This is a genomic window from Flavobacterium croceum DSM 17960, from assembly GCF_002917885.1.
GTDB lineage: Bacteria > Bacteroidota > Bacteroidia > Flavobacteriales > Flavobacteriaceae > Flavobacterium > Flavobacterium croceum.
Genome location: NZ_PQNY01000002.1, coordinates 1 through 230686 on the forward strand (window position 1 = coordinate 1; position 230686 = coordinate 230686).

A 230686-nucleotide genomic window follows, 5' to 3' on the forward strand; every position below is an offset into this window, starting at 1 on the left:
AAATTGAAGTACGTTTTTCACGAAAATGTTTATCTTCTTTAGCAGAAATTAATTAGTTCGCTGACCTCGCTTCTGCGTCAAGCCGCAAAACGTTATATGCAAGCCATCGACCAGCGTGCTAAAGACCGACCTTAACCAATAAACAGCTGATTTGAGAAAAGTGAATGCGGTGCAGACACTAAATTAATATCGAACTTTAAAGATGGTTCAATTCGAGAACTTGCGTTATGAATACGAAACGAAATTTGCCAACCTTCACTTAATGTGACTAAAATTGTCGTCTTCGAATTATCTTGGTAAACGACTTCGATAAGACGGTTTGGCAATTTTAAACGCTGAATTTTCGCTTTTGGCTTTATGTTTTCAAACGGTAAATTTAAAGTTCCGTGTAAATTGTAAGCTTGAATTTCGACTTTGTTTTTTCCTTTTATAACTTTGTAGAAATCCTTATTCCCAATTAAGTATTTAATCAAATTTCGGCTACAATCCCAGGATTTTCTTTATCTAAACGTAATAATTCTTTCTTAAAAGCATCCAAAACAGGAACATAGACAGAAGTGTGGTAATCTCCCAAAGTATCCCATTTTTGAGTTGCTTTACTTGCCGTTCTCAACTTTGCTAAATTATCGAAAACGGGTTTTATTTCTTGGAAATATTTAATAGAACAAGGAAAACCTAACCATTTTTGACCAAAATCAATATCATTTGACAAACGAGAATGTTTAACTGCTCTATGATTATTTTTTGCTGAAATTCCTATCTCCCATTTTTGTAATGACCTAATTGCCAAAACATCCCGAACATCGCCAGTTTGACCAGCTTTGTCAGCTACAATTTCGAGTTGCAAAATATCTTTATCACTAATTCCGTTTGCTAATCGTGGTTCAATATCGAGTAAAAAATTCACTGCAAAACTTGCTACCAATTTATAATGACTTTGCTCCTTTTCGTCAAAACTAACGAAACATTTCAAGGCAGTTTTGTAAGGTTCATTTTCAACGACTGAAACAGAAGTAAGAACTTTTAAACGCTCTAAAAATTCATTCAATAAAGCATATTCAAACGCTTTTCCATTTATGGTTTGGGTTGCAATTTTCGCCATTATACTACTGTTACTCTATTTACAATCTCATTTAATTTTTCAATTACAATATTTCCATTGTATTCGGTGGAAATAGATTTTGGAGTTACTCTATTAATGACTTTCAAATTCTCCAAATCGTCATAAATTTTTTCAGCCAAAACTTTACCAATTCTAACAGGAACAGCATTACCAATCATTTTATAACCAGCAACAACACTACTATATTCAAACGAAAAAGTGTCAGGAAACGTTTGAATTCTTGCACACTCTCGAACACTCAATCTACGATACAAATGTTCTTGACCTTTCACAAATTCACGCAAATTTTGCTCAATAAATTTCATTTTTGGAGCTTGTGGGTGTATAGGTGCGTGACGACCACCAGCTTGAATAGTAAATGAAACTTCATCCCAAGAACGAACTCTGTTTCTCGACATATACATTGACGAAAATCCGCCAATCATATATTCGTGATTTAAAACTTTACAATCTCTTCCATTAGTATAGTTTCCTTCTTTTGCAGGTAAGACAGTATCTTTTAAATCTCCAATTGCTTCTTCAAGAGTGATTTTATTTTCTAACGTTGTAGGTCTTGGAAAAGTGAATTTAATTCCCAAATCTTTACGGTAACCAATAAAGAAAACACGCTTTCTATCTTGCGGAACACCATAATCTGACACATTCAACAATTGAAATGACAAGTCGTAACCTATATCAGTGAACATCTGTTTTATGTTCGCTAACGCTTCTTTGTGAGCAGGCAACAACATTCCAGACACATTTTCTGCCAAGAAAAATTTAGGTTTTTTATCAGCAAGTATTCTCATAAACTCATAAAACAGCTGACCTCTTTTATCAGCTATACCACGCTTAGAACCAGCTTCTGACCAACTTTGACAAGGCGGACCACCAATAATCCCATCACAATCAGGAACTTCACTTGACGGAATATCGACAATGCTTCGTCTGTCTAAAATTGTATTTTTATGGTTCTTCTCATACGTTGCCCAAATTTCTTTATCGTATTCATTTGCCCAAACGACATCAAATCCAGCCTTCTCAAAGCCCAAATCAAGACCACCAGCACCTGCAAAAAACGACACAACTTTCATACTTTGCAAATTAAATTATTCAACAACAAAATTACTAAATTTAAACATACCGGCCAAATTATGAACAGGAAAATTGGCCTGCCTATAACAGGGGTTTCGCGTAATGGCGGGCGAAGTGCTTCGTATGAAACATTTCACTAAATTTGAACTTTGGTGCTTCGTATAAAAAGTTGTGCATAAAATCCGCCACTACGCAAAGCCCCGAAACGTTGTGCGTCATTTTGGACGAACGAAATAGAAAAACATTTACTGAAATGAAAAAAAAAACTAATCATACTTTTAATTTGCGGAATATCTTTATTGGCTTTTTCTTGTGGAAACTTGAAAAAAAATGAGGAAGAAAAAAAAGCAGACTTAAATAATCAAAATGTAGAAATAAAATCTAAAATAAAATTAGCTTTTTTAGCTCAAAAAGACGTTGAAGTAATATTTTGGAATTCTAAAGGAAAAATAAGTGATAAACAAGCTGAAAATTTATCAGAATTTGCAAAAGAGGAAAAAGAATTAAAAGAAAAAATTAAGCTTGCAATATTTGAATATTATAAATCAGTTTATGATGATTACAAAAGTGGAATTGATTTGGCTAATACAGAAATAACTAAATAGGATTTAGAAAAAATATTACCAACTCCAACAACACCAGAAATGCTTTTCAAAAGTTATGAAATTGGCAATATTCATATTCAAGATGACAAAAACTGCAAATTAGGAACAATCGGATTAGAATTCGATTGCGATTGGGATATTGAAAATGGATTGGGAGTAAAAATTGAAAATTAGAAAATTAAAGAAGTTGGAGTTGCTGAAAGCGCTTACTATTAAAAAAACGAACGCACAACAGGCGTTTGGCAAGATTGCGAATTTTGTAGCAAATTCACATTTTTCTTTCGCAAGAAATATTATCTTAGTGGAAAATTAAGCGGTCACGAAGTTCGCCACTCCTTGAAGCCGCGAAACGTTATAAGCCATTTTCTGAAAAACGAAACAAAATAGACGTATGAGATCACTCTTTTTATTATTATTTTCCTTAACAATTTTTTCTTGCAAAAATGTTAAATCAACATCAGATGAAGAAGAAAGTCATATGCAATTGCATAAAGAAATGGATAAAGTTGATGAAGAATATTCTAAATTTGAAAAGCAATTATTAAACTTATATACAGAATCTGAAAAAAATCCTGATATAATCACATCAAAAGCTGATAGCTTATTAAATGTAAATAAAAACGAAAAAGACAAATACAAATCTCAAATAAAGGGAACTATTGAAGACCAATTACATTATTTAAAAGCGAACTATATTATAAAGAAAAAGAATATGAAAAGTCTATAAAAGAATTATTCGATGATGATTATGATTTTGTTATGGGTGACAGAGCTTGTGCTTATGCTGCAAACTACTTAAAGTTAAAGCAACTAGACAAGGCTAGATCGTTTGTCGATAGCATTAGAAAAGGTTATTACATATACGATTATGCGTTAGCAAATTATAATGAAAGTGTTGGGAATAAAAATGAAGCGTATAAAATTTACAGAGAAATAAAAAACAATAAATCAATCAAACATTACGCCTATTATAAACTTGCAGTATCTCGATTTCAAGAACTTGGAAAAACTAATCCAAAACTTCTAAATGAAATATATTTTCCAACTAGAAATCCAAGTTTTGAGATTGCTGATTCTGATAATGAAAACAGAACGAAAATATTTAACTTGATGGAAAAATTACCTGAAAATCAGAAATGGGCAGGAACAAGAATTGTAGAATCTCCACAAGAAAATGATAAAAATTATTATTGGGTAAGAGTTGAAACTGAACAAAAGAAAAAATTTAATTATTACATTTATAAAGAAACCTTTGAAATAAAGTTTTTAGACACAATAAAAAATAAACTAATGACTTTGGAAGAGTGGAGAAAAAAAATAAAAACGGCTTATAACAGCGGTTTCAAGAAATGGCGAAAAATGTAGTAAATTCACATTTTTCTTTCGCAAGTTTTTTTATCTTAGTGGAAAATTAGCGGTTACGAAGTTCGCCACTTCTTGAAGCCGCGAAACGTTAGCAGCAACAATATGACGAAACTTATAAAAAAAACATTTATCTTATTAATTTTCATATTGTTATCTTGTAATAACAAAAATGAAAGCATAAAAAAATCAACCCAACAGAAAATAAAAATGTTGATGAAAATGTCGAATTTAAAGCTACATATAAAGGTTCGGGTAAACTTGTACCAATTGACCTAAACGATAAAAATTATATTGACATTAATTTCTATTGTAAAGATACTTTAACCAAAAATGGGTGGAAAATCGAATATTTGGTAAAAGACGATAAAACAAAATATGAGGATTTATATTTAAGATGGTCTAAAGGAAATAAAACAGGACTTTTTTGTTGTGCTTCTACTCTACTTATGAGAAGTTATTTCATACCAAAATATAAAGGAGAAAATGAAAACCATATATTTTTAACTCACGGTTGCTCAACACAAGGAGAAGCTATTTTAACATTACCAAAAAACACAAAACATAAAGGAATTGATTATTCTTTTGTTGTCGATTATGATATAAAAACTGGCAAAATTGGATATATTCCAGAAAGAAGTTTTAGTCTTAATGAATTAGAAGTGGAAGTTGTAAATTTAAAAAACGGCATAAAGAAGCCTATACTTTTCCAAAATATTTGCCTTATAGCACCTGAAGAAAGCTGTATTGACAAAATGATATTTGAGAAGAATCGGGTTGAAATAATCGCTACTTTAATTGACAAAAATGACAAAATGAGAGAAAAAACAATTGTTGAAAAACATACGTTAGAATTCTAATAAAAATTGCTGCTGCTAACAGTGGTTTCAAGAAATGGCGAAAAATGTGGTAAATTCACGTTTCTCTTTCGCAAGTTTTTTTATCTTAGTGGAAAATTAAGCGGTCACGAAGTTCGCCACTCCTTGAAGCCGCAAAACGTTGTGTGATATTTTCGTGCGACAGAAAACTCAAAAAACTAAAGTAGAAAATAATGAAACAAATCATTTTAATTTTAACAATTATTTCAATTGTTTGCTGTAACAAAAATGTAGAAAAAGAAAACTCAGAGATTGATTTATTAAACGACAAAATTAAAAATCCTAAAACAGAAATTAATAGCCAACTATCAAAAGAAAAGAGAGAAGACAAGATAACAGATAATTCGCCAGTAGAAACTGCATTGAAATTTATAAATTTATACATTACCGATTGTAATAAAGTGAAAGAATCAGTTGGTTACATAAATTTTGTAAAATCAAGTCAATTGACATCAAACAGCTTTAAAATTGAATTACAGAAAATTGTAGAAGAAGCTGAAAAAGAAGATCCTGAAATGGGACTTGATTTTAACCCAATAGTTAACGGACAAGATTATCCAGAAGAAGGTTTTGAATTAAAATATTTTAACCCTAAAACGAATTATATAATTATGAAAGGTAAAAAATGGACTGATTTTGAAGTTACTATGAAATTAGTTTTGGTTAATGAAAAATGGCTTGTTGATGGTTGCGGAATAGTAAATATTCCCGAAAATTATCAAAGTAAAAGATAAAAACAGGACACAACAGCGGTTTGGCGCAATAGCTCGTTTTTTCTTAAATTGAAATCTATTTTCACGAAAATGTTTATCTTTAGCAGAAATTAAATCGTTCGCTGGCTTCGCTTCTGCGTCAAGCCGCGAAACGTTAGCAAAAATTCTTATAAGAAATCGTAATGACAAAGAAAATTTTGATTTTAATTATCCTTTTTTGTATCTCAAATTATGGATTTACCCAGCAAAATAAACAATTAGAAAATGCAAAAGTAGACCCAAGAATTGAACTGCTCTCTATAGTATTTAGATTAGCAGATGCGGACGAGTTTAAAGCAGATTATTTCAAAAGTTATGTAAGTGATATAAATTCATATTTTGCTGAATACAAAAATCACGAGTTTATAAACTTCATCAAAGAAATCCGAAAAGAACAAGGAATTGGATATGATGCTGTGGCTAAAATGGCTATTCATCTATCCTATCCTGAATTAAAACCAATAATTCCTTTCTCTAAAAATATCCCTGAAAAACGTTGGGGAAAAAACATCAAAAGCACAGAACATTTTATAACACTGCTACAAAAATTTCACAAAGAAAGTAACTTTCAAAAATTTTATAGCGAACATCAGAATTTGTACAAAATTGCTGAAGAACGATTTAATAAAAATGTTTTAAATGAAATTGATTTAGATTGGTATCCTCAATTTTATGGTAAAGTTCCGAACGAAAAGTTTACTATTATTTTAGGAATGGGATTTACTGGGAATTTTGGAGTGAAAATACAAGTTCCAAATCAAAAGGAAATAGTTTACAGTATTTTAGGAGCTTGGGGTTTTGATGATGATGGAAATCCTGTTTACACAACTAAAAATGGTTATACAGAAACCATTGTTCACGAATTTAACCACTCTTTTGTAAATTATCTTCAAGACAATATTGAAAAGGATTTAGAGCCTTATGGAGATAAAATTTACAAAATCGTAAAAAAAGATTTAAACGAACAAGCATACAGTGATTGGCTCACTGCTTTAAATGAAGGTTTAGTTAGAGCTGCTGTTATTGAATATTTTGCTTCGTCAAAAAAAGCCGATGCTAAGCTAAAAAATGAACAATTTTTTCACGAAACATACTTGAGAAAATTTTATTGGGTTCCTGATTTAGTTTCTTCCATAGAAATCTATCAAAAAAATAGAGATAAGTTTCCAACCTTGGAGAGTTACATGCCAAACCTTATAAAGGCTTATGAAGCTGTTTCTAAAAACCCAATAAATACATATAAAAAAAATATGGAACTTGTATTTACATTGCCAATCAACAAAAATTTTAATTCACCAAAAATCATAGACTTTTCACCAAAGAATAACGCACAAAATATTTCTACAGATATTAAAGAAATTGTTTTGTTCTTCGACAAAGAAATGCTTTACAATTACAATATAAAACAACCACCTTTTCCTTATTCAACCATTCCAATTGATTCAATTAAATTATCAGAAAGTAAAAAAGAAATACACATTTCATTAAAGAGAAATCTTAATGAAAATACAGAATACGGATTAGCTTTCGGAGCAAATTTTAGAAGTGTAGATTCTCTGAATTTGGACAAATCATATTTATACACATTCTCTACCATACCAAAACCAAAAATCAATTCAACTATTTCTAAAAACAAAAGGGATTTCAAATTCACTTTTTCAACTACAGAAAATAGGATATTAACGGATTTGGATGGAACACCCAAAATATATCTACAAACTTATTTGAAAAACAATAAAATAAAATCTATAAAATTGATTGGAGATTTCAACGATTGGAATAAAGAAAACAACAAATATAGACTCACTAATGTTTCTGAAAACAAATATCGAATTTCACTTTCAAAAAAGCTTTTAAAAAACAAATCGAATTTTAGTTTTCTAATAAATGACGAATATTTAATTCTTCCAAATCATATAGACGAAAATGTAGATTATCAACCAAATTACAAATACTTTAAAACCGAATAATAAAAACTTCTGCTAACAAGGGTTTTTTAAAATGGCGGGGGCCGTCTAAGTTGAAATTTTCGGCTTCATAATCCGCAAAAGCCAATTTTATTGGCTTTTTTTCATAATTTAGCAAATAGAAATTGGCTTTTGTTACGTGTCGTCTAAATCGAAACTTTCGTCTTCGATTTCCCGCCACTTCGCAAAGCCCTGTTCGTTAGCCAACAGTTTGTTGGAACTCAGGAAAAAACAGAACAAAATGACAAATAACAATTATTATTTATATTATTTTTTCTTCATAATAACATTTGGTTGTTCTGAAAAAATGGAAACAAAAGTGGAAAAAACAATTGAAAATATAATTGAAAAATTTCCTCAATTAGAAACTGAAGAAAAATCATTTGGAAAAAATTACAAACTTATTAAAAGTGTAAAGAATGCAGAATTTGATTTTGAAATTCAATTATTTTCTCAACCAGACAGTTTAAAAGACTATCAGCAAATAATTATTTTGATTAATTCAAAAAAAAAATGTTCAGCAATTCCATTCTTTAATAACAAATACAAAGATTATTGGGAATTTCCATTTGACAAACCAATTAAAAACGTTGATAAAATAAAATCAACTTTCAAAATTGAGTTAAATAATGCTTTGAACATATTTCCTAATCCAAAGAATCCGTTGAAAGATAGAAACATAAAATACGAGGTTGTAAATGAAATGCTACAATCATTATTAATCACCAAAAAATTAGAAGAAAAAGATAGTTTACTTATTTACAAAACTATACAATCAAATTCAAATATTCCAAATGAAACTTCTGATTCTGCATTTGTTAGACTACGTAAAAATTATGAAAAAATGAAAAAAGAATGGCACCCAAAAGATTTCATAATTAATTACAATTGCTATTATGACGAAGAGAATGGAAGAATATACCAACTAAATTATAACGAAAAAATAAAAGGTTTTGATGTGAAAAATTACAGACAAGATTGGGGATTTACACCAATGACATTATAAAACCGTTGGCTAACAGCGGTTTCAAGAAATGGCGAGACATGGAATTTATTTGAAATCGGAAAGGTTATTAATTTAAAGTTTTGTTTATATTTGTGAAGGCTTGGTCTTGGTTCATCGCCACTTCATGAAGCCGCGAAACGTCGCCTACTATACGCGGAAAAATTCCGGAAGAAATTTTTTCCTGGTTTCTTAAAGGAAGAATAATGAATATTCCAACTTCGTGGTTTTTCTTTTCTTTTTTTGTCGGAACTTTATCAGAAAATTACGGCTGAACGAAATCGGACAAAAACTGAAATCTAAAAGAAAGTTTACGGAAATTTGTACTTAAAAAGTGAAATCTGAAACAGATTAAAAGAATAAATCGACAAGAAAATTTGAAACGTCGAAAGCGGAAAAATTTTTTACAAGCGAAAGAAATTCGGCAAACTCGAAAACTGAAAGAAAAAAACTACTCAACTTGAAAGCAGAAAAACGAAGATTCGCACAGCAGGCAACAGCGGTTCGGCGCAATAGCTCAATTATTATTAAATTGAAGTCCGTTTTTTACGAAAATGTTTATCTTTAGCAGAATTTAATTCGTTCGCTGGCTTCGCTTCTGCGTCAAGCCGCAAAACGTTGCCTGCTATACGCGGAAAAATTCCGGAAGAAATTTTTCCTGGTTTATTAAAGAAAGAATTATGAATATTTCAAATTCGTGGTTTTTTCTTTTTTTTGTCGGAATTTTATCAGAAAATTACTGCTGAACGAAATCGGACAGAAAACTTTCGTGAAATTATGCTTGAAAAGTAAATTAGTGTGAGACAAAAAAGTAGAAACACCGAAAGTGGAATTTTTTTTTTTTAGAAGCGAAAGCGGAAAAAAACTTGAAATCTGAAAGAAAAAAACTACTCGACAGACAACAGAAAAACGCAGATTTGCCCAGCAGTCAACAGCGGTTTGGCGCAATAGCTCATTTTCTCTTAAATTGAAGTCACTTTTTCACTAAAATGTTTATCTTTAGCAGAAATTAATTCGTTCGCTGGCTTCGTTTCTGTGTCAAGCAAGGAAACGTTAGGCGTCATTTTAGCCGAACTAGCTCAAAAAATAGCAAGTTACACAGGGAAATTTAAATTTCATTAATGGAAAATTGGATAGAGTATATTGATTTAAAATTTTCAGAGTATGAAAAAATTAATTCACACGAAAACAAAAATGGCTTTTATCCAAGCAGAATTTATAAAATAAATGGAACATATATTGAGTTTGAGTTTGACGGAATAACTAAACTGAAAAAAATAGAGTGTGGAAAATATTGGACTATCAACAATGCAGAATATATTAGTAAGGTAAAAGCAGTTTTTGAACAATCAAAAAATAATTTTATACTGTTTTTGCAAACTTCATTTGACGGCGAAAATGAAACTAAATATGAACTTAAATTTACTCCTGAAAACATAAAAAAGCTAGACCGATTTTTAAAACTGCCAATCGAAACTGGATGGATTGAAAAACTTTATAAATATAAAAATGGTGCTTACAAAATAGAAATTGAAAATTTATCTAATGAATTTGAAATTAATAATTGTGAAATTATTTTATTAGACATTGCGGAACAAGATTTGCCTTTTGTTGGTGATAAATTATCTAGAAAAATCAATACTTTTTTTATCGACAAATTTGCAAAAAAGGAAAATATAGAAGTAGAAATAACAGAAGTGAAACCAATTGAGGATAAAAAAACGAACGCCTAACAGCGGTTTCAAGAAATGGTGAAAAATGTACTAAATTCCCGCTTTTCTTTCGCAAAAAATATTATCTTAGTGGAAAATTAAGTGGTTACAAAGTTCGTGAGTTTAAAAGAACGCAGAAACTCAAAATCAAATAAAAAATTAACTAAGTAATGTTGATCAATATAAATAAAAAATATCTTTATTTATCAATCGTAATTTCAATTGTGTTATTCATATTATTGAACTTCTTTGTTGGCCCAACTTCTGTATTTGGTCTATCAGAATTTATACAGAATAAGACAGGTTACTTTTTCGGAGTTGAAATAAACACATTCGATTATCTTATAATTTCGTCAATTCCAATGTGTAGTTTAATATTAACCGAAAAAAGAAATTGGAAAAATTTATCCGAAATTCTGATAAACAACTTAATCGTTTGTTTGAGTTGTGTTGTAAGCTTTAGCACTGGATTACTCGTATTGATTTCAAAGATTGGAAGTCCATCAAATAATCCACTATTTCCACAATATTTACGTGTAGAACCATTTAAGATTTACTCAACTCTTTTCATTGTTATTGGAATAATATTGCCTTTTTTAATTGGCAAGAAAGACATCACAAAAACAGAATATAAAATTGAGGAAAGTGGAAAATGATAACTTTAAAATATTAATGGATGTGTCTAAATTGAATATTTGTGATGAATGCAATAGTGAATTCAATAAAGAATCTTCTGAAATGGAAAATCATTGTCCAGAATGTTCTTTAGTTTTATATGGCTATCCGAATTGTGAACATAATTTTATAGAAAATCGTTGTGAAAAATGCTATTGGAATGGAAAATCTAGTGAATATATTGAAAAACTGAAAATCAGATAAATAAAAAACCGAATGCACAACAGGCGTTTGGCTAGATTGAAAATTTTATAGTAAACTCACTGTTACATCTTGTAACATCTTTTTTCAATTACAGAAACCAAATAGTACATACGAATATTACTTTTACAAACAATAAACAACAATGCAAAGACGAAAATTTATAAAAGACACTTTAACGGGTTTACCTCTTTTACTTATGACACCTTCTATCTTGGCAAGTTCTTGCAATGATAAAGATGATAATGAGTCTAATGACAAAAAAGTTATTGTTGTTGGTGGAGGTATTTCGGGGTTGGCAGCCGCAAAAAAATTAAAAGACAATGGGTTTGATGTTGTAGTATTGGAAGCTCAAGATAAAGTAGGTGGCCGATTACGCACCAATAGAACTCTTGGTTTTGACTTTGATGAAGGAGCTAGCTGGATACATGGTGTAGATGGAAATCCTATTACAGCTTTGGCACAACAAGCTGGTATGAATACTTTTGAAACTATTGATAATAGCCGAAAATCATACGATATAGGTGGAGTTTTAAGAACTGCTAGTGCATACAATAATGCAGAAGATGAGCTTTATACTATTTTAAATTCAATGATGAATAGTGGCAATGCAACACAAAGTTTTGAAACCATTTTTGCTAATTTATATCCTGATAAAGTAAATAATCGTCTTTGGAAATTTTTACTATCAACCTATGTAACATTCGATTGTGGGGATTTAAACAACTTGTCTTCTTTACTTTACAATGAAGGCGAAGAATTTGGTGGTGCAGAAAAAATAGCAACCAATGGGTATGATACTCTTGCAAACTTTTTGGCAAATGGTTTAGCTATTCAATGCAATGAAAGAGTCTCAAAAATAGATTATTCCAACTCAAAAATAAAAGTAACCCACAACGGAGTGATTACAGAAGCCGACTATGTTTTGGTAACCGTTCCTTTGGGTGTATTAAAAGCAAACACCATAGAATTTACACCAAGTTTGCCAAATACCAAAACAAATGCGATACAAAAATTGGGAATGAATTGCGTTAATAAATTTTTATTAACTTGGGATAATGCCTTTTGGGATGATGTTCAATACATTTCATACACACCAGAAATTAAGGATAAATTTAACTATTTTGTAAATGTTAAAAAAATCAATCCAAATGTAAATGCGCTCATGACATTTGCCTACGCAGATTATGCAAGACAAACAGAATCTATGAGCGATGCACAAATTATAGATGAAATTATGTTGCATTTAAAAGACATTTATGGAAATACTATTCCAAATCCTACACACTTATTAAGAACAAAATGGCAAACCAACGAAAATTCATTGGGTTCGTATTCTTATACCGCAGTAAGTACAGAAATGCACCATTTTGATGACTTGGCTGAAGAAATAAACGATAAAGTATTTTTTGCCGGAGAACACACAGAAGTAGACTATTTTTCTACAGTGCATGGAGCCTATTTAAGTGGCATTCGTGAAGCTAATAAGATTATAGATTTGATATAATACATATAAAAATAATACAAACAATATGGCACAAATAAATCCATATATTCACTTTAACGGGAATACAGAAGAAGCTTTTACATTTTATAAATCAGTATTTGGTGGTACATTTGGTACTATTACTAGATTTAAAGATATAGACTTCCCTCCTAACCTCATCTCTGAAAATGAAATGAACAAAATTATGCGCATTACATTGCCTATAGGACAACACACTTTGCTAATTGGAAGTGATGTTCCTGAATTTCTGGGGCAAGTAAATGAAAATGAAAATCGAAGCAAAATAGTAGTAAACACACAAACGAAAGAAGAAGCTGATACTATTTTTGAAAAATTATCTGCTGGTGGTCAAATTGAAGTCCCTATGGCAGATGCATCTTGGGGGGTATATTTTGGCATGCTTAGAGATAAATTTGGTATCGAATGGCTTATTGAATTTCAATCTTAAACAACTTTAATTTATTTTTATATATGAAATACATACTATCCCTAATACTATTTTTTTTATTTTTAAATGGTTATGCACAAAGTAAAACTATAGACACTATACCTTTTCATTTGGATAAATTATTGTTGGTTTTTAAAGGAAAAATTAATGGTGTAGAAACCGATTTTGCGTTTGATACTGGAGCTAGTCATAGCGTATCAAATACTAATGTAAATAGTATGGCAAAAATTTCCAAAAGCAAAGGAAAAAAAAGAGTTAAAGATTCAAATCAAAATCAAACCAAAATTGAAAATGTACTTATAGATGAACTTAATATAGGTAATTTTCATGTAACAAATTTAAAAGCTCTTACATATGATATGCCCTTTTTAAATTGTGCAAATCTTTTTTTATTGGGAGCCGATGTAATTAATAAATTTAATTGGAAATTTGATTTTGAAAAAAAACTAATCTATGTTTCCGAAACACCTTTTGAAACCGATGCTACCATGCAAACTTGGGATATTTTCTACAAATCGAATACACCGCGAGTAAGATACAGTTATAACAATAAAAACTTTAAAAGTTGTTTGATTGATTTTGGTTTTAATGGTATTCTTGAAGTAGATGCTGCTACTGATGATATAACCGAAATTTATCGTAAACAATCTACAAAAAATAAAGTAAACGAATATATTACTTCAAATATGAGTTTAACAGGTTTAGGAACACCTATTGAGGCTAACGATTTTATAATTGATACTATGTATATTCATAATACTCTTATAAAAGATATAAAAGTTTCTAGAAAAGCAAATACTGATGACAAAATTGGCGTTTATTTTTTTAATAAATATTGCAAGGAAGTTATATTAAATTACAGTCAAAATAAATTTTACTTAAATTTATTAAATGCTAATAATACAGTTGCAAATAAAAATCCATTAGACACAAGAGTAAGTATTAAAGAAGGTAAATTTATAATAACTTCTAAGAATATTAGTCAAAATAGTACAGCCTTACAACTAGATATAGATGAAGAAATTAAATCTGTAAATGGCAAATTAGTATCTGATTTTAAAGACGAATGTGAATTTTTACTTTGGTATTATTTATATAAAAATGAAACCTTGCTCATTGAAAAACTCAACGGTGAGAAAATAACAATCAGTAGGTCTACTAACATAAATAATACAAACTAAAATTACTTTTTTTCAATATCATTAATAATCCAATTGAGCTCTACATCAATATTTTTTAATTTATCTTGTACGGTTGGTATTAGGGGAATATCTGGATAAATTCCATGCCCTTTGGTATTGGTTTGATTTACAGGTCTAATATCCATCAAACCCAACCGCCAAGGTAATTTTGAATTTGGTAATTTTTTAATAGGCATAAATCCTGCTACAGTGCCATTAAAATCGCCACCTGTTTCTTCACCTACAAATACTACATTTTCTCTAGATTTTAATGCTGATGAGAGTAAACATGATGCCGAGAAACTTCCTCCATTTATCAAAACATACATTTTGCCTTTAAACGCATTGGCTTTACTTTGCTCTTCGTAAGCACTTTCCAATTTGTATGTATAAACTCCTGTAGCTTGTTTTTGTGTTGCCAAGTAGGTATAAGTTATATATACAGGATAAAATACTCCAGCAACAGGATATGCTATTTTTGGAATTCTAGAAAATAAATCAATATGCCATAAACTTGTTTTAGATGTAACAATTGCAGGCTGTGTAAGTGTATAATTTGAACTAGTAAAATAACCATATAGATTTACAATTTCACTTATTCGACCACCTGGATTGTCTCTCAAATCAAGTATCAGTGTTTTGCAACCTCGCTTTTGTATAGAATCAAATATTTTTCCGTAGGCTTTTTTATATCTTCCTGTGCTAAAATTTAAAATTTTAAGATATGCTGTTGTGCTATCTTTTGTAATAAACTTTAAGCTTTTTACATACTCATTTTTCGAAGCATCAAAACCATAGATTTTTTTATTCTTTTTGATTTTATTGGTAGATTCTTTTTTGGAATTATTTTTGTTTTCTTTAGGGTTTAAATTATCATTTTTTGCTACTGATTTTGTAGCTACTTTATTTTCTTTTTGTAAACGTTTAATACATTTGATATAAACCGAATCTTTGTATTGAAAAACAACTTCTACACTATCATTTATACCTATATTCTCTATTAAATAAGATGAAAAACGTTTTCCAAATGCTTTTCTAATATAAGTGGTATTGTAACCGTCTGAAGTAAGTGTTTTATAATATTTTTGATACAAGTCTATAGGTTTTACAGATTTTATTGAGATAATTTCAGAGCCCAATTTTATACTTTTATCGGTAGTTTTATTTTTTAGTAAAACTAATTTATTGTCTATCCACTCATAACCCAATTGTGTAATTGGCCCGTCACCCATTTTTTTGAACTGTTTTTGTTCTTTTTTGGTATATTTTTTATACAAAGGATTTATATACATATGCCCTTGATGTACTGATGCTATAACTGGGGCAATTAGTAACTGAAATTCATTGGGAGTTAAGGGCTGAGTAATTACTCTACGAATGCTATCAAATTTAGAATCTAAAGCTTCTTTACTGATGTACAAATTGGTAGAAGGATGCAACTTGTAGAGAGTTTTTTGAACATAATTAACATCTTCTTGTAATTTTTGTACAGAAATAGAAGTTTCTCTATGCTTATTGTACTGTTCTACCGATTGGCAACTTACTACAAATACCAATAAAGCGAAGTAAATGATTACTTTTGTTTTCATAAATGACTTGGGGTCTCTTTTAGTTTTATCAAAGAAAAAGCTTATGTATTTAAATAACAAATATTTTATTTTATTTCTAACAATTTTTATTGTAGAAGTACTCATAGCTCTGTATGTTCGAGATACATTTGTACGACCTTATTTAGGCGATATCCTCGTTGTAATACTGCTTTTTTGTGGCGCAAAAAGTTTTGTAAAAACACGCTCGATTTCTATTGCATTCATGGTTTTAGTGTTTGCTTTTTTCATTGAATTTTTACAATATATAAATTTTGTAGAACGTGTAGGTCTAAGCCAATATGCAATAGCTAGAGTTGTAATTGGTACTTCTTTTTCTTGGGAAGATATACTTTGTTATACTGTAGGATTTTTTCTAAGTTTACTACTAAGCCTTTTTTTAGAATAAAAAAACAGCCTTCAAGTTATGAAGACTGTATCTTAATGTATTTTAAAAAATTATATACCTGCTATGGTTTTTAATTCATCAACAAACCTAATGGCTAGATTATCTGCATCTGGCTGTGTAGGCGCTTCGGTATAAATACGAATTATGGGTTCTGTATTGGATTTGCGCAAATGAACCCATTCATTTTCAAAATCAATTTTTACACCATCTATAGTTGAGATATTTTCGTGAGTATATTTCTCGGCAATTGTTTTCATTACTGCATCTACATCTATTTGAGGTGTTAGTTCTATTTTATTTTTACTCATATAATACTGAGGATAACTTGCTCTAAGTTGAGCTACCGTTTTATCTTGTTGTGCTAAATATGTTAAAAATAATGCTACACCTACAAGCGCATCTCTACCATAGTGAATTTCTGGATATATAATACCTCCATTACCCTCTCCTCCTAGTACAGCTTTATTTTTCTTCATAAGTTCCACTACATTTACTTCGCCCACAGCACTTGCTTGATAGGTTTCGTTATGCTTAATTGTAATATCTCTTAAAGCTCGGGAAGAACTCATATTGGAAACTGTATTGCCTGGTGTTTTGCTCAAAACATAATCGGCTACTGCAACCAAAGTATATTCTTCTCCAAACATTTCGCCATCATTACTTATAAAAGCGAGTCTATCAACATCTGGATCGACTACTATACCAAAATCGGCATTTTCTTTTACAACCAATTCGCAAATGTCTGCTAAATGTTCTTTTAACGGTTCTGGATTATGCGGAAAATGACCATTAGGTTCGCAATAGAGTTTAATACACTCTACTCCCATTTGTTCTAATAATTTAGGAATAATAATACCTCCAGAAGAATTTACTCCATCTACCACTACTTTAAACTGCTTGGTTTTTACCAAATCTGCATCTACCAATGGTAAATTTAGCACCTCATCGATATGAATATCCATATAAGCATCGTTTTGAGTAATTTCGCCCAAACTATCTACATCGGCAAATTCAAAAGATTCGGCTTCTGCCAATGCTAAAATAACTTCGCCGTCTTTACCACTTAAAAATTCTCCTTTTTCATTAAGTAATTTTAAAGCATTCCATTGTTTTGGGTTGTGCGATGCGGTAAGTATTATACCGCCATCTGCTTGTTCCATAGGTACTGCAACCTCAACTGTTGGTGTGGTAGAAAGACCTAAATCTATTACATCTATACCCAAACCTAGTAAAGTATTTACTACCAAATTATGTATCATGGGGCCAGAAATTCGAGCATCTCGACCTATAACTACCTTAAGTTTCGATAGTTTACTTTTATTATTTTGTTTTAAAAATGTACCATAAGCCGATGCAAATTTAACGGCATCTACAGGGGTTAAATTAGTTCCTACTTCTCCTCCAATTGTTCCTCGTATTCCAGATATTGATTTTATTAATGTCATATTCTATTTTAAATTTTGAATAATAAATTTTAAATTCATACAAATATAATTTAAAATTCAAATTTCATCATTTATAATTATTAAATTAGTCGAATGAATTTCTTAGCGCATATATACCTTTCTGAAAATAACGACGAAATTAAAATTGGCAATTTTATAGCCGATAGTGTGCGAGGAAATAATTATCTTCATTATAATAATCACATACAAAAGGGTATTTTACTGCATCGCCATATTGACACTTTTACAGATAGTCATGCTATATACCGAAAAAGTAAACACAAACTCCATAACAAATACGGGCACTATTCGGGAGTAATTATGGATATTGTTTACGATCATTTTTTGGCAAAAAATTGGAATTCTTACAGCAATATTCCTTTAGAAGTTTTTGCAGATGAATTTTATAATCTTTTGCGCAATAATTTTGAATTATTACCCGAAAGGGTTCAAAAAATGCTTCCTTCTATGATTAGTAGAAACTGGCTTGTAAGTTATGCCTCGCTTTCTGGTCTAGAAATGATTTTGTTTCAAATGGATTACCGCACCAAAAATAGAGTTCATATGCAAGAAGCTATTGTAGAAGTTGAACTATTTTATACAGAATTGGAGCAAGAGTTTACTTCATTTTTTGAAGAGCTAGAAATTTCGTGCAAAGAAAAATTAAACCAATTAAATCAAATTTTATGAATTTTGTTCAAGACCTAAAACATAATCTTACCCAAAAAGCTTGCAGAGAAACTGCAATTCCTATGGAAAATTACATGAAAAATAATTTCAATTTTTTAGGGATAAAAACAGAAGCACGCAGAACTATTTTTAAAGAAACTTACGAAAAACATAAACAAGAAGTTAAAGCAAATTTTAGAGATATTGCTTGGCAATTATTTACAAAAAATGAGCGCGAATATCATCAATGTGCTATAGATTTATTAGTGAAAGAATTTAAAAAAAATTATGTTTTAGATGATATTACTTTTATAGAAAAATTAATTACAACCAACTCTTGGTGGGATAGTGTTGATGTTTTGGCAAAATATATATTGGGTGGATATTTAAAACAATTTCCAAATGAAACCTATAAAGTTGTTGAGCGTTTTTCAAACTCAGAAAACATGTGGCTCAATAGAAGTGCGCTACTTTTTCAGTTAAGCTATAAAGAAAAAACAGATTTTGAACTTTTAAAATCAGAATGTTTAAAACATAGCAAATCGAATGAGTTTTTTATTCAAAAAGCAATAGGTTGGGTACTTCGTGATTATAGTCGTTTTGATGCAGAAAATGTAAAAAAGTTTGTTGCCGAAGCGAATTTAAAACCTTTAAGTATAAGAGAAGCCTTACGAAATATAAAATAATTATCTTTGCACTCTATTTATACCATTGTATATGCCTGCAAGATATTTAGCAAAACTCCAAATTAAACTCAGACGCCTCTTTAATTACTTTGAGGTGTTTTTTGTATTGGCTCAAGAAATATTATCCAATCGCAATTTTATTTACTTAGCGAGTGTTGCAGTAGGCATATCGTGTGCTCTTGCTGTTATTTTATTAAAAACATTTGCACACAAAGTATTTTTATTTGCAAATTATGCCAATGGTTATTTAAAACTGCCATATGCTAATAGTATTTTTCCTATCATAGGTATTTTGCTGACCGTTTTTGTGATTAGAAATTTTCTAGACGGAAGTATTGAAAAAGGTAGCTCAAGAATTTTGCATGCTGTAGCAAAAAAAAATGGTATTATGCCTAGAAAGCAAATGTATGCTCAAATTATTACAAGCTCTCTTACGGTTGGTATGGGCGGTTCTGCTGGATTAGAAAGTCCTATTACAATAACTGGAGCTGCATTTGGGTCTAACTTTGCTCAAAAATATAAACTCTCTCAAAAAGACAGAATATTATTACTTGCATGTGGTGTAGCTGCTGGTATTGGTGCTGCTTTTAATGCCCCTATAGCAGGAGTTTTATTTGCCATAGAAATTGTACTTGTAGATGTTTCTATATCGGCTTTTATACCTATTATTATTTCGGCTGCTACAGGAGCTTTAATTTCTACTATAGTACTTAGCGATAATGTGCTATTGCATTTTACAAACGTTAAAAAATTTGATTTTCACAATACTATTTACTACATCATTCTCGGTGTTTTAGCAGGATTGGTAGCCACATATCATGCAAAAAATTTTAGGCGAGTAGAACATTTTTTTTCAAAACTTAAAAATAATAGCTACCGTAAAGCTTTAATGGGTGCATTGGTTTTGGCGGTACTAATATTTTTATTCCCCACATTGTTTGGAGAAGGTTATGAAAGTATTAAAGCATTGTCTACAAATAATCCTTCTGTAATTTTAGAAAATACATTGCTCGAAAAATATAAAGATAATGATTGGGTTCTTCTCAGTTTTATTGGCGCAATTGTTATGTTAAAATCGTTTGCAACCGGGCTAACTCTAGGCTCTGGAGGTAATGGAGGTAACTTTGCTCCTTCGCTATTTGTAGGCTCATATTTAGGTTTTTTTGTGGCAAAAAGTATTGGTTTATTGGGTATTAATTCCCATTTACCTATTGCTAATTTTGCCATGGTAGGCATGGCAGGAATATTAAGTGGTTTGTTTCATGCTCCATTAACAGCAATATTTCTTATTGGAGAAATTACAGGAGGCTACGAACTTATGGTACCCCTTATGATTGTTTCATCTATAAGTTTTGCAGTAACTAGACAGTTTGAAAAATACTCTATGGATGTTAAACCTTTGGCCGATTCGGGAGAAGTTTTTACAAGTGATAAAGACAAAAATATTTTGCAAAGTATTTCATTAAAAAAACTCATAGATACCTATAATAGTATCGTTTATGCTGATGAAAATTTAGAAAAAATAGTACAATTATATAGTACAAATAAGCAAACTTTATTCCCTGTAGTAGATCAACAAAATCAGTTAATTAGTTATTTTTATTTTAATGATATTAATCCGTATTTGTTAAATCAGTTTAGACTCAAACATACATTAATAAAAGATATTGCTGTAAATACTCAACCCATTGTATCTATAAATGACGATTTAGATGCCATTATGGAAATTTTTGATTCTTGTAATTATATCGAGCTACCTATTGTACACCAAGCATCGTATATAGGTAGTATTTCAAAATTAAAAATATTAGAAGCCTATAGAACAACTTGTATTGACATGCAAATTGAATAACTCAAAGATAAGTGTAGCTGCACTAACACAAAATAAGTACAGCTACTACATCTACACTATTTTGATTTTTCTCCTACAAAGTAGTCGTTTGTACTTTTAAACAATACATTAAAGGTGGTTAAACTACCATATATTCTGGTAATATATTGTTGTAGTTCTATTTTTTCGGTTTCTTCTAGGTTACTTGCATTAATTTTCTGTTCCATTACTCTTAGTCTATCGCGTACCATTACAATTTTATGAAAAAAAGTTTCAATAGGAACTTCTTTACTTTGGGTTTGTGTACTCGGTTCCATAATTAACTTTCCGCCTTTCCATTTGTCTGCAATAGCAACATTAGGAGTAATATCGCTCCAACGCATCAATAAACTTTTTAACGTTTTTTCAACTTCGTAAAAACTTACAGTATCTACCTCGCCGTCTATGGCTTCAATAACTTTAAAATCAGAATCTAAATCAATGGTTTCTATACCATTTTCAATAAAAGTAACCCAATAATGTTTGTTTGTTACGTTGGTTATTACACCCAATCCTAACTCTACGTGCTTAATGCGTGAGCCTATTCCTAATATTTTCATTCTTAATTTTATTTTTTCCAAAGATATTAAATCTGTAAAATTTAAAAACACACAATTAATATTAGCCAATAAAAAAGTAAATTTGCCTTTTTAGAAAAACTTATGCCATCATTTGAAGAACATATAGAAATTATTGGTGCTCGTGCTCATAATCTTAAAAATATAGATGTTACCATACCTAGAGATAAACTTGTAGTAATTACAGGATTATCAGGTTCTGGTAAATCATCTTTAGCTTTTGATACCATATACGCCGAAGGGCAGCGAAGATATATAGAAACTTTTTCTGCCTATGCACGTCAGTTTCTTGGAGGTTTAGAGCGCCCCGATGTAGATAAAATAGACGGTTTATCGCCAGTAATTGCTATCGAACAAAAAACAACAAGTAAATCTCCTCGCTCTACTGTAGGTACTATTACCGAAATTTATGATTTTCTAAGGCTTTTATTTGCTCGTGCCGCAGATGCTTACAGTTACAATACGGGCGAGAAAATGGTATCTTATTCTGATGAGCAAATTAAAGACTTAATTATAGAATCTTTTCAAGGGAAAAGAATTAATATTTTAGCACCCGTTATTAGAGCTCGAAAAGGGCATTATGCCGAACTATTTCAGCACATTGCAAAACAAGGATTTGTAAAAGTTCGAGTAAACGGAGAGATAGTCGATATTACTCCAGGTATGAAACTCGACCGTTACAAAACACACGATATCGAAATTGTAATAGACCGCATAGAGATAGACAATGCTACAGATACTCAAAAGCGTCTTTCCGAAAGTATCAATACAGCAATGTATCATGGCGATGATGTTATGATGGTATTGGAACAAAACCAAAAAGAAGTGCGCTTTTTTAGCCGTACGCTTATGTGCCCTACTACAGGCATATCGTATCAAAATCCAGAACCTAATTTATTTTCTTTCAATTCTCCAAAAGGCGCTTGCGATCATTGCAATGGTTTGGGTACTGTAAATGAAATAAATACTCAAAAAATTATTCCAAACACTAAAATTTCGATAAAACAAGGCGCTATTGTTCCATTAGGAGAATACAAAAGCAGTTGGATGTTTAAGCAATTGGAAATTATTGGAGAAAAATTCGGATTTTCATTAACCGATTCGTTCGAAAAAATACCACAAGAAGCCGTTGATATGATTTTGAACGGAGGGCACGAAAAATTTTCAGTAAAATCGAAAACAGCTGGTGTTACTAAAGAATATAAAATTGAATTTGAAGGAATTTCAAACTTCATCAAATCGCAATTTAATGATAGTGAATCTACAAGTTTAAAACGTTGGGCAAATGACTTTATGGACGAAGTAAAATGCCCAGTTTGTAATGGTTCTAGACTAAAAAAAGAATCGCTTTATTTTAAAATAAATGAAAAAAATATAGCTGAACTCTCGGCTATGGACTTATCGGAACTAACAGCTTGGTTTGAAAATCTTAATGAACTACTCTCCGAAAAACAAAAAGCTATTGCTAGTGAAATTGTAAAAGAAATTAACGACCGTTTGCGTTTTTTGATGAATGTTGGGCTTAATTATCTTTCGTTACAGCGAAGTTCAAAATCGTTATCGGGTGGTGAGGCACAGCGCATTAGGCTAGCAACACAAATTGGTTCGCAACTTGTAGGGGTTTTGTATATACTAGACGAACCTAGTATAGGCCTACACCAACGTGATAACGAAAGACTTATAAAATCGCTCGAAAATCTTCGAGATATAGGAAATTCAGTACTTGTAGTTGAACACGACAAAGATATGATTGAGCGTGCCGATTGGGTTATTGATATCGGGCCAAAAGCAGGTAGACATGGAGGAAAAATAATAAGTGAAGGAACTCCAAAAAGTTTACTTGCAGAACATACACTTACTGCTCAATACTTAAACGGCGAAAAAAGTATTGAAATTCCTAAAGAACGTAGAAAAGGCAACGGTAAAAAACTAAAATTAAAGGGAGCCACAGGAAATAATTTAAAAAACGTTTCGGTAGAGTTTCCATTAGGCACATTAATTTGTGTAACAGGCGTTTCGGGTAGCGGAAAATCTACCTTAATAAACGAAACCTTGTACCCTATTTTAAACGAGCATTTTTTTAATGCTGTAAAAAAACCTATGCCTTATCAAAAAATTGAAGGTTTAGAGCATATAGATAAAGTTATCGATATAGATCAAAGCCCAATAGGTAGAACCCCAAGAAGCAACCCTGCCACTTATACCGATGTGTTTAGCGATATTCGCAATTTGTTTACACAAACACCAGAAGCCATGATTCGAGGATATAAAGCAGGTAGATTTAGCTTTAATGTAAAAGGCGGACGTTGCGAAACCTGCGAAGGTAGTGGTGTACGTACTATAGAAATGGCATTTTTACCCGATGTTTATGTAGAATGTGAAACCTGCCAAGGAAAACGTTTTAATAGAGAAACACTTGAAATAAGATATAAAGGCAAATCTATATCAGATGTATTAAACATGACTGTAGATGAAGCCGTAGATTTTTTTGAAAATATACCAAAAATATACCGCAAAGTAAAAACCATACAAGATGTAGGGCTTGGATATATTACCCTAGGCCAACAAAGTACAACTCTTTCGGGCGGAGAAGCACAGCGTGTAAAACTTGCTACAGAATTATCTAAAAAAGATACTGGCAATACGTTTTACATTATGGATGAGCCTACCACAGGGCTTCATTTTGAAGATATTAGGGTACTTATGGAAGTAATACAAAAATTGGTAAACAAAGGCAATACTGTACTTATTATAGAACACAACCTTGATGTTATTAAACTAGCCGATTACATTATAGATGTAGGACCCGAAGGTGGCAAAGGTGGCGGACAAATAATTGCTACAGGCACACCCGAACAAGTAAGCAAAAACAAAGAAAGTCATACCGCACGGTTTTTAAAAATGGAGTTACAATAATATGGAACAAATACTACTACATACCGAAAGATTACTTCTTAAAAGCCTTACACCAAGCATCATACATCATGTATTCCACACAAAAAGCAAAGACGAAATTATAGCCTATTTAGGTACAAACGAACAAGGTTATTTACATTACAAAGAAATGCACGAAATGGGTATGGAAACACACCGTATTTCTATGTTTTTATTTTTATTGATAGATAAACAATCGAATACACCAATAGGAGAATGTGGTTTTCATACTTGGAATAAAACACACCGCAGAGCCGAAGTTTTCTATAACATATACTCTGAAAACATGAAACAAAAAGGCTATATGAAAGAAGCTTTACATACTGTATTGGAGTTTGGTTTTTCACAACTCAACTTGCATAGAATTCAAGCTCTAATAGATGATAATAATACACCATCTAAAAAACTGTTATTACATTTTGGCTTTGTAAAAGAAGGCACACTAAGAGAAGATTATGTAGTAAACAATACGAGTGAAGACTCCGATTGCTACTCGCTGTTACAACACGAGTGGAAATAAATATCAATAAACAACTGTTTTTTTATAATCATAGTATATCTCTAATTAAAAGTAAAAAAAACTCTACCTTTGTAAGCTTTTAAAATTTATAAAAAATAACCATGGCATTTGAAGATTACAACAACGAAGACGATAGAATAAAAGATAAATTAACTCAAAAAACATGGAATGAAATACGCACCAACGATTCTTGGGCTATTTTCAAAATCATGTCTGAGTTTGTAAATGGTTACGAGTCTATGGCTCGCATTGGCCCTTGTGTTTCTATATTTGGTTCTGCGCGCACAAAACCAGAAGATCCTTACTACTTATTAGCCGAACGTATTGCTTACAAAATAAGTAAAGCGGGTTATGGAGTGATAACAGGTGGCGGGCCAGGTATTATGGAAGCAGGTAATAAAGGGGCGCATCATGGAGGCGGAACTTCGGTAGGATTGAATATCGAATTACCTTTTGAACAACATTTTAATCCATACATAGATAAAGATAAAAATCTAAATTTTGATTATTTCTTTGTACGCAAAGTAATGTTTGTAAAATATTCGCAAGGCTTTGTGGTTATGCCAGGTGGTTTTGGTACACTCGATGAGTTGTTTGAAGCTGTTACCCTTATTCAAACAAAAAAAATAGGTAAATTCCCTATCATTCTTGTAGGTACTAGCTTTTGGAGTGGTTTGCTCGATTGGATTAAAGCCACTATTATAGAAAAACATCATAATGCCAACCCAGAAGATTTAAATCTTATTAAACTTGTAGATACAGAAGATGAAGTTGTAGAAGTACTCGACAACTTTTATAAAAAATACAATTTAAGTCCGAATTTTTAAACACACCACAAGCGTTCTTCTATAGAGCGCTTTTTTTATTATATTAGCAAAAAAAATGCTCGTGTCTAAATTTTTTGTTCGTATATACTGCTTACTGTTTTCTGTTTGTATAGGTTATGCCCAACACATACACAAAATTTCTGCTGTATTAAATACCGAAGAAAAAACACTTTGTGTATTTCAAGAAACAACTTACAAAAATACAAGTTCAGATACGCTTCACGAAATAATTCTTCAAGATTGGATTAATGCCTACGCAGATAGAGATTCGCAACTCGGAAAACGATTTTCTGATGAATATGTACGTAGTTTTCATTTGGCAAGTACCAAAGAACGAGGCAAAACCTCTGAACTTCATTTTATAGACGAAAACAAATATATTCTTCGCTATAAAAGATTGCCCAATCAAGAAGATGTAATTTCTCTAAAACTTAATACACCGCTTGCTCCATCGCAATCTATTACTTATTCTTACAATTATGTAATTAAATTACCCAGTAGTAAATTTACAGGAATTGGATATGATGAAGAAAATGGTTATGTACTAAAAAATTGTTTTATTACACCTACCATGTATACAAATGAAGGTTTTATAAAAGACAGTAATTTAAACCTCGATGATATGTCTAATGCCTTGGCAGATTATCAAATAACCCTTGAATTACCCAATAATTTAAGTATAATAAGCGATATTTCTGATGCTCAAAAAAAAGAAAATAGATACTTTTTTGAAGGTAAAAACAAACTAAATTATTCATTTTATATTTCAGAAAAAAATAATTTTTCTGTATATAAAAACCAACACGTTGAAGTAGTAAGCAATTTGCAAGGTACACGTGTAGACGAAATTAGCAAAGCTATTGTTATTGATAAAGTTATCAGTTTTGTAAACGAAAAACTAAACACTACTACCCCATCTCGTATTGTAGTTTCGCAGTACGATTACACTATTAATCCTTTTTATGGGTTAAACCAACTACCTGCACTGCTAAATCCTTTTCCAAACGACTTTATTTTTGAAATGAAGTTTTTAAAAATCTATTTAAACAATTATTTAAAAAATTCACTTCAAATTCCGCAACGCAAAAACAATTGGATATACGATGCCATACAATATTATTACATGATGGATTATATCGATTTATACTATCCAAATGCTAAAATGATGGGCAGTATTGCCAAACGAAAATTAGTTAAGGGATACCATCTTGTTTCGCTAGATTTTAATGAACAATACAGTTATTTTTATATGCTTATGGCTCGAAAAAATCTAGATCAGCCTCTTAATTCAAGTAAAGACGAGCTTATTCGATTTAACGAAAAAATAGCTTCAAAATACCGTGCAGGTTTAAGTTTTAGGTATCTTAATGATTATTTAGGTAGCAATACATTGGATACTTCTATACAAGAGTTTGTAAAAAATTCGAGTCGTACTATTTGCTCTGCAGAAAACTTTAAAACTATTTTAAAAAAGAATACAACCCAAAATGTAGATTGGTTTTTTGATATTATCATTAATTCAAGAAAAGCAATAGACTACAAATTTCATAAAGTAAATAAAACACCGCATGAAGTTTCTTTTGAGTTAAAAAACAAAACCAATGTTTTTACGCCTATTCCTGTTTACGGACTTAAAAACGACTCTATCGTATTTAAACATTGGATTTCAGAATTTAAAAAAGATTCCATTTATACGTTTCCTAGAAACAATGCCGAAAAAATTGTTATCAATTATAAAAATATCGTTCCCGAATACAACCAACGAAACAACTGGAAATCATTAAAAGGTTTTTTCTTAACCAATAGACCTATAAAATTTAATTTCATGAAAGATTTGGAAGATCCAAATTACAATCAAATTTTATACGTTCCAGAATTTGGCTACAATCTATACGATGGCATAATAGCAAGTTTGCGCTTTCATAATAAAACAATTTTGGATAAACCATTTACTATAGATGTGTCTCCTTCCTATTCTACCAATACCCAATCATTAACAGGAAGTTTTTCATTTTCGATTAATCAAAATAACAGAGATAGTAAATTATTCAATATTCGTTACGGTGTAAGTGGCACATATTTACACTATGCCCAAGATGCGGCATACACACGTATTAATCCGTATGTAGCCATGCGATTTAGAACCGATGATTTTCGGTTAAATCATTTTAAATCTTTGGTAATGCGTCAAGTATATGTAAATAGAGAGCCGAGCCAATTGGTAAAAAACACGCTTGAAGGCAGTTATACTGTTTTTGATGCTAGATTTTCCAATTCGTTTTCAGAAATGGCAAAAGCACTAGGCTACAGCACCGATTTGCAATTGGGTGGTAACTTTGGAAAATTAATTGTAGAATCATGGTATAGAAAATGGATAGGATCATACAGACAACTCAATTTAAGATTGTATGCTGGAACCTATTTGTACAACAATACCAATACTAATTTTTTTGATTTTGCTTTAGACAGACCTTCAGACTACTTGTTTGATTACAGTTATTTTGGGCGTTCTGAAAACAGTGGTTTTTGGAGCCAACAATACCTTACAGCCGAAGGTGGATTCAAGTCAAAAATAACCGATAAATTTGCCAACCAATGGATTACAGCAGGTAATGCTAGTATAAGTATTTGGAATTGGATAGAAGCCTATGGCGATGTAGGATTGCTCAAAAACAATGGATTTTCTCCAAAATTTGTGTACGATAGTGGTATTAGACTTAACTTGGTTCCCGATTATTTTGAATTATATCTACCAATATCTTCAACAAATGGTTGGGAAATAGCACAACCGCACTACGCTGAAAAAATTAGATTTGTAATTGCTTTTAGTCCAAAATCTTTATTAGGACTTTTTACCAGAAAATGGTTTTAATATTTCGGTATTATTATTTTTTAAAGCGATTTTATGTTTTATTTTTATTAATAAATCAAAAAAAGCCTTTCTATTGCGAATAATTTAATTACAAGTACACGTATTATATCTATAAAATTTATAAATTTGTTTTTTAAAGAAATATTATGACCGAGGTAGAAAATAAAGATTCAATTACGTTTGACGATTTTAAAGCAGAAGTTTTAAACGATTATAAGTTAGCTCGTATCAGTAGAGAATGTAGCCTATTGGGAAGAAAAGAAGTACTTACCGGTAAAGCTAAATTTGGAATTTTTGGCGACGGAAAAGAAGTTCCTCAATTGGCAATGGCTAAAGCTTTTAAAAACGGAGATTTTCGTTCGGGTTACTACCGCGATCAAACCTTTATGATGGCAATAGGAGCCTTAACTCCACAACAATTTTTTGCAGGTTTGTACGGCCATATCGATTTAGAATTAGAACCCATGAGTGCTGGTAGACAAATGGGCGGGCATTTTGCAACTCATTCATTAGATGAACATGGAAACTGGAAAAATCTTACAAAACAAAAAAATTCTTCTTCCGATATTTCTCCTACAGCAGGGCAAATGCCTAGATTACTTGGCTTAGCTCAAGCATCAAAAATATATCGAAATATAAAAAATATCACCAATGCTGATTTATTTTCTATAAATGGAAATGAAATTGCTTGGGGTACTATTGGAAATGCCTCTACTTCTGAAGGTTTATTTTTTGAAACGATAAATGCCGCAGGAGTTTTACAAGTACCTATGGTAATGAGTGTTTGGGATGACGAATACGGAATTTCTGTACATGCAAAATACCAAACTACAAAAGAGAGTATTTCAGAAATATTAAAAGGATTTCAAAGAGATTCCGAAAATAACGGTTATGAAATATTTACTGTAAAAGGTTGGGATTATCCTGCACTAGTAGATACCTATCAAAAAGCGTCTCAAATAGCTCGCGAAGAGCACGTACCTGTTTTGATTCATGTAGATGAATTAACGCAACCTCAAGGTCATTCTACTTCGGGTAGCCATGAGCGATATAAAAATGAAGAGCGATTAGCTTGGGAAACTCAATTTGATTGTGTTGCTCAAATGCGTAGCTGGATGATTGAAAATAATTTAGCCACTTCTGAAGAGTTAGAAGAAATTGAGAATGAGGCAAAAAAAGAAGTAAACGAAGCAAAAAAACAAGCTTGGTTAAACTTTATTACTCCTATCAAAAACGAACAAAAAGAACTAGAAACTATCTTATTACAAGTAGCTTCTACCAGCGAGAATAAAGTTTTTATTGAAAAAATGGCTCGCGATATTGGTTCTATAAAAGAGCCTATCAGAAAAGAGTTATTGGTTACTGCTAGAAAAGTGCTACGCATGGTAATTCATGAAAATGGTAGATCTATTATTACCCATTGGATTTCAAATTATTTCAATGCAATACAGCCTAAATATAGTTCTCATTTAGAATCAGAATCTCAAAATAAAGCAACTTCAATACAAGAAATAGCTCCAAGTTATAGCAATGAATGTGAAGAAGTAGATGCACGACTTATCATTAGAGATAATTTTGACGCTATTTTTACTCAATACCCCGAAGCATTAATTTTTGGAGAAGATAGCGGAAACATTGGCGACGTAAATCAAGGTTTGGAAGGCTTACAAGAAAAATATGGAGAACTCCGAGTATCAGATGTTGGTATACGTGAAGCTAGCATATTAGGTCAAGGTATTGGTATGGCTATGAGAGGTTTGCGTCCTATTGCAGAAATTCAGTATTTAGATTATTTGCTCTACGCTTTGCAAATTATGAGCGATGATTTGGCAACTTTACAATACCGAACTCATGGCAGACAAAAAGCTCCAGTAATTATTCGCACAAGAGGGCATAGATTGGAAGGTGTATGGCATTCTGGTTCTCCTATGGGTATGATTTTAAATGCTGTTCGTGGTATTCATGTTTTGGTACCTCGAAATATGACGAAAGCGGCAGGATTTTACAATACTTTATTAATGTCAGACGAGCCTGCTCTAGTGGTAGAATGTTTAAATGGTTACCGTTTAAAAGAAAAAATGCCAAATAATATAGGTGCTTTTACAACTGCTATTGGTGTAGTAGAAACTATAAAACAAGGTGTAGATATTACATTGGTTTCTTATGGTTCAACATTACGATTGGTAGAACAAGCAGCAAACGAACTTGAAAGCATAGGTATTAGTGCCGAAATTATTGATGTTCAGTCATTACTTCCTTTTGATATTCATCATGATATTGTAAAAAGTGTTTCAAAAACCAATAGATTATTAATAATTGATGAAGATGTACCTGGAGGAGCTAGTGCATATATTTTACAAAAAATTTTAGAAGAACAAAATGCTTATCAATACTTAGATAGCAAACCTCATACGCTAACAGCCAAAGCCCATAGACCCGCTTATGGCACTGATGGTGATTATTTTTCTAAACCAAGTTCCGAAGATATTTTTGAAAAGGTATATGAGATTATGCACGAGGCAATGCCATATAAATTTTCAAAACTATATTAAATTATATACTATGAGTCCGATAAAATATCGGACTCATTTTTTTACAAATATATTATGCTTTTTTTCTTCGAACAACAATCGTAAAACATTTTTCTAAATTCTATTGAGAAATTTATAAAAATTAATATTAATCCATTTAACAGCTTATTTTCTATCAATTAATACACTTTCTTGTTTATGGTTGGGTAGCCTGTAAAATAATTAGGTATGCCTAATTGTATGCCTTTTTTCCTAATATTTTGAAGTTTAATAGAAAAGTAGAAATTATAGAGGTATTGATTTTACTGACTTTAACTCAATAAAAAAAGCCACTCATTACTGAATGGCTTTTCTTTGTAGCGGGGACTGGACTCGAACCAGTGACCTTCGGGTTATGAGCCCGACGAGCTGCCTACTGCTCTACCCCGCGATTTGTGAGTGCAAATATACTACTATTTTTTAATTCACCAAATAAAAAACATGGTTTTTTATAGCATATAATAATTTGTAACAGTATTAGAATTGCTAGTCTAGATGTTAAAATTCGATAACTTATTATATTTCAACAAAATAATTATTCTCTTTTTAAAAAAATATTTAACTGTAGTGATGTTTCTCAATGATACTTTTTTAAGATCTAAATTAGATTACATCCTAAAAATAGAGAAAATTCACTTGTAAAGTTCTAATAAAAATCAACTTATAAATAATAATTCTTTAACCCAGCCAACCTTCTCGATCCAAACTTCTGTATTGGATAGCTTCTGCAATATGGTGAGATTTAATATCGATAGATAATTCTAAATCTGCGATGGTTCTAGAAACCTTCAATATTCTATCGTAAGCTCGAGCAGATAAATTTAACCGTTCCATTGCATTTTTTAATAAACCTAAAGAATCGGTATCGAGTTTACAAAATTCTCTGATTTGTTTACTGCTCATTTGAGCGTTATAATGTATATGTTCGAGTACTGCAAAACGTATAGATTGTATTTCTCTAGCCTTGGTAACTCGCTCTCTAATTTGTACACTTGACTCTGATTTTCGGGTTTCCGACAATTTTTCGAAAGGCACAGGAGTAACCTCTATATGAATATCGATTCTGTCTAAAAGTGGTCCAGAGATTTTGTTTAAATACCTCTGCATTTCTGTAGCAGATGTTTGTATTGGCGCACTAGGATCGTTAAAATAACCACCCGGACTCGGATTCATACTCGCAACAAGCATAAACGAAGAAGGATATGTTATTGTAAACTTGGCTCTAGATATGGTAACTTCTCTATCTTCAAGAGGTTGTCGCATAACTTCTAAAACCTCTCTTTTAAATTCTGGAAGTTCATCTAAAAACAAAACACCATTGTGTGCTAACGAAATTTCTCCAGGTTGTGGATAACTCCCTCCTCCTACTAATGAAACTGAAGAAGCAGTGTGATGTGGTGATCTAAAAGGTCTTTGACTTAATAAACCTGCATTTTTAATTTTACCTGCCACCGAATGTATTTTGGTTGTTTCAAGCGCCTCACGCAAAGTCATGGGTGGTAAAATACTTGGTAAACGCTTTGCGAGCATGGTTTTTCCAGAACCTGGTGGGCCTATCAAAATAATATTATGTCCGCCGGCTGCTGCAATTTCCATGCATCGTTTTATAGATTCTTGCCCTTTGACATCTGAAAAATCAAATTCAGGAAAATCTAAGGTTTTGTAAAACTCTTCACGAGTATTAATTACAGTAGGTTGAAGTTTCTTTTTTTCATCAAAATGATCGATTACTTCGGTTAAATTTTCTACGCCTAAAACTTCCAAATTATCAACAATGGCGGCTTCTTTTGCATTTTGTTTAGGCAAAATAAATCCTTTAAAACCTTCATCTCTTGCTTTTATTGCAATAGAAAGTGCTCCTTTGATAGGTTGCAGACTGCCATCGAGCGAAAGTTCTCCCATAATAAGGTATTTGTCCACATTATCAGATTTTATTTGTCCTGATGCGGCTAAAATACCAACAGCAAGTGGCAAATCGTAGGCAGAACCTTCTTTTCGCAAATCGGCAGGTGCCATGTTTATGGTTATTTTTTTACCTGGAAGTTGGTAACCTGTATTTTTTAAAGCCGCTGCAATTCGATAACTGCTTTCTTTTATAGCGATATCTGGTAAACCAACTAAATGATACCCGATTCCCTTATCAATATTTACCTCTACAGTAATTGTGGTTGCATCAACTCCAAACACAGCACTTCCATAAACTTTTACTAACATGGCTTATACAATAAATTATGATTATGATACAAATATAATAGAAGATATTAAAAACAAAAGCCGATTTTTGAAATCGGCTTTTATAAATATTAGTTTTTGTAATTTTCAATTCCTTCGTGCAACCACATTAAGTATTCTTCAATATCAGGAGTATAACTTATAGGTTTGTTTAAATTATTTTCGTTTGAATCTACCAAAACATAATAAGGCTGGGTATTGGTTTTGTATTTTGATATAATAAAATCTGTCCATTTATTTCCATAAGTAATAATTTCTTTACCCGAAAATTTAGATACATATTGCTCAGATTTTGGCAACTCAATTTTACTATCAACATAAAGTGAAACCAAAACCACATCTTCTTTTAATATTTTACTTACACGAGAATCCGACCAAACATTAACTTCCATTTTTCTACAATTTACACACGCATATCCTGTAAAATCAATCATAAGTGGCTTTTTTACTTTTTTAGCATACGCTAATGCTTTATCATAGTCTTCAAAAGTTGGAATGCCATGTTCTCCATTTTTTGCTCCTTCTGGCAATGAAATTAAAGAACCAGAATCATGATTTGATGAAACAAAAATAGCGTGATTTTCGCTGTAAGATTGTGGTGGAGGAAATGCTGAAATAAGTTTTAATGGAGCGCCAAACAAACCAGGTATCATGTATATAGCAAAAGCCGATACAAATAGTGCGAGCATTAACCTTCCTACAGATATATGAGATAAAGGACTATCGTGTGGCAATGTTATTTTCCCAAACAAATAAAGTGCCCAAGCGGCAAAAACTGCAATCCATATAGCGAGAAATACTTCACGCTCAAACCAATGCAATTGCAAAACTAAATCGGCATTGGATAAAAATTTAAAAGCAAATGCCAATTCCAAAAATCCAAGTGAAACTTTTACGGTGTTTAACCAACCTCCAGATTTTGGCAATGATTGTAACCAACTTGGAAATAAAGCAAACAACATAAATGGCAAGGCTATTGCAGAAGAAAAACCAAGCATACCAATAATAGGAGCAATACCACCTTTTGAAGCAGATTCTACCAAAAGAGTACCTACTATAGGACCCGTGCAAGAAAACGATACTATAGCAAGTGCCAATGCCATAAAAAATATTCCAATTACACCTCCTTTATCTGCTTGTTTGTCTACTTTATTTGCCCAAGAATTTGGCAACATGATTTCGAAAGCACCCAAAAATGAAATGGCAAAAATGATGAGTAAAACAAAGAAAAACAAATTAAACCAAACATTGGTAGATAATGCGTTTAAAGCCTCTGCTCCAAAAATAGCATTAATAGCCAAACCAAGAACTACATAAATAACAATAATTGACAAACCATACAAAACTGCATTTCTTTTTCCTTGTGCAGGAGTTTTACTCTGCTTGGTAAAAAAGCTCACGGTCATAGGAATCATTGGGAAAACGCAAGGTGTTAGTAAAGCAGCAAGACCTCCTAAAAATGCTAAAAAGAAAATAGTCCACAAGCCTTTTTGTTCTTCATTTTCTGTAGATATATTTGTTGATACTGGTTTAGAAATCGCGACTTTTTTATTTGAATTTTCTATTGACCTTGTTTCTGTTTTTGGAGTATCAATTGCTATAGTTTTTGTAGCATCTGTAACAGGTAGTAACTCTTGATTAATTTTTGGAATATCAAATACAAAAGTCTTATTGTCGTTAATACATTGTTCTTTACAAGCTTGATAATCTAGATTTAAAGTAATTTTTGAAAGCTTTGCGTTTAGTATTTTAACTCTTTGTGTAAGCGTTACCTGACCATCAAAATAGTATTCGTCTACGCCAAAAATGTCGTTAAATTGTTTTTTATACGCACTTTCTTTGGCTTTGCCAATAAGTTGATAGTTGTTTTTTGCATCTTTAAAATTAAGCACCATGGGTAGTGAACCTCCATCGGGTGTAAACTGAGAATACACATGCCACTCGGGCTCTATACTGCCTTTTATTACCAAATCAAATTCTGTATCGGATACTTTAACGGTTTTTGTAGTCCATTTTACAGGATTTTTCATTTGTGCAAATCCCAATGAATTGAGTAGAAATAATACGCTTAAAATGATAATTTTCTTCATTATTTGTATTGAATTTTGAGTATGGTTTTTGTTGTGTTTGTTATTTTATATCTATTATCTTGACGTTTACCCAGCAACCAAACAACTTGGTTTTCAGAGCACAATATCCATTGGTTTTGTTTTTCTAATAGCGAATATTTTTCGTCTTTAAAATATTTACTTATCTTTTTTTTGCCTTGCATTCCCAAAGGATAAAATATATCGCCTTCATTCCATTTTCTTAAAACTAAAGGCATTTTTATTTTATCATAATCTACAAATATACAATTTGCAGAAGAAATAGTAGGGTAACTTGTGTTACAAAATTCAATACGAATAGGTATTGATTCATTAGAATAAGGAATGGTATCAATTTCTAAAGCTATATATTCTAAAATAGCACTATCATTAGGATATAATAACAACTCTTCTCTATTTTTTAACAAAGTATGAGTTGGAGAACCTATTTTTTTGCCAGTTTGTGCCTCTGCTAGATTGTAAATGTCTTCCCATGCGGTAAATCCAAAATCTTTAAGCCAATAATGCAAATAAAGAGTATAGGGTTTTAATTGCATTAAAAGTTGTAAATCAAACCTCAAAACACAATCATTTACATTGCTCACAACGTCTTGATAGGCTTTTTGCAAAGCGTCTTGAACCAATACTTGGGTATGTTGTAAATACAAACTTGTTTGATGAAAAGATTCAAGAAAATTTGTATGCAAACCCTCTAAAAGAGGGACTATATTATGACGAATGTTATTTCGTAAATACTTATCCGATTGATTGCTACTGTCTTCTTTCCATTCTAGATAATTTTGTTGAGCATATAGCGCAATTTGTTCTCTTGAAAAAATAAGTAATGGCCTTACAATACTTTCGTTTATTTGAGGAATTCCTATCAATCCGTCGAGCCCTGTGCCTCTAGAAAGATTTATAATAAAAGTTTCCAAACTATCATTAAGATGATGTGCTGTAAGCAAATATTGTATGTTATTTTGCTTCATTTGCTCTTTAAACCAATCATAACGCAAGGCTCTCGCTGCCAATTGAATAGATAGCTTATTATTTATAGCATAGCTCTGAGTATCAAAATATTGTATATGAATGGGTATGTTTTTTTGTAAAGCAAATGCTTTTAAAAAACTCGTTTCAGCTTCACTCTCTGTATTACGTAAAGTAAAATTACAATGCAAAATTTCAAAAGACAGATTCAGTTTTTCGCACAAATCTATCAATACCATACTATCTATACCACCACTTACTGCAATATAAAAAGGGTTTTGTAACAGGTACGGAAACTGATTTTGGAGATGTTGCTGAAACTCTTTTATCATACAATTATGGGTTTTGAAGTACATGGAGCATTGCTTGTGCTTTTACCAAACATTCTTCATATTCTTGTTCTGGATTTGACATTTGAGTAATGGCGCTACCCACAGAAAACGATATATATTTTTCTCTTTCGTTATATAAAATAGTACGTATTTGCACATTAAAATCAAAATCACCATAGGGCGTAAAATATCCTACCGCGCCACTATATAAGCCTCTTTTGGTTTCTTCCAATTGCTCTATAATATTCATTGCTGAAATTTTTGGCACTCCTGTCATACTACCCATAGGAAAAGTGGTTTTTAAAACCTCGATAGGCGACACCACATCTTTTACTGTTGAAACTACAGTAGAAATCATTTGATGCACTTGTTTAAACGTATATACACCACACAATTCTTCTACTTCTACACTATTTTTGGCTGCTGTTTTAGATAAATCATTACGAACCAAATCAACAATCATAATGTTTTCATTTTTCTCTTTTTCAGAATTTTGTAAAAACTCTTTGCTTTTTAAGTCATCTAGTGTGTCTTCGTATCGTTTTGAAGTTCCTTTTATTGGTTGAGAAATGATTTTATTTTGTATTTTTTTTAAATAACGTTCGGGAGATGCTGAAAGGGCATACTTATTTCTATTTTTTAGATAAACAGCAAAAGGTGCTTGAGAAATACGGTTTAGTTTTTCAAAAACAAACAACGGTTGTATCGTTGCATTTTCGGCATAAAATTCCATACAAAAATTAGCTTCATAAATATCTCCTATTTGAATATAGTGCTGCATTTTTGTAACTTTTTCTACATAATCTTGTTTTTCAATACGCTGTTGCATTGTTACTGGCGTACTATCTTCTGTATGTATTTGATATGTTTCTATTTCATGAAAATCGTTATACAATTCGTCATCACAAAAGTGTAGATAGTGTAACTCAAGCGTATTTTCCTTTAGCAAAAAAAGTTTTTTGGGCTGAAAAAAATATAAATCAGGAAATAACAATCCATCAAAATTTTCAGATTTCAAATCTTCGATATCATTTTTTAAATCGTATGATAAATAGCCAAATAACCAATCTTTTGTAGCATTATAATACTGCTCCAAATCATCAAAAGCATGTACATAGTCGGTTTGTATAGAGGTAAATGATTCTACCGCAACAACCAAATCATAACTTGTATACGGTTGTTTGTGTTGGTTGGAATCCAAATATATTACTTCATCAAATTGGTTTGCCCAATGTAATAGTTTGGTTTTAAACGCTTTTGGGTTTGCTATGTTTTGTGTTACAATTGTTCTCAAAGCTTTTTTATCATGATTCAAAAATAATCTAATTTTTTATGAAAACGTAATCTTATAAAAATTTGGCATGATTTTTATGCGTTAATAAAATCATAAATATTCATAAAAAAAACTAAAAATTTGATAAAAAACTACACTTACAAATTTATTATTAATTCAAATTTATTTTTTTATGAAAAAACAAATCATTTATGTAGCTGTAGTTGCTACAGCATTATCATTTTACTCGTGTAAAAATTCTGAATCTATTGAAAATGCTTCTACAGAAACTGTTTCAGAAAGCAAATCAAGTTCGGTGATTGATTCTACAACCGTGCCTTCTTCTTCGGCAGCGATTGTAAAAAAAGGTGAAAAGAACATTATACGAAAAGCCGATATCAATTTTGAAGTAAAAAATGCAATACAATCAACACAAAAAATAGAAGACGCTGTAACTCATTTGGGAGGCATTGTTAGTTTTACCAATTTGCAAAGTAATATAGTCGATAACGATGAGCAAAAAATAAGTTCGGATAGTGTTTTGAAAACTGTAAAATACAATGTTGAGAACACCATGACATTAAGAGTGCCAAACACAAAACTCGACACTGTTGTAAAACAAATTTTGAAAGAAGTTTCTTTTTTAAACAATAGAAAAATTGAAGCCGAAGATGTTACACTCCAAATTATAGCAAATACAATGGCTCAAAAACGAAAACAAGAAGTGAGTAATAAAATGCGCCATGCTATAGATAAAAAAGACAGTAAACTTAATCAAACGTTACAGGCAGAAGATAAGGTTGATGCAACAAAAGAGGCTCTAGATACTTATACGCTCAATAATTTAGATTTAAAAAATCAAACAGAAATGAGTACAATAACACTCCATTTTTACCAACCTGAAACTTTTACACAAACTATTATTCCGCAAGCAAAAAGCCTAAACTATTATAGACCACATATTGGCACACAAATTTTTGAAAGTATTAAAACAGGTTGGTATACTCTTGAAGATAGTATAGCATTTATTGTAAAACTATGGTCGGTAATTTTGTTGGCATTTCTAGGCTGGTTGGCTTACAAAAAAGGTTCTGTTTGGCTAAAAAAACAAACCTTATAATTATTTTTAGTATTTTTGATATACTAACCAAATAATTATACTTATGAAAATTGCAACAATCGTAGTGCGTTTACTGCTCGGTGGCATGATGCTTTTTGCCTCTATTTCTTACTTTTTTGGACTTATCGATCAACCCAAACCAACTGGAGATTTAGCTACTCTAATGGCTGGTTTTGTAGCATCAAAATACATTTTTCCTGTTGCCAAAACAGTAGAATTAATTTCGGGGATTACCCTAGTTACTGGAAAATTTATGAAAATAGGAACTATCATTTTGCTTCCTATTACCATTAACATCTTTCTTATACATCTTATGGTAACAAAAACCGATATAGCTATGGCTACTGCTATTTTGTTTGCCAATTTATTTTTAATTTATGCTAATTGGAATAGCTACAAACATTTGTTTAAAGCCGATTAAATTCTAGACTATAAAAATTAAAAAATCCCAAATTCTATAGTATTAGAATTTGGGATTTTTATTAATTATATGTTATCACTATACGTGCAATGCTCTATTATCTGTAGCTGCAAGTGCCGCTTCTTTTATTGCTTCGGCAAACGTAGGGTGCGCATGACTCATTCTAGAAATATCTTCGGCAGAAGCTCTAAACTCCATAGCAGTTACAGCCTCGGCTATCAAATCTGCTGCACGAGCACCTATCATGTGTACACCTAAAACCTCATCAGTATTAGCATCGGCAAGAATTTTTATAAATCCGTCTATATCGTTGCTCGCTCTCGCTCTACCCAATGCTCTAAATGGAAAACTTCCAACTTTGTAAGCTACACCTGCTTCTTTAAGTTGCTCTTCGGTTTTACCTACTGCTGCAACTTCTGGCCAAGTATATACCACACCTGGAATAAGGTTGTAGTCTATGTGTGGTTTTTGTCCTGCTAAATATTCTGCAACCATAACGCCTTCTTCTTCTGCTTTGTGTGCCAACATAGCACCACGTACTACATCGCCTATAGCATAAATATTTGGAGTTGTTGTTTGTAAATGATTGTTTACTTCAACTTGTCCTCTATCTGTAAGTTTTACACCTGCTTTTTCTGCATCTAAGCCATCTGTATAAGGCTTTCTACCTACAGCAACCAATGTATAATCTCCTTCTAGAACTACTTCATTTCCTTTGGCATCATCTGCTTTTACTGTAACTGAATTTCCATTTCTAGTTACTTCTTTTACTTTGTGTGAAGTATAAAACTTCATGCCTTGTTTTTTTAATACTTTGGTTAATTCTTTAGACAAAGCTGCATCCATACCAGGAATAATTCTATCTAAATATTCAACTACCGATACTTGTGCCCCTAATCTAAGATATACTTGCCCAAGTTCTATACCAATTACGCCACCTCCTATAATTACTAAATGTTTAGGTACTTCGGGTAATTTTAATGCTTCTGTAGAAGTGATAATACGCTCTTTATCTATAGAAATAAAAGGTAATGAAGAAGGTTTTGAACCTGTAGCTATAATCGTATATTTTGATTCTAAAATTTCTGATGAGCGATCGTTTTTGGTAACTTTTATGTGTGTTGCATCTTCAAAAGAGCCTACACCTTCAAAAACTGTAACTTTATTTTTATCCATTAAAAATTTTACCCCACCACTAGTTTGGTCTACTACAGATTGTTTGCGCTCTATCATTTTGGCTAGGTTTACCTTTACCTCACCTGCTACCTCAATACCGTGTTCTGCCATGTGGCTTATTTCTTCAAAATGATGTGAAGATGCCAATAATGCCTTTGAAGGAATACAACCAACATTTAAGCAAGTTCCGCCCAATGTAGGATATTTTTCTATAATGGCAGTTTTAAAACCTAATTGAGCACAGCGAATAGCTGCTACATAGCCTCCAGGACCAGAACCGATAATGGTTACATCAAATTGACTCATAATATTGTATATTTTTTGTGTATTTTGAAAATTATATGCAAAATTACAAATGTTTTTTGTTTTTTGTAATCAATAATGCATCAAATATTACTCAAATAGTTCAATTTATAAGTTGTTTAGTAGATCTAGTTTTAGGGAAATTAACAAAATGATAATCAGTATTTTACAATGAAAACGTTTTCGTAGATTTCCTGTTTTACTGATAAATATCAGTTTTTTTGGTTAAATATTGTCGGAAATTTGAATAGAATTTTAAAACAAATCATAAAACGTAAACTCTTTAGTATGAAAAACATTAAAGTCATTCAGGAACTACATAATTTAGGCATAACAGGTTATCACGAAGTAGTATACAATCCATCTTACGAAGAACTTTTTCAGGCAGAAACTTCTCATTTAAGAAAAGGTTATGAAAAAGGAGCTGTTACAGAAAGCGGAGCTGTAGCGGTTAAAACGGGTATATTTACAGGGCGTTCTCCAAAAGATCGATATATTGTAAAAGACGACATTACAAAAGATACTATCTATTGGGACGACAAAGTGAATTTTCCAACAACTCAAGAAGTTTGGAGCGAGTTAAAACACTTGGTTTTAAAACAACTTTCTACTTCAAAAAAACTGTATGTGGTTGATGCTTTTTGTGGCACCAATCCAGATACACGTTTAAAAGTGCGTTTTGTTATGGAAGTAGCTTGGCAAGCTCATTTTGTTACCAATATGTTTATTCGTCCGTCTATATATGAATTAGAAAATTTTGGTGAACCCGATTTTATTGTTATGAATGGTTCTAAAACAACCAACCCCAATTGGAAAGAAATGGGACTAAACTCTGAAAATTTTATTGTTTTTAATCTTACAGAAAAAATTCAAATAATAGGTGGTACTTGGTATGGTGGCGAAATGAAAAAAGGTATGTTTGCCATGATGAATTACTACTTACCGCTTAAAGGTATGGCTTCTATGCATTGTTCTGCCAATGTAGGAGAAAAAGGCGATGTTGCAGTGTTTTTTGGACTTTCTGGAACTGGAAAAACAACACTTTCTGCCGATCCAAAACGATATTTAATTGGTGATGATGAACACGGATGGGATAATAATGGTGTGTTTAATTACGAAGGCGGTTGTTATGCCAAAGTAATTGATTTATCTGAAGAGAATGAACCCGATATTTGGAGAGCTATAAAAAGAGATGCTTTACTTGAGAATGTTGTTGTAAACGAATATGGAGAAGTAGACTATTACGACCATTCTATTACCGAAAACTCTAGAGTTTCATACCCAATATATCATATAAATAAAATTGTACTACCTTCAAAAGCAGGACACGCAAGTAAAATTATTTACCTTTCTGCAGATGCCTTTGGGGTATTGCCTCCAGTTTCAATATTAGACGAAAATCAAGCTCAATATCATTTCTTGTGTGGCTTTACTTCAAAACTTGCAGGTACTGAAAGAGGTATTACAGAACCTCAACCTTCTTTTTCTCCAGCCTTTGGTGAAGCATTCTTAACCTTACACCCTACTATGTACTCTAAAACTTTAGTAGGAAAAATGAAAGAACATGGCGCAAAAGCATATTTGGTAAATACAGGTTGGAATGGAACAGGGAAACGCATTTCTTTAAAAAACACTAGAGCGATTATCGATGCTATTATTGATGGTAGTATAGAAGAAGTTTCTACTATTAAAGTTCCTTATTTGAATTTGGTTGCTCCTACAAATTTGAAAAATGTTGAACAACATATTTTAGACCCAAGAAATACATACAACGATGTATCAGAATGGGAAGAAAAAGCCAAAAAACTAGCCACTTTATATATTAAAAACTTTGAACAGTATACAAATACCGAAGAAGGAAAAAGATTAGTCGCTGCTGGCCCGCAATTATAATATTCATACACTATCGGGAAACTGTAATAGCTATTCCCGATAGTTTATTCCATACATTATGAAACCGCCATTAATAAGGTTGCGCAAGCAAAACCCCATAATAATAAACTATAACCATATTACCTTAAAAAACAAATAATTATCTACACATGAATTGGATATTAGATTTATTTACCAAAGAGTCGATCGCTCAAACCCTAATTATCTTTGGTTTGGTTATTGCTCTTGGAATATGGCTCGGAAAAATCAAAGTTTTTGGTATTTCGCTCGGTGTTACATGGGTTTTATTTGTAGGAATATTTATTTCGTACATAGGAATTAATGTAAACCATGAACTGCAAGATTTTCTAAAAGAATTTGGATTGGTACTTTTTGTATATACGCTTGGCTTACAAGTTGGTCCTGGTTTTTTTGCATCATTAAACAAAAATGCTTTAGTAACCAATTTATTAGCGGCTCTTATTGTGTTATTTGGAGTAATTTTTACTATTATTCTACACTATTCAACAGGAAATAGTATCGAAATTATGAGTGGAATAATGAGTGGAGCTGTAACCAATACACCAGGTTTGGGTGCTGCACAAACTACAATTACCAATTTGCATCTTGGCGATACATCTATGGTTACTTTGGCTTATGCTGTAACCTATCCGTTTGGCGTTTTTGGTATTATTATTAGTATTTTATTGCTAAAAAAAATATTTCATGTTGATATTGAAAAAGAAACAGAATTTCAAAACAAACTCAATAATTTACGAGAAGATAAAGTAATATCAAAACATCTAAAATTAGAAAATAAACAATTGATAGGAAAACCCATAAGTACTATTTTCGAACTTATTAAAAAACCAATTGTAATATCTAGAATGTACCATAAAGGGCATATTATTACTCCTACTCCCAAAGAAATATTAGCAGAAAATGACGTGTTATTGATTGTAGCTCCAAAAAACACTTTTGAACAATTACACATTTTAATAGGTTCTGAAAGCGATTTAAACTTAAAAACGGCTTTAGATAGTAATTTAGTCTCCAACACTATAGTAGTAACCAATAAAGACATTACCCACAAACGTATAGGCGATATTCCAGAATTTCATCAGCATGATTTTACTTTTACCAGACTTCATAGAGCTGGTACACAAATTATTCCAAATGGAAACATATCGTTACAATTGGGCGATAATATTAAAGTGGTTGGTACAAAAGAAGGGCTCGAACGTATTACTAAAGTGTTAGGAAATTCGATTAAAAAACTTGAAGTTCCAGATATTGCTCCTATATTTATTGGTATTGTACTCGGAATTATTGTAGGAAGCATTCCGTTTAAAATTCCAAATATACCTTTACCTGTAAAAATAGGATTGGCTGGTGGGCCGCTTATTGTGGCATTACTTTTAAGCCGATTTGGAAATAAATTTTACCTAAACAATTATACTACACAAAGTGCCAATCTCATGATTAGAGAATTGGGAATAACTCTTTTTTTAGCGAGTGTAGGTTTAAGTAGTGGTGCTAAATTATCGGGCGCTTTTGCAGGTGGCATTGGTTTTTATTGGATAATACTCGGAATTATTATTACTACAGTTCCACTAATTACCGTTGGAATTATCGCCAAAAAATACTTCAAGAAAAACTTTTTTGAAATTTGCGGACTACTCGCTGGTGCATCTACCGATCCGCCTGCCTTGGCCTTTGCTCTAAAAATAGCTGGAAACGATACGCCTTCTGCTTCTTATGCAACCGTCTATCCGCTTACTATGATACTTAGAATCGTTGCAGCGCAGTTATTAATACTGCTATTTACATAAATAAATTGTTTTGATATAACCTCAAAAAGTAAATTTTTGAGGTTATTTTTTTTTACAAAACAAATACAGTACTGTTTTTTACTTCACCAATCATAAAAGTACTGTGGGTGCTACCAATATGTTGCAAAGTAGTTAGTTTTGTAATCATAAAATCGCGGTATTCTTCCATGTCTTTTACATGAATTTTTAGTATATAGTCATAATCGCCACTTACATGATAGCATTCTAAAACTTCGATAAGTTTTATCACTTCTTTTTCAAAACTAGAAATAGTATCTTTTATATGTTGAGTAAGTTTTACATGACAAAAAACAACAAAATTTTTATCAATTTTTTTCTTATCAACAATAGCTACATAATTAGAAATTACCTGCTCACGTTCTAGTTTTTTTATTCGTTCATAAACCGCAGTAACCGATAAATTTAGCTTATTTGAAAGATCTTTGGTTGTTCTTTTAGAATTTTGTTGCAAAAGCGTTATGAGTTTTTTGTCTATTATATCCATACTATTTTCTGATAGAGTTTAAAAACCCAAATATAAAAAGAAATAAAATCTATTTATAATTATATTTATAGATTTTTATTCTAAATAATTCGACAAATATTGAATTATTATTTAGTAAAAAGTATTTTTGATAGAATTAAAATTTAGATTATATCATGAAAAACTTTAATCCAGCAGATAAAATTCAAGACTTACAATATTTTGGAGAATTTGGAGGTGTAAACCCTTCTATATCCGATTCTTCTACTTACACTTTTTTGTCAGCAAAAACAATGTTTGACACCTTTGAAGGTAATGCAGAAGGCTGTTATTTGTATTCCAGACATTCATCGCCAATGAATTTGTATTTATCTAAAGCGCTAGCCGCTATGGAAGGTACCGAAAGCGCCAATGTAGCCGCATCGGGAATGGGTGCTATTACACCTGTACTTTTACAACTTTGCAATGCTGGCGACGAAATAGTATCGAGTAGAACCATATACGGAGGAACGTATGCTTTCATGAAAAATATGTTACCAAAATGGAATATTACTACACATTTTGTAGATATTACAAAACTCGATGTGGTTGAAGCCGCTATAAATAAAAACACCAGAGTATTGTATTGCGAAACTGTGAGCAACCCACTGCTTGAGGTAGCAAACATAAAAGCATTAGCTCAACTTGCTCAAAAATACCAACTAAAACTGGTTGTTGATAACACTTTTTCTCCTCTATCTGTTGCGCCTGCTTTGCTTGGTGCCGATGTAGTTATTCATAGTTTAACTAAATTTATAAACGGAAGTAGTGATACTGTAGGTGGTGTTATTTGTGGTACTCAGGCTTTTATAGACGATTTAAAAAATGTAAATAATGGAGCAAGTATGTTACTTGGCCCTACTATGGATAGTTTGCGAAGTGCCAGCATATTAAAAAATCTGCGTACTTTACATATTCGTATGAAACAACACAGCTACAACGCCAAATATTTAGCAGAAAAATTTGAAAACGACGGATTAAAAGTTGTCTATCCTGGGTTAGAAAGTCATCCAAGTCATCAATTATATAAAGATATGATAAATCCAGAATACGGTTTTGGTGGTATGATGACTCTCGATGTTGGCACATTGGATAAAGCCAACGAACTCATGGAAATGATGCAGAATGAAAACTTGGGATATTTAGCAGTAAGTTTAGGATTTTACAAAACACTGTTTAGTGCTCCAGGAACCTCAACATCTTCAGAAATTCCGTTGGAAGAACAAGCTCAAATGGGTCTTACAGATGGTTTGATTCGCTTTTCTATAGGTTTGGACAACGATATTGAACGTACCTACCAAATGATGAAAAACTGCATGAAAAAAGTGGGCGTATTATAAATGTATATCATTCTTGCAAAAAAGCGAAGTGTTTTTAGAAATACTTCGCTTTTTTTTACAATATTTGAATAGAATTGTTTTTCTATTATGCCTCAAAAAAAATTATTACATACACCAGCTCTTACTCAAGAGAAGTCTTTAAAAACTTTGGTAGAAAATAGAACAATATTTTCTTTACAAAATTGTGAACTAAATATATTTGAAACCTACGAGAAAACCGATTTAGTACCGCTAAAATTTAATGATCTTGTGGTTACAAGTATGTTACGAGGAAAAAAAATAATGCATCTTTTTGACGATCCATCATTTGAGTATTTACCGGGAGAAACGGTTATTGTTCCTTCAAAAGTAGAAATGAAAATAGATTTTCCAGAGGCTACAAAAGACAATCCAACACAGTGTATTGCCCTTGCTATAGATAATGATATTATTAGTAAAACCCTTGATTACTTAAACGACAGGTATCCAAAAGAAGGTAAAAATAATTTGTGGAAGTTAGATAACGAAAATTACTTTTTTTACAACAATGTAGAACTAGCAGCTACCATAAACAAACTTATTAAAGAGTGCATGAGCGATACGCTTACCAAAGACATTCTTACCGATTTAACCTTGCAAGAATTAATAGTTCGAATTATTCAAACACAAACAGTAAAAAGATTTGATACAGTAAAATCAATTTCGCAGAATAGTCCAATAGCAACGGCTATTTCGTTTATAAAATCACATATTTCCGAAAATATAAATTTAAAACAACTCAGCGATGTGGCTTGTATGAGTACAACTTCCTTTTACAGGTGTTTTAAAAGAGAATTAGGCATGAGTCCTATAGAATATATCTTAAACGAAAAAATAAAATTTGCCAAAAAACTTTTAAGTAACCCAACTATTCATGTTTCAGAAGTATCATATGCTACTGGATTTGAAGACAGTAACTACTTTATTAGACTATTTAAAAAATACGAAGGTGTTACTCCAAAACAATACCAACTCATGAATTTTAACGGATAATATTATTCATTTATTTTAATATCCTCTAAATTCTGTAGCTCTTTATCATCAAACAATCTGTAGTTTATTTTAAACGTTTTTCCAAATGGTGTTTCTAAAGAGAAACCTCCTGCTCCTATTCCGTTTGTAACATCCAAAGTAAAATGGGCGTGCTTCCAATATTCAAATAAATCTTTATCTACCCAAAACTCAAAACCTTTAATTGTTCCTATACAAACATCTCCATATCTTAAATAAAATCCGCCTTTCTCAAAACATTGTGGTTGAGTACCCTCACAACAACCTCCTGCTTGATAAAACATTAAATCGCCAAACTTATTTGATAAAAAATCTATTAGATTTAGTGCTTCTTGTGTTGCTTGTAATCGTTTTATTTTTTCCATTTTATACAAAATTAAAAACCGCAAATTCATCAAATATACTCATTTTTGAATTTGCGGTTTAGCTAACAAACCTTACTTTTAAAAGAAACCTAATTTGTTTTTATTATAAGAAATTAACATATTTTTGGTTTGACGATAATGATCTAACATCATTTTATGGTTTTCTCTACCAATACCCGATTGTTTATAACCTCCAAACGGAGCTCCTGCTGGATAAGCATGGTATTGATTTACCCAAACTCTTCCTGCTTTAATGGCACGTGGTACACGGTACAATTCATGTGCATCGCGAGTCCAAACACCAGCGCCTAAACCATACATAGTATCGTTGGCTATTTCTATAGCCTCTTCGGTGGTTTTAAATGTTGTTACTGCCAATACTGGTCCGAAAATTTCTTCTTGAAAAATTCTCATTTTGTTGTGACCTTTAAATAAAGTAGGTTGGATATAATAACCTCCCTCTAAGTCGCCTCCAAGATGATTAACATCTCCTCCACACAACAATTCTGCACCTTCTTCTTTACCCAAATTAATATAAGAAAGTATTTTATCTTTTTGTATTTGAGAAGCTTGAGCACCCATCATTACTGTTGGATCAAAAGGATTTCCAGTTTTTATTGCAGCTACTCTAGCCAACACTTTTTCTATAAATTTATCATAAATAGACTCATGAATCAATAATCGAGACGGACAAGTACAAACTTCTCCTTGATTTAAAGCAAAAAGAGCAACTCCTTCTAGAGCTTTATCCAAGAACTCATCATCTGCGTCCATTACCGATGGGAAGAAAATATTAGGTGATTTTCCACCCAACTCTAGCGTTACAGGAATAATATTTTCGGTGGCATACTGCATAACCATTCTACCTGTAGCCGTTGAGCCTGTAAATGCTGCCTTGGCAACTTTTGGGTTGGTAACCAAAGTTCTACCCAATTCTGCGCCAAATCCGTTTACAACATTTATAACTCCTGCAGGAAGCAAATCGCCTATAAGTTCCATAAGAACCATTATAGAAACAGGCGTACTTTCGGCAGGCTTAAGTACTACACAATTTCCTGCAGCTAGAGCAGGAGCTAGTTTCCAAACTGCCATGAGTATAGGGAAATTCCAAGGAATAATTTGTGCAATTACGCCAAGTGGTTCATGCATTATTATAGAAACGGTATCTTTGTCCAACTCTGCAATTGAGCCTTCTTCTGCACGTATTACACCTGCAAAATATCTAAAATGATCTATTGCCAAGGGCAAATCGGCAGCCATAGTTTCTCTAATAGCTTTACCATTATCTAGCGTTTCAACTGCTGCCAAATGAGCCAAATTGGCTTCCATTCTATCTGCAATTTTGTTTAAAAGGATGCTTCGCTCTGTAGCCGATGTCTCACTCCATGTTTTAAATGCTTCTTCAGCTGCATTTACTGCATTTTCAATATCAATTTTACCAGAATGAGCCGCTTTTGCCATTAATTTTCCATCAATAGGTGAAAGCACTTCAAAATATTGCCCTGTTGAAGGCGCTTGCCATTTACCATTAATGTAGTTATCATACTTTTCTTTAAGTTGTGGTCGTTGAATTAATTCACTCATAATTTTATTATTTTTGGTTACTCCAAATGTAGTAGCTAGCTTTTTTTGAAAATAGCACATTTCTTTCAATTTATAGCACAAAATTGATATAGTGTTATTTTAATGCTGCAAAAATTACATATACTAAAATTTTTTAAAGTTTTAATTACGATATTAACAACCTTATTCTTTATGTATATTTTATGAAACATAATTTTAAACTAACTTTTACAATGCTTATCTTTGCACCCTTAATATTTTAGAATATATGCGCATTTCATACAATTGGTTAAAGCAGTTTATTAAAATCGATTTACCATCTGAAGAAACTTCGGCTTTATTAACCGACCTCGGGTTGGAAGTTGAAGTTGTAGAAAAATACGAGTCTTTAAAAGGTGGCTTAAAAGGAGTTATAGTTGGCGAAGTAAAAAGTTGCGAAAAGCATCCTGATGCCGATAGACTAAAAGTTACAACCGTAGATTTAGGCGAAGGCAACATAGTTCAAATTGTTTGTGGTGCTCCCAACGTTGCCGCAGGACAAAAAGTACCCGTAGCTACAATTGGAACAAAATTGTATGATAAAGAGGGTAACGAATTTGAAATAAAAAAAGGAAAAATAAGAGGTCAAGAAAGTCACGGTATGATTTGTGCCGAAGATGAGCTAGGTATAGGCAACAATCATGATGGTATTATGATTCTTGATAATTCCTTAAAAACAGGTACTCCTTTGGCTGAAGTATTCAATATTGAAAACGACGAAATATTTGAAATAGGACTTACTCCAAATCGTGCAGACGCTATGTCTCATTATGGAGTAGCACGTGATTTGCGAGCAGGGCTTATTCAAAAAGGGAAAAATATCGAATTAATAACTCCATCTGTATCTTCATTTAAAGTAGATAAACGTATACTAAAAATTGATATTGATGTAAAAGATAGCAAACTCGCACCAAGATATTGCGGTGTTACTATCTCTGGAGTAGATGTAAAAGAATCTCCAGAATGGTTACAAAACCGTTTAAAAGCTATAGGTCTTACCCAAAAAAACAATATTGTAGATGTAACCAATTATATTTTACATGATTTAGGACAACCTTTACATGCTTTTGACGCTTCAAAAATTCATGGCAAAATAATTGTAAAAACAGTAGAAACTGGTACAAAATTTACCACACTAGACGATGTAGAACGTATTCTTGACAAAGACGATGTAATGATTTGCGACGAGAAAGGGCCACTATGTATGGCTGGTGTTTTTGGAGGCAAAAACTCTGGAGTTACAGATACTACGACAAATATCTTTTTAGAAAGCGCTTACTTTAACCCTGTTTCGATTAGAAAAACAGCAAAAAGACATGGCTTAAGCACTGATGCTTCTTTCCGATTTGAGCGAGGTATCGATCCAACACTTACAGAATACGCTTTAAAAAGAGCAGCACTACTAATTCAAGAAGTTGCTGGAGGAGAAATTACATCAGATATTATTGATGTATATCCTAAAAAATTAGAAGATTTTACTGTTTTTTTAAATTATGAAAAAGCATTCCGTTTAATTGGGCAAGAACTTCCAAAAGAAACTATAAAAAGAATTTTGGCATCACTCGATATCAAAGTAAATAGTAGCTCTGATGCAGGTTTAGGGCTTACCATACCTGCTTATAGAGTAGATGTTCAACGCGAAGTAGATGTTATTGAAGAAATTTTACGTGTGTATGGATACAACAACATCAATTTTACCAAAAAACTAAATGCAACAGTTGCCAAAGCAGGTAGAACCGAAGATTATAAAATACAAAATGTTGTGGCATCGCAATTGAATGCTTTAGGTTTTCATGAAATGATGGCAAATTCACTCACTACTGCCGAGTATGTAAAATTATCAGATTCTTTAAAAGAAGAGAATAATGTGGCAATGCTAAATCCGTTAAGTAGTGATTTATCTGTAATGCGTCAATCGTTGCTCTTTTCTGGATTAGAAGCAGTTTCTTACAATATTAACCGTAAAAATAGTGATATTAAGTTATTTGAATTTGGTAAAAGTTATAAAAAAATATTATCAGGTTACAGCGAGAAAAAACATTTAGCATTGTTTGCTACTGGAAATAGTTACCAAGAATCTTGGGCTTTACCACAAACAAACGGAAGTTTCTTCTTTTTTAAAGCCTATGTTGTAAGTATATTGGAACGCTTAGGTTTTAACAAACTTGTTCATACTATTGTAAATCAAGACGTTTTTGCTGAAGGTGTAGCACTAGCTTATGGAAAAGATACTCTAGTAGAATTGGGTACTGTTAAAAAATCAATTCTAAAACATTTTGATATTAAGCAAGAGGTTTTGTATGCCGAATTTAATTGGGACTTAGTTATTAAACTTATTTCAAATAAAATTAAATTTCAAGATATTCCAAAATACCCAGAAGTGCGTAGAGATTTAGCCTTATTACTTGATGAATCTGTTAGCTACGAACAACTATTAAAAATTGCACAACAAACCGAAAAATCTTTGCTAAAAGATGTAAATTTATTTGATGTTTATGAAGGTACAAATTTGCCAGAAGGCAAAAAGTCGTATGCGTTAAGTTTTATACTTCAAGACACTACCAAAACCCTTACAGATACTCAAATTGACAAAATAATGAGTAAATTAAAGCAAAACTACGAAACCGAGTTGAGTGCTAGTTTACGCTAAAAATAAAAAGGTTGTCTAAAAAGCATAATCTTGTCAAGCTAAAGTTGTTTTCAGCTTCTATAAAATTTGATTATCAATTATTATTAGATTCCGAAATAAATTCGGAAAGACAATAATTAGACTTTTTGGACAGCCTTTTCTTTTCTTATTCTTCAAATCGTTCTATTTCTCTATCGTAAAACTCTAGAGCTTTTACAACTAGTTTTTCCATTTCTTCGGTAAGCTCTATTTCTTCTGTTTCATCTACTTCTTCCAAAAATTCAACCTCATCATTTTGAACATTCAATATAAATCTTGGATAATCTAGATGAATAACATACACATCATCTGGAAAATCGGTATTATCTGCTAGCACAAATTTTGGTAATTCCATATCGTTTATTTTTAATTTTTAAATTATATTATTTTCGATTAATTTTTTTGATAAGTAACTAAAGCGAATGTACAAAAATAATGCTGCAAAAGTTAGGCCTGCCAATAATCCGATCCAAACACCTACTGCTTTTAAGTGTGTAAATAATCCTAAATAAATAGAAATAGGAAAACCAACCAACCAATATGCCGTAAAGGTAATATACATAGGTATTTTTACATCTTGTAAACCTCTTAAGGCACCCAAAACAACAACTTGCAAACCATCTGAGAGTTGAAAAACAGCAGCAATAAGTATTAAATTACTAGCTATAGATACAACCTCAGAAACATTGGCAGTAACAGAAATTTCATTAAAATTGACAAACAAATCTGGTAGATAATTGTGAAAAACAACAAATAACAGTGCAAATATAGTTTGCACAATTATAGCAAGTAAAAACAACGAACGAGCAGCAACTTGTAAACCTACAAAATCGCGTTGCCCTTTTAAATTCCCTACTCGTACCATACCTGCTACACCCAAACCAGACACAAACATAAAGGTAAATGTAGCAATACTTAATGCTATTTGGTTTGCAGCTTGGCTCTCGGTATTTATTCTTCCACAAAGCCATACTGCTCCTGTAAATAGTGCTACTTCAAAAAACATTTGAAACCCCGAAGGCAAACCTAAATTTACAATACGGTTTACTATTTTTTTATTAAAATTTGAAAATGAAAAATGATGAAAATAAACAGCAAACCTCGATTTATTTTTGAGTGAAAAATGAATAAATCCCAACATAAAAAAACGCGATATTACGGTTCCATAAGCAGCGCCAAGCATACCCATTTTTGGAAATATCCACCAACCATATATCAATACAATATTTAAAAGTATATGCACTACATTGGTGTATAAATTGGCCCACATACCTATTTTGGTTTGTTGTTTACCATCGGCAAACTGTTTATAACCTTGAAAAAGAATTAAAGGAATAAGCGAAAAAGCCAAAACGTTTAAAAATGGTTTTGCCAAAGCTACAACAGCCTTAGGTTGCCCCATACTATCGAGCAAAGGATTTGAAAAATAAATTAGAGTAAATAAAAAAACTCCCAAAAGGGCGCATAGTTTCAAACCATGATGAAAAATAGTACGTTCTTTCTCTAGGTTTTTTTCAGCATCTGCCTCGGCAATAAGCGGTGTAATAGCTGTAGAAAAACCAATACCTAACGACATCGCTATAAATACAAAACTATTGGCTAGAGATGCCGCCGCTAGTTCGGTAGCACCAATATGCCCCACCATTACATTATCTACAATACCTACTAGAGTATGACCTAACATACCTAGTATTACAGGTATAGCTAGTTGTAAATTGGATTTGAACTCTTTAGAATATTTTGATAACTGCACAACTCATATTTTTCGAGCGGCAAATATACTCCAAAAAAGGCAACCGAATTAGTCTTGAAGCATTTTCTTGTACACCTCAATATTTGCTTTTACATCAGGCTCAAGCTCGGGTTCTATTATATCGGTAAGCAATTGCAAATGTTCCCAAATAATTTTGGCAACTAGATATCTTGCTGCTTTTTTATCATCTGCAGGCACAATATACCAAGGTGCATACTCTGTATTTGTGCTACTAATAGCCTCTTCATAACAAGCCATATAGCGATCCCAATGCTCTCGCTCTTTAAGATCACCTACAGAAAATTTCCATTGATCTTCTTCATTTTCAAGACGTTTTAACAATCGTTTACGTTGTTCTTCTTTACTCATGTGAAAATAAAATTTTAAAACTTTAGTTCCGTTTTGAGCAATATGCTTTTCAAAATTGTTTATTTGTTGCAATCTATCTTGCCAAAATTCATCTGTAATATCTTCTACTGTATTTATATTTGGTAGATTTTCATTCAAAATATATTCAGGATGCACTCTAGTAACCAAAACATTTTCATAATGCGTTCTATTAAAAACGGCAAACTTTCCTTTTTCTGGCAAAGCTAAATAATGGCGCCATAAATAATCGTGTTCCAATTCGGTAGAAGTAGGTGTTTTAAAACTATGTACCACTACCCCACGCATATTAAACTCTTTAAAAACCTCACGTATCAAACTGTCCTTACCACAAGTATCCATACCTTGTAAGCAAATCAAAAACGCATATTTGTTGTGTGCATACATTGCGTCTTGTTTTTTACTCAATTTTTTCTGAACTTCTTGTAATTTTTCTTCTTTTTCATCATCAGACAGTCCCAAATCATTCAAAGTAGAAATATCTGCAAGTTTTACAGTTCCTTTTGGTCTAAAATTATCAATCGAAATCATTGCCCTAATTTAATTTTTATATATTTGAAGCTATTCCCGCTATCCGCTTAATCTTTTTTAAACCTGCCGGTGTTAAAAAAGGATACCGCTTCTATCGGGGCTAAAACTATAGCTAATATATGGAAAAATTTATAATAAACTCTCTTTGTACCATTTACGGATTAGGATCTGCATCGGGAATTATTTATCAAAACGAAAACCTATACCTTATTTCTGACAATAGCACGTATCTTTTTGAATATCATACACCTAGCCTTACATTAGAAAAAATTTCAATAACCAAAAATGCTTCGCAGAATATTGTAAAAAAACAAAAACCAGATTATGAAGCTCTAACACTATACAACAACAAATTGTATTTATATGGTTCTGGCTCGACTAAAAACAGAACTATACGAACGCAATACAATCTAGCAAACAAAAAAATAAAAGAAAAAAAGCTAGATAAACTCTATCAAAAATTAAAACATAAAGCTAAAATAAGCGATGATGCCTTTAATATAGAGGGTGTAATTATGCTTGAAAACAAAATTTTGTTTTTCCAAAGAGGCAATAAAGGCTCTCATTTAAACGGTATTTTTGTATACAATAAAACATCAAAACAAGTGGACTATTTTCCTGTTTTTATTACAAAAGAGCAAAATATTGAAGCCACTTTTACAGATGCTATTTTAGTGGAAAATACGATTTATTTTTTGGCGGCCGCCGAAAATTCATCATCAACCTATTTAGACGGAGAAATACTAGGAACTTGGTTTGGCAGTATGGATTTGGATACATTTCAAATAAATCAAATTTTAAAAATATCCAATAATCAAAAATTTGAAGGAATTACGCTCTATAAAAATTTGCCCAACCAAAAAGAATTCCTACTTTGCGAAGATAATGACACAGAAAAACTTGAATCAACGATATATAAATTAACACTATTATGAATCCTGTACTTAACAAAAATTTATTTTTAATAAAAGAAAAAATCGGAATGTTTAAAGCGAGTAATAACTATGATATTTATGATGCTACAAACAACGAACTAGTAATGGTATGTAGAGAACCTAATCTTGGTTTTTTCACAAAAATGTTTCGCTTTACCGATTATAAGCGTATGACTCCTTTTGAAGTGGTTATTTCTACTCCCGAAGGTAAAAAATTAATTACTGTAAAAAGAGGCGTTACTTTTTTTAGAAGCGATGTAGAGGTTCTAGACGAAAACGACAGATTATTGGGTACATTTAAACAAAAGTTTTTCTCTATAGGTGGAAAATTTGAAATATACGACAACAATGATTTTCCAGTGTGTAAACTACAAGGTAAATGGACCGGTTGGGATTTTAAATTTACAAAAGACACTAAGGAATATGCTCATGTGAGTAAAAAATGGGCTGGTGTAGGAAAAGAATTTTTCACCTCTGCCGACAACTATGTATTAGAAATAAACGATGCCGTAGCGCCAGATGATAAAATAAGACAACTTATACTTGCTGCAGTAACCTGTATAGATATGGTACTTAAAGAATAATACCAAAATATTTTTTAGTAAAACCGTTAGCTCTTCTAACGGTTTTTTTTATTTTTTTAAAATAGCTTTCCAACCTTTTTTAGTAAATTGTACTCTTTAGTATAAAACACACTATTGTGATAGACGAAAAAATAATACTAGCCTGCAAAAAGCAACAACGAGAAGCACAAAAGCAAGTGTACAACATACTTGCTCCAAAGCTCTATGCGCTTTGCAAAAGATACTTAAAAAAAGAAGAAGAAATAGAAGAAGTTATGGCCGATTCGTTCTACATAATCTTTACAAAAATCGAGCAACTTAAAGAAAATAATGCTTTTGTAGGCTGGTGTAAAAAAATAACAGTAAACGAATGTTTAAGACAATTAAAACAAAACATAAACTTTAATTTGTATTTAGAAGACACCAAGATTATTAATTTGGCTCACGATGAAACGGATAGTTCACTCCTTGAAAATGATTTATTACAACTTTTAAAATTATTACCCGATGGTTGTAAAACTATTTTCAACTTATTTGTGATAGAAGGTTACTCGCACAAAGAAATTGCGCAACAACTTCAAATCTCTGAAGGAACATCAAAATCGCAACTTAATGTTGCCAAAACCAAACTTAAAGAACTTGTACAACTACACTTCTACCATCAAGCAAAATAATTATGAAAGATAACGAAAACATATTTAATCAATTCAAAAATTTAGCTGAAAGTTCTAGCGAAGATTTTCCAAACAGCGAAAAAATTTGGAATAAAATAGAACACAAGCTCGATAAAAAAGTGCTAAAAACAAAACATAAACTTTGGCAACAAATTGCTGTTGCTGCATCTATATTGCTTGTTGTTTCTATTGTATATCAATTTTCGCAATCTACACCAAAAAACAATAATACCACTAATGAAACAGTAGTTGTAAAAGATTCTATCGTTCTGCCTCAAAGTGATAAAGCAGTTGCATCAAAAGAAAATACAGTAGCCACACCAACCCTAAAAAGTAAACCTCAAATAGATAAAATATTAAAAAAACAAACAGCTTTATCTACATCTATAGGATATATCGATACAAAAGAAGTTCAAAATGAAGTAACTACGAGCCATGAAACCAGCAAAGAAATTGTAAATAAAAAACTTAATCTTGAGGTAAATACCAATGCTTCATTTAGAAATGTTGCCTCAGCTACTCCAGAGAGCAACAATAAATGGTATGGTTCAAAAAAATATGATGCTGTTGTAGTAGAAAAAGACCAATATAAACCTTACGCTACTTTTACTCAAGAAAATCAAAAGATAAAAAAAGAAGAACCAATCGTTGTAATTGATGGAGAAGTAGCAAGCAAAGATGATTTGAATGACGATGATATAGATATTGAATCGGTTTTACATTTAAATAATCCGCTCTATATCATAAACGGAATAACCTATACAGAACAAGAGCTATTTGGTCCAAATCCTACAAGTCCATATTATCCATTAAAAAAACAAATTATTGAATCGTTTACTGTTTTAGAAAAAGAAAAAGCCATCGCTCTCTATGGCAAAAAAGCAGAAAACGGTATTGTTATTATAACCACAAAAGACGGAAAACCTAGAGAGAAAAAATAATCAATACATACAAAACCGCTAAAATTTTAGATTATGAAAAGTAGTAAACTTATTTCATTAGCCATTGCTATGCTCTTTTTTAAAGTAGTAATTGCGCAAGAAAGAATCATTACAGGAATTGTTACAGACGGAAAATACCCACTTTCTGGAGTATTCATAAAGAATGGAAACAATGGCACACAAACCGATTTTGATGGTAAATATGCTATAAAAGCAAAAGAAAATGACATACTCATATTCTCTTACATAGGTTATGAAACTGCCAAAATTGAGGTTAAAAAACAAAATGTAATCAATGTTACTTTGAGCCTTAAACAGAATGCTCTTGAAGAAGTAGTTATTGTTAGATATGGATCACAAAATAAAAATATTGATAAACTTTCGTACTCCAAAAGTGTTGCTACTTCAAATTCTTGGAGTTCAAATTCCTTAAAATACGAAACTGATAAAAGAGCTATAGACAAAAATAGAGATAAATCTATTGGTTATATTGTAAATACAAACGATGAAGATTATGCTGCTTTAATTGAAAATAGTTTTGAGAGTCCAAAAGTAGCACCTCTTTCTACTTTTTCTATCGATGTAGATAATGCGTCTTATACCAACATTCGTAGATTTATCAACTATGGGCAAAAGGTTCCAAAAGATGCCGTTCGGGTAGAAGAAATGGTTAATTTTTTTACATACAATTATCCAAAACCTACAGGCAAACACCCTTTTGCCATTTATACAGAATATAGTGATTGCCCATGGAATTCTGAAAACAAACTATTAAAAATAGGTTTACAAGGAAAAGAAATATTATCAAACAACCTTCCTGCTTCAAATTTGGTTTTTCTTATTGATGTTTCTGGCTCTATGAACGAAAAAAACAAATTACCTTTGGTAAAACAGTCTATCAAAGCATTGGTATCGCAACTTAGAGAAGACGATAAAGTAGCTATAGTAGTTTATGCAGGTGCTGCCGGACTTGTATTGCCAACCACTTCTGGCAAAAACAAATCAACTATTATAGATGCTCTAGAAAAATTAAGTGCTGGCGGTAGTACTGCCGGAGGAGCTGGTATAGAACTAGCCTACAAAACAGCAGAAGAAAATTTTATAAAAGGAGGAAATAATCGCGTTATTCTAGCTACAGACGGCGATTTTAATGTAGGCTCAAGTTCCGATAATGATATGCAAAAATTAATTGAAGAAAAAAGAAAATCAGGCGTTTTTCTTACTTGCTTAGGCTACGGAATGGGAAATTATAAAGACAGTAAACTAGAAACATTGGCCAATAAAGGTAACGGAAACTATGCTTATATAGATACCATGCAAGAAGCCAATAGATTTTTAGTAAAAGAGTTTAAAGGTTCGATGTTTGCTATTGCAAAAGATGTTAAAATACAAATTGAGTTTAATCCAAACTTGGTAAAAGCTTATCGCCTTATTGGGTATGAAAACAGAAAATTAAGAGCCGAAGATTTTAAAGATGATACTATAGATGCTGGAGAGTTGGGTAGCGGTCATACAGTTACTGCTCTCTACGAAATAACACCTATTGAAGTAAAAAATAAATTTTTTATAGAACCAAACGATTTAAAGTATACCCAAGAAAACACAAAAAATAATTTTTCTGATGAACTAGCTTCTATAAAATTTAGATACAAACAACCCGATGGTAATCATAGCCTCGAATTATCAGAAATAATTAACAATAAAGTCATAGCATTAGAAAAAACCTCAGCAGATTTTAAACTTGCTACAGCAGTAGCTTGGTTTGGATTAAAATTGAGAGAATCAAAACTTATATCCAACACAAATATTACCGACATACTAACTCTAGCAAAACAAGCCCAAACAAACGATACAGAAGGATATAAAGGCGAACTTGTAAGACTCATCGAAGCCGTAAAATAATTTTAGTTGGTACTTTTTGTTAATTGAAAAACCCTTGAACTTACTTAGTTCAAGGGTTTTATTTTTATTTTAAAATTAATGAGTCTAGAAATGAAAATTAAGATTTACATACCCTAACTTACCTAAACCAGACTCTGTCCACGAATTTCTGTTATCATTTGAAAATGTTGCATGATCAACAACAATATTGTGCCTTACATAAAAACCTGGTTCTACTGTAAAAGAAAAATTTTGCGATAAATTAAACTGTATTCCTAAAAACGGCATTATACCAAGCATATATTGGTTTTTATTTATGTTTTTATAATTATTATAATTAGTCATTACATCAATACCATAATAAAAATGCCATTTAGTATAGTTTTTAATTATTTTATCTGCACCCAATTTTATTCCAAAATCTGTAAAACCTCCCTCACTATCATCATTTTCATATAAAGCACCTCCTCTTACATGAATTTTTTCTGTGAGAGCATAACGATAATTAATACTGTAAGCATTTTTATCTGATGTAAAAGCAGAATTCACAAATTTTGATATTCCAATACCTATTTGATGTTTAGGTATAGTATTATCAAGTGATGTTTGTGCAAATGAAATAGAACATATTAATACTATGTATATATAAAGTATTCGCATTAATTCAAATAATTGGCAAAAATATTTTCAATTTGATTTTTAAAATCACCTACATAAACATCAACATTTTCGCTAGTACCGTCAGAATAGATAATATAAATTTCAGTTTGTCCATTTATTGTACGATAGTCTAAATCTCCAATTTTTGAGTTATTATAGAAAACTTCTGCGTCAGAATTTGCATTAACCTGAGCGTCTGTAGGATCTGAATATGCAGACAACGCTTGAACATTTATTGCATAATTTATGCGTAAATTTCCTTCTGATAAAAATCCATTTACAGATTTTACATCTTCATCTACAGATGTAATATTTGCATAATCATTATCATACAACTTTACATTTAATTCAAAATTTGTTCCACATCCTTGTGTAGTAGAAGAGTCATAAGCCAATTTAAAATCTGTAGGAGAAACTCTCGTCCAGTGAAAATTATGTGTAAAAGGAGCTGTATAAATAGCAATATCTGCACTAATAGGCATTGAAAAATTGGTTCCTGTTTGAAATGTTACATTAGATAAGTTTAAAGAAAAAACAGTATTGCCATTTCTTTTTAAAGTTAAATTAGCTGCATTAGGAAGCCAAAATGAATTTGCCTCAAATGAAGTTTGAACATCACTGTAAGAATTTAATGTAAGTTCGCTATCTATTGTTGTTTGATTCTGTCTAGAAGGAAATTTTAATGTTATTAAAGATGAATTGGCAACTTTAGACCAAGTTTGAGTACTAGAATTCCAAGTGTATATACCTGTTCTTGTTGCAAATTGAAATTTATCATTTAAAATTAAATCTCCATATTGCAATTCAAATTTATCTGCTATATTTTTCAAGTAAGTGTCATTGTAAGTTTGATCTGCAGTATTAAATAAAGAATATAAAAGAAAGCTTGATAAATCTCCGTCATCTAATGTATTTAAACAGTTATAAAAACTATTTATAGTATTGGTTATGTTTTGTTTATCTTCTGCAACTGTTGTGCTAGAAGAATCATCAGTAGAAGATGATGAACAAGAATAAATAATGGTAGTGAAAACCACTACGGCTGATAATAAAATTTTTTTCATTTGTAAAATATTTAAGTCGGCAAATATATTAATATTCTTGTAAAAAAAGTATTACTTATTTTTTCTTTTTGGCATCAATATATTCCATTTTTGTAGCATCATAAACCCATTTGTTTTCTTGATTTTTACTTCTTTGAACTATACTCCCATCTGGATATAAAGTAAATTCAAATCCTTCTCTTCTCACTCTTTGTTGGGTTTCGCTGGCTGTTTTATTTCTATCTAAAAATACTTTTTCTGTTGTATTTGTAGTAGTCTGTGTATTTGAAAAAACTTGTTTTTTATTGTTTATTTCATAAACTACATTATAAACCAAAGTAATTTCTTCTGTTTTTAAATCGGTTTTGTTTATTCTCTTTTCTGTCCAAGTAAGTAAATACAAGGTAGTTCCTGCTGCTTTAAATGAAGCTAATTTTGTACCTATCGGACTAAAATTTTTATCTACTTGTTGTACAATAAGTGCTCCTAATTCTTTTCCTTTATCTACTATTGTTACTTGAAAATTTCCGTTTTTAACTTCAGCAATTAGGTTGTCCATTTTTGCAAAAAAAGGCGTTGCTTTTGCAGTAGCTGTTTTTACTCCTTTTTTTTGTGCAAATGTGCTATTTAGAGTACAACATACTAAAAAACATAGTATCAAATATTTTTTCATAAAGTATATTATATTTTTGAATTTGGTACAAGATACAAAAAAATTCAAACCTTATTATTTTTAGTTTGGTTTTAACAAAAAAGGTTGCTCAATGATGAGCAACCTTAATTTTGTAAATAAAAATGTAGCGATTAAGCTAACTTTTTGTCTAAATTTTCTTTCAACGTTTGTAAAAAATCTTCTGTTGTAAGATAATCTGCTTCAGTTAATCCTTGTGGTTTTACAAGCATTGCCAAATCTTTGGTCATTTTTCCGCTTTCTACAGTTTCAACACATACTTGCTCTAGAGCATGGCAAAAATCAATCAACTCTTGATTTCCATCCAATTTCCCTCTGTGTTCTAAACCTCTTGTCCAAGCAAATATAGATGCTATTGGGTTTGTAGAAGTTTTCTTTCCTTGTTGATGCTGACGATAATGGCGCGTAACTGTACCATGTGCTGCCTCAGCCTCAACTGTTTTTCCATCGGGAGTTACAAGTACTGAAGTCATCAAACCTAATGAACCAAAACCTTGAGCTACTGTATCTGACTGAACATCACCATCATAATTTTTACAAGCCCAAACAAAACCTCCATTCCATTTCATGGCCGAAGCTACCATATCGTCTATAAGTCTGTGTTCATAAGTCATTCCGTTAGCTTCAAAATCTGCTTTGTAGTGTTGCTGATATACTTCTTCAAATATATCTTTAAAACGACCATCGTAGGCTTTTAAAATTGTATTTTTTGTAGAAAGATACAAAGGCCATTTTTTGGTTAAAGCCATTTGGAATGATGAATGTGCAAAACCATAAATACTCTCGTCGGTATTGTACATAGACATCGCTACTCCATCTCCTTTAAAATCATATACATTCCAAGTAGTAGTTTCACCAGCTTCATTGGTAAACGACATGGTAAGTGTTCCTTTTCCTTTGATTACTTTATCTGTAGCTTTATATTGATCACCAAACGCATGACGACCAATTACTATAGGTTGAGTCCACCCCTGTACATAACGAGGTACATTACTCATGATAATAGGCTCACGAAAAACGGTTCCTCCAACAATGTTACGGATAGTTCCATTTGGTGATTTCCACATTTCAGAAAGGTTGAATTCTTTTACACGCTCTTCGTCTGGTGTAATGGTAGCGCATTTAATACCTACATTGTATTTTTTTATTGCTTCTGCAGAGTCAATTGTGATTTGATCTTTGGTAGCTTCTCTACTTTCAATTCCTAAATCGTAGTATTTGATATCTAAATCTAAATAAGGAAGAATTAATTGTTCTTTAATAAAGCTCCAAATAATTCGAGTCATTTCATCGCCATCCAATTCTACTACTGGATTGGCTACTTTAATTTTTGCCATTGTATTAGGTTGTTGTTTGTTATTATTATATTTACTAAAGCAAAGATATAAAATGTAAAAATATTTTAATAAAAGCTACACTCCGAAAACGTTATAATTATGATTTTTGCTTTTTAAGAAGTTTTTATTGAAAATATAATAAAATTAGTGTTTCTATTTTTTGAATTTCACAAACTTAATTCATAAAAAAAGGCGCCTAAGCGCCTTTTTTGTTCTTAATTATTTTACTTCTTCAAAATCTACATCTTGTGTTTGGTCTCCATTAGCATCGGCTTGTGGCTGAGCTTGTTGTGTTTGACCTTCTGCTTGAGCTTTGTACATTTCTTCTGAAGCATTTTTCCAAGCCTCATTTATTTTGTCTAGAGCTGGTTGTATTGTATCTACGTCTTTTGTATCGTATGCTTTTTTCAAATCTTCCAACGCTACGTTTAAAGCTGTTTTATTGCCTTCAGAAAGTTTGTCTCCAAACTCATTCAATTGTTTTTCTGTTTGGAAAATCATACTGTCTGCTTCGTTCAATTTATCTGCTTTTTCTTTCGCTTTTTTATCGGCATCGGCATTCATTTCTGCTTCTTTTTTCATTCTTTCAATTTCTTCTGGAGTTAATCCTGAAGAAGCCTCAATACGAATATCATGCGATTTGCCTGTTCCTTTATCGGTAGCCGAAACTTTAATAATACCATTAGCATCAATATCAAAAGTAACTTCAATTTGAGGAACTCCTCTTGGTGCTGGCGGAATACCGTCTAGATGGAAACGACCTATTGTTTTATTATCTGCAGCCATTGCTCTTTCTCCTTGCAATACATGTATTTCTACACTTGGCTGATTATCTGCAGCTGTAGAGAATACTTGCGATTTTTTGGTTGGAATGGTTGTATTGGCTTCTATCAATTTTGTCATTACATTACCCATAGTTTCAATACCTAATGATAATGGGGTAACATCTAGAAGTAATACATCTTTTACATCACCTGTAAGTACTCCACCTTGAATTGCAGCGCCTATAGCAACTACTTCGTCTGGGTTTACCCCTTTTGATGGTTTTTTGCCAAAGAATTTTTCTACTTGCTCTTGTATTACAGGTATACGTGTAGAACCACCTACCAAAATTACCTCATCAATATCTGATGTAGACAAACCTGCATCTTTTAAAGCCTTAGCAACAGGTTCCATAGAACGTTTTACTAAATTTTCTGCCAATTGTTCAAACTTAGCTCTAGTTAAAGTTTGTACCAAGTGTTTTGGTCCTGTGGCAGTAGCTGTAACATAAGGCAAGTTTATTTCTGTTTGAGAAGAAGATGAAAGCTCTATTTTAGCTTTTTCTGCTGCTTCTTTTAAGCGTTGCAAAGCCATAGGGTCTTGTCTTAAATCTACACCTTCTGCACTATTAAATTCATTTGCCAACCAATCGATAATTACTTGGTCAAAATCATCACCTCCAAGATGTGTATCTCCATTTGTTGATAATACTTCAAATACACCATCTCCTAATTCTAATATTGAAATATCAAAAGTACCTCCACCTAAGTCGTACACTGCTATTTTTTGATCTTTTCCTGCTTTGTCTAAACCATAAGCTAAGGCTGCTGCAGTAGGCTCATTGATGATACGCATTACTTTTAAACCTGCAATTTCTCCAGCTTCTTTTGTGGCTTGACGTTGTGCATCGTTAAAATAAGCAGGTACTGTAATTACAGCTTCAGATACTGTTTGTCCTAAATAATCTTCAGCCGTTTTTTTCATTTTTTGAAGTGTCATTGCCGACAATTCTTGCGGTGTATATAATCTTCCGTCAATATCAACACGAGGTGTGTCGTTGTCTCCTTTAACTACTTTGTAAGCTACTGTAGAAGCTTCTTTTGAGCTTTCAGAATACTTATTCCCCATAAAACGTTTAATAGACGCTATGGTTTTTGTAGGATTGGTTACCGCCTGACGTTTGGCTGGATCTCCTACTTTAATTTCTCCGCCTTCTACAAATGCTATAACAGACGGTGTTGTTCTTTTTCCTTCTGCATTGGCAATTACTACTGGTTCTCCACCCTCCATAACTGCTACACAAGAATTGGTTGTACCTAAATCGATACCAATAATTTTACCCATAATATTAATCTCCTTTTTATTGTGTTCTTTTTAAAATTGCTCCTCTAGGAGTGAGCAGAGTATTATAAACTCGTAAACGTTATAGACAAGTTTTGTGCCAATAGAAAAATAAGGAAATAATTGTCTTGATTACTCAAGAAAAAAAAATATTTATGCCAAATTGACATTAAATACTGACAGAATAGCTATAAAAAGAAAAAAGCTAGACAGTTAATGTCTAGCTTTTGTCGGGGTGGCAGGATTCGAACCTGCGACCTCCTGGTCCCAAACCAGGCGCGATGACCGGGCTACGCTACACCCCGAATTTGTTTTGCGAGTGCAAATATACCATATCTTTTGAGAATACAAAATAAATAACAAAATAATTTTAATCAATACAAATATTAAATATAATGATACCTCTAGAATAATTTTAATTGAATAAAAAAGTTAATTTTGTACTGCTTAAAAAATAAAAAACAATGTCTAAAATAGAAAAAGTAAAATGTTTAATAATAGGTTCTGGCCCTGCTGGATATACTGCTGCAATATATGCCGCTAGAGCCAACATGAAACCTGTTTTGTATCAAGGAAATCAACCTGGTGGGCAATTAACAACGACCAATGAAGTAGAAAATTTTCCGGGCTATCCTAATGGTATTTCTGGGCCAGAAATGATGGTGCAACTACAAGAACAAGCCAAACGATTTGATGCCGACATACGTGATGGTTGGGTAACCAAAGTAGATTTTTCGGGTGATGTGCATAAAGTTTGGGTAAATGATGATACCGAAATACATTGTGATACCGTAATTATTTCTACAGGTGCTAGTGCCAAATATTTAGGCTTGCCTTCTGAACAGCATTATCTTCAACTAGGCGGTGGCGTTTCTGCTTGTGCGGTATGCGATGGTTTTTTTTATAGAAATCAAGAAGTTGTAATTGTAGGTGCTGGAGATTCGGCTTGCGAAGAAGCGCATTATTTATCTAAAATATGTAAAAAAGTAACTATGCTTGTTCGTAGTGATAAATTTAGAGCTTCTAGAATTATGGAAGAGCGTGTACGAAAAACAGAAAATATTGAAGTATTACTCAATACCGAAACTGTTGAAGTTTTAGGTGACGGACAAGTTGTTACAAGTGTTAAAGTAAAAGAAAGAACTACTGGTGTTGAGCATGAAATACCTGCTACTGGTTTTTTTGTAGCGATAGGTCATCAACCGAATACCAATATATTTAAAGATTATTTACAACTAGACGAAACAGGTTACATTATCAATACTCTGGGTTCAACAAAAACAAATATTGCTGGAGTTTTTGTTGCTGGAGATGCTGCAGACCATGTATATAGACAAGCTATTACTGCTGCAGGCACAGGTTGTATGGCTGCTCTTGATGCCGAAAGATATTTGGCTAGCAAAGAATAATATTTTTTAAAAACATATAAAAATCGTGTAAAATAAAATCTTTTTACACGATTTTTTTTATTGCTTAATTTTCTAAAAGTTTCTTTGCTTTTTCTCTTTTAAAACGATTGAGTACCGCATTGAGTTCAAAGCCTAATAATAAGATCATACAGTTTATCCAAATGTAAAACATTACTACCAATAATGTTCCAATAGAACCATACAATTGGTTGTATTTGGAAAATTTAAGCACCCATATTCCAAAAAAATATGATGTAAGCACAATTAAGATAGTAGTAAAAACAGAACCTATTGATATAAAAGAACGATGTGCTTCGCGTTTGATTCCGTATTTGAATAATATTGAAGTAGAAATTAATATCATTAAAAGTAAAAACAAGTACCGTCCCATTTCTATAAGCGGAATAGTATCGGAAAGAACATCTTGTAATTTTGTTTTTTGAATAAAAATTTCAAAAGTTACTATGGCGGCTACTGTAATTAATAATAAAAAAGCCATACATATCGAAAGTGCCAATGCTACAATGTACTGTCGCAAAAATTGTCGTTTGTGTACAATGTGGTGTGAACTTTCAAAGCCACCAAGAATAGCATTGAACCCGTTTGCCATTAAAAATACGGCCATAAAAAAACCCGTTGATAGTAAACCTTGATAACTGTTGTGTAAAATATCATTTATAGTTTTGGAAATTGCATCAAAGGTTGTGGGTGGAACACTATCTTGTAAAAAACTCATAAAGTCTTCTTGAAAGCCTTGTATGGGTATAAAGGGTATTAAGTTTAAAACAAATAGTGCAAAAGGAAATAATGCCATAAAAAAACTAAACGCAATAGCTGACGCTCTGTAAGTTACAGCTCCTTCTATAATTCCTGTAAAATATAAGGCTACTAAATCATACAACGAAAAACCATGTAACCAAGGGAATTTTATAGACTGAGCTACTAAAATTCCTTGTTTAATGAATGGTAAATTTTTTATTTTTTCTGTGATATTCTGTGCCAATTATTCTATTGCCTTTAAACTTAAATCCATATTATAAACCGAATGTGTTAATGCACCCGAAGAAATATAATTAACGCCACAATCTGCATATTGGCGTATTGTATGCTCATTAATATTTCCCGATGATTCCGTTAAGCAAGTATTGCCAATAAGTGCTACAGCTTTTTTGGTATCTTCAAAATTAAAATTGTCTATCAAAATTCTATAAACGCCATCGTTTTGTAAAATTTCTTTAATCTCATCTAGATTTCTGGCTTCAACAATAATTTTTAAATCCAATTGATGCTCTTGCAAAAATTGTTTCGTTTTAGTGATAGCTGCGGTTATTCCTCCTGCAAAATCGTTATGATTATCTTTTAGCATAATCATATCGTACAATGCAAAACGATGGTTTTCGCCCCCTCCTATTTTTACAGCCCATTTTTCGCAAGCTCTAAAACCTGGTGTAGTTTTTCGGGTATCCAATATTTTGGTGGAAGTTCCTTTTAGCAAATCAACATACTTTCTGGTTTTTGTAGCAATAGCACTCATACGTTGCATACTATTAAGTACCAACCGTTCTGCTTTTAATATCGATTGAGAACTCCCCGAAACATGAAACACAACATCGCCTTTTTCTACAATACTTCCGTCTTCAATAAACAGTTCCATAGTAAGCGAAGCATCTACATATTCAAATACTTTTTTAGCAAATGCTACGCCTGCAATAATACCACTCTCTTTTACCAAAAGTTTTGCTTTTCCTTGTGCAGAAGCAGGAATACAAGCTAAAGAACTGTAATCGCCTGCACCAACATCTTCTCGTATGGCATTTTCTATAATTAATGTAAGTTCTTTTTCAAATTGTTCTTCTGAAATCATCTTAATATTTTTAGCTAAAATAGTAGTTTTTAAGGTTAATTAATAGGGATTAACATTAAAAAAAGTATAAAAAAGAATTGTGTACCTTTGCCGAAAATCATTTTCATGGAAACTTTTGAGCAATTTAATCTACCTAAATCATTACAAAAAGCTATAGACGAACTCGGACTTAGTACACCTACGCCTATTCAAAATAGAGCATTTAATGTAATTACTTCGGGTAGAGATGTTATGGGTATAGCTCAAACAGGAACTGGAAAAACCCTAGCTTATTTATTACCCGTGCTCAAACAATGGAAATTTCAAAATATACACACACCTCGAATTGTAATTTTGGTTCCAACACGTGAGTTGGTTGTTCAAGTAGCTGATGTAGTAAGTCAAATTACGCAATATATGTCGGTTCGTGTATTGGGTGTTTATGGTGGCGTAAACATCAATACCCAAAAAAAAGCTATACTTGAAGGAGTGGATATTTTGGTAGGAACACCCGGCAGAACTATGGATTTGGCACTAGATGGCGATTTGCGCTTGGATACTGTTCAAAAACTAATAATCGATGAGTTTGACGAAATTCTAAATTTAGGCTTTCGTTTTCAAGTTACGTCTATTCTTTCAATGCTAAAAAACAAAAGACAAAACATTCTTTTTTCGGCTACAATGACAGACGAAGTTGATGAAATGATTGAAGAATATTTTGACTTTCCAGAAGAAGTTTCTTTGGCTCCTTCGGGAACTCCGCTCGAAAAAATTGAGCAAGTAGCATACCGCGTACCCAATTTTACAACCAAAATAAATTTGCTTAAATATTTGCTATCTACCGACGAAAGTATGCAAAGAGTGTTACTTTTTGCTAATAATAAAAAAGCGGTAGACTTAATAGCATCGATGCTTGAAGAAGATTTTGAAGATCAGTTTGGTGTAATACACTCTAATAAATCTCAAAATTATAGATTAAACACTATGGCTAGCTTTCAACAAGGCGAATTAAGAGGCATTGTTACCACCGATGTTATGGCTAGAGGTTTGGATATTACCGATATTACACACGTAGTTAATATGGAGTTACCCGATACTCCAGAGCAGTACATACACAGAATTGGTAGAACAGGTCGTGCCGATAAAGAGGGTATTGCTCTTAGTTTTATTGCTCCAAAAGAAGAAGAAATTTTGATAGAAATAGAAATGCTAATGGATAAAGAGATTGATTTTTTATCGATGGCTAATGAAGTAGAAGTTTCTGAAAAATTATTGGAATTTGAAAAAGAGAAAAAGAAAATAAAGTTCTTATTAAAAAAACCTAAACTAGAGGGTGGCTCTGCATTTCATGAAAAATCTGAGAAAAACAAAAAAGTAAACCTTGGCGGACCAGGAAAACGTAACCCGAGAAAAACAAAACCGAGAAATAGAGCCGTAGAAAAAAAACGCGCTTCTAAAAAGAAAAAATAATTTGTATTTTTGACAAACTTTTAACTCTATGCAATTCAAACATCCAGAACTTTTATATTTCCTTTTCTTATTGGTAATACCCATTCTGGTGCATCTTTTTCAATTACGAAAATTTAAAAAAGAATATTTTTCGAATGTAAAGTTTTTAAAAGAACTTGCTTTACAAACTCGAAAAAGTTCCAAAATAAAAAAATATTTACTTCTAGCAACTAGATTATTACTATTGGCTTGTGTTATTTTTGCCTTTGCACAACCCTTTTTTAAAGCCAAAGACAGCGAAAATGCTCAAAATGAATTGTATATTATTTTAGACAATTCGTTTAGTATGCAAGCCAAAGGTAAAAAAGGAGAATTGCTTAAAAGAGCCGTGCAAGAGTTATTACAACACGCTCCAGAAAATGCAAATTTTTCACTTTTAACCTGTACCGATGATTATTGGAATACCGATATAAAAACCATACAAAAAGAACTTCAAAACTTAGCATACAGTCCTATTTCGTTTGACATAGAGAGTCTTTTGGCAAAAATAAAATCGCATAAAACAGCCAACAAAAAAGATATTGTAGTAATTACCGATGCAATAGGTATAAAAAATGATGCGCTAAAAAGCTATAAAAATGACGAAAATTTGTTTTTTATTGTTCCTGAAATAGAAAAAAAATCAAATGTAGCTATAGATACTGTGTATCTTAATCAAACGTTGGACAAGTTTTATGAAATAAGTGTAAAAATAAAGAGTTTTGATACTGATAAAACTGTAAACGTACCTGTTTCATTGTACAACAACAATAAACTGCAGGCTAAAACATTGGTAAATTTAAAAACTTCCGAGAATAAAATAAATTTCACATTACCTAAAGAAAATTTTAACGGATATGTTTCTTTACTAGATGATGGTCTAGAGTACGACAACACCTATTATTTTAGCATCTCTAAACCCGAAAAAAATAAAGTAATTAGTATTGGCGACGACGCAAAATCTGAATTTCTATCTCGAATTTATACTAATGATGAATTTATTTATAAAAACTATCCTTTAGCGCAACTCGATTATAATATACTTGATAAACAAGACGCTATTATACTCAATGAGTTGAAAGAAATTCCTGTAGCGCTTCAAACCAATTTGAAATCTTTTGCTCAAAAAGGAGGAAATGTCATCATTATTCCTAATGCCGAAAGTGTAGCATCAAATTTAAATACTCTTACGCAAAATTGGGGCGGTATTACCTACCAAAGTCCTACCACCAATGAGAAATTAATTTCTAAAATCAATTTTAATCATCCGCTATTTACGGGTGTATTTGAAAAAAAGGTAGATAACTTTCAATATCCAAAAACAAATATTTCATTTGAAATAAATGGTGCTATTCCTAGCGCTTTGCAATATAATGATGCTACTTCATTTTTATCGGTATTCTCCAACGGATTAGCATCTGTATATGCGTTTGCGGCACCAATCAACAAAGCGAATAGTAATTTTCAAAATTCACCTATTATAGTGCCTGTTTTTTACAACATGGCAAAAAATATTCAAAAAACGGGAGCTACTGCTATTACTATAGGCAATAATACACCTTATATTGTGGAAACCGATTTGGGTAAAGACGAAATTGTAAGTGTAAAAAGTACCGAACCCCAAAACAAAGAAAGTTTTATTCCTGTACAACAAATTCTCAACAATAAGGCAAAACTTACTTTTAATGAAAATCCTAACAAAGCAGGAAATTATTCTATTTACAACAACACAACCGCTATAGAAAACCTGAGTTTTAACTACAATAGAAAAGAAAGTAATTTGGAAAATGTAAACAAAGATGCTGTTTCAGATTTCAAAGAATTTAACGATGTAGAAACTCTATTCAACACCTTGCATATCAACCGTACCGATAGTATGGTATGGAAATGGTTTGTGCTTTTGGCACTACTATTTTTAGCATTGGAAATAGCGATTCAAAAATTTGTAAAATGAAACTCATTTTAAAAAAAGCAAAAGTGCTCGATGCTTCAAGCCAATATCACAAGCAAACGGTTGATATTAAAATAACAAAGGGCATAATTGAAGATATTGCTCCAGAAATCACACAAAACGATTATCAAAACATCGAATTTGATAATCTTCACATATCAAACGGCTGGATTGATACAAGTGTTTGCTTTGGAGAACCTGGTTTTGAAGATGCCGAAACTTTACTTAATGGTTTAAATACAGCTGCCAAAAGTGGCTTTACCCAAGTAGCTATTCAGCCAAATACAAAACCCATTACCGATAATCAAGCACAAATAGAATTTATAAAAAATAGATCGTTACATCATCTTGTTGAAGCCTTTCCCATTGGTGCATTAACCAAAAAAAGCGAGGGTTTAGATTTAGCAGATTTGTACGACATGAAAAATGCTGGAGCTGTAGCTTTTGGCGATTATAATTGCTCTATTGCCAATGCAAATATCATGAAAATTGCTTTGCAATATGTTCAAGATTTTAACGGCTTGGTTATTGCTTTTTCTCAAGAAGATTCATTAAAAGGTAAAGGTGTTGTAAACGAAGGTGTAGCTGCAACCCATTTAGGTCTAAAAGGAATACCTAGTTTGGCAGAAGAAATTGCAATAGCACGAAACTTATTTCTATTAGAATATACAGGGGGAAAACTGCACATTCCTACTATTTCTACTCAAAAATCGGTAAAACTTATACAAGAAGCCAAAGCAAAGGGATTACATGTTACATGTAGCGTATCGGTTCATCATTTAACATTAACCGATGAAAAACTTTCTGATTTTAATACAAATACCAAAGTACTTCCTCCGTTAAGAACCGAACAAGATCGATTAGCGTTACTCGAGGCGGTTAAAGACAATACTATCGATTGTATTACAACAGATCATCACCCTGTAAATATAGAATATAAAAATCTTGAATTTGACTTGGCTCATTTTGGTACAATAGGTTTGGAAAGTGCTTTTGGAGCTTTAAACAAAGTATTGACTTTGGAATGTATTATTGAAAAATTAACTTTTGGCAGAACTATTTTAGGAAAACAAAAAAGTAGTATTAAACAAGGAAATCTTGCTAATATGACACTATTTAACCCAAATACATCATGGGTTTTTGATACTAAAAATATAATATCTAAATCTAAAAACGCCATTTTTATAAACGAACCAATGCAAGGAGAAGTTTACGGGGTTATAAACAACAATAAAATTAGTTTAAACAATAATGAAAGAAAATAAATCATTAGGAATATTGGCTTACTTTACTATTATAGGTACTGTAATTGCTATGATTATGAATACTGATGCTGAGAAAAAAAGTAACTTTAATTCGTTTCATATACGTCAGGCTTTAGGCGTATTTTTATCATTTTTTTTACTAGGTTATTTTGTAAGTTATGCCGATAGTTGGACTGCTACGAGTGCTTTCTATATTTTTTTCTTTATCTTATGGATTTATGGATTTCTAGCCGCTTTAGAAGGTAAAACAAAACTTATTCCTGTATTGGGTAATTTCTTTCAAAAAATATTTAAAACTTTATAATGAGCCTATCTTTACAGTATTTAATACGAGAACCTAAAACAATAAAGGATAAAAATCCTTTGCTAATACTACTTCATGGTTATGGTAGTAATGAAGAAGATTTATTTTCTTTTGCTAGCGAGCTTCCCGAAGATTGTTATGTTGTTTCTGCTAGAGCACCTCATGATATGATGTATGATAGCTACGCATGGTATGCAATAAATTTTACTGCCGATGCTACAAAATTTTCAGATATTCCTCAAGCAATAGAATCTAGAGAACTCATAGCAAATTTTATTGATGAGCTTACAAGCAAATATCCTATAGACCAAGATAAAACAGTTCTCATTGGGTTTAGCCAAGGCGCAATATTAAGCTATGCGGTAGCATTATCTTATCCAAAAAAAGTAAACAAAATTGTAGCGTTGAGTGGCTATTTTAACCCCGAAATTGTTGTTGATACATTTTTAGACAATCCCGATATACAAAACGTAAAAGTATTTGCTTCTCATGGAAATGTCGATCAAGTTATTCCTGTTGAGTGGGCAAGAATTTCTTCGGCAAAAATTAAAGATTTTGGAATTGATATTGTGTACAAAGAATATCCTGTAGGCCATGGTGTAGCGCCGCAAAATTTCTTTGATTTTAAAAAATGGATCGAAACTTATTTATAAAATAAAAGGGATTCTTTAGTCCCTTTTATTGTTCTATGCCTTGTTCTGGCTCATCACTTTCAATGACTTTATTTCCGGCTTCAATATCTCCTTTATAAATTGTAATTCCAGCTTTTTTAAGAGAATACTCTTTACCTAAATACAATTGATAATCTTTGTATACCCAAGGCTCATTTTTATCTTTTCTAACTAGTAATAACGAGTCGTCTATATTGGGCATAAATATTTCGGCTGTGTTACCATCTTCGCTAAATAAAACATAAGCGCATAAAATAGCTTCTTCTTTTTCTTGTTTTTCAATAGGATTTAGCTGAATTCCTGTAAAAACTCTCACACAATCTTTACTCACTTTAGACCAAGTATATCCTGCTGAAGCCAAACAACCATGCTCGTCTTTATCTGTACCTACAGCAACAGAATCTGTAGCTTCACCTGGCAATAAAGTATCGGCATCTTTATTTAATTTACAAGAAAACATTAAAAAGGTCAATAAGAGTAATAGTAGTGCTTTTTTTAACATAATTATTCGATTTGTTTTGGATATAAATAAGTTTGAATAGTTTCGAAAGATACAGTTTGGTCTTTATTTATAAAATATTTAATCAAGGCTTCTCCCCACAATTCTCCATTACTATAGTCTGCTATTAACCAACGATGATTTAGTAGTTTTATTTTATTAATTGAAAACTTTTTTTCACCATCTGCCGCTTGATCTGTATACGGATTCCCTTTTGGACTTCCATTATAGTCTATTAAAGCATTCTTTACTAAGGGAATAATTTTAGTATAATCTAAATTAGCATTATAAAAATATTCTTTAGCGTTATCATTGTTTTCCAAAGCAAAATAATTGGCTTCTACCAATTGATTGTACAATACATTCAAACTATCTTTTGCCGAAGAGCTTGTAGAGGCTTGTTGTTTTTTTTCAAAAGCTTCTTTTCTTGTAAAATAACTATACGTAAAAACATTTAATAATGCTGAGAGTATGAATAAATATAAAAATAATTGTTTTTTCATTTTTTTAAACGGTTATTGTTAAATTATCAAAAGCCAATATTACATTTTTGGGCAATTCTTTTTGTACATTTTCATGCAAGCCCATATGGTGACTTATATGCGATAAGTAGGCTTTTTCTGGGTTTATCAAATGTACAAATTCTAGAGCTTCTTCCAAATTAAAATGTGAATGATGAGGCTCTTTTCTCAAAGCATTAATTACCAACACCTTGACGCCTTTTAACTTTTCTATTTGGCTTTCTTCTACAAAAGACACATCTGTTAAATAAGCAAAATTATCTATTCTATAGCCAAGTATAGGCATTTTTCCGTGAAGAACTTCAATAGGAATTATCGTTTTGTTCTTTACATAAAATGGTTTGCTTGGTTCTACCTCAAAAGCAAGTACAGAAGGTGCTCCAGGGTATTTATTATCTTGAGTAAAAATATAGTCGAAACGTTTTTCCAAATTTTTTAAAACTCTGTTTTGTGCATATATAGAAATAGCCCCTTGATTAAAGTAAAAAGGTCTTATATCGTCTAGCCCCGCAGTATGGTCGGCATGTTCGTGTGTAAATAGAATGCCATCTACCCTATCGCACTTAGAGTTTAGCATTTGTTGTCTAAAATCGGGCCCGCAATCTATTACCACCGAAAAATCTTTATCAACAACCCAAATTGAAACACGCAATCTTTTGTCTTTACTATCGGTGCTCAAACACACTTCATCTGTACAGCCTATTACAGGAATACCCTGCGAAGTACCTGTTCCTAAAAAATATACCTCCATGTAGCACGGTTTTTGATAAGGTTATGTTAAATCTATATTTATTTTACAAAAATAAGGAAATAGAATTTTAATAAAAGTGAGTAATTGCTAACTTTGTAATGAATTTGAAATACCTATGGGAAACGGATTAAATATTAAGCTAAAAGGCGATAAGGTAATTGAGCATATTCCTTCTATAAAAGATAAAGCTTTAAGAATAAATCTTAATGATAATATTTATGGAACATTTGCAGAAATTGGGGCTGGCCAAGAAACGGTAAGACATTTTTTTAGAGCTGGAGCTTCATCTGGAACTATTGCCAAAGCCATGTCTGCATACGATAAAGACTTTAGTGATGCCATTTATGGTGTAGAAGATGATGGCAGATATGTTACTGAAAGTCGATTAAAAAAAATGCTTACCCACGAGGTAAAACTTATAGAGCAACGCCTTGACCGCGAAAAGCATCCAAACAAAATGTTTTTTAGTTATGCTAATACCGTAGCTACTATAGATTTTGCTAAACAATTTAAAGGACACGGTTGGGTTGGGATAAAATACCAAGTAGAACCCGAAGAAGAATATAACGAAATTATACTACACATCCGATTTAAAGAAACCGATGCGCGCTTACAACAAGAAACATTAGGAATACTTGGAGTAAACCTTATTTATGGCGCTTTTTATAAATACAATGATCCCAAAAAACTTCTTCGATATCTATATGACCATTTAGACAAAGACCAGTTAGAAATAGATACCATAAATTTCTCTGGCCCCCGATTTGCATCTGTAGACAATAGATTGATGAGTTTGCAATTGGTAAAAAATGGTATGACAGACGCTGTAATGTTTAGCCCCGAAGGGAAAAACATTTTGCCTGCTGCTGTTTTGTACAAAAAAAATATACTTGCTTTAAGAGGAAGCTATAGACCTGTTACTAAAGTAAATATGGATATGTACCGCCGTTCACTAGAAATGTTTACGGCAGAAAATAAAGTAGATAAAGAAAATACCTATGTTATTTTTGAAATAACATTATCCAACCTTCGCTCTGAAGGAGAAATTGACGAAAGAGATTTTATGGACAGAGCCGAGCTATTATGCTCCTTAGGGCAAACGGTAATGATTTCAAATTTTCAAGAATATTATAGAGTAGTTGAATATTTTTCTAGTTTTACCAAAGCCCGAATGGGACTAGCTATGGGAGTAAACAACCTCGTAGATATTTTTGACGAAAAATACTACAGACATTTAAGCGGAGGTATTCTAGAAGCTTTTGGTAAACTATTTTACCGAGATATGAAAGTGTATTTGTATCCAATGGAAGAAAATGGAGAAATCATTACTTCGCAAAACTTAAAAGTACACCCTAGAATGAAAGAACTTTACAAGTTTTTTGCATACAACGGAAAAGTAATAGACATTACAGACTATGAAAGAGAAAATCTTAAAATATTTTCTAGAGAAATTCTTAAAATGATTGCAAATGGTGAAACAGGTTGGGAAGCAATGTTGCCCGAAGGCACAGCAGATCTTATTAAAAAACACCACCTATTTGGCTACGACCCCAATAAGGTTCTTGAAAATGTATAACGAATAACACATAATAATCTTAACAACTTTATACTATAAAGCTAGTGTAAAGTTGTTTTTAATTTTAAAAAATATGCAACATATAATAGACCGTTTTATTAAATATGTAACGATTGATACCGAGTCAGATCCGAATTCAGAAACCACTCCAAGCACTTCCAAGCAATTTAATCTCGCAAATTTATTGGTAGAAGAATTAAAAATTATTGGGCTTACAGAAGTTACCATTGATGAAAAAGGTTATGTAATGGGTACACTACCTAGTAATCTTGATTATGATGTGCCTACCATTGGTTTTGTTTCTCATTACGACACATCGCCCGATTTTTGTGGAGCAAACGTTAAACCTCAAATTGTTGAAAATTATGATGGAGGCGATATTACACTTAATGCAGAAAAAAACATTATATTATCTCCAAACTATTTTGAAGATTTACTACTCTACAAAGGGCAAACACTTATTACAACTGATGGTACCACTTTGCTAGGAGCAGACGATAAGGCTGGAATCACAGAAATTGTTTCGGCTATGGAATATTTGGTAAAACATCCAGAAATAAAACACGGAAAAATACGTGTTGGCTTTACTCCAGATGAAGAAATTGGTAGAGGAGCAGACTTTTTTGACGTTGAAAAATTTGGTGCACAATGGGCTTATACTATGGACGGAAGCCAAATTGGCGAATTAGAATATGAAAATTTTAATGCGGCAGGAGCAAAAATAACATTCAAAGGGAAAAGTGTACACCCAGGTTATGCCAAAGGAAAAATGATAAACTCAATGCTTATAGCAAACGATTTTATCAATAAATTACCTAAAAATGAAGTTCCACAAGAAACCGAAGGTTATGAAGGCTTTTTTCATATTACAGGTCTTTCTGGCAGCATAGAAGAGAGTAAAGTAGAACTTATAGTACGTGACCATGATATGCAAAAATTTGAAGCTCGAAAACAACTACTTCAAACTATTGTAAATGAAATAAATGCACAATACAACACACAATTTGGAGAAGCTATATGCCATGCAGAAATAAAAGATCAATATTATAATATGCGTGAAAAAGTTGAGCCACAAATGTTTATTGTTGATATAGCCGAAAAAGCAATGCGCGAGTTGGGCATTGAACCAATAATTAAACCAATACGTGGTGGTACAGATGGTTCTCGATTATCGTACATGGGACTTCCGTGTCCTAATATTTTTGCTGGCGGACATAATTTTCACGGAAAATATGAATATGTACCCGTGCAAAGTATTGAAAAAGCAATTGATGTAATCATCAAAATTGCTGAAATTACCGCTTCTGGAGACTATAAATAAAAAAAGAAAAAGGGAAATCATACTAAAGATTTCCCTTTTTTTATCTAAAAATATACGTTCTCTTATACTTTTGTAGATGCTACTAAAAGAATAATACTAGAATAAAGTAGAATATTCGAAAATGCAAGAAGAAAAAAATCCTTGGAATAAAAACCATTTATGGCTAGATGAAATAGCTTTGCTTTCTGATATTATTGCCAAAACACCATTGCAAGAGGCTAAAAAATGGGGAGGAATTGTTTATGTTTTTAATAACAAAAATATAATAGGCATTGGTGGTTTTAAAAACTATTTTGCACTTTGGTTTTTTAACGGTGCCTTTTTAAAAGATACTTCACAAGTACTCATAGCTGCAACAAATACCACTAAGGCTTTAAGACAATGGCGTTTTACTTCTAAAGAACAAATAAACGAAAAACTAATACTTCAATATATACACGAGGCTATTGCCAACGAAGAAAAAGGTATTTCGTTTAAACCACAAAAAAATAGTTCTATAGAATCGAGTTTTATGAATTGTGAGATGGAAAACGATTCTATTTTACATACAGCATTTCAGCAATTCTCTCCTTATAAACAAAAAGAATTTTTAGAATATATTGAAACCGCAAAACAAGAAAAAACAAAAATTTCTCGGTTTGAAAAAATAAAACCTATGATCCTTTCGGGCATAGGTTTGAATGATAAATACAGAAAGTAATATTATTTTTTAGTAGAAAGAGCCATGCTCATTTCCATAGAAATTGCTGATTTTTCTATTTTAAGTTTTCCGCTCATGGTTTCTATTACAGCAGTACCTTCTGTAAGTTCTGCTATTTTACCATGAAAACCGCTTTTAGTAATGATTTTATCTCCTACTTTTAAAGAGCTTTCAAATTCTTTTTCTTTCTTCATCTTTTTTTGTTGCGGCAATATCATAAATAAATAGATTACTGCAAACATTAAAATAAATGGCAAAAATGTCCCTAACTGTCCCATATAATTATATGTATTAATTTTTATTTTTCAATATGTGCTTTTATTTTAAGCACAACTATACTATCTTTTGCATTAGAATAAATCGTAACCGATTTTGTTTGATCGCCTTCTTTACCTGCAGAATTAAAAGAAACTTTAATATCAGCTTTTGCATTGGGTTTTATTGCTTCTTTTGGGTAATCGGGCACTGTACATCCGCAAGATCCCATAGCGTTTGTAATAATCAAATCATCGTTTCCTTTGTTTTCAAAACTAAACGTATGATTTACTTTATCGCCTTGTTTTATTGTTCCAAAATCAAACTCACTTTCTGCAAATTTAATATCTGCTTTTTTTTCTTCAGTACAACTTGTTAAAGTTATAACCAAAATTACCGCCAGTGCGCTAAAATATTTTTTCATTTTAAAATAATTTTATAATAAACCTCTACCTACTTTTTGCAATTTATTGTTGTTTTGATATTCTTTTACCAAGTGATCCAAAATTCCGTTTATAAATATAGAACTTTTGGGTGTAGAATATTCTTTGGCTATTTCTAAATATTCGTTTATTGTAACTTTCACTGGAATTGAAGGGAATTTTAAAAATTCGCAAATTGCCATCTTTAATATAATGGTATCCAATTCGGCAATACGTTCTACTTCCCAATTGGGTGTTTTGTCTATAAATTCTTTTTCCAAAGTAGCTTCATTTAGTACTGTTTTTCTAAATATAGCTACAGCAAATTCTTTATCTTCTGTATCTTTATAAAGTTTAGATATTCTAAAGAATTTATCTTCTTCTAGTTGTTTTAATTGTTTGGCAATTTCTGTATTTACTAAAGGAATATCGTCTACCCAAGTAAGTTTATAATCTTCTAGATAATCGTATAGTTTGTCATTTGGCGCAATGACCTCCGAAAATAATTCTACAAGAAAATCTCTATCTTCTTCAAACGATTTTTTTCCAGAATTCATGTAATTTAAATAAATATCGCTCTGCTTTATATCTTGTAAAAGCAGTAATATTGTATCATCATTACGTTGCCAATTACTTATTTTTCTATCTTCTAGAAGCTGTTCCAATTTATTATCTTCAGAAAGAAGAACTAAAACAGCATTATCAACAAACTTTAAATTCGGGTTTTTATCTTGAGCGGTAGCTAAATGTTTATTTTTTGAAAGTTCTAAAAAATCGAGTTCTTTTTTTCTTAATTCAATTAATGAAGATAAAATGACTAAGTATAACTCATACACATTTTCAAGGCTTGAAAGTAAAAATTTTTCTTGCTTTTCGAGGCTATCATGCCCACTTTGATGCATTGCATATATAGACTGCATTGCTTTTACACGGATATGTCTTCTGTTTAACACGGAATAAGAACTTTTTAAAAATTTAAGGAGCGAAAGATGACTCTTTCGCTCCGCAAAAATAAAACTATTTTTTAGTTAAATATGATTATTTAGTATTTTCTTTTTTTCTTTGTTCTATACGGTTTTCGGCAATAGCCATAGCCGCTTTTTGATTGGTCAGGTTGTTTTTTTCTGCATAATCAAAAATCTCCAAAGTAGTATTGTAGATATTTTCTGTTCTACGTAAAGATTCTGCTTTATCATATTTTGCTATTTCTGCATAAACATTGATAATTCCTCCCGCATTTATCAAAAAGTCTGGAGCATAAACAATACCTCTTTCTTTAAGTATTTGTCCGTGTATGTTTTCGTTTGCCAACTGATTATTAGCTGCTCCTGCAATTACTTTTGCTTGAATTTTATGTACGGTATCATCATTAATAGTAGCTCCTAGAGCACAAGGCGAGTAAATATCAACCTCAGCGCTATACAAGTTTTCTCCTGTATATATAGATACACCATATTGTTTGCTTACCTCTGCAAGACGTTCTTCGTTAATATCAGCTATTTGTACCAAAGCACCTTCTTTGGCTAGATGAGATACCAAAGTTTCTCCCACATGGCCAATACCTTGTACTAATATTTTTTTACCTTCTAAATTATCTGAACCAAATTTATATTTCGCAGCAGCTTTCATACCCATATACACACCATAAGCAGTTACTGGCGATGGATTTCCAGAACCTCCTCTAGATTCAGAAATACCGGTAACGTAAGGTGTTACATCGTGAACCAAGTCCATATCTGGTGTATCAATACCTACATCTTCGGCAGTAATATATTTACCAGAAAGTGAGTGCACAAATTTTCCAAAAGCATGAAATAATTCTGGAGATTTATCTTTTTTTGAATCTGCAATAATTACTGCTTTTCCTCCTCCTAAATCCAATCCAGAAATTGCAGATTTATAGGTCATTCCACGCGATAAACGCAATACATCATTCAAAGCTTCCCATTCATTTTGGTATTTCCACATACGAGTACCGCCTAGTGCTGGTCCTAAAACTGTGTTATGAATTCCAATTATTGCTTTTAAACCAGTATCTTTGTCGTGACAAAAAACAATTTGCTCATGATTATCGTAAGAAACTTGCCCAAATACAGGGTCAATTTTTGGTAGCTCAGCTACAGTTGTTAATTCTGTTACCATAAATAATAATTACTGTTGCAATATTCTCAACAAGTCATCGCAAATTTAGTATTAAAATTAAAATATTTCGCTTATTCTAATAAAAATTAGATATTTGTTAATAAATATGAGGATATTTAATTATTTTTAAATTTCATAATTTCTTATTTTTTAACAACATAAACGTTAATTCAAAAACATATAGCCCAAATTAATGAAAGAACTTCAATATTTAAATAAATACTTTATCAAGTATAAATATCATTTTCTTTTAGGTGTAATCATTACTATAGTTGCACAATTTTTCTCACTTTATACCCCAAAACTTATTGGAGAATCTATAAAAGTGATAGAAGACACATTAAACAATACAATAACGAGTAGCCAAGCCAAAGATTTACTGGTAGTAAAAATTTTAAAAATAATCGGATTTACACTAGTAGCTGGAATACTTACTTTTTTAATGAGACAAACACTTATTGTAATGTCTAGACACGTAGAATTTGATTTAAAAAATGAGGTTTTTAAACATTACGAACAGCTCGATTTGAATTTCTACAAACGCAATAGAACAGGAGATTTAATGAGCCGTATTAGCGAAGACGTTTCAAAAGTGCGTATGTATGTAGGACCAGCGGTTATGTATACTATAAACACCACCATAAGGTTTTCATTGGTTATTATATACATGTACAATGTATCGCCAAAACTTACTTGGTACACCATAATACCTTTACCTATACTTGCTATTGTTATTTTTTATGTAAGTGTAGAAATCAATAAAAAAAGCACCATATTTCAACAATATTTATCAAAAGTATCGAGCTTTTCTCAAGAAATTTTTTCGGGATTAAGAGTTATCAAAGCCTATGCACTAGAGCCTCAAAATCAAGAACGAATGGAAGCACTTGCCTACGAAAGTAAAACAAAAAGCATGAGTCTTTCCAAAACACAAGCATTGTTTGGCCCATTGATGATTACATTAATAGGCGTGAGTAGTTTGGTGGTTATTTACATTGGTGGAAAAATGTATATCGATGGCGAAATAAAAAGCGTAGGCACTATTGCCGAATTTATTTTGTACGTAAATATGCTTACATGGCCTGTAGCATCAATTGGTTGGGTATCTTCGCTAATTCAAGAAGCTTCTGCTTCGCAAAAAAGACTTAACGAATTTCTAAATACCGAACCAGAAATAAAGAATTTAGCTCCAAATGATACAACGGCTATTCAAGGAAAAATTGAGTTTAAAAATGTAACTTTCACCTATAGCGATACCCAAATTACGGCACTAAAAAATATATCTTTTAGTCTAAATGTTGGCGAAACTCTAGCCATATTAGGAAAAACGGGCTCTGGAAAATCTACAATATTATCACTACTTACCAGACAATATGATATTGAAAAAGGAGAAATAAACTTAGATAATACCAATATAAGAAGCTTAAATTTACAGAATTTACGTCAAGCCATAGGTATTGTTCCACAAGATGCATTTTTATTTTCAGATACCATAGAAAACAATATTAAATTTGGAAACGAAAATGCGCCATTTAACATGATAGAAGATGCTGCAAAAAAAGCAGAAGTTCACCATAATATCATGCAATTTAACCAGCAATATCAAACCGTTTTGGGAGAACGAGGCATTACACTTTCTGGAGGACAAAAACAACGCGTTTCTATTGCTAGAGCTATAATAAAAAATCCAAAAATAATGCTCTTAGACGATTGTCTTTCGGCGGTAGATACAGAAACCGAAGAAAAAATTCTGCAAAATTTAATAAATATTACCCAAAGTAAAACCACTATAATTGTGAGTCATCGTGTACCTTCTGCCAAAAACGCTGATAAAATATTAATTTTGGAAGATGGACAAATAATACAAGAAGGCACTCATAATCAACTTATAAACACCGAAGGGTATTACAAAGAACTTTACTACAAACAACTTTCTGAAAAAGAAATAGAATAAAACTTGTGTATTATTGATTTTTTTTACATTTTTGAATTGTCCGAAAAACTATTAATTGATGACCGATATGAGAGAAAATGAGATGTTAGAAAAAGATGAAATCTTTTCAAAAGTATTAAGAGCAGGTAGAAGAACTTATTTTTTTGATGTAAGAGCTACAAAAGCTGACGATTACTACATCACAATTACTGAAAGTAAAAAATTTACAGAAGAAGACGGTTCTTACCACTTCAAAAAACACAAAATTTACTTGTATAAAGAAGATTTTGCCGCTTTTAGAGAAATTCTTGACGAAATGACCGATTTTGTGTTAAAGAATAAAGGTGAAGAAGTCATTTCAGAAAGACATCAAAGAGATTTTAAACGTGAGTATTTTTCAGACAATACTTCTGCTTCAGATAGTTCAAACTCTGAAAGTAAATTTACAGATATAAGTTTTGATGATATTTAATTCTCAAACTCAATACAAATTTAAAAAGGCTGTTTTACAAGTAAAACAGCCTTTTTTGTTATTGAATTTCTATAAGTCTTTTTGGCTTGGGTAATGCTTCCTCTTTTTTAGGTAGGTCAATCTTGAGTACGCCATTTTCATAGCTCGCATGTATAGAATCGGTATTTACAGTTTCTGGTAGTGTAAATACTCTTCGAAATGAAGAATAATTAAATTCTTTACGTGTATATTTTCCTTCTTGTATTTCTGTTTCTTGTTTCGTTTCAGAAGAAATCGTAATCATATTATGATCAATTTCTACATTAAAATCTTCTTTAGATTTCCCTGGAGCAGCCAACTCAATCAAAAATGATGTGGTCGATTCTTTTATGTTTACCGCAGGTATTGTAGCCTGCATGGTTTGCATACCGCCCAACCAATCTGGTTTTAAAAACTCATCAATAATAGATGGAAAAGGTACTGTGTTTCTTTTTACTACGTTCATAATTTTTAAATATTTGAATTAATAATTATCCTCCTATTTTCAAAAAATATTCCAGTAGAAAAAAAGTGTCATTTTGACTTAAAAAACACCCTCAAAAATGAAGTTTTGTCATCAAAAAACACAATTAACTGACTAATTTTCAGTTATGTTGTTCATTAAATGTATCCAAAATAAAACTCGGATCAACCATATGCGTTGGCGAATCTTGCATGGCTTTTAAAATACGTTTTATAGCAAACGGACTAAGTGCCATATGAATTCCAATTTCATAAATTTTGTTAATTTCTTTTTCATGCATTTCACCGTCACTAAACATCAACAAAGCCAACCTATAAAATTGTTGTATTCTTTCAAACTCAGTCTTAATAACCTCTGGTTTATTTTCAACATGAAATAATTGAAATATTTCGTCTTTGGTAAAACCTAATTCTTGAGCAATCAAACTTAAAAACTGAAATTCCTTTTCATGTAATTTACCATCTACAGAGGCAAAGGCAATCATATCTGTCAATAAACTTATTTTTTGTTCTTTTGTATTCATAAGTATTTTAAATCGAATGAGGCTAAAGTAAACTATTTCCATTTGTTTTTCAAATTGAGCTACAATTATTTTAAATAGAAATAAAGCGTATCTTTGAAACAAAATTTCTACATTATGAATAACAACGATATATTTAAAAAACTACGTGTAGCGCTTCAACTAAGAGATGATCAAATTGTAGAAATTTTAAATTTGGTAGATTTTAGAATATCCAAAGGAGAAATAGGGAACTTTTTTAGAACAGAAGATCATCCAAAATTTGTATCGTGTGGAGACCAAATACTAAGAAATTTTTTAAATGGTTTAATACTTTATTTAAGAGGCACGAAAGAAAACCCTAAAACACCTATGCAAGAATTGGAAAAAATAAAAAATTCCAAAATTACATTAGCAACTCCAAAATCAAGTGCTGTAGAAAAAAAACCTTTAAAGAAACAGCCTATTTCCAAAAAAGCACCAAAGAAGCCCGTTATTGTAGAAAAAGTGAAATACAAAAATGGCAAAAATAAGGAAAGATAATTTTTTCATCTATTTTTTTTAATTTAATACAACATTTTTGGTAATTATTTGTAATTACCTGAATTTCTATTGTTTATATTTACAAAAAACATATTACTACAAAAAATGCAACAAATAATACATACTGTATTATTTTTTTATTATTTTTAACAAATTCTTGAAATTATTACACAACAATAGCAATAGAATATTGTGAAATAGCTATTTTAAAATTATAAAAATAAAAATTGTAGATTATAAAAACTTCTCTTTATGAAAATTCTAAAAATACAAGCACTACGCGGACCAAACATTTGGAGTATCCAACGAAAAAAACTCATTCAAATGCGTTTAGATTTGGAAGAAATGGAACAATTTCCTACCAACAAAATTGAAGGATTTAGAGAGCGCATTGAAGCCTTACTACCAAGCATGATAGAGCATCGATGTTCTGAAGGAGTTCGAGGAGGTTTTTTTTCTAGAATAGAGCGAGGCACTTGGATGGGGCATGTAATAGAGCATATTGCACTAGAAATACAAACTCTTGCAGGCATGGAAACGGGTTTTGGAAGAACAAGAGAAACCAAAACACTGGGTGTTTACAATGTAGTTTTTAGTTACGTAGAAGAAAATGTAGGTCTTTTTGCGGCCGAAAGTTCGGTAGCAATTGCCGAGGCATTGATAGCAGGTAAACCCTACGATATTGATGCTGATATACAAAAAATGCGTGAAATTCGCGAGCGAGTTCGATTAGGCCCTTCTACAGGAAGTATTGTTGAAGAAGCCGTTTCTAGAGATATTCCGTGGATAAGACTTGGTACAAACTCATTAGTACAACTCGGTTATGGTGTAAACCAAATGCGATTTCAAGCTACCATTACGTGCAAAACAAGCAATATAGCAGTAGATATTGCTTGCAATAAAGAAGAAACCAAACGTATGCTAGATATGGCTTCTATACCTGTAGCAAGCGGAGGAATATGCGTAGACGAAGAAGATTTGGAAAACGTTATTAAAAAAATAGGTTTTCCAATTGTGATTAAACCCCTTGACGGAAATCATGGTAAAGGTGCTTCTATCAATGTAAAAAACTTAGACGATGCTAAAGCTGGATTAGCATACGCCAAAAATTATAGCCGAAGAGTAATAGTTGAAAAATTTATTACAGGTTACGATTTTAGAGTTTTGGTTATTGACAATAAATTGGTAGCTGCTGCCAAACGAGAACCTGCACATGTAAAAGGCGATGGCATACAAACCATTCAACAACTGATAGATGAAACCAATAAAGATCCAAGAAGAGGCTATGGTCATGAAAATGTTTTAACAGAAATTACCGTAGATAGAGATACCACAGATTTATTAGATAAAAAAGGATACACACTAGAAACCATTCCACAAAAAGACGAAATAGTCTATTTAAAATCTACAGCCAATTTAAGTACAGGTGGTACATCTGTAGATGTAACCGATATGATGCATCCTGAAAACATTTTTCTATGCGAAAGAATATCAAGAGTAATTGGGTTAGATGTTTGCGGTATCGATATTATGGCAGAAAACCTTACCCAACCACTTAAAGAAACGGGTGGTTGTATTCTTGAAGTAAATGCTGCCCCGGGTTTCCGTATGCACCTTGCTCCTAGCGAAGGATTGCCTAGAAACGTAGCCGCACCTGTTATAGATATGCTTTATCCTCCTGGAAAACCAAGCCGCATACCTATTATAGCAATAACAGGAACCAACGGAAAAACGACCACTACCCGACTTATTGCGCATATAGTAAAAAACAATGGGTTCAGAGTAGGTTTTACCACTTCAGATGGGATTTATGTACAAAACCACATGATGGAAAAAGGCGATACCACTGGCCCAATATCTGCAGAATATATTTTAAAAGATCCTACCGTTGAATTTGCCGTGCTTGAAACAGCACGTGGAGGAATTTTACGCGCTGGTTTAGGATTTAGTCGTTGCGACATAGGTATTATTACCAATATACAAGAAGATCATTTGGGTTTATCGGATATTCACACTCTAGACGAATTAGCTCGTGTAAAAGCAACCGTTGTAAAAAGTATCAAAAAAGAGGGTTGGGCAATTTTGAATGCCGAAGATGAATATTGTCTAAAAATAGCCAATGAGTTAGATTGCAATATTGCGTATTTTGCTATGGATGAAAATCATCCAAAAGCGTTACAATTTGCCAAAGAAGGAAAAATTGTTGCAGTATATGAAAACGGATTTATTACTATTAAAAAAGGAGAATGGAAAATACGTGTAGAACGAGCTACACACGTACCTCTTACGCTAGGCGGAAAAGCTAAATTTATGATAGCCAATGTTTTGGCTGCTACACTTGCTAGTTATTTGTATGGCTTTAAAACAGAAGACATTAGCTTATCACTACAAACTTTTATTCCGAGTGCGGCACAAACTCCAGGAAGAATGAATATTTTTGAATTCAAAAAATTTAAAGTTCTTATAGATTTTGCTCACAATCCTGCTGGATATAAAGGCGTTTCAGAATATTTATCTAGCATAGAAGCTACTAAAAAAATAGGTATCATTGCTGGTGTTGGCGATCGCAGAGATGAAGACATAAAAGAATGTGCTACCCTTGCTGCCAATATGTTTGACCACATTATTATTCGTCAAGAAAAATATTTAAGAGGGCGAACAGAAGAAGAAATTATTGGTTTAATAATGCAAGGTATTAAAGAATCTGGAAAAGCCATTACCTACGAAATAATAGCCAAAGAAACCGAAGCCATAAAACACGCTATTGATAATGCCGAAGAAGGTAGCTTTATTACAGCCCTAAGTGATGTAGTTACCAATGCTATAGAAATTGTTCAAGGTTATCTTGATAAAGAACAAGAAGAAAATCTTTAAAAAATTCAATACAGAATCCCAAATTCCACTCGGTTTTTGGGATTTAATTTTTAAATAAAAAATATGAAACTTCGCTTTATTATACTTTTAATTACTTCTGTTGCTTTATCACAATCAAAAATTGATATTCAAAATCAAATTATCAAAGAATATTATGAAGATTGCGCATTAGGTTATAACTATAACTTTCAAATGGATAAATGGCAAGATTGCTTGGATAATGGACTGAAAAAAGATAGTACCATTGCAAAACTTTGGAGTGAAAAAGCAATGCCTTATTTTAAATGTAGAAAATATGAAATAGGCATGAAATATGTAGATAAAGCGGTGCTCTATGATAGAGAAGAGTACCTGGTTTACAGAGCTTTTATAAAATGTATATTTTCTAAACAACCCACAGAATCAATAACAGATTATGAAAATGTGATTAAAGAATACGGAAATATTACTAGTTTCGACCATACTTGCAAATTTTATATCGCAATAAACTACTTGCAGCTAAACGAATTTTCCAAGTCTGAAATTTTATTAAAAGAATATATAGACACCATTTCAAAGGAAAGAGGTGCTGATTGGGTAAGTCCAACAGCTTATTTTTACTATGGAATTTCTTTATTTGAACAAAAAAAATACCTTTTAGCAATTGCTCAATTCAATTTGGCTATAAAATATTATAACACATTTATTGACGCAAAATTCTATAAAGGTCTTTGTTATGCTTTATTAGGCAATAAAGAAGAATATAAAAAGTGTTTTGATGAAAGTAAGAAAGATTATAAAGCTGGTAATAACTTTCCAGAATGGAATAGTGTGTATGAAACCTATCCATACCAAGTACCAAAATATATTTTAGAAAAAGAATAATATGAATCGATTATTAGGTAAACTCAAAAACTCAATTCCTTATAATGAAAAAACAAACCCTACTGTATCGAATAGTAGTGTAGGATGGCACATTGAACATAGTTTATTAACTATTTGTAAAATTATAGATGCGTTAGAAAACTCAAATCCAAACAATTATATCTGGAAATTTAACCCAAAAAGACTTTTGATAAAAACTATAAATTTTATTCCGAGAGGTAAAGCCAAAGCCCCAAAAGTGGTAATACCTAGTCAAAATAGCTCACCCCAAGCATTGCAAATCAATCTTGAAGAAACTTTAAAAAAGCTAAGTAACTTTGAAAAGCTTCATAAACACAATTATTTTGAGCATCCTGTATTTGGTAAATTAAACAAAAAAGATGCGCAATGGTTTTTAAAATTACATACCAAGCATCATTTAAAAATTATCAACGATATTATAAAATAACAAAACGTTAAAGTAATATTTATCATATTTTAATACTTTAAAAATAACTAAATTGCGTACATAAAACATATAAAAATGTCAATACATAATCTCATACACTCGCATTTTACTTTGCTTTTTTTACTGATGTTTATACTCATGATAGTCTTAATTATTAGAAGTATAAAAAAACAAAAAAGAACTCCAAAAGAACTTACCGATACACTCTATGGTTTAATCATGAATGATACGTTTACAGAAGTTCAAGACATAGAAAAAAATATGTTTAATATTTGGCCTTTTGTAAACGATTTGAAAAATGCACAAATTCTACCAAAAAATGCAGATGAAAAAAATATGGTTTACAAAGTCTATACAAATTCCAACCAAACTTACCAGCATATTTTACTACATACCGAAACTCCAAACCAATATATATTGATTATTGCCAATTGGAAAGACAGACAAATAAAAGGGTATCGTAAAATAATAGTAACAAACCAAACTTATGGTGCTTCATAATTGATTTCTGTTGCACAATTGCATTTGATGAAACTTGTTGTGCTTTTTCTGTTTTAAAACTTCGTTCAAAATTAGATTTCTACAATAAAATGTAAGAAATTTGCAAACATTTTGAAAAAAATACATGAAGAAAAAAATAGAAATACTCGCTCCCGCAAAAGATTTACTACATGGCATAGCAGCTATTAATGCTGGAGCAGATGCTGTTTATATAGGTGCACCACAATTTGGGGCTCGTTCCAATGCACACAATTCTATAGAAGATGTAGAAGCATTAGTACAGTATGCTCATTTGTATTATGTACAAGTATTTGTGGTTATCAATACTATTTTGTACGATAACGAACTCGAAACCTGTAGGCAATTAATTTGGAAACTATACGATATTGGTGTAGATGCCCTTATTATACAAGATATGGCAATACTAGAATTAGAACTTCCGCCTATAGTATTGCACGCTAGTACACAAGCCAACAATCGCGATGCCGATAAAATAAAATTTTTAGCCGATGCTGGTATCCAACGCGTTGTTTTAGCGCGCGAATTGAATTTGCATCAAATAAAAGAAATTCATGAGACCACCGATGTTGAATTAGAATTTTTTGTTACAGGAGCCTTATGTGTTTCATTTAGTGGTAATTGCTACATGAGTGTTGCCAACGGAGAGCGTAGTGCCAATAGAGGTTCTTGTGCTCAAAACTGTCGATTACCTTACAATTTAATAGATGGTCATGGCGAAACACTTATCAAAAATAGCCACTTGCTCTCTATAAAAGATTTTGATGTTACCAATCAAATTCCAAATTTAATAGAAGCAGGTATCTCATCTTTCAAGATTGAAGGACGATTAAAAGATATGGTCTATGTAAAAAACAATGTGTCGTTTTTACGTAAAAAATTAGACACATTTTTAGAAGAAAACAAAGACAACTATTGTAAAGCTTCGTCTGGAACTTGCACCTACTCGTTTGAATCTTCATTAGATAGAACTTTTAATAGAGGTTATACCGATTATTTTGTAAACGAAAGATACCAATCTATAGGCTCATGGGAAAGCCCAAAATCTAAAGGTCAATATATTGGAAAACTCATTCGCACAGTTGGTAATTCATACGAAATAGAAAACGGTCATTTGTTAAATAATGGCGATGGTTTGTGTTTTATTAACGAACATAACGAAGCAGAAGGTATCTATGTAAATCGTGCCGAGAATGGTTTTGTTTATCCAAATGTTTTAAAAGAAATAAAAGAAGGCACTTTTATTTACAGAAATAACGATGCCGCATTTATTAAACTTGTAGAACGTGAAGATAGTGCCGTTAGAAAAATTGCAACTTCTTTGTTTTTAACAGAAAACGAAAATGGATTTCAACTTACTGCTACCGATGAAGATGGTAATGTAAGTACTGTAACTCTAGAACACGCCAAAGAACTTACAAAAAATAACGAATCTATTGCTGAAAATTTTAAAACAAACCTAGCAAAAACGGGCTTTACCCCCTATACTGCCAATGAAATAACAATACATTTTTCTCAAAATTGGTTTCTTCCTATTTCAAAAATAAACGAAATGCGAAGAGCCGTTTACGAAAAATTATCCGAAATAAGAGTAGCCAATTATGTTAGAAAAGAGTTTCAAATAGAAAAAACCTCACATCCATATCCAGAAACAAAACTTGATTTTACCTACAATGTGTCGAACAAAGTAGCCAGAAAGTTTTATGAAAGACATGGCGTAACCGAAATTGAAAAAGCCTTCGAACTACAATGGGATCCTGGCAAATCTAGAGTAATGACAACAAAGTATTGTATAAAATACGAACTAGAGAAATGTCCAAAATACCACAAAGAAACTTTAGGTGTAAAACTAAAAGAACCATTGGTATTAAAACAAGGTGAACTCGAATACAAACTCAAATTTAATTGTAAACCTTGCGAAATGGAAATTTGGGAAAAAGATGCCGAATTTGAAATTGAGGAAGATTAATATTTTTGTAACAAAACATTAGAAATAAAGTCTAATAATACACAATATAATATCACTTTGCAAAAACTAACACATAGTATTATGAGTAAAAAAATATTACTTTTATTATCGTGCTTTATGGCACTAACCCTACAAGCACAGCTACAAAAAATCACTTTGGAAGAAAGTGTATTACAACAAGGCAGAAAATTTGGAGCCGATAAACTTTCTGGTTTTCAATGGCTACCAAACTCCAACCAATATATTTATTTTACCGATTTTTGGAAAAAAATAGTAATTGCTTCTGCGCAAAATACGAATGCCACAACTTGGACTACAACCGAAGAAATAAACAGTAGTTTAAATAGTAAACTCGGAAATCTATTTGGTATTATTGCTATTGATAATCAAAATATTATTGTAAATAGCAACAACGTGTTTTATAAATACAATGTTGCTTTAAAAAAAGGAACAAAATATATAGAACTTCCACAAAATGCCGAAAACATAACTTGGGATAATGCTTTCTTAAAAGTTGCTTATACTATAGAGAACAATTTGTATGTAAACGATGGAACCTCAACAATTAATATTACCAATTTTGCAGATAAAAATATTGTTTCAGGACAATCTATAGCACGCAACGAATTTGGGATTAAAGAAGGTATATTTTGGTCGCCAAACGGAAACGATTTAGCATTTTATCAAAAAGATGAAACAGATGTGGCAGAATATCCGTTGCTCGATATTAATGAAACTCCTGGTAAACTTAATGCGATAAAATACCCTATGATTGGGCAAAAATCTGAAAAACCTAGAGTTGGTATTTATCATTTTAATTCGGGCACAACGGTTTACATCAACCCAAAAAACAACCCTGAAGATTATCTAACGAACTTGGCTTGGACTCCCGATGCCAAATACCTTATAATTGCCGAGCTTAACAGAGGTCAAAATGATATGTGCTTAAATTTGTATGATGCCAACTTAGGTAAATTTACAAAAACACTTTTAAACGAAACTAATGATAGATGGGTAGAACCCGAGCATCCTGCTTTTTTTCCATCAAAATCATCAAATAATTTTGTATGGATTTCTGAGAAAGATGGTTTTAACAACCTATACTATTATGATTTAGAAGGAAATTTACTAAAAAAACTAACCAATAATAAATTTCCTGTAAGAGAAATTATTGGAACTAATGCAAAAGGAACTGAAATATATTTTAAAGCTACAGGAGAAAAAGGCATTAATATGTTGGGCTATAAAGTAAATTTAAAAGGAAAACAAAGTTTAATTACTAAAAATGAAGGTGTACACAATGTTCAAGTTTCTTTTGATGGGAATTGGATTTTCGATGAATACTCCAATCACACTACACCTTCAAAATCATTATTATACAACAACAAAGGTGTAGCTACCACATTACTAGAAAGCAAAAACAAATACGAAGGATACCAAATAGGAAGTGCCGAAATTTCAACAATTAAGGCCGCCGATAATACGACGGATTTGTTTACCCGACTTATAAAACCTAGTAATTTTGATACTTCAAAAAAATACCCTGTTATGGTATATGTATACGGTGGGCCACATGCACAAATGATTACCAATTCGTTTTTAGATGGCGCCAATTTATGGATGTATTGGATGGCAGAACAAGGCTATCTTGTATTTACAGTAGACAACAGAGGTTCTGATAACAGAGGTAATGCTTTTGAAAGCGTAATTCATAGAAACTTAGGCACAAACGAAATTGAAGATCAACTTAAAGGTGTAGCATACTTAAAATCGTTACCTTATGTAGATGCAAATAGAATTGCTGTTCATGGTTGGAGTTTTGGTGGTTTTATGACAACTTCTTTAATGCTAAGAAAACCCGATGTATTTAAAGTAGGTGTGGCCGGAGGCCCTGTAACCGATTGGAAATGGTATGAAGTAATGTATGGGGAACGCTATATGGATACCCCTCTAGAAAATAAAGAAGGATTTGAAACAGCAAGTGTTTTAAATTATGCAAAAAATTTGAAAGGCAAATTACTATTAATTCACGGTACTAGTGATGATGTAGTAGTTGAGCAACACAATCTTTCCTTGGTAAAGAAATTTGTAGAAGCAGGCAAGCAAGTCGATTATTTTCCTTATCCTATGCACAAACATAATGTAATAGGTAAAGATAGGGTACATTTGATAGAAAAAGTTTTAAATTACATTATTGAAAATAATAAATAAAATAAAGATAAATCATTGAGTGTAATTATTTAAAGTAAATAGATTAAACACTAATCAAAATACTGAATTTTCAGTATTTTGACACTTAAAAACAACCATTATTTTTAGCAAATATAATTAAGTTTTAGAAGTTATAATTTCTTTAAATTGTGAATTAAAGTATAAATCAGACATTGATAGTAAAAAAATATATCTGATTTAAAGTAATTTTTCTAAGTTTAAAATCTTAATTTTTGTTAATTGACAGTGAAAACTCTTTATTTAAAGAGATTAGTAGTAAAGAAATCTCAAATTTAATTGAGTGAAGTAGTTCAATAAAAGAAAGTGAAAATTATTTCTCTTTTCAAAAAAAGTAGAACAAAACTAGTAATTCGGTTTTTAGAAAGTGAAGATTATTTTATTATTGATAGCATGCCTTTGGAAATTTACAAGTTTACTCTTCATAAGAAAATTAAAATCTGTAAAAATGAATTTGAGACAGCTACTTCAAAAAAGTTTTTCTGCTTCTCAAAACAACTGGTTTTATAAATATAAATTACATAGTGTTTTGTTCTATAGATGAAATTTTTGATTCTTTAGATATTATAAAAGTAGAACTAACAGATGTTTATTATTTGAAAAATATTAAACGATTGTGTATTGCTTGGAGATAGAGGTTATTTATAGCAAAGCATTCAACTTGATTTATTTCAAACGGTTAATGTCAAAATTGAAATATTATTTTCACAATTGTGTGAACAATTTCTAATTAGAAACAATTATGCTAAAACTTTTCAAGATTTTAAAACAAGAATTTTAACAAAAAAACAGCATTTACATAGGTACAATATATCACTAAATTGATCATTAATATATCAATAAATTTTATAAAAAACAAAGATTTTAATTACACACAACGGCTTCTTGATTAGCTATTTTAAGATTCTCATAGAGTTTTTCAGTATACTCTTTCAAAATATCATCAGTACTATTGCTTATAAATTCTTTTAGTTCTAATCTTTTTTTCATCTAAATTAATATTAAGAGCTACAACTTAGCATACTACTCCCTACTTTTTCTAAAGCCCAATGGGGTATTTTGGTAAACCATTTGTCATATTCGGGTTGCTCATCATAAGGTTTGGTAAGCATTGTAAACAACTCATTTAATAAGCCATAATCTTGTTGTTCTGCATCTTGTGTTGCTAAATACGACATGTAATTTCGTAAAACATATTTAGGATTTACTTCATTCATTTTTCTTTTTTTAGTAGAAAAATCTAAGCCTTGTTTTTGCAATCGTTCGGCATAATTTATAAACCATTGCAACCACAATTCTTTGTGTTCAAAAACTAAATCTCTGTTATAAAATGCCTTTTCAAAATGATCCAAAACTTTTAAGTCAATTGCATCGGTTTCTTTAAAATCTGACAATAATCTATAAAAAATAGTCATATCTACCTCATGGGTATATAATAAAGAATGTAATCTATCTGTAAGTTTATCATCTCCATTTTCAAAATGTTGAATTCCTAACTTGCTATTCCACATTTCGTTTACGTTTTGTTGAAATAATTTTAGCTCGTTATCAATACTATCTTGAAAGGCTTTTGCATCGCCAACAAGCATGTACAGTGCATTGGCTAGTTGTATTAAATTCCAAACAGCACTATTGGGTTGGTTTTCATAGCGGTATCTTCTCTCATGCCTATCTGTAGTGTTGGGTGTCCAAGTTGGATTAAAATGATCTAGCCAACCATAAGGCCCGTAATCTATAGTAATGCCATGTATACTCATATTGTCGGTATTCATTACTCCATGTACAAAACCAACTCTTTGCCATTGTATTATTAAATGAAGTGTTTTTTTCATTACGGCATGAAAAAATTGTATCACTCTTTCTACTCCTTGCGTGGTAATTTCAGGAAAATGTGTATCTACTGTATAATTTACCAATTGTTGCAGCAATTCTTTTTCATTTCTTGATGCAAATAATTCAAAGTTTCCAAAGCGTATAAAACTTGGGGCTACCCTACACACTATTGCACCTTGCTCGTAATCTGGATTTCCATCATACAGCATATCTCTTAACACCAAATCGCCTGTATTGAATAATGCTAATGAACGTGTGGTTGGAATGCCTAAATAATGCATTGCCTCGCTACATAAATGTTCTCGCAAAGAAGACCGCAATACAGCTAAACCATCTGCAGTTCTTGAATAGGGCGTTTTTCCAGCTCCTTTTAACTGCAAAGTATATTGCTGATTTTGAGCAATTATTTCTCCTAAATTAATAGCTCTTCCATCGCCTAGTTGCCCTGCCCAATTTCCAAATTGATGCCCTGCATAAGCCATAGCATAAGGTTTGGCATTGGGAATAACCACTTTTCCTGAAAAATAATCGATAAAATCTTTACTATTTACAAAATCTGTAGTAAAACCCAGCATTTTTGCAACATTTTCAGAAACGTGTATTAAACTAGGGTTTGAAGGTATAGTAGGGTTTACAAAAGAATAAGCACTATTAAAAACTTTTCGAACATAGTTTTCTGTAACCGTATCGGCAGGTAAATGTGATGTAAAATGATTCAGAATAGAAAGATTCATAATTTGAAGTGATTTAAAATCGTAATGCTCCGTATTTTAGTATACAATAAATAGCATGTACACCATCTTTCCAATTTATTTTTTTGCCTTCTTCGTAAGTTCTGCCATAATATGAAATGCCTACTTCGTAAATTCTAATTCCTTTTACTCTAGCTATTTTTGCAGTAACTTCGGGCTCAAAACCAAAACGTTTTTCTTTTAATACTATCGATTTTAATATTTTGGCATTAAAAAGTTTGTAACAGGTTTCCATATCTGTTAAATTCAAATTGGTAAACATATTGGATAAAAAAGTGAGAAACTTATTACCTATAGTGTGCCAAAAAAATAAAATTCTATGAGCATTTCCTCCCATAAATCGAGAACCATAAACTACATCCGCAACGCCATCGAGCATAGGTTTTAATAATATATTATACTCATTGGGGTCGTATTCCAAATCGGCATCTTGCACTATAATATAATCGCCTTGTGCTGCTTTAAAACCGGTGTGCAAAGCTGCTCCTTTGCCTTTATTTACTGTATGTTTTAAAAATAGTATTTGTTGGTTGCTATGTTGTTGTATAAAGTTGTTTACCGCTTCTATTGTAGTATCTGTAGAACAATCGTCTACAATAATAACCTCAAAAGATGTATTTTCTAATAATGTGATGTTGATTACTTTTTGGAGTATAAGATGTATAGTTTTGGCTTCATTGTAAACAGGAATTATTATAGAAAGTTTTTTCATTGTGTTTCTTTACTTTTGTAAAAACAAATTTATGATAAGAAATATTAAATATGAGTATTTGTTGGTTTTTATTTCCATAGTTTGGGTAGTATTCTTTTCATTTACATTACAACTTACTCCTTATTTTTCGCCTATTTGCGATGACGGAAGTTACTTATATGCTGCGCAACTACTATACCATCAGGGAGAAATTGATAATACTCGCCCCTTACTTCTAGCTGCTATTCACGGTTTTCCTTATTTGTTTGGTTGTAAAGACGATACTGTTATTGTATGGGGATTTGTTTTAAATTTTTTATGTTGGTTTTCAACCATTATTTTGGTATTTAAAATTATTTCGTTGCAGTGCACCAGAAAAAAAGCTTTTCTATATACTTTAGTATTTATTTCATTACTAGGAAATCTTGCTCATAATTTTAATTTTCTATCAGAATCTATCTATATTTTTATGATTGTTTTGAGTATTTATTTTATCAGTAAATATTATAAAAGTCAGGATTTTAAATACTTAACTATTGCATTTACCCTATTAACTTTTAATAGTTTGATTAAACCCGTTTCTTTAGGTTTGGTCTTATTATTTGGACTTTTTTATATAAAACATCTCAAATCGATACTTTTCAACAAGTATAATTTACTATTATCTTGTAGCGTACTCCTTTTACTTTTTCAGATGTTGTGGATAAAGAAAAAATATGGCGATTTTACCATAAGTTATATTGGCGCTATTACCTATTATAACTATTTGGGAGATAAAGCACATTGTTATCAAAATAATTTAGAATATATTCCTGGTGAAACCTTGAGAGCAAAACAATTGAATACTTTAACATCACATCAAATAAAACAGCTCGCTGAGGTAGATTTTAAAAATCAATTACAAAACAATACCCTTAATTTATGTAAAGCTTATTTGTTTTGTATATATTCGAATTCTTCGAAAGGGAATTTTATAATAAGTCAGTGTGAAAACAATAACAAAACGTCTTATTTTGATTTTTTTAAGTTTTCTTTTAAAGTCGTTTCAAAATTGCAAAACATTATATTAACTATTTTAAGTATAACTTTAGCTGGGTATACATTACTAAAAATAAAAAGGAATAATGGATTTTCAACCATACTATCGGTGGCTATTCTGTATATCTTTTTAATTTCGGCAATGTCTTGCTTTCAATGCGATCGATTTCACATTGCATTTTTCCCTCTGTTTGTTATACTTTACAGCGTAGAAAATCAGAAATTTTTCAAGAAAAAAGAACTTTAAAAATCAATCGGCTTCTTCCATAACTTTTATTCTGTAAAGCTTTGAAATAGTGGCATTAAGCTGATTTACATAATCTTCTACAAGCCATGTTCTGTAATTTTTGGTTACATTACCCAAACAATTGCAATATATTTTTACTCTATAAGTAATATCATCGAGTAATTCTTTGGATAGTTTTTTGGCTTCAAGTAAATCGTTTGTATTATCCAAACACATTTGTGCGTGTTGTAGTATCGATGTTTCTAATACTGTTTTTGCTTTTTTATTGGTTCTTAAAGTCTCTTTAAACGCCGTTTCTACATCAAAATCTATAGATTGAGAATTTGCAAATTTGATTCGTAATTCATCGGGCATTACATATCTAAATGTGTTTTCTATCTCTGTATCACTTCTTAAATTTTCAAGATAATATTCGGGAGATGAAAATATGTGTTGCCAATTAACGGGTTCATTCCACAAACCAAATCGTAAGGCATTGTTGCCTAAATCTATAATAGAAAACTCTTTTTTATTAGGTAGTTTTCGAGAGCCTCTACCAATCATTTGAAAATATAATGTTAGTGATTTTGTAGCTCTATTTATAATGATAGTCTCTACTGTGGGTTCATCAAAACCCGTGGTGAGTATGCCTACTGAGGTTAAAATAGCGTTGGGCGTTTTTTTAAACCATTGAATAATTTCTTTACGCTCGTCTGCGGGTGTAGTATTGTCTAAATGGCGAATATTATATCCTGCATTTTTAAATGTATCCAACACGTGCAATGAAGTTTGTATACCGTTATTAAAAATCAATGTTTTCTTTTGTAATGAATGAATGGCATAGGCTTGCAATAATTTTTCTTGCATATACAAATTAGAATACAATTCATCTGAAGATTTTACAGTATAATCGCCATTTATACCTATTTTTAAAGATGATAAACCTACATTATAACTGTATGTAGTAGCTTTTGCTAAATATCCTTTATCAATTAAATTTTGAATCGTATCGCCTACAATAAGCTCGTTATAGTTTTGATACATGGGTAGTTTAATATTCGAACTTAAAGGAGTGGCTGTAACACCTAAAATAAAAGAATTTTTAAAGGCATAAAATAATTTTCTAAACGAATTGTAATGTGCCTCATCAATAATAACCAAACCTATATTATCTATAGCTACTTTTTCATCATTAAGTCTATTTTTTAGTGTTTCTATCATGGCTACAAAACAAGAATACTCATTTTGATCTGGCAATTCTTTAATAGCACTGTTGATTATCTTATTATGTACTCCAAAAGTATGCAACATTCTAGAAGTTTGTTTACACAACTCTATTCGATGAGTAAGCACCAAGACTTTTTTATGATATTGTTCTATATATCTACGAGCAATTTCAGAAAAAATCACAGTTTTACCTCCGCCTGTAGGCAATTGGTACAATAGGTGATAATTGTATGCAGAAACTTCGATTTTGTCAAAAATTTTTTCAATATCTTTTTTCTGATACGAATAAAGTTCTTTTTTTTCTAACATTTAGTTCTCAATAATAAAGGCTTATATTTTTTGTGATTTTTGCAAAAATACTCACAAAAAACATATTGATAACAATTATCTATAGAAATTATTTTAAACTTAGCATAGTCAATTCTATGTAAATAACTAATAAATAGTTATAATATTATGGTTTATTCAACTGAATTTAGTATTATTGCACATACAATAATAAAATGAAAATGAAAAAATTACTTTTTATTCTATTTATAGCTTCAGGTTCTATGGTTGCTCAATTAAATTCTGATGGTTTTTATACGGGTAAATTTTCTGATGGCGATTATTATGAAAACAAATGGAGTGGCGAATTGCATATTAACTCTACAGTCCCTGTAAATTCTTTTTCAGATAAATATAAAGCTGATAATCATAATAGTATTTTTTCAAATTTTGATGTAACAGGTTTTTCTGTTGCTGGTAGATATATGTTTAATCCTTACATAGGGTTTAGAACTACTGTACACTCTGAAAATTTAAAAAAATCTTCTGCAACCTTACCTTGGCATATGCAGTTTTATGGTGCAAAATTTGAGTTGGTTACCAACGGATCTAGACTCTTAAATGTAGATCAGTATTTAGGAAATTTTGGGTTTTTACTTCACACAGGCTTGCAATTTGATTATGTAAAATCTAAAACTCCAAACACACTTACTAGCTTTCAAAATTACAACGCTAGAGAGCGAACTATCGGTCTTATTTATGGAATAACTCCGCAATATAAAATTTCTAAAAAATTAGCACTCCAATTGGATATAAGTGGTCAATTTATATTTTTACAACACTTTAATTGGGATGGTAGCTATAATACTCATTCAAGATTACATGGTTTGAGTTACACTACTTCTATAGGTTTGAGTTATTCTTTTGGTTCATACGATTCTCATGGAGATTGGTATAGATAACATATAAAACATATTTAAAAAAATAAGAGGCTTGATAGCCTCTTATTTTTTTAAATATGTATAAATTTGTTTCCAACTTGTAGTTTTTAATGCAATAACTTTTTGCAAATCTTCTAGTTTCGATTTTATTTCTACAGCACCTAGCTCTTGATCATTTGCAATAAAAATAGCTCGAGATCCAAGGTTTTTTGCTAATTCTACATCGGTAAGCCTATCTCCTATTACAAATGAATTCTTCAAATCATATTTTGAATTGGTAATATATTCGGTAAGCATACCTGTATTAGGCTTTCTAGTATTAGCATTTTCGTGGGGAAAAGTCTTGTCTATAAATATTTTTGAAAACTTTATTCCTTCATTTTCAAAAGATTTAATAATATGATGATGCAAAGGCCAAAATACATTCTCAGGAAATTTTTCTGTTCCCAATCCATCCTGATTGGTTACCATAACGAGCTCGAAAGAAAGTTTTCTAGCAATTTTTCCTAAATATCTAAAGACCTCAGGATAGAACTCTAACTCTTCTAATGTATCGAGTTGGTAATCGGGTGCTTTGGCTTCTTTTACAATAGTGCCATCTCTATCGATAAATAATACTTTTGTTTTTTTCATTGTACCGTGATGATTAAAATAAAAAAGTCCCGATTTTTCGGGACTTTTTTAAAACAAATACTATACTTGTTCTAATTCTCTTTTTTCTTTTCTTTCTTTTAATAATTCTCTAGTTGCACCAAATACCCAATAGAATACAAAGTTTATTAAGAAAATCATTAACCAAAATCCTATAGTAAGGACGGTTAAGAAAAGTAAAAAACCTAAATACTGTTGAAATTCAAACATGTTTTCCGGAAATTTTTGTGAATTCTTTACAAATTTACAGCTTTATCTCGATTGCTACAACATTTATTTAATATTTATTAACTATAGTATTAACAATCAAAACCATTTTTTCTTTTTAAAATACATAATCATACCAATTACCAAAATAAGCATGAAAATAATTATAGATACATATCCGTATTTCCAGCGAAGTTCGGGCATAAAATCAAAATTCATTCCGTACACACCTACAATAAAAGTAAGTGGCATAAAAATAACCGAAACTACTGTAAGTGTTTTCATTATTTGGTTCATTTTATGACTTTGTGCCGAAAAAAAATAATTTGAAGCACTGTCTAAGGTTGTCAAATCATACTCAATTTGTTCTAAAAGCTCTAAACTTTTTTGATGTAATCTATCAAAAAAAGTATAATTGTTGTTTTCTATAGCATTAAAAATATTATCATCTTTTATACTTTTTATTGCATACAAAGAATCTCTAAGTGGAATAATCGCACGTTTTAAAAAATTATAATTATCCCTGTGTTTTTCTATAGCTTCTAGCAATTGTAAATCGGTACTTTGTTTGGTCAGATTGATAATAGATTCTACTTTATCTTCTTCACTTTCTAGGGTGATATAGAAGTTCTCCATAACAGCGTCTAATAGTAAAAACAATAAATAATCTACTTTTTTTTCTCTTACAATGCCAGAATGTGTTCTAATTCTTTCTCTAATATGTGTAAAAAAATCGCTTCTCTTTTCTTGAAAAGATACCAATAAATCTTTTTTCAATAAAAAACTTATTTGCTCAACTTTAATATTATTGGTGTCTTCTTCTGGTAAAAGAGATTTGATGTTGAAAAAAAGCACATCGTGGTATTCATCGACTTTGGTACGCTTGGTAGTATTTAAAATATCTGAAAGCATAAAATTATCTACCGATAATAAATTACCAACCTGTTTTATAATGTCTATATCATTAAGTCCGTGAATATTAAGCCAATTATTTTTTGTAAAATCTAAATGCTTTTGTAATTGAGCAACTTCAATTTCATGAAATTCTGCCAAATCTATTGCGTCAAACACAAAAAGTTGTATTTCGGTTTGTGTGTATTTGTGTACACCTGTATAGTCTAAAAGAGTAGGCTGTACTTTTCTACCTTTGTTGTATTTAATTTTTCTCAAGACTCAAAATTTTTACTAAAATTAGAAATAATTATATTTAAAAAGTAATTTTACCAAAATAATATCTCATTTATGACAATTCTTATTAAAAATATTAAACAACTAGTACAAGTTCGAGATACATCTGTAGCAAAAGTTTCGGGAGAAGAAATGGGTGTGTTACCTATTCTCGAAAATGCTTATTTGCTACTTGAAAATGATAAAATTATAGATTATGGCTTAATGGCGGTATGCCCTGAGGCTACAACAGAAACCCAAGTAATTGATGCTACGGGCAAATGTGTACTGCCTACTTGGTGCGATAGCCATACACACTTGGTATATGCTGCCAATAGAGAGCAAGAATTTGTTGATAGAATAAATGGTTTAAGCTATGAAGAAATAGCCAATAAAGGAGGAGGCATTTTAAATTCTGTAAAAAAACTTAATGAAATTCCAGAAGATGTTTTGTACCTAGAAAGTAAAAAAAGGCTCGAAAATAGTATAAAACTGGGTACAGGAGCTATCGAAATAAAATCGGGTTACGGACTGACTACCGAAGGTGAATTAAAAATGCTAAGAGTAATAAAAAAATTAGCCGAAAATTTTCCTATTAAAATTAAAAGCACTTTTTTGGCAGCTCACGCTTTTCCTTTAGAATATAAAGAAAACCACAAAGGTTATATTGATTTAATAATTGAAGAAATGCTTCCAAAAGTAGCACAAGACAATTTGGCTGATTTTATTGATGTGTTTTGTGAAACAGGATATTTTTCTGTAGAAGAAACCAAAACAATTATGAATGCAGGGGCAAAATACGGACTCATTCCAAAAATACATGTAAATCAATTTACCGCTATAGGTGGTATAAAAGCTTGTGTAGAGCATCAGGCATTATCGGTAGATCATTTGGAAATTGTAACCGATGAAGATATTGAAGCTTTGAAAAATTCATCTACAATGCCCGTTGCCTTACCTACTTGCTCATTTTTTATACAAATACCATATACACCTGCAAGAGAAATAATTAAAGCTGGATTACCTTTGGCAATTGCCACCGATTATAACCCCGGCACTACCCCTTCTGGAAATATGAATTTTGTAGTTGCAACTGCTTGTATACAAATGAAAATGACACCAGAAGAAGCTATTAATGCTGCTACAATAAATGGTGCTTATGCTATGGGAATTAGCGATGAATATGGCAGTATAACACGTGGAAAAAAAGCCAATATTATGATAACAAAACCTATAAATAGTTACTATGAATTGCCTTATTCTTTTGGTGATAATTTAATTGAGCTTGTTATTCTAAATGGAACTATTATAGCATAAAAAAAGCCGTTTCAAAATAAAAATTGAAACGGCTTTTTTTATAGTAACTATTCTTACCAAATTTGAACTCTTTTTTCTTGAGGTAAATACATTTTGTTATTTTCTTTTACGCCAAAGGTTTCATAAAATTCGGGAATGTTTGATAGAGGCCCATTAATTCTAAATTTTGCTGGAGAATGTACATCTGTCATTACTTGTTGTGATAAGTATTGGCTTGTTCCTTGTACCATCCAAGCATATCCATACGCTAAAAAATAACGTTGATTGGGTGTTAATCCGCTTATTATTTCATTGTTTTTAAATTGGTTTGTTTTTTTAAATGCTTCATACCCCATAATAACACCTCCCAAATCGGCAATATTTTCACCTTGTGTTGCATCGCCATTCACATATTTACCATTTACAACTTCATACGTATTGAATTGTTCTACAATAAGTTTGGTTTTCTCTTTAAATTTTTTCAAATCTTCGGCAGTCCACCAATTGTTTAAATTCCCTTTGTCATCATACTGACTTCCTTGATCGTCAAACCCATGTGTTATTTCGTGCCCAAAAGTTGATCCTCCAATAATACCATATAATACAGCATCATCTGGCATTTTACCCTCAAATCCAGGAACAATAATATTACAAGCAGGAACACAAATTTCATTATTACTTGGGTTATAATACGCATTATACGTTTGTGGATACATACCCCATTCATTTCGATCTACTGGGTTTCCAAACTTATGCACCATATAGTTATATTCCCATTTGGCAACTTCCATAATATTTTGGCAATACGCATCTTTTTTTATGGTTACAGTACTCATGTCTTTCCATTTATCTGGATACCCAACTTTCATGATTATTTTGCTCAATTTAGTAAGTGCTTTTTGTTTGGTAGCTTCACTCATCCAATCAAGCTTTTTAATACGCTCGGCATAAACATCTCGAATAGTATTGCCTATTTCTAGTAATTTTTCTTTAGTTCCTTTGGGCAAATATTCTTCTACATAAACTTGCCCTATTAGTTCTCCCAAAGAACCGTCTGTCTCAGTAACTACTCTTTTCCAACGCGGTTTTTGAGTTTTAACTCCATTAAGTACAGTGCTAAAAAAATAAAAGTTTTGATTTTCTATAGGAGCTGAAAGATAGGCAGCATAATTATCTAATAAATGCCATTTTAAATACGATTTCCAAGTAGATAAAGAAACCGTTTTAACCGAAGTGTTTAACGCTTTAAAAAACTCGGGTTGCCCAACAATCACACTATCAGGGTTATTAATTTTTAAATGCGTAAAAATATCTTTCCATTTTAAATTGGGTGTTGATTTTTGCAACTTTGCAACACTCATTTTATTGTAGTTTTTTATTGGATCGCGTAATGCTTCTAGTTTTCTAGAATTTTTTGCTAGCTCTGTTTCCAATGCCATAATTTTTTTAGAATCATTTACAGCTTGTAACTTGCTTACTCCAGATAATTCAAATATTTTGGCTATATGCTTTACATATTCTGCTCTTATTTTTTTGGCATTTGCATCTTGATCAAAATAATAATCTCTTTGACCTAAACCTAAGCCTCCTTGAGATAAAAAAAGCGTATTTTTTGAACTTATTTTATCATCTTGCGATACATAAAATCCAAACATACTTCCTGCTCCAATAGTGTGCATATCGGCAACTCTTTGCAGTAATTGTTGTGTATTTTGGATAGATTCAATATTTTTTAGTTCTTGTGCAAGTGGCGAAATTCCTAACTTATTAATTGTTAAAGTATCCATACCCGAAGTATAGAAATCTCCAATTTTTTGCTTATTGGTGCCAAAACTTGCATTAGCCTTTGCCGAGGCTACACATATCGATTTTATTTGATTGTTGATTGTATCTTGAATAATTCTAAAAATTCCATTGGTTTTTTCTGTAGACGGAATTGGATTATTTTTAAACCACCCACCATTAGCATACATAAAAAAGTCGTCTGCAGGATTTACGTTTGTGTCTCTATGTGAAACAATTGGGTCTTCGGTTACATAGTTATCTTTGCCAATATAAAATACAAGTAAGATACCCAAAACAGGAAATAGTAATTTTTTTAAAAACATATCTATTAAATTTAAGAGTCAAATGTACATTATTTTACAATAATTTTAGGAAAACTATCGTTTAATTAGTAGTAACTTGCACTAAATTTATTGATAGATGAATAAAATAAAAATACTTTGGGTAGACGACGAAATTGATTTATTAAAACCTCATATTCTATTTTTAGAGAAAAAAAATTACGAGGTTACAACCTGCAACAATGGTAGAGATGCTATCGATATTTTTTCTGAACATAATTTTGATGTTGTTTTTTTAGACGAAAATATGCCTGGCATAAGCGGCTTAGAAACTCTTTCGGAAATAAAAGAAAAAAAATCTTCTGTTCCTGTAATTATGATTACCAAGAGCGAAGAAGAATTTATTATGGAAGAAGCCATAGGCTCTAAAATTGCAGATTATTTAATAAAACCTGTAAATCCAAATCAAATTTTACTCAGCTTAAAAAAGAATTTAGATCATTCTAGACTTGTTTCTGAAAAAACAACATTAGACTATCAAAAAGAATTTAGAAAAATTGCCTTAGATATGTCTATGGCAAACTCTTACGAAGATTGGGTTGAGTTGTACAAAAAATTATTGTTTTGGGAAATTGAACTTGAAAACACCAAAGACTCCAATTTACTTTCTATATTAGAATCTCAAAAACAAGAAGCGAACTCTCAATTTGGTAAGTTTATTGAACGAAATTATGAAGATTGGTTTCAACCAAAAGCCGAGCGTCCAATACAATCTCATACATTATTTAGAGAATTGGTAGTTCCAGAAATAGTAAAAAAAGAAAAGCCTGTATTATTTATTGTAGTAGATAATTTGCGTTACGATCAATGGAAAGTAATAGAAAATACTGTAAATAATTATTATAAACTAGAAAAAGAAATTCCATATTACGCAATTTTGCCTACGGCAACCCAATATGCTAGAAATGCAATTTTTTCGGGACTATTGCCTTTGGAAATGGAAAAACAATTTCCGCAGTTTTGGAAAAATGATGTAGACGAAGGTGGAAAAAATAATTTTGAAGGCGAATTTTTAACGGCTCATTTAAAAAGATTAGGACTCAATATTAAGCAAGAATATTTTAAAATAACCAACTTAGCTTCTGGGAAAAAATTGGCCGACAATTTTAAAACTTTAAAAGACCATCAATTGGTGAGTATTGTATACAACTTTGTAGATATGCTCTCGCATGCCAAAACCGAAATGGACGTTGTAAAAGAGCTAGCTTCTGATGATAAAGCGTATCGATCTTTAACCTTAAGTTGGTTTAAAAATTCTCCTTTACTTGAAATTATTCAGCAAGCACAAAAACTTGGTTTTAAACTTATTATAACTACCGATCATGGTACCATAAATGTAAAAAATCCGAGTAAAGTAATTGGAGATAAAAATACGAGCCTAAATTTACGATACAAAACAGGTAGAAGTCTTTCGTATGAAGATAAAGATGTATATGCTGTGAAAAATCCAAAAGATATAGGTTTGCCTTCTATAAATATGACAAGTTCATATATTTTTGCCAAAAACGATTTGTTTTTAGCCTATGTAAATAATTACAATCACTATGTAAGCTATTATAGAAATACCTATCAACACGGAGGTATTTCATTAGAAGAAATGATTGTTCCATTTTTAGTATTTAATCCGAGATGATAACATTAGAATTTACCTTAGATGAAATAAAGACTATCGCTCAAAAAGTTTTAGAAAACTTAGAACATAAAATAGTTGTTTTTAATGGGCAAATGGGCGTAGGAAAAACTACTTTTATTACAGCGCTTTGCCAACAAATTGGTGTAAACTCGATTATGAGTAGTCCAACTTTTTCATTAGTAAATGAATACCATACCACAAACCATCAAACTATTTATCATTTTGATGTATATCGATTAAAAAACGAAGAAGAAGCTTTGGATATGGGTATAGAAGAATATTTTTATTCTGGAAATTGGTGTTTTATAGAATGGGCAGAAAAAATACCCAATTTATTACCCTTACACTACAATATTATCGACCTAACACAAACTGTAGAAGGAAAAAGAATTTTAAAATTATCTACTAATTAAATTATTTTGTAATTTGTGCCTTCAAATAAAAAACTATGCCCTATTCTCCTTTTAGCGCAGACCAATTACTTCCTCAAGAAGAAAAACTTGAAGTAGCCTTACATAAAAGTAATTTATTTATTGGTTTACCCAAAGAAACAAGTTATCAAGAAAAGCGAATATGCCTTACTCCAGATGCAGTAAACTCATTAGTATCGCACGGGCATAGAGTATTAATGGAAGCTGGTGCTGGAATAGCAGCAAGTTTTTCTGATAAAGAATACCAAGATGCTGGAGCAGAAATAACTAGCGATACTCAAAAAGTTTTTAGTTGCCCAATAATACTAAAAGTAGAACCACCTACTCTTGAAGAAATTGGCTATTTAAGTATGAATGCCATAGTTATTTCGGCTTTACAAATAAAAACACAAAAAGCATCTTATTTTGAAGCACTCTCAAAGAAGAAGATTACGGCTTTGGCATTTGAATATATAAAAGACGAAGATGGTTCGTACCCCGCTGTAAAATCGTTGAGTGAAATTGCAGGAACAGCTTCTATACTTATCGCTGCAGAACTAATGTCTAATAATTCTTTTGGAAAAGGACTTTTATTAGGCAATATAAATGGCGTTCCACCAACAGAAATTGTTATTATTGGGGCAGGCACAGTAGGAGAATTTGCTGCCAAATGTGCCATAGGAATGGGAGCTAATGTAAAAGTTTTTGATAATTCTATTACTAAATTAAGAAGACTTCAAAACAATTTAAATCAAAGAATATTTACTTCAACCATACAACCTAAAGCATTACAAAAAGCACTTAGACGTTGCGATATTGCCATTGGAGCCATGAGAGGTAAAGACAGATGTCCCGTTGTAGTTACTGAAACTATGGTTGAAGTGATGAAAAAAGGAGCCGTTATTGTTGATGTAAGTATTGATACTGGCGGGTGTTTTGAAACTTCGGAAATTACAACACACGAGAACCCAACTTTTGAAAAAAATAATGTAATACATTATTGTGTTCCCAATATCCCTTCGCGATACTCAAAAACAGCTTCGCTTTCTATAAGTAATATTATCACTCCTTCATTAATTCAAATAGCTGAAGATGGAGGTATAGAAAGTGCTTTGAGAATGAATAAAGGTTTAAAAAATGGAGTATATCTATATCACGGTATACTAACAAACAAAGCTATTGGAGATTGGTTTAATCTTCCTGATAGTGATATTAACTTAATTGTTTTTTAAAATAAAATGAAATTTTACCAAAGATTAGCCTACTACTTATTGGGTGTATTTTTAGGAGGCTTTGTTGTTGCTGGTTTTTTTATGAAGAAAAAAACGCAATGCAATTACATGCCCAATGCAAGAGTATTAAACAATATCAAGTCAAAACCATTAGAATATAGTCTAGAAGCTTCCCGAAAACTCTCTGAAGATTGGGTAGATAGTATAGACATTAAAAACTCTTTACAGTATGGTGATGTTGATTTTGATAAAAGTAATGTTAAGCGACAAAACGGTAAATTGTATATTATAGAAGGAAAAACAACCAAAAATGACACCATAACACTCAAAATTGTTAACTATCCAAAAAAAGCAGTCTTAGAAGATATTATTAGAAAAAGATAGGTTTAATTACACAATTAACCATATAAAACAAAAGGGATAGTTTTTGAACTATCCCTTTTAAATTTTTAGAATATCTAATAATTATTCTTTTACTAATTTCTTAGTTACAGAACCTTTTTCTGAATTAATTTTAACCATATATACTCCCGAAGAAAGTGTAGATAAATCGATATTTGATTCAATCGCATTTGGTTTTGCAGTTAAAACTGTTCTTCCGTTAATATCTACCACTTCAATAGCGTTAATAGCATTATCATTTGTAGAGTTTATAGTTACAAAGTTTTTAGCAGGATTTGGAGTCATAGAGAATGAATTTGCTAAAACTTCATTTGTACTTAATACTGAAGTAAAATTTAGTGTATCTAAAAACAAAAATGTTTGAGAAGTTCCTGCTGCAGAATTATTATTAAATCCAAAATAATAAATACCAGCAGAAGGAGCAGTATAAGTAGCTGTTTGTAAAGTGAAGTCTGCAGTATTACTTTCGGTTATTGTTGTTAATATAGTAGTTTGGGCAGATGAACTTTGACTTGTTCCTGCTGTAACTTTGATAGTCATTGGACTAGCTGAAGCAGAAGAATATAGTCTTGTTTTAAAAGTAATTGTTACTTGCTCTCCAGCAGATAAGCTAACTGCTCTAGAATAAGCCCATAAATTTGAAGTTGCTGTAGTACTATTATATGTGTACATTACATTTCCTACTCCTCCATCTGCATAATTTGCAGGAGTGCTATTAGCTGTAGAATTAAATAAAGAAAATTGACCTATAAATCCGTCAGTATAATTATTAGAAGCACTTTCAAAGTCATTTGAATATGGTAAAACTTTCGCTAAATAAGCATAATAAGGACCTTGCCAACCGCTTTGTGAACCTCCGCAATTAGATCTAACAAAGTATCTAACATTTGATGAAGCAGGTACACCTGTAATTGTAGAAGTGGCATAAGCTGGCGGACCTGCATTTAAAGTCGCAGTATTAACAATAGTTCCAGATCCTGCAGGAGTAGAAAAATTTGTGCTCCAATCAGTATCATAATTCGATGGACTGCCTATTGCTTGATTCCAATATAAACTAGCCGATGTTGTTGTGTAATTATCTGGAAGATAAAAATCTAATGCCCCTGGTCTCACACAAGAAACAGCCGTGAAATTAAAAGTGAACTGTAAACCTAAGTTTGGATTAGCTGTACTTCCCCATCTATTATCCCATTGAATATAATAGGTAGTACCAGAACTAACAGGAACTGTTACAGTAGATTTGTAATTAGTATCACTAACATCATCATTATACTCTACACAGGTCAAAGAAGTACAAGTTCCTTTAAAAACAGAAATTCGAGTATCATTGGTATAAGTAGTACCATTATTAGCTGCCAAATCAGAAGAAATAGTCATTTCTCCATTACTAGTTGGAGTATATTTATACCAAATTGCTTTTATACCTGTTGAACTTGACAAACATCCATTTACAAATGTACTAGTTGTATAATTTGGAGTAGTAATAGTTCCATTTGAAGATATTGTCAAAGCAGTTGCACATGAAGTTTGTGCATTTACTACAACACCTGCAAATATTGCAATAACAGAAAGTAAAATTTTTTTCATATGTGAATATTAAAATTAATAATTACAAATATATACATTTTAAAATTAATTAAAGTGCAATAAAAATGTTAAATTATTTTTCCCATTTTCCTATTACTGAGGTTGCTAATGCGTTGCCTAACACATTTGTAGCACTTCTAAACATATCACAAAAATGATCTATAGGTAGTATTAAAGCTATTCCTTCAATAGGTATTTTAAACATACCACAAGTGGCTGCTACTACTACTAAACTCGCTCTAGGTACTCCAGCAATTCCTTTACTTGTAAGCATTAAAACCAACAACATAGTAAGTTGTGTAGGTGTATCTAGCTGAATATTATACACTTGAGCGATAAAAATACTAGCAAAAGTCATATACATCATGCTTCCGTCTAAATTGAAAGAATACCCCAATGGTAGCATAAATGACACTACTTTGTCTTTTACTCCAAATTTTTCTAATTCTTCTGTAAGTTTTGGAAAAACGGCTTCGCTACTTGTTGTGCCAAAAGCTATAATAAGTGGACTCGTAATATGTTTTATCAATTTTAAAACTCTCTTTTGCAATAATAAATATCCAACGAGTAATAGCAATACCCATAGTGTTGAAATTCCGACTAAAAATGATCCAAAAAAATAAGTATAGGTTTTTATGAGTTCTCCAAAATCTTTTACCGCAAACACCGCTGCTATCGCACCAAAAACGCCTATTGGCGCAAAAGCCATAACATAGTTTACCATTTTTAAAATAATATGCGATGTTTTATCTAAAGCGTTTACCACAGGCTTAGCATAATCGCCTATAGAAGCTGCAGCTAATCCGAAAAATATAGAAAATATTACTATTTGTAAAATTTCGTTGGTTGCCATAGCTTCTACTATGCTTTTTGGAATAATATGTTCTATAAAATTTTGCGCCGAAAAGTTTTGAGAATCTTTTGCAACATCAGTTGCTATAGACAAGTCTATTTGTGTATTCAAATTAAGTCCAACTCCTGGTTTTAAAACATTTACCCAAAACAAACCTATAAGTAATGAAATAAATGACGCAGTAAAAAACCAAGCCAAGGCTCTCCCTCCTATTCTACCTACAGATTTTAAGTCGCCTAATTTTGCAATACCAACTACCAATGTTGTAAATACTAATGGCGCAATAATCATTTGTACCAATCGAATAAAAATTGTTGAAAGAATTTTTATGTATGTACTAAAATCTTTAGCCGTAGTTTCATTGTAATTATTATGAATAAACATTCCTAATAGTATACCCAATAGCATAGCTATAAGTATTTGAACGGTTAAATTTTTATAAATTGGTTTCTTCTTTTGTTTTTCTATTGTATTCATTAGTATTTAGATTTTGCTTTTTGTTGTAAATATAAGTCTGCTATTACGAGTGCTGCCATAGCTTCTACAATGGGTACAGCTCTTGGTACAACACAAGGGTCATGGCGGCCTTTGCCCTTTTGAGTTATAATTTTTCCATCTTGAGTTAAATAGTCTTGTTCTTGCATTAGAGTAGCAACTGGTTTAAATGCTACTCTAAAATAAATATCCATACCGTTTGAAATTCCGCCTTGTATGCCACCAGAAAGATTTGTTTTGGTTGTTCCGTTATGATTGTACAAATCATTATGCTCACTTCCTTTCATTTGAGCACCGCAAAAACCGCTTCCGTACTCAAAACCTTTTACTGCATTTATAGATAGCATAGCTTGGGCTAATAAAGCTTGCAATTTATCAAAAACAGGTTCTCCCAGTCCAATCGGCACATTTTGAATGACACAAGTAATTGTACCGCCTATTGTGTCGCCCTGCTTTCGAATTTCCTTTATCTTTTCTTCCATTTTACTAGCTGTTTCAAGATCGGGACAACGAACATTATTAGTTTCTATTTTTGAAAAATCTAAGTCCTGATAAGGCTTGTTTATAAAAATTGGACCTACAGAAGATACAAATGCTGTGATGCTTATATTGGGTATAATTTGTTTGGCAATGGCTCCTGCAACAACTCTACTTACTGTTTCTCTTGCAGAACTTCGACCTCCACCACGGTAATCTCTTACTCCGTATTTTTGTTGGTAAACATAATCAGCATGGCTTGGTCGAAATATGGTTTCATATTCTGAATAATCGTCAGATTTTTGCCCGTTGTTTTTTACGATAAATCCAATTGGTGTGCCTGTTGTAATGCCTTTGTAAATACCCGATAAAAATTGAACTTCATCTTCTTCTTTTCTTTGGGTTACAATAGCCGATTGCCCGGGTTTTCTTCTTTGTAATTCTCTATGTATTGCGTTAAAATCTAAGGTAATTCCCGAAGGACATCCATCAATAATTCCGCCTAAAGCTTCTCCATGAGACTCTCCAAATGTGGTAAGTGTAAAAATTTTTCCGAAAGTGTTTCCAGACATATTTTTTTAATTTCAACAAATATAATTAATGTAGCTGTTTGAAAAGGAATATTTGTGGGCAAAATAACAAATAGTATGCAAAAATGTAAAATAAAACCTACTTATAATGCAGTTAAAAATATTTTAGTAAATTGCATTAAAATAATATTTATGAAAAAATATATAGTATACTTATTTATCGGTGTTTCCTTAATCTCTTGTTCTAGTGAATCTTCAGATACTGAAAACACAAACAACGATCCTGGAACTACAACAACGTTTTTACCTTTAAACAATGGTAATTACTGGACATACAATGTGAATACAAGTGCTACAAGTACAAGTCCTGCGACTAGCGGAAGAGATTCTTTGTATATTGCCAATGACACTATTATTAACTCAATTACTTACAAAAAACCAAAAACCTTAGCCTTGCCTTTTGGTTTTTATTCGAGTGCATTAAGAAATAATGGTATTCGTATTAATGGTTCTAAATTACTACTTACGGGTGCAATATCTACCAACTTAGGTATTGGAAACACCTTGCAATTTGATGTAAATGATTTTTGCTTTTTTAAAGAAAATGGTACTCAAGGAGAACTACTAAGTTCTAAAACAGGTAGTTTTACTCAAACTTATAATGGATATCCGTTGAATTTTAACTATGTTTTGAGTAGTTATTCTGATGGAAGTTTGGCTAGTTTTACGGCTCCAACAGGTACAACTTATACCAATGTAAAAAAGTCTAAGTTGGTACTCAATTTAACTGTAACTACTACAGTATCTGGCCTTACAGGAACCTTGCTTAATGCTCAAGATGTAATGACAAGCAATCAATATTATGTTTCAGGAAAAGGTATGGTATATACTTCTACAAACTTAGGATACCAATTAAATCCATTGGCAGCAAATTTAAACCTAGGCATTCCAACATCACAAACACAAACGCAAACCGAAAATTTACATTCGTTTTATATCCATTAAAAACTAATATTAACTTAAATAACTCTACTATGAAAAAATTATTTATTTCAATGGCGGTATTAGGTCTAGCTTTTACGGTCAATGCGCAAAGTATTTCTAAAAATGCTTTAGGTTTAAGATTAGGCGATAACGACGGCTTTGGTGGAGAAATATCGTACCAAAGAGGATTAAAAGAAAACAACAGATTGGAACTTGATTTAGGATTTAGAAACAGTAATGATGTAGATGCTTTTAAACTTACAGGTCTTTACCAATGGGTATGGCAAATTGATGGTGGATTCAATTGGTATGCTGGCGCGGGTGCTGGTTTAGGTAGCTGGAGCTACAACAAGTATGGTGTAAAAAATAATGGCACTTACTTTTTTGGTGCTGGAGATATTGGTATAGAATACAACTTTGATATTCCTTTGCAACTATCGTTAGATTTTAGACCAGAATTGTATTTGAATTCGAGTGATTTTAGAGATAATAGTTTTGGTCCCGATGTAGCTTTAGGAATTAGATACAAATTTAATTAACAAATAAATACTCCCGATATTATTCGGGAGTTTTTATTTCTAATGGCTTTTTTGATTTTATACGTACTACACAATAGGGCTTGGTTGTAATTTGTTGAATATCATCTTTTTTGGAAGGTGCGTTTTCTACTAAAGTTACAATAATTTTATCTTGCAATTCTTCCAATTTTGCAACTTCAATGGTATAACCTGTAGTTGGTTTTTCTCCTAAATTTACCAAAATAAAATTTGAATTAGTAATATCTTCTTTTTTTACAAATTTTTTTATCAAATCGTCTTGCAATAACATATTGAACTCTTTTTCAGAATCAATAATTTCAAAAAACTGAAAAGAAGCACCATTAAATTCATCTCCTGTTAAAACATCATACTTATCTGAACTAATGTAAGGTTTTGATGTGCCACATCCGATTAATACTAATAATACAATAAAGGTTACTGTTTTAGTTAGAATTTTCATTTGTTTATTATTTATTTGCAATAGCGCGTTGGTAAAGGTTTTCATAAATAGGTAAAATGTTTTCAATATCAAAGGTTTTAGCCAATTGATATGCATTATTTTTAAAAATTTCTAGCGTATTCATATCTTGTAAAATAGTAATAGCATTTTGTGCCATTTCATCTGTATTACCTACATCACTCAAATAACCTGACACTCCATTTTTATTTACTTCTGGTAAACCACCCGTATTGCTCGATATAACAGGTACACGCCATGCCATTGCTTCTAGTGCTGCCAATCCAAAACTTTCGGTTTCTGAAGGCAATAAAAACAAATCTGAATAAGACAAAATTTGGTCTATTTCATTACTGTTTCCAAAAAAAATAACTTTATCTGTAATTCCTAAAGTTTCGCATAAGTATTCTGCACGAGCTTTCTCGGGACCATCGCCTACCAACATTAATTTAGAAGGAATTTGTTGTTGTATTTTATAGAATATATCTATTACGTCTGGAATTCTTTTAACCTTTCTAAAATTGCTTATATGTGTTATGATTCTTTCGCTAGATTTTGCCATAACAGAGCGCTTACATACTTTTTGTTCTGTAAAATCGTGGTTTTTAATTTCTATAAAATTGGGAATTACCTCAATTTCTTTAGATATATTAAAATATTTACACGTATCTTCCTTTAAACTTTGAGAAACCGAAGTAACATAATCCGATTTATTGATGCTAAAATTAACAGCAGGCTTGTAATACGGATGATTTCCTACCAAAGTAATATCAGTTCCATGTAACGTTGTTATCATCGGTATATTTATACCTTCGTCGAGCAACATTTGTTTTGCCATATAGCCCGCATAAGCATGAGGAATAGCATAATGCACGTGTAAAACTTCTATATTGTGCAATTTTACCATGTCTACCAGCTTGCTAGAAAGTGCTAACTCGTAGGGTTGGTAGTGAAATAATGGATACTCTGGCACATTTACTTCATGGTAGTGTACATTATTATTAAGCAACGCTAAACGAACAGGTTGTCTATAAGTTATAAAATGTATTTCGTGACCTCGAAGTGCTAGTTCTAAGCCTAATTCTGTTGCTACAACTCCACTACCTCCAAATGTTGGATAACATACTATGGCTATTTTCACGGTATAAATTTTATTTTTGAGTCTACTTATTTAATAATAGCCTCTTGGATTATTTTTTGAATATCTTCTCTAATATTTTCTTTTGAGAGCTTATTTACGGCATTACTATCTGGAAATGTTCTGTTGGAAAGAAAAATATATAGTATCTCTGTTTCTGGGTCTGCCCATACCATAGTACCTGTAAAACCCGTGTGCCCAAAACTAGACTTCGATACACAACCGCATGTTGGACCTTCTTTGCCCAATTGTGGTTTATCAAATCCTAAGGCTCTTCTATTTCCTTCATTGCAAAAATAACATGTATTAAATGTGTCAAACGTTTCAGGAGAAAAAAATTGTACATCATTATATGTTCCTTTATTAAGGTACATTTGCATCATTTTGGCAAGATCAATACTATTTGAAAAAACTCCTGCGTGACCAGCTACACCACCCTGCATAGCAGCCGTCATATCGTGTACATAACCTTGAACACGAGCGTTTCTAAAATAGGTATCATCTTCAGTTGGAGGAATAGTTGTTATATCAACTCTTTTCCATGGGTTATACATCGTATTATTCATTCCCAATTTGGAGAAAAAGTTAGTATTGGCAAGTTCTTCCAAGGTTTTTCCTGTTTCTTTTTCTAGATATTCTTTTAAAATAATAAATGTAAAATCACTATACTTGTATTCTTTTTTATCGAGTAATTTACTCTTTACAATATGAGAAATTATAGTATCGTTTATAGATTTTAAAGCATACAAGTCTTTGTTTACGGGTAAAGTAAAATCTTTTCTAAGTGTAGTACTGTAATAGTCTACAGAAGGGCATTTATCGATATCTAACGTAGCTTTATAAAACGGTTCCCATGCTTGGAAACGTGCATAGTGCGAAAGCAACTCTTTGAAAGTAATAGAGGCTTTGTTAGAATTTTTGAAATCTGGTAATACTTCTCCTAACTTGGTATCCAAACCAAACTCACACTTATCGTAAAGTTGCATAACATTGGGCAAAGTACCTACTATTTTTGATACCGATGCCACATCATAAATATCTGAATTTTGAACCTTAACTTTTTTGTCGTAGGTATGATAACCGTAGCTTTTTTGAAAAATAACCTTACCTTTTCTTGCTACAAGTATTTGAGCTCCAGGCGTCATTTTGCCATCGATTGCTTTTTTAACTACTGCATCTATTTGCTTGAGTTTGTTAGAATCCATACCTACATTTTCGGGAGCACAAAAACCTAATCTATCAATGGTTTTTGAAGATAACCCAAAATCTACCGGAAATTTATCATTTATGGTAACAGGCAATTTTCCTTTGGCAGCTACTGCACCAAATAATAGTTCTGCAGAAACTTCTTGTGCAATATCAGAATTTTGATAAGACAATACGACAGATTCTATTTCACTAAAATCTTTAATCGCCATAAGCGTATACGGTTTTGCAAAAACATCTAATATTACATGCTTATGTTTGGCTATTTCTTGAATATATTGCAACTCTGTTTCAGAGAAATCGTGTTTTTTCCAAGCTTTATCAGACTTGTGATACCCAATAATTACGGTAGAAAAAGGCTTAAGTTTTATAAGTAAACTGTCTAATTTTTCGTGAGAAACTTCGGTAACATTGGTGTATTTTTTAAGTGTATTTAAAAAAGTAGTGCCTGAATCGTCGCCTAATTTTACATACGCAATTTTATCGGATAAATCTTCTATAGGTACCAGTTCATGCTTATTTTTTAATAAAGTTATAGCATTTTCGTACAACTCATATTGCAAAGCATTTTTTTCTGGGGCGTTCAAATCGTTAGCCAAATTATCTAAAGAGATTGGACTGTAATGATTTAAACCTGATTTGTATTTGTATCTTAATATTTTTTTTACTGATTTTTCAAGTCTTGATTCAGATATTTCTCCGTTTTCGAGAGCTGTGCAAATTTTTTCGGAAGCCAGAGGTACATTCTCTGGAAATAATAATATATCGTTTCCTGCTTTAAAGGCTTCCAAATCAATCTCACCTGGTTTTTTAAAATTACTTGCACCTTTCATATTTAGTGCATCGGTGAATATAAGCCCTTCAAAACCAAGCTCTTCTTGCAATAAATTGGTTACAACATTGTAAGAAATTGACGAAGGATAATTTTCGCGCACTTCTAAACTTGGTACAGCCAAATGAGCCACCATTACAGAAACCAAACCTTCATCAAACATTCTCTTATACGGATAAAGCTCTACAACGTCGAGTCTGTTTTTAGAAAAATTTATTTGTGGCAAAGTATGATGCGAATCTGTTGCTGTATCGCCATGACCTGGGAAATGTTTACCTGTAGCAAATATCCCATTAGATTGAGTACCTTGCATTAAAGCAATAGCGTGGTTGGTAACATTTTTTTTATCTTCTCCAAACGATCGATTGCCTATTATGGGGTTAAGCGGATTGGTATTGATATCGAGAACAGGTGCAAAATTAAATTGCGCGCCAATACGTTTGGTATCTTCGGCCATATTTTTACCCACTTTTTCAATGAGTTTTAAATCTCTTATGGCGCCCAATGTCATATTCCAAGGGTATTTGTAGGTTGAATCTAGGCGCATACTTAAACCCCATTCTGCATCAATCCCTATAAATAATGGAATTTTAGATTTTGCTTGAAACCTATTGGTAAGTTTTATTTGTCTAGATGGGCCTCCTTGAAAAAATATAACACCGCCTATTTTATTTTCAGTTATAAGTTTATCGATATCTTTAAAATGAGCCTCATCTTTGTTGGAATATGCTGCAACCATAAAAAGCTGCCCTATTTTTTCATCGATAGACATTGTTTTATAAATGCTATCTACCCACTTGGTTTCTTTGTTGGTGGCTGGAAAATAATTTTTACGCTCGTTTTTTGAAACACCTACATAGGGTTCTTCTTCTATTTCTATTTTAGGTTTTAATGAAGTACTTGATGGGGTAGAATTAGTATTTTTTTTTGTAGTTCCGCAGTTGGTTATTACAAAAAATAATACAGCTAAAAATAATAATCGAACTAGTTTACTCATCAAAATATATTAAAAAAAACGGTTATGCCAACTCTCTATTGCAGGAACTTCCCAATCGTGTTGAAGTTCTTCTATAGTATTTACTAGATTATTAAACACAATAGTTTGAGGCGAAACGGCTTTTTCTTTTGCCATTTTTTTGAATTCTAATAATGATTTGTGGGCAATATGTTCTCCATTTTTAAAAGTAACATTCATTTTATCTAACAAATCAACTTGATATTTTTGTTCTAATTGTTGAATAAAATTTACCGAAGCATCTATAGAACAACCTGTAGCGGGTTGCATTTCTTGGTTTACAGCTATAATTATAAATCGGTTATATTCTATTTTATAAGAAGCGTGTAGGTGTGCTCCGTGTGCTGTCCAATCATTTAAAAATTGTTCTAGTTTCGATTTTATTTCTACAATTTCGTCTTCAGAAAATTTTCTGTTAGATTGATAAATCCATATTCTAGATTCTTCGGGTAATGTATCAAATGGTACAAACATATTATTTTTCTAAACCTTTAATTACTTTAAAATATCTAAATTCTTTCGATTTTGGGTCGTATAATTCTTGCTCTTGATAAGTTATGATTACTGTATCATTCTTTTTGATAGCATTTTCTGTAAATAATGAAGCTGAATCAAAATAATTCAACAATAAAAAGCTGTGTGTTCTAGAGTTTTTATCTTTTAGTAAAATAGAAACAAATTGTTCTGTTTTTATTTCTACTATTTTTCCTTCTAGTTGTTCTGTTTCTTCATTGTCTGTAAATTCATCGCTAGCACCTGCAATAAGCATTAACGTTTCTGGGCATACTGTTACCATTTTCATACCTATTTCTTCACCAAGCTTTTCCATTGCTTTTTCTTTGCCTACTACATCGCCATACTGCTTTTTTACTTCTTCTTGATGTTTGGTATAACTGGCTAATATGCATAGACCAAGTTGCAATTCTAAATCGCTTCCTTTTAAATCTTTTAACTTATCAGATTTTGATGAAATACAATCGCAAACTTCTTTGGTTACTGTATCTGTAATATTTTGAGAAAATATATTTTGAGATAAAACTACTAAAATAATAAGGATAACTTTTTTCATGTGTAACATTTTATAAATCTTGAGCATTGGCAATCAATTCTGCAATATCTAGTACAGGAGTAGTATTTTCTTTTATTTTTACGCCATCGGTAAGCATTGTATTGCAAAACGGACAACCCGCAGCAATAATTTCTGCTTGAGTTTCTAGTGCATCTTCGGTGCGCTCAATATTAATGTCTTTAGTACCTTTTTCGGGCTCTTTAAACATTTGAGCTCCTCCTGCTCCACAACAAAAACCATTTGCTCGAGAACGTTTCATTTCTACCAATTCTGCATCAAGTTTTTTAATTAAATCTCGCGGTGCTTCATATACATTATTGGCTCTACCTAAGTAACACGGATCGTGAAAAGTAATTTTTTTACCTTTAAATTCACCTCCAGAGATAGTAAGTTTTCCTGCATCGAGAAGCGACTTTAAAAATTCTGTATGGTGCATTACTTCATAAGTACCGTTTAACGATGGATATTCATTTTTTAAAGTATTAAAACAATGTGGGCAAGCCGTAACAATTTTTTTTACTTCGTAAGCATTGAGTACCTCGATATTCATCATGGCCTGCATTTGAAACAAAAACTCATTTCCTGCTCGTTTTGCAGGATCTCCAGTACAACTTTCTTCTGTACCTAAAACTGCAAAATCTATATTGGCATTGTTTAATATTTTGACAAATGCTTTGGTTATTTTTTTTGCTCTATCGTCAAAACTTCCCGAACAACCTACCCAAAACAAAATTTCGGGTTGCTTACCTTGAGCCATCATTTCTGCCATAGTTGGCACATGCAATACTTCTGACATAATTGTATTTTTATAGTTTTAAAAGTTTTAGAATGTTATATCTTTACTTTTATATTTATTCGTGGTGTTCGTCATCAAAAACTTGAATCGTAACTTCTTTTTCTATCAAATCTGTAAATTTTCCTCTATACCGTGTGGCTTTTACCAAATGGTTATCTATCCAATGGTAGTTTCCTCCTCTAGGCTTACCAAATAAAATACCATGATATTTGAATCCGTGTTTTTTAAGCCAAATTTCTGTATACTCTCTATGTGCTTCTGTTCTAGAAGTAAAAAAGAATATTATATGGCCTTCATCATACCATTTATTTAAGGTAATTAGCGCATCTGGATATACTTCTGCAGTAAGCATTCTTTCGGGCTCTTCGTTAGGAATATCATCACAAATAGTACCGTCAATATCTATTAAGTAATTTTTGATACCTTCGGGCAATATAGGACTTACTTTTTGACCGTTTTCAGTATGTTCTTGTAAATTTTTTTCTATATCTTCAGATTTCATCTGTACTGTATTTCTATTGTATTATTCTGATTTCCAATTCAACCTATCCATTTGATTATATTGCCAAGGCGCTGCATTGTTTTCAATATTTGTCATCATAGCATTAAGCGATTGTGGTGCTGCACTTTGCTCCATAACCAAATATCTTCTCATATCGATAATGATGGAAAGCGGACTAATATTTACCGGACATTCTTCTACACAAGCATTACAACTTGTACAAGCCCACAACTCTTCTGGAGTAATATAATCGTTCAATAACGATTTATTATCGGGTACAAAAACTCCATTATTTGCATCTATATTTTTACCTACTTCTTCCAATCGATCTCTGGTAGACATCATAATTTTTCTTGGAGATAATTTTTTACCCGTAGCATTGGCAGGACAAGACGAAGTACATCTTCCGCACTCGGTACAAGTATATGCATTAAGTAATTGTACCCAGTTTAAGTCGTGTACATCAGATGCTCCAAACTTACTAGGAACAGCATCTGCTGGAGGTGCAGCATAGGGATCGGCATTGGGATCTAGCATCAATTTTACTTCGTTTGTTACACTTTCTAAATTGTCTAATTTTCCTTTTACGTTTAAATCTGCATAATACGTGTTTGGAAATGCAAGCAAAATATGTAAGTGTTTAGAATAGTATAGGTAGTTCATAAAACCAAGAATACCAATAATATGCAACCACCAACAAGCTCTTTCTATCATGTGTACTGCATTTTCATCCATTCCATTAAATACGGGAGAAATAAAATGACTTACAGGAAAAGAGCCCGCTTGAATGTAGTGTGAAACACCTGCTTGTTGTAACCAAAAATCAGCTGCATTCATCACTAAAAACAAAGTCATCAATACCATTTCAAAATATAAAATTGTATTGGCATCTTTTTTTGGATCGCCCTCCAAATCTGGATTGGATAGTCTGTTTATTTTTAAAACATTTCTTCTCATCCAAAATAATACTACCGCGATGAGCACTAATAATGCTAATATTTCAAATGACCCAATAAGTATATTGTACAATAAGCCTAAACCAGCAAATATACGGTGTGTACCAAACAAACCATCAATAATTATTTCTAGTAATTCAATATTGATAATAATAAAACCTACATAAACAATAATATGTAAAAATGCTGCTAATGGGCGTTTTACCATTTTTGATTGGCCTAAAGCTACCATAAACATATTGTTCCATCGAGCAGAAGCATTGTCTGCTCTATCTACAGGTTTACCAAGCTTAATGTTTCTAATGAGTTTTTTAACGTTGATTGTAAAAAAACCGAAGCCAATAATAAGAAGTACTGCAAAAAATAATTGTGCTAAGAGGTTCATAATAAAATTATTGTTTTATGTCTTGTGGGGTTTCTTGTGGTGCCACATAAGGCTTATTTTTCTTTCCAAATAAAGAAACATTTACGTATCTAGTAGGATTTAATCTTAAATCTTGTAATAACAATTCTAGTTCTTTTGAAGTATTTGCAAAGTTGTTGTAAAGCGTTTCATCTTTCATAAGTTTACCCATACTTCCTTTTCCAGCATCAATATCGGTCATGATATGATTTACATTTGCCAAAGTATTTTCGAGTTTTTTAACGGTTTCACCCAATTGGATTTTAGAAATAGAATCGGAAACCTTAACAAAGTTTGCAGATGCTTTATCTACATTTGAGAGTGTGCTGTTTATTTTTGATTTGTTTTCGGCCAATAAATCGTTTGCTTGAGCAGATACCAACTTAAATTGAGCCAATGTTTCGTTTAAATTTTGTAAACTCGCTTGTAAATTTTGCTTATTCTTAGCATTTAAAACATCATTAATACCCAAAACCATAGTATTGGCATTGTCTAAAAGTTTTTCAATTTTAACTTTCAAAGGTTCTACTTGTAATGCTAAGGCATCGGTTAATCCTAGTTTTGCAGAAGATATTAAATAATCGCCATCTTGAGCCAAACGGCTATCTTTTGCATTGGGAATAATAGCTATTTGCTTACCTCCTATTGGACTTGGCGCATAAATTTCGGCTAAAGCTGATTTTGTAATAGGATAGTCTGATTTTATTTGCATTTCTACAACCAACTTGGCTGTATTGTTGTTCAATTTTATAGCGCTTACTTTACCAACGGTTAATCCGTTTATGGTTACTGGTGAAGAAACTGCCAAACCTTCTACATTCATGTACTCAACATAAAATGTTTTGTAGTTTACAAATAAATCTCTTCCTTTTAAAAAACTATAACCCCAAATAAATAATAATATTGAGGCAATAACTAAGATAGCGGTTTTAATTTCTCTTGATAATTTCAAAGCTTATATTTTTTTTTGCAAAAGTATTAAATTTATTTTTGCTTTAAGGCTTCATTTACACTTATAACTTTTCCGTCTTTAAATGCTACTACAAATGCCGATTTATAGCCTTTTTCTTTAGCTTTTTTAAGCAATTCTTTGGTGTTCTCATATTCTGATGTTTCACCATAATAATATTTATAATATTTCCCGTCTTTCTCCATAGAAATATCCTTTAACCCTTTAAAATTTGAAGGACTTAACTCCATCTTTTTATCTCCTGCAGATATTTGAACCTTATAGAATATCCCCAACTTGAGTTCTGCTGTATTCTTGCTCTCAATTTTGTTGGGTTGGCTTTCTTTTTTTACAATTTCTTTTTTAATACTATCTTTTTTAGCTTGTTCTTTTTTTGTCTCTTCTTTTAATATACGAGAAGGTCTTTCGAGTTCTTCATAATCTCCGCCATCAAAATATTCTTTTTTATATTCAATAATTGCTGTAGCGATTGCTTCTGCCATTTCATCTTGTCCTTCATCAGAATTCAAATAAGCTCCTTCGGTTTCATTTGAAATAAATCCAGTTTCTATAAGTACACGCGGCATATATGCTTTGTGCAATACCATAAATGGCTCCTGACCTATACCACGACTTTTGCGCTCGATACTTTTAAATTTTTCTTGGATTTTACCTGCAAGCATAATACTATTTTCCACATACTCTTCTTGCACCAATGTAGTACCAATAATAGATTCGGGTCTACTTGGGTCGAAACCTTCGTATTTTTTCTTATAATCTTTTTCTAGAGTAATTACCGAATTTTCTCGTTTGGCAACCTCCATACTCGATGCTGTTTTGGTTAATCCCATAATAAAAGTTTCCGATCCAAATGCTGCTGGGTTTTTACTAGCATTACAATGTATAGACACAAACAAATTAGCGTCGGCTCTATTGGCAATGTTAGCTCGTTCAACCAAATCGATAAACACATCAGTTTTTCGGGTATATGTAACTGCTATGTTTGGTTGTTTTTCTAATATTTTTCCTACTTTTAATACAATAGCTAAATTGATGTTTTTTTCAGTACAATTGCCATATATGGCACCGTAATCGTGATCGCCATGCCCTGCATCTAAAGTAACTTTAAATTTAGCCGATTGAGAATATCCCAATTGAATAAAAAACAGCAATAGAAACATGGAGAAATATCTATTATTGCTCAATATCGTTGGAATAAAGTTAATTTTATTTAAAACACTACTTTTGTAACCCATTTATTTATTTATTTTTGACGAAAAATTGTAAGTATCAAACAACTGACAAAAATCAAGCCGTATTTTTACAAAATTAGTATTTAAACCATTGCGCACAAACTTATTTTATATCGTTTTAACAGCTTTTTTTCTTTTTGGAGGAAAACATACTGCTTATTCCCAGAAAAATACACCAAAAACAGAAGTTAAAGAAAATGTTACTGTAGTAAAAACCGATTCTTTAAAAAAAATAAAATATTTAGAAGGATTGGTACATTATAAAGCTAAGGTGTACGAAAAGTTTGACCAAAAGAAAAAAATAATCACTCTTTATGATGGCGCAGAATTAAAATATTTAGATTACGAACTCAAATCGGGGATTATTGTTTTTGATTATGCAAAAAATGAAGTTTATGCAGGTAGACTCAAAGACTCTCTAGGCAACTACATTCAATATCCTGTATTTAAAACGGGTAATAACGTTGTAGAACCCGACTCCATACGGTTTAATTTTAAAACTAAAAAAGCAAAAATTTGGAACTCTAGAACAAAACAAGACGAACTTAATGTAAAAGCTGCCATTTCAAAAAAAGAAAATGATTCAGTTTACTTTATGAAAAGTGTTTTGCTTACTACAGCAAAAGATGTTGATGACCCTGAATATCATTTTTTGGCAAGTAAAGCCAAGTTAGTTCCTGGAAAAAAAATAGTTGTAGGCCCTACTTATATGTATATTGCCCAAGTGCCTATGCCTTTTGTTATGCCTTTTGCTTATTTTCCTATTACTACAAAAAGACGTTCGGGTATTATACCGCCTAGTTATGGGCAAAATAATAGTAGAGGCTATGCTTTGCAAAACGGAGGTTATTATTTTGCTCTAACCGACAATTTAGATTTAGCTGTTTTGGGTGATTACTTTACCAATGGTAGCTACTCTTTGCGAGGAGAAAGTAGTTACGGTAAAAGGTACAAGTATAATGGTACTTTTAACATAAGATACGAAAATCAAATATACAGCGAAAGAGGTTACCCTGATTACAGTAAAACTAAAATTTTTAATGTACAATGGAGCCATACTAAAGATAGTAAATCCAATCCAAATTCTAGATTTTCAGCCTCTGTAAATGCAGGAAGTAGCCAATACTACAACCAATCTATTAATCAATCAAATATAGGGTCTTCGTTAAACAACACTTTAAACTCATCTATTTCATACCAAACTACCATTCATACAGTACCGCAAATAAGTCTATCTATGGCGGCTACGCAATCGCAAAACACCAAAACACGCGATATGAATTTAACTTTACCTACTCTACAAGCAAGTGTAGATAGAGTTTATCCGTTTGTAAAAAAAGATGGAGAAAAGAAAGGATTCATTAAAAACATCAACTTACAATATAATTTAAATGGTCAAAACAGTATAAAAACCAAAGACTCGTTGTTGTTTAAATCTAAATTTGCAGATATTTCAGAAATTGGGTTTCAGCACAATATTCCTTTATCTACAAATTATAAACTATTTAAATATTTTAGCGCTACAACTAGCGTAAACTATAGAGAAGTGTGGTACTTAAAAACCAAAGAAAAATATTTTGATGCCGATTTAAACAAGGCTGTAGATAAATACAATAATGGTTTTGATGCTTTTAGAACGTACTCTTTCTCAAACAATATAGGTACAACTGTATATGGTATGTATACTTTCGGGAAAAATTCAAAAATTCAAAGTATTCGCCATGTAATGAGACCTAGTGTAAGCCATGGATATACGCCTAGTTTTAACCAATATGTAGACACTTATGTTACTAACATAAATGGAGATAGGGCCGAATATACACGCTTTGATGGTGGTATTTATGGTGCGCCACAAGGTAGTTACAGCAATACATTAGGGTTTTCGTTAAGCAATACGTTTGAAGCCAAGGTTACCGATAGTGATTCTACTAAAACAGAACCTAAAAAAATCATGTTATTAAACAACTTGACTTTCAATTCAGGATACGATTTAAAATTGGCTCGTTGGAGTTCAATATCTTTTAGCGGTGGAACTCAAGTTTTTAAAGAAAAACTCAATATCAATTTTGGCGGAAATATAGATCCGTATGAATATGTTAAAAATGATTTTGTACGCAAAGCTTTCGGATTGTCTAGTGCCAATTTAACTATGAATTATGCCATAGCTAGCTCAAAAAAAGAAGGTAAAAAAGAAGAAAACGTACAAGGAGCATTAAATGGAGGTAGAAAAGACGATTTGTTTGGTATGAACCAAGACCTTAATGACGATCGATTAAACCAAATGAAAAATAAAGAAGACGAAGAAGACGCTTTTTCTGGATTTTACAATTATCAAATACCTTGGGATATTAATATGGCATTATCGGTTACTTACAATAATTCAGATTTCGGACGAAAAATATCTACTTGTTCACTCATGATGTCTGCCAATACCGATTTAACACCAAAATGGAAATTTGGTGTATCAACAGGTTACGATTTTATTAATAAAGGAGTAACTTTTACTCAAATTAGAATGAACAGAGATTTAATGAGTTGGTATATGAATTTCAATTGGTCGCCATTTGGTCAAAATAGCTATTGGGGATTCTTTATTGGTATAAAAGCAGGAGTTCTTAGCGATATCAAATGGGACAAGCGTACGCAACCTGATAGAGTTTTACGTTAATAAACAGCATATACAATGAAAAAAATAATTTTTACAGAAAAAGCACCCGCTCCAATAGGCCCTTATAACCAAGCGGTTCTTGTTGATAATACACTGTACACTTCTGGTCAAATAGCATTAAATCCAGAAACGATGGAGCTTGTTTTAGATGACATTAAAATAGAAACCCACCAAGTCATGCAAAACATGAAAGCAGTTTTAGAAGCAGCAAATATGACTTTTGAAAATGTGGTAAAAACAACCATTTTCATAATGAATATGAATGATTTTGCCACCATAAACGAAGCATACGCCAGTTACTTTGATGAAAAAACTGCTCCAGCTCGTGAAACAGTTCAAGTAGCTTGTTTGCCAAAAAATGTAAACGTAGAAATCTCTATGATTGCTGTAAAATAAATTACTTTAACTCATCTAAACCTAGTAATAACAACTGAGCCGTAGCTTCATTAGTAGCTAGAGGTACATTATGCACATCACAAATTCTAATAAGCATATTGATATCTGGTTCATGAGGATGACTTGAGTTTGGATCTTTAAAAAACAAAACCATTTTCGTTTTACCTACTGCTACTCGAGCTGCAATTTGAGCATCGCCACCCATAGGCCCAGAAAGCATTTTTTTTACTTTAAAACCAGCCAACTCAGCCTTGCCACCTGTAGTACCTGTAGCAATAATTTTAATATTTTCTTTATCTAAAATGGCTTTATTCTTATTTAAAAACTGAACCATTTCTGCCTTTTTACCATCGTGGGCTATAATTGCTATTTCCATATTATTTTTTTTACAAAAGTAATACAAGCTCTTTAGTTATGCCTATTTGACTGATTATTATTTTGGCATAAATCTTGAACCAACTATATTAAGTAAACCAAAGAAGCATAATGCTTTAACCTAGAGCGCTTATAGTAAGCCTTTTAAATTAAAACTAAAAAAATACCTAACTATAAAAACTGTCTTTTTGACACCATTTTTATTATGCCAAACCATAAAATTATTACACTTGACAATTTGTCATTAAACGAAATAGATAGCGAAGCCGAACTAATACCCTTAATGACTCCCGAAGATGAGGAAGAAATGACAAAAGAAAAGCTTCCTAAATTGCTTCCTATTTTGCCATTGCGCAACACGGTTTTATTTCCAGGTGTTGTAATTCCTATTACCGCGGGTAGAGATAAATCTATAAAATTAATTGATAGCGCCAATACTGGAGATAAAATTATTGGTGTTGTGGCACAAAAAGACGAAAGTGTTGAAGATCCATCAATTGCAGATATTCATACTGTTGGTACTGTAGCCAAAATTTTAAGGGTATTAAAAATGCCCGATGGCAACATTACTGTTATTTTACAAGGTAAAAAGCGATTTGAAATAGATCAAATTGTTTCGGAAGAGCCATTTTTACAAGCTGCCGTAAAAGAAGTTACAGAAACTAGGCCTCAAAAATCTGATAAAGAATTTGATGAAATTGTAGAGTCTATAAAAGAAAATGCTATTCAAATAATAAAAGAAAGTCCTAATATTCCTACAGAAGCTACTTTTGCTATCAAAAACATTGAAAGCCAGTCGTTTCTTGTGAATTTTGTTTCGTCGAATATGAATTTGAATGTTGATGAAAAACAAAATTTGTTATCTATTAATGATTTAAAAGAACGAGCGCTCGAAACCTTGCGCTTTATGCATATCGAGCTTCAAAAGCTCGAAATCAAAAATAATATACAGTCGAAAGTTCGATTTGACTTAGACCAACAACAACGCGAATATTTCTTGCACCAACAAATGAAAACCATTCAAGAAGAATTGGGTGGCGTTTCAAATGAGCAAGAATTTGAAGAAATGCGCGAAAAAGCAAAGTCAAAAAAGTGGGACGAAAAAGTAAGTAAACATTTTGAAAAAGAATTTTCAAAATTACAACGCATGAATCCGCAAGCGCCTGATTTTGGCATTCAACGCAATTACTTAGAGTTATTTTTAGATTTACCTTGGAATGAATATTCAAAAGATAAATTTGATTTAAAACTTGCTCAAAAAATATTAGATAGAGATCATTTTGGTCTTGACGATGTTAAAAAACGTATTATTGAGCATTTAGCAGTGCTTAAATTGCGCAACGATATGAAATCGCCAATTATTTGTCTTACAGGGCCTCCGGGTGTTGGTAAAACATCTATTGGTAAGTCTATTGCCGAATCATTAGGAAGAGAATATGTGCGTATATCTCTTGGCGGACTTAGAGATGAAGCCGAAATAAGAGGACATCGCAAAACCTATATAGGTGCTTTACCTGGGCGTATAATTCAAAGTATGAAAAAAGCAGGTACTTCAAATCCTGTGTTTGTATTAGACGAAATAGACAAACTCTCTTACAGCCATAATGGCGATCCATCTTCGGCATTATTGGAAGTGTTAGATCCTGAACAAAATAAAGAGTTTTACGACAACTTTTTAGAAATGGGATACGACTTATCTAAAGTTATGTTTATTGCTACTTCCAACACCATGAGTACAATACAACCAGCATTAAAAGACCGTATGGAAGTTATAAAAATGTCTGGTTATACTACCGAAGAAAAGGTTGAAATTGCCAAACAACATCTTATACCCAAGCAACTGAAAGAACATGGTTTGAAAGCCAAAGATGTTACTATTGGTAAAAAACAAATCGAAAAAATTATAGAAGGTTACACAAGAGAATCTGGAGTTCGTAATTTAGAACAAAAAATAGCACAAGTAATACGCAGTATTGCAAAATCTGTGGCTATGGAAGAATCGTACAACAACAAACTTACTGATGATGATGTGGTTACAATATTGGGTGTACCAAGACTAGAAAGAGATAAAGCCGAAGGAAACGATGTGGCAGGCGTGGTTACTGGTTTAGCTTGGACTGCAGTAGGTGGCGATATTTTGTTTATAGAATCATTAATTTCAAAAGGAAAAGGTAGCCTTACACTTACTGGAAACCTAGGTACTGTAATGAAAGAATCGGCTACTATAGCATTAGAATATATCAAAGCAAATGCAGAATTGTTTGGTCTAGATCAAGATGTTATTTCAAAATACAACATACACCTTCATGTACCAGAAGGCGCAACTCCAAAAGATGGGCCAAGTGCGGGTATAGCTATGCTTACCTCCATGATTTCATTATTAAAACAAGAAAAAGTTAAGAAAAATATTGCCATGACAGGCGAAATAACCCTACGAGGTAAAGTGCTTCCTGTAGGTGGTATCAAAGAAAAAATATTGGCTGCCAAAAGAGCCAATATTAAAGAAATTATTTTGTGTCATGAAAACAAAGCCGATATTGACGAAATAAAATCAGATTATTTAACTGGGCTAACTTTTCATTATGTAAAAGAAATGCACGAGGTTATTGCTTTGGCTCTTAGCGGACAAAAAGTTAAAAATCCAAAAGAGATATCTTAAAAAATACTCCACTACATTTTTATAGGCGTGAAAATAAACTCACGCCTTTATTTTTTGCTTACTACTAAAAATAATATCTTCGCATCTGCGTTATCATAGTTGTACCAAACCTAATTATGTATATTTTAAAAAAGATTATTCTTTTATTCCTTTTTACGCTTTATACACAAGCCCAAATTGGGGGGAAATCAGTGTACCAATTTCTCAATATGGCAACTTCTCCTCGTCAAGCTGCTTTGGGTGGTAAAGTAATTACGATTTTTGATAGCGATGTAAATCAAGTACATTTTAACCCAGCTACCATAAATCCAGAAATGGATAATAAACTTGCTGTTAATTATGGTAATTATTATGGCGGTGTAACTTATGGTACAGCTTCGTATGCATATACTTACGACCGTCATGTGCAAACATTTAATTTGGGTGTAAATTATGTAAACTACGGTAAATTTGACGGTTATGACGAAATAGGAACTCCCACTCAAAGTTTTACAGGTAGTGATACCTCATTATCGTTGGGCTACGCCTACAATGTACCTTTTACTACATTATATTTTGGATCGAATGCCAAACTTATTTCTTCCAACTTAGAAAATTATAGTTCTTTTGGAGCTGCATTAGATGTAGGAGTTTTATTTATTGATGAAAAAAACGATGTGAATTGGGCTTTATCATTAAGAAATATGGGTACTCAAATAACTACGTATGCTGGAACACAAGAAAAATTACCTTTTGAAATAATACTAGGCGTTTCTCAACAAGTAGAAAATGTACCCCTAAGGTGGCATCTTACTTTAGAAAATTTGCAACAATGGAAACTCGGGTTTTCCAATCCAAATAGAGCAGTAAGCAGTATCGATGGCAGTAAAACAGAAGAAAAAGTATCTTTTTTTAACAATGCCTTACGCCATGTTATTTTTGGGGCAGAACTTTTTCCAACAAAAGGATTTAATTTTAGACTTGGCTATAATTTTAGAAGAGCTGAAGAATTAAGAATAGTAGACAAACGTAATTTTTCTGGAATTTCTGTTGGTTTCGGATTAAAAATGGGCAAACTTAAGTTCAATTATTCTTATTCCAGATATACTTTGGCAGCCAATACAAGTCTTTTTGGATTAACCCTAGATTTTGCAGACGAATATTAAAATAAAACTATTTTGAAAAAAATTACAATAGCCATAGATGGTTTTTCTTCTACAGGAAAAAGTACACTTGCCAAACAATTGGCTAAAGAATTAGGATACATTTATGTAGATACAGGCGCAATGTATAGAGCTGTAGCTTACTTTGCTTTACAAAACGGAATTATATCTTCTACAAGCTTTGATAAAGCAAAATTAATAGACCACTTACCCGAAATATCGCTAAAATTTATTTACAATCCTGCCTTAGAATTTGCAGAAATATATTTGAATGGTAATAACATTGAGAAAGAAATAAGAACTATAGAAGTTTCATCGTATGTAAGTAAAATAGCCGAAATATCTCAAGTAAGAGCCAAACTTGTGCAACAACAACAAGTTATGGGAAAAGATAAAGGCATTGTTATGGATGGTAGAGATATTGGTAGTGTTGTTTTTCCAAATGCTGAACTTAAAATATTTATGACTGCAAGTGCAGAAGTAAGGGCTAAAAGACGCTTTGATGAACTTATCGCAAAAGGAGAACTTGTTACCTATGAAGAAGTATTAAAAAATGTTCAAGAACGCGATTATATAGATACACACCGAGCCGATTCGCCTTTATTAAAAGTACCCGAAGCTATAGAAATAGATAACTCTAAATTATCCAAAGAAGAACAATTTTCTTTGGTGCTTTCTTTGGTTGAAAAAGCAACGAAATCGTTGTAATTTTTTGCAAGTATACTTTTAAAGTAGTAGATTTACAATTCGAATTTTATACAAATACTTATCATGAATATTAAAAACAAACTCACCTTAATGAGTTTTCTGCAATTTTTTGTTTGGGGTGCATGGCTTATTACTATTGGAACATATTGTATGAATGCAAAAGGCTGGACAGGCGCTCAATTTGGAGCTATCTTTTCTACTTTAGGTCTTTCTTCTTTATTTATGCCTGCAATTACAGGTATTATTGCTGATAAATGGTTGAATGCCGAAAAATTATACGGATTACTACATATTTTTTATGGTTTAATACTCCTTTATGTACCTCAAGTAAACAACCCAGATACTTTATACTATGTTATTTTTGGCGCGATGATTTGCTATATGCCTACAATTTCATTATCCAACTCTATAGCATATACCATTTTAAAAAATAATAATTATGATGTAGTTAAGGTATTCCCTCCTATTCGAGTTTGGGGAACTATTGGTTTTATAGTAGCCATGTGGATTACAAATTTTAGTCATAGCAATGTAAATGCTAATCAATTTTATATTGCGGCAATCGCTGCATTTATACTTGGGGTCTATTCATTTAGCTTACCAAAATGCCCACCGCAAAAATCTATTTCAAAAGATGCTTCTCTTTTAGAGCAATTAGGTTTAACAGCTTTTAAGTTGTTTAACAATTACAAAATTGCTATCTTTTTAATCTTTTCAATGTTTTTAGGCGCAGCCCTACAACTTACAAATATGTACGGAGATGCTTATTTAATGAACATTGCTAGCAAAGGCTCATTTGTAGAAAAAAACTCTACATTAATTATGTCTATTTCTCAAATTTCTGAGACATTATTTATTGTTACTATTCCGTTTTTTCTAAAAAAATATGGCATCAAAAAAGTAATGCTTATTTCTATGTTAGCTTGGGTATTGCGTTTTGGATTTTTCTCTTTTGGAGCCTCAGAAGGATTAGGACTTATATTGGTATTATTTTCAAATATAGTTTATGGTATGGCTTTTGACTTTTTCAATATATCTGGCTCTTTATTTGTTGAAACCACAACAGAATCAAAAATACGATCAAGTGCGCAAGGTTTATTTATGATGATGACCAATGGATTTGGAGCCTATCTAGGAAGTAAAGTTAGCGGGTACGTTATTGATACGTATTATACTCATGAAAACACCAAAGACTGGCACGGAATATGGTTTGCTTTTGCTGTATATGCATTAATAATTGCCATTTTATTCTCAATATTCTTCAAGCATAAACACAACCCGCAAGAAGTAGCAGAAATTTCTCATTAGTAGAAAGCAAATTCTTACATATTTACATTTTAACAAAATTTTAACACTTGAGTTGGTATTTTTTATATTGGCTCAAGTGTTTATTTTTTCGACAAAATGCATAAAATTCAAAATCAAATTTTCAAGATTACATTTTATCGAATTTATAGGTACTTTATCTATTTTATTTGAATTTTCGTAAAACACTAAAAACTAGACAAATACTATTGTTTTGCTAAGTTTGTATCAGAATTACAGCAAAACATGAGAAAATATATTATCACGACTTTATTTATTACTATTGGCTTTATAGCAAAAGCACAAGAATATACATTTACAAACAATACATTGGTAAACGTTTTACTAAGTAGTGATACATCAAATGATATTGCACACGATGCGCAAGGAAATGCTATAAAAATTGATAGTAATAGTAATGGTAGAATCTCTGTAGCAGAAGCAAATAATGTATATGACTTGAATCTGAATCAACAAAATCTTACTTCAATTGAAGGTGTTGAATGTTTTCCAAATTTAGTAAGTGTTGATGTAAGCGAAAATGCTCTTACAAATATTAATATTTTAAATCAATTAACAAATTTAGAGGTAATTGCTTGTAATAATAATGCAATTACTTCGATCAATTTTACCAATTTATCACAACTTAGTTTATTATATTGCTACAACAATCAAATCACGACTTTAGAACTGTCTAATGCAACAAACCTAAACCACTTAGATTGTAGTTATAATTTACTAACTACTTTAAATGTTACCAATGCAAACTACCTAACCATATTAGATTGTAGCCATAATAATTTAACATCTTTAAACTTACATACGTTTAGTAACTTAAACAAACTATATTGTAACACAAATTCACTTTCAACTCTTGATGTTTCTTCACTATCAAATTTAACAACTTGTATAGCACATAGTAACAACCTAAGTTCTTTGTATTTAAAAAATGGTGTAGATTATTCATTATTAAATAGCCAAGGTTACAATTTTAAAGAAAACCCAAACATAAGCTACATTTGCGCAGACACATCAAAAATAGATGATTTAGCCTTGTATTTTAACATTCCTACATCTTATATAACTTCTAGTTGTGGTAATACAAATACAACTACCAATAGAAATAGTAATACAAATATGCTCGTGTTTCCAAACCCAACAAAAGGAGAATTAAATTTGGAAATTCCAGCTAATGAAAATATTGAAAAAATTACTATTTACAACCTTGCAGGACAACCTATTTACACAACTTACCAAGCTACAAATACTTTAAACATATCAAATATAAATGAAGGGATATACTTTGTAGAAGCAACCACAAATAGTAATAAGTATAACAAACAAGTTATTAAAAAATAATATTTCACCAACTATTTTGAGAAGCCTTAGATTTTTTCTAAGGCTTTTCTGTTTAAAAATCAGCAAAAAACATTGCAATTTAAAATTAAAGATGTAATTTTGCACACCTTTTGGCGAATATGGGTTTCCTCTAGGTATCAATTATTTAAGTAAAACAACTTCTGAATTTTTTTCGATAATAAACCCAGACAATTCAGAATACAAATTTAATACAATCAGCATGGCTGAATTAAACAAAGAACAACAGGATTTTTTAAATGGTTTTAACTGGCACAACTATGCAGAAGGAATTGATGCTGTTGATGAAAAAAACTTACAAGAATTTGAAGATTTAGTAGCAAAAACTTTCATCTCTACAGACAATGAAGAAGTTGTAGAAGGTGTAGTTGTAAGAATTACAGATAGAGACGCTATCGTTGATATCAATGCTAAATCAGAAGGTGTTATTTCGTTAAACGAATTTCGTTATAACCCACATTTAAAAGTAGGAGATAAAGTTGAAGTTTTAATCGACGTTCGCGAAGATAGAACAGGTCAATTGGTATTATCTCACAAAAAAGCAAGAACTATCAAATCTTGGGATAGAGTTATTGCTGCTCACGAAAGTGGCGAAATCGTTAATGGTTTTGTTAAATGTAGAACAAAAGGTGGTATGATTGTAGATGTTTTTGGCATTGAAGCATTCTTACCTGGTTCTCAAATTGATGTAAAACCAATTCGCGATTACGATGTTTATGTAAACAAAATGATGGAATTTAAAGTGGTAAAAATTAACCACGAATTTAAAAACGTTGTTGTTTCTCATAAAGCACTTATCGAAGCTGACATCGAAGTTCAGAAAAAAGAAATCATCGGTCAATTAGAAAAAGGACAAGTATTAGAAGGTGTTGTTAAAAACATTACTTCTTATGGTGTGTTTATCGATTTAGGTGGTGTTGATGGATTAATCCATATTACAGATCTTTCTTGGTCTAGAATTAACCACCCTAGCGAAGTATTGGAATTAGACCAAAAATTAAATGTTGTAATCCTTGATTTTGATGATGAAAAAACAAGAATTCAACTTGGTTTAAAACAATTAAACGCTCATCCTTGGGATGCCCTTTCTGCTGATTTGAAAGTAGGTGACAAAGTAAAAGGTAAAGTAGTTGTACTTGCTGATTACGGTGCATTTATTGAAGTTGCAGAAGGTGTTGAAGGCTTAATACACGTTTCTGAAATGTCTTGGTCTACACACTTAAGAAGTGCTCAAGATTTTATGAAAATTGGAGACGAAGTAGAAGCTGTTGTTTTAACACTTGATAGAGACGAAAGAAAAATGTCTTTAGGTATTAAACAACTTACTCAAGATCCTTGGACAGACATCACTTCTAAATATCCTGTAGGATCTACACATACTGGAATTGTAAGAAACTTTACAAACTTTGGTATATTTGTAGAACTTGAAGAAGGAATTGATGGTTTAGTATATATCTCTGACTTATCTTGGACTAAAAAAATCAAACATCCATCAGAATTTGTAAACATTGGAGACAAATTGGAAGTTGTAGTATTAGAACTTGATGTAGATGGAAGAAAACTTTCTCTTGGACACAAACAAACTACAGAAAACCCTTGGGATAAACACGAAGCTGCTTATGCTGTTGGAACTGTTCATAACGGTTCTATAACAGAATTAGTAGACAAAGGTGCTACTGTAGACTTTGGAGATGATGTTGTTGCTTTTGTACCAGCACGTCATTTGGAAAAAGAAGATGGTAAAAAACTTAAAAAAGGAGATGCTGCTGAATTCAAAGTAATTGAATTTAATAAAGAATTCAAAAGAGTAGTTGCTTCTCACACTGCTATCTTTAGAGAAGAAGAAGCTAAAGCAGTAAAGCAAGCTGAAGCTGTTGCAAGTTCTTCAAACGTTGAAAAATCAACTTTAGGTGATATCGATGCATTAGCAGAATTGAAAGCCAAAATGGAAAAAGGAGAATAATTTTAATATTATATTTCTTTAATACAAAAACCCCTGTTTTAAAAAAACAGGGGTTTATTTTTTAAAACTATTTTGTAAAACTTTATTCTTTAATGATTTTTTTTGACCCTAATAACTCCCCTTTTTCGTTATAAATACTCAAAAGATATAAACCCACAGGCAAATTTTCAACAGATACTAGAGCTTGGTTTAGCTTTTGAAGCGTAACTACATTACCCATAATATCTACTATTGTAATTGTAGCGTTTGAAAATAAACTAGCATCAGAATAATTAACTTTTAAAAAGTCTTTCACTGGATTGTTCTCAAGGGTAAATAAATCTTCTTTTGATTTAGAATCTATAGACAATGTAGTCGATGCCTTAGCAAAATGCAATGTAGCACCAATAGCGGCTTTGGCTACATTAAAATTATAAACAGGATCCATATTGATTAATAAATCTGTAGCAGTATGCTTGTGTGTGGTTTCATTAGTTTCAAAAAAACCTGTAATAATTTCGTTATTGGCTTGAAATGGCATATAATCTGAAGAATATGCGTAGGATAAAACAGGTGTTAAAGGCGAGTATAAAGATACACAGTTCATAAGTTCATTGGTAAATGTTGCAGATTGTGCATTATTTGTTGAAGGTGTATTGTTGGTATCTTTTTCGCAAGTAATTTGGTTGTTTGTAATACCTGCAACTCCCCCTACTTCATCTAAATTAAACACAATACGAATATTCATTTTTGGAGAGGTTCCGTTTACTATTTGGCTCACAAAATTTTGACTCCCGTAGAGTCCGTCTTCTTCTCCACTAAAATTAATAAATTTTATAGAATATTCTGTTGGTACACTTTGAAGTAATCGAGCTACTTCTAAAATAGAAACCACTCCGCTACCATTATCATTTGTACCAGTACCTCCTGTAGAATCATAATGCCCGCAAACAATTACATAAATGTTTGGATACAAAGTGCCTGTTTTGGTAACTATTAAATTTTTACAAGTATATCCAGAATAAGTATATGATTGCTCTTCTATTTGTGAAGTAGTATATCCAAAACTTATATATTTATTTTTAAGCCAATCGAGTGTATTTTGTAACGCCGTTGTTCCTTTTCGTTTTAACCCTAAACTTTCAAAAGTGGTCAAATTATTAGTAATATTTTGTTGTGAACACTGATTTACAATAGCACCATATACTGCTTGATATACTTGTGCTTGTGTAATTTCTGTAATAAACAATAATAAAACAAATACAACTATTCTTTTCATTTAATTAACTATTTTAAACAAAAGTACTATTATTTGATAACTAGTTATAATGTTTGTAATACAATTAAAAAAAATAAGCTTTTAAAAAACTAAATTTCAATCATTTACAATATTTTAACATTTATATAGGTGTTATTTTTATTTTTTTGGCACAACATTTGAAATATCATTAATATCAAAATTATTTTGATCGAAGAAGCCGAAAATCGAAAGAGTAAGCAAAACACCGATTACTCGGAAAAAATTGAATTATTATGAGAACAATTACTTTACTTACAGCTTTGAGCTTAATGAGCATGATGACTATCAAAGTAAATGCTCAATCTACTGTTGAAAGACACGAAACTAGATATAATGCTAATGAGCCATTCTCTTTTGTAGAAAGAGGTATAGAATTTTATGTTTTTCCAAATGGTGAATTTGATTTTAATACACGTCCGCAAGACAGTCAAACCAACACTACTTACTACTATAAAACAGCTGGAAAACGTAATCAAGAGCGTGCTTCTGTAAACTATGGAGTAGCTATAGAGCAAGATGCTTTTGGAAGAATTCGCAGAGTAGGAAATGTATTTATCAACTATGATACAAGAGATAGAGTAACTCGCATTGGATCTGTATTTATGAGATATGGTAGATATAATTTAGAAAAAATAGGGAATATGAGACTTATATACAACAGAAGAGGCGATTTAATTGATGTATTGGGAAGTATAAAAGGATACAATACAGGTTATGCTTACCAAAGTGCTAATCAATATGCTAGCTATAACAGTTACAATAACAATTATTATGGAAACAGCAATGATTACTACTACTATAAAGCCGATGGAACTCGTGCTAAAATAGAAGATAATGACAAAGAATAATTTGTGACATAATTATAAATTGGTTTAGTTTGTTTAAAAAAATCCTGCGGCGTACATACAAAGCAGGATTTTTTATGCTTTTATTTTATGCAAAACCATCGCCACTACTCTATTAAAATCTTCTGATATTTGTAACTTATAGTTTATAAAAACATAGAACAACGACACCAATATAGATTTTAAGATTATGTTTAATAATGCTGTAAATTTAAAATCCCAGAAAGAAAAACAAAGAAAAAGAAGTACAATAACAAGTACAGAAATTAAATTTTTAAGTGTGAAAGGAAATAAATTAAGCTTTTTTACAACAAAATAAAGTTTAATGCTATTGTAGATAAAAATAGTAAGTAAAGTAGCTAATGCTGAACCGTTTATACCATAAAGAGGTATAAGCAACCAATTGAGAAACAACATTAAAACTACAGTAAAAACACCTAATAAAATAACAGTTCTATAGTAATTTGTATTGGTTATAATATTGTTGTTGTTACCAACAATCAAATCAAAAAACTTAGAAATACCTATAAGAAACACTACATAAATTCCGCCTTGGTAGTTATCTGGAATTATCTTATAAATTTCATGAATATTTACAAAAAGTAACAACATGATAAGTCCGCCCGAAACTTGTAGTGTTATTGATGTTTTTTTATATAATTCATTCAGTTCAGTCCATTTTTTTTCGGCTACAAGCCTAGAAGTTATAGGTGCAACTATTTGAATCATCGCTCTACTAGGTACGCTTATTAGAGTAGCCATAAAAATTCCAACAGAATAAACAGCGTTATTCGTTACTTTCATCATCTTGTAAATCATCATTTTATCAAAATCTATAAGCATTACAGCAACGCCGCCAGAAACAATAATGAATAACGAATATGATACAATTTCACGAAAATTTTCTGGAAACTGAAATTGTAACTTTGGAAACTTAATTTTGAAAGCATACCACATCATCACAACCATTTGACAAAAATAGGCGAAAGCAATCGCGTAAATACATTGAAATTTTGTAAGAATATCAAAATGAACTCCTAATAAAAAAAGCATTACCAAAAAACGTACTAATACTTCATTAATTAAATTACCAATAACAGACTGTAAATGAACTTTTGCCCAAGCAAAAAACACCTCTGAATAGCCCATAAAAATGCCAATTACAGGAAATAAACCAATAAAAGGTCGCATTTCTGGGTTTTTATCTATCCCAAAAGTTACAATGTGATTGTAAAACAAAAAATACAAAAAAAATAGTGGAATGCTCATAAATAAAGGCCAAACAAGCATAAACGATAAAAAACGTTCTTTTTTTTCTTCTATTTTGTAAGAAGTAAAAAAACGAATTAATGTATTATGAGCACCAAATGCCATTATTGGCATTAAGATATTAGCCCCCGATAATAATGTATTAACAATACCATAATGTAATTTTCCTAAAAAATGGGTATAAAAAAACAAGGCATTAATAGCTCCTAAACCAAAACCTATAAATGTAATTATAGAATTTTTAATTGATTGATTTTGAACTATCCCCATACTATTTTAGTGATTTAACTTTTGTATTACTTCTATCAATTTTTCGGTTAGTTTTTTACGAGAATAGTATTGAAGTCCTACAGGAGATACTCTTAAATTTTGCTCCAAATAAGACGCATAATATTTCTTTATTTGAGTTTTTAACGCTTCTTTTTCATGGTACAAAAAGAAGGTTCCTGTATTGGTTTGTTTTAAAATGGTTTCAAAGTCAGAATCTTTAGGGCCAATAGCCAATATAGGTCTTTCAGATACCATATATTCAAACAATTTACCTGGTATAATACTTTTTGTTTCTTCAGAATTTATTTCAATCAATAACAATACTTGACTACTTCTTTGGGCTTCAACGGCAATTTTGTGAGATACATATCCTAAATTATTAACATAACTGCTAAGATTATACTTCTCTATACTTTGAAGTACCTCTGCACTTATAGCTCCAATTAATTTTAGTTCCAAATGAGTTGCAAAATCTCCATGCTCCACACACAATTCAGACAATGATTGCCAAAGTATTTCTGGATTTCTAGCTGATAAAAACGAACCTATGTGCGCCAACGAAAATTTGGTGTCTAAAGGCTTCTTTTCTACATTTTCTATATCATAACCATTCGTAATAACCTCTATTGGCTTTGTAGTAATACTTTCAAACTCTTTTTTGGTTGTTGGGCTAGTTACTAGTAAAGTATCTGCGGTTTGCATTACTTGTTTTTCTAGCTTTTTGTGTTTATGCTGTGCATATTTAGAAAGTTTCAATTCACTATGGTAGCCAATAGTTGTCCAAGGATCTCTAAAATCGGCTATCCAATGTATAGGCAAACTATTTTTTAAATGCAAACCTATAAGATGTAAACTATGAGGAGGCCCCGAAGTAATAATGGTTTCAATGCCGTGCTCTTCAATATATTTTTTTAAATATTTTACAGAAGGTTTTACCCAATATACTCTTGCATCGGGTATAAAAAAATTTCCGCGAACCCAAAGCATTACTTTTTGTAGTATATTTTGTTTTTTTTCGGGAGGAATAATTCCTGAACTTATTTTTTCGGTACTCTTTTTAGATAGAAAACCTGCAAGTTGATATGGTTCAAAAATTGGTTGTTTTAAAACCAACAGATTATTTGAAACCTCTTTTTCTAAATTAGTGTCTATAATAGGATATGTAGGGTTTTCGGGTACATATACAATAGGTTGTATATTAAAATCTGGTAAATATTTTACAAATTTCAACCAACGTTGTACACCCGGCCCACCAGCTGGAGGCCAGTAATAGGTAATGATGAGTAATTTGGAATTACGCATGTACCGTTTTTTTCTTATTAAAATTCAAATACAATGCTACAAAAAGCAATACAAACATAATAATAGAACTTATAAGTGCTATTGTACTACCTGTTTTTACTACTTCTGGATCAAAAACAAACTCTATAGTGTGTTTGCCTGCTGGAACTTGCAATCCTCTTAACGTATAATTTACTTTTAGTATAGGAACATTTTTGCCGTCAATAGTGGCTTTCCATCCGTCTTTATAATAAACCTCCGAAAAAACAGCAAAACCATCTTTGCTATTATTTGAAGCGTATTTTAATTTATTAGAAGCATATTTTACCAATTTTATAGTAGCCAAAGAATCTTTGTAAAACTTACTTGGCAAACCTACTTTTTCGCTTACCTCATTTTGAGTAATTGCCGTGTTTTTTGTATCTAGTTTCGATAACAATTGCATTTCTTCATCGGCAGAATTTACATGTTTTAGTTCTGAAACAAACCAAGCATTACCATTAGCTTGAGGATTTTGCACGGCAAAAGGTTGTCCTTTGTCATCTGTTTGTATTAAATATTTTACATTGAGCATATTTAATACTTGTCGGTTATTATTTTTAATTTGATAATCAAAAAGTTCTTGCATTCTTTTTGGTTTTACTGCACTATAACCACTTATTGATTTATGAAAATAAGATGCTCTTGGATTGCTCAAACTCTCTTCTACTTCAAATACTCTATAGTGTGTAGTATCTTGCAAAATTTGATTGTCTGCAGTAGTAGCTTCAAAAGGCATATCAACCTCTCTAGCCGATTTAAAATCTTGACTACTTACATAGTTTTTATCAATAAAAAATAAATCCAATACCATTAATAATCCTATGAAAATTACGGTTGTGGTTTGTGCCATTTTATTTTTAATAAACAACCAAAGCGATACAATGGCGAGTGTAATAAAAAATCCAGAACGCAACAAATCTGCAATATACATAGTGCGACGATCTTCTCGTAGTGCGTTAAGAAAATCGGGAGCAAACGATTTGTCTTCCATTTGCGAAAACATAATTTGCAATTGCTTGTCTATAGGTCCAGAAAAGTCAAACATTCCTTTTGCAAAAAACAAAATGACAAGTAGACCTAAACAGGTTAAAGCTGCTTTCTTTAAGCTATCCCATTGTTTTTCTGTATGTGTAGTAAAAAATGAATATAAACCCATAACAGCCATAGCTGGCATACATAATTCTAACAAAACTTGTATAGACGATACGGCTCTAAATTTATCATACATAGGCACATAATCTATAAAAAAGTCTGTAAGTATCGCGAAGTTTTTTCCCCAAGATAATAGTAATGAAAATACAGCTCCTGAAAAAAACACCCATTTTATTTTTCGCTTGTCATGATACATAGCAAGTACAAATAAAAAGAAAACTACTGCACCAATATAGGCTGGTGCCGCTACAATTGGCTGATTGCCCCAATATGTTTTACCATATCCTTCTGTATAAAAAGTAGCTTCTTCTGGAGAGGCTCCATAACTTTCTAAATATTTATACACACTAGAATTGTTTCCTAACTTTTCATTATTGCCACCACCAAATAATTTTGGAGCTATTAAATTTAAACTTTCGGCAATACCATAACTATATTCTGTAATATAACTTCTAGACAATGCCGAGTTGTCTTTTTTGGGTTTCCCTATTTCGTCTAGTTTTAGTTCGCTTTTACTTCTTGTACTAAATTCGGCGTACTCTTTGGTCGCCAATAAAGATGTGGCATTTACACCAAGAGCGACTATAAGTGCTACAAAAAAAGTAAGTGCTACTTTACCTAACTCTTTGTATTCTTTAGCTTTAATAAATTTATAGGCGTAAAATACACCCACAAAAAGCAGTAAAAACAATAAATAATACGTCATTTGAAAGTGATTGGCATTTAGCTCTAAAGCTGTGGCTAGAAGTGTAAGCAAGCCTCCTTTCCAATACTGTTTTTTAAAAACCAATAAAACACCTGCTACAACCAAAGGCATATAAGCAATAGCATGAGCTTTTGCATTATGCCCAACTCCCAATATTATAATCAAATAGGTAGAAAATCCAAATGCCAAAGCACCAAAAAAAGCTTTTAGTGGATCTATTTTTAATACCAATAGCATGATGTAGAAACTCACAAAATACAAAAACAAATAATCTGCCGGTCTTGGTAAAAACCGAATCATATCATCGATAGCGCCAATAACATCATTGGGGTATTTTGCACCCATTTGATAAGTAGGCATACCGCCAAATGCATTGTTTACCCAATAGGTTTCTTGCTTATTCTGAGTTCTAAAATCAGTAAGCTCTTTTGCCATACCTGTATACTGTACAATATCAGATTGGTAAATCTTTTTACCTTGTAAAACTGGATAAAAATAAAGTATTGAAACAATTATAAATCCAAATATAGCGGCTACATGAGGATATAGTTTATTAATTTTTTGCATTTTTGATGTATTAAAATTTAGGCAGAAATCTATTCTACTTCTTCAAAATCAATATATTCACCTACTTTTTTAGATTCACGAGGCTTTGTATTGGCAGTATTTTGAGAGTTATTATTTTGCTGATAGTTTTGTTGCTGTTGTTTTATATGTTCTTGAGCTTGTTCAAAAGCTTTTTTAGCCATTATAGGTAAAAATAGCTTCGCCAAAAACTTAAAAACATAATAAAAAACAATAATGTACAATATTGTTCTTACAACGCTAGGTAAAGATGCTTCTTGCATGAATTATTTTTTTTCAAAAGTAATAAAATATACTATTTTTTAAAGTATCGATATGCTAAATAATTGATAATATTAAATAGAATATCTAAATTTGAAAAATTAAAAAAATGAGCCATGAAATATTTCAACGTAGTCATGCTATTTTTATTGATGCCTTTTTGCACGATTATGGCTCAATATACTGATGTAATAAATTCGAATAGACCAGGTGAATCTATGGGTGCATTTGCCGTAGGAAAGACCGTAATACAACTAGAAGGTGGTTTAAGTTACATGAGCGAAAAACATAGTAAACTAGACTACAAAGCCAAAGGAATGGTAGGAGATTTTGCTATACGTTATGGCTTTTTGTTTGAAGAAATGGAATTTATTACCAACATTAAGTACCAGCAAGATACTTATACCGACGCTAGCGATATACAAGAAAGCCGACATGGTGTTCGCAATTGTTCTCTTGGAATAAAATATTTAGTATACGATCCTTTTAAATATGCCGATAACAAACCTAATTTATATAGTTGGAAAGCAAATCATTCTTTCAAATGGAAAAGTTTAATACCTGCTGTTTCTGTTTTTGTAGCTGGTAATTTAAACTTTGATAATTCGTATATAAACAATACGACCAAACTCAATAAAGTAACACCAAAAGCAATAATATGTACACAAAATATGTTTGCAGGCGGATATGTTTTTGTTACGAATATTTTTTTAGACAAAATCACTTCAGATTATCAAAATTATGGTTATGTACTAACACTCACAAAAGGTTTTAACGATAAATGGTCTGGATTTGTAGAAAACAAAGCGGTTGTGGGAGATTACTATTCTGATGGTTTATTTACATTGGGAGCTGCATATTTATTTACAAAAGATTTTCAAATTGATGCTTCTTTTACACATAATATAAAAACTACACCTACATTTAACTATTTTGGAATTGGATTATCTTGGAGAAGTGACAAAAATTACAAAGAAGTAAAATTGATTACCAACGAATCCAAAATGGATAAAAAAGTGCGTGACAAAAAAGAAAAAAGCGATAAAAAATCTAAAAAACGTCGCGATGCTGTAGACGATAAATCCAATTAAAAAAATGATAACAATTGTAGAAGCCGTAACGCGAACACAACTTAAAGAATTTGTAAAATTTCCATTTTCATTATATAAAAACAATCCATACTGGGTACCACCTATTATTGCCGAAGAATTAGAATCGTTTAATAAGGCCACTAATCCCGCATTTTTATCTTCGGAAGCCTATTTTTATCTAGCATATAGAAACAACAAAATTGTTGGACGAGTTGTTGCCATCATTAATTGGGACGAGGTAAACATCTTGAAAAAAAGCAAGGTACGTTTTGGTTGGTTTGAAACTATAGATGATATTGAAGTAACCAAAGCCTTATTAGACAAAGTGTTTGAATTAGGTAAAAAACACAATTTGGAGCATGCAGAAGGCCCTATGGGATTTTCTAATTTAGACAAAGTAGGCATACTTACCGAAGGTTTTGAAGAACTTGGAAACATGATAACGTGGTATAGCCCTAAATACTATGTTGAACATTTTGAACAATTAGGATTCGTTGTAGAAAAAAAATACATTGAAAGTGAATTCTCTTTTAAAAATGTAAAAATAGAGCCTTACGTAAGAGCTTCAAAAATGATAAAAGAACGTTACAAACTCAAAGTTCTTACGTTTAAAAAATCGGAAGATATTATGCCTCATGTAGATAAAATGTTTGATTTATTTAATGATGCTTATGCTAAGCTACAATCGTTTGTAGCGATAAACGACATACAAAAAGAATATTTTAAAAAGAAGTACATTAGTTTTATAAACCCAGAGTATATAATTTTTATTGAAGATGAACATCAAAAAATGATCGCTTTTGCCATAGTAATGCCCAACTTTGCACAAGCACTTCAAAAAATAAAGGGCAAACTATTCCCATTTGGCTTTTTTCATTTATTGCAAGCTAGAAAAAAGTCTAAAGAGGCTGTTTTTTATCTAATAGGCATTACAGAAGAATATCAGAGTAAAGGAGTTACTGCTGCGATTTTTGAGGAGTATCACCGTGTATTTTCAGAAAAAGGTATAGACAAATGTATCCGTACTCCCGAGCTAGAAGATAATATTGCTATTCATAATTTGTGGAAAAATTTTAATCCAAGAATTACTAAAAAGAGATGTACATATAAAAAGTTTTTATAAAACAAAAGGGTTGCTATGTAGCAACCCTTTGTTTTATAATCTAGTTAAAATTTATTAAGAAACATCTACTGTAGTTTCTTGAGCAATTTTTTTATAGGTACCATTTACTAATTTTTCACGAATAGCTTCAAAGGCTGCCAACGTTTCATTAATATCATCTTGAGTATGAGATGCTGTAGGAATCATTCGCAATAAAATGATTCCTTTTGGAATAACAGGATATACTACAATCGATAAAAATATACCATAATTTTCACGTAAATCGTTTACCATCACCATAGCCTCTGGAATAGAACCTTCAAGATAAACAGGTGTAATACAAGTGTTGGTATCACCAATATTAAATCCTCTTTGTTTTAATCCATTTTGCAATGAATTTACATTTTCCCAAAGCTTATCTTTTATTGCCGAAGAATCTCTTAACAATTGTAATCTTTTTAAAGAACCAATCGTTTGAATCATTGGAAGTGCTTTGGCAAACATTTGCGAACGCAAATTGTATTTTAAATAATCAATAATATCTTTGTCGGCAGCAACAAAAGCACCAATATTTGCCATAGATTTTGCAAAAGTAGAAAAGTATACATCAATACCATCTTGACAACCTTGCTCCTCGCCTGCTCCTGCACCTGTTTTACCCAGAGTTCCAAAACCATGAGCATCATCTACTAGCAAACGGAAATTATATTTTTCTTTTAAAGCTACAATTTCTTTTAGCTTACCTTGTTGTCCACGCATACCAAATACGCCTTCGGTAATAAATAGTATACCACCTCCTGTTTCGGTTGCCATTTTGGTTGCACGCTGAAGGTTTTTTTCGATACTTTCTAAATCGTTATGTTTGTAGGTAAAACGTTTACCCATGTGCAATCGTACACCATCTATAATACACGCATGAGAATCTACATCATACACAATAATATCATTTTTGCTTACCAATGCATCTATAATAGACACCATACCTTGATACCCAAAGTTTAATAAATAAGCAGCTTCTTTGTGTACAAATGCAGCCAATTCGTTTTCTAGTTGTTCATGAAACGTAGTATGACCACTCATCATACGAGCTCCCATAGGGTAAGCCGCTCCGTATTGAGCAGCAGCATCAGCATCGGCTTGGCGTACTTCTGGATGATTGGCTAAACCTAAATAATCATTTATACTCCAGTTTAATATTTTTTTTCCATGAAAAGTCATTCTCGGACCAAGTTCTCCTTCTAGTTTAGGAAAAACGTAATATCCTTCGGCTTGAGATGCCCATTTTCCTAGTGGGCCTTTATTTTGTTGAATTCTTTCAAATAAATCTTTTACCATAATCAAATTTGGTTTTTAAAAACGACGCAAATGTAGTGAATTATTAAAAATTATACTTTAAAATTTTACGATTTCCAACAATTCTGTTTCAAAACGATTTTTTGGTAAGTATTGGTCTTCCAATGCTTTTACAAAAGGTATTGGTGTTTCGATACTAGCTACTCTTTTGATAGGCGCATCTAAGTAAGTAAAACATTCTTGTGCAACTGTAGCCGAAATATCACTAGCAATACCACCAAACATAGTATCTTCTTGTAAAATAATAAGTTTACCTGTTTTTTGTACCGATTGAAAAATAGTTTGATAATCTAAAGGTTGTAATGTTCTTAAATCAATCAAATCGGCTTGTATTAACGGATGTTTTTCTAAAACTTCCAATGCCCAATGCACAGCTGCTCCAAAAGTTACAATACTTACTTGATTACCACAACGCATTACATGAGCTTTACCAAATGGTATTGTATAATAATCTACAGGAACATCTTGATATATACTTCTATACAATTGCTTGTGTTCAAAAAACACAACTGGGTTTGGGTCTTCTATAGCTGTATTTAATAAGCCTTTGGCATCTGCAGGAAATGCTGGGTACACTATTTTTAAACCTGGTGTTTTTGCAAACCATGCTTCATTGGTTTGAGAATGAAAAGGCCCTGCTTGTGTACCAGCTCCACAAGGCATTCTAACCACTACATCTGACTTTTCATTCCAGCGGTAATGTTGTTTGGCTAATAAGTTTACAATTGGGTTAAATCCTGTAGAAACAAAATCGGCAAACTGCATTTCTACAATAGCTTTATAGCCATTTATAGACAAACCATTGGCTGCCGAAACCACCGCACTTTCGCAAATAGGTGTATTGCGAACACGATCTTTACCAAATTTTTCTACAAAACCATCTGTTATTTTAAATGCACCGCCATATTCGGCAATATCTTGCCCCATGATGACTAAATTGTCAAACTTTTCCATAGATTGAGATAAAGCTTGCGATATGGCATCTACAAATCGGATATTTTCTTTGGTATCGCTTGGCTTAATTTCATGAAAATCAAATGGTTTGTAAACATCATTAAGTTCTTCTTCCAAATCTGCTACGCATTCTGGTTCTGACTGTGTTATAGCCCAATTTTCGTCTATTTCTTTTTTGATAGATTGTACAAATTCGTTATCCAATTCTTCAAAAAGCACTCCAATGCTTAACAAATAATCTCTAAAATTCTTTACTGGATCTTTTTCTGCCCAAACATCCATCAACTCTTGAGGTACATATTTTGTTCCACTCGCTTCTTCATGACCTCGCATTCTAAAAGTTTTAAATTCGAGCAAAATTGGTCTCGAATTTTCTGCCAAAGACTGCTTCAACTCTGTAATTTTATGAAAAACTTCCAAAATGTTATTTCCATCTAACACATAACTTTCCATACCGTATCCTACACCTTTGTCTGCTAAATTTTCACAACGGTATTGTTCGTTGGTTGGCGTAGAAAGTCCGTATCCATTATTTTCTACAACAAATAACACGGGTAATTCCCATACTGAAGCAATGTTTAATGCCTCGTGAAAATCACCTTCCGATGTAGCTCCTTCTCCGGTAAATACGGCAGTGATTTTTCTGTTTTTTTTAAGTTTATTGGCTAAGGCTATTCCGTCTGCAACGCCCAATTGTGGACCTAAGTGAGAAATCATTCCAATAATATGGTATTCTTGTGTGCCAAAGTGGAAACTTCTATCACGACCTTTGGTAAAACCTGTTTTTTTGCCTTGCCATTGCGAAAAAAGTTTGTGCAAAGGTATATCTCGTGTAGTAAATACGCCCAAATTTCTGTGCATAGGCAACACGTATTCGTCTTTTTCTAAAGCTGCGGTAACTCCTACTGCAATTGCTTCTTGACCAATGCCAGAAAACCACTTGGATACTTTACCTTGTCGAAGTAAAATGAGCATTTTTTCTTCGATAAGTCGCGGAGTTAATAATCTTTTATATAATTCTAATAACTGAACGTTTGATAAATCTTTTCTATCGAAATTCATGATTTGTGTTTTGAATAATGCAAAAATATAAAATTTAGACTCCTTATTTTGCTAAACTTTATACAATTAATAATATAAAAGACTTTTATTTTAAAAAATAATAATTACAGCTCAACTATTTTATTCTACCACAAAACCTAGTAAATATATTCTACCACAGTTTTATTAGGATCTACAAACCATTTTTGCATATTCAAATAAAGCCAAACTTTATATTGAATATATTGGTTAAAAGATAAATTTTTATCGAAACAAAAACTTAGTTCAGGAGTAACATCATCTAAATTTTGATGAATTGTATTTTGAATATTTGAGAATTCTATGTTTTGAGCAATAGTATCTTGTTGGTGTACAATAGTTACCTTATTGTTTTTTGTAAAATATAGAGTCATTCCTTTTTTGGGAGCACTCATTTGGTAAGTACTATTTGTAAAGGGTAAAAAAGCAAGTTCTTTTTTTTGACTATTGCTATAAGAATAATAATTTTGAGAAGTTGCCTCTTTGTGCAAACTGCTGTCTTTTTTAGCTTGGAGTTTTATTATTTCGGGTATTGCTTTTTGCAACGAAATTCGTTTATCTACGTTGAAAATCCAACTGGTAGAACTTATGGTGTTTTTTCTGTTTACTTCGGGTAAAGAGTCTTTAGATTGTTCATTAAAAAATAAATATACCGGCGAATGGTTTTCAACGGTAGTAAGTACCGAGATTTCTGCTTGTGGTAATAAAAGTTTACGCTCGTTATTACATGCTGTAACGAACAATGCTATTGCAACGAGTAAAAAATATTTTTTCATTGATTAAGATTTTAATGAGTTTATGAGTTTAATGCTCTGTACGGCTTCTTTAACATCGTGAACCCTAAGTATTGAAGCTCCTTTTTGTATCGCAATAGTATGCAAAACTGTTGTTCCGTTTAATGCTTCTTGCGGGGTTATATTTAGTGTTTTATAAATCATAGATTTTCTTGATACACCCACTAAAAGTGGTAACTCTAACCACGAAAAATGTTCGAGTTGATTTAATATTTCAAAATTTTGAGGGATTGTTTTGGCAAAACCAAAACCTACATCAAGTATAATATCATTAATACCCACACTTCTAGCCACAGCAACACGTTCGGAGAAATAATACATCATTTCTTTAATAATATCTTGATAATCTGTATGCTGTGTCATGGTTTGTGGAGTTCCTTTCATGTGCATCATAATATACGGAACTTGGTATTTTGCCGCTACAAAAAGCATGTTGTTATCCAATAACCCTGCTGAAATATCATTAATTATTGATGCTCCATGCAATATAGCTTGTTCTGCAACATGACTCCTAAACGTATCTACAGAAATAATCAGTTCTGGAAAATGCTTTGTGAGAAGTTTTACAGCACGAATTACTCGTTCTAATTCTTCTTCTTCAGATACAAAATTAGCGTTAGGTCTTGTAGAATAGCCACCAACATCAATAAAATCGGCGCCATCATGTAGCATATTTTGGGCTTTAGCAACAATATCACTATCTTTAATATCTTGATTTCCATCAAAAAAAGAATCTGGGGTTACATTGAGTATTCCCATAACTTTTGGTTGCGATAAATCGATAAGTTGTCCTTTACAGTTTATTGTCATTTGTAATTAGAATAAAAGGATATTTTTGTTCCTAAACGATAAAATAAGTACTTTTGAAAAAATTTGTACAAAGATAACCATTCATGAACAATACTTCGCAAGAATACGATAAAGTAATTGCAGTTTGCAGAGATTTATTTACTAAAAAAATGAGCGATTACGGCAGTGCTTGGCGCATACTTAGGCTACCTTCGCTTACCGACCAAATTTTTATAAAAGCCCAACGCATAAGAAGCTTACAAGAAAATGAAACTCGAAAAATTGATGAAGATGAGGCATCTGAATTTGTTGGGATAATAAACTACTGCATTATGGCTCTCATTCAACTAGAACTTGGTGTTGTAGACCAACCCGATTTGGATACCGATAAAGCAACATTACTTTACAATAAAAAAATTGCTTGGACAAAAGCTTTAATGGAAGCCAAAAATCATGATTATGGTGAGGCTTGGCGCGATATGCGTATAAGTAGTCTTACCGATATTATTTTGCAAAAATTACTACGAGTTAAACAAATTGAAGATAATAAAGGAAAAACATTAGTGTCTGAAGGTATAGATGCCAATTATCAAGACATGATTAATTATGCTGTTTTTGCATTAATTTTAATGAATTTCGCACAATAACATATCATTAACAGGCTATTCTCATTTCAACATTTAACTTTGTAATAAAACAAAAACGATATGCAAGAATCTACAAAAAATAAATTAGCTTGGGCGTTGAGGATTATTGTTTCCTTATTATTTATTGTTTCAGCTTTAGCCAAATTATCAAAAAGCGAATGGCTCGATTCACCGTATTTTGCTATTTCTACGTTTGAAGTAAAACAATTATATCCATTAGGATTTTCTTCTGACATTGCTCCCTATTTCTCTAGATTTTTAATTGGTATTGAATTAGCGTTAGGTTTATTATTATTGCAAAAAAACTTTATCAAACGTTTTGTAATTCCTATTACTATACTCATGCTTGTAGTGTTTATAGGTCATTTAACTTATGTATCTGTAGTAAACGGAGGAACTTCTGGAAACTGTGGTTGCTTTGGCGAATTAATCCCGATGACGCCTATAGAATCTATCATAAAAAATATCATTGCAGTAATAATGTTAGCAATAGCTTTCAAATTAATGCCAAAAGAAACAGAAAAACATAACTTTTGGATATTAACGACTGTAACTCTAGCTAGTATTTTATCATTATTTATGATAGCTCCAATACAAAAGGGCATCGAAGAAACTTCTACTACACAATCTGAAATTACAGAAACAAACTTAGATACTGTTGCCGTACAAAGCGATAGTATACTTACACAAACAAAACCCGAAGAAAAAATGAAAGATACAGCCTCAAAAATAAAAGAGGTTAAAATAGAAGTTGATAAAACAGCTCCTACACCAAAAAAATCAGGATATGCCAAATTTTTCTCTAAAATAGATAACGGAAAACAAGTACTATGCTATTTCGTACCGGGTTGTGACCATTGTAGAGATGCTGCAAAACAAATTACAAGTTTGAAAAGTGTAGATCCAAACTTTCCTAAAGTTTCTATTTTATTTATGAATGAAGAAATTGAGAAAATTCCTGATTTCTTTAAAGAAGCTGGAGCTAGTTATCCCTACAAAATAATTGAAATTATCCCTTTTTATAAACTTTTGGGCGATAATAAAAATACACCTGGTGTAAAATATTTATGGAATGGTAATGAAATAAAATATTGGTGGGATCCAGAAGGAAGCAATAAATTTCAACCGAATGAACTAAAAAATATACTTACAAAACCCAAAGAAGAACTCAATATTAAATAAAAATATTACAATGAAAAATATAGCATTATCAATACTTATATTGTTTTCTCTATCATCTTGTTTAGGACAAGATGACAAAGCTTTTTCTAAAAAATCTTTACAAGAAAAGCTCACAACTACAGATAACAACACCATTTCTTTTAAAGAAATGCTAAAAAAACATAAAGGCAAAAAAATAGTTATAGAGGTTTGGGCGTCTTGGTGTGGCGATTGTGTAGGTGCTATGCCTAAAGTAAAAACACTTCAAGCAAATAATCCAGATGCTGTATTTGTATTTATATCGATGGATAAAACCTTTGACAAATGGAAAGCTGGCATAGAAAAACATGAGTTGGTTGGTGAGCATTATTGGGTAAACGATGAAAAAGGCATGAAAGGCTCTTTTGGAAAAAACATCGATTTAGATTGGATACCTCGCTATATTGTAGTTGATAAATCAGGAAAAGTAGTTCTTTACAGAGCTATTGAAACCGAATTTGATAAAATAGACAAAACATTAAAATCTTTAAACTAATGAGACAAAAAATTGTTGCTGGTAATTGGAAAATGAATAAAAATGCCGAAGAAACTCAAACACTTCTTCAAGATTTGGTTTCAAAATTACCGCAAACCGAAGCTCAAATTATAGTGGCTCCCACGTTTGTAAACTTGGCAAGCGCTGTAAACCAACTCAAAAACACGTCTGTAATAGTTGCAGCTCAAAATATGCACCAAGCAGAAAATGGAGCTTATACTGGAGAAATTTCTGCAAATATGCTTGAATCTATAGGTGTTAATACTGTAATACTAGGGCATTCTGAAAGAAGAAGTTATTTTGGAGAAACAGATTCTATATTGGCGTATAAAGTAGATACTGCTCTAAAACACAACATGAAAATTATTTTTTGCTTTGGAGAAGAACTAAAAGACCGACAAGATAAACAACATTTTAATGTTGTTGAAAATCAACTTCGCGATGGCTTGTTTCATATTGCTAATGAAGCTTGGAATAATATTATTTTGGCCTACGAACCTGTTTGGGCTATTGGCACAGGAGAAACAGCCACACCAGAGCAAGCTCAAGAAATGCACGAATTTATTCGAGAAACTGTAAGGCATACTTTTGGTAGTAGTATTGCCGAAAATGTATCGATTTTGTATGGCGGTAGTGTAAAACCAGATAATGCTAAAGAAATTTTTGGAAAACCTGATGTAGATGGAGGTTTAATAGGTGGTGCTGCTCTAAAAGCCGATGACTTTGTAGCAATAATAAACGGAATAATATAACAATCTAAACACTATAAACAATGCCTCTTGACGATTCAAGAGGCATTGTTATTTAACATAATTTAACTATTAAAAAAAATCTTTTTTGTAAATTGTACAACTAATAGTAAACTTATGAGGCATCTTTTTAGAAAAATATTATCTCTTACAATACTTAACAAAAAAGATAAAAATAAGTTTAATACTTTTTCAGATTCGCAATTTAAAATTGCAGCAAGAGAATTTTGGATTCTAGCCAAACGCTCTCTTAAAGACATTATTTTAATTACGATAGGTATACTTTCAGCCACATTTGGATTTAAAGGTTTTTTGCTTACCAATCATTTTATAGATGGAGGTGCAACAGGTATTTCGCTTTTAGTTTCTGTTATTACAAAAATACCACTGCATTATCTTATAATCGTGATAAATATTCCGTTTATTGTTTTGGCATATATTATATTGGGTAAAAAGTTCGCTATCAAAACTATTTTAGCCATTGCTGGGCTAGCCATAAGTTTGGCTACTTTATCATTCCCAAATATTACAAACGATAATTTACTTGTTGCTGTTTTTGGTGGATTTTTCTTGGGTTCGGGCATTGGTTTTGCAATACGCGGAGGAGCCGTACTAGATGGTACCGAAGTATTAGCTATATTTTTAAGTAAAAAATTAGGTTTAACTATTGGCGACATTATCATTGTAGTAAATATAATTATCTTTTCGGTTGCCGCTTATTTTTTAGGTATAGAAATTGCTCTTTATTCTATGATTACCTACTTATCGGCATCAAAATCGATTGACTTTTTAGTAGAAGGTTTAGACGAATACATTGGAGTAACTATTATATCTGAAAATCATAAAGCATTAAAAAACATGATTGTACATATTATGGGTAGAGGTGTTACAGTGTATAGCGGTAAACAAGGTTTTGGTAAAACTGGAATAACCAAAGAAAAAGACATTTTGTTTACAGTAGTAACTCGCCTCGAACTCAACAAACTAAATACCGAAATAGAAAAAATAGATCCGCATGCATTTGTTGTGATGAACAGCATTAAAGATACCAAAGGCGGTATGATTAAGAAAAGAGCTATTCCTCACTAAATGACTTGAAGAGCTTCAATAAACAAATCTATTTCTTCTTTGGTATTATAGTGGCTAAAAGAAATTCTTAAACTCGGTTTTTTTAAATCATTTTCAGAGAGAAAAGCTTCCAAAACATGCGAAGGCTTTATACTACCACTCTGGCAAGCACTTCCTCTAGAAACGGCTATGCCTTTTATATCTAAATTAAAAAGAATAAAAGCTGTTTTTTCTTCAGAAAAAGGGAGCAAAACATTAAGTATATTGTAAAATGTATCTGATCCATTTACTTTAACTTCTGGAAAATTAGTTTTTAATTTCTCCAAAGCATATTCTTTCAACATGGTAATATAACTTCTCTCGTGCTCCAAATGAATATAAGCCAACTCTAAAGCCTTTGCCATTCCCGCAATTTGATGTGTAGCTTCTGTACCTGCTCGCAGCCCTTTTTCTTGTTCTCCTCCAAAAATAAAAGGTTGCAATACAATATTCTTTTTAATATAAGCAAATCCTACGCCTTTGGGCCCGTGAAATTTATGAGCGCTAGCTACAATAAAATCTACAGGAATACTTTGCAAATCAAACGAAACTTTTCCTATTGATTGTACAGTATCGCAATGAAACAACACTTTACTATTAGCGCACCAAGTACCTACTTGTTCTATATTTAGTATAACTCCTGTTTCGTTGTTTACATGCATTAACGAAACTAGAGTTTTAACCGAGCTTGTCTCTATTTCTTTTTCTAATACCATATAATCCAATGTCCCATTGGGTAATATTGGAATATATACCACTTCTATATTAAACTCTTTTTCTAAAGATTGAATGGTATACAATGTAGCATGATGTTCTATAGAAGAAGTAATAATTTTTGCAACACCCAAATCTTTTACCGCCGAACGCAAAATCCAATTGGTAGCTTCTGTTGCACTCGAAGTAAATAATAATTCTTGTGCTTGGCAAACCAAATATTTTGCTATTGTTTTTCTAGAAGTTTCTATAATCGTTTTTGCACTTCTACCAAAACTGTGTGTAGACGATGGGTTTCCAAAATCATTTTGCAAGGTTTCTATCATGGTATTTACAACCTCATTTCTTAATGGAGTTGTAGCGGCATTGTCTAAGTAAATTTTTGTCATTGCAAAATAAATATATATAGATTTATGTATGATTTTAGATGGTTAAAAAACTATGAGATTTATTTTATTTTAGATTTTGTTTAAAATAAATCATCGTGGCACCCAAACCGTATTTTTGATAACTCGCTTCTTCAAATGAAATTTGATGATACTTTTTTAGCAAAAATTCCAATTCAGTTTTCAATACGCCTTCGCCCACACCATGAATTAAAACAATCTTAGGTATTCTATTTTTTATTGCAAATTCAATATGCCTTTGAGCTGTATCGATTTGAATATTTAGAATATCAAAATTAGATAAACCGTTTTTTGATTTTACTAATTTTTCAATGTGTAAATCAAACTCTGGAATACCTTTTTCTGTAACTTCTAGTTTTTTTAAGATAATTTTTTGGCGTTGTGTAAGTTTTGTTTCTGCATCCTTATTTCTTAAATTAGAATTGTATATAGCATTATTTAAATCATTGGTTTTGTTTATTTTAATAACTTCGTTGAAAAAATATGTCATCAAAAAACCATCTGATGTATTTATAGTAACTTTGTTATGTTCTACCTTGGTAACTACGCCTTCTATGGCATCGTCTAGAACAGCTACTTTATCTCCTATTTCATAAAAAGCTGTTGTCATTTTCATCTTTTTTACTAGGTATTTTTGACATTTTTCGCATTAAACCAAACATAAAAACGGCAATACAAACAACTTGTATAAGTATATTAGGATTGGGTTTTGACTGCTCGTACAAAGCAAAAAAAATAGCCACTAGCATAAATACCCATATTAAATTTTTCATTGATTTTATATTTTTTTCAAAAGTAGGAAAGTTAAGTTGAATATAGATAATTTACAAAATAATTTGTAAAATTGCACTCAATGTATTACCAAATGGAAAAATATATGATTCCGTGTTTATTTAAAAAAACAACAGGAATAGATTGTGTAGGTTGCGGATTTCAAAGAGCGGTATACATGGTTTTTACAGGAGACTTTAAAGATGCTTTCTATATGTTTCCAGCCGTATACACTACCCTATTATTTTTTAGTATTGTACTTTTAAATTTTATAGACACAAAAAGAAATTACCATAAATTAATCGTTGTATCGGCAATCGTTAATGTTTTGATTATGATAATTTCTTACATTTACAAAATGTATAACCTTTATTAAAACCAAATATTTATGGAACAAACTAACTTTAATCAATTTGATCAAAATCAAAAATTACCCAATGCCACAGCTGTATTGGTTTTAGGAATTCTATCTATCATTACTTGTCTTTGTTACGGTATAGTGGGTTTAATTCTTGGCATTATAGCTTTATTTTTATACAAGTCGGATATGAAATTATACCAAGCAAATCCAAGCGCATATAGCAATTATTCAAACTTAAATACAGGTAGAATTTTAGTTATTATTGGTATTGTTTTAAATATTTTAACGCTTATTTGGTTTATGTATGTTATTAACATGATAGGTTGGGAAAATCTTGGCGACATGCAAAAACTTCAAGAACGCGCAAGAGAACTTCAAGGAAGATAAAAAAGGGCTGAATTAATTCAGCCCTTTTTTTGTTTATTTTTCTATCTATGTTAAAACAAAGAGGCCAAACCGCCTACCATAGCTAGTACAAACACTAATGCATAGAATGATAAAATGACAATAACAAGAATACCTACAAACTTATAATGCGACTTTAGGTATTCTAATGAGCTTGTTAATCTTTCTGTATCGTTATCGGCAAAAGCACTTTTAATGTTGGATCCAAATTTAAAAAGATAATATACAGGCATAAAGTATAGCGCTGCCATAATTAAATATACAATAGTAATTAGTCCTGAAGCTACCCCCGACGATCCGCCTAAACCTCCACCTAAAGAAGCTAATGTAGTGCCTAAAAACAGAGCCATTATTACAATAAGTCCGATAAAAACAAAACCTAATATACTTAAAAAATAAGCCCATTTACCTGTTTCTTTCAAAAACATTTTGGATTGTTCGGTAAGTTGAAGTTCAAATGTTTCAAATTGCGATTGATTTTCCATAAAATAATTGTTTTGGTTATAGTTAATATTAATTTTCAAATTCTTTTAACGTGCTTGTAATAATTCTTACACAATCGATTAATTCTTCTTCATTCATTACCAATGGTGGTGCAAACCTAATGATATTACCATGAGTAGGTTTTGCCAATAAACCATTTTCTGCAAGTTTTAAACAAATATTCCAAGCTGTTTCGCTTTCTTCGGTGTCGTTTATAACTATTGCGTTGAGTAATCCTTTGCCTCTTACTGTAGTTACAATAGAGGAAGTTTTTATATACTTATTAAGTTCATTTCTAAAAATAATACCCAATTTTTCTGCATTTTCGGCAAGTTTTTCTTCTTCTACAACCTCTAGTGCTGCCATTGCTACAGCACAAGCCATAGGGTTTCCACCAAAAGTAGAGCCGTGCTGACCTGGTTTAATTAAATTCATAATTTCGGATTTTGCCAATACTGCCGAAACTGGATATACTCCACCAGAAATAGCTTTTCCTAAAATTAAAATATCAGGTTGTACATTTTCGTGATGCACAGCCAAAAGTTTACCTGTACGGGCTACTCCTGTTTGTACCTCATCGGCGATAAAAAGTACATTGTATTGTTCACACAAGGCTTTTGCTTTTGCTAAAAAACCTTCGGTTGGTACATAAACACCTGCTTCGCCTTGTATGGGTTCGACCAAGAAACCAGAAATGTTAGAATTATTTTTTAAAACTTCTTCTAATGCCTCGATATCATCATACGGGATTTTTATAAATCCGTTGGTAAATGGCCCAAAACTTTTGCGTGCATTTTCATCATTAGAAAATGAAATTATTGTTGTGGTTCTTCCATGAAAATTATTTTCGCATACGACAATTTGAGCCGCGTTTTCTGGAATATTTTTATATTCGTAGGCCCATTTTCTACATAATTTAATGGCGGTTTCTACAGCCTCTGCTCCAGTATTCATTGGCAATAGTTTATCCATGCCAAAATAAGAAGTAGCATATTGCAAATAAACGCCCAATTTATCGTTGTAAAATGCTCTTGAAGCGAGCGTAAGTGTTTGTGCTTGTTCTACAAGAGCTTTTACTATTTTTGGATGACAATGCCCTTGGTTTACAGCCGAATATGCCGATAAAAAATCGTAGTACTTTTTTCCATCTGTATCCCATACATATACTCCTTCGCCTTTATGCAAAACTACAGGAAGCGGGTGGTAATTGTGTGCTCCAAACTTATCTTCGAGTGTAATAGCTTCTTGTGTGTGTACGTTTTCTAGTACCATAAAATAATCTTTAAAAAATAATTAGGTAAAAATTCCTTCTTTTGGAGAGAAATCATCCATAAAAACAAAAATATAAAAACAATATCAAACTATATCTGTATTTCAACCATTTATTTTACAGATCATGCAGTTTGTGGTAAGCCATAAGTTTATCTAATTTTTTATGTAACAATCTAATTTCATTCTCTGCTTGTAAGTTAATTTCAAAATCTCTTTTAGCACGTTCTCTATCTTTTTCTTCTTGTCTATTTTGGCTCATCATAATTATTGGTGCTTGAAGCGCTGCTATACAAGATAAAATTAGATTAAGAAGTATAAACGGATAAGGATCAAATCCTTTATTTGCTAAAAAATAAACATTTGAACCTATCCAAATACTTATAAAAGCGAGAAATGAAATAATAAATGTCCAACTCCCACCAAAGTCGGCTACTTTATCGGCTAGTTTTTGTCCGAATGTACGGTTGTCTGTTTCTTCATCCAAAAGGAATTTATCTTTTTTCATATTTAGTTTTTTTTTAATACATCTCTAGTAATTTATGTATTGTATTCCAGTTTCGCATAGTAGCAATTACGTTTAGTTTTTTCTCAATATATTTTTGATCTAATCGCGTTTTTCCTGATCCAACATGGTACTTTATAAAAATTTTATTGCCTTTTACAACGGCTTCATCGGGTTTAAATTGGCTTATTTTGAGATCGTTTATAGCTGTAGAAGGCAATTCTTTTGAAATAAAAGCTACATACAATTTCTTGGTATCTACATCTTTTTCTTTACAAAACGGATTGTTCTGCAAACAATCTTCCAAATCAGTTTTGTTGATAACAACCACGGGGACTTCCAAACCTAATTGTTTAAAAATTTCTTGTTTAATGGTAAACCCTACAGAAGCAGCGCTTTCTTCTTCACTTTCAACAAATACATTCCCACTTTGTATGTAGGTAACCACATTGTTAAAACCAACTTGTTCTAGAAGCAGTTTTAAGGCTTCCATTTTAATCATATTGTGTCCAGAGACGTTAATTCCTCTAAGTAATGCAAGGTGTTTCATGTTGTAAATATAACTAAAAGTTGCACTACTCATTACAAGATTTATATGTTTAAAGATGTATTTGTGCCAATTTATTTAAAATTTAAAATAATAATTTGACAAAGAAGTTTATTTTTGCCCCATGAGAAAAAAGAAAAACGATAGTATTATTTTTGAAAATATTGAGGTACTTGATGCAGGTGCCAAAGGAGTTTCGGTAGCCAAAGCTCCCGACGGAAAAGTTATATTTATACCCAATGTAGTTCCGGGTGATTGTATTGATGTAAAAACTTTTAGAAAACGAAAAGCGTATTACGAAGGTAAAGCTATCAAGTTTCATTCTTATTCTCCACATCGAGTAACGCCTGTATGCGAACATTTTGGTGCTTGTGGTGGCTGTAAATGGCAAAATATGAATTACAACCAACAGCTATTTTACAAAAACCAAGAAGTATACAACAATTTAAAGCGTATAGGTAAAATAGACCTACCCGATTTTGAACCAATTTTAGGCTCTGAACAACAGTTTTTTTACAGAAACAAAATGGAATTTGGTTTTTCTGATACTCGATGGCTTACAGAAAAAGAAATACAATCTGATGCAGAGCTAAGCAAAGAAAATGCTCTTGGATTTCACATTCCAAAAATGTGGGATAAAATTTTGGATATTCACAAATGTTGGCTTCAAGAAGATCCATCAAATGATATAAGAAATTCTATAAAAGATTTTGCCAATGCACACAAAATGTCATTCTTCAATGCAAGAAATCACGAAGGACTATTGCGTACGTTAATGATTCGTACAGCATCTACGGGAGAAATTATGGTGCTTGTTCAGTTTTTTGAAGATGACAAAACAAATCGCGAATTGTTGCTTGACTTTGTTTACGAAAAATTTCCGCAAATAACCTCTCTACAATATGTTATTAATAGCAAAGCCAACGATACGCTTTACGACCAAGATATTATTTTATACAAAGGAAGAAATTATATTTTGGAAGAAATGGAAGGGCTTAAATTTAGCATAAATGCAAAGTCATTCTACCAAACCAACTCGGCTCAGGCTTATGAGTTGTACAAAATTACTCGAGATTTTGCAGGTTTAACAGGTAATGAATTGGTATACGATTTATATACAGGCACTGGAACTATTGCTCAATTTGTTTCGAAAAAAGCAAAAAAAGTTATTGGTGTAGAAGCCGTACCAGAAGCCATTGCAGATGCCAAAGAAAACGCATTGAGAAACAATATAAGTAACTGCGATTTTTTTGTAGGCGATATGAAAAATGTTTTTAATGAAGATTTTATTGCTCAAAATGGTGTACCCGATGTTATTATAACCGACCCTCCTCGCGATGGTATGCACAAAGATGTTGTTGATCAAATTTTGAAAATTGCACCAAAAAAAGTCGTGTATGTAAGTTGTAATAGCGCTACACAAGCTCGCGATTTAGCTTTGATGGATGCCAAATACAAGGTTACCTGTGTACGCCCTGTAGATATGTTTCCGCAAACTCATCACGTAGAAAATGTAGTACTCTTGGAGTTACGAGATTAAACTATTTTAATTAAGCCAATCTTTAAAGTCATTTACACGCTCACGAGCTACAATAACCTCATCGTTTTTGTACGTGGGCAGTATTACTTTTAGCCTAGAGTTACTGTGCATTTGTATTTCTTTTATCGCTTTTAGCGGAATAATAAACTTTCTAGAAATTCTAAAAAAGTCTTTAGGGTTTAGTTCTGTTTCTACTTGTTCCAAAGTGGTATCTAGCAAATAATCTCTATTGTCTACGGTATGTATATACGTGCCTTTGTTTTCGCTGTAAATACATTCTATATCTTCTATGGCAATCATTTTTAATTGCTGTCCCATTTTTATGGTAAACCTTTTTTTGTAGTTTCTATCAATAGGGTTTGTCAGCATTTTTTTAATAGCATCAAAATCTAAAGATGCTATTGTGTGTTTTTGAAATTGATTTTTAAATTTTACAATCGCTGCCTCTAGTTCTTCTTCATCTATAGGTTTTAGTAAATAATCGATACTATTAAGTTTAAAAGCACGTAAGGCATACTCATCATAAGCTGTAGTAAAAATAACGGCACTAGTAATTTGAATACTCTCAAAAATTTCAAAAGACAAACCGTCAGATAATTGAATATCAAGAAAAATCAAATCGGGGTGTGGGTTATTTTGAAACCAAAAAATTGCTTCTTCTACCGAATGTAACATTTGGGTTATGCTTAATCCTAATTTTTCTACTTTTCGTTGTAAAAGTCTTGCTGCAGGCTTTTCGTCTTCTATAATTATAATATTCATTTCTTTACTATTGTTTTATAAACTTAACACTTTTAGTATTGAATTTATATTTTTAAAAATCTTTAATATTATGAGGTTACTTTATATTTTCGTACCAAAAAAAATATAAGTGGCACAAAAACTACCGTTGGTAATAGCCACGCAATTACTCCGGGTAAAATGGTATTGTTTACAACCAAAAATGCAGTAAATGCTGCTATAAAAGAGCCTATCATACGCTGAATATGCACCAATAACCAAAAGTTTTTTACTGTGTTTTTTGCTTTATAATTTCTAAAATCTTGAATAGCCATAGAGCTGCTAATAAACCCGAAAACAAGCAAAACGATTCCAAAGTTCTTGTTGGAAAGCAACAATAAAACTCCATAAATTATAAATGCTATGGCAAAAAACAACATCGTAACACTCAATACCCAATCTATAGTTTTTGGTTTTTGATTGGTAGATATATTTTTCAAAGACAAATATCTTTGCCCTGTTGATGCCAAATAGATTGAAAAAATTCCTATAATAAATAAAAACAAATTAAAGTGAATTATAGACATGAATAGCCCAGCAATGCCATTAATAATCATACCATATAGAAATAAACGACCTATTTTTTTATGAGGCTTATCTCCTTTTTTTCTCACTATATTTAAAATTCCGGTAACTAAACCTGTCGTTCCTGCCAATATATGTATGAACAACAATATCTTGAATGTAAAGTTTAAAGTAGGTGTTACTGCCATTTTTGTTGGTTTTGTTTTTCTTTATCGATAAGTTCTTTTATTTTTTGTTCTTCCCAATTCTGTCCTAAAATGATGTTTGGTAAAAATACAGACAATCCATGAGCTACAAGAATAACACCCCAAACTAAAAATGTAGAAAAATATTTAAATTGAAATAGTGTTTCATGAACCTGCAATTGTTGAGCTTTTGATATAAAGTTAGCCACATTTATCACTATAAACACTATAACGTGTATGTAAAACCCTTTTATTTTTTTTACTCTATTTATTGCTGTATAATACTTTAATTCTTCTTCGTTGGTAGGAATAAAATTTTTCCAATCTTTTTTATTCAATTTTCTATTATCATTCATTTTTTAAGGTTTTGGTTTATTCAAACTTATTTGCGTTATTTTTTTCTTCTTCCATAAACTGCTTTATTTTACGTTCTTCCCAATCTTTACTAAAAAAGGGGAAAAAATTGTAAGCCTTTGCAGCATGAAAAAACAAACCTATACTCCAACCCATTAATGGCCAAACAATCCAAAGAAATTTTGGAGAATATTTTAAATTAAGGTAAAGCATAAAAACCATGCCTAAAACAAATGAAAAAAGATGAATGTAAAATCCTTTTATTTCTTCTACTTGTTTTTTTGCTTTTCTATATCTTTCAAATTCGGTTTCAAAATTTTCCATAATCAATCCCATTTAGTTGTTGTATCTTGTTGTTTACCCATTAATTCTTGTATCTTTTTCTCTTCCCACGATTTTCCAAAACCAAAGGTTTCAATAGCATGAAAAACTACTCCAAAACCCCAACCCAACATAGGATACCAAAACCATTGATAATTGGAAGTATTTAAGTTAATGATAATTAAAACAGGTATTACCGTACAATATGATATTAAATTTCCGTAAAAACCTTTTAATTTTTCTACTCTATCTTTTGCTTTAAAATAGGTAGCATCTGCATTAGAATATATAGGAGTTTCCATAAAATGAATTTGTTTTGTTAATATTGGAATTTTTACCTTAAAAATATCTTGTGTATTTTCTACCAAAACATTTCTAGCCGAGAGCAGGGCATATCTATTTACAATATTTTGCAAACCTACTCCTTGCCTATCTTTTAAAACTTCCCTTTTTTGAAGGTTATTTTCTACAACCAAAAACCCATCTTGTATATATATTTTAATATGCAATGGTTTTTGCTCACTTATGGTATTGTGTTTAATACAGTTTTCGAGCAATAATTGTAAAGAAAGTGGTACTACTTTTGCTTCGGGTACTTCTGTGCTTTCTGGCAATTGAAAAGTAATGCTGTTTTCAAACCTCATTTTTAAAAGATTCATATACGTTTTGGCAAAAGCAAGTTCTTCTTCTACCGATACGAGTTCTTTATCTTTTTGTTCCAAAACATAACGGTATATTTTTGATAATGATGTAGTAAACCGTTGTGCATTGTCGGGGTTTTCTTCTATTAATGAGCTTAATACATTTAAACTATTAAAAAGAAAATGAGGATCTATTTGATTTTTTAAACTCTCAAACTTTGCATTGGCAGTGCCCGCAATAAGTTTTTGTTCTTTAATACGCTCTTCGCTAATAGCTTTATAAAAATAAAACAAATAAACTGTTAGTAATACAATAATAGTAATTGTAATGGCAAATAGATAATTTTTTGGACTTTCATTTGCTAAAAACTTCTCAAAAGTAGATCCTTCCATAACTACGTCTTCAAAAACACGCAATAAAAATATGATGAGAAGCGAGGCTATTAAAGAGCTAACAAATCCTATAATAATTCTTTTGGAAGTGTACTTATTATGTTTAAAAAACCTATCTAAATAAATGTATATTAACGTATTTGTAGTATATAGCGATATCCCATATAACATACAATAAAAAAATGAATACAGTAAACTTTGATTAAATTCTATTTTACCCTCAAATATGTATCGCAATAACAGTATTACTCCAAAAATAATTAAAGATAATTTTATAGCTTTAACCAATTCTTTCCAAACTGTATTCATTTCTTTAATTTTTAAATTTTAATTATTTACCTCCACATGTTTTTAAGGTAGCCTCTGCTCTATCTTTACCCCAATTTGGATAAAAAGCCGATTCGGGTTTAAAACTATCAAACAATTCAATAGATTTTCTTACTTGCTCGCACATAGGTGTTGTGTCTTGCTTCCAAAATTTTGCACCACCAATTTCATATTCTGCTTTGCAAAATACAACTCTAGGATTATTGGGCGCTATAATCAATGCTTTCTCGTAAATAGCTTGCGCTTTTGCACCATACTTCATACCATTTGTCATAGGGTCATAAACAATCCAAGCGGTATATATCATGGCTTGAAGCACCATTAATTCTGGATTTTTTTCGTCTTTTGCTGTTTCTATATCTACAACTTGTTGAGCCTTAGTAAGCAAAGCGGTTATTTTTTCTTTGTCTTTGGTTTGAAAAGCATCTGTAGTGGCTATTAACCCTATATAGTAATTGGGTAACCAACTACCTTTTTCTGCCAAGGCTATACGCTCTAAAAGTGCTGTAGCTTCGGCCGACTTGCCTTCTCCCCACATTTTTAAGGCATTGCCCATACCCTGCTCAAATTGTGTTTGCGCTACTAATAATGATGTAATAAAAAATGCTACTACTGTGATAATTGTTTTCATACTATTGTGTTTTTATGTTTTGTTTTATTTTGATGATGTAAAATTACTTTTGATTGATTTGATGTGAAACTCTTTGTAACTGAATTGTAGATTTTGTATGATGAACTGTAAGTATTATAAATTTTTCAATTGATTGTCTTTTTTATCTTGACTAATCGTCCAGAAAAAGCCTACAAAGAAGAACCTATCGGCTGTTGGTGTTATTGCTTTTCTATCGTAAATTCCGTTTGTATTGGGTGTATTAGCATATTCATAACCGTATACATTTTGCGTTCCTAATACATTGGTAACCGAAAAATAAAGTATTTTTTGTTGCGAAATAAGGTATGCCCAATTAAAACTTAAATTGTTGTAAACTTTGGTTTTACCGTTCATAAAAACACTCTCGTTTGGGTTGTTGTAAGGGCGACCAGAGGTAAATGTATGCGAAAATCCTACTTGCGAACGCAAATCGTTTATCCAGTATTTAGTTACTAACGATAGTGTGTGTGCTGCTGCAAAACTAGGTGTTACTTTGTTTGCATAATTTTTATAATCTCTTTGCGCATCTAAATAAGAATACGACAACCAATATTCTAAATTTTTAATGCTTTTGCCATCTCTCCAAAACAAATCAAACCCTTTTGCATCGCCATTACCCAAATTGGTGTAAGTAGAATTGTATTCTGCCAATCTTGTATTGTATTTTATTAAATTATCGTACTTTTTAAAATAAAACTCTGTTTTAAGTGTTCTACTTCCTTTGTTGTATTGGTAGCTAAAAATATAATGTGCTGCCTTTTCGTTTTGCAATTGGTTTGTAAATTTTAAATAAGCTTGGTTTGGTGCTTGTTCAAACAAACCATAAGCCAATGAAAACTGACTCGTTTTGTTTACTTTATACCCAAAAGATACTCTAGGCATAATACTACTTTGATGTAAATAATCGTTGTTTGCAAAACGCAAGCCTGTTTTTAAAAGCATTTTTTTAGTAAGCATAATATCTGTTTCTGCAAAGGCTGCTACAATGTTTGCTTTATATCCGTATTGAAAATCTGTGGTTTGAAAAACATTGTAATTTTCGTCGAAATTAGTATTGAAATAATCGGCTCCAAAAGTGAGTTTTAGTTGTTTGGAAAACGATTTTCGTAATCGCGTTTTTAAGTGATAAGCGTGCTCTGTATTGTGCAAACGATCTACATGTAAACCTATTTTATTTTCGCCCAAACCAAAACTTAATCCAGAGAACAATTGCCAACGGTTACCTAAGTTGTATTTGTAAGAAGTATTTAAATAGAAATTTTGGTTGTTCATATCTACTTCTGTATTTTTAGGATTGTTGATACTCTCTTGTACCAAGTTGAATTTTGAAACATCAAAGGCGGCATAGAGTTTAAACAAACCTTCTTCCGATTTGTGTCTAAAAACTGTTTCTCCAGATAGGGTTTGGTAAGGTTTGTTCCAAGTAACATTTTGAGGTATTAAGGCTTGATAAGGCTGTAAGTTTAAATAAGCTGCGTTTACCGAAAGTGAATTTTTTTTCCAAACTTGTGTATTGGCTAAACCTAAACCCACTGTCATTAACGAAATATCGGTTTTTTCTACCGACTCTTCATCATTCGTATTCAGTAATAATACACTCGATAAGGCTTCTCCATATTCTGCAGAATATCCGCCTGTAGAAAAAGAAATTCCGCTAAAAAGAAATGGAGAAAATCTACCACGTGTAGGCACATTTTGCGATGAGGCTCCATAAGGCTGTGCTACTCGTAAACCATCTACATAGGTTTGTGCCTCGTCTGCTTCTCCACCACGAACAAAAAGTCTACCACTTTCGCCTACGGTACTTGTGCCTGGTAGCGTTTGCAACGCTGCTATTATATCGCCATTTGAGCCTGCTGTTGTAACAATATCTAGTGGTTTTAACACCGTTACTTTTGCTTTTTCTCCTGCTTCAAAAGTACCTGCTGTAATCACTACTTCGTTGAGTGTATTGGCACTTTCTTTTAGTATGTAGGTGCGTGGTTTATAACTTTCAATAACAATATTTTGTTTTATGGTTTCATACGACAAAAAAGTAATTTGTAGTACTTGATTGCCTTTGGCTTGAGTTTCAAACAAAAAATCTCCTTTTTCATTTGATGAACCTCCATCGTAAGTGCCTTCTACAAAAATGTTGGCTCCTTGTATTGGATTCCCTTTGGTATCGGTAACTTTTCCAGAAATTTTGGTTTGAGCAAAACCCAAAACAGTGCCTAAGCATAGAAATAAAGTGTAAAATATTTTCATAGTTTGTTATTTTGATACCACAAAGTTGATACAATATAGTAATTATAAAAATACAATGTAACCGAATTGTATTATTTTAAAGATGAATTGTAATTTTAATGCTATGGTGAAAATTATGTGCTGTATATAAAAACGTATTTGTTTTTAATACTTTAGCCTAAATAACATCAAAAGGTTTACTCATTAATAGTGAATAAACCTTTTTTTGATTATGCTTTCGCACTTATTTGTACAGTATAAAATTTGAGAAGTTGTACTACTTATTTTTTTACAGATTTTAAGAATAGTAATGATAATCTGTTGGAATTTATTATTTATAAGATAAAATTTTAAAAACTAAAAAGGTATTTAAAAACTGATAAAGACTTAAATATCTATAAATGAAAAGGGTAAATTTTAATGAAGTATAAAATTTACCCTTAAATTATTAGAAAATTGACTTTAAATATCTTCGTCTGGAAAAATTTTACCTGGGTTTAAAATATTGTTTGGATCAAAAATACGTTTTATACCTTCCATAAGTTCCAAATGGGTTTTACTAAAAGCAATATCCATGTAATTTTTTTGTACCCAACCAATTCCGTGCTCGCCAGATAAGGTTCCTTTTAATGAAACTGTAAGCTCAAAAATTTCTCGTATGCCTTTGGGTACTTCTTTTTGCCATTGCTCTTCGGAAAGGTTTGCTTTAATAATATTTACATGCAAATTTCCATCGCCTGCATGCCCATAACACACCGATTTAAACCCATATTTTTCTCCTATTTGCTTAATACCTTTTAGCAATTTGGGCAACTCATATCTTGGTACTACTGTATCTTCTTCTTTGTATACAGAGTTTGCTTTTACGGCTTCGGCTACGCCTCTGCGCATCTTCCAGAGTGCATTTTTTTGATCTTCGGTATCTGCAAAAAGAACCTCGTCTATTTCAAATTGTTCTACCACCGAAACAATTTTTTCGGCTTCTTGCATTAATATACCTAGATAATTACCATCTACTTCTATTAATAAATGTGCTTGATGGTTTGGTTTTACGGCTACACTTATACCTTCTACATACCGTAATGACCAATCTATAGCATCGCGCTCCATAAACTCTAAAGCACTTGGTGTAATACCTGCTTTAAAAATTTCAGAAACTGCCTCGCAAGCTTGTTCAGCTTTATAAAAAGGTACTAACATGAGTATATTATGGTTTACTTTTGGAAGCAACTTGAGTACAATTTTGGTAACAATACCTAGTGTTCCTTCGCTACCAACCATAAGTTGGGTAAGATTGTAACCTGTAGCGTTTTTTAATGTATTTGCTCCTGTCCAGATAATTTCGCCATTGGGCAATACAACTTCTAAGTTTAAAACATAGTCTTTTGTAACCCCATATTTTACAGCGCGTGCTCCGCCTGAGTTTTCAGCGATATTTCCGCCAATAAAACAACTCCCTAAACTACTTGGGTCTACTGGGTAAAAAAGTCCTTTATCTGCAACAGCTTCTCTTAGTATTTGGGTAATTACGGCAGGCTCTGTAATTACCTGCACGTTTTTTTCATCTATATCGATTATTTTATTTAATCGCTCGGTAGAGAGTGCTATGCCTCCATATACAGAAAGCGCCCCGCCACTTAAACCGGTTTTGCCTCCTATGGGTGTAGTAGGTATTTTAAATTCGTTGGCAAGTTTAATAATTTCGGCTATTTCAAAAGTATTGGCAGGTTTTACCACTATATGAGGTGGAAAAGTTAAATCTTCTGTTTCATCATGACCATAATTATTTAAGGTTTCTTGGTCTGTAAAAACATAGTTTTCTCCTACTATCTTTTTTATTTCGCTTAAAATGTGTGCCAAATTATTCATACTATACTTTTTATTTAAATCCAACTATTTGCTCTTCGGCAGCAATAACTTCTTCTACATATTTTTTAAACAAAGGATAATCTGAAGGTTTTATGTTTTCCCAAGATAGTAGTGCATTTCTTGTTACCTTGAGTGTATTTGGAGCTGTAAGTTCGTATGAAATACTATAGGAATGACCTTTAAAACTTAAGGTTTTGTTTTGTGGTATCTCTATAATTTTCATCTCTTTGGGTACATTTACAAATACTGTATTGTGGTATTCGTTTGTGTTTTCATAATTCATGTAACGGATATCATATTTTCTAGTATCTTGTGATATAATATCTCGTGTATATACATTTTGAATAAAATTTACTGGCATTATTTTTAAACTTCCAACTGTTTGTAAACGCTCTTGTATAGAAAACTGGGTTTCAAACTGCATACTTGGTTCAAACATTTCGTTTGATAGTTGTTTGGCATATTTGTAGGTAACAACTTTTTTTAGAATTTGATTAAAATCTTCTTCAATTCTTTTCTTTCTAATTTCTTCTGTAGTAGAAGGTAAAAAGAATTCATTATAATACGATTTTCCTGCACCCTGTTGAGTTATTTTGTTTGTAAACGTTTTCGAATTTTCATCAACATTTATTACTGTTTCTGAAGTAGTTATATTTTTTATAGCATTGGTAAACGGTATTTTAACAATCGTGCTTTTTTCGTTTTCTGTTTTATCAAAAGAAATAACTAGAGCGTTGGCTTGATATAAAGACATGGGTAAAGCTTTAAAAGGCAAATATTTATCGGTAAGTTCTAGAAAATATTCTTTATTATCGATCCAAACCTTTACAATACAATGGTTAAAGTCTTTGTTTGGTAATGCCATAGCGGCATCGCCATTATCGTTGGTAAGCACTAAAACCAAATTTGCTTTAAGGTTTGCCATTTGTGCTAAAGAAACAAACAAGGTTGATACATCTTTACAATCACCTAACTTGGTGGTAATGGTTTTTGAAGGTTTTTGAGGCACATAACCACTCTGACGAAAATCTTGAGAGCTGTAGTTGATGTTTTTTTCTATATAAGTGTAAATCTTTTTGGCTCGCTCTTCTTCTGAAAGATTACTAAACCCATTAGGGAAAATTTCGGTAAAGGTATTTTTGGTTATTTTATCTGTTTTTAAATTCTTTTTTACTAGGTCTGCGTACCAATTGGAGATTTCTTTCCAACTTTGTATAGTACCTACTTGCAAAGTGTTTGTAATATCGCCATAAATAGGTGCATAAGGTTCTTGTAAAGCTAAAGCTGGAACGTTTGTTTTTTTCCAAACCATACAGTTTTTACCATTTATTTTTTTTGTACTAAAAGGCATTTGACCATTATTGTAATAGGTATTAAATTTAACATCTTGCGGGTAGATTATGGTAAAACTTACTTCTACTTCTGGGTAAATAGAATTAAAATAACACGATACATCAAAATCTTTGTAAAATCTGCCATACGAGTTTTCAAAACGATCATACTGAATAAACAAAACATCTCCAACTTTTAAATCTGTAAATACCAATGTACCTCCTCCATCATCTGCAGGAACCACACTACCGTCTTGTTTAATAACTTCAGATTTGATAATATTATCATAATTGGATATTGAATATTCTTTCATTTCTTCTATCCCTTTCTCTGAAGTGATTTCGTAGACATAGGTTACTTTGGATTTTCTACCTCCTTCTGGCAATACATTTACAATATATTCATCGAGTAAATAAGTAACGCCAAAGTCTCCTTTTAAAGTGGTATTTCTTCTCTCTTTAATAAGTTTATAAATATCTTTGGTTTCTACATCTTCAATCTCATCGTGTACTTTGGTAATATCATACAATCGTTCTCTTAAATCGCTGTCGCCAGAATTGTGCGAAAGAGATTCTCTAATATATTTTTCGGCATTTTTAATATCTTTTTTATCAATATAAACTTGAGCTTTTTTCTTTAAATTTTCAAATGAATAAGGATAATATGCTAAATTTTCTTCTATATATTGCAATGCTTCATCGTACTTATTTTCGTTATTCAATACAGTAATGTATCGGTTTCTATAATCGTTTAAATACGGGTACTTATTTATTTGTTGCAACATAAGTTTTTTGGCATCTTCCTTTCTATTGGCATCTTGGTAAGAGCTTATAAGCATTCTTTGCACTTCATAGTCTTCTACAGATGCGTTTATTTCTTCTAGCATTTGCAAATATTTTGTCTTATCATCTTTAAGACTTAAATATAACGAAGCCACAATTTGTTTAAAATTGATGTTATTGTGCGAATTGTCTAGTAGATTTTGCATTAAAGAAAACATTTTTTCTTTATCTAAATTTCTAGAGGCAAGTATAAAATCAAACATATTGGTATAATATATTGCTTTATATTGCTTGCTTTTATCTCTATATTCTTCGAGTTCTTTTAAGGGCGCGTTTCTTAACCAATCGGAATCACTCATTTTATTTAACGTACATAAAACATAGTCTTTATCGTTGGTTTCCATATTTTTAAAAATCTCTTCTACCTTTTGAGAATCATCCATTAATGTATAATATTTATTAAAATATTTCATTATTAGAGAGCTTTTTGGATATTTAATATCTAAACCTTCTAGAGCTTCTTGTGCTAGTTCTTTTTTCTCATTGGCAGCATAAGCCTCGTAAAGTAATATTCTATACAATACATTATCTGGATTTTTGGCTACTAAATCTTTAAAATATTTTTCAAACGGAAGACTTACTTCTTGTGGATTAATTTCTTCTAATGAAGATGTTTGATAAGGCATATAAGTATCGGAATATTGCAACTCAGTAGCAATTGTAGTATCTAAATTTCTGAGTAAAACGGCCAAATAACTTGCTCTTTCATTTTCTACTTTAAACAAAATTCTGTTCGTACCTTTTTTAAGGTTTATGGTAAGAGTATAAGCGTCAATATTATTGGTACCTGTATCGTTGTTGGTATAAATTTCGGTATCATTTACAAAAATTTTTAACCCTTTTGATGTTCCAAAACTTAAATTATAGGTTTTGTTTTCGGGAATGGTTACAAAAGTTTGAGCATACATTATACCCGTACCATATTCTGCTTCATTGTAAAAGAAATGGTAAATTTCATTTTGCTCTTTTTTTGGATTATACCAACCTACTTTACCATTACTATTGGCGTTGAATAACTTATCATTTTTGGCATAATATTCTGGTTCGTATTCTGTTTCTAGTCCGCTACTATTCAGGTTTTCAAACACACCGCAAAATTGCCATTTTTTAATAGCTTGAAACGCATTAAAAACAGTAGTTGCTTCGGCTAGGTTATTTTTCTTTCTTTCTAATATTGCCTTTCTATATTGTACTATATTAAAATTCTTAAATGCTTTGGATTGTGCTAAAAAATTAATTTTTTCAACCATCAAATCATCAAAATACTCACCATTTATATTGCCACAAACAAAATTAGAATTGATAAGCGGGTCAATATAATACTGAGCGTTAGGTAGATTTTCTATGTTTTTCAAAAAAGTAGCATCATACTCTATTCTACCCATTTCTTCGTCTATAAGAGCATCTAAAAAAAGTAATTCTACTTGATTGTATTTAGATTTAGAAAATTGCTTATCAAATAAATTTCGAGCCTCTGTTCTTTTATTTTCCAGTAATAATTGAAGAACTTGAGAATAATTTTGTTGTTGTGCACTCACTGTAACAACAAACAAACAAACCAATACAAATACTATTTTTTTCATCTACTATAATTGATATAAATTAATTTTTATTTTCTAAAAGTGGTACAAACTTAAACTCACCAAATTCATGTTTTTCAAATTGAGTTTCGTTTTTTCTGATAAGCATTGTCATAATTTGTTCTTGTTCGCCCACGGGTATTACAAGCCTACCTCCTATTTTGAGTTGTGCCATTAAAGCTTGCGGAATTACAGGCGCTCCTGCTGTTACAATAACGCTATCAAAAGGAGCATATTGTGGTAATCCTTTATAACCATCTCCAAAAGATAAATGCTTGGGTTTTATACCCATTTTTGGCAACAACAACGAGGTCGTTTTAAAGAGTTCTTTTTGTCTTTCTACCGAAAATACTTTGGCGCCCATAGCCACCAAAACGGCTGTTTGATAACCGCTACCTGTACCTATTTCGAGTATTTTGTCGTCTTTTTTTACTTGAAGCAGCTGACTTTGAAAAGCAACAGTATACGGTTGCGATATGGTTTGACCTGCACCAATAGGAAAAGCCTTATCTTGATATGCAAAATCTTCAAAACTAGAATTGAGAAATAAATGTCGCGGAATTTTTTTTATCGCTTCCAAAACGTTTTTATCCTTAATTCCTTTTTCTTCAAGTTGTTTGGCTAATAAGTTGCGTAATCCTTGATGCTTTGCTGTGTCTTTCAATTTGGGAGTAATTATTTTTGTAAAAATAGAATGAAATTATCCAAAAAACAAATTCAAAATTCTAAAAAACTTCCTTCAGACAATTCTTTTGTTAATAACAAATGTGCTATTTTTGTTCTTTAGTTCAAAATACACTTTATGTTAAAAGTTGGAGTTCTTGGCGCAGGCCATCTTGGAAAAATACATTTACTATTATTACAACAATCTTCCAACTATGAATTGGTTGGTTTTTACGATGAAAATGCAGAATATGCCGAAAAAATAGCCACCGAATTTGGATACAAAAGATTTGATACCATAGCCAAATTAATTCATGCTGTAGATGTAGTCGATATTGTTACCCCTACACTTTCGCATTACAAATGTGCCAAAGTTTCAATAAAAAGTGGCAAACATGTTTTTATAGAAAAACCCATTGCAACAACTGTCGAAGAAGCCGAAGAAATAATTGCCTTAGCCAAAGAATACAACGTAAAAGGGCAAGTTGGTCATGTAGAACGTTTTAATCCCGCTTTTACAGCAGTTCGAGAACAAATAGAAAACCCTATGTTTATAGAAACGCATCGTTTGGCAGAATTTAACCCGCGTGGCACAGATGTTCCTGTAGTTTTAGACTTAATGATTCACGATATTGATGCTATATTGAGTGTTGTAAAATCAAAAGTAAAATCGGTACACGCAAGTGGTGTTTGTGTATTGAGTAAATCTCCAGACATTTCAAATGCGCGAATTGAATTTGAAAACGGTTGTGTTGCCAATATTACTTCGAGTAGAATTTCTATGAAAAATATGCGTAAATCACGTTTTTTTCAAAAAGATGCTTACATTTCTGTAGATTATTTGGAGAAAGTGTGCGAAGTAGTAAAAATGAAAGACGCTCCAAAAGAAGAAGATTTAAACGGATTTGAAATGATACTACAAAATGCCGAAGGCGAACGCAAACAAATTTATTTTAACAATCCAGAAGTAGCACCAAACAATGCCATTTTAGACGAATTAGAAACATTTGCCGATGCCATAAACAACGATACTACACCTGTTGTAACATTAGAAGATGGAACCGAAGCATTACGTGTAGCTTATATGATTATTGATAGTATGAATGAGAATAATTAGCAAATTTGATAATGTAACAAACAGTCTTAACTTGAAACCTGAAAATTGAAACAAAAATACAAATGAAAACAATAGCAGTAATAGGCGCAGGAACTATGGGCAACGGAATTGCTCACACCTTTGCACAAACCGGTTTTACCGTAAAATTAATTGATATTTCAGAAAAATCTTTAGAAAAAGGAATGGCAACCATAGCTTCCAATTTGGATAGAATGGTAGCCAAAGGAACCATTACCGAAGATGATAAACATAACACCATTGGCAACATAATCACTTATACCGATATGAAAGACGGTGTGGTAGGTTGCGATTTGGTTGTAGAAGCCGCTACAGAAAATGTAGGTTTAAAACTTAACATTTTTAAGCAATTAAGTGATATTTGTGATCACAATGTAATTTTAGCTACCAATACATCTTCTATTTCTATCACACAAATTGCAGCGCAAGTAGTACATCCAGAACGTGTAATTGGTATGCACTTTATGAACCCAGTACCAATTATGAAATTGGTAGAAATTATTCGTGGTTATAATACATCAGATGAAGTAACTAAAATTATCATGGATTTATCGGTTGCATTAGGAAAAACACCAACCGAAGTAAACGATTACCCTGGTTTTGTGGCAAACAGAATTTTAATGCCTATGATAAACGAAGCTATTGAAACCTTGTACAATGGCGTAGGCGGTGTGTATGAAATTGATACTGTAATGAAATTGGGAATGGCACACCCTATGGGGCCATTACAACTTGCCGATTTTATTGGGCTTGATGTTTGCCTATCAATTTTAAATGTAATGTACGACGGGTTTAAAAATCCAAAATACGCTCCTTGCCCATTGTTAGTAAATATGGTTATGGCAGGAAAATTAGGTGTAAAATCTGGAGAAGGTTTCTACGATTATTCTGAAAGTAAAAAAGCAGAAAAAGTTTCTAAACAATTTAAATAGCGATTAGCTTTCAGCAGTTAGCTTTAATTATATTTAAGCTAAGAGCTAAAGGCTGACAGCCGACAGCAAAAAATGAGCAAAATAATTCCTTTTAAAGCAGTTCGTCCAACTCCTGATAAAGTAGCGTTGGTAACCTGCCGTAACTACGATGATTATTCGCCTGCAGAATTGGCTTCGTGGTTAGATTTTAATCCGTATTCGTTTTTACATGTCATTAACCCTGCCTATGTACATTCGCAAAAAATAACACTAGACAAACGTTTTAAAGGAGTTGCGCATAAATACCAAGATTTTAAAAACGATGGTATTTTTATAGAAGAAGAAAAAGCCGTTTTTTATTTATATCAAATACAAACCAAAACACAAAGTTTTAGAGGCATTGTTGCAGGTACTTCTATAGAAGAATATAAAAATAACATCATCAAAAAACACGAAGATACGCTACAATATCGTGTAGAATTGTTTAAAGACTATTTACATCAAACAGGCTTTAATACCGAGCCTGTTTTGATTACCTACCCTGATAGAGTAGAAATAAATGATTGGATACTACAAAAAAAGAAATCGCAACCTATTTATCATTTTTCAACAACCAACAAAGAAATACATACGCTTTGGCAAGTAGATAACGAGCATGAAATTTTTTGGTTGGAAAAACAATTTGAACAAATTCCCGAACTTTATATTGCCGATGGGCATCATCGCTCGGCATCGGCTGAGTTATTGTACGATGAAGATAAGCATTTGGGCAACCCAAATTTAAACTATTTCATGAGCTTTCTTATTGCCGAAAGCGACGTAAAAATATATGAGTTTAACAGAATTATTCGAGATTTAAACGGCCATAGTAAAGATGATTTTTTGGAGAAAATATCTGATTATTTTATTATAAAACCCAAACAACAAGAACTTTGGAAACCCCAAGATAAATTTGAATTCGGAATGTATCTTGATGGTAATTTTTATGCGCTTTTTTACAAAATCAATGACAATAACAATTTCAATAACAAAAATAAAAGTTCAATATTGTCTAATTTAGATGCTCAAATATTATACGATAAAATTTTACATCCTATTTTGGGTATAGAAGATTTACGAAATGACGAACGCATAGAATATATACCAGGTAAACAATCTATTTTAACATTAAAAGAGCTTATTGACGAAGGCGAATTTGAAGTAGGATTTATGTTATTTCCAAGTGATATTTCAGAAATTAAGCTTTTGGCAGACAACAATTTAATTATGCCTCCAAAATCAACTTACATTGAACCTAAATTTCGTAGTGGATTATTGATTTATGAGTTGTAAATAATAGAAAATAGAATAAAGAGAAAAGAAAATAGACTCTCTTTGTCATTTTAACGAAAGAGAAATCACTTAACACCAATGTTACATGAAAAATATACTTTTTATTGCATTATTAACTTCTACTTTGACTTATGCAAAAATTGAGACTGATACCATTAACAATTGGCAACTTTATAAGGATAAAATATTAATATTTAAAAGCAATGAAATTGAAAAAAGTAATGAAGTAATTTTAATCAAATCAACAGAAAACTTTAAAATATTAAAATTTAACATGTTCTATGATTTCTTTGAAAACAGAACTTCAAAAAAAATGGAGTTTATTGTAGGTAATAAAATTATTCAAACATTTATTTTAGAAAATGAAGCAAGAAGTTCATTCATTGTTACAAAAAAGAAGATAAACTCTTTAATAAAAAAGTATAAAAATAAAGTTATTAAATTAAAATACTATGACGGAATCTACATTAAGGGAATTTCTGTTTGCAGAGTAAAATTTATCTAATTCAATGTCAATAAAAAAAAACCTAACCCATATAAAATCTCAACTTCCAAATCACGTTACACTTGTAGCGGTTTCCAAAACCAAATCTATTGCAGATGTAATGGAAGCGTATAATGCTGGTCAGCGTATTTTTGGCGAAAATTATGTGCAAGAATTGGTTGAAAAACAAGAACAATTACCCAAAGATATCGAGTGGCATTTTATTGGTCACTTGCAAAGTCGCAAAGTAAAACTTATTGCTCCTTTTGTAAGTTTGATTCACGGTGTTGATAGCTTAAAATTAGTACACGAAATCAACAAAGAAGCTTTAAAAAATAATCGTGTTATTGATTGTTTATTTCAAATAGACATTGCTGATGAAGAAACAAAATTTGGATTAGATGAAAAAGAATTATATGATATTTTATCCTCAAAAGAATTCAAAAACCTAAAAAACATCAGAATAATTGGTTTAATGGGAATGGCAACTTTTACAGACAATCAAGACCAAATTAAAAAAGAATTCCAAAATTTAAAAACCATTTTTGATAAAGTTGTAACCCTGACCGCAGTTGAAGGGCAACTTGAAACCTCAAACGTGAAACTTGAAACTCTTTCTATGGGAATGTCTGGCGATTATCAAATAGCAACTCAATGCGGTAGCACAATGGTTCGAATTGGAAGTAGTATCTTTGGAACAAGAAGATGACAATTTCAATGACAATTTCAATGACAATTTCAATGACAATGACAATGACAATGACAATGACAATGACAATGACAATTTCAAAAATCAAAATGTAAAATCAATGGAAGATAATAGTATTTTTAGTGATAAAATTTTCAATTTTGAAGATAGATTAGTTCGATTTGCTGGAGAATGTATTTTCTTTACAAGGAATTTGAATAAATCTTATGAAAATGAATATTACAAAAATCAACTAATCAGATCTTCAGGAAGTTCATCATTAAATTTTGGTGAAGCACAAGGAACAATTAGTGATAAGGATTTTATTTTTAAAGTAGGTTTAGCCGTTAAAGAATTAAAAGAATCACGTAATTCATTAAAAATATTAAATTACATAAAAGAAGGTGATGAAAATATAAGAACTTTGCTTCTAAAGGAAGTTGAAGAATTAATAGCAATAGCATCAAAAATGATAATAAATAAAAAATGATGTTTCAATATCAATGACAATAGCAATCAAAAATTCAATTTTAAAGTTTTAAAGATTGTAATTAATTTTTAATATTAATATTGCCATTGTGATTGATTTTTGATATTGATATTGATTTTTGACATTGATATTGTAATTGATTTTTGATATTGATATTGACATTGAAAATGTACTGCATACTCGACATAGAAACCACTGGAGGTCAATACAATGAAGAAGGTATTACCGAAATAGCCATCTATAAATTTGATGGTCACGAGGTTGTAGACCAATTTATAAGTTTGGTAAATCCAGAAATTCCTATTCAGCCGTTTGTAGTAAAGCTAACAGGGATTAATAATGCTATGTTGCGCTCGGCACCCAAGTTTTATGAGGTTGCCAAAAGAATTATAGAAATTACCGAAGGTTGTATTATTGTAGCACACAACGCATCTTTTGACTACAGAATACTTAAAACAGAATTTGATAGACTTGGCTACAACTTTAAAAAACCAACACTTTGTACTGTTGAACTTTCCAAAAAAATAATACCCGGAATGGAATCGTACAGTTTAGGAAAATTAGTACGTGCATTGGGTATTCCTATCGCAGATAGACACCGAGCAAGTGGCGATGCTATGGCAACTGTGAAACTTTTTAAAATGCTCTTGGCAAAAGATGTAGAAAAAGAAATCGTTAAAAGCATGGTTAAAACCGAAATAAAATCGGGAATGGTACCAAAACTTTTAGATATTGTAGAAAGTTTGCCTACAAAAACGGGGATTTATTATATTCATAACGAAAAAGGCGACTTAATCTATATTGGAAAAAGCAAAAACATAAAAAAGCGCATCAACCAACATTTTACAGGAACTTCTTCAAAAAGTAAAAAAATACAACGCGACGTTTACACGGTAACTTACGAAGAAACAGGTAGCGAACTTATTGCCTTATTAAAAGAAAGTGAAGAAATAAAAATAAACAAACCTATTTACAATAGAGCACAAAGAAAAAGTATTTTTCAATGGGCACTATATGAGATGCTTGATGATAATGGCTATTTGAGTTTGCTAATTCAAAAAGCTGATGGTAGAAAAAAAGAAATCACCTCTTTTAGTAGTATGCAAGAGGCAAAAAATACTCTTTTTAAAATTACATCAGCCTATCAATTATGCCAAAAAATAAATGGTTTGTACGAAACAAAAAACAGTTGCTTTCAATATAAAATACAAGAATGTAATGGAGCGTGTATTGGTAAGGAAAGTCCAGATGAATACAACCAAAGAGTAGAAGAATTTTTGCACAAAATGAGTTTTGAAAACCAAAATATGGTAATTACAGACAAAGGTAGAAAAGTAGACGAACGAAGTGCTATACTAATAGAAAATGGTATTTACAAAGGTTATTGTTTTTACGATTTAAATTATCAAATTACCAATATTGATGTATTAAAAAACATCATTATTCCTATGCAAAATAATCGAGATACCAAAAGCATTATCCAAGGTTATTTACGAAAAAATAAAGTAATGAAAATTGTCAAGTTTTGATTACCAACAAAAATTAACAAATTTTGAGCAACAACTTGAAACCTGAAACCAAAAATAAACTCATTGTAATAGTAGGCCCAACTGCTATTGGCAAAACCTCGTTAAGCATTGCTTTGGCTCAACATTTTCATTGCGATATTATTTCGTGCGATAGCCGTCAGTTTTTTAAAGAAATGAAAATAGGTACGGCTGTACCAAATGATGTTGAATTGGCAAGTGCTACGCATCATTTTATACAAAATAAATCTATTTTTGAGCCTTACTCTGTAGGCGACTTCGAGCAAGAAGCACTCCAAAAACTCGATGAATTATTTTTAAAAAATAATGTTCAAATTATGGTTGGTGGCTCGGGTTTGTATGTTGATGCTGTAATAAAAGGTTTTGACGAATTTCCAGATATTGATAGTGCTGTAAGAAATGAAATTAATGAAAAGTACGACACTCTAGGTATTGAATACTTGCAAAACAAATTACACGAATTGGATTTTGAATATTATCAAAAAATAGCAAACAAAAATCCGCAAACCTTACAAAATCCGCAAAGAATGAAACGTTTTATCGAAGTTTGTATAGGTACTGGAAATCCGTACTCATCATTTATTGGTAAGCAAAAAAACAATCGAAACTTTACACCTATTATTATTGGTTTGGAAGCCGATAGAGAAACTATGTACGAGCGAATAAACCATAGAGTTGCAATTATGATGCAAGATGGTTTACTAAATGAAGTTGAGCAACTACTACCCCACAAACATTTGAATGCACTGCAAACAGTGGGTTACAGAGAATTGTTTGATTATTTTGAACATAAAATTTCTCTCGATGAAGCTATAGAACAAATTAAAATGAATACACGAAGATTTGCCAAACGACAACTTACTTGGTTTAAACGTACAGAAAATACCACTTGGTTTGATTATTTGCACGATAGAAGCAATATTATTGAATATATATCTCGTAAAATTTAATCTCTACTTGTATGCCTATAGAGAGTAACTTTAGTTCTGTGTTAGAACAAGAATTTGAAATCAATTTTTTGCAATGCTATCCAAACGGTGCATTAAAATATACCGAACTGTGTAATTTATTACAAATAACCGCAGGATTACATGCCGATTTGGGAGGAATTAGTTTTTCTGATATGCAAAAACACCATCAAGCTTGGGTATTAAGCAGAATGCTATTGGAAATTACAGAATTACCCAAATGGAGAGATAAAATAGTAGTGAAAACTTGGATTAATTCTCTTGAAAATTCTCGCTCTATACGCTGCCTCGAAGTATATCATAACCATAAAAAAATAATAGGTTGCGAAACGCTTTGGGTTGTGTTTAATACCAAAACTAGAAAACCTGATATACTACAACTTCCTCACGAGCATTTTGAAAAAATAGCCCTACAAGCAACCGAAAATACTGTGTATAAAATTGACACTCAAAATACAGGCCATAGTGTTGCTTTTCAAAAAGTAATGCTATCCGATTTAGATATTGTAAATCATATGAACAATGTGAAATACCTTGAGTGGTGTTTAAACTATGAAGATTCTAAAACTCTGTTTTCTAATGCTATAAAAAGTATAGCTATAAATTTTATAAGAGAACTTAATTTGGGTGATCAAACCGAAATTTTTAAACATCAATCTCAAAACAGTACAACATATAGCATTGTACATAATGCGAAACATTGTTACACTCTAGATTTAAAATACATGTAAATTAAATAATAAAGCTCTGAAAATTCAGAGCTTTATTACTATTTTTTTACTACCAATCTAAATCCTTCTCCATGAATATTTAAAATTTCAACATTGGGATCTTCTTTTAAATATTTTCTCAATTTGGCTATATAAACATCCATACTTCTCGAAGTAAAATAGTTGTCATCTCTCCAAATCTTTGTAAGCGCCATTTCTCTTGGCATCAAATCATCTTCAAACAAAGCCAACATTCGTAACAATTCGTTTTCTTTTGGCGAAAGTTTAATAGGTTCTTGCCCTGGGTAAGTAAGAAAACGCAATTTAGAATTAAGATGAAATTTACCTATTTGAAATTCAAATTGAGCATTTTCAGGTTTTACATCTTGTGCTTTTCGCTGCAAGATTGCTTTAATTTTCATTAACAAAACTTCAGAGTCGAAAGGTTTGTTTAAATAATCGTCTGCCCCTACTTTGTATCCTTTTAATACATCTTCTTTCATAGCTTTTGCTGTTAAGAAAATAATAGGAACTTCTTTGTTTTTTTCACGTATTTCTCTTGCCAATGTAAAACCGTCTTTGTATGGCATCATTACATCGAGTATACATAAATCGTAGGTGTCTTTTTTAAATTTTTCAAAGCCTTCCATACCATTTTTTGCAAGAACTACTTCAAATTCGTTCAGCAATAGATAGTCTTTTAAAATGGCTCCAAAATTTTGATCGTCTTCTACTAATAATATTTTTTTTGTTTGTTTTTCCATAGCTTTTTAATTTATTAACGGAAGTTTAATTGTAAATACACTTCCTTTTCCTTTTTCACTTTCTACATAAATTTGACCATTATGGTCGTCTATTATAGTTTTAACGTAAGCAAGACCCAAACCGTGTCCTTTTACGTTATGCACGTCACCGGTATGTTCTCGGTAAAACTTTTCAAAAATTTTCTTTTGTACTTGTTTACTCATACCTGCACCTTTGTCTGCAATTTTAATTACTAAATAATCTTTAATATTTTCTGTAATTACGTTTATAACGGGGGCTTCTGGAGAATATTTTACTGCATTATCTAAAATGTTTACCAAAACATTGGTAAAATGCACATCGTTTACCAAAGCCGTATCGCGTGTTGCCAATAATTGTGTCGATATAGAGCCACCTTTGTCTTCTACAATAAGTGAAATATGATCGATGGCTACTTCAATAATATCGTGTACACTTTGAGGCTCTTTTTCTATTTCCAACTCTTTCTTTTCTAGCTTTGAAATACGCAAAACATTTTCTACTTGTGCGTGCATACGTTTGTTTTCGTCGCGTATCATTTGCAGATATCTAAAAACTTTTTCTTTATCGTCTATAACTTTTGGGTTTTTTATAGCATCTAAAGCTAAGTTTATGGTAGCAATAGGTGTTTTAAACTCGTGAGTCATATTATTTATAAAATCTGTTTTTATTTCAGAAATTTGCTTTTGTTTAAATAGTTGATTTAAAGCATTAGCATAAGCAATAATTATTATTAATGTAAATATTACAGATAATAATGATATACCTACGACATCTTTAAACAAAAACTTTTTCTTTTGTGGAAAAGTAACCAACAACTGGTAATCGCTAGCACCTTCATTATCTACAAAAACGGGAATTGAATAGGTAGCATATTTATCATACTTAAAACTATCCGATTTTATTTTTGTAGCCAATCCGTTGCTATAAATATTGTACTCATAAGGAGTTTTAATTCCGTACTTGTCCAATTCGCTTGCTAAAACTTTTTCTATTTGCTCTTTTGTAACTCTATCTTGAATAGGCAACAACGAGGAAACATCTTTGTAAGCAATTTCAAATTGAGCGTCTTCTAAAATTTTTAAACTTCCTTCTTTAGAAATTGTTAAATCGGGTTTTAAACCGTTATCAATACCTAATTTGTCTGTTGGATTTTTAGAAAAAACTTCTGTTTTTCTTTTGGCAGAAAAACTTTTAATTTTTTCATTACTATTGGCATTTTTATCAAAGAACGTAGAAAATATATCATAATCTTCTGCTACAATAGTGCTCGAATATATTATGGTTTCGTTGGTTTTTGAATTTCTTCTAAAATACCCGTACTCCAACAAATCTGAAGTTTCAGGCATTTTTCCTGTTTTACTTTTAAGTTTGTAATATTTATTATAAAATGTATATTCCTCTTGTTTTTGCAAATTTTCAGAAACATTTCCTAATACTTGCTTTACATGAAATTTGAACTGCTCTTCATTGTTTTCAAAAGAAGTTTTAAACCAATACACTTGTACTAATATTATTCCGAGTAATGATAAACTCATTAATACAACTAGTAATCGAAAAAAAAACTTATTCATCTACACAAATTTAACAATTTAACATTTATTGCTATTTTACATTAACCAAACATTAACATTAGAGCTTATTATTATTTATTCTTTAAAATTTCAAGTATTTCAAAAATTTGTTTTTCTGTTTCTTTTAAAGTAGTGTTTGAAATTACAAAATTACTTTTTGCTATTCGTTCTTCGTCAGATATTTGATTATTAATACGTTGCACTACTTTTTCGGAAGTAGTATTGTCTCTTTTCATAACCCTTTCTATGCGCTGTTGCATAGGAGCGGTAACGGTAATAATAAAGTCACAGTCTTTGTAACTTCCGCTTTCAAATAATATGGCTGCTTCTTTAAATACAATTGGTTTATCTTGATTATTCTTTAACCATTCTATAAAATGCTGCTTAACCGCTGGGTGTACTATAGCATTAAGTTGCGATAGTTTTTCGGGGTTATTAAAAACAATAGAAGCTAATTTTTCTCTTTGTAATACACCCTTAGTATCTAAAATAGCTGAGCCAAACTTTTCTACTATTTGTAATAAAACATTTTTTTGTTGCATTACATTTTTCGCTTCAATATCAGAAATATATACGGGGTAACCCAAATGCATCAAATATTTTGCCACAGTTGTTTTTCCGCTACCTATGCCACCAGTAATTCCAATTATTTTGCTTTTTATAAGCTCTTTTTTTACCGTTGTATTTTCTGTAACTATTTGTTCATTGGGTTTTTCTATATCTGTAATTTGTTGCGCAAAAAACAAATTAGGAAAAGCTTCTTGTGGGGTTTGACGCAGTATATTTATTCTAAAAAAAGATTCTAAAAAACCTTGACCATAGCCAAAAAATTGTTTCCAAACAGCAATGATAGAATAAGCTCCTATTTTTAAGCTTTTATTTTGAATCGCTGAAACTACAAAAATGAATACAAAATATATAAAGTATAATTTTATGGGAATATCAATTAGAAAAACCAGCATAAATAGTGAAAAATAGAAACCCAAAACAAACAATGTAGGTAGCCAAAACATAATTTTTGCATATTCTGGATACCAATGGTTTAATATAGGGCGGGCTTTACCAAACTTTGAAACTTGTATCGAAAATTTATCCCAATCTATTCTTCTTTTATGATATACGAATGCTTTAACAAATAGTCTAGTTTTATATCCCATTTTCCATAATCTAATGGATAAATCGGGATCTTCTCCCGGATGAATATTCCCAAAACCTTGTGATGCTAAAAAGGCTTGCTTTGAAATTCCCATATTGAAGCTGCGTGGCTGAAATTTTTCTAGTTTTTCAGAACCTCCTCGTATACCGCCTGTTGTTAAAAATGAGGTCATGGCAAAGTTTATTGCTTTTTGTATTGTAGAAAAGCTTTTTAAAGCCTTATCTGGGCCTCCAAAACAATCTACATAATCATGAGTAAGTTCATTTTCTACTTCTTGTAAATAATTGGGAGGTATAATACAATCTGAATCAAAAATTAAAAAATACTCTCCTTTGGCTTTTTTCATTCCGTAATTTCTAGAATCGCCAGGTCCTGAATTTTCTTTATAATAATAAGATATCTGAAGTTTATCTTGGTACTTTGAAACTATTTCTTCGCACTTTATGGTAGAACCATCTTCAACAATTACTACTTCAAACTTATGCTTATAAGTTGTTACACATAAACTTTCTAGTAGTTCATTAATTTCATCGGGTCTATTATATACCGGAATAATTATAGAAAATAGCATTTTACTTTTTTTTACAAATATAAGGCATATAAAAAAAGAAAAGTCCCACATCTGTGGGACTTTTAAACAAACTTTAAGAATAATTGTTATTCTTTAATAACTTTTATTGTTTGTACTTGAGTATTTGAAGTAAATTTTACAATATAAGCTCCTGTAGGTAAAGATGACATATCAATAGTACTTTCTGTTGCATTAATCGTTACATCTTTTACTACTTGTCCTAGTAAATTCATTATTTGAGCCTTATCAATATTTTTATCATAAGACACAGTTAATGAATGTTTAACAGGGTTTGGATAGTATACAAATCTACCTGCATCAAATGTATTGCTTGCTAAAGAAGCATCGTAAGCTGACACTTTAAATGTATCTTGAGTATCATTACCATATTCCCATACAGCAACATACAATACTTCACCTGGGGTTCTTCCTGTTAAAGCTACTTTAGAGAAATTTCCATCTGCTGAACTGTCGTCATCGCATTGTACTAATACTAAGTTTCCGCAAGATCCGCTGTAGACTGCTAAACCTGTATCTGTTAATATTGTACCATTATTACCTGTTTCAATAGTAATAGAACCCGAAGCAGGAACCGTAGCTGTAAACCAAACTTCGCCCGCTAATGTACCTGCACAACCAGGAGCAGGAATATTTTGACCTGTAGTGGCACTTACATTTGTACCAATAATTGCATTATCAGTAAATACTCCTCCAGCAGTAAGAGCTATAGCTCCTGTACAATCGTCATTAACTGGAGGCAATGCTATTGTAGAAAAAGTAAAAGGACCTGTCCATACACTAAATCCATTAGTACCACAATTTGCTCTTACATAAAATTCATAAGCTGTAGCTGGTTGCAATGAAGAAAGAGTAAGAGGGCTTGTAGCATTTGGATGAGATGGAGTACCTGTAGGTGCCCCAGAACCTGCTAGAGCAACGTGAACATCCCAAGATGTTTCTGCACAACCTATATTCCATGATAAAATAGCAGAGTTTGGTGTTATAGCTGTAGCAGATAAGTTACTAGGTTGAGGACAAGCTACTGCAGCAGATACGGTTACATTGTAATCTTCTGTCTCTCCATATCCGTAAGTTGCACATGGTGATATACTTGATCCTGTAGTATTCCAAACGTCTCTAACTCTCATTCTGTGTGTTCCTAGTGGAGGATTACAAGCCAATGTTATAGAGAAAGTTGCAGAACCATTTGAAGCAATTGAAGTAGTTGTGTATCCTACTCTTTCTGAAGCTTCAAATATATAATTATCATTATAATCTATCCATACAGCTACATTTTGACCTCCAAAAGAACCTACAGAAACAGAAACTGTGTAGGTAGATCCCGCTTGAAGTGTACCTGTATAATTAGGTTGTCCAGTAAAATAAGTATATGCAGGGTTTACCGCATCTGTTCCAGTATTATTAGCTAATGTTGTACCTGAAATTGAAATATTAGAAATCAAATCTCCAGATGTTTTACCCGTAGTATACAAAGGATCACAATAACACCCTGTTGCTACTGTAGTGAAAGATTGGCTTGCACAATTTACTGCATCTCCAACAACATTAAAAGGAGTTAATGTATAATGATATGTTGTGTTTAAATTTCCTGTAAAAGAATATGTAGTTACATTTCCTAAGTTAGAATTATTTAGAATGTCTGTTCCACCAGCTGTAGTGCCTATAGATAATTTATATCCGTCTGCACCAGATACAGCTCCCCATGATATTGTAGTTGGAAAGTTTCCGCAAGTAGCATTAACTGTGGCTGTTATACCTGTTGCACAAGCTGGTGCAGTTGCCGGAATTGGCTCCCATACAATATCATCTAAATAAGTATAAGTATATGTTGATGTATTTGGTTTTCTAAATGCTATATAAGAATCTGTACCTGTATATGAAGCAAAATTTACGATATACTGTGCATATGAAGTGGTAAGATCTACAGTTTGTAGAGGTGTAAATGTTGAACCATCTGCAGGATTTGACATAGTACCTACAATAACATCTTCGGTAGCAGTAGAAGTATTACCTTTAAACACCAATCTGTGCGTTCCAGCACTTAAATTAGAAACTACAGGACAAACTAGCATAATATAAGAAGCGCTAGGAGAGCTTGAATTATAAATAGTTACTCCATTCGGAGAAGAAGAAGCTGTTGTAGAAACTCCTACAGTTGCATAAGTTGATACTCCATTTGAAAGTATCTTTTGCCAACAACTAGGTAAAGATCCTAATGATGTGGTATCAAAATTTTCACTAAAACTAGTTACTGAACTACAAGCTGTTCTAAATGTGTATGGCCCAGCCCAATTACTAGCTCCAGAAGTACAATTTGATTTTACATAATATTGATAATCAGTATTTGCTAATAATCCTGATACTGCTTGAGGGTTTGTAGCAGAAGATAATAGAGTTCCTCCTCCTTGTGTGAAACCTGAAACTCCGTATTCTACAGACCAACTTGTGGCTCCATTAGGTTCTGTCCAAGATAAACTTGCACCAGAATTTGTAATATTGGATACTGATAAGGCTGTAGGAGGTAAACAACTCGCTACTGCTCCATCTATTACCAATTGGGGTCTATTCATAGCAAGAGTTCCTGTTGTATTAGTACAAGCACTTACTGTATCACTAGTATAATATAATGATCTATTTACAGTTAAAGTAGAATATGTAGTAACTACATTTGTAGTATAAGCTCCACTTGTTGCTCCCTCACAAATTTGAATAATAATGTTTGAAGTTCCATCCCAAACAAAAGGAGTTGTAAGAGTAAACATTACTTGTCCTGTTGCAGAAGGTGTAAAATCTGTAGGACCATAAACTACGTTTGAAACATTTTCAAAAGTTGTTGAGGCGAAATTTGAAGAAGTAGTAGTGCCCATCGAAATAGTATAACCTTCTTCTAACCCACTTGTACCAATAGATGTTACATTCCATCCAATTTTTGTAATGTTACCCGCCACAAGACCAGCTGATAACAGTTCACTTGCTGTGTAAATGTACTGTTGTCTTGAGTTTTTCCAATAATCTTGCAAAGGTGCAGGTTGAGAATACGCATCATTAGAACCAGAATTGGCTCCAACAACCACGATACCTGTTTGTGCACTCATTTGCAAAAACATTAGTAAAAACAACCAAAAAGTAATTTTTTTCATTGCTAATAATTTAAAATTGTTGTTTGCGAATATAATTTTTTTATGATAAATATGCTAATTTATTTCATTATTTTATTCAATATCAGTTAAGTCCAAATAAAAAAGTAGCTTAAATAAGCTACTTTTTATACTACTAAAGCCTCACTAAAGCTTTATAATCTTATAATTTGCCTTTTTATTTCCACAATTAATTTGTATGATATAGTTCCCTGATGGATATTTTTGAAAATTAATTTCAGATTCCAAATTGTTAATTCTTTCATTATACATTTCTTGCCCAATCATATTGTAAATGGTAATAGAATCTATAATTTCGTTATTCTTTAGATATAATACATCTTTTACAGGATTTGGATAATAATTTAAAACACTCAAATTATCAAATTCTTGAGTGCCTAATACTGAATTGTAAGCCGATATTTGAAAAGAGCCAATATTATCATTGCCAAAATCCCAAACATTAACATATATAATTTCTCCTGGTGTTCTATTGGTTAATGTTATCATAGAATATTTGCCATTTGGAGAAGAATCATCATCACACTGAATATACTGTAAATTTGAGCAATTACCTGAATATGCAGCCATACCTGTGTCTGTAAGTGAGCCAAAACCTGTTTCGAGGGTTACTGCTCCAGAAGCAGGTATAACAACTGTGTACCATAAATCTCCTCCGTTATAATCTGCACAATCAATACCTGGTGCATTGGAATTTGTTGCCAAAGCATTTGTGCTACTTACAGCATAATCGGTAAAAGTATCTCCAATTGTTAAATTAATTGCTGTTGTACACTCATCATTATTAGAACTACTAGGTGGAGTAAGTATGCATACTGAGAATGTTGTGTTTTGATTTGGTATAGATGTTGTTGTATAAATTCTTAAATAATAAGTCTGACCTATTAGTAAACCGTTTACAACATTACTGTTTGGATCTGAACAACTACCTTGTACAAGTGATAAACCATTACAATTACCCGTGTATAATGCGTGGTACATATCGAGAGTAGAGCCCGTAATACTCGACAAAAGAATGTGGTGTGATGAACTTGTAGCAACAAATTTATACCAAACATCATCATCTGCTGTTCCCGCACAACTATTCATTATATTACTTGGTGTAGCATTTTGTACAGAACCTGTAACAACAGATTGACAATTTAAAGTATTACTTGGTGTTAGCATTATTGCACCAAAACAATCATCATTTGGCACTAATGAATTAATACCACATTGTATACGTTTTATACGTTCTAGAGTATTTGTACTACAATCTGAACCAGCATGCAAATAATATCTAATGATGCCAGAAAAATTTGACGTCCATTGTACAGTTCCCAATCCTGTTGCTAAAACTGTCGAAGCATCTTGATTGGATATTGTAATAAAATCTGTATTTAATGAACTTGAAAAAGTGTAAGTTACACCTTGTATTACCTCTACTTGAGAATATTCTCCTGCAAAAGCATTCGAAATAATAACTTCATTACTACCTGTACAACTTGGAATAAATGTTGAAGCAGGCTTTAATCCATAAGGAGCATTTACACAACCTGACGAAGAACAATCTTGCAAAACTGTAACAGCCAATCGAGTTATACTTTCGCAACCATTAACTTCTTGAGAAGCATAATAAGTAGTTCCCGAAACCAATAAAGTTGTATTTGCGAGCATATTTCCGTTTGTTGCACTATCATACCATTTTATTGCATTACCTGTTACAACTAAACTTGACAAACTTACAGAACCACAAAAAGTTTGATTAGCAATACCTTGTGGAGCTGAAGGAGCTTGCGTAAGTTGTAGAGAAATTGTAGCTAATGCGTAACAACCTGCCAAAGATAGTACTTTAACGTAAATGGTTTGTGGGCTTGACGTATTTATATAATTAGCAGGCGTTGTAATCGCATTTGTACCATTTTGCGCATCAGACAATGTAGTATAATATTCAAAAACTACATTGGGTGTGTTACAAATTTGATTGTTTGCCAAACTTAAATTGAACGTTTCGTATCCTATTGCGCCTATATTGTCGCATAATGTCAATACAGTATTATTTACTAAAGGACTTGATTCTAAAGTAACAAGAACAGGAAGTCTATTCAATCCTTCACAATTAATAGTTTGAGAAGCATAGTACGTTGTATTATTCTGTAAAACAGTAGTATTTGCTAATGCTACACCTCCTGTAGCCTGACTATACCATTTAATATTATCTCCAGAAACGATGATGTTTTGAAGTGTAGGATTATTTGCTGCACAAAAATATTGTTGAGAAGCTCCTGTTGGTGCTGGTGTTGTTGATGTACAATCGTAGGCCGACACATAAAAAGTACCTTCCTCTTCTGCATTGTAAGCCCAAACATTAGCATATAATATTTCGCCAGGTGTTCTATTGGTTAATGATAGTATTGAAAAATAACCATTTTGAGGATTGTCATCATTACAACTAACTAATGATAATGCAGAACAAGTTCCCGAATATACTGCTAAACCAGTATCTGTAACAGTATCCGAAAAATCGCCTTGTGTTTCTATTGTTACATTTCCAGATGAAGGCACTACAATAGTATACCAAACATCTGCTCCGTTAAAAAACGCACAATTTGGATTTGGAGGATTGGAATTGGTAGCTCCTAAATTTGTACTGAGTACTTGATGATCTGGAAATATATTACCTATTAATAATGGTGTTGCCTCTATGCAATTATCATTTGCTGGAGGATTTGGCAAAGTTGTAAAGACATAAGGTCCAGTCCATAAGCTAAACCCATTGTTCTGACAATTGGCTCTCACATAGAAATCGTAAGTTGTACTTCCTTGCAATCCATTTATAGTAAAAGGCGATATAACATTGGAGTATGTAGGGGTATTACTAGGTGTAGCTCCTCCTTGATTAACAACATAAACATCCCACATAGTTTCTGTACATCCTGCATTCCAAGATAATACAGCCGTAGAATTGGTTATAGAACTCACAAATAATGTATTGGGTTGTGAGCAAGCTGGCGCTGGTAATATTGTTACTACATAATCTTCGCTCTCTCCATAATTGTAGGTAGCACAAGGATCTATTGTAGCAGCATCTACATTCCAAACGTTTCTTATTCGCATTCTATGTGTACCAACTGTAGCTGTACAAGAAATATTTAAACTTAATACAGACGGCATTTCAACTTCAGTAGGTGCTTGAGAATATGCAACTCGCTCATCTATACTAAAAACGCCATCACTGTTAAAATCAATCCAAACTGCTACATTTTGATTTCCTAATGTACTGTGCGAAATTGTTAAGGTATATACAGAGCCCGCTGTTAAACTACAAGTATAATTGGGTTGTCCTTGATAAAAAGTATAGGCTGGATTTGTTGGAGATGTTCCAGTATTATTTGACAATGTAGTATCAGCAATAACTACATTAGAAATAAGATCTCCATACGTTTTACCGTAAGCATATTGAGGAATACAAAAACAATTAGATTGTAAATCTGTATTTACTAATATAGCTGTACTCTCTGAAGATTGATTCGAATTTGTACAAGTTACTGTACATTTATAATAATTTGACGTTGTTTGTGTAGCTTGATATGTACTATTTGTGGCATTTAAAATAGGAGAATAACTTACACCGTCTGTAGATATTTTCCATTGGTAAGTTACACCTGCCCCATTTGTAGGATTTTGCAAACTTAAATTAAAAGGAAAATTATAACATGACAATGTAACATCAGAAATAGTATTTCCAGGATTGGGCATACCCGTACACAAATTAGGTGGTATCCAAGAATAAGATAAACCTACTGGCGGAAATAACGTTTGTGAAAATGTAAGCACTCCAGATGCTGAAGTACTAGCTGTAGTTGCAGTCCAATCGGAAGTTGTTACTCTACTGTTAAAGTTGTTTGCAGGATAATTTGGTGCAGCTCTAAGTCCAGCTTGTGTAGATACATTACTTGCATTTTGAGTAGCCATAGCACCATACACAACTCGAACTTCATTTGTAGTTTCAAAAAGTTTAATCTGAAAATTAAAGGAATCACCTGTAGAACCATATTTTCTAAAATTTTTCCATTGAATGGTTAAAACCCTATTAGGACTTGTTCCTGACAATTCATAGCGTAATTCCGAACCTAACTGCCCTGCCATATCTCTACTAAAAGCCGAAATTCTAGCTACTAAATCGTTTGGAACAGCACTAGTAGTTGTAGAAAGTGGAAAATAGGCAGATGAACTACTAATATTTACAGAAGGTGTTAATACACTAGAACCCAACGATATCCAACCATTTGCATTTATTGCAAACCTATTGTATGTATATCCATTAAAAAGGAAATCAAAACCTATAGGAATTCCTATACCTGTAGTGGTTGAACCACCAAGTGGTATAGATAAATCTACAAATCTTTCATCATCTGTATCGGAGTTTCCTAAAACTGTGCCTCCTGTAATTTCTGTATAAGCAGTAGTACTTTGTGTAAAGGCATAAGTAGGTAAATTTTGAGCATAATTTTTTAAAAAGAAAAATAATAAAATTATGAATAAAGTACTTTTTTTCATGGACTGTAAGATTTGGGATTCTTTATGAAATAAAAGTACAAAAAAAAACGATTCCAAAAAATTTGAAATCGTTTTTTTTGTAAGAATAGTATTATTTTAAATGTTAAATTATGCTTTTTATGGGTATTATTTCGTTTACATCGGCTAAATAGTCCACATTTGGCACATCAAATCCAAACAATTGTAAGAAATCTAGTCTATAACCTGCAAGATCTCCTATTGTTGGCAAAGTTTCTGTAGATGCTTGCTCCCACAATTTTGAAACACTTTCTTGCACATCATCTCTCATTTCCCAATCGTCAATTCTTATTCTACCATTTGCATCTGTAGGTACAGCATTTCCTGTATACAATCTTTCAGAAAATAGACGTTGTATTTGTTCTATACAACCTTCATGTAATCCTTTTTCTTTCATGGTTTTGTACAACAAAGAAATGTAAAGTGGTATTACAGGTATTGCAGAACTTGCTTGTGTTACTAATGCTTTATTTACCGAAACATAAGCTTTTCCTCCAATAGCTTGTAGGGCATCTGTAATTTCAAAAGCAGTTGCTTCTAAATGATCTTTTGCTCTACCAATTGTCCCTTTTCTGTAAACAGCTTCTGTTACTTCTGGGCCTATGTAAGAATAAGCAACAGTAACTGCATTGGTAGCTAATACTCCTGCATTATTTAAAGCATCCATCCACATTTTCCAATCTTCTCCTCCCATTACGGCAATAGTATTGGTTATATCTTCTTCTTTGCAAGGTTCTATAGAAATTTCTGAAACTTTACCTGTATGGAAATCTACTGTTTTATTGGTAAATGTTTTTCCTATTGGTTTTAATACAGAACGATATGTTATACCATCATTTGGATTGGTTCTAACAGGCGAAGCCAAACTATACACAACCAAATCAACTTGACCTAAATCTTGTTTAATTAAATCTATTACTTGTTGCTTTACCTCATTTGAAAAAGCGTCTCCGTTTATACTTTTAGCATAAAGTCCTTCTTGGCTAGCAAATTTTTCAAATGCTGCTGAGTTATACCAACCTGGTGATGCTGTTTTGCCTTCCATAGGAGGTTTTTCAAAAAACACTCCAATTGTAGAAGCACCACTACCAAAAGCACTGGTTATTCTCGATGCTAAACCAAAACCTGTTGAAGCACCTATTACCAAAACTTTTTTTGCTCCATTTATTATTCCTTTAGATTTTACATAATCTATTTGGTTTTTTACATTTTGCTCACAACCTACAGGGTGTGCGGTAAGACAAATAAAACCTCGCATTCTTGGCTCTATAATCATAATTGTATGTATTAAATTCTACGTTTAAAAAACAAATATACTTATTTTAATTAAGTAACTCTTTGGCATGTTCCAATGCTGCACTAGATATTTTTTCGCCCGATAACATTTTGGCTACTTCTACTACCCTATCTTCATTATTTAACAATATTATTCTTGTATGAGTATGTTGTTCGAGATCTTCTTTATAAACTTTATAATGACTATTTCCTTTGGCAGCAATTTGTGGTAAATGTGTTATAGAAATAACTTGCATATTACGACTCATTTGTTGCATAATTTCTCCCATTTTATGAGCTATTTCTCCCGAAACACCTGTGTCAATTTCATCAAAAATAATAGTAGGCAAGTGTGTATATCGCGATAAAATATATTTTACAGCAAGCATTATTCTAGACATTTCTCCGCCAGAGGCAACTTTTTTGAGTAACCCAAAACTTGAACCTTTATTGGCAGAAAATAAGAATTCAATTGTATCTTTTCCATTTGATAAAAACTGCTCTTGCGGAATAATATTTATAGTAAACTTGGCATTTGGCATACCCAACGGAGCTAAAATAGTAACCAATTCTGTAGTCAATAAATTAGCTGCTTGTGTTCTATTCGCTCTTAGTTGTAAAGAAATTTCATCTAATTGTAGTTGTAGTTGAGCTAGTAGTTGTGTATCGTTTTGTATTTCTTCTTCTAATGTTGTTACCGATACTACTTTACGCTCAAGATCAGATTGAATAGACAATAAAGCTGTTATAGTTTGTACTTGATGTTTTTTTTGTAACGAGTATATTGTTTGGAGTTTTTGACTTACACGTTCCAACTCATCGGGATTATCTACAATTTTTTCTGTTACAGCTTCAACTTCTTTGAGTATATCGTCAAATTCTATTACTATACTCAAAACTCTATCTAAAAGAGATTGGTACAACTTGTCAAACGAACTTATTTTTTGAAGAGAATATTTAATTTCGTTTAAACTATTGGTAACTCCTATCGCATCATCATTTGAAATAGCAATAACCTTAGCTAAGTTTTCCTTTATTAATTCTATATTGGATAATTTCTCTAAACTCAACTCCAATTCCTCTTGCTCATCGGGTTTTAATTTAGCATTTGTTAATTCTTCCAACAAATATGTGTTGTATTCTTGTTCTTTACGAATGTTTTCCAACTCATTTTTTTTACCCAAAATCGACTTCTGCAGTTGTTTGTATTGGGTATAAAGTGAGTTGTATTGTTGCAATAAAGATGCGTTTTGACCTACAGCATCTACAATTTCAAATTGCATATTTTCTTGTTGCAACTCTTGAGTTTGATGTTGCGAGTGAATATCCAATAAATAATTACCCAATTCTTGTAAAACCGAAAGGTTTACAGGAGTATCATTAATAAATGCTCGCGATTTAGCAGTTGACAAAATTTCACGACGTATAATGGTGTAATCATCGTAATCCAAGTCGTTTTCTTCAAAAAAAATCGAGAGATTATAATTTTTTATAAAAAAAGTAGCTTCGATAATGCACTTTTCTTGTTGGTTTTTGAGAGAATTCAAATCGGCTCTGTTACCCAAAACCAAACCCAATGCACCTAAAATTATAGATTTTCCTGCTCCTGTTTCACCTGTAATGGTTGTAAAACCTTCTGTAAATGTAACAGAAAGTTTATCGATTAAAGCATAATTTTCTACTGATAAATTTGTAATCATGAAGAAGAATTATTTTTTAATTTTTTCCCATTTTACAGAATTTGTTGGAGAAACTCTATTTAAGTTTTCCAATAATGATGTAACATCTACTGTAGGCCCTTCGGAAAAAATAGTAACTATTTCATCTGCTTTAGCATCAAAAAATATTCGAGTTAAATAAGCATTAGGTCTTACATTTTGAATTTTAGTGATAGAGTTTACAGCATTAATTATAGCTTCTTTACTTTCTTTAGTATTGATATTCATTTTATCCATACCCAAAAAATGGTATTGGTACTGAGCTTCTCTAAAAGGTTTAAATGTAGGAGAAAACATATCGTTTATTAAGAAGTACTTATTTTGAGTTTTTTCGGTTTGAGACCAACCTTTTATACCGCTAGGCATGGCAATATTTGCAATTTCTTGTGCGTTTTCCAACCCTTCATTTCCTCCCAAATTTGAAAATGTATCTGCATCTACACCGATTATTAGATTACAATAAAATGCTAAAGTAGACAACAAATTAGAATCAAAACTATTGGGGTTAAAATACATTTGCTGAAATTCTATATACTGAAAAGAAAAATCTTTATCATTAATATTTAAAACCGGTGTGGTATATGTTGCGTTGTAAACAGGTCGTGTAGATTGTACCTGCAATGTAGTTTCGTAATTATTATTTTCGTAGGCATTAATGGTAATGTACATCGAACAACTTATACGCTCTTCGGGTTTGTACTCTCGCTCTGTCCACGAGTTTTTATTTACAAAATCGCTAATAGATTTTTCTAAATTTTTAAATAATTGCGGATTCGCATTGGGTACTTTAGAATAATCTACTGTTACGTTACAATTGAGTTCTTGAGCTTGTAAAAACGACAAACTAAGCAAGAGTATAAATAGTATTTTATGCTTCATAATGAGCTATTATTTTATTGATAATATCCAATGCTACAGCTTCTTTAGGCTTTAAGGGCATTGGTTCTATATTGTTTTTAGAATCTATAAATGTAACCTTGTTTGTAGGTGTACCAAAACCTGCTCCGTTATCGCGTAGAGAATTAAGCACAATCAAATCTAAGTTTTTTTTCTGAATTTTAGCCTTAGCATGTTCCAATTCATTTTCAGTTTCCAAAGCAAAACCTATTAAAAATTGTTTTGATTTATTTTTACCCAATGTAGCAAGAATATCTTCTGTTTTTTCCAATTCGATAGAAAAAGTTTCATCGTTTTTTTTGATTTTTTCTTGAGCTACAAATTTTGGTCTGTAATCTGCTACGGCGGCGGCGGCAATCATAACATCTACTTCTTCAAAATATTCATTGCACGCATGGAGCATATCTTTTGCCGATTGTACTCTTCGTACTAAAATATCTTTATTTTGAGTTTGTAAATGTGTTGGCCCAGATATTAAAATAACTTCAGCGCCTTTATTTGCTGCACAATCTGCAATATCGTATCCCATTTTTCCTGACGAATGATTTCCTATAAAACGCACAGGGTCTATAGATTCGTATGTAGGACCAGCAGTAATAAGTATTTTTTTTCCTTTTAGTGGTAATTTTTTCTCTAAATCGTGTTCTATAAAAGAAAGGATATTTTCAGGTTCTGCCATTCTGCCTTCTCCTGATAATCCACTAGCCAATTCTCCTGTTTCGACAGGAATCATCACATTGCCAAACGATTGTAGTTTTGTAAAAGAATCTAGGCTTGTAGGATGCTTGTACATATCTAAATCCATCGCTGGAGCAAAATAAACAGGGCATTTGGCAGAAAGATAAGTTGCCAACAAAAAATTATCGCAAACCCCATTTGCCATTTTAGAAAGTGTATTGGCAGTTGCTGGAGCCACAATCATTAAATCTCCCCATATACCTAACTCCACATGATTATTCCAAACATAAGTATCATCAGAACTTGTAAAATCTACAAGCACCGGATTTTTGGATAATGTAGAAAGAGTAAGCGGTGTTACAAAATTAACAGAAGCAGGCGTCATTACTACACGTACTGAAGCGCCTGCTTTTATTAAAAGTCTTACCAATGTAGCTGTTTTATATGCGGCAATGCCTCCTGAAATGCCCAGAATTATATTTTTACCGCGTAATACAGACATGTGGTTCTTATTTATTGGTATCTCTGTAATAAATTTTACCGTCTAGCCATTCTTGTACTGCTAGAGCATGGGCTTTTGGTAATTTTTCGTAGTATTTTGAAACTTCTATTTGCTCTTTATTTTCAAAAACTTCTTCCAAACTGTCGTTATAAGTAGCAAACTCGTCTAGCTTGTCAATCAATTCTTTTTTAATTTCTCCGTTAATTTGGTTTGCTCTTTTAGCCATTATGGTAATAGCTTCATACACATTTCCCGTAGGAGTCTCTATTTCGGTTTTATTGTATGTAATTGTATTTACCGGAGCTGTTGTTTTCTTCAAATCCATGCTGTACTATTTAGAAAATTTTTGTAATTCTTTATCAATGTGTGCCAACATATTATCGGCAGTTTTTTTGTATTTTGTTTCTGATTTAAACTTTACCAAACTTGCATAGGCAGCTTTTGCATTTTGCAAACGTTCTTCCATTTTGGCGGGCACACTATTTATAGCGAGTTGGTAAGCTGCATCTAGTTTGTAATACATAGCATCTTCTTTAAAAGGTGTACCTGGATAATCAGCAACAAAAGCATCTAAAGCTATAATAGCTGCTTTAAAATCAGAAATAGTATGGTATTGTTTGGCTATTTCAAATGCTTTTTTCTCTAGTTTAGTTTTTAATTCTTTTACCAATTGATTGGCTTCTGGTAAATAGGTAGAATTTGGATATAAATCGATAAATTCTTGTAGTTTACTAATGGCTTTATCTGTATCCACTTGGTCTAAGCTATATCTTGGAGATAGCTGAGAAAAACATTTTGCACTTAAAAAATAAGCTTCTTCTCTAAACTCACTTTTTGGGTATAAAGAAGCAAAACTTTCAAATTGGTATGCTGCCAAATGATATTGCTGTGTTTTGTAATAACTTTGAGAAAACATATAAAACAATTTCTCTGCTTGTGGTTTTCCTTTGTATGAAGGTGCTATTTGTTCGAATAATCGAATGGCTTTACTATATTTTTTAGCATCATATAGTTTTTTGCCCACTTCGTATTTTACACCTACATCTTCAGATTTCATAGCTTTTTCAAATTCGCTACATGATGCAAAAGAAACTAAAACTATAAATAGATATATTATTTTTCTCATTCTATTAGATTAAAGCTTTGCTTGCTATGGTTGCAATAAAAGCAACTGCAAAAGTAATTATTATTTATTTATTCTAAAATATTTTTTTTAACGAGACTTTTATTAAAATTTATTTACAAAATCTTTTATTCTATTAGATAAATCTTCGTTTACATTTACCAAAGGTAATCGTACTGTATTTTCACACAAGCCAAGTATTTTAAAGACTTCTTTAATTCCTGCAGGATTCCCTTGTTCAAAAATCATATCAATACTATCGGCTATTTTATAATGCAGTTGGTAAGCTTGATCTACTTTTCTGTTAAGTCCTAAACGAACCATTTCAGAAAATTCCTTTGGAAAACCTTCACCAATAACTGATATAACACCTGCTCCTCCAGCCAAAACCATAGGCAAAGTAACCATATCATCGCCCGAAATTACAAGAAAATCTTTCGGTTTATTTTGTATAAGTCGCATAGCTTGTACAATATCTCCTGCGGCTTCTTTTATTGCTACTATGTTTTTAAACTCGTTGGCGAGTTTAATTACTGTGCTTGGTAGCATATTACTTGCTGTTCGTCCTGGCACATTGTACAATATTACAGGTATAGGAGATGCTTGTGCTATAGCTTTAAAATGCTGATAAATACCTTCTTGTGTAGGTTTATTGTAGTATGGCGAAACAGATAATATAGCTGTAAAAGCCGAAAAATCTCTGGTTTGTAATTCCTCTACCACTTTGTGAGTATTGTTACCTCCTACTCCTAGCACCAAAGGCAATCTACCTTTGTTTGCTTCTATTACAGTATTAATTACAAGTTCTTTTTCATCTGATGTTAATGTAGCTGTTTCGGCAGTAGTTCCCAAAACTACTAGATATTCTACTCCTCCATCAATTACATAATTTACAATACGTTTTAATGCTTCTGTATCTACAGAAAAATCTGTTTTGAAAGGTGTAACCAGCGCAACTCCGGTTCCTATAAGTGATTGCATTTTAAATTTTATTTAGTATTTTTAAATATTTGAACAATTCTGTTACAAAAATAGTATAATTTGCAGGGTTACTACGAATTATTATTTGATTTAATCTATGGTCTACAGATGAAAATCCTACTTTAAATTTCGCCTTAGATTGTAATGCAACGTGCATTAAAGGCGTTTTTTCATTTTCAAAATAATTGATAAGCATATCAAAAGGCTGAGCAATAAAATTTGTTACTGAGGCTTTTTTAAAATTACCAAACCAATCTATATCATTATAATAAAACAAATCTGTCGATAATTTTTCAGTAGTATTGATGCTTTTTTTAAATCGTAAAACAGTAATATTTTTGGCATCAATATTATGTTTAACCAATAAATCTAATATGTTTTGTTTTTGCAAACCTTCTGTTTCATCAACAATAAGTCCGACTTTTTTTATATAACCATCTGAATATATGTGTTTTGTATCTGATAATAATTTCTTAACAGAATTTTTAGCTAAAAAATTCTTTAGATTATTTAAAAACATAGTACTTTTACTTGGTTTACAAATTTAATTAAAATCTTCTACTATTACAGATGGTAAAGCTAAAAAACAATAGTATTTTAATAAAGCATTTTGTTTTATTATTAACATTTTTACTTTTTTCGTGCGGAAAACAAAATTATTACACAACCAAAATTGAAGGAAGCAAAATAGGAATTACAGAAAAAATAACTTCTGATCCAAAAATTGATGCCTATTTAAAGCCTTACCGCGAACATATCGATCAAGATTTAAAAACGGTATTGGCGTATTGCCCTGAAACTTTAGACAAATCTAAAGGCGAGTTTCAAACAGCAATAGGTTGTTTTTTGGCAGATATTACTTTAAATAAAAGCAACGCTGTATTTCAAAAAAGAGAAAATAAAACCATAGATTTTTGTATTCTTAATCATGGCGGTATTCGCAGTATTTTGCCAAAAGGAGATGTTACTGCTCGTACTGCTTATGAAATTATGCCTTTTGAAAACAGTGCTATTGTAGTAGAATTAAAAGGCGAACAAGTTTTGGAACTATGCCAATATTTTATCCGAGAAAAAAAACCTCATCCTTTATCTGGAATACAATTGACAATTGACAAAACAAACACACCCAAAAATATTACTATACAAAGCGTACCTTTAGACTTAAACAAAACGTATTATGTTGTTACTTCTGATTACTTATCGAATGGTGGTGATAATATGGATTTTTTTAAAAAAGGAATTAAAAAATATGATATTGAATACAAGTTACGAAACATTTTAATAGACTATTTTAAAGATGTAGATACCATTCAAGTAAACAATAGTATAAGAGTAACCAAAGAGCAATAGTTATGAAAAGAAGAGATTTTTTAAAAGGAAGCATGGCTATACCCGCTTTGGCTAGTATAGGCGGATTATCGTTGAGTAGTTTTACTACCGATGACAAAAATGTTAAACATATAACCATATTACATACCAACGATGTACACAGCTATATCGATCCATTTCCTGCCGATCATCCAAAAAACCCAAACATGGGTGGTGTAAGTAGAAGAGCTACGCTTATAGATGAAATTAGAAAAGAAAATCCAAATGTATTATTGGTAGATGCAGGCGATATTTTTCAAGGAACACCTTATTTTAATTATTATGGTGGCGAATTGGAATTTAAACTCATGAGCATGATGAAGTATGATTTTGCTACACTCGGTAATCACGATTTTGACAATGGTATAGATGGCTTTTATGCACAATTACCTCATGCTACGTTCGAATTTGTGTCGGCTAATTACGATTTTAAAAACACAGTGTTAAATGGTCATGTAAAGCCTTACAAAACTAAAACTATTGATGGTGTGAAAATTGGAATATTTGGTCTTGGAGTAGAACTAGACGGACTTGTAGATAAAAAAAATTACAAAGAAACGGTATACAACGACCCTATTGAAGTAGCTACCGATATGGCTCGAATATTAAAACATCAGGAGAAATGTGATTTGGTAATTTGCCTCTCGCACATTGGTTTTAAATATAAAGACGAACCAAACAAACCTAGTGATTTACTATTAGCCAAAAAAACCAAAGATATTGACTTAATTATTGGCGGACATACACATACTTTTCTCGACAAACCTATTATAGAAAAAAACCTTGATGGCAAAGACGTTTTGGTAAATCAAGTAGGTTGCTACGGACTTAATTTGGGTAGAATAGATTTTTATGTAACTTCAGATAAAAAAATAGCATCGCAAGGAAAATCAATAATTGTATAAAAAAAAGTCGCTTTAACAGCGACTTTTTTGTTAAACAAACTGACTATTATTTTTCTATATCTTTTAAATGCTCCATTTTCTTCAAAGCTAAAAAACCTTTGATATCTTCAAAGTGTTCTTTTACACGCTTATGCCCAAATTCAAACACTTTGGTAACCAAACCGTCTAGAAAATCTCTATCGTGAGAAACCAAAATTAAAGTTCCATCAAAATCTCGCAATGCATCTTTAATAATATCTTTAGTTTTCATATCCAAATGGTTGGTAGGCTCATCGAGAATAAGCACATTTACAGGCTCTAAAAGTAATTTTATCATAGCCAATCTTGTGCGTTCTCCACCCGAAAGGACTTTTACTTTTTTTTGTATATCATCACCCGAAAACATAAATGCGCCTAAAATATTTTTTATTTGCGTGCGAATATCACCCACTGCTATTCTATCTATAGTATCAAAAACGGTAAGTTCTCCGTCTAATAAAGCTGCCTGATTTTGAGCAAAATAACCTATTTGAGCGTTATGCCCTACTTCTAGTTTACCTGTATAATCAATTTCGCCCATAATGGCTTTTATCATTGTCGATTTTCCTTCTCCATTTTTACCTACAAAAGCAACTTTTTGCCCGCGTTCGATAACCATATTAGCATTATCAAAAACCACATGATCGTCATACTTTTTACCCAAATGCTCTACAACCACAGGATATTGACCACTTCTAGGCGAAGGAGGAAATTTTAATTTTAATGCGGATGTATCGACCTCGTCTACCTCAATAATTTCTAATTTTTCAAGCATTCGTACGCGCGATTGCACTTGTTCTGTTTTTGAAAAAGTACCTCTAAATCGTTCAATAAAAGCCTGATTTTCGGCAATGAATTTTTGTTGCTCTTCGTATGCTTTTTGCTGATGAGCTCGTCGATCTTTACGGAGTTCTAAGTATTGAGAATATTTTGCTTTATAATCATAAATCCTACCCATAGTTACCTCAATGGTTCTATTTGTAATATTATCAACAAAAGCACGGTCGTGCGAAATAACCATTACCGCTTTGGCTTGGTTTATTAAAAACTCTTCAAGCCATTGTATACTTTCCATGTCTAAATGGTTTGTAGGCTCATCTAGCAATATTAAATCGGGCTTTTTTAATAATATTTTTGCCAATTCAATACGCATACGCCAACCGCCTGAAAACTCTGATGTAGAACGATTAAAATCTTCTCTTTCAAAACCCAATCCTTTTAATACTTTTTCTACTTCGGCTTCGTAGTTTATTTCTTCTATAGAGTAAAATTTTTCGGAAAGTTCTGAAACTCGCTCAATCAATTTCATATACTCATCACTTTCATAATCGGTACGAATAGTAAGCTGTTCATTTATGGCATCTATTTCGTCTTTCATGGCAAAAATATCTGCAAACGCCTTCGAGGTTTCTTCTATTACTGTAGCATCATCTCTAGTAAGCAAATGTTGTGGTAAATAGGCTATTACGGCTTCTTTTGGTGCCGATATACCGCCTTTTGTAGGTTTATTTACACCAGCTACAATTTTCAACAAAGTAGATTTTCCTGCTCCATTTTTACCCATCAAAGCAATTTTATCATTTTCGTTTATAGCAAATGTAACTTCGCTAAAAAGTGTAGTTCCTCCAAATTCTACAGCAATGTCGTTTACAGTAATCATATCTATTTTTTAGAATAAGGTTGCAAATATAAACCAATACATTAAATATTTTAGAAACAATTATTTTAATGACAATTTGACATTTGTAAAGAAATGGCAGTACTTTTGCAAGCAATTGAAATGACAGCATGAAAATAAAAAACTTTTTTAAAACAAAGCATACTATGAGTACCGAGAATACTGAGAAAGAGCCATTAATACATGAAAATGAAGATGCAAATACTACAAACCAAACCACTGAAACTACAGAGAAAGAAATAGAATCTGGAGTAGAATTGTCAGTAGAAGAGCAATTACAAGAAGATTTGGCAAAAGAAAAAGATAAGTTTTTACGATTATTTGCAGAATTTGAAAATTATAAAAAACGAACAACCAAAGAAAGAATCGATTTATTCAAAACCGCCAATCAAGACGTTTTACAAGCCATGTTGCCGGTTTTAGATGATTTTGATAGAGCTTGGAATCAAATATCAAAATCTGAAGATGAAGCTCTTGTAAAAGGAGTAGAACTTATTCACGAAAAATTAAAATCTACTTTAATTTCTAAAGGTTTAGAACTAGTATCTGTAAATATAGGCGATGATTTTAATGCCGATTTTGCCGAGGCTATTACTCAAATTCCTGCTCCTACCGAAGAGTTAAAAGGCAAAATTGTAGATGTAATAGAAAAAGGATACAAACTTGGAGATAAAATTATTCGTTTTCCAAAAGTTGTTATCGGAAATTAATAAAAGTGTTACAATTTCTCGTTATTCTATATAACAGAAATTTAGAGTATTAAAAATTATGAAAAAAGACTTTTACGAAATATTAGGCGTTTCAAAATCGGCTTCTCCCGATGAAATAAAAAAAGCATACCGAAAAAAAGCGATAGAATTTCATCCTGACAAAAATCCTGGAGATAAACAAGCCGAAGAAAATTTCAAGCTTTGTGCCGAAGCCTACGAAGTATTAAGCGATCCAGATAAAAAAGCGCGTTACGACCAGTTTGGACACCAAGCCTTTGAAGGTGGTGGATATGGTGGTCATCACATGAATATGGACGATATTTTTAGTCAGTTTGGCGATATTTTTGGTAGTGCTTTTGGAGGAGGATTTGGAGGATTTGGAGGAAATTCTGGAGGGCAACGCCGCATGAAAGGAAGTAACTTAAGAATAAAAGTGAAACTTACACTAGAAGAAATTGCAAATGGTGTAGAGAAAAAAGTAAAAGTTAAAAGAAAAATTCAGGCTCCAGGTGTAAAATACCGTACCTGTTCTACTTGTAATGGTAGCGGACAAGTATTAAAAGTTACCAATACCATACTTGGGCGTATGCAAACAGCAACTACATGCCATTCTTGTGGAGGTAGCGGGCAAATGATTGATAGCAAACCAAATAATGCCGATGCACACGGCATGATACTAGAAGATGAAACTGTATCTATAAAAATTCCAGCGGGTGTAGTAGATGGTATGCAGCTTAAAGTTTCTGGAAAAGGTAACGATGCGCCAGGCAATGGAATTCCTGGTGATTTAATTGTTGCTATTGAAGAGCAAGAACACGAATTTTTAAAGCGAGAAGGCGAAAACTTACACTACGATTTATATATAAGTTTTCCAGAAGCTGCTCTTGGAGTTTCCAAAGAAATAGACACCGTAAACGGTAAAGTGCGCATAAAACTCGACGAAGGGATACAATCTGGAAAAATACTACGACTAAAAGGTAAGGGAATTCCTAGTTTAAACAGTTACGGCAATGGTGATTTACTTGTTCATGTAAACGTTTGGACACCTAAAAACCTTAACAAAGAACAACGCACATTCTTTGAAAAAGCAATACACGAAGACAACTTTAACCCAAAACCAGATAAAAGCGAAAAATCTTTTTTTGAAAAAGTTAAAGATATGTTTTCTTGATTATAAAATTATTTCTACATTTGAAAATTACTTGTAATCAAGTAATTTCTTTTTCATAGCAATTTTTCCCATCCTTGTTTTTCTAAAATTAGGGTGGGTTTTTTATTTCTTTTAACATATTTTAGACAGCAAATAGCTACTTTTACAAAAAATACAACATACTTATATGAGCTCGATATTAGAGGTACAAAATGTGGTAAAACAATATGGCGATTATACGGCACTAAACAATGTTTCGTTGTCTGTTCCAAAAGGAAGTATATACGGATTATTAGGCCCAAATGGTGCAGGAAAAACATCACTTATTCGAATAATAAATCAAATTACCATGCCCGATAGTGGTAGTATATTATTAGATGGTGAACCTCTTCAAATAAATCACATTGGTCATATTGGGTATATGCCCGAAGAACGAGGTTTGTATAAAACCATGAAAGTTGGCGAACAATGTTTGTACTTAGCTCAATTAAAAGGATTAAGCAAAACTGAAGCAAAAAAACAACTCGAATATTGGTTTGAAAAATTAAATATACAAGGTTGGTGGAATAAAAAAATTCAGGAATTATCCAAAGGTATGGCTCAAAAAGTACAGTTTATTGTAACGGTATTACACAAGCCAAAACTCTTAATATTAGACGAACCTTTTTCGGGTTTTGATCCTGTAAATGCCAATATTATTAAAGATGAAATTATAGAATTAAATAAAAATGGTACTTCAATTATTTTTTCAACTCATAGAATGGAAAGTGTAGAAGAAATGTGTGATTATATCGCACTAATACACAAATCTAATAAATTGCTAGACGGAAAAATAAACGATATCAAAAAGAAGTTTAGAACAAATACCTACCAAGTTGGTATATTAAGTACTAATGTAGAGGGCTTGATGTACGATTTATCTCAAAAATTTACGATGAAACAAACTTATTTTAAATCTTTAAATGATGAATTAAAATTGGAAATAAATCTAGGTAATCACACACCCAACGAATTGTTACATACGCTTTCTCAACGTGGACAGATTACTCATTTTGTAGAAAACATTCCAACAATCAATGATATTTTTATAAAAACAGTTACCAATCAATAAGAAATACTTTATGAATAAACTTTTACTCATTATAAAAAGAGAATTTATAGCCAAAGTACGCAATAAGTCATTTATTGTAATGACATTTCTTAGTCCGGTATTGTTTATTGGCATTGGTGTTTTTGTTGGGTATTTAAGCCAAATGAAATCGGAGCAAAAAAAAATTGCTATACATGATGAAACTGGAAAATTTGTATCAAAATTTAAAACCGACTCAGAATATAAATTTATAAACCTATCGACTCTCGATATTAAAGTAATTAAGGATAGTATTATAAAAGAACATTATGATGGGCTTTTGCAAATTCCAAACATTTCAAACAATTTATTACTTGCCAAAAAAATTGAATACATTTCAAATGAGAGTCCAAGCGTAATGTTTGTTTCCAAGCTTGAAAATACGATAGCCAAAGAGCTTACCAACGAAAATTTTAAAGCACAAGAACTCGACACAGTAAAAATCAACAAAGCAAAAGCCGACGTAAATATTTCTCTTGCAAAAGCCACAGGAGAAGCCTCTGTAAAAGGACTAAACGAATTAAAAATAGGTATTGGTGGTGCTTTTGGTTATTTAATTATGATGTTTATTGTAATTTACGGAAACATGGTGATGCGAAGCGTAATTGAAGAAAAAACCACCCGAATTATAGAAGTGATTATATCGTCTGTAAAACCGTTTCAGTTAATGATGGGGAAAATTATTGGAACATCGCTTGCAGGAATCATACAATTTTTAATTTGGGCGTTTTTAGGTTTAACAGCCCTATTTATTTTATCGTCTGTATTTGGATTACAAGTAGGCGCCACATCGGGCTTAGAGGCAGAAAAAGCCATGAAAACAGCACATGCGGTCATTGGTTCTGATATCAAATTGGTATTGACCGAATTATTCGATTTGCCTATTGCAACAATTATTATTGCTTTTATAATCTACTTTATAGGAGGTTATTTTCTCTACAGTTCATTTTATGCAGCTATTGGAGCGGCTGTAGACAACGAAACCGATAGTCAACAGTTTTTACTACCTATAATAATGCCATTAATATTAGGTGTTTATATTGGCTTTTTTACTGTAATGAACGATCCACACGGAACTATAGCAACCACGTTTTCATTTATACCACTCACCTCGCCTATTGTAATGCTTATGCGTATTCCGTTTGGGGTGCCTTGGTGGCAAATTATGCTGTCTATACTTATTCTTTTTGGAACATTCTTTCTTGTAGTTTGGTTTGCTTCAAAAATTTACCGAATAGGTATCTTAATGTATGGCAAAAAGCCTAGTTGGAAAGAAATGTATAAATGGTTGCGTTATTAATTTTATACTATTTAAAAAATGTCGTTTAAAAAACTATTTTCAATATGTATACTAGCATCACTAATATCCTGCTTAGGTTATAGTCCAACACCCTATTTTACAAGACTTGCAGAAGAACAAAAATGTGACAACCCACCCACACAAGTAGATTTGTATTTTGAAGGAGAACCTACAAATTTTTCATATACTAAAATAGGAATTATAGAAGTAAAAGGCGGCTATACAGACAAAGATGATGTTGTCATAAATTCGATGAAACAAGAAGCCATCAAAAGATGTTGTAATGCCATTATTGGAATAAAAAAAATGTACTCTACAGAGCAAATGGGTATTCTTTTTGATTCTAAAAATCAAGAAAAATATCAAGCTGTTGTATACTACGGTATTGCTGTACAAAAAAAATAATTTAGCCATTCAATTTTGAAAAATATGAGCAAAATACTTATTATAGAAGACGAAGCCTCCATACGAAGAGTATTGGTAAAAATACTTTCAGAAGAAAATGATACGTACAAAGTAGATGAAGCCGAAGATGGAATTCAAGGATTAGAAAAAATAAAATCTGAAGATTACGACCTTGTACTCTGCGATATAAAAATGCCTAAAATGGATGGCGAAGAAGTATTGCAAGAAGTAAAAAAAATAAAACCAGAAATTCCTATGGTTATGATTTCTGGACATGGCGATTTGGAAACTGCAGTAAACACTATGCGCCTTGGAGCTTTTGATTATATTTCAAAACCACCCGATTTGAATCGTTTACTAAATACTGTAAGAAACGCACTAGACAAAAAGCAACTTGTAGTAGAAAATAAAATATTAAAGAAAAAAGTTTCCAAAAATTATGAAATGATTGGAAACTCACAACCCATACTCCATATTAAAGAGCTTATAGAAAAAGTTGCTCAAACCGATGCTCGAGTGCTTATTACGGGGCCAAACGGAACCGGTAAAGAACTTGTAGCACATCAACTTCATGAAAAAAGCAACCGCTCATCGCAACCAATAATTGAAGTAAACTGCGCAGCTATACCTTCAGAACTTATTGAAAGTGAGCTTTTCGGACATGTAAAAGGTGCTTTTACCTCGGCAGTAAAAGATAGAGCTGGTAAATTTGAAGCAGCAGATGGCGGTACTATATTTTTGGATGAAATTGGCGACATGAGCTTACCTGCACAAGCCAAAGTATTAAGAGCTTTACAAGAAAACTTAATTCAACGAGTAGGTGCCGATAAAGATATTAAAGTAAATGTGCGAGTTATTGCTGCAACCAATAAAGATTTAAAAAAAGAAATTGCAGAAGGCCGATTTAGAGAAGACTTATACCATAGACTCGCTGTTATTTTAATAAAAGTTCCTGCTCTTAATGACAGACGCGACGATATTCCGTTATTAATCAATCATTTTGCTCAAAAAATAGCTGAAGAACAAGGCTCTGCATCTAAAATATTTAGTGAAGGTGCTCTAAAATTACTTCAAGAATATGATTGGACAGGAAACATTAGAGAACTACGAAATGTTGTAGAACGCTTAATTATTCTCGGAGCTAATGAAATTTCTGAAAACGACGTAAAACTATTTGCAAGCAAATAATGAATTATTGAAAATGAATTTAAAAAAAATAAATCCCCATTTACAAAAGGCACTACTAGAAAATGGTTTTACAGAAGCCTATGAGTTGCAACAAGAAACATTCTCAAGCATAAAAAGCGGTCATGATTGTATCATACAAGCACCCGAAGGTTTTGGAAAAACAACAACACTTGCTATTAACGTAATACAAAAATTAGAAAAAGCAGTTGGCGAAAGCACTCGTGCTTTGGTATTAACAGAAAATAAAGAAAAAGTACTCGAATTGGTATCGCTTTTTAAATCATTTTCTCAATATACCAATTTAAGAATTATTGGTGTACACGATAAAGGCGATATGGATTATGACAAAAATGTAATATCTGCTGGAATGGATATACTTATTGGTACCCCTACCCGAGTTAATGAAATGTTTTCGTCTGCTGGATTTAACATTACTACCATCAAAATGTTTGCAATAGATGATGCAGATATTCTTTTTAGACAAAGAATGGATACAGTTATTCTCCGTTTGTCAAGTAGTATAGAAAAAACGCAACGTTTATTTTTTTGCAACGAAATAACCGAGCGTGTCGAAATACTTGCCGATAAAATAATGGTAGAACCTCTTTTTTTTGAAATGGATACCGAAGATTAATTTTATTTTATTTCTTGAAGTTTTACCAAAATTTTTGTAGTTGCTCTTAGCACTAAAACATTGTTGTTTATAGTAAAGTTATCTACTTTGGCGAGTGCTGTAGAAAAAGATCTTTCTGCTTTCATATCTTCACAAACCATCATCGTAGATAAAATTTTTGAAAACGAAATTGTATTTCCCTCACCTTGCTCATAACTACCACCTAGTGTGTTACAGCCTGCCATAGCCGAAAAACGTCCTTTTTCATAAAAATGTACTATATACTTGTCTTTTTTGTTTTCACTATCAAATGAGATAGGCGTATCATTAATTTCAACTATCATAAATTTTCTACCATTCAGTAAAGATACATCTTCTATAGTTTTAGGCATTTCTGTAAGAGTTGAATTCTTGGTGTTATTATTTTCTGTAATTTTTTTAGTACAAGACAATAAAGTTATTTGCACAATGGCTATGGTGAGTATTACTGAATATTTCATTTTTAGTTAAATTAGGCTTATTTTAATATTATTCTAATGACAAACTTATACACTTATTTTTCTACAAGACAAGTACATAACTGTAAAACAAAATTACACCTATTTTGATATTGGTTTGTATCAAAATATAAAAATTTCTTCTGTTTCAAAGATTGATAAAAATTATGTAGGTTTGCTTTAAATTTTTAAAGCATGAATCATTTACAAGAAATTATAGAGAAAGCTTGGGAAAACCGTGACTTACTCAAAGAAGAACATACAACCACAGCAATACGAACTGTTATCGATTTACTTGATGCTGGTACCCTTAGAGTAGCACAACCTACCGAAAATGGTTGGCAAGTAAACGAGTGGGTAAAAAAAGCGGTAGTTATGTATTTTCCTATTCAAAAAATGGAAACTTTTCAAGTAGGCATTTTTGAATACCACGATAAAATTCCGTTGAAAAGAGGCTATGCCGAAAAAGGAATAAGAGTAGTGCCTCATGCAGTAGCTCGACATGGAGCTTATATTTCTAGAGGAGTTATTATGATGCCTAGCTATGTAAATATTGGTGCTTATGTAGACGAAGGCACTATGGTAGATACTTGGGCTACTGTAGGTAGTTGCGCTCAAATTGGTAAAGATGTTCATTTATCTGGTGGTGTGGGCATAGGTGGTGTTTTAGAGCCACTACAAGCTGCTCCTGTTATTATAGAAGATGGTGCTTTTATTGGTTCAAGATGTATCGTGGTTGAAGGAGTACGTGTAAAAAAAGAAGCTGTACTTGGTGCTAATGTTTGCCTAACAGCCTCTACCAAAATTATTGATGTTACGGGTAGCGAACCTGTTGAACACAAAGGTTTTGTTCCTGCTCGATCTGTAGTAATTCCTGGTAGTTATACCAAAAAGTTCGAAGCTGGCGAATTTCAAGTACCTTGTGCACTAATTATAGGAAAAAGAAAAGCTTCTACCGATTTAAAAACATCGCTAAATGATGCGCTTAGAGAATATGACGTAGCTGTGTAATTAGAAAATATTAAAAATCGTATGAATTACGAGTTATATGTAGTAACTCGTAATTTTATTTTTTTAAGTGTTTCATTTTACGCTTTAGCCACTTTTTCTTATTTATTTTTCTTTTAAAATCTCCCGATGTTTTAAACAGTATTTGCTGTAAACTTTCAATAGATTGATGGCTTAATTGTGCATAAGTAGTGGCAACAATTTTTAGCATTTGTTTGGAAAGCCACATTTTTTTAAAATTGTCCATGCGCTTATACCAAGACATTTTTTCAAACTTCATTCTATTCAAATCAATCAAATAAAAATCATATTGCTGGTTTTCTTTTTTTACAATAAGTGTATTTCCTGGTGAATGATCAAGAAAATTTACATTGGCTTCGTGCATACTATACGTAAATGCTGTAAACTGTTCTATTATAGTTTTTCTATCTTTAAAAAAAGGATCATGTATTAGCTCTCTTATGGTAAAATCATAAGGTATATAAGCAGAGATATAATAACTATTTGACAATAAACCTAAACTATTTTTTTCTTCAATATAAGCTATTGGAAAAGGCGTTTTTATTTGATGATCTATAAGATAATTTGCATAATTGAATGACCTTTTGGCCTTGCTTTCTCTAAAAAAAGTATAAATTATGGCTTTAAAAAAACCTAACTTTTTAAAAAACTTTAAGGTAACTTCTTCTTGGTTTAGTTCGTGTATTTTTATAGAATTTCGAGCTCCTTCAACTAAAATTTTTCCTTGATTATGGTAATTGCGAGCAAGATTTATAATTTCTTTTTCAAACAATTGGTATTGAGGATGGATAATTACTTTCACTTTTAAAAAATATTGTTGGGTAAAAGTATAAAAAATACTACTTTGCAAACAGTTTCTTAAAAAAATGTTATGCCTGCGGTAAAAAAAATTCTTATCATTCAAAATAAACGTATTGGAGATGTTCTCATTAGTTCGGTAATTGCAAACAATTATAAAACCAAATACCCTGATAGTGAAGTGCATTTAATGGCTTACGAATTTACGCATGGTGTTATCGAAAACAATCCGAATATTGATAAAATAATTGGTATAAACGAAAAAGAGCTCAAAAAAATAGGCAATCTTATCAAAATGATTCGCTGGGTAAAAAAACAAAAGTATGATATTATTTTTGATCCCTACTCTAAACTTCAAAGCCGTCTGATTTGCAAATTTGGTGGAGCTAAAATGACTATTGGACACAAAAGCCGAAAAAAAATAGGTAATTTGGGCTACTACACAAATCCTGTAAGCATATTGGAAGAAAAAACAAAACCTTGTGGTAAAGCGATAGAAGATAGAATTCATTTGCTACAACAAGCAGAATTGTTTGAGAATATTAACTATGAACCAAAAATATTTTTAACAGAAAAAGAGCAAGCATTTCAATTTCCAGAGCCATTTCGAGATAAAAAAATAATTATGTGGGGCATATTGGGTAGTACACCACAAAAATCGATGCCTTATGAATATGTTGCCCAAATGATTGACCATGTTACAGCCAATTATGATGTGTATTTACAACTAAATTATGCGCCAAACCAACAAGAAGAAGCCAACAAAATTTTAGCACTATGTAAAGATACAAGCAGTGTAATACAGGGTGTTTATGCCAAATCTATACGAGAATTTGCGGTACAAATGAACCAATGCGCTGTTCTTATTTCCAATGAAGGAGGAACCGTGCATATTGCCAAAGCACTGAACAAACCTACGTTTACCATTTTTTCTCCTTATATAAATAAAGACGATTGGAGTAGTTTTGAAGATGGTGTTTTTCACAAATCGGTACATTTATTAGATTTTGTACCCCATGCTATTACCAATTTGTCGTATGAACAAAATAAAGAAATAGAAAAAAATCCAAGACCTCTTTATTTACAACTCACTCCAGAAATGATGTTGCCCGAATTGGACATTTTCTTAAAGAATAATTTATAGATTTATTACTCTTTTTGAAACTTAGTTCGTTTACTGCCTGCATACATTTCGTATTTTACCAAACGAGCTTCTAAGCTACCGTTAAACAATTTTATTTTACGAGAAGGTTTAAGTCCTACAAATTTTAAGGCTTCCAAATTGGCAGTAATAAACCAAGCATTCGTATTCGGATAATTTTTTTTGAGTGTATCGCCAATATTTTTGTAAAACATTTCCATTTCTATGTCCAATCGTTCTCCATAAGGCGGATTAAATACAATATGTAACGGCCCTGAGTTATTTTTTTCGGTCTCAAAGAAATTTTGACGTTCTACTGTTATATATTCTTCTAAATTTGCATTGATAATATTATCTTCTGTTTTTTTAACAGCACTTGGAGCTTTATCATAGCCTTTTATTGAATAATGAAATTCTTTTACACGTTTCATTAAACTATCTATCACTGTATCAAACAAATCGTTATCCCAATCATTCCATTTTTCAAAGGCAAACTCTTTTCGGTTTATATTAGCGGGTATATTGCAGGCAATCATTGCGGCTTCAATAAGCAAAGTCCCCGAACCACACATAGGATCTAAAAAGTCCGACTTTCCGTCCCAACCAGACAACAATAACATACCTGCTGCCAATACCTCGTTTATAGGCGCAATATTGGTTGCTGTTCTATAACCTCTATGGTGTAACGATGCGCCAGAAGTATCCAATGATACCGTACATTGATCTCGATCTATATGAATATTAATTCTTAAATCGGGAAAATCTTTTTCTACACTTGGGCGTTGCCCTGTTTTGGCTCTAAATTGATCTACAATAGCATCTTTGGTCTTTTGTGCTACAAACTGCGAATGTTTAAAATGGTCAGAATGTACTGTGGTATCAATTACAAAAGTTTGATTTTCATGAATGTACTTACTCCAATCAATACCTTGTATGCCTTTGTATAAACTTTGCTCGTTAAAAACTCTAAAATAATAAATAGGTTTCAAAATTTTTAAGGCAGTACGCAAGGCTAAATTGGCTTTATACATAAATCCTTTATCGCCCTTAAATAATACTGCTCTTGTACCTACTTCAACCTCTTGCGCTCCTAGTGTTCTTAACTCTTGGGCTAATATTTCTTCAAAACCAAAAAAGGTTTTTGCTATCATTTTAAAATTTTCCATGCTTTTGTATTTCAAAAAAATCAGTAGTGATTTGGCGCAAAAATACACTAAATTTGCATCATAAAATTTAATAACTTGGAAAACTCCCAACATACATCGCAAAATTGGTTTGAATCTTGGTTTGATTCTCCCTATTACCACATACTTTACCAACATAGAAACAATCAAGAAGCACAACTACTTATAGACAATTTAACAGAGTACCTTAATTTGCCCGAAAATGCAACTGTACTCGATTTGGCTTGCGGTAAAGGAAGACACGCCTTATATCTCAATTCACTTGGATACCGTGTAACTGGTGTAGATTTATCTGAAAACAATATTACATACGCCCAACAGTTTGCCAACGATACTTTACAATTTGCCGTACACGATATGCGTGAACCTCTAGGCGTAACATTTGATGCTGTTTTTAATTTGTTTACGAGCTTTGGCTATTTTGAAAACAATCAAGATAATTACAAAACAATTGCTGCTATAAAAGATAGTATTAATGAATATGGCTTTGCGGTACTCGATTTTATGAATGTTCCGTATGTTTTAAATCATTTGATTGCTCACGAAATAAAAAGCATAAACAACATCGATTTTCATATATCGCGATACGAAAAAGAAGGCTATATTTACAAAGAAATAAAATTTGAAGACCAAGGAAAATCGTATCATTTTACCGAAAAAGTACAAGCCCTTACACTCAACGATTTTACCCAAATGATAGAACAAAACGGTATGTATTTGCTCGATATTTTTGGCAATTATAAATTACAAAAATACCATACTACAGAAAGTGAACGTCTCATTATGATTTTTAAATAAATGAACTACTTTTTACCTCTTTTTTCTGTATTAGTAGGTTTTGGCATTGCACTGTGGCTACAACCACAAAACAAAAGCAATCTAAAACTATTAATGGCGTTTAGTGGCTCTTTTTTATTGTCCATAACCGTTTTTCATTTATTGCCCGAAATATACCACCATCATGAAGAACATCTAGATAACGAGCAAACTTCTGTAGGCCTTTTTATCATGATTGGTATTTTATTTCAAATTGTTTTAGAATTTTTTTCCAAAGGAGCAGAACACGGTCATGTACACGCACACGATAAAATCAACGCCATGCCTTGGCTACTGTTTGTTAGTTTGTGTATTCATGCGCTACTCGAAGGCTTTCCTGTAAGTCATCACCATCAGCTTGCATGGGGAATTGCCATACACCACTTGCCTATTTCTATCATACTCACTACATTCTTTTTGCAAGCAAAACTCCAAAAAAACATACTGTTTGTATTTATGCTAGCTTTTGCTTTTATGACACCGCTTGGCACATGGGCAGCCACACATATTCCGCAACTAGCACAGTATCAAACCCAACTATCGGCTGTAGTAATAGGTATATTATTTCACATATCATCAACAATCATTTTTGAAAGTAGCGAAGGACATAAATTTAATATCGCCAAAATTTCAATGATAATACTAGGAGTCGCCTTAGCTTATTTTTTGTAAATTTGGGCGTGCCCCTTTGGGTCGGGCTTTCGGCTTTATCTTTTTTTCGTGCCTCAAAAAAGGATACCGCCTCTATCCCTCACGCAAAGTGCAATAAACAACAATACCATGCAAGAAAAATTCACAAAAACTACCGAACAAAACTCTCATTACAACAATCTAGAGCAAATGTCGGTTTCAGAATTACTTCATAACATCAACAACGAAGATAAAACAGTACCACTTGCTGTAGAGCAAGCAATCCCTCAAATAGAAAAATTAGTCGATACAATTGTAGAAAAAATGAAACTCGGTGGTCGCCTATTTTATATTGGCGCAGGTACTTCGGGTAGATTGGGTATTGTAGACGCTTCAGAATGCCCACCAACATTTGGCGTACCTGCCAATTGGGTAAACGGAATTATAGCCGGAGGTGACGATGCCATTAGAAAAGCAGTAGAAAATGCCGAAGACAACACCCAACAAGCATGGCTCGATTTACAAGTACACAACATCAATGCTAACGATGTGGTTATTGGTATAGCTGCTTCTGGTACAACACCTTATGTGCTTGGAGGTTTAGAAAAATGCAATCAAAACAATATTACTACAGGCTGCATTACTTGCAATCAAGGAAGTCCTTTGGCGCTAGTAGCACAGTATCCAATAGAGGTTGTTGTTGGCCCTGAGTTTGTTACAGGTAGTAGCCGTATGAAAGCAGGAACAGCACAAAAACTTGTGTTGAATATGATTTCTACCACAACGATGATAAAACTAGGCAGAGTAAAAGGAAACAAAATGATCGATATGCAACTTAGCAACGATAAACTTGTCGATCGAGGTACCCGAATGATTATAGAAGAAATCGCTGTAGACTATCAAACTGCCCAACAACTTTTACTACAATACGGCAGTGTGCGCAATGCAATAACTAATTTTAAAACCAAATAATTATGAAATCACTAGTATTCGTAACATTACTAATTACTGCGAATGTTTTTTCCCAAAACCTAATTGTTAAAAGTAATGGAAGTATAGTAAAGCAAGGTAAAACAATATCTACCGAAGAAGTAAGAACAATTCTTGCATCGCAACCCCAACTACTAGAAATGTACAATTCTGGACGAACAAAAAAAACAGCTGGAAATATATTAATGATTGGAGGATTAGGACTAATAACTGCGGATTTAGTTACTGCTTTAAATTCTGATGTTCAATATCCGTCGGCAGTAACTTTTATAGGCGGAGCGCTATTTGTTGCCTCAATTCCTATAAAAATAGGTTATTTAAAAAAAATAAAAACCTCCATAAACGAATACAACACTTTAGATAAAAAAACCAGCTTCACTATTGATAAAATAGAAATTATTAACAATCGAAATGGACTTGGCGTAGCAATTCAATTTTAGCCAAAATTTTAATAATTATGTCTACAAACAAAGACCTCCTTTCTAAGGGAGTTAAACACCTATTTGCGGCGCTACCACTTATGTTTATAGGTCCAAGCTTATTTTACAATGCCCTAATGAACAAGCATACCAATTGGCATTATCTAGTATTGGTAATTGCTTGCAGTATCTGTATTGCATCTGTATTTTTGGCATTCAAAGGTTTACAAACAATTATAAAATCATTGTTCGATGGAGATAAATAGCACTTATTTAGAGAGTGTTCGCAAACAGTTTTTGTATTATAAAACGCTTGGCGAAAAAGCAATGCAACAATTAGCTCCCGAGCAATTATTTATTGCTGTAAACAATGATACAAACTCAATAGCTGTTATAGTACAGCATTTATCGGGAAATATGGTATCCCGTTGGACAGATATTTTTACAACAGATGGCGAAAAAGAATGGCGAAATCGCGATGCTGAGTTTGAAACGATACTCACAAACCCCGAAGAAGTTTGGAATTCTTGGAATGTAGGTTGGAATTGTTTTTTTAATACCTTAAATAATTTACAACAAAACCAGTTAGAAACCATTATCTATATAAGAAACGAGGGGCACACAATACTAGAAGCTATAAATCGTCAATTGGCACATTATCCATACCATATAGGTCAAATGGTGTTTTACGCCAAGATGCTTAAAAATACACCCTGGGATAGTTTATCGATACCCAAAAACAAATCAGGAGATTACAATAACAATAAATTTTCGCAAGAAAAAACCATTAAAAATTTTACAGATGACGAAATTAAAAAACTTAAATAAATAATATCATGTCAAATAAAAATATATGGGAGGATATAAGTAACGAACTAAATAAAAGAAATGAAGTTCTAGATGAAATGCTAAAAAAAAATGATGCAAACTCATTTTTAAAAGAAAAATCTTTAATTTATTCTGTTACTGAAGTTTTTGTAGAAAAAGCTCAAGAAAAATTAACTAAAAGAGCAAATGTATTGAAAAGATATACTATAGTTTCTGTGTTATTAACTATTATATTGATATTATTATTCTTATTCTATTTAATATTCAAAGACTATATTGAGCACTATATTTATGAAGTACTTTATGAAAAATGTGATTACTTTACTTATACAAAAGAAAAAAATGAAATAAATGCATATACTTTTACCCTTCAGGTGCTAAAATTACTTTCCATTGGTGGTTTATTTGGAGGATTAATATATTATCTATCTAGATTTTCATTTATATTCTATAAAGAAATGACTTCTCTATATAATACTAGGCATGATTTAAGATTTGGAAGATTGTATATTTATTTAAGTAAAAAAGATGAATTTGAATTAAAAGAATTAGTTGATGCTTTTCATTGGAGCAGAAATGATTTAACAAATGAAAATGGTTTAGAACTAAACTCTCCTATTAACACTATGACAGATGGTATAGAAAAAATTATTAAAGCCTCTGCAGAACTTGTAAAAAATGCTAAATAATTGTTCATGAAAAAAATATTATATTTAGTTCTACTTTCAATACAATTGTTATTAATATCTTGTTACGAGCAAGAATGTGATTGCAAAAAATACAAAGAAGGTACTTTTGAATTTACTCAAAAAATAAATGGAAAAAATGAAACATCTACATTTACACGAACTGCCAACAAACAAATTGAAACCTATCAAGGAAAAACCGATAGTGCCCATGTACGTTGGGTAAATGATTGCGAATTTATACTCCAAAAAATAAAACCAAAAAGCCGTGAAGATAAAAAAGCAATTGCCATTAAGATACTCACTACCAATAACAAAGGCTACACTTTTGAGTACTCGTTTGTTGGAGAATCGAAAAAAAACATTGGTTTTGTAACAAAAGTTAAATAAATTACGTTTAAATAACTTTAACAAATTATATACAAATGATCGAATTAATTTCCAATCCAAATGCTTGGGTAGCACTTTTAACTTTAACTTTTTTAGAAATTATCTTAGGGATAGATAATATTGTATTTTTATCTATTGTATCAGGAAAATTGCCCGAACACGAACAACCAAAAGCTAGACGTATAGGTTTGCTACTTGCTATGGCATTTCGCGTAGTTTTATTATTTGGAATTACTTGGGTACTAAGCCTTCAAGAAGTGCTTTTTCATATAGATTGGGGATTTTTTAACGCTGGGGTAACAGGGCAAAGTTTAATAATTTTTGGTGGAGGATTATTTTTGTTATATAAATCTGTTTCCGAAATTCACCATAAAATGGAGGGAGAAGAAGAATCATCTCCAAAACCAAAAGCAGGAAATACACTTACTGCTACTGTTATCCAAATTGCTCTTTTAAATTTGGTTTTCTCTTTTGATAGTATATTAACAGCTGTAGGACTTATTAGTATGAAATCGCCTGCAGAAGGTGGTTTTGGTTACGAAGGAGCCATTCTTATTATGATCTTATCTATTATCATTTCTATTGCTATCATGATGGCATTTGCTGGACCTGTAAGTAAATTTGTAAATAACCACCCTACTATCCAAATTTTAGGCCTTTCATTTTTAATTCTAATTGGGGTAATGCTTCTTGCTGAAGGTTCGCATTTAGCACATTTTAAATTTGGCAACGATATGGAAGTAGGCACAATACCAAAAGGATATTTGTATTTTTCTATATTCTTCTCTTTGTTTGTAGAGTTCTTGAATATCCGAATGAGAAAAAACAGCAAACCAGTTCAATTACACGATAGTAAAGAACTAGATGAAGACTTTGATACTAAATAGTTTTTGTCTATAAATGGAATAAAAAATACCCAAAGTAGATTTTAACTTTGGGTATTTTTTTATATCTAAATTTTGATAAATTACTCTTTTTTTGCCTTCAATACAAAGTAAAATCCGATAATAATAAAAGGAATACTCAACCATTGTCCAGTAGTAAATAAACCGTCAAACCATTTTTCTATATCGCCACCTTGACTTTCTTTTACAAATTCTACAAGAAAACGTACTGTCCAAAGTAATACTAAAAAGAGTCCAAAAAGAAACCCTTGTTTTTCTCTCGCATTTGTTTTCCAATACAAATAAAATAATATTGCAAAAACAAATATATAACTTAGCGACTCATACAATTGAGCAGGAAATCGGTAAGGAATTTGCTCTACAATTGGTGCAAATTTAGGGTTTGTAGTTAAAGCTTCAAATGCCTTTTGTGTATCATTTATATTTGTTAATCCTTTTAAATCGTGGCTTTGCCAAAACTCATCTTCACGTACAAATTTGGTAGCGAGAAATGAACTTTTATGGGTAATATGTCCGTATATCTCTGAGTTGAAAAAATTACCTATTCTTACAAAAATAGCACCACTAGCCACAGGTATTACTACACGGTCTAATACCCATAATATAGGTTTTTGTATCACTTTTTTACTATAAAAATACATGGTTGCAATAATAGCTATAGCAGCACCATGACTTGCAAGACCTTGAAAACCTGTAAATTCAAAATGAGGCTTGGTACGAAATGGTAGAAATACACTTAAAAAATCTTGGCTTAGTAATTCTCGTTGATAAAAAAATACATGCCCTAAACGTGCTCCTACAAGCGTGGCTAGAACAGTCCACACAAACAATGTGTCCAATTTTTCTAACGATTGATTTTCTCTAATAAATATGTGTTTCATAATATACCAGCCCAATGAAAAAGCCACTACAAACATAAGGCTGTAGTAATGAATGGTAAAAAAACCTAAATTTATTCCTTCTGATGGATTCCAGATCATAGTTTAATTTTTTAATGTTTATGTAAACAATTTTTTTCGGGTACAGGATTATATCCGCTACCTCCCCATGGATTACAACTTAAAATTCTTTTTATTCCGTAGTACATACCACAAAAAAGTCCATGCTTTTGCAAGGCTTCTATAAAATAACTTGAACAAGTTGGATAATACCTACATGTTGCGGGAGTAAATGGGGAAATTCCTGCTTTGTAAAACTTTATAAGTAATACAAATGGGTATATTAATATATTTTTAAAATTCAATGTATTAACGTTATTATATACTAAAAGTAGTGCCGTCTTTACCGTCTTTAATTACAATTCCCAAAGCTAATAGCTTGTCACGTATTTCATCAGAAAGTGCCCAATTTTTATTGGTTCTTGCTTCTTTACGCATTTGTATTAGCATTTCAACTACTCCTGTTAATTTTTCAGTAGAAGAACTTGAACCATTTTGATTTGATATGCCTAAAACATCAAATAAAAATATTGAAAGCGTGTTGTTTATTTTTTCGATGTCCTCGCTTGTGAGAGTTTCTTTAGCATCATTCACTAAATTTATATACCGAATTCCTTCAAATAATTGAGCAATAAGTATAGGTGTATTAAAATCGTCGTTCATTGCATCATAACAACTTTGCACCCAAGCATTAATATCTAAAGAAGAAGTCGCACTACTTTTTAACATAGGCAGTAACTTATAGGCTTCCATAAGTCTAGTATAGCCTTTTTCACTCGATACCATTGCATCATTAGAAATATCTAACACACTGCGGTAATGGGCTTGTAAAAAACAAAAACGAACTACGTTGGGTTCAAAAGCTTTTTCAAAAAACGAATTTTCTCCAGTAATTAATTCCATTGGCAAAATGTAATTGCCTGTAGATTTACTCATTCTTAAACCATTCATAGTAAGCATATTGGTATGCATCCAATAGTTTACAGGAGCAGTTCCATTGCAGGCTTTACCTTGTGCAACTTCGCATTCGTGATGTGGAAATTTTAAATCCATTCCTCCACCGTGAATATCAAAAGTTTCGCCTAAATATTTAGTGCTCATAGCAGTACACTCTAAATGCCAACCAGGAAATCCTTCTCCCCAAGGAGAATTCCAACGCATTATATGTGCAGGAGATGCATTTTTCCATAGTGCAAAGTCTTGTGGATTTTTTTTCTCATTTTGCCCATCTAAATCACGAGTATTAGCAAATAGTTCTTCAATATTTCTGTTGCTTAGCGCCCCATAATTCATTCCTTTACTATTGTAGGCAAAAACATCAAAATAAACAGAACCATTACTTACATAAGCAAAACCCAAATCGATTAATTTTTGAGTAAGTTCTATTTGTTCGAGTATGTGCCCTGTAGCTGTAGGCTCTATAGTAGGTGGTAAAAAATTAAAGGTATCTAAAACCTTATGAAAATCGACCGTATATTTTTGAACAATTTCCATTGGTTCCAATTTTTCAAGACGTGATTGTTTTACAAAACGATCATTATCTACATCTCCATCATCGGTTAAGTGCCCAGCATCTGTAATATTGCGCACATATCTTACTTTATATCCTAAATGAATAAGGTATCTATAGATAACATCAAAACTCATAAAAGTTCTTACGTTACCTAAATGCACATTGCTATATACTGTAGGCCCGCATACATACATACCAATATGACCTGCATGAATGGGTTTAAAAGTTGATTTTTCGGAAGTAAGAGTATTGTATATTTTTAATTCTTGCGATTGATAAAGTTCCATAAAAATAAAATTGATTATTAGAATGAAGTTTCTAATTGCACATACTGTAAAAACTCTTTGCGTACGTTTTCATCTTTAAATTTTCCGCCAAATTCTGCTGTTACAGTACTGCTCTCTATGTCTTTAATTCCTCTAGAATTTACGCACAAATGCTTTGCATCAATAATACAAGCCACATCATTTGTATTAAGTACACGTTGCAATTCTCTAACTATTTGTATAGTAAGACGTTCTTGCACCTGAGGTCTTTTTGCATAATAATCTACAATTCTATTCATTTTTGATAATCCAACCACAGTACCATTGGAAATATAAGCTACATGAGCCCTACCAATAATAGGCAGTAAATG

Annotated in this window: 208 protein-coding genes, 2 tRNA genes and 5 pseudogenes (1 of these 215 cut by a window edge); 110 read left to right on the forward strand and 105 right to left on the reverse strand. The window is 31.7% G+C overall.

Annotated features, from left to right (window positions below; genetic code table 11):
- Positions 1–131: 131 nt before the first annotated feature.
- The 3 genes from Q361_RS13835 to Q361_RS01540 are packed head-to-tail and all read right to left on the reverse strand — an operon-like array spanning position 132 to position 2196.
- Positions 132–473 (reverse strand): HaeIII family restriction endonuclease, encoded by a 342-nt coding sequence (locus Q361_RS13835; protein ID WP_211290358.1) that lies wholly within the window; start codon positions 471–473, stop codon positions 132–134.
- On the reverse strand, positions 470–1102 hold the full coding sequence (locus Q361_RS01535; protein WP_211290359.1) for a HaeIII family restriction endonuclease: 633 nt from the start codon (positions 1100–1102) through the stop codon (positions 470–472). The genes Q361_RS13835 and Q361_RS01535 overlap by 4 nt, the downstream gene beginning before the upstream one ends.
- Positions 1102–2196: a DNA cytosine methyltransferase gene (locus Q361_RS01540; RefSeq protein WP_103724953.1), complete on the reverse strand. Its 1095-nt coding sequence runs from the start codon at positions 2194–2196 to the stop codon at positions 1102–1104. The genes Q361_RS01535 and Q361_RS01540 overlap by 1 nt, the downstream gene beginning before the upstream one ends.
- A gap of 321 nt (positions 2197–2517) precedes the next feature.
- Between Q361_RS01540 and Q361_RS13985 the strand changes: the two are divergent.
- From Q361_RS13985 to Q361_RS01605, 13 genes and pseudogenes are all read left to right on the forward strand, one after another.
- A pseudogene (locus Q361_RS13985) lies at positions 2518–2976 on the forward strand (DUF6985 domain-containing protein).
- Positions 2977–3193: 217 nt separating this feature from the next.
- Positions 3194–3529 (forward strand): hypothetical protein, encoded by a 336-nt coding sequence (locus Q361_RS01550; protein ID WP_103724955.1) that lies wholly within the window; start codon positions 3194–3196, stop codon positions 3527–3529.
- A gap of 32 nt (positions 3530–3561) precedes the next feature.
- Complete coding sequence (locus Q361_RS01555) at positions 3562–4167, forward strand: hypothetical protein (protein ID WP_103724956.1); 606 nt, start codon at positions 3562–3564, stop codon at positions 4165–4167.
- A 350-nt stretch (positions 4168–4517) separates the two neighbouring features.
- Positions 4518–5024 (forward strand): hypothetical protein, encoded by a 507-nt coding sequence (locus Q361_RS01560; protein ID WP_103724957.1) that lies wholly within the window; start codon positions 4518–4520, stop codon positions 5022–5024.
- Positions 5025–5215: 191 nt separating this feature from the next.
- Positions 5216–5776 (forward strand): hypothetical protein, encoded by a 561-nt coding sequence (locus Q361_RS01565; RefSeq protein ID WP_103724958.1) that lies wholly within the window; start codon positions 5216–5218, stop codon positions 5774–5776.
- A gap of 161 nt (positions 5777–5937) precedes the next feature.
- Entirely contained in the window at positions 5938–7764 is a 1827-nt protein-coding gene (locus Q361_RS01570; RefSeq protein WP_103724959.1) for a DUF4932 domain-containing protein, read from the forward strand.
- Between the two features lie 304 nt (positions 7765–8068).
- The gene (locus Q361_RS01580; RefSeq protein WP_146046966.1) at positions 8069–8767 is read left to right on the forward strand and encodes a hypothetical protein; all 699 of its coding nucleotides are present in this window, start codon (positions 8069–8071) and stop codon (positions 8765–8767) included.
- Positions 8768–9885: 1118 nt separating this feature from the next.
- The gene (locus tag Q361_RS01585) at positions 9886–10497 is read left to right on the forward strand and encodes a hypothetical protein (RefSeq protein ID WP_103724962.1); all 612 of its coding nucleotides are present in this window, start codon (positions 9886–9888) and stop codon (positions 10495–10497) included.
- A gap of 149 nt (positions 10498–10646) precedes the next feature.
- A complete protein-coding gene (locus Q361_RS13625) occupies positions 10647–11132 on the forward strand; it encodes a hypothetical protein (RefSeq protein WP_146046967.1) in 486 nt (161 codons plus the stop codon).
- Positions 11122–11355: an MBL fold metallo-hydrolase gene (locus Q361_RS01590; protein WP_245874588.1), complete on the forward strand. Its 234-nt coding sequence runs from the start codon at positions 11122–11124 to the stop codon at positions 11353–11355. The genes Q361_RS13625 and Q361_RS01590 overlap by 11 nt, the downstream gene beginning before the upstream one ends.
- A gap of 142 nt (positions 11356–11497) precedes the next feature.
- On the forward strand, positions 11498–12859 hold the full coding sequence (locus tag Q361_RS01595) for a flavin monoamine oxidase family protein (protein WP_103724963.1): 1362 nt from the start codon (positions 11498–11500) through the stop codon (positions 12857–12859).
- Positions 12860–12884: 25 nt separating this feature from the next.
- The gene (locus Q361_RS01600) at positions 12885–13307 is read left to right on the forward strand and encodes a VOC family protein (RefSeq protein WP_103724964.1); all 423 of its coding nucleotides are present in this window, start codon (positions 12885–12887) and stop codon (positions 13305–13307) included.
- Between the two features lie 23 nt (positions 13308–13330).
- Positions 13331–14488, forward strand: coding sequence for a retropepsin-like aspartic protease (locus tag Q361_RS01605; RefSeq protein ID WP_103724965.1), 1158 nt, complete (start codon positions 13331–13333; stop codon positions 14486–14488).
- Positions 14489–14490: 2 nt separating this feature from the next.
- Here the strand turns inward: Q361_RS01605 and Q361_RS01610 are convergent, their stop codons facing one another.
- Complete coding sequence (locus Q361_RS01610) at positions 14491–16077, reverse strand: S41 family peptidase (protein WP_169929241.1); 1587 nt, start codon at positions 16075–16077, stop codon at positions 14491–14493.
- Positions 16078–16120: 43 nt separating this feature from the next.
- On the opposite strand from Q361_RS01610, the gene Q361_RS01615 reads away from it, so the two are divergent.
- Positions 16121–16483 (forward strand): ribosomal maturation YjgA family protein, encoded by a 363-nt coding sequence (locus Q361_RS01615; RefSeq protein ID WP_103724967.1) that lies wholly within the window; start codon positions 16121–16123, stop codon positions 16481–16483.
- 50 nt (positions 16484–16533) lie between these two features.
- Here Q361_RS01615 and glmM read toward each other — a convergent pair whose 3' ends face one another.
- Positions 16534–17928, reverse strand: coding sequence for a phosphoglucosamine mutase (gene glmM, locus Q361_RS01620; RefSeq protein ID WP_103724968.1), 1395 nt, complete (start codon positions 17926–17928; stop codon positions 16534–16536).
- Positions 17929–18021: 93 nt separating this feature from the next.
- On the opposite strand from glmM, the gene Q361_RS01625 reads away from it, so the two are divergent.
- The 3 genes from Q361_RS01625 to Q361_RS01635 are packed head-to-tail and all read left to right on the forward strand — an operon-like array spanning position 18022 to position 21135.
- A complete protein-coding gene (locus Q361_RS01625) occupies positions 18022–18618 on the forward strand; it encodes an acyl carrier protein phosphodiesterase (RefSeq protein WP_103724969.1) in 597 nt (198 codons plus the stop codon).
- On the forward strand, positions 18615–19283 hold the full coding sequence (locus Q361_RS01630; protein WP_146046968.1) for a DNA alkylation repair protein: 669 nt from the start codon (positions 18615–18617) through the stop codon (positions 19281–19283). The genes Q361_RS01625 and Q361_RS01630 overlap by 4 nt, the downstream gene beginning before the upstream one ends.
- Before the next feature lie 31 nt (positions 19284–19314).
- Positions 19315–21135 carry a chloride channel protein gene (locus tag Q361_RS01635; protein WP_103724971.1) on the forward strand — a complete coding sequence of 607 codons (1821 nt, stop codon included), beginning with the start codon at positions 19315–19317 and terminating at the stop codon, positions 21133–21135.
- Between the two features lie 56 nt (positions 21136–21191).
- Here the strand turns inward: Q361_RS01635 and Q361_RS01640 are convergent, their stop codons facing one another.
- Entirely contained in the window at positions 21192–21713 is a 522-nt protein-coding gene (locus tag Q361_RS01640; RefSeq protein ID WP_103725143.1) for a hypothetical protein, read from the reverse strand.
- Positions 21714–21815: 102 nt separating this feature from the next.
- Between Q361_RS01640 and uvrA the strand changes: the two genes are divergently transcribed.
- The 5 genes from uvrA to Q361_RS01665 all read left to right on the forward strand — a co-directional run bounded on the left by uvrA (position 21816) and on the right by Q361_RS01665 (position 31436).
- Positions 21816–24647 (forward strand): excinuclease ABC subunit UvrA, encoded by a 2832-nt coding sequence (gene uvrA / locus Q361_RS01645; RefSeq protein ID WP_103724972.1) that lies wholly within the window; start codon positions 21816–21818, stop codon positions 24645–24647.
- Position 24648: 1 nt separating this feature from the next.
- Positions 24649–25185: a GNAT family N-acetyltransferase gene (locus tag Q361_RS01650; RefSeq protein ID WP_103724973.1), complete on the forward strand. Its 537-nt coding sequence runs from the start codon at positions 24649–24651 to the stop codon at positions 25183–25185.
- A gap of 101 nt (positions 25186–25286) precedes the next feature.
- Positions 25287–26012 carry an LOG family protein gene (locus Q361_RS01655; RefSeq protein WP_103724974.1) on the forward strand — a complete coding sequence of 242 codons (726 nt, stop codon included), beginning with the start codon at positions 25287–25289 and terminating at the stop codon, positions 26010–26012.
- Between the two features lie 55 nt (positions 26013–26067).
- On the forward strand, positions 26068–28884 hold the full coding sequence (locus Q361_RS01660) for a gluzincin family metallopeptidase (protein ID WP_394335844.1): 2817 nt from the start codon (positions 26068–26070) through the stop codon (positions 28882–28884).
- A 146-nt stretch (positions 28885–29030) separates the two neighbouring features.
- Positions 29031–31436, forward strand: a complete 2406-nt coding sequence (locus Q361_RS01665) for an alpha-ketoacid dehydrogenase subunit alpha/beta (RefSeq protein ID WP_103724975.1) — start codon at positions 29031–29033, stop codon at positions 31434–31436.
- Between the two features lie 336 nt (positions 31437–31772).
- Here Q361_RS01665 and Q361_RS01670 read toward each other — a convergent pair.
- From Q361_RS01670 to Q361_RS01690, 5 genes are all read right to left on the reverse strand, one after another.
- Positions 31773–31845 (reverse strand) — tRNA-Met (locus Q361_RS01670).
- Positions 31846–32132: 287 nt separating this feature from the next.
- Complete coding sequence (locus Q361_RS01675) at positions 32133–33668, reverse strand: YifB family Mg chelatase-like AAA ATPase (RefSeq protein ID WP_103724976.1); 1536 nt, start codon at positions 33666–33668, stop codon at positions 32133–32135.
- An 89-nt stretch (positions 33669–33757) separates the two neighbouring features.
- Positions 33758–35776 (reverse strand): protein-disulfide reductase DsbD family protein, encoded by a 2019-nt coding sequence (locus Q361_RS01680; protein ID WP_103724977.1) that lies wholly within the window; start codon positions 35774–35776, stop codon positions 33758–33760.
- Positions 35776–37092: a tRNA lysidine(34) synthetase TilS gene (gene tilS / locus Q361_RS01685; RefSeq protein WP_103725145.1), complete on the reverse strand. Its 1317-nt coding sequence runs from the start codon at positions 37090–37092 to the stop codon at positions 35776–35778. The genes Q361_RS01680 and tilS overlap by 1 nt, the downstream gene beginning before the upstream one ends.
- Positions 37093–37096: 4 nt before the next feature.
- Positions 37097–38386, reverse strand: a complete 1290-nt coding sequence (locus Q361_RS01690) for an anthranilate synthase component I family protein (RefSeq protein WP_103725146.1) — start codon at positions 38384–38386, stop codon at positions 37097–37099.
- Positions 38387–38558: 172 nt separating this feature from the next.
- On the opposite strand from Q361_RS01690, the gene Q361_RS01695 reads away from it, so the two are divergent.
- Positions 38559–39485, forward strand: coding sequence for a DUF4349 domain-containing protein (locus tag Q361_RS01695; RefSeq protein WP_103724978.1), 927 nt, complete (start codon positions 38559–38561; stop codon positions 39483–39485).
- 43 nt (positions 39486–39528) lie between these two features.
- The gene (locus Q361_RS01700) at positions 39529–39906 is read left to right on the forward strand and encodes a DoxX family protein (RefSeq protein WP_103724979.1); all 378 of its coding nucleotides are present in this window, start codon (positions 39529–39531) and stop codon (positions 39904–39906) included.
- 78 nt (positions 39907–39984) lie between these two features.
- On the opposite strand, the gene lpdA is transcribed toward Q361_RS01700, so the two are convergent.
- A complete protein-coding gene (lpdA, locus tag Q361_RS01705; protein WP_103724980.1) occupies positions 39985–41388 on the reverse strand; it encodes a dihydrolipoyl dehydrogenase in 1404 nt (467 codons plus the stop codon).
- Between the two features lie 285 nt (positions 41389–41673).
- Between lpdA and pckA the strand changes: the two genes are divergently transcribed.
- Positions 41674–43278, forward strand: a complete 1605-nt coding sequence (gene pckA, locus Q361_RS01710) for a phosphoenolpyruvate carboxykinase (ATP) (protein WP_103724981.1) — start codon at positions 41674–41676, stop codon at positions 43276–43278.
- A 149-nt stretch (positions 43279–43427) separates the two neighbouring features.
- Positions 43428–45089, forward strand: a complete 1662-nt coding sequence (locus Q361_RS01715) for a putative transporter (protein WP_103724982.1) — start codon at positions 43428–43430, stop codon at positions 45087–45089.
- A gap of 52 nt (positions 45090–45141) precedes the next feature.
- On the opposite strand, the gene Q361_RS01720 is transcribed toward Q361_RS01715, so the two are convergent.
- Entirely contained in the window at positions 45142–45594 is a 453-nt protein-coding gene (locus tag Q361_RS01720) for an Lrp/AsnC family transcriptional regulator (RefSeq protein ID WP_103724983.1), read from the reverse strand.
- A gap of 155 nt (positions 45595–45749) precedes the next feature.
- On the opposite strand from Q361_RS01720, the gene Q361_RS01725 reads away from it, so the two are divergent.
- Together Q361_RS01725 and Q361_RS01730 are read left to right on the forward strand one after the other, a co-directional pair.
- A complete protein-coding gene (locus Q361_RS01725) occupies positions 45750–46952 on the forward strand; it encodes an aminotransferase class I/II-fold pyridoxal phosphate-dependent enzyme (protein WP_103724984.1) in 1203 nt (400 codons plus the stop codon).
- Between the two features lie 87 nt (positions 46953–47039).
- Positions 47040–47963, forward strand: a complete 924-nt coding sequence (locus Q361_RS01730; RefSeq protein ID WP_103724985.1) for an AraC family transcriptional regulator — start codon at positions 47040–47042, stop codon at positions 47961–47963.
- Between the two features lie 2 nt (positions 47964–47965).
- Here the strand turns inward: Q361_RS01730 and Q361_RS01735 are convergent, their stop codons facing one another.
- Both Q361_RS01735 and Q361_RS01740 read right to left on the reverse strand, forming a co-directional pair.
- A complete protein-coding gene (locus Q361_RS01735) occupies positions 47966–48346 on the reverse strand; it encodes a DUF779 domain-containing protein (protein ID WP_103724986.1) in 381 nt (126 codons plus the stop codon).
- Positions 48347–48424: 78 nt separating this feature from the next.
- Positions 48425–49930, reverse strand: coding sequence for an aldehyde dehydrogenase family protein (locus Q361_RS01740; RefSeq protein ID WP_103725147.1), 1506 nt, complete (start codon positions 49928–49930; stop codon positions 48425–48427).
- A gap of 247 nt (positions 49931–50177) precedes the next feature.
- On the opposite strand from Q361_RS01740, the gene pheT reads away from it, so the two are divergent.
- A complete protein-coding gene (gene pheT / locus Q361_RS01745; RefSeq protein ID WP_103724987.1) occupies positions 50178–52598 on the forward strand; it encodes a phenylalanine--tRNA ligase subunit beta in 2421 nt (806 codons plus the stop codon).
- A gap of 145 nt (positions 52599–52743) precedes the next feature.
- Here pheT and Q361_RS01750 read toward each other — a convergent pair whose 3' ends face one another.
- The 3 genes from Q361_RS01750 to Q361_RS01760 are packed head-to-tail and all read right to left on the reverse strand — an operon-like array spanning position 52744 to position 55287.
- Entirely contained in the window at positions 52744–52971 is a 228-nt protein-coding gene (locus Q361_RS01750) for a hypothetical protein (RefSeq protein ID WP_103724988.1), read from the reverse strand.
- A gap of 18 nt (positions 52972–52989) precedes the next feature.
- Positions 52990–54369, reverse strand: coding sequence for an MATE family efflux transporter (locus Q361_RS01755; RefSeq protein ID WP_103724989.1), 1380 nt, complete (start codon positions 54367–54369; stop codon positions 52990–52992).
- A 48-nt stretch (positions 54370–54417) separates the two neighbouring features.
- Positions 54418–55287 carry a PPK2 family polyphosphate kinase gene (locus Q361_RS01760; protein ID WP_103724990.1) on the reverse strand — a complete coding sequence of 290 codons (870 nt, stop codon included), beginning with the start codon at positions 55285–55287 and terminating at the stop codon, positions 54418–54420.
- A 119-nt stretch (positions 55288–55406) separates the two neighbouring features.
- Here Q361_RS01760 and Q361_RS01765 point away from each other — a divergent pair, with 119 nt between their 5' ends.
- The 5 genes from Q361_RS01765 to Q361_RS01785 all read left to right on the forward strand — a co-directional run bounded on the left by Q361_RS01765 (position 55407) and on the right by Q361_RS01785 (position 60302).
- Entirely contained in the window at positions 55407–56222 is an 816-nt protein-coding gene (locus Q361_RS01765; RefSeq protein ID WP_103724991.1) for a DUF6929 family protein, read from the forward strand.
- A complete protein-coding gene (locus Q361_RS01770) occupies positions 56219–56806 on the forward strand; it encodes an LURP-one-related/scramblase family protein (protein WP_103724992.1) in 588 nt (195 codons plus the stop codon). Before Q361_RS01765 ends, Q361_RS01770 begins: the two co-directional genes overlap by 4 nt.
- Positions 56807–56925: 119 nt before the next feature.
- Complete coding sequence (locus tag Q361_RS01775; protein WP_169929245.1) at positions 56926–57459, forward strand: RNA polymerase sigma factor; 534 nt, start codon at positions 56926–56928, stop codon at positions 57457–57459.
- A 2-nt stretch (positions 57460–57461) separates the two neighbouring features.
- On the forward strand, positions 57462–58400 hold the full coding sequence (locus Q361_RS01780) for a hypothetical protein (RefSeq protein WP_103724994.1): 939 nt from the start codon (positions 57462–57464) through the stop codon (positions 58398–58400).
- Between the two features lie 33 nt (positions 58401–58433).
- Complete coding sequence (locus Q361_RS01785; RefSeq protein WP_103724995.1) at positions 58434–60302, forward strand: VWA domain-containing protein; 1869 nt, start codon at positions 58434–58436, stop codon at positions 60300–60302.
- 84 nt (positions 60303–60386) lie between these two features.
- Here Q361_RS01785 and Q361_RS01790 read toward each other — a convergent pair whose 3' ends face one another.
- The 6 genes from Q361_RS01790 to Q361_RS01815 form a co-directional block, all read right to left on the reverse strand.
- A complete protein-coding gene (locus Q361_RS01790; protein ID WP_103724996.1) occupies positions 60387–60941 on the reverse strand; it encodes a hypothetical protein in 555 nt (184 codons plus the stop codon).
- On the reverse strand, positions 60941–62005 hold the full coding sequence (locus Q361_RS01795) for a hypothetical protein (RefSeq protein ID WP_103724997.1): 1065 nt from the start codon (positions 62003–62005) through the stop codon (positions 60941–60943). Before Q361_RS01795 ends, Q361_RS01790 begins: the two co-directional genes overlap by 1 nt.
- A 55-nt stretch (positions 62006–62060) precedes the next feature.
- Complete coding sequence (locus Q361_RS01800; RefSeq protein ID WP_103724998.1) at positions 62061–62657, reverse strand: hypothetical protein; 597 nt, start codon at positions 62655–62657, stop codon at positions 62061–62063.
- Between the two features lie 131 nt (positions 62658–62788).
- Complete coding sequence (locus tag Q361_RS01805) at positions 62789–64012, reverse strand: NADP-dependent isocitrate dehydrogenase (protein WP_103724999.1); 1224 nt, start codon at positions 64010–64012, stop codon at positions 62789–62791.
- Between the two features lie 219 nt (positions 64013–64231).
- On the reverse strand, positions 64232–66118 hold the full coding sequence (dnaK, locus tag Q361_RS01810; protein ID WP_103725000.1) for a molecular chaperone DnaK: 1887 nt from the start codon (positions 66116–66118) through the stop codon (positions 64232–64234).
- 227 nt (positions 66119–66345) lie between these two features.
- A tRNA-Pro gene (locus Q361_RS01815) sits at positions 66346–66420 on the reverse strand.
- Between the two features lie 159 nt (positions 66421–66579).
- Here Q361_RS01815 and trxB point away from each other — a divergent pair.
- Positions 66580–67524 carry a thioredoxin-disulfide reductase gene (gene trxB, locus Q361_RS01820; protein ID WP_103725001.1) on the forward strand — a complete coding sequence of 315 codons (945 nt, stop codon included), beginning with the start codon at positions 66580–66582 and terminating at the stop codon, positions 67522–67524.
- Positions 67525–67588: 64 nt separating this feature from the next.
- On the opposite strand, the gene Q361_RS01825 is transcribed toward trxB, so the two are convergent.
- Positions 67589–68527, reverse strand: a complete 939-nt coding sequence (locus Q361_RS01825) for a YihY/virulence factor BrkB family protein (RefSeq protein ID WP_103725002.1) — start codon at positions 68525–68527, stop codon at positions 67589–67591.
- Complete coding sequence (nadC, locus tag Q361_RS01830; protein WP_103725003.1) at positions 68528–69388, reverse strand: carboxylating nicotinate-nucleotide diphosphorylase; 861 nt, start codon at positions 69386–69388, stop codon at positions 68528–68530.
- A gap of 105 nt (positions 69389–69493) precedes the next feature.
- On the opposite strand from nadC, the gene Q361_RS01835 reads away from it, so the two are divergent.
- The 5 genes from Q361_RS01835 to Q361_RS01855 are packed head-to-tail and all read left to right on the forward strand — an operon-like array spanning position 69494 to position 75028.
- Complete coding sequence (locus Q361_RS01835; RefSeq protein ID WP_103725004.1) at positions 69494–70837, forward strand: DEAD/DEAH box helicase; 1344 nt, start codon at positions 69494–69496, stop codon at positions 70835–70837.
- Positions 70838–70865: 28 nt separating this feature from the next.
- Positions 70866–72809, forward strand: a complete 1944-nt coding sequence (locus Q361_RS01840; protein WP_103725005.1) for a vWA domain-containing protein — start codon at positions 70866–70868, stop codon at positions 72807–72809.
- A complete protein-coding gene (locus Q361_RS01845) occupies positions 72806–74071 on the forward strand; it encodes a dihydroorotase (protein WP_103725148.1) in 1266 nt (421 codons plus the stop codon). Before Q361_RS01840 ends, Q361_RS01845 begins: the two co-directional genes overlap by 4 nt.
- Complete coding sequence (locus Q361_RS01850) at positions 74058–74375, forward strand: hypothetical protein (protein WP_103725006.1); 318 nt, start codon at positions 74058–74060, stop codon at positions 74373–74375. Before Q361_RS01845 ends, Q361_RS01850 begins: the two co-directional genes overlap by 14 nt.
- Complete coding sequence (locus Q361_RS01855) at positions 74375–75028, forward strand: alpha/beta hydrolase (RefSeq protein ID WP_103725007.1); 654 nt, start codon at positions 74375–74377, stop codon at positions 75026–75028. The genes Q361_RS01850 and Q361_RS01855 overlap by 1 nt, the downstream gene beginning before the upstream one ends.
- A gap of 25 nt (positions 75029–75053) precedes the next feature.
- On the opposite strand, the gene Q361_RS01860 is transcribed toward Q361_RS01855, so the two are convergent.
- Genes Q361_RS01860 through Q361_RS01870 form a run of 3 tightly spaced genes read right to left on the reverse strand, consistent with a single transcriptional unit; the run spans position 75054 to position 76817 of the window.
- Positions 75054–75548, reverse strand: a complete 495-nt coding sequence (locus Q361_RS01860; RefSeq protein ID WP_103725008.1) for a hypothetical protein — start codon at positions 75546–75548, stop codon at positions 75054–75056.
- A gap of 2 nt (positions 75549–75550) precedes the next feature.
- A complete protein-coding gene (locus Q361_RS01865) occupies positions 75551–76048 on the reverse strand; it encodes a hypothetical protein (protein WP_103725009.1) in 498 nt (165 codons plus the stop codon).
- Positions 76049–76052: 4 nt separating this feature from the next.
- Positions 76053–76817, reverse strand: coding sequence for an MBL fold metallo-hydrolase (locus Q361_RS01870; protein ID WP_103725010.1), 765 nt, complete (start codon positions 76815–76817; stop codon positions 76053–76055).
- A gap of 115 nt (positions 76818–76932) precedes the next feature.
- On the opposite strand from Q361_RS01870, the gene Q361_RS01875 reads away from it, so the two are divergent.
- The 3 genes from Q361_RS01875 to Q361_RS01885 all read left to right on the forward strand — a co-directional run bounded on the left by Q361_RS01875 (position 76933) and on the right by Q361_RS01885 (position 80414).
- Entirely contained in the window at positions 76933–78393 is a 1461-nt protein-coding gene (locus Q361_RS01875) for a nicotinate-nucleotide adenylyltransferase (RefSeq protein WP_103725011.1), read from the forward strand.
- A 73-nt stretch (positions 78394–78466) separates the two neighbouring features.
- Complete coding sequence (pepT, locus tag Q361_RS01880; RefSeq protein ID WP_103725012.1) at positions 78467–79714, forward strand: peptidase T; 1248 nt, start codon at positions 78467–78469, stop codon at positions 79712–79714.
- Positions 79715–79835: 121 nt separating this feature from the next.
- Positions 79836–80414, forward strand: a complete 579-nt coding sequence (locus Q361_RS01885) for a YdeI/OmpD-associated family protein (protein ID WP_103725013.1) — start codon at positions 79836–79838, stop codon at positions 80412–80414.
- Positions 80415–80416: 2 nt separating this feature from the next.
- Here Q361_RS01885 and yajC read toward each other — a convergent pair whose 3' ends face one another.
- The 4 genes from yajC to Q361_RS01905 form a co-directional block, all read right to left on the reverse strand.
- Positions 80417–80692 (reverse strand): preprotein translocase subunit YajC, encoded by a 276-nt coding sequence (gene yajC, locus Q361_RS01890; RefSeq protein ID WP_103725014.1) that lies wholly within the window; start codon positions 80690–80692, stop codon positions 80417–80419.
- 20 nt (positions 80693–80712) lie between these two features.
- Positions 80713–81093: a DUF1573 domain-containing protein gene (locus Q361_RS01895; protein WP_103725015.1), complete on the reverse strand. Its 381-nt coding sequence runs from the start codon at positions 81091–81093 to the stop codon at positions 80713–80715.
- A gap of 12 nt (positions 81094–81105) precedes the next feature.
- Positions 81106–82011: a transcription antitermination factor NusB gene (gene nusB, locus Q361_RS01900; protein ID WP_103725149.1), complete on the reverse strand. Its 906-nt coding sequence runs from the start codon at positions 82009–82011 to the stop codon at positions 81106–81108.
- 118 nt (positions 82012–82129) lie between these two features.
- A complete protein-coding gene (locus tag Q361_RS01905; protein WP_103725016.1) occupies positions 82130–83233 on the reverse strand; it encodes a Glu/Leu/Phe/Val dehydrogenase dimerization domain-containing protein in 1104 nt (367 codons plus the stop codon).
- 193 nt (positions 83234–83426) lie between these two features.
- Between Q361_RS01905 and Q361_RS01910 the strand changes: the two genes are divergently transcribed.
- Together Q361_RS01910 and Q361_RS01915 are read left to right on the forward strand one after the other, a co-directional pair.
- Positions 83427–85187 (forward strand): ABC transporter ATP-binding protein, encoded by a 1761-nt coding sequence (locus Q361_RS01910; RefSeq protein ID WP_103725017.1) that lies wholly within the window; start codon positions 83427–83429, stop codon positions 85185–85187.
- Between the two features lie 67 nt (positions 85188–85254).
- On the forward strand, positions 85255–85638 hold the full coding sequence (locus tag Q361_RS01915; protein WP_103725150.1) for a PUR family DNA/RNA-binding protein: 384 nt from the start codon (positions 85255–85257) through the stop codon (positions 85636–85638).
- Positions 85639–85696: 58 nt separating this feature from the next.
- Here Q361_RS01915 and Q361_RS01920 read toward each other — a convergent pair whose 3' ends face one another.
- Positions 85697–86122, reverse strand: a complete 426-nt coding sequence (locus Q361_RS01920) for an Hsp20/alpha crystallin family protein (protein WP_103725018.1) — start codon at positions 86120–86122, stop codon at positions 85697–85699.
- 139 nt (positions 86123–86261) lie between these two features.
- On the reverse strand, positions 86262–86705 hold the full coding sequence (locus tag Q361_RS01925) for a tellurite resistance TerB family protein (RefSeq protein WP_345892784.1): 444 nt from the start codon (positions 86703–86705) through the stop codon (positions 86262–86264).
- A gap of 72 nt (positions 86706–86777) precedes the next feature.
- Here Q361_RS01925 and Q361_RS01930 point away from each other — a divergent pair, with 72 nt between their 5' ends.
- From Q361_RS01930 to Q361_RS13875, 8 genes and pseudogenes are all read left to right on the forward strand, one after another.
- A complete protein-coding gene (locus Q361_RS01930) occupies positions 86778–87182 on the forward strand; it encodes a DUF1456 family protein (protein WP_103725020.1) in 405 nt (134 codons plus the stop codon).
- Between the two features lie 252 nt (positions 87183–87434).
- Complete coding sequence (gene cphA / locus Q361_RS01935; RefSeq protein ID WP_103725021.1) at positions 87435–90056, forward strand: cyanophycin synthetase; 2622 nt, start codon at positions 87435–87437, stop codon at positions 90054–90056.
- 63 nt (positions 90057–90119) lie between these two features.
- On the forward strand, positions 90120–90920 hold the full coding sequence (locus Q361_RS01940; protein ID WP_245874590.1) for a tol-pal system YbgF family protein: 801 nt from the start codon (positions 90120–90122) through the stop codon (positions 90918–90920).
- A 1-nt stretch (position 90921) separates the two neighbouring features.
- Complete coding sequence (locus Q361_RS01945; protein WP_103725023.1) at positions 90922–91368, forward strand: DUF1569 domain-containing protein; 447 nt, start codon at positions 90922–90924, stop codon at positions 91366–91368.
- 75 nt (positions 91369–91443) lie between these two features.
- Complete coding sequence (locus Q361_RS01950; protein WP_146046969.1) at positions 91444–91869, forward strand: hypothetical protein; 426 nt, start codon at positions 91444–91446, stop codon at positions 91867–91869.
- Positions 91870–91993: 124 nt separating this feature from the next.
- Positions 91994–93856, forward strand: coding sequence for a peptidase U32 family protein (locus Q361_RS01955; protein WP_103725025.1), 1863 nt, complete (start codon positions 91994–91996; stop codon positions 93854–93856).
- 81 nt (positions 93857–93937) lie between these two features.
- On the forward strand, positions 93938–96067 hold the full coding sequence (locus Q361_RS01960; RefSeq protein ID WP_103725026.1) for a S9 family peptidase: 2130 nt from the start codon (positions 93938–93940) through the stop codon (positions 96065–96067).
- Between the two features lie 133 nt (positions 96068–96200).
- Positions 96201–96978, forward strand: a pseudogene (locus Q361_RS13875) (IS982 family transposase).
- Here the strand turns inward: Q361_RS13875 and Q361_RS13960 are convergent.
- From Q361_RS13960 to Q361_RS01970, 3 genes are read right to left on the reverse strand one after another with little or no spacing between them, the layout of a single operon-like run.
- On the reverse strand, positions 96950–97075 hold the full coding sequence (locus Q361_RS13960; RefSeq protein ID WP_262496224.1) for a hypothetical protein: 126 nt from the start codon (positions 97073–97075) through the stop codon (positions 96950–96952). The pseudogene Q361_RS13875 and the gene Q361_RS13960 sit on opposite strands and share 29 nt — an antisense overlap.
- An 11-nt stretch (positions 97076–97086) precedes the next feature.
- Positions 97087–98655, reverse strand: coding sequence for a protein adenylyltransferase SelO (locus tag Q361_RS01965; protein WP_103725027.1), 1569 nt, complete (start codon positions 98653–98655; stop codon positions 97087–97089).
- A 10-nt stretch (positions 98656–98665) separates the two neighbouring features.
- Positions 98666–99382 (reverse strand): glycosyltransferase family 2 protein, encoded by a 717-nt coding sequence (locus Q361_RS01970; RefSeq protein WP_103725028.1) that lies wholly within the window; start codon positions 99380–99382, stop codon positions 98666–98668.
- Positions 99383–99413: 31 nt separating this feature from the next.
- Between Q361_RS01970 and Q361_RS01975 the strand changes: the two genes are divergently transcribed.
- On the forward strand, positions 99414–100646 hold the full coding sequence (locus Q361_RS01975; protein ID WP_103725029.1) for a hypothetical protein: 1233 nt from the start codon (positions 99414–99416) through the stop codon (positions 100644–100646).
- Positions 100647–100649: 3 nt separating this feature from the next.
- Here Q361_RS01975 and Q361_RS01980 read toward each other — a convergent pair whose 3' ends face one another.
- Positions 100650–102161, reverse strand: coding sequence for a DEAD/DEAH box helicase (locus tag Q361_RS01980; RefSeq protein WP_103725030.1), 1512 nt, complete (start codon positions 102159–102161; stop codon positions 100650–100652).
- Between the two features lie 200 nt (positions 102162–102361).
- Between Q361_RS01980 and Q361_RS01985 the strand changes: the two genes are divergently transcribed.
- Positions 102362–103081, forward strand: a complete 720-nt coding sequence (locus tag Q361_RS01985) for a hypothetical protein (RefSeq protein ID WP_146046970.1) — start codon at positions 102362–102364, stop codon at positions 103079–103081.
- 48 nt (positions 103082–103129) lie between these two features.
- On the opposite strand, the pseudogene hisB reads toward Q361_RS01985, so the two are convergent.
- From hisB to corA, 3 genes and pseudogenes are all read right to left on the reverse strand, one after another.
- A pseudogene (gene hisB, locus Q361_RS01990) lies at positions 103130–103693 on the reverse strand (histidinol-phosphatase); the annotation flags it as partial.
- A 60-nt stretch (positions 103694–103753) separates the two neighbouring features.
- Entirely contained in the window at positions 103754–103921 is a 168-nt protein-coding gene (locus Q361_RS13700; protein ID WP_169929242.1) for a hypothetical protein, read from the reverse strand.
- 96 nt (positions 103922–104017) lie between these two features.
- Positions 104018–105088 carry a magnesium/cobalt transporter CorA gene (gene corA / locus Q361_RS01995; protein WP_103725033.1) on the reverse strand — a complete coding sequence of 357 codons (1071 nt, stop codon included), beginning with the start codon at positions 105086–105088 and terminating at the stop codon, positions 104018–104020.
- Positions 105089–105160: 72 nt separating this feature from the next.
- Here corA and hutI point away from each other — a divergent pair, with 72 nt between their 5' ends.
- Positions 105161–106402 carry an imidazolonepropionase gene (gene hutI, locus Q361_RS02000; protein ID WP_103725034.1) on the forward strand — a complete coding sequence of 414 codons (1242 nt, stop codon included), beginning with the start codon at positions 105161–105163 and terminating at the stop codon, positions 106400–106402.
- A 53-nt stretch (positions 106403–106455) separates the two neighbouring features.
- On the opposite strand, the gene Q361_RS02005 is transcribed toward hutI, so the two are convergent.
- Positions 106456–108489 (reverse strand): M13 family metallopeptidase, encoded by a 2034-nt coding sequence (locus Q361_RS02005; RefSeq protein ID WP_103725035.1) that lies wholly within the window; start codon positions 108487–108489, stop codon positions 106456–106458.
- A 97-nt stretch (positions 108490–108586) separates the two neighbouring features.
- Between Q361_RS02005 and porX the strand changes: the two genes are divergently transcribed.
- Genes porX through Q361_RS02025 form a run of 4 tightly spaced genes read left to right on the forward strand, consistent with a single transcriptional unit; the run spans position 108587 to position 112166 of the window.
- Positions 108587–110140 (forward strand): T9SS response regulator signal transducer PorX, encoded by a 1554-nt coding sequence (gene porX, locus Q361_RS02010; protein ID WP_103725036.1) that lies wholly within the window; start codon positions 108587–108589, stop codon positions 110138–110140.
- Entirely contained in the window at positions 110137–110553 is a 417-nt protein-coding gene (tsaE, locus tag Q361_RS02015) for a tRNA (adenosine(37)-N6)-threonylcarbamoyltransferase complex ATPase subunit type 1 TsaE (protein ID WP_317047125.1), read from the forward strand. Before porX ends, tsaE begins: the two co-directional genes overlap by 4 nt.
- 35 nt (positions 110554–110588) lie before the next feature.
- Complete coding sequence (locus Q361_RS02020) at positions 110589–111782, forward strand: alanine dehydrogenase (RefSeq protein WP_103725037.1); 1194 nt, start codon at positions 110589–110591, stop codon at positions 111780–111782.
- Between the two features lie 6 nt (positions 111783–111788).
- Positions 111789–112166: a DUF4258 domain-containing protein gene (locus tag Q361_RS02025; protein WP_103725038.1), complete on the forward strand. Its 378-nt coding sequence runs from the start codon at positions 111789–111791 to the stop codon at positions 112164–112166.
- A gap of 81 nt (positions 112167–112247) precedes the next feature.
- Here the strand turns inward: Q361_RS02025 and Q361_RS02030 are convergent, their stop codons facing one another.
- From Q361_RS02030 to aroC, 3 genes are all read right to left on the reverse strand, one after another.
- Positions 112248–113771, reverse strand: a complete 1524-nt coding sequence (locus Q361_RS02030) for a T9SS type A sorting domain-containing protein (RefSeq protein ID WP_103725039.1) — start codon at positions 113769–113771, stop codon at positions 112248–112250.
- Between the two features lie 73 nt (positions 113772–113844).
- Entirely contained in the window at positions 113845–115101 is a 1257-nt protein-coding gene (locus tag Q361_RS02035) for a dicarboxylate/amino acid:cation symporter (protein ID WP_103725040.1), read from the reverse strand.
- The gene (gene aroC, locus Q361_RS02040) at positions 115101–116168 is read right to left on the reverse strand and encodes a chorismate synthase (protein ID WP_103725041.1); all 1068 of its coding nucleotides are present in this window, start codon (positions 116166–116168) and stop codon (positions 115101–115103) included. The genes Q361_RS02035 and aroC overlap by 1 nt, the downstream gene beginning before the upstream one ends.
- 150 nt (positions 116169–116318) lie before the next feature.
- On the opposite strand from aroC, the gene Q361_RS02045 reads away from it, so the two are divergent.
- A complete protein-coding gene (locus tag Q361_RS02045) occupies positions 116319–117131 on the forward strand; it encodes a hypothetical protein (protein WP_146046971.1) in 813 nt (270 codons plus the stop codon).
- A gap of 29 nt (positions 117132–117160) precedes the next feature.
- Positions 117161–117649, forward strand: coding sequence for a hypothetical protein (locus Q361_RS02050; protein WP_103725043.1), 489 nt, complete (start codon positions 117161–117163; stop codon positions 117647–117649).
- Positions 117650–117668: 19 nt separating this feature from the next.
- Here the strand turns inward: Q361_RS02050 and Q361_RS02055 are convergent, their stop codons facing one another.
- From Q361_RS02055 to Q361_RS02100, 10 genes are read right to left on the reverse strand one after another with little or no spacing between them, the layout of a single operon-like run.
- Positions 117669–118109 carry a protease complex subunit PrcB family protein gene (locus Q361_RS02055; protein ID WP_169929243.1) on the reverse strand — a complete coding sequence of 147 codons (441 nt, stop codon included), beginning with the start codon at positions 118107–118109 and terminating at the stop codon, positions 117669–117671.
- Between the two features lie 7 nt (positions 118110–118116).
- The gene (gene bshA / locus Q361_RS02060; RefSeq protein ID WP_103725045.1) at positions 118117–119247 is read right to left on the reverse strand and encodes an N-acetyl-alpha-D-glucosaminyl L-malate synthase BshA; all 1131 of its coding nucleotides are present in this window, start codon (positions 119245–119247) and stop codon (positions 118117–118119) included.
- A gap of 26 nt (positions 119248–119273) precedes the next feature.
- A complete protein-coding gene (locus Q361_RS02065; RefSeq protein WP_103725046.1) occupies positions 119274–122279 on the reverse strand; it encodes a glycoside hydrolase family 3 N-terminal domain-containing protein in 3006 nt (1001 codons plus the stop codon).
- Between the two features lie 9 nt (positions 122280–122288).
- Positions 122289–122771, reverse strand: coding sequence for an ABC transporter ATPase (locus tag Q361_RS02070; RefSeq protein WP_103725047.1), 483 nt, complete (start codon positions 122769–122771; stop codon positions 122289–122291).
- Position 122772: 1 nt separating this feature from the next.
- A complete protein-coding gene (locus Q361_RS02075; RefSeq protein WP_146046972.1) occupies positions 122773–123366 on the reverse strand; it encodes a hypothetical protein in 594 nt (197 codons plus the stop codon).
- A gap of 10 nt (positions 123367–123376) precedes the next feature.
- Positions 123377–124162, reverse strand: coding sequence for a (Fe-S)-binding protein (locus tag Q361_RS02080; protein WP_103725049.1), 786 nt, complete (start codon positions 124160–124162; stop codon positions 123377–123379).
- A 55-nt stretch (positions 124163–124217) separates the two neighbouring features.
- Positions 124218–124664, reverse strand: coding sequence for an LNS2 domain-containing protein (locus tag Q361_RS02085; RefSeq protein WP_103725050.1), 447 nt, complete (start codon positions 124662–124664; stop codon positions 124218–124220).
- Positions 124665–124685: 21 nt separating this feature from the next.
- Positions 124686–126005, reverse strand: a complete 1320-nt coding sequence (locus tag Q361_RS02090; protein WP_103725051.1) for a (Fe-S)-binding protein — start codon at positions 126003–126005, stop codon at positions 124686–124688.
- A 7-nt stretch (positions 126006–126012) separates the two neighbouring features.
- Complete coding sequence (locus Q361_RS02095) at positions 126013–126975, reverse strand: MlaD family protein (protein ID WP_103725052.1); 963 nt, start codon at positions 126973–126975, stop codon at positions 126013–126015.
- 32 nt (positions 126976–127007) lie between these two features.
- On the reverse strand, positions 127008–128228 hold the full coding sequence (locus Q361_RS02100) for an N-acetylmuramoyl-L-alanine amidase family protein (RefSeq protein WP_317047127.1): 1221 nt from the start codon (positions 128226–128228) through the stop codon (positions 127008–127010).
- Positions 128229–128316: 88 nt separating this feature from the next.
- On the opposite strand from Q361_RS02100, the gene Q361_RS02105 reads away from it, so the two are divergent.
- Together Q361_RS02105 and Q361_RS02110 are read left to right on the forward strand one after the other, a co-directional pair.
- Complete coding sequence (locus Q361_RS02105) at positions 128317–130893, forward strand: putative LPS assembly protein LptD (RefSeq protein ID WP_245874591.1); 2577 nt, start codon at positions 128317–128319, stop codon at positions 130891–130893.
- Between the two features lie 15 nt (positions 130894–130908).
- Positions 130909–131289 carry a RidA family protein gene (locus tag Q361_RS02110; protein WP_103725055.1) on the forward strand — a complete coding sequence of 127 codons (381 nt, stop codon included), beginning with the start codon at positions 130909–130911 and terminating at the stop codon, positions 131287–131289.
- Position 131290: 1 nt separating this feature from the next.
- On the opposite strand, the gene Q361_RS02115 is transcribed toward Q361_RS02110, so the two are convergent.
- Positions 131291–131665 carry a methylglyoxal synthase gene (locus tag Q361_RS02115; protein ID WP_103725056.1) on the reverse strand — a complete coding sequence of 125 codons (375 nt, stop codon included), beginning with the start codon at positions 131663–131665 and terminating at the stop codon, positions 131291–131293.
- Positions 131666–131869: 204 nt separating this feature from the next.
- Between Q361_RS02115 and lon the strand changes: the two genes are divergently transcribed.
- From lon to rpsA, 6 genes are all read left to right on the forward strand, one after another.
- A complete protein-coding gene (gene lon / locus Q361_RS02120) occupies positions 131870–134323 on the forward strand; it encodes an endopeptidase La (RefSeq protein WP_103725057.1) in 2454 nt (817 codons plus the stop codon).
- 122 nt (positions 134324–134445) lie between these two features.
- Entirely contained in the window at positions 134446–135468 is a 1023-nt protein-coding gene (gene porQ, locus Q361_RS02125) for a type IX secretion system protein PorQ (RefSeq protein ID WP_103725152.1), read from the forward strand.
- 12 nt (positions 135469–135480) lie between these two features.
- Positions 135481–136173, forward strand: a complete 693-nt coding sequence (gene cmk, locus Q361_RS02130; RefSeq protein WP_103725058.1) for a (d)CMP kinase — start codon at positions 135481–135483, stop codon at positions 136171–136173.
- 63 nt (positions 136174–136236) lie between these two features.
- Positions 136237–137481, forward strand: coding sequence for a nucleoside permease (locus tag Q361_RS02135; protein WP_103725059.1), 1245 nt, complete (start codon positions 136237–136239; stop codon positions 137479–137481).
- A gap of 243 nt (positions 137482–137724) precedes the next feature.
- Entirely contained in the window at positions 137725–138837 is a 1113-nt protein-coding gene (locus tag Q361_RS02140) for a T9SS type A sorting domain-containing protein (RefSeq protein ID WP_103725060.1), read from the forward strand.
- Between the two features lie 220 nt (positions 138838–139057).
- Positions 139058–140818 (forward strand): 30S ribosomal protein S1, encoded by a 1761-nt coding sequence (gene rpsA / locus Q361_RS02145; protein ID WP_103725061.1) that lies wholly within the window; start codon positions 139058–139060, stop codon positions 140816–140818.
- An 82-nt stretch (positions 140819–140900) separates the two neighbouring features.
- Here rpsA and Q361_RS02150 read toward each other — a convergent pair whose 3' ends face one another.
- Positions 140901–142076, reverse strand: a complete 1176-nt coding sequence (locus tag Q361_RS02150) for a M28 family peptidase (protein WP_103725062.1) — start codon at positions 142074–142076, stop codon at positions 140901–140903.
- Positions 142077–142330: 254 nt separating this feature from the next.
- Between Q361_RS02150 and Q361_RS02155 the strand changes: the two genes are divergently transcribed.
- On the forward strand, positions 142331–142945 hold the full coding sequence (locus tag Q361_RS02155; RefSeq protein ID WP_103725063.1) for a hypothetical protein: 615 nt from the start codon (positions 142331–142333) through the stop codon (positions 142943–142945).
- Between the two features lie 72 nt (positions 142946–143017).
- Here Q361_RS02155 and Q361_RS02160 read toward each other — a convergent pair whose 3' ends face one another.
- Genes Q361_RS02160 through Q361_RS02175 form a run of 4 tightly spaced genes read right to left on the reverse strand, consistent with a single transcriptional unit; the run spans position 143018 to position 148510 of the window.
- On the reverse strand, positions 143018–144481 hold the full coding sequence (locus Q361_RS02160; protein WP_103725064.1) for an oligosaccharide flippase family protein: 1464 nt from the start codon (positions 144479–144481) through the stop codon (positions 143018–143020).
- A gap of 6 nt (positions 144482–144487) precedes the next feature.
- A complete protein-coding gene (locus Q361_RS02165) occupies positions 144488–145783 on the reverse strand; it encodes a glycosyltransferase (protein WP_103725065.1) in 1296 nt (431 codons plus the stop codon).
- Complete coding sequence (locus tag Q361_RS02170) at positions 145776–148229, reverse strand: YfhO family protein (RefSeq protein ID WP_103725066.1); 2454 nt, start codon at positions 148227–148229, stop codon at positions 145776–145778. The genes Q361_RS02165 and Q361_RS02170 overlap by 8 nt, the downstream gene beginning before the upstream one ends.
- Before the next feature lie 29 nt (positions 148230–148258).
- Complete coding sequence (locus Q361_RS02175; protein WP_103725067.1) at positions 148259–148510, reverse strand: DUF4834 domain-containing protein; 252 nt, start codon at positions 148508–148510, stop codon at positions 148259–148261.
- A gap of 114 nt (positions 148511–148624) precedes the next feature.
- Here Q361_RS02175 and Q361_RS02180 point away from each other — a divergent pair, with 114 nt between their 5' ends.
- Positions 148625–149599, forward strand: coding sequence for a transporter (locus Q361_RS02180; RefSeq protein ID WP_245874592.1), 975 nt, complete (start codon positions 148625–148627; stop codon positions 149597–149599).
- Between the two features lie 4 nt (positions 149600–149603).
- Positions 149604–150722, forward strand: coding sequence for a GTP cyclohydrolase (locus Q361_RS02185; protein WP_103725069.1), 1119 nt, complete (start codon positions 149604–149606; stop codon positions 150720–150722).
- Positions 150723–150776: 54 nt separating this feature from the next.
- On the opposite strand, the gene Q361_RS02190 is transcribed toward Q361_RS02185, so the two are convergent.
- The 4 genes from Q361_RS02190 to folP all read right to left on the reverse strand — a co-directional run bounded on the left by Q361_RS02190 (position 150777) and on the right by folP (position 155692).
- Complete coding sequence (locus tag Q361_RS02190) at positions 150777–152036, reverse strand: aminotransferase class I/II-fold pyridoxal phosphate-dependent enzyme (RefSeq protein ID WP_103725070.1); 1260 nt, start codon at positions 152034–152036, stop codon at positions 150777–150779.
- Positions 152037–152093: 57 nt separating this feature from the next.
- On the reverse strand, positions 152094–154070 hold the full coding sequence (locus tag Q361_RS02195; protein ID WP_103725071.1) for an alpha-ketoacid dehydrogenase subunit alpha/beta: 1977 nt from the start codon (positions 154068–154070) through the stop codon (positions 152094–152096).
- A gap of 137 nt (positions 154071–154207) precedes the next feature.
- Entirely contained in the window at positions 154208–154864 is a 657-nt protein-coding gene (locus tag Q361_RS02200) for a hypothetical protein (protein WP_103725072.1), read from the reverse strand.
- Between the two features lie 3 nt (positions 154865–154867).
- Positions 154868–155692, reverse strand: a complete 825-nt coding sequence (gene folP / locus Q361_RS02205; protein ID WP_103725073.1) for a dihydropteroate synthase — start codon at positions 155690–155692, stop codon at positions 154868–154870.
- An 83-nt stretch (positions 155693–155775) separates the two neighbouring features.
- Here folP and Q361_RS02210 point away from each other — a divergent pair, with 83 nt between their 5' ends.
- The 5 genes from Q361_RS02210 to Q361_RS02230 all read left to right on the forward strand — a co-directional run bounded on the left by Q361_RS02210 (position 155776) and on the right by Q361_RS02230 (position 159852).
- Positions 155776–156318 (forward strand): DUF1599 domain-containing protein, encoded by a 543-nt coding sequence (locus tag Q361_RS02210; RefSeq protein WP_103725074.1) that lies wholly within the window; start codon positions 155776–155778, stop codon positions 156316–156318.
- A 60-nt stretch (positions 156319–156378) separates the two neighbouring features.
- Entirely contained in the window at positions 156379–157500 is a 1122-nt protein-coding gene (locus tag Q361_RS02215) for a MauE/DoxX family redox-associated membrane protein (protein ID WP_103725075.1), read from the forward strand.
- A gap of 10 nt (positions 157501–157510) precedes the next feature.
- Positions 157511–158014, forward strand: coding sequence for a TlpA family protein disulfide reductase (locus tag Q361_RS02220; RefSeq protein ID WP_103725076.1), 504 nt, complete (start codon positions 157511–157513; stop codon positions 158012–158014).
- The gene (gene tpiA, locus Q361_RS02225; RefSeq protein ID WP_103725077.1) at positions 158014–158766 is read left to right on the forward strand and encodes a triose-phosphate isomerase; all 753 of its coding nucleotides are present in this window, start codon (positions 158014–158016) and stop codon (positions 158764–158766) included. The genes Q361_RS02220 and tpiA overlap by 1 nt, the downstream gene beginning before the upstream one ends.
- Before the next feature lie 114 nt (positions 158767–158880).
- Complete coding sequence (locus Q361_RS02230) at positions 158881–159852, forward strand: YitT family protein (RefSeq protein ID WP_103725078.1); 972 nt, start codon at positions 158881–158883, stop codon at positions 159850–159852.
- Here Q361_RS02230 and Q361_RS02235 read toward each other — a convergent pair.
- The 3 genes from Q361_RS02235 to Q361_RS02245 all read right to left on the reverse strand — a co-directional run bounded on the left by Q361_RS02235 (position 159849) and on the right by Q361_RS02245 (position 161764).
- A complete protein-coding gene (locus Q361_RS02235) occupies positions 159849–160973 on the reverse strand; it encodes a cysteine desulfurase family protein (protein ID WP_103725079.1) in 1125 nt (374 codons plus the stop codon). The two genes, Q361_RS02230 and Q361_RS02235, sit on opposite strands and share 4 nt — an antisense overlap.
- A 64-nt stretch (positions 160974–161037) precedes the next feature.
- Entirely contained in the window at positions 161038–161601 is a 564-nt protein-coding gene (locus tag Q361_RS02240; RefSeq protein ID WP_103725153.1) for a Smr/MutS family protein, read from the reverse strand.
- On the reverse strand, positions 161582–161764 hold the full coding sequence (locus Q361_RS02245; RefSeq protein ID WP_103725080.1) for a hypothetical protein: 183 nt from the start codon (positions 161762–161764) through the stop codon (positions 161582–161584). Before Q361_RS02245 ends, Q361_RS02240 begins: the two co-directional genes overlap by 20 nt.
- An 80-nt stretch (positions 161765–161844) precedes the next feature.
- Between Q361_RS02245 and Q361_RS02250 the strand changes: the two genes are divergently transcribed.
- Positions 161845–162138: a DUF2752 domain-containing protein gene (locus tag Q361_RS02250; RefSeq protein ID WP_103725081.1), complete on the forward strand. Its 294-nt coding sequence runs from the start codon at positions 161845–161847 to the stop codon at positions 162136–162138.
- Between the two features lie 12 nt (positions 162139–162150).
- Positions 162151–162510 (forward strand): CCC motif membrane protein, encoded by a 360-nt coding sequence (locus Q361_RS02255; protein WP_103725082.1) that lies wholly within the window; start codon positions 162151–162153, stop codon positions 162508–162510.
- A 50-nt stretch (positions 162511–162560) separates the two neighbouring features.
- Here Q361_RS02255 and Q361_RS02260 read toward each other — a convergent pair whose 3' ends face one another.
- The 4 genes and pseudogenes from Q361_RS02260 to Q361_RS02275 form a co-directional block, all read right to left on the reverse strand.
- A complete protein-coding gene (locus tag Q361_RS02260) occupies positions 162561–163013 on the reverse strand; it encodes a DUF5362 family protein (RefSeq protein WP_103725083.1) in 453 nt (150 codons plus the stop codon).
- 28 nt (positions 163014–163041) lie between these two features.
- Positions 163042–164283 (reverse strand): ornithine--oxo-acid transaminase, encoded by a 1242-nt coding sequence (gene rocD / locus Q361_RS02265; protein ID WP_103725084.1) that lies wholly within the window; start codon positions 164281–164283, stop codon positions 163042–163044.
- 130 nt (positions 164284–164413) lie between these two features.
- Positions 164414–164767: pseudogene (locus Q361_RS02270) on the reverse strand (DUF1003 domain-containing protein); the annotation flags it as partial.
- Positions 164768–164801: 34 nt separating this feature from the next.
- Positions 164802–165368: a DUF1697 domain-containing protein gene (locus Q361_RS02275; protein ID WP_394335846.1), complete on the reverse strand. Its 567-nt coding sequence runs from the start codon at positions 165366–165368 to the stop codon at positions 164802–164804.
- An 88-nt stretch (positions 165369–165456) separates the two neighbouring features.
- On the opposite strand from Q361_RS02275, the gene rlmD reads away from it, so the two are divergent.
- Positions 165457–166872: a 23S rRNA (uracil(1939)-C(5))-methyltransferase RlmD gene (gene rlmD, locus Q361_RS02280; protein ID WP_103725086.1), complete on the forward strand. Its 1416-nt coding sequence runs from the start codon at positions 165457–165459 to the stop codon at positions 166870–166872.
- 6 nt (positions 166873–166878) lie between these two features.
- Here rlmD and Q361_RS02285 read toward each other — a convergent pair whose 3' ends face one another.
- From Q361_RS02285 to Q361_RS02330, 10 genes are all read right to left on the reverse strand, one after another.
- Positions 166879–167634: a LytR/AlgR family response regulator transcription factor gene (locus tag Q361_RS02285; protein ID WP_103725087.1), complete on the reverse strand. Its 756-nt coding sequence runs from the start codon at positions 167632–167634 to the stop codon at positions 166879–166881.
- Between the two features lie 68 nt (positions 167635–167702).
- Positions 167703–168365, reverse strand: a complete 663-nt coding sequence (locus Q361_RS02290; protein WP_103725088.1) for a DUF2306 domain-containing protein — start codon at positions 168363–168365, stop codon at positions 167703–167705.
- The gene (locus Q361_RS02295) at positions 168356–168718 is read right to left on the reverse strand and encodes a 2TM domain-containing protein (RefSeq protein WP_103725089.1); all 363 of its coding nucleotides are present in this window, start codon (positions 168716–168718) and stop codon (positions 168356–168358) included. Before Q361_RS02295 ends, Q361_RS02290 begins: the two co-directional genes overlap by 10 nt.
- 16 nt (positions 168719–168734) lie before the next feature.
- Positions 168735–169040 (reverse strand): 2TM domain-containing protein, encoded by a 306-nt coding sequence (locus tag Q361_RS02300; RefSeq protein WP_103725090.1) that lies wholly within the window; start codon positions 169038–169040, stop codon positions 168735–168737.
- Positions 169041–169042: 2 nt separating this feature from the next.
- Positions 169043–170380: a 2TM domain-containing protein gene (locus tag Q361_RS02305; RefSeq protein ID WP_103725091.1), complete on the reverse strand. Its 1338-nt coding sequence runs from the start codon at positions 170378–170380 to the stop codon at positions 169043–169045.
- A 22-nt stretch (positions 170381–170402) separates the two neighbouring features.
- On the reverse strand, positions 170403–171029 hold the full coding sequence (locus Q361_RS02310) for a hypothetical protein (RefSeq protein ID WP_103725092.1): 627 nt from the start codon (positions 171027–171029) through the stop codon (positions 170403–170405).
- 114 nt (positions 171030–171143) lie between these two features.
- Positions 171144–173297: a TonB-dependent receptor gene (locus Q361_RS02315; RefSeq protein WP_103725093.1), complete on the reverse strand. Its 2154-nt coding sequence runs from the start codon at positions 173295–173297 to the stop codon at positions 171144–171146.
- Positions 173298–173738: 441 nt separating this feature from the next.
- Positions 173739–175145, reverse strand: a complete 1407-nt coding sequence (locus Q361_RS02320) for an FAD-binding oxidoreductase (protein WP_103725155.1) — start codon at positions 175143–175145, stop codon at positions 173739–173741.
- Positions 175146–175155: 10 nt separating this feature from the next.
- Positions 175156–178902: a transglutaminase domain-containing protein gene (locus Q361_RS02325; RefSeq protein WP_103725094.1), complete on the reverse strand. Its 3747-nt coding sequence runs from the start codon at positions 178900–178902 to the stop codon at positions 175156–175158.
- 19 nt (positions 178903–178921) lie between these two features.
- Entirely contained in the window at positions 178922–179563 is a 642-nt protein-coding gene (locus Q361_RS02330; protein WP_103725095.1) for a protein-L-isoaspartate(D-aspartate) O-methyltransferase, read from the reverse strand.
- 138 nt (positions 179564–179701) lie between these two features.
- Between Q361_RS02330 and Q361_RS02335 the strand changes: the two genes are divergently transcribed.
- The 9 genes from Q361_RS02335 to Q361_RS02375 all read left to right on the forward strand — a co-directional run bounded on the left by Q361_RS02335 (position 179702) and on the right by Q361_RS02375 (position 187848).
- Positions 179702–180679 carry a Gfo/Idh/MocA family protein gene (locus Q361_RS02335; protein ID WP_103725096.1) on the forward strand — a complete coding sequence of 326 codons (978 nt, stop codon included), beginning with the start codon at positions 179702–179704 and terminating at the stop codon, positions 180677–180679.
- 62 nt (positions 180680–180741) lie between these two features.
- Entirely contained in the window at positions 180742–181629 is an 888-nt protein-coding gene (locus Q361_RS02340; protein WP_103725097.1) for a 3-hydroxyacyl-CoA dehydrogenase family protein, read from the forward strand.
- Positions 181630–181701: 72 nt separating this feature from the next.
- The gene (locus Q361_RS02345) at positions 181702–182940 is read left to right on the forward strand and encodes a DUF1015 domain-containing protein (RefSeq protein ID WP_103725098.1); all 1239 of its coding nucleotides are present in this window, start codon (positions 181702–181704) and stop codon (positions 182938–182940) included.
- 85 nt (positions 182941–183025) lie between these two features.
- Positions 183026–183445, forward strand: a complete 420-nt coding sequence (locus Q361_RS02350) for a hypothetical protein (protein ID WP_103725099.1) — start codon at positions 183026–183028, stop codon at positions 183443–183445.
- Positions 183446–183449: 4 nt separating this feature from the next.
- A complete protein-coding gene (locus Q361_RS02355; protein WP_103725100.1) occupies positions 183450–184133 on the forward strand; it encodes a YggS family pyridoxal phosphate-dependent enzyme in 684 nt (227 codons plus the stop codon).
- Positions 184102–184602: a four helix bundle protein gene (locus tag Q361_RS02360; protein ID WP_245874593.1), complete on the forward strand. Its 501-nt coding sequence runs from the start codon at positions 184102–184104 to the stop codon at positions 184600–184602. The genes Q361_RS02355 and Q361_RS02360 overlap by 32 nt, the downstream gene beginning before the upstream one ends.
- Before the next feature lie 167 nt (positions 184603–184769).
- Complete coding sequence (locus tag Q361_RS02365) at positions 184770–186131, forward strand: exonuclease domain-containing protein (protein WP_103725102.1); 1362 nt, start codon at positions 184770–184772, stop codon at positions 186129–186131.
- Positions 186132–186154: 23 nt separating this feature from the next.
- The gene (gene miaA, locus Q361_RS02370; RefSeq protein WP_245874594.1) at positions 186155–187099 is read left to right on the forward strand and encodes a tRNA (adenosine(37)-N6)-dimethylallyltransferase MiaA; all 945 of its coding nucleotides are present in this window, start codon (positions 186155–186157) and stop codon (positions 187097–187099) included.
- Positions 187100–187110: 11 nt separating this feature from the next.
- Positions 187111–187848, forward strand: a complete 738-nt coding sequence (locus Q361_RS02375; protein WP_103725103.1) for an acyl-[acyl-carrier-protein] thioesterase — start codon at positions 187111–187113, stop codon at positions 187846–187848.
- Between the two features lie 38 nt (positions 187849–187886).
- Here Q361_RS02375 and Q361_RS02380 read toward each other — a convergent pair whose 3' ends face one another.
- The 14 genes and pseudogenes from Q361_RS02380 to Q361_RS02440 form a co-directional block, all read right to left on the reverse strand.
- Positions 187887–188591 carry a response regulator transcription factor gene (locus tag Q361_RS02380; RefSeq protein WP_103725104.1) on the reverse strand — a complete coding sequence of 235 codons (705 nt, stop codon included), beginning with the start codon at positions 188589–188591 and terminating at the stop codon, positions 187887–187889.
- 6 nt (positions 188592–188597) lie between these two features.
- Positions 188598–190184 carry a sensor histidine kinase gene (locus tag Q361_RS02385; RefSeq protein WP_103725105.1) on the reverse strand — a complete coding sequence of 529 codons (1587 nt, stop codon included), beginning with the start codon at positions 190182–190184 and terminating at the stop codon, positions 188598–188600.
- 71 nt (positions 190185–190255) lie between these two features.
- Complete coding sequence (coaE, locus tag Q361_RS13880; RefSeq protein ID WP_262496225.1) at positions 190256–190930, reverse strand: dephospho-CoA kinase; 675 nt, start codon at positions 190928–190930, stop codon at positions 190256–190258.
- Positions 190922–191911: pseudogene (locus tag Q361_RS13885) on the reverse strand (glycosyltransferase); the annotation flags it as partial. The gene coaE and the pseudogene Q361_RS13885, both read right to left, overlap by 9 nt.
- An 86-nt stretch (positions 191912–191997) precedes the next feature.
- Positions 191998–195072: a GEVED domain-containing protein gene (locus Q361_RS02395; protein ID WP_103725107.1), complete on the reverse strand. Its 3075-nt coding sequence runs from the start codon at positions 195070–195072 to the stop codon at positions 191998–192000.
- Between the two features lie 144 nt (positions 195073–195216).
- Positions 195217–199629: a GEVED domain-containing protein gene (locus Q361_RS02400; protein ID WP_103725108.1), complete on the reverse strand. Its 4413-nt coding sequence runs from the start codon at positions 199627–199629 to the stop codon at positions 195217–195219.
- Between the two features lie 103 nt (positions 199630–199732).
- Positions 199733–200923, reverse strand: coding sequence for an enoyl-ACP reductase FabV (gene fabV, locus Q361_RS02405; protein WP_103725109.1), 1191 nt, complete (start codon positions 200921–200923; stop codon positions 199733–199735).
- Positions 200924–200969: 46 nt separating this feature from the next.
- Positions 200970–202622 (reverse strand): DNA repair protein RecN, encoded by a 1653-nt coding sequence (recN, locus tag Q361_RS02410; RefSeq protein WP_103725110.1) that lies wholly within the window; start codon positions 202620–202622, stop codon positions 200970–200972.
- A 9-nt stretch (positions 202623–202631) separates the two neighbouring features.
- Complete coding sequence (porD, locus tag Q361_RS02415; RefSeq protein ID WP_103725111.1) at positions 202632–203519, reverse strand: type IX secretion system protein PorD; 888 nt, start codon at positions 203517–203519, stop codon at positions 202632–202634.
- Positions 203509–204717: a bifunctional phosphopantothenoylcysteine decarboxylase/phosphopantothenate--cysteine ligase CoaBC gene (gene coaBC, locus Q361_RS02420; protein ID WP_103725112.1), complete on the reverse strand. Its 1209-nt coding sequence runs from the start codon at positions 204715–204717 to the stop codon at positions 203509–203511. Before coaBC ends, porD begins: the two co-directional genes overlap by 11 nt.
- A gap of 7 nt (positions 204718–204724) precedes the next feature.
- Complete coding sequence (locus tag Q361_RS02425) at positions 204725–205042, reverse strand: DNA-directed RNA polymerase subunit omega (RefSeq protein WP_103725113.1); 318 nt, start codon at positions 205040–205042, stop codon at positions 204725–204727.
- 6 nt (positions 205043–205048) lie between these two features.
- Positions 205049–205843, reverse strand: a complete 795-nt coding sequence (locus tag Q361_RS02430; protein WP_103725114.1) for an outer membrane protein assembly factor BamD — start codon at positions 205841–205843, stop codon at positions 205049–205051.
- 102 nt (positions 205844–205945) lie between these two features.
- Entirely contained in the window at positions 205946–206821 is an 876-nt protein-coding gene (gene dapA / locus Q361_RS02435; protein WP_103725115.1) for a 4-hydroxy-tetrahydrodipicolinate synthase, read from the reverse strand.
- A 1-nt stretch (position 206822) separates the two neighbouring features.
- Positions 206823–207341, reverse strand: a complete 519-nt coding sequence (locus Q361_RS02440; protein ID WP_103725116.1) for a DUF6913 domain-containing protein — start codon at positions 207339–207341, stop codon at positions 206823–206825.
- A 50-nt stretch (positions 207342–207391) separates the two neighbouring features.
- On the opposite strand from Q361_RS02440, the gene Q361_RS02445 reads away from it, so the two are divergent.
- Both Q361_RS02445 and Q361_RS02450 read left to right on the forward strand, forming a co-directional pair.
- Positions 207392–208171: a 5'-nucleotidase C-terminal domain-containing protein gene (locus Q361_RS02445; protein WP_103725117.1), complete on the forward strand. Its 780-nt coding sequence runs from the start codon at positions 207392–207394 to the stop codon at positions 208169–208171.
- A gap of 2 nt (positions 208172–208173) precedes the next feature.
- The gene (locus Q361_RS02450) at positions 208174–209094 is read left to right on the forward strand and encodes a metallophosphoesterase (RefSeq protein WP_103725118.1); all 921 of its coding nucleotides are present in this window, start codon (positions 208174–208176) and stop codon (positions 209092–209094) included.
- Positions 209095–209140: 46 nt separating this feature from the next.
- Here Q361_RS02450 and Q361_RS02455 read toward each other — a convergent pair whose 3' ends face one another.
- Positions 209141–210772: an ABC-F family ATP-binding cassette domain-containing protein gene (locus Q361_RS02455; protein ID WP_103725119.1), complete on the reverse strand. Its 1632-nt coding sequence runs from the start codon at positions 210770–210772 to the stop codon at positions 209141–209143.
- Positions 210773–210936: 164 nt separating this feature from the next.
- On the opposite strand from Q361_RS02455, the gene Q361_RS02460 reads away from it, so the two are divergent.
- From Q361_RS02460 to Q361_RS02490, 7 genes are all read left to right on the forward strand, one after another.
- Positions 210937–211500, forward strand: coding sequence for a nucleotide exchange factor GrpE (locus Q361_RS02460; protein ID WP_394335847.1), 564 nt, complete (start codon positions 210937–210939; stop codon positions 211498–211500).
- Positions 211501–211558: 58 nt separating this feature from the next.
- Positions 211559–212671: a molecular chaperone DnaJ gene (gene dnaJ, locus Q361_RS02465; protein ID WP_103725121.1), complete on the forward strand. Its 1113-nt coding sequence runs from the start codon at positions 211559–211561 to the stop codon at positions 212669–212671.
- 166 nt (positions 212672–212837) lie between these two features.
- Entirely contained in the window at positions 212838–213761 is a 924-nt protein-coding gene (locus Q361_RS02470) for an ABC transporter ATP-binding protein (RefSeq protein ID WP_103725122.1), read from the forward strand.
- Positions 213762–213771: 10 nt separating this feature from the next.
- Positions 213772–215079, forward strand: a complete 1308-nt coding sequence (locus Q361_RS02475) for an ABC transporter permease (protein WP_103725123.1) — start codon at positions 213772–213774, stop codon at positions 215077–215079.
- An 18-nt stretch (positions 215080–215097) separates the two neighbouring features.
- On the forward strand, positions 215098–215484 hold the full coding sequence (locus tag Q361_RS02480; RefSeq protein WP_103725124.1) for a YbjQ family protein: 387 nt from the start codon (positions 215098–215100) through the stop codon (positions 215482–215484).
- A 24-nt stretch (positions 215485–215508) separates the two neighbouring features.
- Positions 215509–216672, forward strand: coding sequence for a sigma-54-dependent transcriptional regulator (locus tag Q361_RS02485; RefSeq protein ID WP_103725125.1), 1164 nt, complete (start codon positions 215509–215511; stop codon positions 216670–216672).
- 13 nt (positions 216673–216685) lie between these two features.
- Positions 216686–217306, forward strand: coding sequence for a DEAD/DEAH box helicase (locus Q361_RS02490; protein ID WP_103725126.1), 621 nt, complete (start codon positions 216686–216688; stop codon positions 217304–217306).
- A gap of 2 nt (positions 217307–217308) precedes the next feature.
- Here the strand turns inward: Q361_RS02490 and Q361_RS02495 are convergent, their stop codons facing one another.
- Positions 217309–217785 carry an META domain-containing protein gene (locus Q361_RS02495; protein WP_103725127.1) on the reverse strand — a complete coding sequence of 159 codons (477 nt, stop codon included), beginning with the start codon at positions 217783–217785 and terminating at the stop codon, positions 217309–217311.
- A 192-nt stretch (positions 217786–217977) separates the two neighbouring features.
- Here Q361_RS02495 and Q361_RS02500 point away from each other — a divergent pair, with 192 nt between their 5' ends.
- The gene (locus tag Q361_RS02500; protein ID WP_103725128.1) at positions 217978–218793 is read left to right on the forward strand and encodes a 2,3,4,5-tetrahydropyridine-2,6-dicarboxylate N-succinyltransferase; all 816 of its coding nucleotides are present in this window, start codon (positions 217978–217980) and stop codon (positions 218791–218793) included.
- 55 nt (positions 218794–218848) lie between these two features.
- Here the strand turns inward: Q361_RS02500 and Q361_RS02505 are convergent, their stop codons facing one another.
- The gene (locus tag Q361_RS02505; RefSeq protein WP_103725157.1) at positions 218849–219613 is read right to left on the reverse strand and encodes a lipopolysaccharide kinase InaA family protein; all 765 of its coding nucleotides are present in this window, start codon (positions 219611–219613) and stop codon (positions 218849–218851) included.
- A gap of 69 nt (positions 219614–219682) precedes the next feature.
- Between Q361_RS02505 and Q361_RS02510 the strand changes: the two genes are divergently transcribed.
- The gene (locus Q361_RS02510) at positions 219683–220753 is read left to right on the forward strand and encodes a glycosyltransferase family 9 protein (protein ID WP_103725129.1); all 1071 of its coding nucleotides are present in this window, start codon (positions 219683–219685) and stop codon (positions 220751–220753) included.
- A gap of 5 nt (positions 220754–220758) precedes the next feature.
- Here the strand turns inward: Q361_RS02510 and Q361_RS02515 are convergent, their stop codons facing one another.
- Complete coding sequence (locus Q361_RS02515; protein WP_103725130.1) at positions 220759–221916, reverse strand: THUMP domain-containing class I SAM-dependent RNA methyltransferase; 1158 nt, start codon at positions 221914–221916, stop codon at positions 220759–220761.
- 75 nt (positions 221917–221991) lie between these two features.
- Between Q361_RS02515 and Q361_RS02520 the strand changes: the two genes are divergently transcribed.
- The 9 genes from Q361_RS02520 (at position 221992) to Q361_RS02560 (ending at position 227580) form a co-directional block, all read left to right on the forward strand.
- Positions 221992–222732 carry an SAM-dependent methyltransferase gene (locus tag Q361_RS02520; protein ID WP_245874595.1) on the forward strand — a complete coding sequence of 247 codons (741 nt, stop codon included), beginning with the start codon at positions 221992–221994 and terminating at the stop codon, positions 222730–222732.
- Positions 222733–223422 (forward strand): ZIP family metal transporter, encoded by a 690-nt coding sequence (locus Q361_RS02525; RefSeq protein WP_103725132.1) that lies wholly within the window; start codon positions 222733–222735, stop codon positions 223420–223422.
- Positions 223423–223530: 108 nt separating this feature from the next.
- Positions 223531–224352, forward strand: coding sequence for an N-acetylmuramic acid 6-phosphate etherase (gene murQ, locus Q361_RS02530; protein ID WP_103725158.1), 822 nt, complete (start codon positions 223531–223533; stop codon positions 224350–224352).
- Positions 224353–224354: 2 nt separating this feature from the next.
- A complete protein-coding gene (locus Q361_RS02535; protein ID WP_103725133.1) occupies positions 224355–224810 on the forward strand; it encodes a hypothetical protein in 456 nt (151 codons plus the stop codon).
- A 17-nt stretch (positions 224811–224827) separates the two neighbouring features.
- A complete protein-coding gene (locus Q361_RS02540) occupies positions 224828–225055 on the forward strand; it encodes a DUF6095 family protein (protein ID WP_103725159.1) in 228 nt (75 codons plus the stop codon).
- On the forward strand, positions 225042–225617 hold the full coding sequence (locus Q361_RS02545) for a DUF1572 family protein (protein ID WP_103725134.1): 576 nt from the start codon (positions 225042–225044) through the stop codon (positions 225615–225617). The genes Q361_RS02540 and Q361_RS02545 overlap by 14 nt, the downstream gene beginning before the upstream one ends.
- 8 nt (positions 225618–225625) lie before the next feature.
- Positions 225626–226306, forward strand: coding sequence for a hypothetical protein (locus Q361_RS02550; RefSeq protein WP_103725135.1), 681 nt, complete (start codon positions 225626–225628; stop codon positions 226304–226306).
- A gap of 6 nt (positions 226307–226312) precedes the next feature.
- Complete coding sequence (locus Q361_RS02555) at positions 226313–226693, forward strand: DNA topoisomerase IV (RefSeq protein ID WP_103725136.1); 381 nt, start codon at positions 226313–226315, stop codon at positions 226691–226693.
- Between the two features lie 29 nt (positions 226694–226722).
- A complete protein-coding gene (locus Q361_RS02560) occupies positions 226723–227580 on the forward strand; it encodes a TerC family protein (RefSeq protein ID WP_169929248.1) in 858 nt (285 codons plus the stop codon).
- An 80-nt stretch (positions 227581–227660) separates the two neighbouring features.
- On the opposite strand, the gene lgt is transcribed toward Q361_RS02560, so the two are convergent.
- The 4 genes in view from lgt to folE are tightly spaced (at most 17 nt apart) and all read right to left on the reverse strand, a layout consistent with a single transcriptional unit that may run on beyond the window.
- A complete protein-coding gene (gene lgt / locus Q361_RS02565) occupies positions 227661–228578 on the reverse strand; it encodes a prolipoprotein diacylglyceryl transferase (RefSeq protein WP_103725138.1) in 918 nt (305 codons plus the stop codon).
- An 11-nt stretch (positions 228579–228589) separates the two neighbouring features.
- Complete coding sequence (gene yidD, locus Q361_RS02570; protein WP_103725139.1) at positions 228590–228841, reverse strand: membrane protein insertion efficiency factor YidD; 252 nt, start codon at positions 228839–228841, stop codon at positions 228590–228592.
- A 13-nt stretch (positions 228842–228854) separates the two neighbouring features.
- A complete protein-coding gene (cysS, locus tag Q361_RS02575) occupies positions 228855–230336 on the reverse strand; it encodes a cysteine--tRNA ligase (RefSeq protein WP_103725140.1) in 1482 nt (493 codons plus the stop codon).
- A 17-nt stretch (positions 230337–230353) separates the two neighbouring features.
- Positions 230354–230686 carry the final stretch of a GTP cyclohydrolase I FolE gene (gene folE, locus Q361_RS02580; protein WP_103725141.1) on the reverse strand. Its footprint extends 339 nt past the window's final position, so the window shows 333 of its 672 coding nt (coding positions 340–672); its start codon lies beyond the right edge, outside the window; its stop codon occupies positions 230354–230356.

Coding starts and splice junctions, on each gene's coding strand:
- Q361_RS02140 (WP_103725060.1), top strand. CDS start 137,725: ATGAGAAAATATATTATCACGACTTTATTTATTACTATTGGCTTTATA.
- Q361_RS02485 (WP_103725125.1), top strand. CDS start 215,509: ATGAGCAAAATACTTATTATAGAAGACGAAGCCTCCATACGAAGAGTA.
- lon (WP_103725057.1), top strand. CDS start 131,870: ATGCCAAACCATAAAATTATTACACTTGACAATTTGTCATTAAACGAA.
- Q361_RS02460 (WP_394335847.1), top strand. CDS start 210,937: ATGAGTACCGAGAATACTGAGAAAGAGCCATTAATACATGAAAATGAA.
- Q361_RS02135 (WP_103725059.1), top strand. CDS start 136,237: ATGAATATTAAAAACAAACTCACCTTAATGAGTTTTCTGCAATTTTTT.
- Q361_RS02310 (WP_103725092.1), bottom strand. CDS start 171,029: ATGAAAACAATTATCACAGTAGTAGCATTTTTTATTACATCATTATTA.
- pepT (WP_103725012.1), top strand. CDS start 78,467: ATGCAACATATAATAGACCGTTTTATTAAATATGTAACGATTGATACC.
- Q361_RS02150 (WP_103725062.1), bottom strand. CDS start 142,076: ATGAAAAGAATAGTTGTATTTGTTTTATTATTGTTTATTACAGAAATT.
- Q361_RS01700 (WP_103724979.1), top strand. CDS start 39,529: ATGAAAATTGCAACAATCGTAGTGCGTTTACTGCTCGGTGGCATGATG.
- Q361_RS02350 (WP_103725099.1), top strand. CDS start 183,026: ATGAAAAATATACTTTTTATTGCATTATTAACTTCTACTTTGACTTAT.
- Q361_RS01805 (WP_103724999.1), bottom strand. CDS start 64,012: ATGGCAAAAATTAAAGTAGCCAATCCAGTAGTAGAATTGGATGGCGAT.
- porD (WP_103725111.1), bottom strand. CDS start 203,519: ATGAAGCATAAAATACTATTTATACTCTTGCTTAGTTTGTCGTTTTTA.
- Q361_RS02400 (WP_103725108.1), bottom strand. CDS start 199,629: ATGAAAAAAAGTACTTTATTCATAATTTTATTATTTTTCTTTTTAAAA.
- Q361_RS02030 (WP_103725039.1), bottom strand. CDS start 113,771: ATGAAAAAAATTTTACTTTCTGTTATTGCAATATTTGCAGGTGTTGTA.
- Q361_RS02490 (WP_103725126.1), top strand. CDS start 216,686: ATGAATTTAAAAAAAATAAATCCCCATTTACAAAAGGCACTACTAGAA.
- Q361_RS01925 (WP_345892784.1), bottom strand. CDS start 86,705: ATGGAAATAGTTTACTTTAGCCTCATTCGATTTAAAATACTTATGAAT.
- Q361_RS01665 (WP_103724975.1), top strand. CDS start 29,031: ATGACCGAGGTAGAAAATAAAGATTCAATTACGTTTGACGATTTTAAA.
- Q361_RS01625 (WP_103724969.1), top strand. CDS start 18,022: ATGAATTTCTTAGCGCATATATACCTTTCTGAAAATAACGACGAAATT.
- Q361_RS02210 (WP_103725074.1), top strand. CDS start 155,776: ATGAACAATACTTCGCAAGAATACGATAAAGTAATTGCAGTTTGCAGA.
- Q361_RS02500 (WP_103725128.1), top strand. CDS start 217,978: ATGAATCATTTACAAGAAATTATAGAGAAAGCTTGGGAAAACCGTGAC.
- Q361_RS01945 (WP_103725023.1), top strand. CDS start 90,922: ATGAATCGATTATTAGGTAAACTCAAAAACTCAATTCCTTATAATGAA.
- rpsA (WP_103725061.1), top strand. CDS start 139,058: ATGGCTGAATTAAACAAAGAACAACAGGATTTTTTAAATGGTTTTAAC.
- Q361_RS02345 (WP_103725098.1), top strand. CDS start 181,702: ATGAGCAAAATAATTCCTTTTAAAGCAGTTCGTCCAACTCCTGATAAA.
- aroC (WP_103725041.1), bottom strand. CDS start 116,168: ATGTCTGGAAACACTTTCGGAAAAATTTTTACACTTACCACATTTGGA.
- Q361_RS01650 (WP_103724973.1), top strand. CDS start 24,649: ATGGAACAAATACTACTACATACCGAAAGATTACTTCTTAAAAGCCTT.
- Q361_RS01695 (WP_103724978.1), top strand. CDS start 38,559: ATGAAAAAACAAATCATTTATGTAGCTGTAGTTGCTACAGCATTATCA.
- Q361_RS02180 (WP_245874592.1), top strand. CDS start 148,625: ATGAAATATTTCAACGTAGTCATGCTATTTTTATTGATGCCTTTTTGC.
- Q361_RS02190 (WP_103725070.1), bottom strand. CDS start 152,036: ATGGTAAAAGATTTATTTGAAAGAATTCAACAAAATAAAGGCCCACTA.
- porX (WP_103725036.1), top strand. CDS start 108,587: ATGAATAAAATAAAAATACTTTGGGTAGACGACGAAATTGATTTATTA.
- yajC (WP_103725014.1), bottom strand. CDS start 80,692: ATGGGACAGTTAGGGACATTTTTGCCATTTATTTTAATGTTTGCAGTA.
- Q361_RS02290 (WP_103725088.1), bottom strand. CDS start 168,365: ATGGCAGTAACACCTACTTTAAACTTTACATTCAAGATATTGTTGTTC.
- Q361_RS02080 (WP_103725049.1), bottom strand. CDS start 124,162: ATGTCAGAAGTATTGCATGTGCCAACTATGGCAGAAATGATGGCTCAA.
- Q361_RS02025 (WP_103725038.1), top strand. CDS start 111,789: ATGAAATTTTACCAAAGATTAGCCTACTACTTATTGGGTGTATTTTTA.
- folP (WP_103725073.1), bottom strand. CDS start 155,692: ATGACAATAAACTGTAAAGGACAACTTATCGATTTATCGCAACCAAAA.
- Q361_RS01840 (WP_103725005.1), top strand. CDS start 70,866: ATGCAATTCAAACATCCAGAACTTTTATATTTCCTTTTCTTATTGGTA.
- Q361_RS01550 (WP_103724955.1), top strand. CDS start 3,194: ATGAGATCACTCTTTTTATTATTATTTTCCTTAACAATTTTTTCTTGC.
- Q361_RS02440 (WP_103725116.1), bottom strand. CDS start 207,341: ATGTTTTTAAATAATCTAAAGAATTTTTTAGCTAAAAATTCTGTTAAG.
- Q361_RS02515 (WP_103725130.1), bottom strand. CDS start 221,916: ATGGAAAATTTTAAAATGATAGCAAAAACCTTTTTTGGTTTTGAAGAA.
- Q361_RS02445 (WP_103725117.1), top strand. CDS start 207,392: ATGGTAAAGCTAAAAAACAATAGTATTTTAATAAAGCATTTTGTTTTA.
- Q361_RS01615 (WP_103724967.1), top strand. CDS start 16,121: ATGTATTTAAATAACAAATATTTTATTTTATTTCTAACAATTTTTATT.
- Q361_RS02070 (WP_103725047.1), bottom strand. CDS start 122,771: ATGTTTGTACCATTTGATACATTACCCGAAGAATCTAGAATATGGATT.
- Q361_RS02470 (WP_103725122.1), top strand. CDS start 212,838: ATGAGCTCGATATTAGAGGTACAAAATGTGGTAAAACAATATGGCGAT.
- cphA (WP_103725021.1), top strand. CDS start 87,435: ATGAAAATTCTAAAAATACAAGCACTACGCGGACCAAACATTTGGAGT.
- recN (WP_103725110.1), bottom strand. CDS start 202,622: ATGATTACAAATTTATCAGTAGAAAATTATGCTTTAATCGATAAACTT.
- Q361_RS01640 (WP_103725143.1), bottom strand. CDS start 21,713: ATGAAAATATTAGGAATAGGCTCACGCATTAAGCACGTAGAGTTAGGA.
- glmM (WP_103724968.1), bottom strand. CDS start 17,928: ATGACATTAATAAAATCAATATCTGGAATACGAGGAACAATTGGAGGA.
- Q361_RS01760 (WP_103724990.1), bottom strand. CDS start 55,287: ATGATTTCGATTGATAATTTTAGACCAAAAGGAACTGTAAAACTTGCA.
- Q361_RS13625 (WP_146046967.1), top strand. CDS start 10,647: ATGTTGATCAATATAAATAAAAAATATCTTTATTTATCAATCGTAATT.
- Q361_RS01555 (WP_103724956.1), top strand. CDS start 3,562: ATGGGTGACAGAGCTTGTGCTTATGCTGCAAACTACTTAAAGTTAAAG.
- Q361_RS01675 (WP_103724976.1), bottom strand. CDS start 33,668: ATGTTAGTAAAAGTTTATGGAAGTGCTGTGTTTGGAGTTGATGCAACC.
- dnaK (WP_103725000.1), bottom strand. CDS start 66,118: ATGGGTAAAATTATTGGTATCGATTTAGGTACAACCAATTCTTGTGTA.
- rlmD (WP_103725086.1), top strand. CDS start 165,457: ATGAGAAAAAAGAAAAACGATAGTATTATTTTTGAAAATATTGAGGTA.
- Q361_RS02170 (WP_103725066.1), bottom strand. CDS start 148,229: ATGCAAAAAATTAATAAACTATATCCTCATGTAGCCGCTATATTTGGA.
- Q361_RS02510 (WP_103725129.1), top strand. CDS start 219,683: ATGCCTGCGGTAAAAAAAATTCTTATCATTCAAAATAAACGTATTGGA.
- hutI (WP_103725034.1), top strand. CDS start 105,161: ATGACAATTCTTATTAAAAATATTAAACAACTAGTACAAGTTCGAGAT.
- Q361_RS01580 (WP_146046966.1), top strand. CDS start 8,069: ATGGAAACAAAAGTGGAAAAAACAATTGAAAATATAATTGAAAAATTT.
- Q361_RS01540 (WP_103724953.1), bottom strand. CDS start 2,196: ATGAAAGTTGTGTCGTTTTTTGCAGGTGCTGGTGGTCTTGATTTGGGC.
- Q361_RS01845 (WP_103725148.1), top strand. CDS start 72,806: ATGAAACTCATTTTAAAAAAAGCAAAAGTGCTCGATGCTTCAAGCCAA.
- Q361_RS02115 (WP_103725056.1), bottom strand. CDS start 131,665: ATGGAAATAGCAATTATAGCCCACGATGGTAAAAAGGCAGAAATGGTT.
- Q361_RS01720 (WP_103724983.1), bottom strand. CDS start 45,594: ATGGATATAATAGACAAAAAACTCATAACGCTTTTGCAACAAAATTCT.
- Q361_RS02235 (WP_103725079.1), bottom strand. CDS start 160,973: ATGACAAAAATTTACTTAGACAATGCCGCTACAACTCCATTAAGAAAT.
- Q361_RS02550 (WP_103725135.1), top strand. CDS start 225,626: ATGTCAAATAAAAATATATGGGAGGATATAAGTAACGAACTAAATAAA.
- Q361_RS02335 (WP_103725096.1), top strand. CDS start 179,702: ATGTTAAAAGTTGGAGTTCTTGGCGCAGGCCATCTTGGAAAAATACAT.
- Q361_RS02260 (WP_103725083.1), bottom strand. CDS start 163,013: ATGGAAAATCAATCGCAATTTGAAACATTTGAACTTCAACTTACCGAA.
- uvrA (WP_103724972.1), top strand. CDS start 21,816: ATGCCATCATTTGAAGAACATATAGAAATTATTGGTGCTCGTGCTCAT.
- Q361_RS02035 (WP_103725040.1), bottom strand. CDS start 115,101: ATGAATACAATAGAAAAACAAAAGAAGAAACCAATTTATAAAAATTTA.
- Q361_RS02315 (WP_103725093.1), bottom strand. CDS start 173,297: ATGAAAATATTTTACACTTTATTTCTATGCTTAGGCACTGTTTTGGGT.
- Q361_RS02275 (WP_394335846.1), bottom strand. CDS start 165,368: ATGAGTAGTGCAACTTTTAGTTATATTTACAACATGAAACACCTTGCA.
- Q361_RS02160 (WP_103725064.1), bottom strand. CDS start 144,481: ATGGGGATAGTTCAAAATCAATCAATTAAAAATTCTATAATTACATTT.
- rocD (WP_103725084.1), bottom strand. CDS start 164,283: ATGGTACTAGAAAACGTACACACACAAGAAGCTATTACACTCGAAGAT.
- Q361_RS01960 (WP_103725026.1), top strand. CDS start 93,938: ATGAGTAAAAAAATATTACTTTTATTATCGTGCTTTATGGCACTAACC.
- Q361_RS02430 (WP_103725114.1), bottom strand. CDS start 205,843: ATGAGAAAAATAATATATCTATTTATAGTTTTAGTTTCTTTTGCATCA.
- Q361_RS01655 (WP_103724974.1), top strand. CDS start 25,287: ATGGCATTTGAAGATTACAACAACGAAGACGATAGAATAAAAGATAAA.
- Q361_RS02110 (WP_103725055.1), top strand. CDS start 130,909: ATGAAAAAAATAATTTTTACAGAAAAAGCACCCGCTCCAATAGGCCCT.
- Q361_RS01740 (WP_103725147.1), bottom strand. CDS start 49,930: ATGAGTGAATTAATTCAACGACCACAACTTAAAGAAAAGTATGATAAC.
- Q361_RS01985 (WP_146046970.1), top strand. CDS start 102,362: ATGAAAAAATTACTTTTTATTCTATTTATAGCTTCAGGTTCTATGGTT.
- Q361_RS02375 (WP_103725103.1), top strand. CDS start 187,111: ATGCCTATAGAGAGTAACTTTAGTTCTGTGTTAGAACAAGAATTTGAA.
- tsaE (WP_317047125.1), top strand. CDS start 110,137: ATGATAACATTAGAATTTACCTTAGATGAAATAAAGACTATCGCTCAA.
- Q361_RS01940 (WP_245874590.1), top strand. CDS start 90,120: ATGAAACTTCGCTTTATTATACTTTTAATTACTTCTGTTGCTTTATCA.
- Q361_RS13960 (WP_262496224.1), bottom strand. CDS start 97,075: ATGAAAAAAAGATTAGAACTAAAAGAATTTATAAGCAATAGTACTGAT.
- Q361_RS02090 (WP_103725051.1), bottom strand. CDS start 126,005: ATGAACCTCTTAGCACAATTATTTTTTGCAGTACTTCTTATTATTGGC.
- Q361_RS01610 (WP_169929241.1), bottom strand. CDS start 16,077: ATGAAAACAAAAGTAATCATTTACTTCGCTTTATTGGTATTTGTAGTA.
- Q361_RS01785 (WP_103724995.1), top strand. CDS start 58,434: ATGAAAAGTAGTAAACTTATTTCATTAGCCATTGCTATGCTCTTTTTT.
- Q361_RS02555 (WP_103725136.1), top strand. CDS start 226,313: ATGAAAAAAATATTATATTTAGTTCTACTTTCAATACAATTGTTATTA.
- Q361_RS02155 (WP_103725063.1), top strand. CDS start 142,331: ATGAGAACAATTACTTTACTTACAGCTTTGAGCTTAATGAGCATGATG.
- Q361_RS01865 (WP_103725009.1), bottom strand. CDS start 76,048: ATGAAAAAACAATTATTTTTATATTTATTCATACTCTCAGCATTATTA.
- Q361_RS01980 (WP_103725030.1), bottom strand. CDS start 102,161: ATGTTAGAAAAAAAAGAACTTTATTCGTATCAGAAAAAAGATATTGAA.
- cysS (WP_103725140.1), bottom strand. CDS start 230,336: ATGGAACTTTATCAATCGCAAGAATTAAAAATATACAATACTCTTACT.
- Q361_RS02355 (WP_103725100.1), top strand. CDS start 183,450: ATGTCAATAAAAAAAAACCTAACCCATATAAAATCTCAACTTCCAAAT.
- Q361_RS02380 (WP_103725104.1), bottom strand. CDS start 188,591: ATGGAAAAACAAACAAAAAAAATATTATTAGTAGAAGACGATCAAAAT.
- Q361_RS01790 (WP_103724996.1), bottom strand. CDS start 60,941: ATGCGAATACTTTATATATACATAGTATTAATATGTTCTATTTCATTT.
- Q361_RS02240 (WP_103725153.1), bottom strand. CDS start 161,601: ATGACAACAGCTTTTTATGAAATAGGAGATAAAGTAGCTGTTCTAGAC.
- Q361_RS02305 (WP_103725091.1), bottom strand. CDS start 170,380: ATGAATACAGTTTGGAAAGAATTGGTTAAAGCTATAAAATTATCTTTA.
- Q361_RS01975 (WP_103725029.1), top strand. CDS start 99,414: ATGATAAGAAATATTAAATATGAGTATTTGTTGGTTTTTATTTCCATA.
- Q361_RS02075 (WP_146046972.1), bottom strand. CDS start 123,366: ATGAAAAAAGTTATCCTTATTATTTTAGTAGTTTTATCTCAAAATATA.
- Q361_RS02295 (WP_103725089.1), bottom strand. CDS start 168,718: ATGAATGATAATAGAAAATTGAATAAAAAAGATTGGAAAAATTTTATT.
- Q361_RS02220 (WP_103725076.1), top strand. CDS start 157,511: ATGAAAAATATAGCATTATCAATACTTATATTGTTTTCTCTATCATCT.
- Q361_RS01680 (WP_103724977.1), bottom strand. CDS start 35,776: ATGAAGAAAATTATCATTTTAAGCGTATTATTTCTACTCAATTCATTG.
- Q361_RS01955 (WP_103725025.1), top strand. CDS start 91,994: ATGAAGAAAAAAATAGAAATACTCGCTCCCGCAAAAGATTTACTACAT.
- Q361_RS02300 (WP_103725090.1), bottom strand. CDS start 169,040: ATGGAAAATTTTGAAACCGAATTTGAAAGATATAGAAAAGCAAAAAAA.
- Q361_RS01750 (WP_103724988.1), bottom strand. CDS start 52,971: ATGGAATTACCAAAATTTGTGCTAGCAGATAATACCGATTTTCCAGAT.
- Q361_RS02340 (WP_103725097.1), top strand. CDS start 180,742: ATGAAAACAATAGCAGTAATAGGCGCAGGAACTATGGGCAACGGAATT.
- Q361_RS02250 (WP_103725081.1), top strand. CDS start 161,845: ATGTATTACCAAATGGAAAAATATATGATTCCGTGTTTATTTAAAAAA.
- Q361_RS01660 (WP_394335844.1), top strand. CDS start 26,068: ATGCTCGTGTCTAAATTTTTTGTTCGTATATACTGCTTACTGTTTTCT.
- Q361_RS01770 (WP_103724992.1), top strand. CDS start 56,219: ATGAATCCTGTACTTAACAAAAATTTATTTTTAATAAAAGAAAAAATC.
- Q361_RS02425 (WP_103725113.1), bottom strand. CDS start 205,042: ATGGATTTGAAGAAAACAACAGCTCCGGTAAATACAATTACATACAAT.
- dapA (WP_103725115.1), bottom strand. CDS start 206,821: ATGCAATCACTTATAGGAACCGGAGTTGCGCTGGTTACACCTTTCAAA.
- Q361_RS01895 (WP_103725015.1), bottom strand. CDS start 81,093: ATGAAAAAATATTTTAGCGCACTGGCGGTAATTTTGGTTATAACTTTA.
- Q361_RS01850 (WP_103725006.1), top strand. CDS start 74,058: ATGAAAGAAAATAAATCATTAGGAATATTGGCTTACTTTACTATTATA.
- Q361_RS01535 (WP_211290359.1), bottom strand. CDS start 1,102: ATGGCGAAAATTGCAACCCAAACCATAAATGGAAAAGCGTTTGAATAT.
- Q361_RS02395 (WP_103725107.1), bottom strand. CDS start 195,072: ATGAAAAAAATTACTTTTTGGTTGTTTTTACTAATGTTTTTGCAAATG.
- Q361_RS01930 (WP_103725020.1), top strand. CDS start 86,778: ATGAATAACAACGATATATTTAAAAAACTACGTGTAGCGCTTCAACTA.
- Q361_RS02175 (WP_103725067.1), bottom strand. CDS start 148,510: ATGCAAGAAGCATCTTTACCTAGCGTTGTAAGAACAATATTGTACATT.
- Q361_RS02245 (WP_103725080.1), bottom strand. CDS start 161,764: ATGAAAAATTTAATATGGGTATTTATGCTAGTGGCTATTTTTTTTGCT.
- nadC (WP_103725003.1), bottom strand. CDS start 69,388: ATGATTTCAGAAGAACAATTTGAAAAAGAACTTACATTAATTATAGAA.
- Q361_RS01970 (WP_103725028.1), bottom strand. CDS start 99,382: ATGAAAAAACTTTCTATAATAATTCCTGTTTACAATGAAGCCAAAACT.
- Q361_RS01950 (WP_146046969.1), top strand. CDS start 91,444: ATGTCAATACATAATCTCATACACTCGCATTTTACTTTGCTTTTTTTA.
- Q361_RS01635 (WP_103724971.1), top strand. CDS start 19,315: ATGCCTGCAAGATATTTAGCAAAACTCCAAATTAAACTCAGACGCCTC.
- Q361_RS01595 (WP_103724963.1), top strand. CDS start 11,498: ATGCAAAGACGAAAATTTATAAAAGACACTTTAACGGGTTTACCTCTT.
- Q361_RS01585 (WP_103724962.1), top strand. CDS start 9,886: ATGGAAAATTGGATAGAGTATATTGATTTAAAATTTTCAGAGTATGAA.
- Q361_RS01885 (WP_103725013.1), top strand. CDS start 79,836: ATGCAAGAAGAAAAAAATCCTTGGAATAAAAACCATTTATGGCTAGAT.
- lpdA (WP_103724980.1), bottom strand. CDS start 41,388: ATGAGTCAATTTGATGTAACCATTATCGGTTCTGGTCCTGGAGGCTAT.
- Q361_RS01630 (WP_146046968.1), top strand. CDS start 18,615: ATGAATTTTGTTCAAGACCTAAAACATAATCTTACCCAAAAAGCTTGC.
- coaBC (WP_103725112.1), bottom strand. CDS start 204,717: ATGTCTGTATTACGCGGTAAAAATATAATTCTGGGCATTTCAGGAGGC.
- Q361_RS01855 (WP_103725007.1), top strand. CDS start 74,375: ATGAGCCTATCTTTACAGTATTTAATACGAGAACCTAAAACAATAAAG.
- Q361_RS02100 (WP_317047127.1), bottom strand. CDS start 128,228: ATGGGTTACAAAAGTAGTGTTTTAAATAAAATTAACTTTATTCCAACG.
- Q361_RS01565 (WP_103724958.1), top strand. CDS start 5,216: ATGAAACAAATCATTTTAATTTTAACAATTATTTCAATTGTTTGCTGT.
- trxB (WP_103725001.1), top strand. CDS start 66,580: ATGTCTAAAATAGAAAAAGTAAAATGTTTAATAATAGGTTCTGGCCCT.
- Q361_RS02005 (WP_103725035.1), bottom strand. CDS start 108,489: ATGTTTTTAAAAAAATTACTATTTCCTGTTTTGGGTATCTTACTTGTA.
- Q361_RS01835 (WP_103725004.1), top strand. CDS start 69,494: ATGGAAACTTTTGAGCAATTTAATCTACCTAAATCATTACAAAAAGCT.
- Q361_RS01735 (WP_103724986.1), bottom strand. CDS start 48,346: ATGGAAAAAATAAAACGATTACAAGCAACACAAGAAGCACTAAATCTA.
- Q361_RS02325 (WP_103725094.1), bottom strand. CDS start 178,902: ATGAAAAAAATAGTATTTGTATTGGTTTGTTTGTTTGTTGTTACAGTG.
- Q361_RS01605 (WP_103724965.1), top strand. CDS start 13,331: ATGAAATACATACTATCCCTAATACTATTTTTTTTATTTTTAAATGGT.
- Q361_RS02480 (WP_103725124.1), top strand. CDS start 215,098: ATGTCGTTTAAAAAACTATTTTCAATATGTATACTAGCATCACTAATA.
- Q361_RS02535 (WP_103725133.1), top strand. CDS start 224,355: ATGAAATCACTAGTATTCGTAACATTACTAATTACTGCGAATGTTTTT.
- Q361_RS02195 (WP_103725071.1), bottom strand. CDS start 154,070: ATGAATTTCGATAGAAAAGATTTATCAAACGTTCAGTTATTAGAATTA.
- Q361_RS02450 (WP_103725118.1), top strand. CDS start 208,174: ATGAAAAGAAGAGATTTTTTAAAAGGAAGCATGGCTATACCCGCTTTG.
- Q361_RS02165 (WP_103725065.1), bottom strand. CDS start 145,783: ATGCGTAATTCCAAATTACTCATCATTACCTATTACTGGCCTCCAGCT.
- Q361_RS01915 (WP_103725150.1), top strand. CDS start 85,255: ATGAGAGAAAATGAGATGTTAGAAAAAGATGAAATCTTTTCAAAAGTA.
- Q361_RS01870 (WP_103725010.1), bottom strand. CDS start 76,817: ATGGAGGTATATTTTTTAGGAACAGGTACTTCGCAGGGTATTCCTGTA.
- pheT (WP_103724987.1), top strand. CDS start 50,178: ATGCGCATTTCATACAATTGGTTAAAGCAGTTTATTAAAATCGATTTA.
- Q361_RS01795 (WP_103724997.1), bottom strand. CDS start 62,005: ATGAAAAAAATTTTATTATCAGCCGTAGTGGTTTTCACTACCATTATT.
- Q361_RS01570 (WP_103724959.1), top strand. CDS start 5,938: ATGACAAAGAAAATTTTGATTTTAATTATCCTTTTTTGTATCTCAAAT.
- Q361_RS01905 (WP_103725016.1), bottom strand. CDS start 83,233: ATGGTAACAGAATTAACAACTGTAGCTGAGCTACCAAAAATTGACCCT.
- Q361_RS02215 (WP_103725075.1), top strand. CDS start 156,379: ATGCAAGAATCTACAAAAAATAAATTAGCTTGGGCGTTGAGGATTATT.
- Q361_RS01600 (WP_103724964.1), top strand. CDS start 12,885: ATGGCACAAATAAATCCATATATTCACTTTAACGGGAATACAGAAGAA.
- Q361_RS02545 (WP_103725134.1), top strand. CDS start 225,042: ATGGAGATAAATAGCACTTATTTAGAGAGTGTTCGCAAACAGTTTTTG.
- Q361_RS02055 (WP_169929243.1), bottom strand. CDS start 118,109: ATGAAAATTCTAACTAAAACAGTAACCTTTATTGTATTATTAGTATTA.
- Q361_RS13700 (WP_169929242.1), bottom strand. CDS start 103,921: ATGTTTGAATTTCAACAGTATTTAGGTTTTTTACTTTTCTTAACCGTC.
- Q361_RS02540 (WP_103725159.1), top strand. CDS start 224,828: ATGTCTACAAACAAAGACCTCCTTTCTAAGGGAGTTAAACACCTATTT.
- pckA (WP_103724981.1), top strand. CDS start 41,674: ATGAAAAACATTAAAGTCATTCAGGAACTACATAATTTAGGCATAACA.
- Q361_RS01800 (WP_103724998.1), bottom strand. CDS start 62,657: ATGAAAAAATATTTGATACTATGTTTTTTAGTATGTTGTACTCTAAAT.
- Q361_RS02320 (WP_103725155.1), bottom strand. CDS start 175,145: ATGAATAATTTGGCACACATTTTAAGCGAAATAAAAAAGATAGTAGGA.
- Q361_RS01725 (WP_103724984.1), top strand. CDS start 45,750: ATGAAAAACTTTAATCCAGCAGATAAAATTCAAGACTTACAATATTTT.
- Q361_RS02495 (WP_103725127.1), bottom strand. CDS start 217,785: ATGAAATATTCAGTAATACTCACCATAGCCATTGTGCAAATAACTTTA.
- Q361_RS02455 (WP_103725119.1), bottom strand. CDS start 210,772: ATGATTACTGTAAACGACATTGCTGTAGAATTTGGAGGAACTACACTT.
- Q361_RS02385 (WP_103725105.1), bottom strand. CDS start 190,184: ATGAATAAGTTTTTTTTTCGATTACTAGTTGTATTAATGAGTTTATCA.
- lgt (WP_103725138.1), bottom strand. CDS start 228,578: ATGATCTGGAATCCATCAGAAGGAATAAATTTAGGTTTTTTTACCATT.
- Q361_RS01780 (WP_103724994.1), top strand. CDS start 57,462: ATGAAAGATAACGAAAACATATTTAATCAATTCAAAAATTTAGCTGAA.
- fabV (WP_103725109.1), bottom strand. CDS start 200,923: ATGATTATAGAGCCAAGAATGCGAGGTTTTATTTGTCTTACCGCACAC.
- tpiA (WP_103725077.1), top strand. CDS start 158,014: ATGAGACAAAAAATTGTTGCTGGTAATTGGAAAATGAATAAAAATGCC.
- Q361_RS02085 (WP_103725050.1), bottom strand. CDS start 124,664: ATGAAATCTGAAGATATAGAAAAAAATTTACAAGAACATACTGAAAAC.
- murQ (WP_103725158.1), top strand. CDS start 223,531: ATGCAAGAAAAATTCACAAAAACTACCGAACAAAACTCTCATTACAAC.
- Q361_RS01920 (WP_103725018.1), bottom strand. CDS start 86,122: ATGAACGTAGTAAAAAGAAACACAGTACCTTTTCCATCTATTATTGAT.
- Q361_RS02475 (WP_103725123.1), top strand. CDS start 213,772: ATGAATAAACTTTTACTCATTATAAAAAGAGAATTTATAGCCAAAGTA.
- Q361_RS02045 (WP_146046971.1), top strand. CDS start 116,319: ATGAAAAAATATATAGTATACTTATTTATCGGTGTTTCCTTAATCTCT.
- Q361_RS01765 (WP_103724991.1), top strand. CDS start 55,407: ATGGAAAAATTTATAATAAACTCTCTTTGTACCATTTACGGATTAGGA.
- Q361_RS02255 (WP_103725082.1), top strand. CDS start 162,151: ATGGAACAAACTAACTTTAATCAATTTGATCAAAATCAAAAATTACCC.
- Q361_RS02200 (WP_103725072.1), bottom strand. CDS start 154,864: ATGAAAAAATATTTTTTACTCGTTGCAATAGCATTGTTCGTTACAGCA.
- Q361_RS01730 (WP_103724985.1), top strand. CDS start 47,040: ATGCCTCAAAAAAAATTATTACATACACCAGCTCTTACTCAAGAGAAG.
- Q361_RS02525 (WP_103725132.1), top strand. CDS start 222,733: ATGAACTACTTTTTACCTCTTTTTTCTGTATTAGTAGGTTTTGGCATT.
- Q361_RS02065 (WP_103725046.1), bottom strand. CDS start 122,279: ATGAGTAAACTAGTTCGATTATTATTTTTAGCTGTATTATTTTTTGTA.
- Q361_RS02020 (WP_103725037.1), top strand. CDS start 110,589: ATGCCCTATTCTCCTTTTAGCGCAGACCAATTACTTCCTCAAGAAGAA.
- Q361_RS02285 (WP_103725087.1), bottom strand. CDS start 167,634: ATGAATATTATAATTATAGAAGACGAAAAGCCTGCAGCAAGACTTTTA.
- Q361_RS02050 (WP_103725043.1), top strand. CDS start 117,161: ATGAAAAAATTATTTATTTCAATGGCGGTATTAGGTCTAGCTTTTACG.
- dnaJ (WP_103725121.1), top strand. CDS start 211,559: ATGAAAAAAGACTTTTACGAAATATTAGGCGTTTCAAAATCGGCTTCT.
- Q361_RS01860 (WP_103725008.1), bottom strand. CDS start 75,548: ATGTTAAAAAAAGCACTACTATTACTCTTATTGACCTTTTTAATGTTT.
- tilS (WP_103725145.1), bottom strand. CDS start 37,092: ATGATAAAAGAGTTTCAGCAACATCTCCAAAATCAGTTTCCGTACCTG.
- nusB (WP_103725149.1), bottom strand. CDS start 82,011: ATGCAGTCTATATATGCAATGCATCAAAGTGGGCATGATAGCCTCGAA.
- Q361_RS02185 (WP_103725069.1), top strand. CDS start 149,604: ATGATAACAATTGTAGAAGCCGTAACGCGAACACAACTTAAAGAATTT.
- Q361_RS02365 (WP_103725102.1), top strand. CDS start 184,770: ATGTACTGCATACTCGACATAGAAACCACTGGAGGTCAATACAATGAA.
- Q361_RS01715 (WP_103724982.1), top strand. CDS start 43,428: ATGAATTGGATATTAGATTTATTTACCAAAGAGTCGATCGCTCAAACC.
- Q361_RS01875 (WP_103725011.1), top strand. CDS start 76,933: ATGGGAAACGGATTAAATATTAAGCTAAAAGGCGATAAGGTAATTGAG.
- Q361_RS02230 (WP_103725078.1), top strand. CDS start 158,881: ATGAGGCATCTTTTTAGAAAAATATTATCTCTTACAATACTTAACAAA.
- Q361_RS01910 (WP_103725017.1), top strand. CDS start 83,427: ATGAAAGAACTTCAATATTTAAATAAATACTTTATCAAGTATAAATAT.